This window comes from Qipengyuania sp. R86523 (genome assembly GCF_044596365.1).
GTDB lineage: Bacteria > Pseudomonadota > Alphaproteobacteria > Sphingomonadales > Sphingomonadaceae > Qipengyuania > Qipengyuania citrea.
Window position 1 is genome coordinate 2,251,921 of sequence record NZ_CP138997.1, and the last position, 222,721, is coordinate 2,474,641.

A 222,721-nucleotide genomic window follows, 5' to 3' on the forward strand; every position below is an offset into this window, starting at 1 on the left:
GTCAGCTTCGATATCGCGATGCGGCAGCTGGGCGGTTCGGCGCTGATTCTCGATTCGGGCACCAGCCAGCTGGGTCGCGGGGAAAGCGTGGCGGATACCGCACGCGTGCTCAGCCGGATGGTCGACGCGATCATGCTGCGCACCGACGATCACGATAAGGCGCTGGAAATGGCGCGGCATGCGACCGTACCGGTCATCAACGGGCTCACCGACCGTTCGCATCCCTGCCAGATCGTTGCCGACCTGCTGACGGTGGTCGAACATGGCAAGGCGCTGCCGGGTCTCGAACTTGCCTGGCTCGGCGATGGCAACAATGTGCTGCATTCGATCCTCGAGGCTGCCGCGCTGATGAAGTTCAATGTCCGGGTCGGTACTCCGAAAGGCTATGAACCCGAGGCCGAATTCATCGACATGGCGCGTGCGGCCGGGTGCAAAGTCACGCTGACCAACGATGCGCGGGAAGCCGTTGCCGACGCCGATATCGTCGTCACCGATACCTGGGTCTCGATGGGTCAGGAGCATGTCCATAACAAGCTGGCCGCGATGGCACCCTTCCAGGTTTCGGATGCGCTGATGGCATCGGCCAAGCACGAAGCGAAATTCCTGCACTGTCTGCCCGCGCATGTCGGCGACGAAGTGACCGAGGAAGTCTTCGAAGGTGACCAGTCGGTCGTCTTCGACGAGGCGGAAAATCGCATCCACGCCCAGAAGTCGGTGCTGTTGTGGTGTTTCGACAAAATCTGATGGCGTTTCGCCCGCTCTAACATTTTGCCGAACGCGCCCCATATGGCGGCGATGGACGCTATTCCCGCTACGACCGACGAAACATATTCGGATCGCCTGCTCGCCTTCACCATTCCCGCACGGCATGCGCGGGGGCGGCTCGTGCGGCTCGACGACACGCTCGATGTCATCCTTGCCGCGCATGATTATCCGCCGCCAATCACGCATCTGCTGGCCGAAGCGCTGGTTCTTGCCGTTCTGATGGGCGGCCTGGTCAAGGATGACGGCTCGCAGGTCACCATGCAGGCACAGACGGAGGCCGGTGCAGTCAACCTGCTGGTTTGCGACTACAAGGGCGGAGAATTGCGCGGCCATGTCGATTTCGACCCGGCCAAGCTGGCTGAACTCGGCGCCAACCCTTCGCTGTTCGCGCTGTTCGGCAAGGGCTATCTGGCGATCACCTTCGATCTCGCCGGTGGACAGGGGCGGTATCAGGGAATCGTCCCGCTCGAGGGCGACACGCTGGCCGAAGCGTGCGAGCGCTACTTCTATCAGTCGGAACAGGTCCCCACGCTGCTCCTCTGCGCAGTCCGGTCCGATGACGACGGCGTGCGCGCTGCGGGCCTGCTGGTCCAGCATCTGCCCGAAGGCGAGGAAGGCCGCGAGCGCCTCCATGCCAAGCTCGATCATCCCGAATGGGAACATGTCGCGATCCTCGCCGGTTCGCTGCGCCATGACGAACTGCTCGACGACGAGCTTTCGCTCGAAGCGATCGCCTGGCGGCTGTTCCACGAGGAAACCGAAGTGCGCGTCCAGCCAGGGGCTGCCATTGCGCGCGGTTGCCGCTGCTCGGTCGAACACTACCGCTCGGTTCTCGAACGGTTTCCCGAAGATCAGCGGGTCGAAATGCGCGACCCCGACGGGATCGTCCGGGTCGATTGCGCATTTTGCTCGAAACAGTTCGAGATAACTGTCTGACGAGACGTGTCGTTGTTTTACAACGGTTCAGAGTGATTGTGATGTAATGCAGGCGAATCACGGGCGCGTCTGGTGTCACGGACGAAAGGTCAATTCCGATATGGCTCGCAAACGGGCATTCATTCTCGCGGCGCTTGGTGCGCCGTTCGCACTTCTGGCGGTTCCGGGCGTTGCGCAGGCATCGCTCGACATGCTCGATACGCTCGACCGGGGCGAATGGGAGCTGCGCTTCCGCGACGGTGGCAATGTGCGCAAGATTTGCCTGCGCACGGGACGTGAATTCCTCCAGCTTCGCCATCCTGGGACGAACTGCAACCGGTTCGTCGTCGAGAACAGCGCCAGCGACGTCACGGTGCAATACACTTGCCGCGGCAATGGATATGGACGGACCCATATCCGCAAGGAATTGACCGGACTGGTCCAGATCGATGGCCAGGGGATCGCCGGGGGCAAGCCCTTCCAGTTCACCGCCGAAGCGCGCCAGATGGGCCGCTGCAACTGATCGCCCGGCTTGCAGCGCGCTGCATTCGCGCATAGCGGGCGGGCATGACCCAGTCCGACATTCCCGGCCCCGCCGTCATCCTGCTTTCGGGCGGGCTCGATTCCATGGTAACTGCTGCGATCGCGCGCGAACGGGGGCATTCGCTTCATGCGCTGACGATCGATTATGGCCAGCGGCATATCCGCGAGCTGCAATCGGCGCGGGCAATCGCCGAGAAACTGGAAGTCGAGCGGCATGTCGAGCTGCCCCTCGATCTGCGCCAGTTCGGCGGTTCGGCGCTGACCGACGAGATCGATGTTCCCAAAGGCGGTGTCGGCGACACGATCCCCGTTACCTATGTGCCTGCGCGCAATCTGGTGTTCCTGGCACTGACGACGGCTTTCGCTGAAACTGCGGCGTCGCGCGATATCTTTATCGGGGTGAACGCACTCGATTACTCGGGTTATCCCGATTGTCGCCCAGAGTTCATCGCGAGCTTCGCGGAAACCGCGCGGCTGGGCACCAAGCAAGGTGTCGAGGGTCGGCCGTTCGCGATCCATGCTCCGCTGCAGCACATGTCCAAGGCCGATATCGCGCGCGAATGCGACCGGCTGGGGCTCGACCCGGCGTGGAGCTGGTCGTGCTACGATCCGACGGCGGAGGGTCAGGCCTGCGGGACTTGCGATTCATGCCGCCTGCGCCGAAAAGGCTTTGCCGACGCGGGGCTTGTCGATACCACCCCCTACTCAGAGGATATAACGCGATAGCGGAGTGGGGAAGTGACCGAAGCGAAGGGCGCCGCAGTGCCACAGGATCCGGCGGTAGGCAGCGGTACGGACAAGGTCCCGGCCTATAGCTGGTACGCCCTCAGCGTCCTGGTCCTGATCTATGTCCTGAACTTCATCGACCGGCAGATCCTCTCAATCCTCGCCAACGACATCAAGGCCGATCTGGGCGTCGAGGACGATTACCTCGGCTTTCTTTACGGCACCGCCTTTGCTGTCTTCTACGCGCTGTTCGGCATCCCGCTGGGCAAGCTGGCCGACAGCTGGAAACGCGTTCGCCTGATGGCCCTCGGCCTCGCGCTGTGGTCGACGATGACTGCGCTATCGGGCTTCGCCAAGAACGCGACCGTCCTTACCGCGGCTAGGATCGGGGTCGGGGTCGGCGAAGCGACCGCCAGTCCGTCCGCCTATTCGCTCATTTCCGACTGGTTTCCCGCGCGCCTGCGCGCGACTGCCCTGGCGATCTATTCATCCGGTCTGTACATCGGCGGCGGTATCTCGCTGCTCATCGGCGGCTTGATCGTCGAAAACTGGAACGCCGCCTATCCCGGTGGCGGTCCGCTGGGTCTGGTCGGCTGGCAGGCGGCCTTCCTCGCTGTGGGCATACCCGGGCTGTTGCTGGCGCTGTGGGTGCTGACGCTGCGCGAACCGGTTCGCGGCGCGATCGACGGTTTGCCGACGCCGGAGGATCCCGCCCCGTTCCGGGGCTTCCTGCAGGAGCTTTTTCAGGTCATTCCACCCTTTACCGTCTTCGGTGCGGCCGCTCGCGGCAAGAAGGCGCTGATGGGCAATCTTCTCGGCGCAGCCTTTTTCGCCGCGCTTGCATGGGTGCTCTGGCTTCTCACCGGCGTGGTCGAACAATGGGTATTCCTCGGCGTGGGGTATTATGCCGTGTTCAGCTGGACCATGGGGCTGCGCGCACGCGATCTGCCGACGTTCAAGCTGACCTGGGGCTCGCCTGCCTTCCTGTGTGTCATTCTGGGGTACGGCACGGTCGCCTTCACCGCCTATGCCGCTTCCTACTGGGGCGCGCCCTATGCCGAACGCGCGCTGGGCGTGAACAAGACCGATCTCGGCTGGTTCCTGGGCGCCCCTGCCGCGGTGGCCGGCTTCCTGGGCGTCATCCTCGGCGGGCGCATGGCTGACTTCCTGCTCGAGCGGCGACCCGACGGGCGCGTGTGGGTTATCCTGTTCGGCTTGATCATGCCCGTTCCCGCAATGTGGCTTGCCTATACCACCGATGATGTCGTGCTTTTCTACATCGGCGCATTCCTCGCCCAAATGCTCAGCGCGGCCGCGCTCGGCGCGGCAGCCGCCTCGAGCCAGGCGCTGGTGCTCCCGCGCATGCGCGGCATGGCCACGGCAACGTTCTTCCTGTCGACCACGCTGATCGGTCTGGGCCTCGGCCCGTTCATGGCGGGCTACGTCTCGGCAACCAATGGCGACGACCTGTCGCTCGGCGTGCTCTCGACACTGGTGGCGGCTCCATTCGGTCTGGTGCTGCTTATCGCAGCGTTGAAGCTGGTTCCTGAAGCTGCCGCCAGCGTCGTCGAGCGTGCCCGCGCCGCGGGTGAGACTATCTAGACGCTGGAGAGCACCCCGCAGGCGATCCGCGAACCGGCATCGCCGGCTGGATCGGTGCGATAATCGTCCGCCCCTGCGTGAACCACGACCGCTGTGCCGTCTTCGTCGAAGATTTCGTCGAGCACGACCCGGGCGTCACCGGTTAGCTCGACCTGTGCCGAACCGGTCCGGTTCTCCCCGATCGTCAGATTGGGCATATCACCGAGGTGCTTGCCCCCGGGGGACAGTGTGCCGTGGGTTTGCCCGCCGGGATTGAGATGACCGCCGGCGCTGGTGAAGTCGGGGGCAGTGCACTTGCCCGTGGTATGCAGGTGAAAGCCATGTTCGCCTTGCGACATGCCGGTAGCCGCGACCGCCAGGGTCACCGTTTGCCCATTGCTGAGCAATTGCACCGTGCCAGCGGGCAGGCCGTTGGCGAAGCGCAGCGTCGTCTGCCCGACGCGGTTGTCGGCCAGATCGTCTACGGTGGCGCATCCTGCCAGTGCGAGTGCACCCGCGGCGGGTATCAGGCGAAGGTAGTTCATGGCGATCCTTTCGGTTGCAGACAGTCCGTCATCCCATAACGAAAAAGGGGCCGGATTGCTCCGGCCCCTCTTCATTTTGGCGTATCGCCGTTCGCTTACATGCCCGAACCCGGACCGTAAGTGATTTCGACACGGCGGTTCTGCAGTTCGCGGACACCGTCAGCGGTGGGTACGCGCGGCTGCGATTCGCCGAAGGCTTCGCTGGTGATCCGGCCGTCCGGAATACCACGCGAGCTGAGATAGCCGCGGACCGATGCGTTGCGGCGTTCGGCGAGGCCCATGTTGTAGGCTACCGAACCCGAACGGTCGGTGTGACCGGCGAGCATGACTGCAGCCGTACCGCAGTTGGCATAGGCCGACACGGCGTTGTCGAGGATCGTCGCTGCTTCCGGAGTGATGTCCGACTTGTCCCAGTTGAAGAAGACAATGTACGGACCCGTCTCGCAGACCGGCGCCGGCGGCGGCGGGGGCGGAGGCGGCGGGGGCGGCGGCGGCGGCGGCGGGGGAGGCGGCGGCGGTGCTGCCGGCTCACCGAAGTTGAACTCGAGCGTACCCATCAGCGAGTGGCTGGTGAAGTCGTCTTCGAGAGTATTGCCGCCGAGATCGACCAGTTCGACTTCCGTAGCGCGGAAGAAACGATAACGCAGGCCGACATCGATGCTGTCGGTCAGCGGAGCGCGGATACCGGCCAGGGCCTGGTATGCGAGGCCGCTGTCCGAATCGTCGACCGTCGACGAGAAGTTGGCAAAGGGCGTCACTTCGTAACTGGTACGCGCGACACCGATACCGCCGCCGACATAGCCCTGAAGGCCATCATCGTCGCCGAAGTCGAGCAGGCCGTTGAGCATGAAGGACAGGGCGCTGGCGTCACCGCCAACAGTGTAGATACCAGCCGGAGCGACCACGCCGCCGCCAACGGGAAGGCCAGTCGGACCAGCTTCGACCGAGTCGAGATCTGCCTGACGATAGCTGACTTCGGCTTCGAGGCGGAAGCCACCGAAGTCATAGCCAACGTAGCCGCCGCCGTCGAAACCATAGTCATGGTTTACTTCGTGCGTCGAAGCGCCGTCATTGACGTCGAATTCACTGTCTTCGACCAGCATCGAACCGAATTCGGCACCGATATACCAGCTGTCGTCCTTTGCCAGGGCAGGCGATGCAAGGGCCGTAGAGGCCATCGCCATTCCTATGACGAATTTCCGCATTATAGTTTCCCCTTTTTGCGATTTGGAGCCACCGAGTGGACCGTATCTAACTTTCAACCCATAAGGTGGCAAGAAAACAATCGGCAGGACCTGTGGCAAGAATGCCGCTTTTCCTGCGCGATGAGAATGGGTTCCACAACCGGGATCCCTTCCCGTGACAGCCGAACGATACCAGCCGCCTGCGGTTCCCGTCATTCGTTGCGAATAATCGACAGTGTTGCAATTGCATCGATAATCGCTCCGATCGCCGCTCGCGCTTCGACGTCGATCGTCGAACCCCCGGTGGGGCAACCGCACGCGGTGTCGTGGTGGCAAGCACTTGCTGGTTCGGACCCAGCCTGAGCCCGAGCTGCAGATTGTCCCACGCCGAAATCGCGCGGCGGCGGGCGTTGCTCCACTTGGCCAGCTCGTCGCACCACACATGGCTGTGCTGCGGACCGCGCAGGCTTTCGGGTTCGGCGGCGGAGAACAGCGTCGCCTGCGCGCCATTGGCCCAGCGCAGCCGGCGCAGCGAGGGTTCGTAGGCAGGGCGCCGGTCGGGCGGCGAACAGGCGAGGATCCCGCTGTCGCCCTCGACCATTACCGCGCGCGCCTCGCCCAGCGATGCAGCGACCAGCGCGATCCGTGCGCCGCGGTTCGTTTCGGCGATATCGCGAACCCATTCGGCACCCGCACGCGTCTTGCCGAAGCCGCGACCGGCCATCATCAGCCAGATCCGCCAGTCGCACTCGGGCGGCAATTGCCCGTCATGCGCCGTGTTGCGGAAGTCATAGGGCCATTCATTGCGTTCGGCCTGGTCGAGCCCGGCCACGAAGGCGTCGCGTGCTGCGCTGCGGGCCCGCGCGAACAAGCCCGGGCGGGTGGGTTCACCGTTCATCGGCGGCAGGCTCGCGGCGGTTGGCGATCTGGCGGCGGAAAATCTCCACCTTGCGTTCGATCGAGGCGCGCACCTCGGCCGCGCTGACATTGGCGCGCGTGGCGCGCTCGCCGGCGATCGTGTCCTTGTGCGCGGCAAGCAGCCGCAACGCGGAGGCCACATCCATCCGGTGCTTCGGGGCCGGGTCGCGCAGATAGCCGAGCACTTCCATCTCCAGATTGGCGTAGCCTTCGAACAGCGCGGCGCGCCATGCGTCAGCGAAATCGCTGTCGCAGCGGCGCAGGCGATGGGCCTCGCGCGGCGGAACATGCGCCCGCTTGGCCGAAGCCGACACATTCGATGTCTCGGACAGCGCTTCGAGAAAGGTGCGCTGCCACTGGCGCGGGGCGGGCTTGTCCGCGCGGTTGCGCAGCTTGGCCGGCCGGCGGGCGCGGTAATCGGCCAGCGTCTGGTCCCAGCGCTGGCGGAATGCCGCGCTGCGCTTGCGCCGGGCATAGGGTGTGCTGTCGCTGACCCCGGCCGCCTGCGCCGCGCGGCTGGCCATGCCATATGCGCGCAAGCCCGCGATGAACGCGTCTTCCCAGGCGTGCCGGTCCGCAGGCGGCGAACGTTTCATGCGATCCTCCCGATGATGCGCAGCGTGAAACGACGAAGGGCGGCCCTCGTGAGAAGGCCGCCCGCTACGGCCCGTGGGCCGGTGAAACACACTATCGCGATGTTCGCTTTATGTACCCAAAGAGCGTGACAATGTCAATCAAAAAGAACCAAATAGGTTCCATGGTCGTGCTTGCCTACAATCGGCGGCTCGCCTAATCCCGGCGCACCACGGGATGCGAGGGAATTTCCCAGATCATGATCATGAAACCGCTGCGCGGGCTGTACGACTGGACGATGGACAAGGCTTCGCACCCGCATGCGGTGGGCTGGCTGGCGTTCTTCTGCTTCGTCGAATCCAGCTTCTTCCCGATCCCGCCGCATCCGCTGCTCGGGCTGATGTGCCTGGCCGAACCGAAGAAGGCGGTGAAGTTCGCGCTGGTCGCCACGCTGGCATCGGTCGCGGGCGCGCTGCTCGGCTATGCGATCGGCTGGGGGCTCTATGACACGGTCGGCGTCTGGCTGATCGGCGCGCTGGGCCTGACCGACGCGTTCCCGGTAGCGGCCTGCCATTTGCGCGAATATGATTTCGAAGCGATCCTGATTGCCGGCGCCACGCCGGTGCCCTTCAAGCTGCTGACGATCACTGCCGGCTTCGTCGGCATGAACCTCGTCACTTTCGTGCTGTCCAGCCTGTTCGCCCGCGCGCTGATCTTCATGACCGTGGGCATCCTGTTCCGCGTCTTCGGTGCGCCGATCAAGCGGGTGATCGACAAATATCTCGGCACGGTGACCACAGTCTTCGTGGTGCTGGTGGTCGGCGGTGTGCTGGTGCTGACCCAGCTCGGCGGCGGCGAGGATGATGCGGGCGGGCCGTGCGCCAATCCCGCGCCGCTCGAAGACCGCGCGCCGCGGGGCTGATTGCCGCAGCGGCCAAGCGCGGGCAGCGCCTGGCCGCCCGCGCCGCTATCGCTGTCGCTCAGTTCGCGAAGCTGGTTTCCAGCGTGATCTCGGCGTCGAGCAGTTTCGAGATCGGGCAATTGGCCTTGGCGTCAGCGGCCAGTTCCTCGAACTTCGCCTGGTCCAGCCCGGGCACCTTGCCGCGCGTCGACAGCGCCGAGCGGGTGACGACGAAGCCGTCATCCACTTTTTCCAGCGTCACCTCGGCGTCGGTTTCGACCGATCCGTCGCTGTGGCCGGCCTCGGCCAGCTTGAACGACAGCGCCATGGTGAAGCAGCTGGCATGCGCCGCCGCGATCAGCTCTTCGGGATTGGTGCCCGCGGCATCCTCGAACCGCGTCTGGAAGCCATAGGGCTGGTCCTTCAGCGCGCCGGATTGCGTGCTGACATGGCCCTTGCCGTCCTTGCCCAGCCCGTCATAGCGGGCGCTGCCTGAATTGGTCGTCTTCATGGTGGAATCTCCTTTTCCACCATGGGACGCCCCATCCCGGCACTTCGTTCCGGATCAGATGATCCCGACCTGCTTGCCCGCGGCCTCGAAGATCGACAGGATCTGCGCCACTTCGCTCTCGCTGTGCTCGGCGCAGAGCGAACAGCGCAACAGCGTCATGTTGGCCGGGGTTGCGGGCGGGCGGGCGAGGTTGACGTAGAGGCCGCCCTTGATCAGCGCCTCCCACATTGCCGCGCCCTGTTCCAGATCGGGCATGATCACCGCGATGATCGCGCTCTGCGGTTCGTCGGTGCCGAGCGCGAAGCCGAGCTCCTTGAGCCCCTTGTGCAGCGTCTTCGAATTTTCCCACAGATGCGCGCGCTTGTTCGACCCGTGCATCAGCTTGCGGATGCTGGTCGCCGCGGTCGCCACCACGCTCGGTGGCAGGCTGGCAGTGAACACATAGGGGCGGCAGACCAGCCGCATGATCTCGAACTTGGGGTGGTTGGAGACGCAGAACCCGCCCACCGTCCCGACGCTCTTCGAAAAGGTGCCGATGATGAAATCGACATCGTCCATCACGCCGGCCTGTTCGACCACGCCGCGGCCGTTCTCGCCGATGAAGCCCATCGAATGCGCTTCGTCGACCAGCACCATCGCGCCGTGCTGCTTCGCGATCGCGACCATTTCCTTGAGCGGGGCGACATCGCCCAGCATCGAATAGACGCCTTCGAGGATCACCAGCTTGCCCGCGCCTTCGGGAATGCGCTTGAGCCGCTTTTCCATCGCCTCGATGTCGTTGTGCTTGAACGGCACGACCTCGGCATTGCCCATCGCGCAGCCGTCCCAGATGCTGGCGTGGCTGTCGATGTCGAGGATGATGTAGTCACCCTTGCCCGCGATGGTCGAGATGATCCCGAGATTGGCCTGGTAGCCGGTCGAGAAGACCATGGCGTGATCCATGCCGTAGAATTCGCGCAGCGCGTCTTCGCACTCCTTGTGGCCCTGGTAGGTCCCGTTGAGCACGCGGCTGCCGGTGGTCCCGCTGCCGAAGTCGGTCAGCGCCTGCTTGCCCGCCTCGATTACGTCGGGATCGAACGTCATGCCCATGTAATTGTAGGTGCCGAGCAGGATCGTCTCGCGGCCGTTGCAGATCGCGCGGGTCGGCGAGAGGACCTTTTCCATCACTAGGCTGAAGGGGTCTTCCTGCCCGCTCGCGAGCAGGCCCTCGCGCAGTGCGATGATGTCGTCGAACTTCGAGAACAGGTCGGTGCCGTTGCCGCTGCGCTCGATCGGCTGGTCGGATTGCGAGATGCCGCGGCTCATCAGGCGGCCTGCAGCTTGGTGACCGCATCGACGAGCTGGCCGTAGGTCTCGATCTCGGCCTGCTGGTTCATCGAGATGATGATGTCGAATTCGTCCTCGATCTCGGCAACGAAGTCCATCACCGTCAGGCTGTCGAATTCCAGATCGTTGGCGAAGGTGGTGCCCTCGGTGATCTCGACGCCCTTCTTGTTGAAAGGCTCGGCCAGTTCGCGGATTTTGGCGTCGACGGCGGTGCGGTCCATATCGGGTCCAGTTCTCTATCGCGTTGCGGCCCGCACGGGTGCGGGCGGGGGGTGGCAGCCGGCAAAGCGGTTATGACGGCCGCTTGTCAAGCATGGCTAGTCGGGCAGCAGCGCTTTCACCGCCGCCATGAAAGGCCCGATCGACACCGGCTTGGCGAGATAGTCCGCCGCGCCCGCATCGCGGATCCGTTCCTCGTCGCCCTTGCCGGCATAGGCGGTCACCGCCAGCACCGGCACGCCGGCCAGCGCGGCATCGGCCTTGAGCTGCCCGATCAGGTCGATCCCGCTGACATGCGGCAGCTGGATGTCCATGATCACCAGATCGGGAACGAAGCGCTGCGCGGTCGCCACCACGTTGCGGCCATCGGCCACGGGCACGACTTCATGTCCGTTCGCCTTCAGGACGTCACAGAACAGCTTACGATTGAGGTCGTTGTCCTCGACAACGAGGATTCTCTTTGCCACTTGGCGCGGACTCCATGCGAATGCGCATGGGCCTTATGCAAAAGCGGGAGCGCTGACAATTATTCGCGAACCGACGAATGGCGAAATGCGGCCACCCGAGGTGCTGGCGCTCGAAGCGCTCGGCTGGGCGCTGGCCGACGACAAGCGGGCCGAACGCCTGCTGTCGCTGACCGGCCTCACGCCGGAGCGATTGCGGAACGGGCTGACCGATCGCGGCGTTCAGGCTGCAGTGCTCGAATTTCTAGCCAATCACGAACCCGATCTCGTCCTTGCCGCCGACGCGCTGGACACCACCCCCGAAACGCTGGTCGCTGCGGCCAGGGAGCTGTCCAGATGACCCGCCCACTGATCATATCCGACTGCGATGAAGTGCTGCTCTACATGGTCGCGCCCTTCCGCGACTGGCTGGCCGAAACGCAGGGCGTCGAATTCCGCATGGAAGGCAACGATTTCGCCCAGGCGCTGCGCTGGCAGGACAGCGGCGAAATCCTCGCGCCCGAGGAAATCTGGCGCAAGCTGGGCGGCTTCTTCGATACCGAAATGCATCGCCAGACGCCGATCCCCGGCGCGATCGAAGGGATCGCCGCGCTGCGCGAACACGCCGATGTCGTAATCCTCACCAATCTCGTCGACAAGCGCCAGGAAATGCGCCGGGCGCAGCTGATCGACCACGGGCTCGACGCTCGCGTGTTCACCAACCAGGGCCCCAAGGGTCCCGCGCTGCAGGCGATCCTCGACGAATACCGGCCGAGCAAGGCAGTTTTCATCGACGATCTGGCGCAGCATCACCGCTCGGCCCGCGAAACGCTTGGCCCGGCGGGTGCGAACATCACCACGCTCCATCTGTGCGGCGAACCGCTGCTCGCCCCGCATATCGATTGCGCGCATACCGCCGGCCACGCGGACGCCCGCATCGATAGCTGGGACGAAGCGCTGCCGTGGCTGATGGGCGAAATCGAGAAGGAACCCGCATGAGCATCCACGATCGTCTCCGCGCGAGAGGCATCGCGCTTCCGCATGCCGCTGCCCCCGTGGCCAGCTACCAGCCGGTGGTGGTTGATGGCCATACTGCCTTTGTTTCGGGCCAGCTGCCTTTCGTCGATGGCGAACTGGTCACCGGCAAGCTGGGCGAGGGCGTCACGCTAGAGCAGGGCCAGCAAGCCGCGCGGGCCTGCGGATTGATGATCTTGGCGCAGCTCGAAGCCGCCGGGCTGATCGAGCGGGTGGCGCATTTCGTCAAGCTCGGCGGCTTCGTCGCCTGCACGCCCGACTTCTACGACCAGCCCAAGGTCATCAACGGCGCGTCCGACCTGATGTACGAAGTGTTCGGTGATCCGGGCAAACATGCGCGCAGCGCGGTGGGCGTGCCTGCGCTCCCGCTGAATGCCGCGGTAGAGGTCGATGCGATCGTTGCTCTCAAGGCTTGATCGTCATCTGGCGCCGTCACCCGATCCGGCACGGGTCGGGTGGCTGCGCGACTGGAGCTACGCCCACCGCGGGCTCCACAGCGACGGCGTGCCGGAGAACTCGCTCGCCGCCTTTGCCGGAGCGATGGAGCGGGGAATGGGTATCGAATGCGATATCCAGCGCAGCCAGGACCGTGCGGCAATCCTGATGCACGACTGGGAACTCGACCGGCTGACCGGGGTCAGCGGTCCGACGGCGGGATATTCGGCCGAAGAGCTGGCGCAGCTGGCCTTCCTCGATACCGAACACAAGCTTGCCCGGCTCGACGATCTGCTCGCGCTGGTCGATGGTCAGGTGCCGCTGCTGATCGAGATCAAGTCGCGCCGGCGCTACGATGTGGCGCAAAGCTGCGAAGCCGTGCGCGATGCACTCGCGGGCTATTCGGGGCCGCATGCGGTGATGAGCTTCGACCCACGGGTTTCGCGCTGGTTCCGCCGGCATGCGCCGCAGACGGTGCAGGGCCTCGTCATGCGCGAGGACGAAAAGGGGCAGACGCAAAAGGGCTGGCAGCGGCGGCTCGTGGTGCGGGCGGCGCGGCCCGAATTCATCGCCTACCATGTCGCGGCTCTGCCCAGTCCGATGGTCGCCGCGTTGCGCGATGCCGGCCTGCCGGTGCTGACCTGGACGGTCGATACACCCACGCTACGCGAAATCGCGGCGTTGCATGCCGATGCGCCGATCGCCGAGGGCGAGGGGGTGGCATGAGCGAGGCTGGCACGCCTGGCGACCTGGCCGCCCGCGTCAGTGGTTCGGTCGGCGCTTTCGAGCGCGCCGAATGGAACGCCCTGGCGGGAGCGGACAACCCCTTCGTCAGCCATGAATTCCTGACTGCGCTGGAAGATTCGGGCAGCGTCGGTCACGGCACCGGCTGGCAGCCCGCACCGCTGGTTATCAGTACGCAGGACGGCCCGCTGCTGGCCGCCATGCCCGCCTATCTGAAGGGGCACAGCCAAGGCGAATACGTCTTCGATCATAGCTGGGCCGATGCCTATGAAAGGGCGGGGGGCAGCTATTATCCCAAGCTACAGATCGCCGCCCCGTTCACGCCTGCTACCGGCCCGCGGCTGCTCCTCTCGGATGAGGCGCTCGTTGCGCCGCTGCTGGCCGCTGCCGGACAATTGTGCCTCCAGAACGGTTTTTCTTCGGCGCATGCGACCTTCATCGAACCATCGCAGCATCCGCTGTTCGAAGAGGCCGGATGGATGCTGCGCAGCGATATCCAGTTCCACTGGCACAACCGCGGGTTCGCCCGGTTCGACGATTTCCTCGCCACGCTCGCCTCACGCAAGCGCAAGGACCTGCGCAAGGAGCGCGCCGCCGCGCAGGCAGAGGTCGACATCATCCACCTGCGCGGCGGCGATATCCGGCCCGAACACTGGGATGCGTTCTGGGCGTTCTACCAGGACACTGGCGCGCGAAAGTGGGGAACACCCTATCTGACCCGCGCGGCCTTCGATCTGCTGGGCGAACGGATGGGGGAGAAGATCCTGCTGGTGCTGGCACTGCAGGACGGCGAGCCGGTGGCGGGTGCGCTCAATTTCATCGGCGGTGATGCGCTGTACGGCCGTTACTGGGGCTGCACGCGCGACATCCGCTTCCTGCATTTCGAATTGTGCTATTATCAGGCGATCGAGGCAGCGATCGAACTGGGCCTGGCGCGGGTCGAAGCCGGCGCGCAGGGTGGGCACAAGCTGGCCCGCGGGTATGAACCGGTGGAAACGGTTTCCGCGCACTGGTTCGCCGATGCCGGTTTCCGCAGCGCGGTAGAGGATTTCCTCGAACGCGAGCGCGCGGGTGTTGCAGCCGATCGCAACTATCTGGCGACGCGGACCCCGTTCAGGAAAGATTAGCGCTCAGGCGGCTTTGCGGCTGCTGTCGGCCAGCCATTCGCGCGCGCGGCGCTGGGCTTCGGCAATCTCGCGCGCGGTCATTTCCTCGGCGATATCGGCACGGCACCAGCTGGCTTCCTCATGCCCCTTCGATGCCGCGATGTTGAACCACTTGTGCGCCTCGATCAGATCGCATTCCACGCCGCTGCTGCCGGCCGAGAATGCCACTCCAAGGCTGTAGAGCGCACCGATCGCGCCGCCTTCGTATTCGGTCAGATATTCGGCGATCAGCGCCGCACCGTCTTCACTCTGGATGATCTCGCCACCGCCGCCTTCGATACTGGTCAGCTGCATGGTCATTCCCCCAACAAGACCGGCTCAGGTGCCGGACGCGATAGAATTGGTCAAATTATGGTCAAGAAATGGTTAATTCGCGATTCTTTCCGGGGCGGCGCGGGTGCTGGCAGCGTGTTTTTGGTCCTGTGGGACGCATTTCGGTGATGTGCGGGATTGGCGCTTGTGTGCCCGCAGGCGCTTGCCTATAGGCACGCGCCGAGCGGGTCATTCGGAGCGCCGGAAAAATCCGGGCCGACAGGGCGGCATGTTCCGATGTCTAAATCGACCAGGTAAGAGGGTCCTCAATGGCCTCTGTGGCAAATGAGAACGGGAAGCTGGCCAAGGCACGCGCTGCGGTGGGTGACGACTACGTTCCCGACGATACCGAAGAATACATGAACGAGCGGCAGCAGCAGTACTTTCGCGTATTGTTGCTGGAGTGGAAGAAATCGATCCACGATGCGGCCGGACAGACGTTGCAGTCGCTCCAGGACGGTCCGATCCGCGAACCCGACCTCAACGACCGCGCCTCGTCCGAAACCGACTGGGGCATCGAACTGCGTACGCGCGACCGTCAGCGCAAGCTCATCTCCAAGATCGATTCCGCGCTCCGGCGCATCGACGAAGGCGAATATGGCTGGTGCGAAGTCACCGGTGATCCGATCGGCCTCAAGCGGCTGATCGCGCGTCCGGTGGCGACCATGACGGTCGAAGCACAGGAAGCGCACGAACGGCGCGAGAAGATTTCGCGCGACGATTGAGCGCACGCTAACCAATTCTTTAGGTCTCCAGCCTAGCGTGCAGACCGTTCCGGGACTATCGTGGATGTTCCGGGAAATGCATCTAGGGATACGACGCAAGCAATGTCCTCGGTCGATACGCGCAATGTTGGTCGCGACAGCCTGTTTCTGTTCGCGCAGCTGACCCTCGACGGTCAGGCCGAACCGGTGCGCGTCAAGGTGCGCAATCTGTCGGCTGGCGGGATGATGGCCGAAACCGGCGGCATGGCGATTTCCCGCGGCGACCGGGTCGGCATCGAATTGCGCAATGTCGGCACGATCAAGGGCAATGTCGCCTGGGCGCAGGACGACCGGTTCGGAGTCGCCTTCGAAACCGAGATCGACCCCAAGATTGTGCGTGCCCCGGTGGGCACCAAGACCGATACGCCCGCCTATCTGCGGTCGACCTCCGCCGCATCTCCGCTTTCCGAAGACGAGCGCCGCCTGCGCAAACTGTAATTGTCTGGCTGACGCCGCAAGCGCAGCCTGCTAACCGGCGATGATGCGCGTTTGGCTTTTCCCGCTCCTGTTCGCAGCGCTCGGCGCTTGTAGCGCCGGCGGCGACGACGGCGTGGTGGATGTTGCCTTCATTGCCGATCCTACCGAACTCGAAGCGCAGGGCGTGCGGCTGGGCTATGCGGGCCAGCATGTGCGCGGCGCGCTGTCGACCGGGCTGGTGCGGCTCGATCCGCGGGGCGAAGTCGTGCCGGGCGTGGCCGAACGCTGGATCGTCACCGATGGCGGCGCAAGTTACATCTTCCGGATCAACGAATTCGACCTCGCGGGCGGCGATCGGCTGACGGCGCAGGCGGTGCGCGATGCGCTCCAGCGACGTGTGCGACAATTGCAGGGCACCACGCTCGGGCTCGATCTCGCCAAGATCCGCGATATCCGCGCAATGACCGGGCGGGTGATCGAAATCCGGCTGACCAGTCCGATGCCCGATTTCCTGCAATTGCTGGCCCAGCCGGAACTGGGCATCGAATTCGGCGATCAACCCGTCGGCCTCATGCGCGGTGACATGCAGGACGGCTCGCGCCTGCTGGCGCCGTTGCCGCCCGAATTGCGCGGCCTGCCCGAGCAGCCCGGATGGGAAGACACCATTCGCGTGCTGCGGGTCCATGCGACCGATGCCGAGGACGCGACCGAGGGCTTCGCGCAGGCCCGCTTCGACCTGGTGCTCGGCGGAAGGCTGGCTTCGCTGCCGCTCGCCAACAGCGGGCCGTTGTCGCGCGGCAATGTGCGGCTCGATGCGGCAATCGGGCTGTTCGGTCTCGAGATCCGGCGCCCCGAGGGGTTCCTGGGAAGCGCGGCCAACCGCGAAGCGCTGGCCATGGCGATCGATCGCGAGGCGCTGATGCAGCCGTTCAATATCGGCGGCTGGTCGGCATCGACGCGGATCGTCCCGGTCGCGCTGTCGACGATTGCGCAGCCACCCGCCGAACGTTGGGAAGCGATGACGCTGGAACAGCGGCGGACCGAGGCCCGCCAGCGCGTCGCCCGGTGGCGCGCTGACAGCGGCGAAGGGCCTCAGCTGCGCATCCATCTGCCACGCGGGCCGGGCTCCGACCTGCTGTTTGACGGGCTGAGCGAAAACTTGGCCGCCATCGGCGTGTCGACCCAGCGCGCGGCGGAACCCGACGCCGCCGATATCGTGCTGCGCGACCGCGTGGCGCGCTACGCCTCGCCGCGCTGGTTCCTCAACCAGTTCAACTGCGCGGTGAGCCGGGGCGCCTGCAGCGAGGATGCCGATTATCTCGTATCGCTGGCGCTCGACGCGCGCGACGGGGTCGAGGCGGCGTCCTATCTCTACGAGGCCGAAACCGCCTTGCTGGCCATCAATCGCTACATCCCGCTCGGCGCGCCGATCCGCTGGTCGCTGGTACGCGCCGATATCGAGGCGTTCGCCGAAAACCCGTGGAACATCCATCCCTTGTTCCCGCTCTCGCGGGCCCCCATCTAACCCGCCATGGACAATCGCGACCGCCCGCGTCCCCTGGGGATGGAACTGCCGACCGGCACCGATCCGGTGTCGATCCGCAAGCGTATCGAGGCGATGGAGCACCTGCTCGAACGCAGCCTTGTCGTACCGGGGACCAAATATCCGATCGGGCTCGATACGATCATCGGCTTTGTCCCCGTCATCGGCGATATCGTGACGGCAGCGCTCGCGGGCTACATCGTGTGGGAAGCCAAGAACCTCGGCCTACCGCGGTGGAAGCTGTGGCGCATGATCGGCAATATCGGCATCGACAGCGCGGTCGGCGCCGTGCCGATCATCGGTGATGCATTCGACGTGGTCTACCGCTCGAACACCAAGAACCTGCGCATCGTCAAACGCCACCTCGACAAGCATCATCCGCACACGCAGGTGATCGAGGGGTAGTTTCATCGGTGACCGATGCACGCTAGGGCAACGGGCATGGCATCCGATGTTACCTATTCCAGCTACCTCGATCTCGAGCGCATTCTCGCGGCGCAGCATCCCGCGTCCGAAGCGCATGACGAGATGCTGTTCATCATCGTCCACCAGGCGAGCGAGCTGTGGCTCAAGCTGTGCCTGCACGAGCTGACCAAGGCGCGCGCATGCATCCGGGCTGACGACCTGCGGCCCTCCTTCAAGATGCTCGCGCGCGTGGCGCGTGCGCAGGGACAGCTGATCCAGAGCTGGGATGTGCTCAGCACGATGACCCCGCATGACTATTCGACCATCCGGCCACACCTGGGCGGATCGAGCGGGTTCCAGAGCGCGCAGTACCGGATGATGGAATTCCTGCTTGGCGGACGCAATCCGGACATGGTCACCATGCACGAGGCGACGCCCGACGTGGCCGAGGGTCTGAAAGCGGAACTCACCCGCAAATCGATCTATGCCGAAGCGATCGCGCTGCTGGCGCGGCGCGGGTTCGCCATTCCCGACAGCGTGCTCGAGCGCGACCGGGCCAGGGCGTGGGAGCATGCGCCCGCGGTCGAGGCGGCATGGGCCGAGATCTACCGCGATCCGCAAGCCTATTGGGACCTCTACGAACTGGCCGAAAAGCTCGTCGATCTGGAGTATCATTTCCAGCGCTGGCGCTTCGGCCATCTCAAGACGGTGGAACGGATCATCGGCTTCAAGAAAGGCACGGGCGGCACCCCCGGCGTGCCCTATCTGGCGGGCGTGCTGAAAGCCGCCTTCTTTCCCGAACTCCTGAGCGTGCGGACCGCATTATGAGCAGCTGGAAGAGCCCCCGGCGTATCTGGGACATCTCGCAGACGCTGCGCCCCGGACTGCCCGTTTGGCCGGGCGACGCCGCTTTCGCATTCGATCGCACATGGAAGATGGAGGATGGATCGCCCGTCAATGTTGGGCGGATGACCATGAGCACGCATTCGGGCACGCATGGCGATGCACCGCTGCATTATTCCGCTTCCGCTCCCGATATCGCCAGCGTTGCGCTCGATCCCTACATCGGGGAATGCCTGGTGGTGGATGCGACGCGGGTCACCGGTGGCAGGGTTTCGGTCGGCGATCTGCCGCATATCGAAAGCGCCGACCGCGTGTTGTTCCGCACGTTCGAAACCTTCCCGCACGAGCAATGGGACGCCAGTTTCACCGCGATCGATGCCGAAGCGATCGAATGGCTGGCGTTGCAGGGTGTCAAGCTGGTCGGGACCGATGCGCCCAGTGTCGATCCGCAGGACAGCAAGACGATGGATGCCCACCGGGCGGTGCTGGAGCATGACATGCGCATTCTCGAAGGGCTGGTGCTCGATGGGGTTCCGGAAGGGCGTTACGAACTGATCGCGCTGCCGCTGAAGATAGCGGGCGGCGATGCTGGCCTGACCCGCGCCATTCTGCGCGAGTTGCCCGATGCATGAACCGATGAATTCGCGCGCGCGTATCCTCGACGCTGGCGACCCGCTGGCGGGCTTCCGCGATCGGTTCATCGTGCCCGAAGGCGTCATCTACCTCGATGGCAATTCGCTGGGCTGCCTGCCGAAAGCTACGCCCGCTCGCATGGAACAGGTCGTGCGCGAGGAGTGGGGCGAGGGCCTTATCCGCAGCTGGAACACCGCCGACTGGATCGATTGGCCGCTCCGGATCGGCGGCAAGATCGCGCCGCTGATCGGGGCATCACCGCATGAGGTCATTGCCTGCAATTCCACCAGTGTGAACCTGTTCAAGCTGATTGCCGCGGCGCTTGAAATGCGCCCGGGCCGCAAGACCGTTCTGAGCGAGCCGGGCAATTTCCCGACCGATCTCTACATGATCGAGGGGCTGGAAAAGCAGGGCCTTGCCAAGCGGCAACTGGCCCCGCGCGAACAGCTCGCCTGCGCGCTGGACGAGGACGTCGCGCTGCTGCTGCTGACCCACGCGCATTACAAGACTGGCGAAGTGTTCGACATGGCCGCCATGACCCGGGCGGCGCATGAAGCGGGAGCACTGGTGCTGTGGGACCTGTCGCATTCGGGCGGCGCGCTGCCGGTCGATCTTGGCGGGTGCGGAGCCGATTTCGCGGTTGGCTGCGGTTACAAATACTTCAATGGCGGGCCGGGCGCACCGGCCTATGCCTTTGTCGCCGAACGGCACCTGCAAAGTGCGCGGCAGCCGCTCACCGGCTGGTTCGGGCACGCCGCCCCCTTCGCCTTCAGCGACGATTACGAACCCGCGCCGGGGATCGACAGGCTCCAGTGCGGAACGCCGCCGATTCTCGGCCTCGCGGCGCTCGAAGTGGGGGTCGATCTGATCGGGGAAATCGGGGTCGAGAGACTCCACGTCAAATCGCAGGCGCTCTCCGAATTCTTTCGCCAGTGCCTTGGCGAACGCGGTGTCACGCTCGATCTCGTCAGTCCTGCCGATCCTGCCCAGCGTGGCAGCCAGCTGTCGTTCCGCCATGCAGAGGCTTACGCGATCTGCCAGGCGCTGATCGCGCGCGGCGTCATCGGCGATTTTCGCGATCCCGATATCCTGCGTTTCGGGTTTGCGCCCGCCTATCTGCGCTTCGAGGACATGGCCGAAGCCGCACGGCACCTGGCCGAAGTGCTCGAAAGCGGCGAATGGCAGCGCGACGAGTTCCGCGAGCGAGCTGCGGTGACCTGATCCGCATGCTCTGGGAGCCTGGCGAGATCGGCCAAGCTGACCGCTTCTTCACGCCTCCAGTTCGATATCCCAGTAGAGCCAGTCGCGCCATGTTTCGTGGAGATAGTTGGGCGGGAACATCTTGCCGTGCTGCTGCAGCTGCCAATGGGTCGGGCGGATCGGTTCGCTGGCGAGCTGCATGCCCGCCTGCCTCGGTGTGCGGCCACCCTTCTTCATGTTGCACGGTGCGCAGGCGGTGGCGATGTTCTCCCAGGTGGTCTTGCCGCCCAGCCGGCGCGGGATGACGTGGTCGAAGGTGAGATTGTTCATCGCCCCGCAGAACTGGCAACTGAAGCGGTCGCGCAGGAACAGGTTGAAACGCGTGAACGCGGGAAACTCGCTGGGCTTCACATACTGCTTGAGCGCGATGACGCTGGGGATCTTCATGTCGAGCGAGGGTGAGTGAACCTCGCGCTCGTAGGTGGCTATCACATCCACCCGGTCGAGAAAGATCGCCTTGATCGCGGTCTGCCACGGCCACAGGCTGAGCGGGTAATAGGATAGCGGCGTGAAGTCGGCATTGAGGACGAGCGAAGGGCACGACTGCAGATTGCGCGTCGGATCATCTTCGCTACTGCGGAACCTAGCGGCCCGTTCAAGCAGTTCGGCCCTGAACACTCGTGCGTTCCTCCCCGATGACTTAGAAAATGCACTTGCAAGGAAAAGCGTCAAGCCTGTTACAGACAGGCTATCCACAAACTTGTCCGCAACCCGCGCCGTTTCGAGCTGACCTCGCCAGGACCGCATGACCGTAACCCGCTTCGCCCCCAGTCCGAATGGCCCGTTGCATCTGGGCCACGCCTACTCGGCAGTGGTCGCGCATGATCTTGCAAAACGGGCCGGCGGGCGTTTCCTGCTGCGGATCGAAGACATCGACGGTCCGCGCTCGCGCCCCGAATTGGCGGAAGCGTTTCGCCGCGATCTCGCGTGGCTCGGGCTCGAATGGGAAGAAGTGCCCGCGCAATCGACCCGGCTCGCGACCTATGCCGCTGCCGCGCAGGAGCTGCTTGCGCGCGGATATCTTTATCGCTGTACCTGCACCCGCGCCGAGATCGAGTCGCTGAGGCCGCGGATTGGCTCGCAAGGCGCGGTCTATCCCGGAACCTGCAAGACCCGCCCGCCCGAGCCGGACAAGCCAGCCGCGCTGCGGCTTGATATGGCCCGCGCTCTTGCCGATGTCGGCCCACTCGAATGGGAGGATGCGATGGCCGGTGTACAGCGGGCCGACCCGCTTGAGGCAGGCGACGTGGTGATCGTACGCAAGGACTCGCCGGCCAGTTATCATCTGGCCGCCACGCTGGACGATGCCGCCGACAGTGTGACGCTGGTAACGCGCGGAGAGGACCTGTTTGCAGCTACGCCGATCCACCGCGTGCTGCAGGCGCTGCTGGATCTGCCCGTACCGCGCTGGCACCATCACCGGCTGCTGGTGGATGCGAGCGGGCAGAAACTCGCCAAGCGGCGCGGCTCGCCCTCGCTGGCCGATCGGCGGGAGGCGGGTGAGGATGGTCTGTTGCTTGCAGAGCAACTGCGCTTGCACCGTTTTCCGGGTGGCATTTCGCTCGCGAGTGCCTAAGTCTGTGTGGCTATGAACACATTCCTCATCATTATCCTCGTCATCCTCATGGTTCTTGTGGTGGCCTCGCTCATCCGCGGGATCGTCGCCTTCATGAAGAGCACCAAGATCGACCTGGAGAGCGGTGAGCAGACCGACGCGACCGACATGCAACTGACGCAGAACAAGATGATGTTCGCGCGGATCAAGTACCAGGCGCTGGCCGTGGTGGTGGTGGCCGTCCTGCTCGCCATCGCGAACTGATCCGGCGCAGCGCTGCGTGGTCAAGCTCAACAAGATCTACACGCGTACCGGCGACGACGGGACCACGGGTCTTGTCGATGGTTCGCGCCTGCCCAAGCACGATACCCGGATGGAAGCGATCGGGGCTGTGGACGAAGCCAATTCGGCGCTCGGCCTCGCCGCAGTTACCTTGGCGGACACTCCGTTCGCGGACCCGTTGTACCGGATTCAGAACGATCTCTTCGACCTCGGCGCCGATATTGCGACGCCGGCGGGTGACAATGACGATTTCGCCCCTTCGGAAATGGTGCTGCGGATAGTTGCAGGTCAGACCGCGTGGCTCGAACAGGCGATCGACGAGGCCAATACGCGGCTCGAACCACTGACGAGTTTCGTGCTCCCCGGCGGGAGCGAAGGGGCCGCACGGCTGCATGTCGCCCGCGCTGCAGCCCGGCGCGCCGAACGCGCGATGACGGCGATGGCGGCGCAGCATCTGACCAACCGCCACGCGCTGGCCTATATCAACCGCCTGTCGGACTATCTGTTCGTACTCGCGCGCGTTGCCAATGACGATGGCCGCGCCGACGTGAAGTGGGTGCCTGGCGCCAACCGCTGAGGCGCTAGCCAGCGCTCCGCGCCTTCGCTAGTGCAGCGCCGTTGCTGCAGACGCGAAGGAAATTTCGATGAACAATACGGTTGCCATCATCGGTGCGGGCCAGATGGGTTCGGGAATAGCGCAGACCGTGGCCGCGAACGGCATCGATGTGCTGCTGGCCGATGTCAGCCTGGAGGTCGCCGAGCAGGCACACGCCGGGATCGACAAGGCGCTGGGCAAGCTGGTCGGCAAGGGCAAGATCGAGATCGCCGATGCCGAAGCGACGCTGCGGCGCATCACCCCGGTCGCCGATTACGCGCCGATGCAGGACGCCAGCCTGATCATCGAGGCGGCGACCGAGAAGGAAGCGATCAAGCAGGCGATCTTCGAGAAGGCTGGCCAGTACCTCGCCGCCGATGCCATCATGGCGTCGAACACCAGCTCGATCCCGATCACGCGCATGGCAAATTATGCGCCTGATCCCGCGCGCTTTATCGGGCTGCACTTCTTCAATCCGGTGCCGGTGATGAAGCTGATCGAGGTCATCCCCGGCCTTGCGACCGCGCAGACGACCACCGACCGCACCACCGCCTTTGCCGAGAGCCTGGGCAAGGAAGTGGTCCTGTCGCAGGACGAGCCCGGCTTCGTCGTCAATCGTATCCTGCTGCCGATGATCAACGAGGCGGTGTTCGTGCTGGGCCAGTCGACCGCCGCGATCGAAGATATCGACAAGGGTTGCCGCCTCGGCCTCAACCACCCGATGGGCCCGTTGCAACTGGCCGATTTCGTCGGGCTGGATACCTGTCTCGACATCATCATGGTGCTCTACAAGACCACCCGTGATGCCAAGTACCGTCCCGCACCGCTGCTGGTGAAATATGTCGAAGCCGGCTGGCTCGGCCGCAAGACGGGCCGCGGGTTCTACGACTACTCGGGCGAGGAGCCGGTTCCGACGAGATAGTTTGTGGGTGCGGTCAGGACATCCGTCCTGACCTCTCGGCACCAGCCCACGCCCCCTCCCGGCCACCCACGGCACGTTATTTTATGGGTGGCCGGGCGGGGGTGTGGGCTGGTGCAGCAGCAAGATAGCGGCGGATGCCGCTAGCGCACGCAAAGAGAATCCGTGACGGGACACGGGCAGGCTGCTCCCCACCATCGGACCTCCACAGGAACCGCGCGGCCCCGCCCACCGTTGGTCAGGCAAAGGAGACTACGCATGACCGACAAGAAGATAAGCAGCCAGGAACAGCGCCAGGCCGGCCTCGCGCCCGAAACCCACAATGACGAGCAGGACGATCACCGCATGCAGGCGCAGGAAGTGGCCGAGCAAGCCCGCGGGGTCACCACCGAGACATCATCGCCGACCGAGAGCACGAAGGGCGACAACAAGAGCGGCCTGATGGGCGATTCGACGCAGGACACGATCGACCACATGCGCGACATGGAAAGCTCGGGCCGGATCGACATGTCGGCCTATCGCGGCGAGGACAACCACGACGACAATGAGGACAAATACGGCAAATCGGCCAAGGTCGACCCCGATTTGCCATCCGACGGCAGCTGATTCCGGCGGCCTCGCTATCCGGAGATGGCACCGTCGTTCAGCACCCAGAGCCCCGCGGTAAGCACGAGCGATCCGGCGGCGATGGCATAGGCAAGCGCACGAAAGTTCGGGGTCGAGATGGCCTCGAACTTGTGCGTCTGCAGCTTGTCGAGCGTGTGGCAAGCGCGGCGTTCGGCGGTAATCGCCAGCCAGCCGCCGGCCAGGATGAACATCGTGGCGATCGCCTTGGCAAGCCACGGCGGATCGAACGCCCCGAAAACCGCCTTGAAGCCCAGCCCGATACCGATCGCGGCAAAAGAAGTGCGCATCCAGCCGGCGAAAGTCCGTTCCATCGCCATGATGTTGCGATCCTCGGCAAGGTCGGTGCGGACCTCGGCCCACTCGGTCGACTTGTCGGGATCTTCGGGGGGATCATCCTGAGCCATGGGATATCAATCGCGGATCGCGGGGGCGGTTCCTATCCTAATTCACGATCTCGACCGGCTCGGCGTCTCGCGCGGGCGGGCCGGGGAGCGTGCTGGGCCGCGCGCCTACCAGGGGCTCGGCGTCTTCTATCAGATAGCTGTCATCGAACGGTTCGGGGACGAAGGGTTCCGGTGTTGCAGGCTCCGTCGGTGCATCTTCGGCATACCATGCGGACAGGGCCGCATCGTCTTGCGAGGACCGCTGCTCCCGCCGCGCGGGCACATCCGTATCGATCAAGGGCTCGGGCGCACGATCCGCAAATTCGCCCTGCCCGGGCGGCGCGTCGCTGATACGCGCGATCACGCCGGGATCGTTCTCCCCGCCGATGAGGATTACTACGCCGATCAGAAACAGGACGACGAGCGCCAGTTTCTTGAGCAATCCGGGGGGCAGTCCGTCATCCATCGCCCCGGTATAGGGCAGCGCGGTTAAGCGTCCGTTTCCCGGGCCGTGGTCTGCAAGGCGTAGAGCGTATCGAGTGCTTCGCGCGGCGAGAGGGCATCGACGTCGATCTGCTCGATCGCCTCGCGCAGCGGGTCGGGTCGAGCTTCTTCTGCCTGTGCGGTGACTGCGAAAAGCGGCAGGTCGCCAAGGCCGGCGCCAAGCCCGCCGGTCTGTTCGCGGCCCTTCTCGAGCTTGTCGAGCACTGCCTTGGCCCGCTTGATTACCGGTGCGGGCACACCGGCCAGCTTGGCGACCGACAGGCCGTAGCTGCGATCGGCAGCGCCCGCCGCCAATTCGTGCAGCAGGACGAGATCGCCCTTCCATTCGCGCGCCCGCACATGATGCAGGCTCAACGCGTCGCAGGCCTCGGCCAGTCGGCTGAGTTCGTGATAATGCGTGGCGAAGAGGCAGCGGCATTGCAGCTGTTCATGCACCGCTTCGACCACCGCCCAGGCCAGCGCCATGCCGTCATAGGTGCTGGTGCCGCGCCCGACCTCGTCGAGGATCACGAAACTGCGTTCGGTCGCCTGGCTGAGGATTGCCGCGGTTTCGACCATCTCGACCATGAACGTAGACCGTCCGCGCGCCAGATTGTCGCTTGCCCCGACGCGGCTGAACAATCGGTCGGCCAAACCGACCCGGGCCGAATTTGCAGGGACATAGCTGCCTGCCTGGGCCAGCATCAGGATCAGCGCGTTCTGGCGCAGGAAGGTTGACTTGCCGCCCATGTTGGGGCCGCCGATCAGCCACAGGCGGTTTGCCTGCGCCAGGGTGCAATCATTGGCGACGAAACGTTCGCCGCTCCTCGCCAGCGCGGCTTCGACCACCGGGTGCCGGCCGCCGACGATTTCGAGGCAGGGCTCGTCGCGCATCTCGGGGCGCGCCCAGTCTCCTTCTACCGCCCGTTCGGCAAGCGCGGCCGCCACGTCGATCCGCGCAAGTGCGGCGGCGGTGGCGGCGATCGCTTCGCGGGCTTCGATCACTTCACCGACCAGTGTTTCGAAATGCGCTTCTTCGGCGGCCACCGCATGCGCGCCCGCTTCGGCGATCCGTGTCGCTTCCTCGTGCAGGCCGATCGAATTGAACCGCACGGCGCCGGCCATCGTCTGGCGGTGCGTGAAACCGCTGTCCGCTGCCATCAGCTTGTCGCCATGCTTGGCAGGCACTTCGATGAAATAACCGAGCACCTTGTTGTGCTTGATCTTGAGCGACGGCGTACCGGTCTCATCGCGGTACCTGGCTTCGAGCGCGGCGATGGCCTTGCGGGCGTTGCCGCTGGTTTCGCGCAGGCTGTCGAGCGCATGATCGTAATCCGCAGCGATAAAACCGCCCTGGCTGCGTTCGGTCGGCGGCGAGGGGACCAGCGCGCGCGCCAGATGGTCGACCAGCGCCGCATGGCCCCCCAATGCCTCGCACATGTCCGCCAGCAGTGCGGGAAGGTCCGGGCTGGCGCCGAGCATGTCGCGCACCCGCCGTGCTTCGGCAAGGCCATCGCGGATCTGGCCCAGATCGCGCGGGCTGCCGCGCCCGGCGACCAGCCGTCCGAGTGCGCGGCCGATATCGGGGGCCTGGCGCAGGACGCCGCGCACGTCCGCGCGGAGTAGCGGGTCGCTGTGGAAATGCTGGACGCTGGAAAGACGGGCTTCGATGGCGCCGCGATCGGCAAGCGGGGCGGACAGATCTTCGGCCAGCTGCCGCGCGCCCGCGCCGGTCGCGCAGCGATCGATACAGGCGATCAGGCTGCCGGCGCGCCCCCCCCCCTGCGCTTCGAGAATCTCGAGGCTGGCGCGGGTCGCTGCATCCATCGCGAGATGGGCTCCGCTGCCGCGTGCGACCGGGGGCAGGAGGAAGGGCAGCGTGCCGCGCCCTGCATGCTCGAGATAGGCGATCAGCCCGGCCGCTGCAGCAAGCATGGGACGCGAGAAGTCGCCCAGCCCGTCGAGCGTGGCGATCTGGTGGATCGTTTTGAGCCGGGCTTCGCCGTCTTCGCTGCGGAAATCACTGCGCGGCCGGGCGATGATGTCGGCTGGGGCATCCGGCCAGTCATCGGGGGAGAGCAACTCGCTTGCGCCCAGTCGCGCCAGCGCTGCATCAAGCGCGGCGATCGGGCATTCCTCCAGTTCCATGCGTCCGGTCGAGATATCGCATGCCGCCAGCCCGACGCTGTCGCGCAGCGGAGCCACCGCCACCAGCAGATTCGCGCGGCGCGGTTCGAGCAGCGCTTCCTCGGTCAGCGTCCCCGCAGTGACGAACCGCACGATATCGCGCGCGACGAGGCTTTTGGAGACGGGGGTGCCCTCGCGCCGTGCGCGTTCCTTGGCCTCGTCGGGCGTTTCTGTCTGTTCGGCGATCGCGACCCGGCAGCCGCCCTTGATCAGCCGTGCGAGATAGCCCTCGGCGGCATGCACGGGCACCCCGCACATCGGCACGGGTTCGCCGTCATGTTCGCCGCGCGTGGTCAGCGCGATGTCGAGCACGCCGGCGGCGATCCGGGCGTCCTCGAAGAACAGTTCGAAGAAATCGCCCATGCGGTAGAACAGCAGCGCGTCGCCTGCCTCGCGCTTGAGCGCGAGATATTGCTGCATCATCGGAGTGGGCTTGCCGGACATGAAGCGGGCCTAGCGGGGCCGCCGCCGATTCGGGAGTCGCCCGGGGCACCCTTTCCCCTATGACTTCGCCGCGCGAGCGGTTAGGGGCGAACTGCAGCGACACGAGGATACACATGGCCGACGAGAAATCCGCATTCACCACGCGTGAGGCGCTGTTCTACCACGAGACGATCCGCCCCGGTAAGATCGAGATCATCGCCTCGAAACCGATGGGCAGCCAGCGCGACCTCAGCCTGGCCTATTCGCCCGGCGTCGCTGCTCCGGTGGAAGCGATTGCGGCCAATCCTGCGGATGCGGCGCGCTATACCGCGCGGTCCAATCTCGTGGCTGTCATCTCCAACGGCACCGCCATCCTCGGTCTTGGCAATCTCGGCGCGCTGGCGTCGAAGCCGGTGATGGAAGGCAAGGCGGTGCTCTTCAAGCGCTTCGCCGACGTCGATTTCGATCGATCTCGAACTCGATACCGAAGACCCGGACAAGTTCATCGAGGCGGTGGCCCTGATGGAGCCCACCTTCGGCGGCATCAATCTGGAAGACATCGCCGCGCCCGAATGCTTCATCATCGAGCAGGCACTGCGCGAGCGGATGAACATCCCCGTGATGCATGACGACCAGCACGGCACCGCGATCATCGCGGCGGCCGGCCTGATCAATGCATGCCATCTCACCGGGCGCGATCTCAAGGATGTGAAAATGGTGGTCAACGGCGCGGGGGCGAGCGCGCTTGCCTGCACCGCGCTGATCAAGGCCATGGGGGTGCGGCACGAAAACGTGATCGTGTGCGACCGGTCGGGCCCGATCACCCCGGGACGCGACAATGTGGACCAGTGGAAGAGCGCGCATGCTGTCGAAACCGCAGCCACCAGCCTCGAAGAAGCGCTCAACGGCGCGGATATCTTCCTCGGGCTCTCGGCGGCGGGTGCGCTCAAGCCCGAATGGGTCGAGCACATGGCGGACAAACCGATCATCTTCGCCATGGCCAACCCGGTGCCCGAGATCATGCCCGAGGAAGCCAAGGCGGTGCGCCCCGATGCGATCATCGCCACCGGGCGCAGCGACTACCCCAACCAGGTCAACAACGTGCTCGGGTTTCCGTTCATTTTCCGCGGTGCGCTCGACGTGCAGGCAACCGCGATCAACGAGGAAATGAAGATTGCCGCAGCGCGGGCCATTGCCGAACTCGCGCGTGAACGCGTGCCCGAGGAAGTGGCGGCCGCCTACGGCGTGACGCACCAGTTCGGCGAGAATTACATCATTCCCGCCCCGTTCGACCCGCGGCTGATGGAAGTCGTTTCCAGCGCGGTGGCCAAGGCGGCGATGGACAGCGGCGTGGCGCAGGCGCCGATCGCCGATTTCGACGAATATCGCCACAAGCTCAAGGCGCGGCTCAACCCGACGACCGCGGCGCTGACCAATATCTACGACCTCGCCCGCGCCAACCCCAAGCCGATGGTCTTTGCCGAGGCGGAGGAAGACGTCGCGCTGCGCGCCGCCATCCAGTACCGCGAATTCGGTTACGGCGAGCCGATCCTGGTCGGTCGGACCGAAAAGGTCCTCGAGAAGCTGCGCGAACTGGCAGTCGACGATCCCGATGACTGGATCATCGAGAATTCGAACGTGTCGGACAAGGTCCCGGCGATGGTCGACTATCTGTACAAGCGCTTGCAGCGGCGCGGGTATACCGAGCGCGACGTCGCCCGCATGGTCAACCAGGAACGCAACGTTTTCGCAGCACTGCTGGTCGCGTTGGGGCATGGCGAGGGCATGATCACCGGCCTGACCCGTACCTTCAGCCAGACTGCGCGCGAGGTGGGCCGCGTGCTCGATGCGAAGCCGGGTGCGACGCCCTTCGGAATCCACATGATGGTGGGCAAGAACCACACCAGTTTCCTCGCCGACACGACGATGAACGAGCGTCCCTCGGCGGGCGAACTCGCATACATCGCGCGCGAGACCGCGGCGGTGGCGCGGCGCATGGGGCACGAACCGCGCGTTGCCTTCCTGTCCTATTCGACCTTCGGGAATCCGTCGGGCCAATGGCTGGGCAATATCCGCGATGCGGTGGCGCTGCTCGATGCCGACGATTCGGTGAATTTCGAATATGAAGGCGAAATGGCCCCCGACGCGGCGCTCAATCCCAAGGTCATGGCGCTCTATCCCTTCAGCCGCCTGTCGGGTCCGGCCAATGTGCTGATCATGCCGGGCCTGCAGTCGGCCAACCTGTCGGCCAAGCTGCTGCGCGAACTGGGCGGCGAAACGACCATCGGGCCACTGATGATCGGCTCGGAAAAGCCGGTCCAGATCGCGCCGATGACCGCCATTGCGCCCGATGTGCTGACGCTGGCGGTGCTCGCCAGCGCCGGGGTGGTCGGATAGGCTAGAACGCCAGTTCGTCGCCCTTGTAGTCGACGAAACGGAAGCTGGCGCCGCTCGCGCCGTCGACGACGTCTGCGAGGCCGTTGACGCTCTCGTCGATCGTCAACTTGGCCTGCGGCCCGCCCATGTCGGTCTGGACCCAGCCCGGGTGCAGCGCCAGCACGGCGATGCCGCGTGCGGCGGCGTGTTGTTCGGCCACGCCCTTGGCGAGCATGTTCAGCGCGACCTTGCTGGTGCGGTACAGGTCGTACCCGCCCGAGCTATCGGAGATCGATCCCATCAGCGACGACATGACCGCCAGTGTCCCGCCGTCCCTGAGCGCGGGCAGCAGCGTCCGCGCCGCGCGCGCGGGGCCGAAGGCATTCGTCACCATCACGTCCGCCACCTCGTCGGCAGTCGCCTGCATCGCATCCTGGTGGCGCGCGCCGGTGATGCCTGCGTTGATCACCAGCGCATCGAACTGCCCATCCTCGAAGCCGAAATCGGCGTAGCTGTCGGGACGGGTGACGTCGCAGCTCACGATGCGCAGCGCCTCGCTTTCCAGCGCGTGCAACGCGTCGCTGCGCGAACGCTCGCTCGCGACGACCTGCCATCCGCGCGCAAGGAACTCCTTCACCAGGCCCAGCCCGATACCGCGCGATGCCCCGAGAATGAAAATCGTCCTGTCTGCCATCGCCATATCCTCCATCGGCTCTCTCTTCTTCGGGTCCCGGCTAGCCTGCCATTGGTGGGATTGGCAAAACCGCTGGTCGAATAAGTGCCCGCACCATCGCTGGCAGGCCCCGGGCCGCCGATTGGTTCAGCGGGGCGCAAGCGCGGCTTCGCCAACCGCCGCCGACGTGCATTCAAGCGCACGCGAAAGGATAACAAGATGAAAAAGACAATCGCAACGGTCGCAATCGCCTCGGGCATGCTTGCCACCCCCGCAATGGCACAGGCGCAGAACGTGGCCCCGGGCGGCTTCTATGTCGGCGCGCTTGCCGGTTACGAAGGGCTCGACGTCGAATCGGGCGATGCCAGCGTGAGCGCCGATGCCGATTCGGCAGTTTATGGCATTACCGCCGGCTACGACCTCTCGCTCGGCAGCGCTTTCATCGGCGTCGAAGGCGAACTGTCGACCAGCGGCGGCTCGACGGAGTTCCCCGACAGCTTCGGCGGGGCCCGCGACGGTCTCGATGCCGACGGCCAGTATTACATCGGGGCCCGCGCCGGCTTCGCGGTGACGCCGGGCATCGCCGCCTATGGCAAGGTCGGCTATACCGCGCTCGACACCAAGTCCTTTACCAGCGCCGGTTCGCTCGACGATCTCGACAACAATGCCAACGGGCTGCGCTTCGGCGGGGGCTTGCAGGTCCAGCTGCCCGGTCCGCTCGAAGGCCGGCTCGAATACCGCCGGTCGCAATATGACGACATCGGCGGCGATGTCGGCGACGCGACGACCGACCAAGTCGTGGCCGGGCTCGGCCTGCGTTTCTGACGCAGAGATTCTGACCCGCGAGGCCGTCCGGGTGACCGGGCGGCCTCGTGCTATTTCCGGCGGAAGCGAAAGTACCAGACTTCGTGGTCGTAGACTGTGCGGGCCTTGTGCTCGTAGCGCGTCTCGGGCCAGCCGGAGGGGCGGTTCTGCCAGCTCGCAGGGCCTTCGGCGACCCATTCGAATTCATCGGTAAAGCGGCGCATCACCATCAGCGCATGGCGCAGATAGACCGCGTGATCGGTACCGAAGCGAAATTCGCCACCGGGCTTCAGCTTGTCGGCGATCATCCGCACCGGGCCATCGTTCATCATCCGCCGCTTGGCGTGCTTGTTCTTGGGCCAGGGATCGGGGTGGAGCAGATAGACCATCGTCAGCGCACCATCGGGCACGCGACGCAGCACTTCCAATGCATCGCCATGCTGGATCCGGACATTGGCCAGCGTCCGGTCGCGCACATGCGTCAGCGCCTGCGCCACGCCGTTGACGAACGGTTCGGCGCCGATGAAGCCGTGGTCGGGCAGCATGTCGGCGCGCTCGGCCATGTGCTCGCCTCCGCCGAAGCCGATTTCGAAATGCAAGGGGCGATCGAAGCCGAACAGGCGTTCCGCCGTCACCGGACCATCCGCGGGTACCGCGATCTGCGGCAGCAATTTGTCGACCAGTTCCTGCTGCGACGCGCGCAGCGGCTTGCCCTGGCTGCGGCCGTAGAGCCGGTTGAGGGTGGTGGGGTCGCCTTCTTTAAACGCGCTCATGGCGCGGCCGCCTACAAGCCTACCCCCACGCCGTCCAGATGCCGTAGGCGCTGGTCACGCTCAGCGCGATGCCGACAAGGACCAGCATCAGCTTGGGGCTGAAATGCTTGGCTGCCATAGCGCCGAAGGGTGCCGCCGCGATCCCGCCGATGATCAGGCCCAGCGTCGCCCCGGCGATATGCGAGATGCCCAGATGATAGATGAAGCTGGCCGAAATGGTCAGCGTGAGGAAAAACTCGACCGAATTGACCGTGCCCACGACCTTGCGCGGTTCGGCCCCCTGGACCAGCAGGTTGGAGGTCACCACCGGTCCCCAGCCGCCGCCGCCTGCCGCATCGAGGAAGCCGCCGACCAGTCCCAGCGGCGCGACATGCCTGGCCTGCCGCACGCGCGGGGGATATAGCAGGCCGCGGATCAGCAGCCACACGCCGATCCCGGCGAGATAGATCAGCACGAAGGGCTTGATCGTATCGCCATCGATCGAGGTGATCAGATAGGTGCCCAGCAGGCCCCCGATCACGCCGGGGACCAGCAGGCGGAAGAACAGCCCTTTGTCGATATTGCCGTGCAGCAGATGGCTGATGCCCGACGTCGCGGTGGTGAAACATTCGACCAGGTGCACGCGCTGCGAAGCCAGCGCCGGCGGCACCCCGAGCAGACCGACCATCAGCGTGTTGGTGATGACCCCGAAGGCCATGCCCAATGCGCCGTCGACCATCTGTGCTGCGAAACCGATGAGAATGAAGGGGATTATGGGCCCCAGATCGAAACCGAACACCTCCATCATGGGGGTGGGCCTTTCAATGTTGATGCCGCCTGCAGCTACTGCGTCCGCTTCCCGGCGACGAGATAGAAAATCTGCCTCGACGCGCGGGGCTTGAACCCGGCGGGGGCGGCGGGGTAGTTGCCCGGGCGATGCAGGCACTCTTCGATGACTATTCCGCGCTGGCGCTATGGCTCCAGTCCCTGATCGCGCTGCTGGGGCTGGCCGCGCTGGCATTCGCAGTGAACTGGTTGCTCAAACGCGTGCTGCTGCGCTTTGCGGCGCCCTATCTCGACAACCGGACCGATACGGCCGACCGCGGCGCGGCCTGGCTCGCTACGGTGATCCCGCTGCTGATCGTCTCGCGCGGGATCCTGCTGGTGCCCCATTTGCCCGAAACGGTGGTGACGGTGACGGTCAATGTGGCGCGGGCGCTGATCGTGCTGTCGATCGCCATGGCGATCGGCTGGGCGCTCAATTACGCGAACGAGCTGTATTCGCGCCGGCCAGAGGCGCGCAGCCGGCCGATCAAGGGCTATGTCCAGGTGGTCAAGATCGCCGTTTTCTGCGGCGCGGCCATCCTGATGATCGCGGTGCTGATTGAACAATCGCCGCTGCTATTGCTATCGGGTCTGGGCGCGATGGCCGCGGTGCTGCTGCTGGTGTTCAAGGACACCATCCTCAGCCTCGTGGCCAGCGTGCAGCTGACCAGCAACGACATGCTGCGGGTGGGCGACTGGATCGAGATGCCGAGCATGGATGCGGATGGCGATGTGGTGGATATCGCGTTGCACACCGTGAAGGTCCAGAATTTCGACAAGACCATCACCACCATTCCGACGCACCGGCTGATCGCCGACAGTTTCCGCAACTGGCGGGGGATGACCGACAGCGGCGGGCGGCGGATCAAGCGGTCGCTGGTGATCGATCAGAACTCGGTACGGTTCCTCGGCGAAGAAGAAGTCGCCGGGCTCAAGCGCTTCCGCCTGCTCGACGACTACCTCGCGCGCAAGGAGAAGGAGATCGCCGAGTGGAACCGCCATGAACTGGCGGGCGACGACGATGCGGTCAATGCGCGGCGGATCACCAATATCGGCACGCTGCGGGCCTATGTGATTGCCTATCTGCGCAGCCACCCCAGTGTTGCGAGCACCAATTTCACGCTGATGGTGCGGCAATTGGCGCCGGGGCCGGAGGGTCTCCCGCTCGAAATCTATTGCTTCGCCGATACGGTCGAGTGGCCGATCTACGAAGCGATCCAGGCGGATATCTTCGACCATCTGCTGGCTATCCTGCCCGAATTCGGCCTGCGGATATTTCAGCAGCCGAGCGGGCTCGATCTCGCCCGGCTGGCCAATCACGCATAGCAAAACGCCCGGTAGCCGAGGCTCCGGGCGTTTCTCGCTATCCCGTCCGGGGAAAGCCGGTGATCAGGCCGCCTCGGCCTCTTCGTTCGGATCGCGCAGCACATAGCCGCGGCCCCATACGGTCTCGATGTAATTCTCGCCGCCACAGGCATGGCTGAGCTTCTTGCGCAGCTTGCAGATGAAGACGTCGATGATCTTGAGTTCGGGTTCGTCCATGCCGCCGTAAAGGTGGTTGAGGAACATTTCCTTCGTCAGCGTGGTGCCCTTGCGCAAGCTGAGCAGCTCGAGCATCGCGTATTCCTTGCCCGTCAGGTGGACGCGGGCGCCATCGACTTCGACCGTCTTGGCGTCGAGGTTCACCGCCAGCTTGCCGGTGCGGATGACCGACTGGCTGTGGCCCTTCGAGCGGCGCACGACGGCATGGATGCGGGCGACCAGTTCTTCGCGGTGGAACGGCTTGGTGACGTAATCGTCGGCGCCGAAACCGAAGCTGCGGATCTTGCTGTCCATTTCGGCGATACCCGAAAGGATCAGGACCGGGGTCTGGACCTTGGCGACGCGCAGCTTCTTGAGCACGTCGTAGCCATGCATGTCGGGCAGGTTCAGATCGAGCAGGATGATATCGTAATCATACAGCTTGCCCAGATCGAGCCCTTCCTCGCCGAGGTCGGTCGAGTAGACATTGAAGCCTTCGGTCGTGAGCATGAGCTCGATGGCCTTGGCGGTAGTCGGCTCGTCTTCGATCAGCAGTACACGCATGGGAAATCCCCTGTATGGCCCCTAAGTACGGCGGTAACCTCCGGTAAAGAGGTATTGCCCTGTATTAACCACACAACATCTGAACGGGAAAGGTTAACGCGCGGTAAAGGGCGTTAACTTTTTTGCGCGTGGCACGCTTGCGTCACAGCGCCGCGAGCTTCTTCTGCCGCCGCCGCTGCGCGCTGGAACCGATGCCGATCGCCTCGCGATATTTGGCGACGGTGCGCCGCGCGAGATCGAAGCCCTCTTCGTTGAGCAGGTCGGCGAGCTTCTGGTCGGACAGCACCTTCTTGGGGTCTTCTGCCTCGCACAGTGCCCTGATGCGCGCCTTGATGGCTTCGGAAGAGGCGCCTTCACCGTCGGCCGCGGACACCCCGCTGGAGAAGAAATACTTCAGTTCGAACGTGCCGCGCGGGCACGCGAGATACTTGTTGCTGGTCACGCGGCTGACGGTGCTTTCGTGCATCTCGATCTGTTCGGCCACTTCGCGCAAGGTCAGCGGGCGCATCGCGGTGACCCCGTGCCGGAAGAAACCTTCCTGCTTTTTCACGATTTCGGCCGCGGTCTTGAGGATGGTCTTCTGCCGCTGGTCGAGCGCGCGGATCAGCCAGTCGGCCTCGCCCAGTTGTTCGTTGAGCCAGCTGTGCGCGGCCTTGTCGCGGGCACCGGTCTTCAGTTCGAGGAAATAGTCGCGATTGACGACCAGCCGCGGGAGGCTGGCTTCGTTGAGCCGGATGTCCCAGCCATCGGCGCTCGGCGCGATCAGCACGTCGGGGACGATTGCGGCCTGCGCGGTGCCGCCATAGGCAAGACCCGGCTTGGGATCGTAGCCGCGCAGTTCGGCCAGCATATCGGCGAAATCCTCGTCATCGACCTCGCACATGCGTTTGAGCCTGGCGATTTCGCCCGCAGCGACCAGATCGAGATTGTCGATCAGCCGGGCCATGCAGGGATCGTAGCGGTCCGCTTCCTTGGCCTGCAACGCCAGGCATTCGCTCAGTGATCGCGCGCCGACCCCGGTGGGATCGAGCGACTGGACCGTGGCCAGCGCCTGCTCGACCGCCACGAGCGGGGCGCCGAGCTCATCGGCGATGACCAGCAGGTCGGTGGGCAGATAGCCCGCTTCGTCGAGTTCGCCGGCGATGCGCAGCGCGATCAGGGCTTCCCGCGGATCGCGCGCCACCGCGCCGATCTGGTCGGCAAGATGTTCCGCCAGCGTTGGTCCGGCGGACGAACGGTTTTCCAGATCGGGCAATTCCGCGCTGCCCGCGCCACCGATATCGCCGCGGCTCCAGTCGCCCATGTCGCCCGGAGCGGCCTCGGGGTCGATTGCATGGTCCGCAATATCCAGCGCATTGTCGCCGTCCAGGTCGGGGGCGCTGTCATGTTCCTGCGGTTCGGCGCTCGTATCGCTGGCGGTCTCGCGGCTTACTTCGCCCATTTCCAGTAAGGGGTTGGATTCGAGCGCATGGGCGACGAAAGTCTCGATTTCGAGATTGGACAGCGCTAACAGCTTGATCGCCTGCTGCAGCTGCGGCGTCATCACCAGCGACTGGGTCTGCCGCAGATCGAGACGCGGGGCCAGCGCCATGGATCAGCTCCGGGCGGCTTCGGGCATCACAGAGTGAAACTTTCGCCCAGATAGAGCCGCCGCACATTTTCATCGGCCACCAGCGCTTCGGGCGTGCCGGCGAACAACACCTGTCCGCCATAGATGATGCAGGCGCGGTCGACGATCTCGAGCGTTTCGCGCACGTTGTGATCGGTGATCAATACCCCGATCCCACGCGTCTTGAGGTCCTTAACGAGGTCGCGGATATCGCTGATCGAAAGCGGGTCGATCCCGGCAAAGGGTTCGTCGAGCAGCATGATCGACGGCCTGGCCGCCAGGGCGCGCGCAATCTCGCAGCGTCGGCGCTCGCCACCCGAAAGCGCCATCGCGGGGCTGGCGCGCAGCCGGGTAAGGCCGAATTCGTCGAGCAGGCGTTCGAGCTCCGCGGCGCGCGTCTCCGCGTCGGGTTCGACCATTTCGAGCACGCTGTTGATGTTCTGCTCGACCGTCATCCCGCGAAAGATGCTGGTTTCCTGCGGCAGATAGCCAAGCCCCAGGATCGCGCGGCGGTACATCGGCAGGTTGGTCACATCTTCGCCATCCATCAGGATGCGCCCGGCATCGGGGCGCACGAGACCCATGATCGAATAGAAGCAGGTCGTCTTGCCCGCGCCATTGGGGCCCAGCAGGCCGAGCACTTCGCCCTTGCCCACGCTGAGCGAGATGTCGGTCAGCACTGCCCGCTTGTCGTAGCTCTTGGCGATCGACACCACTTCGAGCCCGCCCTGCGGGATCGGCGGGGCGGCGTCGTGCACCGCATCGTTTTCGTGGCTAGTTGCAATATCGGCCATGGCCCGTGCCATAGCACGCGTCAGCCATGTGAAAACCCCCGCCACGCGGCCTGATCGACGAACTGGCAAGGTTCCTGCATGGGCGCTCGGCAGATGGCGCCCGCAGCTGCCGGGCCGTGCAGACAGCCTTTCGCGCACGATTGCTTGCCACCGGGCAACAATTTTGAAACAATGCGATTCGGGTCAGAGGAAACAGGAGAGGCGCAATGAACAAGGCGCTCCGCAACGCCGACATCGCAACCGGGCATACCGGGGGGCGAGCGCGAGACTGGCGCAAGGCCATGAGCGACAATGTCGCGCTGGCGCTGCTGGTCTATACCGGCATGCAGATTTTCATGACCGTCGGCGCGATGAAGCAGGGCGTGTCCTCTATCGTCCCCTATCTTGCGCTCATCGTCCTGGTGGCCGGGATCATTCCTGCCTGCCGCTGGTTCGAGCGGCGCTGGTCGGACCTGTCCGACGACCAGGCAGCCGACGGAGCGCTGAAACCGGCCTTTCGCCGCGACCAGATCCTGCTGTGGGCAATGGCCATCGGCCTGCCCGCCGCGCTTACCGCTTTCTTCACGCTGATCTTTTCCTGACTCTGCCGGCGGTTGCCAGCCAGCCGCCCCGGGCCTAATTCGCGAGGCATGACTTCGCATCTCCGGCAGGCCCGATGATCGGCCCCGATGCAGCGCTTGCCCGCTGCCATGACCTCGTCGAACTGGCTCGCGCAGCGGGCGCGGATGCCGCCGATGCCGTTGCCAGCGCGTCGTCTTCGGAAAGCGTCAGCGTCAGGCTGGGGGCGCTGGAAGAGGTCGAACGCTCCGAAAGCGAAGAAATCGGCCTGCGGGTATTCGTCGGCCGCCGTTCGGCATCGATCGCGACGAGCGATTTTGCCGGTGAGGGGCTGCGCATGCTGGCCCAGCGCGCTGTCGAGATGGCGCGTCTCGCCCCGGAGGATCCTTACGGCGGGCTCGCCCCGGCCGACGCATTGTCCCAAGGCGACGGCGTCGAACTCGAGCTGAGCGATGGCGCCGAACCGCGCCCCGAAGACTTGCGCAGCGCCGCGCTTGCCACCGAAGATGCCGCGCGCGCAGTCGCGGGGGTGACCAATTCGAACGGCGGCAGCGCCTCGGCCTCGCAATCGGTGTTCGCCCTGGTCACTTCCACCGGATTCGCGCGGGCGCGTGCGGGCGGATCGCACTCATTGTCGGCCAGCGTGGTCGCGGGGGAGGGCGGCGACAAGCAGACCGACTATGCCTATCGCACGCAGCGGCACCGCAGCGACCTGCCCGATCCGGCGGGCATCGGACGCGAGGCCGGCGAACGCGCGGTCCGCAAGGTCGCTCCCGGATCGCTTCCTTCGGGCAGGATGCCCGTGGTGTTCGATCCGCGCGTGGGCGGCGGGATCGTCGGCCATTTGCTCGGCGCCATGACCGGGCCCGCTATCGCCCGCAAGGCAAGCTTCCTGATCGACCGCGAGAACGAACAGCTGTTCGATAACGGTATCCGGATCGTCGAGGATCCGCTGCGCCCCCGCGGCCTGCGATCGCGCAATTACGACGGCGAGGGCATCGCCAGCGTTCCGCGCGCGCTGGTCGAAGGCGGGCGGGTTACCCGCTGGCTGACCAATGTCGCCAGCGCCGCCCAGCTCGATCTGCCACTGACCGGCCATGCGAGCCGGGGCAGCGGCGGGGCGCCCGGCGTGGCCCCGGCCAATGTCTATATGGAACCGGGCACGGCCAGCGCGGCGGACCTCATCGCCGATATCGAGGACGGCGTCTATATCACCGACCTGTTCGGCCAGGGGGTCAGCCTCGTCACGGGCGATTACAGCCGCGGCGCCAGCGGGCTGCGCATCCGCAATGGCGAACTGGCGGGGCCGGTGGCGGAAATCACCATCGCCGGGACGCTGCCCGAAATGTTCCGCGCGCTGGTGGCGGCCGATGATCTCGAATTCCTGCGCGGAATCGATGTTCCGACGCTGCGCATCGACGGCATGTCGGTGGCCGGCCAATGATCCGGTTGCTTGCCCTGGCGGCCCTGTTGTGGGCGGTGCCGCTGGCGGCCCAGCTCGAGGTGCCCGCCGAACCGACCGAAACGCCGACCCCCGTCCAGACGATCGCGGCGACGCAGGAAGCGGGCGACGACCGGCGTATTGCCGAACGTATCGCAGGGATCTTTGCCGAGCTGCCCGCCTTCGGCGCGGTCGAGGTCGAGGTCAATGAAGGCGTGGTTTCGCTGTCGGGCACGGTGCCCAAGCCGGACGACATTGCGCGCGCCGAAGCCATCGTCAATCGCGTTGCCGGCGTCGTCACGGTCGAAAACGGGCTCGAACGGGACCTGTCGCTCTCGGCGGGCAGCGCGGGGATACTGACGCTCGCCGACCGCTGGAATTCGCTGGTCCGCATGCTCCCGCTGATCGGGATGGCCCTCGGCGTATGGCTGGCGATTGCCTTTCTCGGCTATCTGATCGCCGGGCTCGGGCGGCTGTGGCACCGGATCGCGCCGAACAGCTTCCTTGCGGAACTGATCGCCAGCGCGATCCGGTTCGGCTTCACGATCGTCGGCCTGGTGATCGCGCTCGACATGATCGGGGCGACAGCGCTGCTGGGCGCGGTGCTTGGCGGCGCGGGCGTCATCGGTATCGCGCTGGGTTTCGCCATGCGCGACACGATCGAGAATTACGTCGCCTCGCTGCTGCTGTCGCTGCGGCAGCCGTTTCGCGCCAACGACTGGGTGCAGATCGATACCTATGAAGGCCGGGTTATCCGCCTGACCAGCCGTGCCACCGTGCTGATGACGCTCGATGGCAACCACCTGCGCATTCCCAATGGCCAGGTGTTCAAGGCAGTGATCGTCAATTTCACGCGCAACCCGCAGCGCCGCTTCCATTTCGACCTCGGCGTGGACGCCGACGACGATGCCCGCGCCGCGCGGCAGCTGGGCCGCGACACGCTGGCGGGACTCGAATTCGTGCTGTCGGATCCGCCACCCGAAGCGCGGATCATCGAGGTTGGCGATTCGAACGTGGTGATCCGTTTCCTCGGCTGGGTCGACCAGCGCGATACCGATTGGTGGAAGGCGCAGAGCCAGGCGATCCCGGCAGTGAAGGGCGCCTTGGAAGATGCGGGCTTCGGCCTGCCGGAGCCGATCTACCGGCTGCGCTTCGATCCGCGCTCTGCCACGGTGCCCTTCGCGGCCGAAGCGGCCACCGCTACGGTCACCCCGAGCGCGGACGAACCGCCGCAGGCCAAGCGCGCGGTTCGCGATGTCGCGGCCAGCCCGGCCGACGAGGACGTGCGCCCGGCGGACGAGATCGCCGCTATGGTCGAGGAAGAGCGCAACCGGCCGGGAGAAGAGCAGAACAAGGACCTGCTCGATCACTCCCGCCCGGTCGAATAGGCGTTACTTCGCGGCGTTGCAGCGCTCGATGCTTTCGAGCACGATCTGGCGCGCCTCGGCGGCATCGCCCCAATTGCCGATCCGCACCCACTTCTCGCTTTCGAGATCCTTGTAGTGGGTGAAGAAATGCTCGATCTGCTGGAAGATGATGCTCGGCAGGTCCTTCGTTTCGGCGATATCCGAATAATAGGGGAAGGTCGTGTCGACGGGTACGCAGATCAGCTTCTCGTTGCCGCCATGCTCGTCTTCCAGATTGAGCACGCCGATCGGGCGGGCGCGCACGACGCAGCCGGGAATGAAGGGCGAGCGGGCGATGACCAGCGCGTCGAGCGGATCGCCGTCGGGGCTGAGCGTGTGCGGGACGAAGCCGTAATTCGCGGGATAGCGCATCGGCGTGTGCAGGATGCGGTCGACGAACAGCGCGCCGCTGGCCTTGTCGAATTCGTATTTCACCGGTTCGCCGCCGGTCGGCACCTCGATGATGACATTGAGGCTCTCGGGCGGATTGTCTCCGGTCGGGATGTTTTCGATGCGCATGGACTGTCTTCTTTGATTGGCGGGCGATTTCTCGCGCCGGAAAGGCTTGCGCGCGCCGATAGCGCCCCCGTCATATTGCGGCAACCGCCTTCCTCGCCTAAGCGCGCGCCATGGCAAAGACACCCCAGGCAATTCGCGGCACGCAAGACATCTTCGGCGCCGACGCCGAGGCATTCGCATTCGTGGTCGAGGCATTCGAGCGCGTGCGTAAACTCTATCGCTTCCGCCGCGTCGAAATGCCCGTGTTCGAAAAGACCGAAGTGTTCAGCCGCGCGATCGGCGAAACGACCGACGTGGTCAGTAAGGAAATGTATTCCTTCGACGATCGCGGCGGCGAGAGCCTGACGCTGCGCCCCGAATTCACCGCGGGGATCGCGCGCGCCTTCCTGTCGAACGGATGGCAGCAGCACGCGCCGGTCAAGCTGGCGACGCATGGCCCGCTGTTTCGTTACGAGCGCCCGCAGAAAGGGCGCTATCGCCAGTTCCACCAGATCGACGCGGAAATCATCGGCGCTGGTGAACCGCAGGCCGATGTAGAACTGCTCGCCATGGCCGACCAGCTGCTCAAGGAACTCGGCATCACCGGCGTGACGCTGCATCTCAACACGCTGGGCGATGGCGACAGCCGCGAAGCCTGGCGCGCCGCGCTGGTCGAGTATTTCCTTGGCGTGAAGGACGAATTGTCGGAGGATTCGCAGGAGCGGCTGGAGAAGAACCCGCTGCGCATTCTCGACAGCAAGGACCGCCGCGACCAGAAATTCTTCGCCGACGCGCCCAAGATCGACCAGTTCCTGTCGGACGATGCGCGCGCCTTCTTCGACGCGGTCACCAGCGGGCTGGATGCGGCAGGGGTCAAGTGGCAGCGCGCCGAAAGCCTCGTCCGCGGGCTCGACTATTATCGCCACACCGCCTTCGAATTCATCCCCGACAAGGGCAGCGAGGCCGCGGGCAAGCTCGGCAGCCAGAGCACGATCCTGGGCGGCGGGCGCTACGATGGCCTGATGGAAAGTCTCGGCGGCGCGCCCACCCCGGCGGTCGGCTGGGCCGCGGGGATCGAGCGGCTGGCCATGCTGGTGGGGGACAGGGCCGAACCCAATGCGGACGCCATAGTCGTGGTCGAAAACGACGGCGCGATGGACGCCGCGATCGCTGCGCTCGGCACGCTCCGCCGCGGCGGCCTCACTGTCGAACTGTTCGCATCCGGCAGCCCGCGCAAGCGGTTCGACAAGGCGGTCAAGGCGGGGGCCGAGGCGATCGTCGCCTTCGACCTACGCGACGGTGCGCCCGCACGGCGGATTAAGGCCGACGATGCCGCCACTGCGCGCCTCGAGGCGCTGCTCGGCCGCTCATGAGCATCCCCGCCGAACGCCTCGACCAGATCGCCCACCGCTTCGCCGAGCTCGAGGCGCGGATGGCGTCGGGCCAGCTGGAAGGGGACGCCTTCGTCCAGGCCAGCCGCGACTATGCCGAGCTTGAGCCCGTGGCCAGGGTCGCCGCCGAAGTGCGGTCGGCGCGCGAGGAGATTGCCAGCCTCGAGGAGATGCTCGCCGATCCGGAAATGAAGGCGATGGCCGAGGAGGAGCTGGCCGAGCTGCGCCAGCGCCTGCCCGCGGCCGAGCGCCAGTTGGCCATCGCCATGCTTCCCCGGGACAGCGCCGATGCCAAGCCCGCCATGCTCGAAATCCGCGCCGGCACCGGCGGCGACGAGGCGGCGCTGTTCGCGGGCGATCTCTACCGCATGTACGAACGCTTCGCCGCCGAGCAGGGCTGGAAGGTCGAGCCGGTCAGCATGAGCGCGTCCGAGGTCGGCGGCTTCAAGGAAGTGGTCGCCAATGTCACCGGCAACGGGGTCTTCGCCAAGCTCAAGTTCGAAAGCGGCGTCCACCGCGTGCAGCGCGTGCCCGAAACCGAAAGCGGCGGGCGGATCCATACCTCCGCCGCGACCGTGGCCGTGCTGCCCGAACCCGACGAGGTCGACGTGCAGATCGACGCGGGCGACCTCAAGATCGATACCTACCGCGCCAGCGGGGCGGGCGGACAGCACGTCAACACCACCGACAGCGCAATCCGCATCACGCATTTGCCGACCAATACGGTGGTCACCTGCCAGGACGGCCGCAGCCAGCACAAGAACCGCGAGAAGGCGATGCAGGTGCTGCGCGCGCGGTTGTTCGAACAGCAGCGCGAGGCGACCGAGGGCGCCGAGGCCGAGGCGCGCAAGGCGATGGTCGGCTCGGGCGACCGGTCCGAACGCATCCGCACCTACAATTTCCCGCAGGGCCGCGTGACCGACCACCGGATCGGGCTGACGCTGCACAAGCTGCCCGAAATCATCGCCGGACCGGGTCTTGGCGAACTGGTCGATGCGCTCATCGCCGAGGACGAGGCCAAGCGGCTCGCCACGCTGAGTGACTGAGCCCGGACCGGCCAGCGTGGCCGCTGCGATCCGCGCTGCGGCCGAGCGGCTGGGCGCGACCAGCGATACCGCGCGGCTCGACGCCGAACTGCTGATGGCGCATGTTCTGGAGACGTCGCGCTCGCAGATGCTGCTGACCCGGATGCGCGACGATGCCGCCCCGCATGCCGCCGCATTCGCGCGGCTGGTCAATCGGCGCGCCGCGCACGAACCGGTGGCGCACTTGCTGGGCGAGCAGGAGTTTTACGGGCTCCCTTTCGCAGTATCGCCTGCCACGCTGATCCCGCGCGGCGACAGCGAAACGATCGTCGAGGCGGCGCTCGAACACGCGGCCGCCGACGCGCGCGTGCTTGACATGGGAACGGGATCGGGGGCGCTGCTGCTGGCCTTCCTGCACGAGCGCCCGTCGGCAACGGGGATCGGCATCGATGCCTCGGCGCAGGCGCTGGCCGTGGCGCAGCGGAACAGCGCTGCGCTGGGCCTGGCGGAGCGCGCGCAGTTCAGGGAAGCGAGCTGGCTGGACAGCGGCTGGGCCGATGCGCTCGGCCGGTTCGACCTCGTGCTGTGCAACCCGCCCTATGTCGAAACTGGCGCCCGGCTCGATCCGGATGTGCGCGATTACGAGCCGGCTTCCGCGCTGTTCGCCGGACCCGAGGGGCTTGACGACTATCGCGCGATCATCCCGCAGCTTGGCAAGCTGCTTGCGCCAGGCGGTGTCGCAGTGCTCGAAATCGGGGCGGCACAAGGGCAGGCGGTGCGTGCGCTGGCGAGCGAATCGGGCTATACGGTGGCGCTGCGCCGCGATATCGGCGGACGCGACCGGGCGCTGATTCTCACTTAGGGCTTGGCAAAGCCGATTCGACCCTTTACCTCTGGCCACAGGCCAGTGGTGCGCGGGTAACGCTTCCCACCGGTTCCAGCTCCGACATTGCAGTTACGGTACGAGGCTTCGGCCCCGTATACCTTGCACAAAATGGAGCACGCGAGCTGCGACAAGCGCAGTCGCGCAAGGGGTCACGCGGCCATATGCGCACCGGTTGTAAGGTGCGCGCCGCGCATTGAATAAGGACCAGCTACCCTTGAACAATAATCGCAATAACCGTCGTCGTGGACGCGGTAACCGCAATCAGGGCGGGGCCAATTCGGCCAATCGGATCGATAGTCGTGCCCGGGGCAATGCTCCGCAGTTGCTCGAAAAGTACAAGAAGCTTGCCCAGGACGCCCAGCACAATGGCGACCGGGTTCAGGCCGAATACTATCTCCAGTTCGCCGACCATTATTTCCGCGTCCTCGCCGACAACAAGGCCCGCCAGGAAGAATCCAAGGGCAAGCGGCCGGACGATCGCGGCCAGAACCAGTCGGATGACGACGGGGACGAGGACGATGGTGACGATCGCCGCGGCAATCGCCGGCAGCCGCGCAGTCGCCGCGACGATGCCGAAGATGGCAATCGCAAGCCGCGCGCGCGGCGGCCGAAGAACGACGATCAGAACGACGACAGCGAGTTCGAATCGTCGGACAATCCCTTCACGCGCCGCGACGACGAGGACGAAGCGCCCAAGAAGCGCCGTGCCCCGCGCAAGGTGAAGAAGGCCGACGACGCCAATCCCGCCGGCGGCGAGATCGACGCGGCGGTGCTGCCGCCTTCGATCGGCGCAAGCGAATCCGCGGGCGACGACAAGCCGACCCCGCGTTGCCGCAAGCGCAAGCAGGACGATGAGAGCGAAGTGGGCGCGGTCGGCTGATCGCGCTTGCACCTCTGCTTTGACTGACTAAGGGGCAAGCCGATGGAGAAACTCCCCGGCTTGGCCCGTTCTCACCCGCAAATCGCCGCCCTCGTGCTGGGCGGCCTGTCGGCCCTGGGCTTCCAGCCGTTCCACCTCTGGCCTGTGGGGCTTGCGGCGGTCGGCGCGTTCGGCTGGCTGGCGTGGCGCGCCACCGGATGGCGCTCGGCGCTGCTTGCCGGTTGGCTGTTCGGCCTCGCCCATTTCACCATCACCAACAACTGGATCGCCACCGCCTTTACCTATCAGGCGGAAATGCCTGCCATTCTCGGCTGGGCCGCGGCGCCGCTGCTGTCGCTCTACCTCGCCATATGGCCGGCGCTCGCGACCTGCGTCGCGTGGTGCGCCGCGCGCCGGCACGGGCTGCTCACCTTCGCGCTGGTATTCGGCGCGATGTGGATCGGCGCGGAATGGCTGCGCAGCTGGGTCTTCAGCGGCTATGCCTGGGGTCCGCTGTCGATGATGGTGCTGGGCCCGTGGGACCGCCCCGGACTGGCGGCGGCGCTGCCCTTTACCGGCAGTTACGCGCTGTCGGGGCTGGTGGCCGGCGCCGCGGTACTGCTTGCCGACCTGCTGCGCACCCGGCGCTGGCTTGCCTTGGCAGGTGCCGCAGCTGCCCTTGCCATACTGGTTTATCTGCCGGCCGGTGAGCCGCGCGAAGGAACGGTGCCGCTCACGCTGGTCCAGCCCAACCTGGGGCAGGACGAGATCAATGACGCCGCGCGCTTCGAAGAGCAGTTCCAGCGCATCGCCGCGCTCAGCGTGCCGCGGGAAGCGCGTCCCAACCGGCTCGTCCTGTGGCCCGAAAGCGGTGTTCCGGACTATCTGCGCGATGGTTATCCGCAGCGCTATTACACCCAGATGACCGCCGGGGGCGACCCGGCCTTCGCGCGCGCCAGGATCGGGCGCGTGATCGGCGCCGACAGCCTGCTGCTGACCGGGATGGTCGATCTCGAGATCGACATGGTCGAGGGCCGTGAACGCGCTGTGGCCGCGTACAATTCGATCGCATCGATCGATCCGGCCGGACGGCTGGGCGAACGCTATGCCAAGGCGCATCTGGTCCCCTATGGCGAATACCTGCCGATGCGCGACTGGCTCGAACCGCTCGGCCTCTCGCGGCTCGTCGCAGGGACGCTCGATTTCATTCCCGGCCCCGGTCCGCTGAGCCAGGATCTCGGCCCCTTCGGCAAGGCGGGGATGCAGATCTGCTACGAGATCGTCTTCTCGGGCGAAGTGGTCGACCGCACGGACCGGCCCGATTACATCTTCAACCCATCCAACGATGGCTGGTTCGGGGCCTGGGGCCCGCCGCAGCATCTGGCGCAGGCGCGGATGCGCGCGGCGGAGGAAGGGCTGCCGGTACTGCGTTCGACGACCACCGGGATCAGCGCCGTGATCGACGCACGCGGGGTGGTGCGCGACCATATCTGGCGCAATGTGGCCGGGCGGATCGATACAGTGGTGCCGCCACCGGCGCCGCCCACATGGTTCGCGCAGGCGGGGCACTGGTTGACGCTCGTCTGGGCTATCGGACTGCTGGCACTATCGCTGGTTGCCATGCGCCGCGCGGAAGGCTACCCCGCACAGAACACATAAAGATTTCTTTATATCGGGATTTGCTCGTTCATGCGCACCAGTTTTCTCTTCACCTCCGAGAGCGTCTCCGAGGGCCATCCCGACAAGGTGTCCGACCAGATTTCGGATGCGATCGTCGATTTGATGTTGGCCAAGGATCCCGAAGCCCGCGTGGCCTGCGAAACGATGACGACGACCCAGCGGGTGATCCTCTCGGGCGAGATCCGCTGCGCGCCGATGTACAACGCCAACAATCCCGACTGGGCCGAAAACGGGGGCTGGGCCCCCGGCGCGAAGGAAGAAATCGAGAAAGCGGTGCGCCGCACGGTGCGCGAAATCGGCTATGAGCAGGACGGGTTCCACTGGCAGACGCTGACCTTCGAAAACCACCTGCACGGCCAGTCTTCCGAAATCGCGCAGGGCGTCGATGCGGCGGGCAACAAGGACGAAGGCGCCGGTGACCAGGGCATCATGTTCGGCTTCGCCTGCGATGAAACGCCTGACTACATGCCTGCGCCGCTCGACTACAGCCACAAGATCCTCGAACGGCTCGCGGCGGATCGCAAGAGCGGCGCTGCGCCGTTCCTCGAACCCGATGCGAAGAGCCAGGTCACGCTGCGCTACGAGAACGGCAAGCCGGTGGCCTGCACTGCCGTCGTCGTGTCGACCCAGCATGCCAAGGGTTACCACGAAGGCGCCAGGGAGGCCGAGCTCAAGGCCTATGTCAAAGGCGTGATCGGCGACATCCTGCCCGACGGATGGATCACCGACGAGACCGAGTGGCATATCAACCCCACTGGCGCGTTCGAGATCGGCGGGCCCGACGGCGATGCCGGGCTGACCGGGCGCAAGATCATCGTCGACACCTATGGCGGCGCGGCCCCGCATGGCGGCGGTGCGTTCAGCGGCAAGGATCCGACCAAGGTCGATCGCTCGGCCGCCTATATCACGCGCTACCTGGCGAAGAACATCGTCGCGGCGGGGCTTGCGCGGCGCTGCACCATCCAGCTGTCCTACGCGATCGGCGTGTCCAAGCCGCTCTCGCTCTATGTCGATACGCATGGCACCAGCGCCGCCGGAGTGACCGATGAAGCGCTCGAGGAAGCGATCCGCAGCATTGAAAAGCTGGGCGGGCTGACCCCGCGCGGGATCCGCACGCACCTCGGCCTCAACAAGCCGATATACCGCCAGAGCGCCGCCTATGGCCACTTCGGGCGGCAGGCCGATGGCGAACATTTTCCTTGGGAACGCCTCGATCTGGGCGACGATCTGAAGGCCGCGCTGGCAGGCTAGCCGCCCTCCCGGCCGGACGCGGCGGGCGCGCTAGCCGTGTTCGCCCTTGCGCGGGCTGGGGTGGTCGAGCGCAAGTTCGGCGCCGGAGAAAGTGAACGGGCTGCGTACGCCGGCGATGCCGTCCAGCTCGATCCGCATGCCCCGCTCGCGCACTTGCGGATCGGCGAACACCGCGTCGATCGGGTTGATCGGTCCGGCGGGGATGCCCGCCTCGCCGCATGCGCCAAGCAGTTCCGCCAATTGCCACTTGCCGGTCTCCGCAGCGATCATGGCGTCGAGCTCCGCGCGGTTGGCGAGGCGGCTTTCATTGGTGGCGAAGCGTTCGTCGCCCAGCAGGTCGCCGCGCCCGAGCAGCGCGAGCAGCCGCCGGAACAGCCCGTCATTCGCAGGCGCCAGCACCACCTTGCCATCGGCGACCGGGAAGACGCCATAGGCGCTCACCTGGGCATGCTCATTGCCCATCCGCGGCGGATTCTCGCCAGTGGTGAAAAAATGCGTTGCCTGGCTGGCGAGCAGGCCGACCGAACAATCGAGCAGCGCCATGTCGACATGCTGTCCGCGACCGGTGCGTTCGCGCATGGCCAGCGCGGCCTGGATGCCGATCACCGAATACAGCCCGCAGGTGAGGTCGGAAATGGAGATGCCCATCTTCATCGGCTGGCCCGCCGGTTCGCCGGTCAGCGCCATGAACCCGCTCATCGCCTGCACGACGAAATCGTATCCCGCCTCATGCGCGCGCGGCCCGGTCTGGCCGAAACCGGTGATCGAGCAATAGACGAGCCCTTGGTTGGCCGCGGACAGCGCGGCGTAGTCGAGCCCGAACTTGGCCAGCGTGCCGGTCTTGAAATTCTCCAGCACGACATCCGCCGAAGCGGCCAGTTCTGCGACGCGCGCAAGATCGCCCGCGTCCCTGAAATCGGCCACGATGCTGCGCTTTCCGCGATTGGCGGCATGGTAATAGGCCGCCTCGCGGTCGCCGTTCTCGCGCTCGATCCACGGCGGGCCCCACAACCGCGTGCCGTCGCCATCGGGGCTTTCGACCTTGATGACGTCGGCCCCGAGATCGGCGAGGATCTGCCCCGCCCAGGGGCCGGCGAGCACCCGCGCCAGTTCGAGGACCTTGAGCCCGGCGAGGGGGGCATTCGGATTGCGCGGAGCGTCGAGCCACATGCCGCGCGGCTTGGGCGGGCAGCGCGCGGGGGTCAAGTCACTCGATGCCCGCAGCTGCTGCCAGGCCGCTTGCCGCCTCGAGGAATTCCTCGCGGAAGTCCTGCACCACCTGGCGGCTCGAGCGTACCTGTTCGACCAGCCCGACGCCCTGGCCGACGAAGTAGCTGACCAGTTCGCGCGCATTGTCATTGCCCGCAGCGGCCTCGCGTTCGATCCGCGCGAAGGCGGGTTCGGAGACCATGCCCATCAGCGGCATGGGCAGCGTCCCCGGGCCCTGCGGATCTTCCCATGCCGCATGCCACGGCGTTTTCAGCTGGCGTGCAGGCTTGCCCGTGCGGCTGCGCGAGCGGACGGTATCGCGGCTGCGCGCGGCGACCATCTTGTCGCGGAACGCTTCGCTGGTCTCGGCCTCGGGCGTCGCCAGCCAGACCGATCCGGTCCACGCGCCCTGCGCGCCCGCCGCCATCATTCCCGCCATCTGTCCGCCGGTCATGATCCCGCCCGCGGCAAGCACCGGGATATCGTGCCCGCGCCGCGCCAGTTCCCGCACGACTTCGGGGATCAGCACCAGGGTCGACACTTCGCCGCAATGCCCGCCGGCCTCGGTGCCCTGCGCGACGATGATGTCGACGCCCGCCTCGGCCTGCCGGATGGCGTGTTCTTTCGCCCCGACCAGCGCCGCCACGGGGACGCCGCGCCGCTTCCCTTCGGCAATCATGGCAGCAGGCGCGATACCCAGCGCATTGGCGATCAGCCTGATCGGATGGCGAAAGGCGACCTCCATCAAGGCGAGGCCGTTTTCGGGCGTGATGCCCATGCGTTCGGGCAGGATCTTGAGTTCGGGCTCGGGGGCGATGCCGTAATCGCCCAGCACCGAATTGACGAAACCCTGATAGGCCGGATCGATGGCCTGCGCGCGGCTCCGGTTGTCCGCCAGCGTGCGGACTGCCGGATCGACCACCTCGGGCACCAGCACATCGACGCCATAGGGCGCGCCATCGACATGGGCATCGATCCAGTCGAGCTCCTCTTCGAGCTGTTCGGGGGTAAAACGGGTGGCGCCGAGGACGCCGAAGCCGCCCGCCTTGCTGACCGCGGCGACGACATCGCGGCAGTGGCTGAAGGCGAACAGCGGGAATTCGGCGCCGGTCAGGGCGCAGACGCGGTTCATGGTCATGGGTGTCTCCTCTTCCGCGGCCACCCTATGCCCAAGCCGGTGCGGTGCAAGCGATGTCTAGCGCGGTGCCCTCATTGCGCGATGTCGCTTGCCGCAGGCTGCCAGCGCGCGTCGGGGGGGAACACCTCGTCCAGCGTACCTTCCTGCCATGCGCCATAGACCGGGTTGGGCATCAGGAACCAGCCATTGCCCCACAGCTGCGCATAGGTGCCCCGCGCCACCATTGCCCGGCGCGCTGCGATGGCGCTTTCGTCCGCGTTGAAGACATCGGCGAAGTCTCCGAGATTGTCGCCCGCCATCGCAATGACGCAATAGCTCTGCGCGATCCGCGCGCGGCGGCCGTCCTTGCGCCCGCCCATGGCATCGTCGCCGCGCAGGAACAGCGTTTCGAGATGCACGGCCGGCCCCGCGCCGGCGGCTTCCAGCGCCGCCACCGTGCCTGCCGCATTCTGCGTATTGCGATTGGTGTTGAAGATCACCGTGATGCCCGCGTCGCGCAGGCGGCGCAGGCCGGTGACCGCGCCGGGAACGGGCTGTGCGATCCCCGCGCCCTCGGCCGACCATTGTGCCCATTCGGCGGGATCGAACGGCTTGCCGCTCAGCGCCTGCCAGTATTCGTAGCCGGTGTTGAGCAGGACGGTCTCGTCGACATCGAACACGGCGGCAAGCGGCTTGATGCCGCCGTCATCCGTTTCGCATGACGGCGTGCCTATGCCGCCCGCCGCGTCCGGCAGGCCCTGCGGAACCGATTGCGGAATCCCGGGCCGGCGCGCGACTGCGATGGCGTGATCGGCGATTTGTCGCCAGGTCTGGATCGAGGCTGCGGCCGCTTCGCCCGAGCCGTAGAGCCAGCGCATGGTATCGGGTGCGGGCCGGTCTTCGCCAGCATTCACCGGCGCGCTGGCCGCCGAGGGGCGGGGGCCGGCAGCGGAACAGCCGCCCAAGGCAAGCGCCCCGGCGGCGAGCAGGAGGAAACGGGTCATGAGGCAATCTCCAGAGCGACGGCTGATGGTGCGGACGCGGCTCTCTGCCATAGCGGGCGTCGGCAATCCATCCGGCTCGCACGATTAGAGCGTGCAGCGCCGCCATTCCAGCGGAGACCCGGTCATGCCCCGATTTCGCCGCTGCCGACTACGCCAGAAAACCGCCGAATTTTGTGCAGCGCAATATCGGCGGCTCTCATCAGCCGAGGATGCCGGACATAAAATCAAGAGGTTGCAGTTCCTTGCATCGACTGTTTGCGGATTTTGCAACAAAACTTGTTCTTTTCGCACTTGCACAAAAGTGGGCGGCCACGCATATCTGCTCGTGCCTTTCAGGCATCCTCTCCCAAGACTTCCAAGCCCGGTTGGTTCGCCAGCCGGGCTTTTTTCTTGCCTGCGGGACCTTCTGTCCGCACCCGCTCATTGCATCGGTACGAACCGGCCCCACCTTGGGCTGTACGACCAACAGGAACGGGAGCCCAGCTCACATGGCCGATGCTGACGCTGCAACGACGGAAGACACGACGAAGGTAAGGCTGCAAGTGGCAGCGGCACGGCAGGAGGAAAGCGGGCAGGGTATCGCCCGCATGCCGCGATCGGCCTTTCAGGCGCTGGGCATCACCGAAGGCGATGTGGTGGAAATCACCGGCAAGCGCACGACCGCGGCGGTCGCGATGGCGGCCTATGACGAAGACCAGACCATCGACGTCGTCCGGCTCGACGGGCTTCAGCGCGGCAATGCGGAAGCCGGCTCGGGCGAACATGTGAATGTCTCGGTTGCCGAATCGCGCCCGGCCACGCGTGTCGTATTCGCGCCCGCGCAGCGCGAGATGCGGCTGCAGGGTCCGGCGCAGGCGCTCAAGCGCAATTTCTTCCGCAAGCCGCTCGTCGCGGGCGATCTCGTCGCCACGACCGGGCAGCAGCCCGTCCAGGATATGCCCCCCGAAGTGCGCCGGATGTTCAATGCCCCGGCCTATGCGCTCACCCAGATCCGGCTCAGCGTGGTGTCCACCAGCCCAAAGGGCATCGTCCATATCGACGAAAACACCGAAGTCGAGCTGCGCGCCGAGTTCGAAGCGCCCCGCGATGCCCGCGCGGTGGTCAATTACGACGATGTCGGGGGGATGGAAGACACCATCCAGCAATTGCGCGAGATGGTCGAATTGCCGCTGCGCTATCCCGAATTGTTCACCCGTCTCGGCGTCGATCCACCCAAGGGCGTGCTGCTGCACGGTCCTCCGGGAACGGGCAAGACGCGGCTGGCGCAGGCGGTCGCCAATGAAAGCGATGCCAATTTCTTCACCATCAATGGCCCCGAGATCATGGGATCGGGCTATGGCGAGAGCGAGAAGGCGCTGCGCGAAGTGTTCGAGCAGGCGACCAAGGACGCGCCTGCCATCGTTTTCATCGACGAGATCGATTCGATTGCGCCCAAGCGCGACCGCGTCCCCGGCGAGGCGGAGAAGCGCCTCGTCGCGCAGCTGCTGACTCTGATGGACGGGCTCGAGGCGCGTTCGAACCTCGTCGTGATTGCCGCAACCAATCGCCCCGACGCGATCGACGAGGCGCTGCGCCGGCCGGGCCGCTTCGACCGCGAAATCGTGATCGGCGTGCCCGACGAACAGGGGCGGCGCGAAATCCTCGGCATCCACACCCGCGGCATGCCCCTGGGCGACAAGGTCGACCTCGCCGAGCTGGCGCGCGCCACTTACGGCTTCGTCGGTGCGGATATCGCCGCGCTCGCGCGCGAGGCCGCGATCGATGCGGTACGCCGGATCATGCCGAAGATCGATCTCGACGAGCGGACGATTCCGCCCGAAGTGCTCGACGAACTCTATGTCGGACGCGAAGACTTCCTCTCGGCGCTGAAGCGCATCCAGCCTTCCGCCATGCGCGAAGTCATGGTGCAGGTGCCCCGGGTCGGCTGGTCCGATATCGGCGGCGTGGGCGACGCGATCGAAAAGCTCAAGGAAGGCATCGAGCTGCCGATGAAGAACCCCGAGGCGTTCCATCGTCTCGGGATCCGGCCCGCGAAGGGCTTCTTGCTCTATGGTCCGCCGGGCACCGGCAAGACGCTGCTGGCCAAGGCCGTCGCCAAGGAAGCCAAGGCGAACTTCATCTCGATGAAAAGCTCGGACCTGCTGTCCAAATGGTATGGCGAAAGCGAACAGCAGATCGCACGCATGTTCAAGCGGGCCCGCGCAGTCGCGCCCTGCGTCGTCTTCATCGACGAGATCGACAGCCTGGTGCCCGCACGTGGCAGCGGGCAGGGCGAACCGCAGGTCACCGGCCGCGTGGTGAACACCATCCTGGCCGAAATGGACGGGCTCGAGGAATTGCAGTCGGTCGTCGTCATCGGCGCGACCAACCGCCCCACGCTGGTCGATCCCGCGCTGCTGCGCCCGGGCCGGTTCGACGAACTGGTTTATGTCGGGACGCCCGACCAGCCGGGACGCGAACAGATCCTCAAGATCCATGCCAAGGACATGCCGATGGCCGCCGATGTCGATCTCGCGGCGGTCGCCGCCAAGACCGTGCGGTTCACGGGCGCGGACCTCGAAGATGTCGTCCGCCGCGCCGGCCTCAATGCCCTGCGCCGCGTCGGCGGCGATGTGGAGGAGGTCGCCGCGCTCGATTTCGCAGAAGCGCTGAAGGATAGCCGCGCGACGGTTACCCCGAAGATGGAAACGGAATACAAGAAGATGCGCGGCGAGCTGAAGAAGCGCGCGGCCGAGGTGCGACCGATCGGGTTCCTCTACGAAGGCATGGTCGAAAGCACGCGCGACGAAAAGCACGGGCCGGACACCACCGGCTGATCGCTACCGGCCGGCCGCAGGTGCCTGCAGCGACCTGCCGGTGAGCGCGGCTTACGGTGTGTTCGGCTCGGCGGCCTTGAGATGCCCGCCGGGCACTTCGAGCCGGTGGCGGATCAGCGCATCGGGCTGGTTCTGCTTGATCCAGGCCAGCATGTGTTCGCGCACGCCGCAGCGCAGGGCCCACAAGTCGCCGATCGTCTCGGCGCTCATCGACAGGCGCAGTTCGATGCTCTCGGGATAGGCGTCGGTCATCAGCAATTGCAGATTGCGCCCGTCCCACAGCTCATGCGCCGAGACATAGCGTTCGAATTCGCTGCGGATCGGTTCGACATCGGTGATCGGGTCGAGATGCAGCATCACCGGTCCGGTCAGCTTCTCGTCGACGCGCGACCAGTTCTCGAAGCTTTCGTCGAGGAACCGAGTGGTGGGCACGACCAGCACGCGCTCGTCCCAGGTGCGGACGGTGACGAAGCTCATGCGGATTTCCTCCACCCGACCGGCCTGGTCGTCGACCTTTACCAGATCGCCGATCCGCAGCGGCTGGGTCAGCGCCATTTGCAGCCCGGCGATCAGCGATTTGAGCGCGGGCTGTGCGGCGGCGCCCACTGCCAGCGCGGCGAGACCCGCCGAGGCCAGCATCGTGGTGCCGACATCGCGGACACCGGGGATGTTGAGCATGATCAGCGAAACGGTGACGATGATGATTCCCACCTTCACCGTCCGCGCCAGGATCGCGATCCGCGTTAGGCGGCCGCGCTGCGCCACCGGATCGCTCGCCGCGCCGACCTGTGCTTCGTAGCCCCGCGCGAGGCCGCGGACCATGGCATAGGCCACCCACCCGATCACCGCGGGCACCAGGAAGCGGGCCAGAAGGTCCCAGCCGCGCCCGACCAGCGCATCGTTTTCGGCCGCCGCAGCGATGGCGAAGGCGATCGCCGCCCAGCGCAGCGGCTTGCGCACCGCTTCGACCACCACATCGTCTAGCGCGCTTTCGGAACTGCGCGTCACGCGCCGGAGCAGGGCGAAGACGATCCAGTGCGCCAGCAGGGCCAGCGCGACCGCGCTGCCGAGCACGATCAGCGTGTGGATCACGCCGTCGTAGGAGATCGGCCAATTGCGGGGATCGTAGCGCTCTAGCATCGGCTCAGGCGGTATGGGCGCGGGCCGCCGATGGCAAGATCAGTCACCGGCGGGAAGCTCGATCGTGACGATCAGCCCGTCGGGGGTGAACTTGCGCTCGAACGTGCCACCGAACTGGCGCGCGGCGCTGGTCATCAGCAGACTGCCGAAGCCGGTGTGCTCGGGTGCATCGCCCAGTTGCGCGCCGGTTTCGCGCCACTCCAGCCTGACCGTCCCGTCCTGTTCGCTCCAGCTGACGTGGACCGTGCCTTCGTCCTTCCAGGCGCCGTATTTGACCGCATTGGTGGTCAGCTCGTGCAGCACCAGGCCGAGGGGGGTCACGCGCTTGGCGGGCAGCATGATTTCGGGCCCGTCGATTTCGGCCGGGTGGTTGCTCGACCGGTAGGGCGCCAGCGAGGTCTCGACCAGCGCGCGCAGCGAGGCCACCGGGCGTTCGAGCTCGCCCTGGCTGACTTCATGCGCGGTGAGCAACGCGCGGATCCGCTGCGCGATGCTGTTGGTGACCTCCTTCGCCTCGGGCTTGTCGCGGGCGCTCATCTGGACGATCGCCAGCACCACCGCGAAAAGGTTCTTCACCCGGTGGTTGAGTTCGCGCGCCAGCAGGTCGGCGCGGTCGCGCGCCTCGCTGACTACCGCGGCCTGCGCCGCTTCGGCTTCGGCGCGTGCCGCGCGCCCGACCAGCCGCGCGCCGGCGAACATGGCGATGATGAGGAACACCAGCAGCGCGCCCAGCAGCGGGAGAACGCGGGCATTGGTACGCGCGGCGTCGGCGCTGTAGGCGGCCAGCGTCTCGTTCTCGATATCCTCCAGTTCGGCGATGGCGCGGTCGAGCCGTTCCATCGTCTCGACTCCCTCGTCGGTGAGAATTGCGCGCCGTGCATCGAGCAGCCGTCCGTTCTCGAGCAATTCGACCCCGGTCGCCATTTCGTCGAACTTGGCGCGGGCCAGCGCATCGATCTTGTCGATCAGTTCGGTCTGCCGCGCGGTCGCGTCCTCGCCGATCAGTTCGCGGATGCGATCAAGCGTCGGGTCGATCTGTTCGCGTCCCGCCTGGTAGGGCGCCAGATACCGCCGGTCGAGCGTGATGAGATAGCCGCGCTGGCCGGTTTCGCCGCTGATCGCGGAACGGCTGACCTGGCGCAGTTCCTCGAGCACCTCGACCGTCCGGCGCACCTGCTCGCGCTGTTCGCGCTCGGCTTCCACGGTCTGGTAGACCAGGAACAGCGTGGCGAACATCGCGGCGGCAATCACCCCGAGCAGGACGACATTCATCCACCGCGGATCGCGCGTGCGCGCGACGAATTCCTCGATCTCGGTCAGTGTGCTGCTCCCCAGCTGGTCCCGGTGCCGATATCGACCCCCAGAGGAATGTCCAGTTTCACCGCGGGTTCGGCGGCGCCCGCCATGACCCGTTCGATCACCGCCGACGCGGCATCGACGTCGCCCTCGGGCAGTTCGAAGACCAGTTCGTCGTGCACCTGCAGCAGCATGCGGACATGCCCCAGCCCAGCAGCCTCGAGCGCGGGCATCATGCGGACCATGGCGCGCTTGATGATATCCGCGCTGGTGCCCTGGATGGGCGCGTTGATCGCCGCCCGCTCGCTCCCCTGGCGCTCCGCCTGGTTCTTTGACGCGATTCGCGGGAACCATGTTTTGCGCGCGAAGAGCGTTTCCGAATAACCGCGCTCGCGCACCTGCTCCAGCGTACGCACGATGTATTTCTGGATCCCGGGGAAGCGCTGGAAATAGGTGTCGATCATCGCCTGCGCCTCGTCCGCCTCGACGCCGAGCCGGCCCGCCAGCCCCCAGCGCGAAATACCGTAGAGGATCGCGAAATTGATCGTCTTGGCGCGCCCGCGCGTATCGCGATTGACCTCGCCGAACATCTCGATCGCCGTGCGCGAGTGGATGTCCTCGCCCTGCGCGAAGGCTTCCTTCAGCGTCGGGACATCGGCCATATGCGCGGCCAGCCGCAGTTCGATCTGCGAATAGTCGGCGGCCAGCAGCACATTGCCTTCATCGGCGACGAAAGCCTCGCGGATCTGGCGGCCGATCTCGGTGCGAATGGGGATGTTCTGCAGATTGGGTTCGGTCGACGACAGCCGCCCGGTCTGCGCCCCGACCAAGCTGTAGCTGGTGTGCACCCGCCCGGTTTCGGGATTGATCGCCTGCTGCAGCGCATCGGTATAGGTGTTCTTGAGCTTGGCGAGCTGGCGCCATTCGAGCACCTTTCCGGCGATCTCCGCGCCTTCGCCCGACAGCCTCTCGAGCACGCTCTGGTCGGTGGAATACTGGCCGCTCTTGCCCTTCTTGCCGCCCTTGTAGCCGAGCGTGTCGAACAGGACTTCGCCCAGCTGCTTGGGGCTGCCGACGGTGAATTCGGTGCCCGCGATGCGGTGGATTTCCTTCTCCAGCCGGGCGATTTCGCCGGCGAATTCTTCCGACAGTTTGGCCAGCCGGGTCCGGTCGACCTTGATGCCGTGGCGTTCCATCTGCGCCACCACCGGGACCAGTGGCCGGTCGACCCGTTCGTAGATGCGCGTACCGCCCTCGGTCGCCAGCCGCGGCTTGAGCGTCTTGTACAGCCGCCAGGTGACGTCCGCGTCTTCCGCGGCATATTCGGTGGCCTTGTCGAGTGGGACCTCGCCGAAGGGAATCGCCTTCTTGCCCGTGCCGCAGATCTCCTTGAAGGTCAGGCAGGTGTGGCCGAGATGGCGGCTCGCCAGCTCGTCCATCCCGTGGCCGCCACCGATCCCGTCGAGCTGGCGCCCGGCGTCGAGATCGAAGCTCATGATCATCGTGTCCTCGACAGGTGCGACGGCAAAGCCGTTGCGCGCGAGCACGTTGAGATCGTATTTGCCATTGTGGAACACCTTGACCACGGCATCGCTGGCGAGCAGCGGCGCGAGCGCGGCGAGCGCAGCGGCCTTGTCCACCTGCTCCGGACGCTCGGCAAACATGTCGCTGCCGCCATGGCCCAGCGGGACATAGCAGGCATCGTTGGGTCCGAGCGCCAGGCTCACCCCGACGAGATCGCACAGCATGCAGTCGAGCGAGCTGGTCTCCGTATCGACCGCGACCAGCCGCGCCGCCATCGCCCGCGCGATCCACTCTTCGAGCCGGTCAAGCGTCTGCACGCATTCATAGGCGCTGCGATCCACTGCGGGAAATTCGGGCAGCGGCTGGCGGTTACCCGCACTGCTGGCCGGCGCGCCGGCGGTTTCGGGCTTGGCCGGATTGAGATCGGTCGCGCGCGAAGGGCTGCCATTGCCGGCCTCGAGCCGCTTGAGCAGGCTGGTGAAGCCATGCTTGCCAAGGAAAGCGGCGAGCGGTTCGGGCGGAACCTCGTCAAGCTTCATGTCCTCTAGCGTGACGGGCAGGCTGCAATCCTCGCGCAGCGTTACCAGCACGCGGCTGAGTTCGGCATCGGCGCGGTGTTCGATCAGCCGCTCCTTGAGCTTGCTCTTCTTCATGCCCTCGGCCGCATCGAGCGCAGCGGTAAGCCCGCCGTGTTCGGCAATCAGCTTGCTAGCGGTCTTGGGGCCGACGCCGAAAATGCCGGGAATATTGTCGACCGAATTGCCCATCAGCGCGAGCACGTTGCCGACCTTGTCGGGCCCGACGCCGAATTTTTCCTCGACCTCGTCGATATAAATCCGGGCATTCTTCATCGTGTCGAGCATGTCGATCCGCGCGCCGTCGCGTTCGCCGACCAGCTGCATCAGGTCCTTGTCCGAAGACACGATTGTGACATGCCACCCCTGGCGCTGGGCTTCGCGTGCATAGGAGGCGATGATGTCGTCCGCCTCGACATCGGGTTCCTCGATGCAGGGCAGGCTGAACGCGCGGGTGGCATCGCGGATCAGCGGGAATTGGGGCACCAAATCCTCGGGCGGGGGCGGGCGGTTGGCCTTGTACTGATCGTAGATCTCGTTGCGGAAGCTCTGGCTCGACTTGTCGAGGATGACGGCCAGATGGGTCGGGCCGTCGGCCTTGTGCAGGTCGTCGGCCAGCTTCCACAGCATGGTGGTGTAGCCATAGACCGCGCCGACAGGCGTCCCTTCGGGATCGGTCAGCGGCGGGAGGCGATGGTAGGCGCGGAAGATATAGGCCGAGCCGTCGACGAGATAGAGATGCGGTGTTTCAGCCATGGTCTGGCGGCTTAGCGAAGGCTCGGCGCAATGGGGAGCGCCTTTTTCCGGCCTGCCCATGGCTATGCACTGCTGCGTGCCACCGGGGGAAATATGACCGAAAAATGGCACCTGCGGCTTTATTCGCTTGCCGTGCCCTATTTCCGCCACTATTTAGACACTGTGAGGCCCCAATTGGGGGTTCGCGCGGGAGGGGGGTAAACCTTCCGAACGCATTCATATTCGCTGTTCAAGGATTTAGAACTATGCGCAAGATCGCTCTTTTCGCTGCTGCTTCGGCCGCTGCCCTGACCCTCGCCGCTTGCTCGGAAGCAACCGAAGATTTGGCTGAAGCAACCGCAGACGAAGCAGTTGCAGACGCTGAAACCAACATGGAAGCTATCGAAGCAGAAACCGACGAAGCCATCGCCGACGTCACTGCCGAAGCCGACGAAGCTGCTGCCGAAGTCGAAGCTGCTGCTGAAAACGAAACCACTGCCGAAGCTGCTGCCGACTAATCGCGCACGCTTCGCGGACGGTTATCGTTCACGAACAGAAAGGGCGGTGCCACGCGGCGCCGCCCTTTTTCGTGTCTGACGTTACGTGAAGCTTATTCGCCGCCGTAATCGGCGGTGGCCCAGTTGCGGCCGTCGTTCATGCTTTGCCCGAACCCGGTGTAGAGCGCCTGCGTAATGCTGGAAATCCGCGCATCACGATTGGCCCGCGCTTCGAGCTTGCGGCTGCGGCTGCCGTTTTCCACCGCCATCGAGGGGCTTTGCCCGGTAACGTAGATGGCGGCCGCGATCGCGCGCCCATCGGGCGTATGGAATATGCCAATATCGCTGGCGGTGCGGGCCAGCGTTCCGGTCTTGTGCGCCAGATTGGCGCTCACCGGAAGGGCCGAGGGCATCCGCCGCTTGCCCGTGGTGGTTTCCTCCATCGCGTCGAGCAGGACCCGGCGTGAATAGTCGCTCAGCCATTTGCCCTGATAGATCCCGGCAAGCAGCTGCCCCATCGCGCGCGGCGTGGCGCTGTCCTTGATATCGACGCTCCACGCGGGGTCGATCCGGCCGTCCTCGCGGATCAGCGTGGCGATGTCGCGCGACAGGCTGAAGCCTTCGATCCCGGCATCCTTCATCCACTTGTTGACAGCGCTCGGGCCGCCGACCGCTGCGAGCAGCGCGTCGGTGCAGTCGTTGCAGCTCTTGCTGATCATCAGGCTGAGGTGGCGGTAGGCCGGCAGATAGGCACCGCCGGGCCGCGGCAGGCGGTACTCGCTCGTCAGGCTCCACCGATTCGCATCGACGCCCGCAAGGAACGTCGCGGCGATCGCGACCTTGCTGGTGCTCGCCATCGGGAAGCGCTGGTCCGCCAGCACGCCCACTTCGCGCCCCGTCGACAGATCGATCGCATAGACGCCGATGCGTCCGTCCGATCCATCGGCCAGCTGGGCGATCTGCTGTTCGAGCGGAGTTGCGTAGACGGCGTCGTAGCTTTGCGGCGTGCGGACATCGGTGCCCAGGACAGTGTCGAACTGGGCTTCGAACCCGGTACCTTGCGCAGCTGCGGGAGCGGCCAGGGCCATTGCCCCGATCGCCAGAAGTCTTCCGAGTAGGTTTGTTCGCATGCTGATCGTTTACACCCTGCGTGGTTAGGCGAAGCTTAACGGATATCCCCGGTAGCGATACAAGCGCGGCGCGACGAAAAGTGTTTCGATCGCGACAGTTTCGCCCCGCACGGTGTCATATTCGTGCGGGGCGATGAAGGTCATGCGTTGGCAATCGCCTGTTCGATCCGGTCGGTGGGTTCGCCGGTCATGGTCTTGTCGATTTCCCCGACCAGCCGTTTCTTGAGCTCGCCATGATAGTGGCGGCGCATCTCGCCCAGCGTCTTGGGGTCGGCAATGACCAGGATGTCGCTGATATCGCCAGCGATCGCCTTGGCATTGAGCCATTCGGTTGCCGCTGCGCCATGCGCGAGCTCTTCCAGGTCGGTGCGTCCCAGCTGCTGTCCCGCATTGTCCTGATGCTTCACCCCGGCGCTGTAATTGGTTGCCGACAGATCGGGTTTCTCGGCCGAGCCGAGCTTGGGTTCGAGCGGCTGGCCGGTATTGCGCATGACAGTGAAATTCTCGCCGTCGACGATCGCGACATGGGCATTGCTGGGAAGGCGCATCGAATGGTCTCCTCTTATTGGTGATTGGTGCACGGACAACGTTCGAACGCCGCAGGAGGTCCGGGCTTGAGCCACGCGGCGTTTGTCTGCACAGATGTGTCCATGGGAGAGATCGAAAGCGCGGGGGCGCTCGAGCAGGGATTGGCCAAGGCGCTGGCGCGTGCCGGCATGGCGGCGCCCGAAGGGGTGCGGCGGCTGACCGGTGGGGCAACCATGGAAAGTTGGCGGTTCAGCAGCGGCGGAGAGGATTTCGTCCTTCGCCGCGCGCCGAGCCTCGCTTTCATGGAAGGCCGCCCCTTTGGTCATGACAGCGAAGCGGCGATTATCGGTGCGGCGCATGCCGCGGGCGTGACCGCGCCCGAGGTGCTGGTCGGCCTGCAGCCGGGCGACGGGATCGGCAGCGGCTTCGTGATGCGCGCACTGCCCGGCACGCCCGATCCGCGGGCGATCCTCGCGATGGACGATCCGGGCCAGTTGTTGCGCGACGTGGCACGCGATCTGGCGAGGATCCACGCGCTCCCGCGCGCCGGTCTGCCGGGAGACGTGCCTGAACTGGACTACGCCGAGGGTATCGAAGGCCTGGCCGAACAGTTCGAGGAAGCGGGCGGCGACCGCCCGATCATCGCGCTGGGCCTGCGCTGGCTGCGCGAGAATATGCCCGACCGGGTGGAGCCGGTGCTCAACCATGGCGATTACCGGCTGGGCAATTTGCTGGCGCAGGATTCGCAGCTGACCGGCGTGCTCGACTGGGAACTCGCGCATTTCGGCGACCGGCACGAGGACCTGGCATTCGGCTGCATGGCGGTGTGGCGCTTTGCCCGGGTCGACCGCCCGGCATTGGGGCTGGGATCGCTGCAGGACTATGTCGCGGCCTATGAGGCGGAGAGCGGGGCCAGGGTCGATGCCGGGCGGTTCCGCTTCTGGCTGGTCTATCGCACGGTGTGGTGGGCGCTTGGATGCCTGCGGATGGCGAGCTTCTGGCGCAGCGGCGATGACCGCATGCTCGAACGCGTGGTCATCTCGCGCCGGACCAGCGAACAGGAACTCGACCTGCTGCTGCTGCTCGAAGAGGATGCGCCGGAGGCCGAACAGGCCCGCGCCATGCCGCCGCGCGATGCGCTTCCCGAACCGCTCGGCGAAGCCAGCGCGGGCGAGCTCGCCACTGCCGTGGCCGAATGGCTCGGCAGCGTGAAGGACCGGATGGAAGGCCATGACCGCTTCCAGCTCGCCGTTGCGCGCAATGCGCTGGGGATGATCGCCCGCAATGATGCGGCGGCTACGCAGGTGGAAGACGACATGCTCGCGCAGGATGTGCTCGACGGCCGCGCCTCGCTGGCGACGCCGGGACTGCTGGCGATGCTCCGCCGCGCCGCGCTCGACAAGCTGGGGGCCGATGTCCCGAAATACCCGATGCTGGCGCTGGCACGGAAAAAATGGACGGGAGAGGATTGATGGATTTCGCGATACCGCAGGACTTAGAGCACTATTACGCCGAGCTCGAAGCCTTCATCGAAAACACGATCGACCCGATGGTGGCCCGAGATGACAACATCCGTTTTTTCGACCACCGCCGCGAAGACGCGCGCACCGACTGGGAACGCGGCGGGCTGCCCAGCCATGACTGGGAAGAGCTGCTGCGCGAATGCCGCAAGGCGGCCGACGAGGCTGGCCACTGGCGCTTCTCCGCCCCGAAAAAATACGGCGGCAAGGACGGTTCGAACCTGTGGATGGCAGTGATCCGCGACCGGTTTGCGCAGCGCGGGCTGGGCCTGCACAACGATCTGCAGAACGAACATTCGATCGTCGGCAATTTTCCCTTCGTCGCCATGTTCGAGACTTTCGGGACCGAAGAGCAGAAGCAGGAATTCATCAACGGCGGGTTCGAAGGCACGCGCCGTGTCGCCTTCGGACTGACCGAACCCGATCACGGTTCGGACGCGACCTGGATGGAAACGCGCGCGGTGCGCGAGACACGCGACGGGGTCGACGGCTGGCGGATCGATGGCGAGAAGATGTGGATCACCGGCATGCATGTCGCCACGCATTGCGCGATGTTCGCGCGGACCAGCGGCCACAACGGCAAGCCCAGCGGGATAACCTGCTTCCTCGTCCCCAATCCCACGCCCGGCCTCGAGATCGAGGAATGGATGTGGACCTTCAACATGCCGACCGACCATCCGCGGCTGTCGGTGAATGACGTCTGGGTGCCCGATTCCGCGATCCTGGGGCGCGAGGGCGGCGGGCTGGCGCTGGCACAAAGCTTCGTCCACCAGAACCGCATCCGCCAGGCCGCCTCCAGCCTTGGCGCGGCGCAATACTGTATCGAGCAGAGCGTCCGCTATGCCCGGACCCGCAAACCCTTCGGCGAGGAGCTGGCCAAGAACCAGGCGATCCAGTTCCCGCTGGTCGAGCTCGCGACCCAGTGCGAGATGCTGCGCCTGCTGATCTACAAGACCGCGTGGGACATGGACAACATGCCGCACGAGGACATCGAGAAGACCATCTCGGACAAGGTGTCGATGTGCAATTACTGGGCGAACCGGCTGGTCTGCGAAGCCGCGGACCGCGCCATGCAGGTCCACGGCGGCATCGGCTATTCGCGGCACAAGCCGTTCGAGCACATCTATCGCCACCACCGCCGCTATCGCATCACCGAGGGCGCAGAGGAGATCCAGATGCGCAAGGTGGCGGCCTATCTGTTCGGCTATATGGGGCCGCGGCGGGGCAGCTTCGACGAAGCCTGATCGGTACGGTCTGTCGATGCTCGTACGCCCGCCCGGTCAATCGGCGCTTGACCCGGGCGGGCGGGCAAGGCCTTGTAAGCGGCAGATATTCAGGGGACCCATACGATGACACCGACACTTCGGACACTGGCTGCCGGCCTGTTGCTTTCCACCGCCACCACTGCGCTCGCGCAGCAGGCTCCGATCGTTCTGCCCGGTGCGCCCGGCGCCGCGCCGCGGGTGATCGACGAAAACGAAGCCACGCGCCTTTCCGACACGCGTTTTTCACCCGCCGATGTCAAATTCATGCAGGACATGATCGTCCACCACCAGCAGGCGGTCGATCTTGCCGCGCTGGTCGAGGGCCGTAGCAACAATTCCGATATCGTGGCGATCGCGGGGCGCATCGATGCCAGCCAGGCCGATGAAATCGCCTTCATGCGCGAATGGCTGGCCGAACGCGGGCAGCCCGCGGCGATGCAGCATCACGCGGGAATGGATCATGCAGCGCACCACCTGATGATGGGCATGGCCACGCCCGCGCAGGTGGCCGAACTCGGCACGCTGGAAAGCACTGCATTCGACCGCCTGTTCCTGCAGCTGATGGTGCGCCATCACGGCGGCGCGATCGACATGGTCGAAACGCTGCACGACCAGCCCGGTACTGCCTACGATCCGGTGATGTTCGAATTCACCAACGACCTGGTCAAGGAACAGCAAGCCGAGATCGACCGGATGAACGCGATCCTCGCCGAATTGTCGGACGACCCGCGGGCCAATCTCGCGGCAGGCTTTCGCGATGCCGAGGAGGCGATCAGCAATCTGCGGCTGGTCGCCGCGCTGCCCAAGCCGACCGGGTTCTACGATCCCGAGAACCCCGCGCAGCTTGCGCCGCGTATCGCGGAAGACGCCGAAGCCGACGAGGCGGGTGATCTGGTCGATACCGCGCGCCCCGATATCCGCGAGGAAGAGGACGAGGACGGCAATCCGCGCTTTGGCGAGCGCGGCTCGCTGCTGAGTTTTGCCAACACTGACATGGCGTTCAGCGGCGATCTTCTGGTCGCGGGCAATTACCACGGCTTCAACGTGTACCGGTTGGGCGATGACGGGATCCCGCAGCTGGCCAGCTCGATCGTCTGCCCCGGCGGGCAGGGCGATGTCTCGATCGCGGGTGATCTGCTGCTGATGAGCGTGCAGGACAGCCGTGCGCGCAAGGACTGCGGCCTGCAGGGGATCGAAAGCAACATCAGCGACGAGCGGTTCCGCGGCCTGCGCATCTTCGACATTTCCGACGTCACCCGCCCGCGGCAGGTGGGCCAGGTTCAGACCTGCCGGGGCAGTCACACCCATTCGATCGTCAGCGCCGACGACCAGCGGCTGGTGGTCTACAATTCGGGCACCAGCTACGTGCGCGACGATCGCGAACTGCCCGGCTGTTTCGAACGCGGCGGCGACAATACCGCGCTGTTCAGCATCGATGTGATCGAGATCCCGCTGGCCTATCCGGCCGCCGCGCGGATCGTCGACAGCCCGCGCATCTTCGCGCAGGACGGGCGGATCGCCGGCCTGTGGCGCGGCGGCGACCATGGCGAAGGCACGCAGGAAACACGCGTGACCGACCAGTGCCACGACATCACCGTCTTCCCCTCGCTCAATCTCGCCGCGGGCGCGTGTTCGGGCAATGGCATCATTCTCGACATCGCCGATCCGCTAGCGCCGAAACGGCTCGACGACGTTACCGACACGGGCTTTGCCTACTGGCATTCGGCCACCTTCAACAACGATGGCACCAAGGTGCTGTTCACCGACGAATGGGGCGGCGGCGGGCGGCCGCGCTGCCAGGCGGGCGACCCGATGACCTGGGGCGCCAATGCGATCTATGCGATCGAGGATGGCAAGCTCGCCTTCCGCAGCCTCTACAAGCTGCCGGCCCCGCAGAGCGACGTGGAGAACTGCGTCGCGCACAACGGTTCGATCATTCCCGTGCCGGGCCGCGATATCTTCGTCCAGGCATGGTATCAGGGCGGCATTTCGGTGATCGATTTCACCGATGCGGAAAACCCCTTCGAAATCGCCTATTTCGACCGCGGCCCGGTCGATGCGGACCAGCTCATCACGGGCGGATACTGGTCGGCCTATTGGTACAACGGCCGCATCTACGCCACCGAGATCAGCCGCGGGCTCGACGTCTTCGCGCTATCGCCGAGCGAATTCCTGACGGCGGAGGAAATCGCCGCGGCGGAAGCGGCGCAATACGATGGCGGCGTGTTCAATCCTCAGACGCAGACGCAGGTCAGCTGGCCCGAGGCGGCGAGCGCCGCAGCGGCGGCCAGCCGGAAGGGCGGATAGGATGGCCGCCCGCGAACGGACCCGGGGCAGCGGCCGGACACGCGCCGCGAAAATCGTGATCGGCCTTCTCGTGCTGCTGGTTGGCACTGCGCTGATATCCTTGCTCGACACCAATCGCGGCTCGGTCCGCATGCTCGACATGGTCCGCGAACCCTCGGTCTATCTGGCGGCGGCGTTGGCGGTGCTCGGCGTGATCCTGGCGCGCAGCCGCGCCGTCGTGGTGGTGGGCCTTGCCGCAATCGCCATCGGCATCAACATGTGGCGGCTGTGGCCCTATACGGCGCTTGCCGCGACGCAGGTTCCGCTACCCGACGAAGTCGACGGGATGAGCTGTGCCCGGCTGCTGTCGTTCAATGTCCTGCAGGGCAACGACCGGCACCGCGATACCGCCCGGCTGATCGAGCGGGTCGATCCCGACATCCTGCTGCTGATGGAAACCGACCAGTCGTGGCTCGACGCGCTCGAACCGCAGCTTTCGCGCTATGGCTACCGGCTCGACCGCCCGCTCGACAACAAATACGGCATGGCCTTCGCCACCCGGCTGACGGTGGATCGCGCCGAAATGGTGGCCAACACCAGTTCGAACACGCCGACGCTCTATGCCACGCTGCGGATGGGCGACGGGGCGCGGTTCGAAATGATCGGCCTTCACCCGCGGCCGCCGCTGCCCGGCCAGTCGACCGAAAGCCGCGACGCCAATATCGCGCAGGCGGGTGCGCGCACGCCCGACGGCCTTTCGAACGTGCTCGCCATCGGCGATTTCAACGATGTCCCCTGGTCCAACACCACGTCGCGTTTCGTCGCCGAAGGCGGCTACCGCGATCCGCGCGCGGGCCGGGGCAGTTTCGCGACCTTTCCGGCGGACTATGCCTGGATCGGCTGGCCGCTCGACCAAATCTTCGTGAAGGACGGGGTGAAGGTGGAAGAGCTCGAGATCGGCGATGATGTCGGGTCCGATCACCTGCCGCTGATTGCCAAGGTGTGCGTGGATCCGATGTCGGCCGATGCGGATATCGAGGGATTGTTCGCGCCGGACACCGCGCCAGCGGGCGAGCTCTAGCGGCAGCGTCCGGCAGCGCTTGGAGCCCCAATCAAAAAGGCCCGGCAGGATCGCTCCTGCCGGGCCTCTTCATGTGACCTGTCGGTCGGGGGCGGGGCTTAGAAGCCCATGCCGCCCATACCGCCCATGCCGCCCATGTCGGGCATTGCCGGGGCGCCCGACTTGTCGTCGGGCTTCTCGGCGATCGCAGCCTCGGTCGTGATCAGCAGGCCGGCCACCGAAGCGGCGTCCTGCAGCGCGGTGCGCACGACCTTGGTCGGGTCGATGACGCCGGCCTTGACCAGGTCTTCATAGGTGTCGGTCGCCGCATTGAAGCCGAGCGAGGTATCGTTGGCATCGGTCAGCTTGCCGGCAACCACCGCTCCGTCATGGCCGGCGTTCGAGGCGATCTGGCGGACCGGAGCCTGCAGCGCACGACGGATGATGTCGATGCCGCGGGTCTGGTCGTCATTGGCGCCTTCGAGGCCGTCCAGCGCCTTGGTGGCGTAGAGCAGCGCGGTACCGCCGCCCGGGACGATGCCTTCTTCGACGGCTGCGCGGGTTGCGTGCAGCGCGTCGTCGACGCGGTCCTTGCGTTCCTTCACCTCGACTTCGGTCGCACCGCCGACCTTGATCACGGCAACACCGCCGGCGAGCTTCGCCAGACGTTCCTGCAGCTTTTCACGGTCGTAGTCGCTCGACGTGTTGTCGATCTGCGCGCGGATTTCACCGACGCGAGCCTTGATGTCGCCTTCCGAACCGGCACCGTCGACGATGGTCGTGTTGTCCTTGTCGATGGTGACGCGCTTGGCTTCGCCGAGCATGCCCAGCGTGACGTTCTCGAGCTTGATGCCGAGATCTTCGCTGATCATTTCGCCCTGCGTCAGGATCGCGATGTCCTGCAGCATGGCCTTGCGGCGATCGCCGAAGCCCGGAGCCTTCACCGCTGCAACCTTGAGGCCGCCGCGCAGCTTGTTGACCACGAGGGTGGCCAGCGCTTCGCCTTCGATGTCTTCAGCGATGATCAGCAGCGGGCGACCGCTCTGAACAGCCGCTTCGAGCACCGGCAGCATTGCCTGCAGGTTCGACAGCTTCTTTTCATGGATCAGGATGTACGGATTTTCGAGTTCGACCGTCATCTTGTCCGGGTTGGTGATGAAGTAGGGCGACAGGTAGCCGCGGTCGAACTGCATGCCTTCGACGGTTTCGAGCTCGAATTCGAGACCCTTCGACTCGTCGACGGTGATCACGCCTTCCTTGCCGACCTTTTCCATGGCTTCGGCGATCTTTTCGCCGACTTCACGGTCGCCATTGGCCGAGATCACGCCGACCTGCGCGATTTCTTCGCTGCCCGAAACGTCCTTCGAACGGCCCTTGAGGTCTTCGACGACCTTGGTCACGGCGAGGTCGATACCGCGCTTGAGGTCCATCGGGTTCATGCCCGCGGCAACCGACTTCATGCCTTCGGTCACGATCGACTGGGCAAGAACGGTTGCAGTGGTGGTGCCGTCACCGGCGGCGTCGTTCGCCTTCGATGCGACTTCCTTGATCATCTGCGCGCCCATGTTCTCGAACTTGTCGGTCAGTTCGATTTCCTTGGCGACGGTGACGCCGTCCTTGGTGATGCGCGGGGCGCCGAAGCTCTTGTCGATCACGACGTTGCGGCCCTTGGGGCCCAGCGTGACCTTGACGGCATTGGCGAGGGTGTCGACGCCGCGCAGGATGCCTTCGCGCGCGTCGCGGCCGAACTTTACGTCCTTGGCTGCCATTGGTGTTTCTCCTGGAATTCGTGTGTCTGGGGGAAAGCGTCAGGATCCGGCGATCAGCCGATGATCCCCATGATGTCGCTTTCCTTCATGATCAGCAGGTCTTCGCCATCGAGCTTGACCTCGGTGCCGGACCACTTGCCGAACAGCACGCGGTCGCCTGCCTTCACGTCGAGCGGGGTAACCGTGCCGTCTTCCGCCTTGGCGCCCGAACCGACGGCAACGATTTCGCCTTCGCTCGGCTTTTCCTTGGCGCTGTCGGGAATGATGATCCCGCCGGCGGTCTTTTCTTCGGCTTCGATGCGACGGACCAGTACGCGGTCGTGCAGCGGACGAAATGCCATGATGATGACCTCTCTCTGTAAGAGTTGAAACATGCTTTGGCACTCCCATGCGGAGAGTGCCAGCGAGGCGCATTTGGGGATGCGCCGAAGCCGAGTCAACGGGTTGCCGGACAAAAATTGAACTCATCGGCAGGTGCCGCGTTGGGGGTGGCAAGAAGCGCGCGCCCGTTGCACCGGGCCGCGCCGCGAACTGCCAGAACGCCGCGAAAGGGCTGCAACCGAATGACGACCGACCAGACGATAGCCGCATTGACGATTCCGGAACAGATCTGGCTGTGGTTGCGGCTGCACATGATGGACATCGCCGGGGCTTTCGCCGTGCTCATCATCGGGCTGGTGCTGGCCGGGATCATATCGCGCTGGGTCGAACGCGCCATGACCCGCTCGTCGCGGTTCGAACCGACCGTCGCCAATTTCCTGTCCAGCGTGGTGAAATATGCGCTGTGGGCGCTGGTGCTGGTCACCGTGCTCGCGCAGTTCGGAGTGGAGACCACCAGCATCCTCGCCGCGCTCGGCGGGATGGCGCTGGCGGTGGGCCTCGCGCTGCAGGGCACGCTCAGCAACGTCGCTTCCGGGGTGATGATCCTCGTCCAGAAGCCGTTCAAGGTGGGCGAGGCGATCTCGGCCGGCGCAGTGACGGGAACCGTCCAGCAGATCGGCCTCTTTACCACCGAGCTCAAGCAGTTCGACGGCCTGTTCGTGATGGTGCCCAATTCGGAGCTGTGGAACCAGGCAATCGTCAACTTCACGCGGCATGCGACCCGCCGGCTCGAACTCGTGGTGGGCATCGGCTACGGCGACAGCATGGATCAGGCGCGGCGCGAACTGCTGGCGCTCGCCGAGGCCGACGACCGCGTGCTCGACGATCCCGCCCCGGTGACCTTCGTCAATTCGCTCGACGACAGTTCGGTCGGCATCGGCATGCGTGTCTGGTGCAAGACGCCCGACTATCTCGGGCTGTCGTGGGACCTCACCGAAGCGGCCAAGGCGCGGTTCGACGAAACGGGCATCTCGATCCCCTTCCCGCAGCGCGAGATCGTCCAGCGCAGCGCGTAATTCAGCCCGGGAGCGGGCGCCGGGTCAGGCCCAGCCGCTCGCGCCGGTGCCAGCGCCAGCCCAGCAGCACCGCTGCAACGGTGAGGCCGGTGGCAAGGCCGATCCACACGCCAACTCCCTCGAGCGGGGTCAGGAACCCGAGCACCAGCGAGGTCCCGATCCCGGGGACCCAATACGCGAAGGCCGCGATCCACATCGGAATGCGCGTATCCTGCAGCCCGCGCAGGGCGCCCGCAGCCACCGCCTGCATCCCGTCGACCAGCTGGAACGCCGCTGCGATGACGATGTACTGCAGCGCGAAGCCGACCAGCACCGCGTTCTTGGGGTCCCATGGATCGACATAGATCGCGATGAGTGGCTTGGGGATGATCACCATCGCCAGCGCGGTGAGCGCCATGAAGCCGGTGCCGACGACGATCGCGGTCCAGCCCGCGCGCTTGACCCCCTCGGGGTCGCGCGCGCCGTAGAAATAGCCGACCCTTATGGTCGCCGCCTGACCGACCCCGAAGGGCACCTGGAAGGCGAGCGCGGCGATCTGCAACGCCACGGTGTGCGCAGCCAGCTGGCTGGCGCCGATATTGCCCATCAGGAAGGCCGCCGCCCCGAAGATACCGGCCTCGGCAGTGATCGTCAGCGCGATCGGCGTGCCGACACGGACGATATGCATGAGCCGCGCCCAGTCGGGCGACCACCAGCGACCGAAGACGTGGTAGCGGTGCAGTTTCTTGTCCAGCCGGATCGCGACCACATAGGCGGCCAGCGTGGTCAGCGTGGTGAAGATCGTTGCCACCGCAGCGCCCTTCAGCCCCAGCTCGGGCGCGCCCAGATTGCCGAAGATGAAAGCGTAATTGGCCAGCGCATTGACGAAAATGCCGCCCGCGGTGATCGCGGTGGCGAAGATCGGCCGGTCGAGCGTGGAGACGAAACTGCGCAGCACGTTGCAGAACAGCATCGGGACCAGGCTGACCACCAGCAGCGTGTTGTATTCTATCGCCATGGCGATGATGTGCGGCTGCTGGCCCGTCACGCGCATCAGCGGGCCGAGCAGCAGGCACACGCCGATCCCGGCAGTGCCGGAAAACAGTGCCAGCCACAGGGCCATGCGCACCGATCGGCGGACCGCTCGCAGGGCCGGGGCCCGTTCGCCCAGTTCGGCGGCAGCTACCGGTGCGACCGCTCCGGTCAGGCCCGACAGCGCCCACAGCACCAGCCCGAACAGCGCGACCGCCAGCGCCGACGCGGCGAGCTGGTCGTCACCCAGCCGCGCAATGAAGATCACATCGATCGCATAGGTCAGCATCTGCAGCAGGTTCGCTGCTGCCAGCGGCCAGCTCAGCCGCAACGTGGCACGCAGTTCGGCGCGCCAGCCATCGCCGCCACGGGGCGGGGGCTCCATGGCGTATGCGTTCGTCATGCAGCCGGACCGGATAGGGGCAGGGCTGCGGGTGCTCAAACACTAAGTCCCGGCGTTGACCAGAACGCAGCTCGGGTGCGCCCGCCCGGCCACACTCAGCGGCATCGCCCAAGGGGATCGCGCGGCGTGCCGGGCGGATGGCGCTACGCTATCGGATCGGATCCGGATGCAACAGGATTGGCCAGCGGGTGTATGGCAGGCTCATATGAAGTCCATCTCGCACAAGTGGGGAGCGCGCATATGGGAGTTTCCGCCCTTGCCGACCATGCCGGCATCCTGCAGCAATTCGTCAGCCGGTTCGGCGAAATTCGCCTGTTCTCGACCAGCGCCGCGGTGGTCACCTATCCCGCGCCGCTCTACAACGTGATCGGCAGCACGGACGATCCCAAGGTGCCCGGCTACTCCAGCTGGACCAGCCTGCTCCAGGGCAAGGGGATCGGCGTCGGCAGCGACAATCACTGCTATGTCGATCCGCAGGTTCCCGACCGGTCGCATCCCGGCTTCCAGGTCGGCGGACACATGACCCCGAACCAGGACGGAAGCGTCCCCGCGTCCCAGACCTGCTATCTCATGCCGCTGTGCAAGCTGCACAACGGGAAGGGCTACAACCACGTAGCGATGTCGCATTCGCTGACGCAGATCCTCGAACTCAGCGGCTATATGACCGGCGAACCGGCCGCCACCTTCCTCGCGCGGATGGGGGGCGAAGCGCCGGCGGCGCTCGTTTTCGCGGACGAGGAAGGGGTCGGTTTCCAGACGCTGTCCGCCGAGGATTTCGTCCGGGCCAAGGAAAGCACGATCGCCGAAGCGCTGGGGGCGAATGCGCCGTCGCGGCATATCGTGCTGCACCGCCGCCGCGACGGGGACTCGGTCTATTACACCGTGGAGCACGCGCAGCTGGACTGATCCGAGCCGCTTGCGGGCACCGGCCAACAACGCAAAAGGGCGGCGCCTTGCGGCACCGCCCTTCCGTGATCTCGCGAAACGAGATCGAAGCGTAAGCGCCCAAACGGGCAGTCGCTTACTTGAGCTCGACGGTACCGCCGGCTGCTTCGATCTTGCCCTTGATTTCTTCGGCTTCTGCCTTGTTGACGCCTTCCTTGAGCGGCTTGGGCGCGCCTTCGACGAGAGCCTTGGCTTCCGAGAGGCCCAAGCCGGTGATGGCGCGGACTTCCTTGATGACCTGGATCTTCTTGCCACCGTCGCCGGTCAGGACGACGTCGAATTCGTCCTTTTCTTCGGCTGCGGGGGCGTCACCACCGCCGGCGGGGCCAGCAACAGCAACGGCAGCGGCGGCGCTTACGCCCCACTCTTCTTCAAGTGCCTTGGCAAGCTCAGCGGCTTCCAGGACGGTCAGCTTCGACAGTTCTTCAACAAGCTTGGCGATATCGGCCATGATGTTTCACTCCAAAATTAGGGCCGGGGTTCCCGAAGGTATTGCCCCGATGAATATATGTTCGTGCGTCGAACCAGCTCTTACGCGGCTTCCTTGGCGCCATAGGCACCGAAGACACGAGCGAGCTTGGCTGCGGGGGCGTTGACGACCTGGGCAACCTTGGTTGCCGGTGCGTTGACGAGACCCACAATCGTGCCACGAAGTTCGTCGAGGCTGGGCAGCGAGGCGAGTGCCCGTACCCCTGCTTCGTCGAGCTTCTGCGCGCCCATCGAACCACCGAGAATTTCGATCTTGTCGGTGGTCTTGGCGAACTCCACCACGGCCTTGGCCGCGGCGACCGGATCTTCGGAATAACCGAGAGCGGTCGGACCGGTCAGGAACTCGTCGAGTCCCGTGTAGTCGGTGTCCTTCAGGGCGAGCTTGGCGAGACGGTTCTTGGCAACCTTGTAGGTCGCACCGGCTTCACGCATCTTCGTACGCAGTTCGGTGGACTGATCCACCGTCAGCCCCAGATTGCGGGTGACAACCACCACGCCGGACTGGGCGAAGACTTCGCTGAGCTGGGCGACCGCGTCGGCTTTCTGCGAACGATCCATGCCATACTCCTTCACTATGGCCGCGCCGGGAGAACCCGCCGCGACCGGCTACGTTTGTCCGTTCCGGCGAACCGGGACGGGCGAGTCCGTTGATGGGGAAGGAGTGCGCCAGTTGGCGCGAAACGGCGCCGAAGCACCGGAAATCTCTGTTCCCCGCCTAGGTTGGAGATTAAGAAAGCGCCAATTCGCCTTCACCAACTGTCTCGGACGGATGCAGGGCGGAATCGAAAAGACCCGCCGTTGCGTGGCGGGCCTTTAGCGGTTTGGTTGCTGCGGTCAAGCCTGTCCGGCGCTTCCGCGCGGGCATCACATTGCGGCGTCGTCGTCCATCGCGGTCTCGTCGGCCGCGTCGTCGTCGCCCATCGGCTCCATGTCCGATTGCAGCAGGCCGTCTTCGCCGGGCTCGTAATCCAGCGGGCCGTCATCGGGTGCATCGGCAGCGGGCGCGGTGGTGGTGTCGTTGCCGAGATCGGCCGTGTCGCTGCCGTCGATCGGTTCGCCGCAGGCGCCAAGCGTCAGCGCCAGGGGAAGGGCGGCAAGAAGTGCGGTCTTGTTCATGTCTATTCTCCTGCGTGTGCGACGAAAATGGACCTATTCGGCGATTGTTCCCGCTGCGGCCCGCTGCCGCTGCGGGGCGCCGGGCAGCGGCGCGGGGCGGGTGGCGATCACGTATTGGGCGCAAATCATGACCAAGGCGAGCCATGCGGTCACCACGCTGTCGAGCCCCAGCATCACCCATTTGGTCGCATCCCCCGCGACGAAGATGGCCCCGATCCCGAGCGCGTAATGCACTGCCATCAGCGGGAGCATCGCGGCCAGCGGGAAGAGGATCGCGAAGACCGCGTCGCGCGCCATTACCCGGATCGACTGCAGCGGGCTGATCAGCGTGCCCAGCGGTGCGGCGACGACGAAGCGCACGATCAGCGGCATGAAGATCAGGCCGAAGACGAAGAAGCCGATGGCGATCGGTCCGCCGGTCCAGACATAGAGGCCGAGCCACGCGAACAATGCTTGCAAGCCGATGACGAGGCCGAACAGCGCGCTGGCGGGTTTTTCCAGCCGGACGGCAAAACCGCGATCGCCCTTGCTGTGCAGCCAGCGGATGAGGAAATAGGCGGGCAGGCCCAGCGCGATCGTCTTGAAGAAGCCGGCCAGGATCCGGTCCGGGTCGTTCTCTGCCAGTTGCGCGGCTTCGACGCCGGCATACATGCCGACACGCATCTCCACCACGTGCTGGACGAACTCGGCCAGCAGCGGAATGGCCGCGGCGAACGGCAGCGCGGCAGCGAAGGCGAGGCTGCGGGTATGAACGGCGCGGAAAGCAGGCAGGAAAGTGGTCATTGGTCGATTCCCCCGGTTTCGGAATAGATCAGCAGATCGCCCGGCTGGCAGCGTAGCTCGCGGCAGATTGCCTCCAGCGTGGAAAAGCGGATCGCCTTGGCCTTCCCGGTCTTGAGGATCGAGAGATTGGCCAGAGTGAGTCCGATGCGGTCGGAGAGTTCGGTCAATGTCATGCCGCGTTCGCGCAGCAGTTCGTCCAGCCGGACGGCGATGAAGGAGGTCTGGTCCGTCATCAGACAGTGCCTTCGAGATCGTCGCGCATCGCCGCCCCTTCGCGGAATACATGCGCCAGTACGAACAGCAGCGGCACCGCGACCCAGCCGGTCAGCGAGAGCGACCAGCCGAAGTATTCGCCGGTGGCCGCGCTGGCCCGTACCGACAGCCAGCCATAGACGAGATCGGCCAGGTTGATTGCCAGCAGGCACCAGCCGATGGTCCGCAACCGGACCGCGTTGGCTTCGCTCAGCGCCGTGCCTGTACACGCGTCGTGCACCAGCCCGGCCAGGCGGGTCAGTATGCGATCTATCGCGAGCGCCATTGGCAGAACCAGTCCGGTAACGCCGAGCAGGTAGCCGCGCACCTGCGCTCTCACCGCGAGATCGCCTTCGACACCGGCCAGCACCGAGGTCCCGAGACCCCCGGCATCGGTCAGCAGTGCCACGAAAAACAGCGTCAGCAATGCGGCGACGATCCAGTTGACCCAGCGGAAAAACCTGAGCCCGGCGAGGATGAAAACGTACACGGTGCGATCTCCAATATCGAAAAACGATATGACCTGCCGATTCCTTATCGTCAATCGATAATATCGGGAATCGATAAATCCTCGCTGGCAAGCCGTTCGCCGCTTGCCGCATGCCATTGGTGGAACAGCGGTCGCGGCTGCCGGGCGGATCGGCCATCCGGACTTCCGGCTCGCTGGAGGTATGGGATGCCGCGCTTCGCGTTATTGCTGATGGCCATGATGCTCGGCGCTTGTTCGCCGGAGGATTGCGCGCAGCCGGAGGGCGTCGAACCGCGCCCGGCCGGGAGCCTGACCTCGGGCGACCGTGCGGCGCTCCGCGCGCTCGACAAGGCCTATGCGAAAGCGTGGCTGGTTCCCGACGCGGCGGCGCGCGAGCAGGCGCTCATGGCGCTGTTTGCCGAAGATGCGGTCGTCTATCCGGGCCATGGCACTTCGCCCATCGACGGCAAGCTGCGCCTGCGCGCATTCTGGTTCGCCGAAGAGGGCCAGCCGGCCGCGGTCGAGTTCATCGAGCACGACACTCTCGCCATCGAAGGGTCGATCGCGCTCGCGGCGATCACCGGCCACAGCCGGATCGCCTTCTTTTCGCGCGGGACGCGGGTTGCGCAGGAGGGGCATTACATCATCCATGCGCGCCCCGACGACCAGGGTTACTGGAAAATCGAACGGATGATGTGGAACGCCCGCGCGCCCGAATAGGTGGCCGATCCCGCGCCGCAGCGGTATCGCTATGCGGATGCCGATCTACCGGTTTGACACGGCGCGGCGCAAATCCTACATGATGCGGCAACCGCACGCTTCGAGCGAATCCGATTCATGCGCGGGAATCGGGTACAGGATGGAAGCGGCGTTTCCATAATCGCGACGCTAGAGAAGCTGCAGCAGGCCGCCGGACGGGTGCGCTCACGCTGCGGCCTTTTCGCGTCCCGGCGATGGATCTCACGCGCATGAGACACGAAATTCCGGCTCTGTCCGCGCAGCGGCCGATGCACACGAGAAGAGGTATCTACCCCTTATGGCTACCAAGGCGAAGGCTCCCAAGAAGACCCGCGGCGCAAATGCGCAGGGTACGGCGAAGCGGCGCATCCGCAAGATCTTCGGCGACATTCACGAAGTCGTGGACATGCCGAACCTGATCGAGGTGCAGCGCGAGAGCTACGAGCACTTCCTGCGTTCGAACAAGGAGATCAACTACGTCTCCGGCCTCGAAAAGACGCTGCGTTCGGTTTTCCCGATTCGCGACTTCGCCGGCACTGCCGAACTCGATTTCGTCCATTACGAACTCGAAGCACCCAAGTACGACATCGTCGAATGCCGCCAGCGCGGGATCACCTATGCCGCGCCGATGAAGGTGACGCTGCGGCTGATCGTGTTCGAGGTCGACCAGGAAACCGAAACCCGTTCGGTGCTCGATATCAAGGAGCAGGACGTCTACATGGGCGACATGCCCCTGATGACGGGCAACGGCACCTTCGTGATCAATGGCACCGAGCGTGTGATCGTGTCGCAGATGCACCGTTCGCCGGGCGTCCTGTTCGACCATGACCGCGGCAAGACGCATTCCTCGGGCAAGCTCCTCTTCGCGGCGCGGATCATTCCCTATCGTGGCAGCTGGCTCGATTTCGAATTCGACGCCAAGGACGTCGTCAACGTGCGGATCGACCGCAAGCGCAAGCTGCCGGTCACCGCGCTGCTCTATGCGCTCGGCCTCGACAGCGAAGACATCCTCTCGCACTTCTACGACACCGTCACCTGGAAGCGGGCGACCGGCAAGAAGGGCGAAGGCTGGAACATTCCCTTCGTCGCCGAAAACTGGCGCGGCCAGAAGCCTGCCTTCCCGCTGATCGATGCCAAGACGGGCGAAGAAGTCTTCGCCGCCGGCCAGAAGATCAGCCCGCGCGCGGCCAACAAGGCGGCCAAGGACGGGCTCGAAACGCTGCTGCTGCCGACCGAGGAAATCTTCGGCCGCTACGCCAGCCGCGATCTGATCGACGAGAAGACGGGCCGCATCTACATCGAAGCGGGTGACGAGGTCTCGGCCGAGAATCTCGAAGTCCTCGACGCTGCCGGCGTCGACGTGATGGAACTGCTCGACATCGATCACGTGACCACCGGTCCGTGGATCCGCAACACGCTCAAGGTCGACAAGGCCGAGAACCGCGACGAGGGTCTCGAGGCGATCTACAAGGTCATGCGCCCGGGCGAACCGCCGACCAAGGAAACCGCCGAAGCGCTGTTCGAAGGCCTGTTCTTCGACAGCGAACGCTACGACCTTTCGGCAGTCGGCCGCGTCAAGCTCAACATGCGTCTCGAGCTCGATGCCGAAGACACCGTCACCACGCTGCGCAAGGAAGACATTCTCGCCGTGGTCAAGGAACTGGTCGACCTCAAGGACGGCAAGGGCGACGTCGACGACATCGACAACCTCGGCAACCGCCGCGTGCGTTCGGTCGGCGAACTGCTCGAAAACCAGTACCGCGTTGGCCTGCTGCGCATGGAGCGTGCAGTCAAGGAGCGCATGAGCTCGGTCGATGTCTCGACCGTCATGCCCAACGACCTGATCAACGCGAAGCCCGCGGTCGCCGCAGTGCGCGAATTCTTCGGCTCCTCGCAGCTGTCGCAGTTCATGGACCAGACCAACCCGCTGTCGGAAGTCACCCACAAGCGCCGCGTCTCGGCGCTTGGCCCGGGCGGCCTGACGCGTGAGCGGGCTGGCTTCGAAGTGCGCGACGTTCACCCGACGCACTATGGCCGTATCTGCCCGATTGAAACGCCCGAAGGCCCGAACATCGGCCTGATCAACTCGCTGTCGACCTTCGCCCGCGTCAACAAGTACGGCTTCATCGAGACCCCGTATCGCAAGGTCGTCGACGGCAAGGTCACCGACGAAGTGGTCTATCTCTCCGCCATGGAAGAGCAGAAGCACACGGTGGCGCAGGCATCGGCCGAGCTGACCGAGGACGGTTCGTTCTTCGAAGACCTCGTGTCGGCCCGCCACGACGGCGACAACCTGATGGCGCCGCGCGAATCGATCACGCTGATGGACGTCAGCCCCAAGCAGCTCGTCTCGGTTGCCGCATCGCTCATTCCGTTCCTGGAAAACGATGACGCCAACCGCGCGCTGATGGGCTCGAACATGCAGCGCCAGGCCGTGCCGCTGGTCAAGGCGGAAGCGCCCTGGGTCGGTACCGGCATGGAAGAAACCGTCGCCCGCGACAGCGGCGCGGCCATTGCGGCGACCCGCGGCGGTATCGTCGACCAGGTCGACGCGACGCGTATCGTCATCCGTGCGATCGGCGATGTCGAACCCGGCCAGTCGGGCGTCGACATCTACACGCTGCAGAAGTTCCAGCGTTCGAACCAGGATACCTGCATCAACCAGCGCCCGCTGGTGAAGGTGGGCGAAACGGTTTCGCCGGGCGACATCATCGCCGACGGTCCCTCGACCGATCTCGGCGAGCTGGCGCTGGGCCGCAACAGCCTCGTCGCCTTCATGCCCTGGAACGGCTACAACTACGAGGATAGTATCCTCATCTCCGAGCGCATCGTGAAGGATGACGTCTTCACCTCGATCCATATCGAGGAATTCGAAGTCATGGCGCGCGACACCAAGCTCGGGCCCGAAGACATCACCCGCGACATTCCCAATGTCGGCGAGGAAGCGCTGCGCAACCTCGACGAAGCGGGCATCGTCTACATCGGCGCCGAAGTGCATCCGGGCGACATCCTGGCGGGCAAGATCACGCCCAAGGGCGAAAGCCCGATGACGCCGGAAGAAAAGCTGCTGCGCGCGATCTTCGGCGAAAAGGCCAGCGACGTGCGCGACACCTCGCTTCGCCTGCCGCCGGGTGTGGCCGGCACGGTCGTAGAAGTGCGCGTGTTCAACCGCCACGGTATCGAGATCGACGACCGTACCCGTGCGATCCAGAACGAGGAAATCGAACGGCTCCGCAAGGATTCGAACGACGAACGCGCCATTCTCAACCGGGCGACCTACAACCGCCTGCGCGACATGCTGATCGGCCAGACCGCATCGGCGGCGCCCAAGGGCGTCAAGAAGGGCACCGAGATCAGCGAAGAACTGCTCGAGGACATCGATCGCCACGACTGGTTCAAGTTCGCCGTGGCCGACGACGGCCGCCAGGCGCAGCTCGAAGCGGTCAAGTCGCAGTATGACGAAGCGGTCAAATTCATCGAAGAGAAGTTCGAAGACCGTAAGGAAAAGCTCGAACGCGGCGACGAACTCGCTCCGGGCGTGCTCAAGATGGTCAAGGTGTTCGTCGCGGTGAAGCGCAAGCTGCAGCCGGGCGACAAGATGGCCGGCCGTCACGGCAACAAGGGTGTGATTTCGCGCATCCTGCCGGTCGAGGACATGCCGTTCCTCGAAGACGGTACGCCGGTCGATATCGTGCTCAACCCGCTGGGCGTGCCTTCGCGCATGAACGTCGGGCAGATCTTCGAAACGCATCTCGGCATGGCGGCCCGCAACCTGGGCCACCAGATCGGCGAGCAGCTCGCCGAGTGGAAGCGCGCCAACCCCGATGCGGCGAAGGACTATGCCAAGGCCAAGCCGCCCGAAGCGGTCGTCGACCGCCTCAAGGAGGTTTACGGCGAAGAGTATCACGATGCGATCGACGAACGTTCGACCGCCGAGATCGTCGAACTGGCGGGCAACCTGACCGCCGGCGTCCCGATGGGTACGCCGGTGTTCGACGGGGCGCGCGAAGGCGATGTCACCATCGAACTCGAGAAGGCCGGTCTGCATTCGTCGGGCCAGTCGGTCCTGTTCGACGGTCGTACGGGCGAGGCATTCGACCGCAAGGTTACCGTGGGCATCATCTACATGCTCAAGCTGCACCACCTGGTCGACGACAAGATCCACGCCCGTTCGATCGGTCCCTACAGCCTCGTCACCCAGCAGCCGCTGGGCGGTAAGGCGCAGTTCGGCGGCCAGCGCTTCGGGGAAATGGAAGTCTGGGCGCTGCAGGCCTACGGGGCTGCCTACACGTTGCAGGAAATCCTCACCGTGAAGTCGGACGACGTGATCGGACGGACCAAGGTCTACGAAGCGATCGTCAAGGGCGACGATACTTTCGAGGCCGGCATTCCCGAGAGCTTCAACGTGCTAGTCAAGGAAATGCGCAGCCTGGGCCTCAACGTCGAACTCAAGTCGCTGGCCGACGACGAGGACGACGACGGTCTCGCGATCGCGGCGGAATAGGGGGAGCGGCAACGCCCCCCACCACCGCCCCAAGGAATTCACCCGCCAAGGGAATAAGTCATGAACGAACTGACCAAATTCACCAACCAGCTCGCGAAGCCCGAAACTTTCGACGAGATCCAGATCGGCATCGCCAGCCCCGAGCGCATTCGCTCGTGGTCCTTCGGCGAAATCAAGAAGCCGGAAACGATCAACTACCGGACGTTCAAGCCCGAACGTGACGGCCTGTTCTGTGCCCGCATCTTCGGTCCCGTGAAGGATTACGAATGCCTGTGCGGCAAGTACAAGCGCATGAAGTACAAGGGCGTCGTCTGCGAGAAGTGCGGCGTCGAAGTGACCGTGACCAAGGTCCGCCGCGAACGCATGGGCCATATCGAACTGGCCGCACCGGTAGCGCACATCTGGTTCCTCAAGTCGCTGCCTTCGCGCATCGGCCTGCTGCTCGACATGCAGCTCAAGCAGCTCGAGCGCGTGCTGTATTTCGAAAGCTACATCGTCACCGAGCCCGGCCTGACCCCGCTCGAGAAGTTCCAGCTCCTCACCGAAGATGAACTGCTCGAGGCGCAGGACGAGTATGGCGAAGACGCCTTCACCGCCAACATCGGCGCCGAAGCGGTCAAGACCATGCTGATGGATCTCGATCTCGAACAGGAAAAGGAAGACCTGCTCGAAGACCTCGCGACCACCAAGTCGAAGCTCAAGCCGGCCAAGATCATCAAGCGTCTGAAGGTCGTCGAAAGCTTCATCGAATCGGGCAACCGCCCCGAATGGATGATCCTCGAAGTCGTGCCGGTCATCCCGCCCGAACTGCGCCCGCTGGTGCCGCTCGACGGCGGCCGCTTCGCGACGTCGGATCTCAACGACCTCTATCGCCGCGTCATCAACCGCAACAACCGCCTCAAGCGCCTGATGGAACTGCGCGCGCCCGACATCATCGTGCGCAACGAAAAGCGCATGCTGCAGGAATTGGTCGATGCGCTGTTCGACAACGGCCGCCGCGGCCGGGTGATCACCGGCGCGAACAAGCGTCCGCTCAAATCGCTGTCCGACATGCTCAAGGGCAAGCAGGGCCGCTTCCGCCAGAACCTGCTCGGCAAGCGCGTCGACTATTCGGGCCGTTCGGTCATCGTGACCGGCCCCGAACTCAAGCTGCACCAGTGCGGCCTGCCCAAGAAGATGGCGCTCGAACTGTTCAAGCCGTTCATCTACGCCCGGCTAGACGCCAAGGGTCTCTCGATGACCCTGAAGCAGGCGAAGAAGTGGGTCGAGAAGGAACGCAAGGAAGTCTGGGACATCCTGGATGAAGTCATCCGCGAACACCCGGTCCTGCTGAACCGCGCGCCGACGCTTCACCGTCTCGGCATCCAGGCATTCGAACCCGTGCTGATCGAAGGCAAGGCGATCCAGCTGCACCCGCTGGTCTGCGCGGCCTTCAATGCCGACTTCGACGGCGACCAGATGGCCGTTCACGTGCCGCTGAGCCTCGAGGCGCAGCTCGAAGCACGCGTGCTGATGATGTCGACCAACAACATCCTCTCGCCCGCCAACGGCAAGCCGATCATCGTGCCCTCGCAGGATATGGTCCTGGGTCTCTACTACCTCTCGATGGAGCGGCAGGAAAAGACGCCCGAATTCGTCGAGGACAGCGATGGCAACAAGGTCGAGAAGCTGCCGATGTTCTCGGACATGGCCGAGGTTCACCAGGCGCTCGAAACCAAGCAGGTTTCGCTGCACACCAAGATCCTCGCCCGCGTTCCGCAGGCCGACGAAGATGGCAAGATCGCGATGAAGCGGTTCGAGACCACTGCCGGCCGGATGCTGATCGGCGAATGTCTGCCCAAGAACCACAAGGTTCCGTTCGACATCGTCAACCGCCTGCTGACCAAGAAGGACATCGCCGACGTTATCGACGAGGTCTATCGCCACACTGGCCAGAAGGACACGGTGCTGTTCGCCGACGCGATCATGTCGCTCGGCTTCCGCCACGCGTTCAAGGCCGGCATCTCCTTCGGTAAGGATGACATGATCATCCCCGAGGAGAAGGTCGAGATGGTCGAGAAGACCAAGGCGCTGGTTGCCGATTACGAGCAGCAGTACCAGGACGGCCTGATCACCCAGCAGGAAAAGTACAACAAGGTGATCGACGCGTGGAGCCAGTGCGGCGACCGCGTGGCCGATGCCATGATGGAAAAGATCAAGGCCCGCCCGATCGGCAAGGACGGGGTCCAGGCCGAGATCAACTCGATCTACATGATGGCCCACTCGGGCGCTCGTGGTAGCCCGGCGCAGATGAAGCAGCTCGCCGGGATGCGCGGCCTGATGGCCAAGCCGTCGGGCGAGATCATCGAGAACCCGATCATCTCGAACTTCAAGGAAGGCCTCAACGTCCTTGAATACTTCAACTCGACCCACGGCGCCCGTAAGGGCCTGGCCGACACCGCGCTCAAGACGGCGAACTCGGGTTACCTGACCCGCCGTCTGGTCGACGTGTCGCAGGATTGCACCATCGTGGTGCAGGACTGCAAGACCGAGAACTCGCTCGACATGCGGGCGATCGTGCAGGGCGGCAGCGTGATCGCCTCGCTCGGCGAACGTATCCTCGGCCGCACCGTGGCCGAAGACATCGTCAATGCCGCGACCGGCGAAGTGATCGCCAAGGCCGGCACGCTGCTCGACGAACCGATGATCAAGGTCATCGAGGAAGCCGAAGTGCAGGTCGCCAAGATCCGCTCGCCGCTGGTCTGCGATGCGCAGCAGGGCGTGTGTGCGACCTGTTACGGACGCGACCTTGCCCGCGGTACGCCGGTCAACATCGGTGAAGCTGTCGGCGTCATCGCCGCGCAGTCGATCGGTGAACCCGGCACGCAGCTGACCATGCGTACCTTCCACATCGGCGGTGCCGCACAGCTCAACGAGACTTCGCATCTCGAAGCCGTGTCGGACGGCAAGGTCGTCTATCGCGACATGCCCACCATCACCGACAAGAAGGGCCGGATCCTGTCGCTCGCCCGCAATGGCGAACTGGCCGTGATCGACGCCGAGGGCCGCGAACGCGAAATCCACAAGGTGCCCTATGGTACCGTGCTGATGCACAAGGATGGCGGCAAGGTGAAGGAAGGCGATCGCCTGGCGGAATGGGATCCGTTCTCGCTGCCGATCATCACCGAACAGTCGGGTGTGGTGAAGTTCCAGGACCTCATCGACGGCACGACCATGGAAGAGCGCGTCGACGATGCCACGGGCATCGCGCAGCGTGTGGTCACCGACACCAAGACCACCGGCCGCAAGAAGAACGAGGACCTGCGTCCGCGCCTGACCCTGTTCAACGATGCGGGCGACGAAACCGAAGCCGCGCGCTACATGCTGGCGCCGGGTACGGCCGTGTCGGTCGAGGATGGCCAGCAGGTCGAAGCGGGCGACATTCTCGCCCGTGCCAGCCGCGAAGCCGCCAAGACCCGCGACATCACCGGCGGTCTGCCGCGCGTTGCCGAACTGTTCGAGGCGCGTCTGCCGAAGGACAATTCGGTCATCGCCAAGATTTCGGGCAAGATCGAATTCGTTCGCGAATACAAGGCCAAGCGCAAGATCGCGATTGTGCCGGAAGAAGGTGATGCAGTCGAATACCTGATCCCCAAGACCAAGGTGATCGACGTGCAGGAAGGCGACTTCGTGAAGAAGGGGGATACCCTGATTTCCGGTTCGCCGAACCCGCACGACATCCTCGAGGTGCTGGGCGTCGAGGCGCTGGCCGAATATCTCGTCAACGAGATCCAGGAAGTCTACCGACTGCAGGGCGTGAAGATCAACGACAAGCACATCGAGGTGATCGTTCGCCAGATGCTGCAGAAGGTCGAGATCACCAATGGCGGCGACACCGTGCTGCTGCCCGGCGAACAGGTCGACCTGGAAGAGCTGAAGGAAACCAACGCCAAGCTCGGCAAGAACAAGGAGCATGCCACCGGCACGCCGATCCTGCTGGGCATTACCAAGGCTTCGCTGCAGACGCGTTCGTTCATCTCGGCCGCTTCGTTCCAGGAAACCACGCGCGTGCTTACGCAGGCTGCGGTCGAAGGGAAGAAGGACACGCTGGTCGGTCTCAAGGAGAACGTGATCGTGGGCCGTCTCATCCCCGCCGGTACCGGCGCGGGCATGAACCGGATGCGGATCACCGCCTCGAGCCGCGACGCGGCGCTGCGGGCGCAGTGGAAGAAGGCGCAGGATGCGATCATCGCGGCCAACACCGCCGAGGAAGAGCACAAGGCGGAACTGGCCCAGGGCGCGGAAGCGGCCATCGGCGACGATCCGCTGGCAGCCGTCGAAGGCGAAACCCACGGCACCGATGCAGATGCCGGCGAATACCTCAACGAGGAAGCCAAGGACGGCGAATAAGCCGCACCAGCTTTAGCGCACAACATTGGCCCCGTCGGAGCAATCCGGCGGGGCCTTTTCTTTGCCGGAACGGATTATACTTGGCCGGCTTCTGCAAGTAGTTGGCGCTTGACGCAAACTTGTTGTAAATGCACGGTGAACCATCGTGTTGCCGCCCCGCGCGGCCACCACAGGCGCGGGGGGAGCGCGAACATGGCGGAGTTCGCAAGCGAACTGCCGGAAGCTGACGGGAAGGAAGGCACGAGCGAAGCCGTCGCGCGCCTGCTGCTGACCCGCCGGATGGAAGATTTCCGCGCCGGCGCCCGGCTGGCGCTGCTCCCGTCGCTCGGCTCGATGATCGCGCTGATCTACATGTTCAGCGACCGCGTTCCGCTGGCCGTCCTGCTCGGCTGGGCGGGCGCATTGGTGAGCGCGATCGTGGTCCAGATCATCGCCGACTACCGGTTCACCTGCGCAGACGCGACGCTGGCCGACCTGCGCGACCACTGGCGCCGGCTGATGGCGCTGGAATGGCTCAGTTCCGCGATCTGGGCGGCGATGATCCCCTATCTGGCAACCGCCGCCGAGGGGCTGACGGCCGCCGTGCTCGCGGTCATCGCCATCACCCTGCTCAGCGGGGTCCTGCTGGTTTACCGCACCGCCCCGTCTGCCGCCCGCGTCCACATCGCGCTGCTAACCGCTTCGATCGCGGTCGCCACCATGATCCAGGCGGGCAGCGGCGGTTGGCCGGCGTTGCTGCTGCTTGCGGTGTTCGTGCTCGCGCTGGTCTGTTCGGTCCAGGCGCAGAACGGCCAGATCATCGCGGCGGCCCGCGCAGAAATCAGCCGGCGCGAGGCGGCGGGCACGGTGCGCATGCTGCTCTACGATTACGAGGAGCATTCGTCCGACTGGCTGTGGACCGTCGATCCCGCGGGCAAGCTGCGCGACGTGTCGCGGCGCTTTGCCGAGGCGGCGGGCAAGGCGGTCCACGAGCTCGAAGGCATGGCGCTGCTCGACATGTTCGCCCCGGGCGAGGACCGCGACCGGCTTGAGCGGCATCTGCTCGAACACAGCCGGTTCCGCGATTTCGTGATCAAAGTCAGGGTCGACGACGGCGTGCGCTACTGGAAGCTTTCCGCGCGGCCGCGCAGCGACGGGCGGATGAGCGGGGTCGCGCGCGATGTCACCGGTGACCGGCTGTCCGAAGACCGCGTCGCCTTCATGGCGCATTACGACAATCTCACCGGCCTCGCCAATCGCTACCTGTTCAACGAACGGCTGCGGTCGGCCCTGTCGCAGGACGACCAGCCGCAGAACGTCGTGCTGTTCTACCTCGACCTCGACAATTTCAAGGCGGTCAACGACACGCGGGGGCACCTGGTCGGCGATCGCCTGCTGCGCGAGGTCGGCACCCGGCTCGAAAAGGAAGTGCGCGGGCAGGACCTCGTCGCGCGGCTGGGCGGGGACGAGTTCGCCGTCCTGCTCGAAACGCGTGCCGGGGCAGGGATGCTGATCGAACGCGCGCACCGGTTCCTCGCCGTGATCCGCGAACCGTTCGAAATCGACGGGCACAGTTACCGGATCTCGGGCAGCATCGGCATTGCCAAGCGCTCCGATGGCTGCGGCGAGGCGGAAGAGCTGATGCGCCGCGCGGACCTGGCGCTTTTCGCCGCCAAGGCGAAGGGGCGCGACACCATCGCCCTTTACGACCATGCGATGGACCATGCCGCGCGCGAACGACGCGAGATCGAGACCGATCTGCGCGAAGCGGTCGCGCGTGACCAGCTGAACATCCACTACCAGCCGGTGATCGATCTCGATTCGGGCCAGGTGTCGGGATACGAAGCGTTGCTGCGCTGGTACCATCCGCAGCGCGGCGTGGTCCGGCCCGACGATTTCCTGGGCGTGGCCGAGGAAACCGGGATGATCGTGCCGATCGGCGAATGGGTGATCCGCAAGGCGCTGGAAGAAACCTCGCGCTGGAGCGGCGATTTCCGCATCGCGATCAACCTTTCGCCGACGCAGGTGCGCAGCCCGCATCTGGTCGATGTCGTCGCGCGGGCGATCCACGCCTACGGCATCCGGCCCGCGCGCGTTGAATTCGAAATTACCGAACACGTGCTGATGCAGAAGAGCAATGTCTGTGTCGGCAATCTGGAAAAGCTGCGCGAGCTCGGCGCCAAGATCGCGCTCGATGATTTCGGCGTGGGCTATTCCTCGCTCAGCTACCTGCGCCGCTTTCCCTTCGACCGGATCAAGATCGACAAGGATTTCGTCGAGGGAATCGAAACCTGTTCGGACAATAAGGCGATCGTTTCCAGCATCACCCGGCTGGCCGAAGCGCTGGGGATGGCGGCGACTGCCGAAGGCGTCGAAACGCGCGGCCAGCTCGATTTGCTGCGCGAACTGGGGTGCCAGGAAGCGCAGGGCTATCTGATCTGCGAACCTGTGCCGGGAGAGAACTTCGCCACCGCCGATGCGGTCGAGGCCGCGATGAAGGCCGATGCCAGCGGCATCCTCGATTACCGCAAGGCGCGCGAGGCCGCGCTCAAGCGGCGCAGCGCGGGGACCGGCTGAACGCTCGCCAAGTGCGCCGGCCTCGGCTATCGGCGCGCGCATGACCATCGTCACACGCTTCGCCCCTTCGCCCACCGGGCGCCTCCATGTCGGCAACATTCGCACCGCGCTCCACAACTGGATGCTCGCCAAGCAGGCGGGCGGCCGCTTCCTGCTGCGGATCGATGATACCGACGCCGACCGCAGCCGCGAGGAATTCGTCGACGCGATCCGCAGCGATCTCGGCTGGCTGGGGCTCGCGAGCGATGGCGAGGAGCGGCAGTCGGACCGGCTCGCCGGCTACCAGGCGGCGTTCGACACGCTGCGCGAGGCTGGGCGGGTCTATCCCTGTTACGAGACGCAGCAGGAACTCGAGCTGAAGCGCAAGATCCGCCTCGGGCGGGGTCTGCCGCCGATCTACGATCGCGGCGCGCTGGAACTGGGCGACGCGGAGCGCGCGGCCAAGGAGGCCGAGGGCATCACCCCGCACTGGCGGTTCAAGCTCGACCACGGCGAAGCCATCAGCTGGCACGACGGCATCCGCGGGCCGCAGAAGTTCGATCCCGCCCAGCTGTCCGATCCGGTCATCCGCCGCGCCGACGGCAGCTGGCTCTACATGCTTCCCAGCGCGGTCGACGATCTCGCGATGGGGGTGACCAACGTGCTGCGCGGCGAAGACCATGTCAGCAACACCGCGGTGCAGATCCAGAATGTTCGGCGCGCTTATCGCCGCGGGCGATGGTGCGGCGCAAATGCCCCGGTTCGCGCATGAGGCGCTGCTGGTCGGCAAGGAAGGCAAATTGTCGAAACGGCTCGGTTCGCTGGGCTGCGATGCCTTCCGCGAGCGCGGGTTCGAGCCGCAGGCGATCGTCGCGCTGCTCGCGCGGCTGGGCACGTCGCTTCCGGTCGAGCCGATCGCCGACCGGGGCGCGCTGCTCGAAACCTTCGACCTGGCGACCTTCGGCCGTGCCCCGGCGAAGTTCGACGAAACCGAACTGGAGCGGATCAACGCCGCGCTGGTCCACCAGATGGACCACGCCGCGGTCGCCGACCGCCTGCCCGCGGGGATGGACGCCGCCGGCTGGCACGCGATCCGGCCCAATCTCGCGCTGGTCGGCGAGGCTGCCGAATGGTGGCGGCTGGTGACCGGTCCGATCGAGCGGCGCGAGTTCGCGGATGAAGACCGCGCCTATCTGGCCGAGGCGGTGCGGCTGTTCGCCTGGGGCGATGATCCCTGGCGCGCGCTGACCGCGGCGCTCAAGGAAGCGACCGGACGCAAGGGCAAGCAATTGTTCCTGCCGCTGCGCCAGGCCTTGACGGGAATGGACCATGGGCCCGACATGGGCGAATTGCTGCCGCTGATCGGAGAGACGCGGGCACGCGAGCGGCTGGAGCAAGCCGCGCAAGGGTAGGGGAAACGCGATCATGGCCGTGACTTTGGGATCCGAGCTGGAACTGCCGTGCGGCGCCGTGCTGCCCAACCGGCTGGCGAAGGCCGCGATGACCGAGGGGCTCGCCACTCCCGACGGACGCCCCACGCCCGAACTCGAGCGGCTTTACGGGATCTGGGCCGATGGTGGTTCGGGCATGCTGCTGTCGGGCAACATCATCGTCGATGCCGACCATCTCGAACGGCCCGGCAATGTCGTGATCGAGTGCGAACCCGATGCCGACATGCAGGCGCGGCTGGCCCGCTGGGCGCAGGCGGCAACCCGGCAAGGCAATCACTTCTGGGCGCAGATCAGCCATGGCGGCCGCCAGACGCAGAAGGTGGTCAATCCGCACCCCAAATCCTCTTCCGACGTCGCCTTGGCGCTCCCCGGGGGGCAGTTCGGCAAGCCGACGCCGCTGACAACGGCGGAAATCGCCGATCTGGTCGCGCGCTGGGCCATCGCGGCGCGCGCGTGCAAGGATGCGGGTTTCACCGGCGTGCAGGTGCACGGGGCGCATGGCTATCTGGTGTCGCAATTCCTCTCGCCGCGCGTGAACCGGCGGACCGATGAATATGGCGGCAGCCTGGAAAACCGCGCGCGGTTCCTGCTCGACATCGTCGCCGCGGTGCGCGCGGCCGTGGGGCCAGGGTTCCCGGTCTCGGTCAAGCTCAACAGCGCCGACTTCCAGAAAGGCGGGTTCGATTTCAGCGACAGCCTGAAGGTGGTCCGCTGGCTCGAGGCGGCTTCGGTCGATCTGATCGAGATTTCGGGCGGCACCTACGAACAGCCCAAGCTGCTGGGCGTGGCCGGTCAGGAAGCCGAGGACGAACAGGTCGTCGCGCCCTCGACCGCGGCGCGCGAGGCCTATTTCGTCGATTTCGCCAAGGCCATGCAGGCCGAGGTTTCGGTCCCGCTGATGGTCACCGGGGGCTTTCGCAGCCGCGCGGCGATGGAGCAAGCGCTGACCAGCGGCGCGGCCGATGTGATCGGCCTGGGCCGCCCGCTCTGCGTCGATACCGATGCACCCGCACGGCTGCTCGAAGGCGCGGAGCAGCTGGCACGATATGAGGACGACCTCGATCTGGTGCCCGAATGGCTCGGCTTCCTGAAGCGCTTCCAGATGGTCAAGGCGATCAGCGGTTTCGCCGGAATCTACTGGTTCTACCAGCAGCTCTGGATGCTCGGGCACGACGGGCGCGTCGATCGCGACTTCCCCGTGTTCAAGGCCTTCCGCCTGGTCGATGCGCGCGGCAAGCGGATCATGAAAGAGCGCGCCGCGGCCTTGTAGCGCGCGCTCCGGCTCCCCAGTTCTTCGCGGTCATGCTTGCTTACCTCTGCCGATGGCCCCTGCGCCTGTGCGCCGCGCTGCTGCTGGCAGTGCTGTGCGCGCAGGCACTGCCGCATCAGCCGATCTCGCCCGATCGCGGGCGCGGCGCGGTGTTCAGCGCAGCCACGGCGGATGTCACGCTGCCGCCGGGCGAGGGCGAGACGGCGCAGGTCTGCACGCTCGCGGCGCCATGTCCCGACAAGCGGCTGGCCGATGCCGCTGCACTGCCGCCCCTGGCGCTGGCGGCGGCGCCTGCAACACCCCAGCGCTGGGCGGCGCATCGCGTTCGCGGCCCGCCGCTGCGCCCCCCGCCGCGGTCCATCGCCGACCCCCGCGGACCCCCGCACCTGATCTGAATCGCCACGCGTCCCACCGGGCGCGCATTCCCGTTCAGACAGGACAAGACAGATGACTATTCCAACCGACGGCGGCTCTGCCGTCCACGACCGCTTCGACCGGATCGAAGCGCTGCTGCACCGCTATCCCGCCATCGCCGAGACCGAGCGCGCCGAGCTGAAACGCTGGTTTACCAAGGAGGCGACCGCCTTCGAGGTCGCCAGCCTGTCGAGCAAGGACGAGCTGCGCGCGAACTATCGCGCTTTCCGTGCCGAACATGTCGACCGGCTGACCACGGCCGAGCTGGCCGCGATCATCATCGCCGCCGTGGTGCTGCTGGGGGCGATCGCTTTCGTTGCGCTGAGCGGCTGAGCGGCTCAGCGGCTGAGCGGCTGGGCAAGCGGCGGCAGGCGGGGCAACGCGCGCCCGCCTGCCGCGGCATCAGCCGCCGTGCTTGTCGAGCTCGTCGCCGCTCACGGTCACCACATGCATCAGATTGGTCGATCCCGGCGTTCCGAAAGGCACCCCGGCCAGGGCGATCAGCTTGCTGCCTGCAGCGCTGAAGCCGTGGCGCAGCGCCATGCGCTTGCCCTTGGCAATCATTTCCTCGAAACTGCCGATGTCCTTGGTCGCCACGGCATGCGCGCCCCACAGCAGGCCCAGCCGGCGCGCAGTCTTCATGCTCGGCGTCAGCACCAGCATCGGCACGCTGGGCCGTTCGCGCGCCACGCGCCGCGCGGTCGAACCCGAACCGGTGAACACGGTTATTGCGCTGATCGGGACCGTATCGGCCACCGTCATGCAGGCATGCGCCAACGCATCGGCGGTGGTCGCATCGGGCGGCGTGTCGAGGAAACGCACGCGGTCGAGATAGGCTTCGTCGGCTTCGACCTGCCGTGCGATCTTGTGCATGATCGTGACCGCTTCCTCGGGCCAGTCGCCCGCCGCGGTTTCGGCCGACAGCATGACGCAATCGGCCCCGTCATAGACCGCATTGGCCACGTCGGAGACTTCGGCGCGCGTCGGGGCGGGGCTTTCGATCATGCTTTCGAGCATCTGCGTCGCAACGATCACGGGCTTGCCCTTGAGCCGCGTCGCATTGACGATCTTCTTCTGCAGCGGCGGGACTTCCTGCGGCTCGAGCTCGACGCCCAGGTCGCCGCGGGCGACCATGATGCCGTCGCTCATGTCGATGATTTCATCGAGCCGGTGCACTGCCATCGGCTTTTCGATCTTGGCGCACAGCGCGCCGTAGCCGCCCATCAGCTTGCGCGCCTCGGCAAGGTCTTCGGGGCGCTGGACGAAGGACAGGCCGATCCAGTCGACCCCCTGCGCCATGGCGAAGGCCAGATCCTTGCGGTCCTTGTCGGTCAGCGCGGGGATCGGCACTTCGGCATCGGGCACGTTGACGCCCTTGCGGTCGGAAATGACCCCGCCGACTTCGGCCGAGCAGAGAATTTCGTTTTCGTCCGCGCGGATCACCCGCAGGCGGATCTTGCCATCGTTGATCAGTAGCCGCTGGCCCTTGGCGAGCAGGCCGAACAGTTCGGGATGCGGCAGCTCGACGCGCGTGTCGTCGCCGGGTTCGGGATTGCGGTCGAGCGTGAAGTGGCCCGAATGCCGGATGACCGCTTGCCCGTCCTTGAACTTGCCCACCCGCAGCTTGGGCCCCTGCAGGTCCGCAAGGATCGCGATCGGTCGCATGAACTGCTTTTCCAGCGTGCGGATCGTTTCGATCGTCTGCGCGTGATCGGCATGCTCGCCATGGCTCATGTTGACGCGGAAGGCGTCGACCCCGGCCTTGAACAGCCGGGCGAGCATTTCGGGAGAGCGGCTGGCGGGGCCGACGGTTGCGAGGATCTTGACCTTGCGGCCACGAGGATCGAGCTTGGGGGCGGATTTGGCCATGGACATCGCCTATGGCAGCGGTGTGCGACAAAGCAAGGACGATACGATCATGACGACGAATGCACACGATGCGCTCGATACGCTGCCCGATGCCGTAGCGGCAGCGGCCTTCCGCCGGCTCGTGCGGCATTTGCAGCACCGCCACGACGCGCAGAATATCGACCTGATGGGGCTATCGGGCTTCTGCCGCAATTGTCTGGCCGACTGGATCCGCGACGCGGGTTTCGAAGGCGACAAGGCGGCCGCGCGCGCGCTGATCCACGGCATGCCGCAGGAGGAATGGAAGGCCACCCGCCAAGCGCCCGCGACCGAGGAACAGCTGGCGCGGATGGAGGCGAGCATTGCGAAAAATCGCGTGGAGTAACGAGTCGGCGCCTTCACCCTGCATCGCCTGATGGCTATCGCACCGCCAACCGATTCTCATTTCTTACCGGAGCACACCCCGAACATGGCCGAAGCCACCGACGACCGCCTGCGCCTGCTGATCGAGCGTATCGAGCGCCTCGAGGAAGAGAAGAAGGGCATCGCCGACGACATTCGCGACGTGTACGCCGAATCCAAGGCGGTCGGGTACGATACCAAGATCATGCGCCAGATCATCCGCCTGCGGAAGATGAAGCCCGACGAGCGCAGCGAACAGGAAACCATCCTCGATACCTACAAGGCCGCGCTCGGCATGGGTTGAGGCCTGGCTGCGGCGGGCTGCCGGAACGGGGCGGGAAGCTGCTGTGTTGGTCGGGTGAAAGGAGTTTTCACCCATGGCCGATCCGCAGCATGTCGATACCGCATTCGTCGAGGAAACCAGCGAGGAGCCCCGCATGCCGGGGCACGAAAGCGCGCTGGATCGCCAGCCTCAATGGCAGCCGCGCTACCCCGGTTCGGGCCGTCTCGCAGGCAAGGTGGCGATTGTCACCGGCGGCGATAGCGGCATCGGCCGGGCCACTGCCGTGCTGTTCGCGCGCGAGGGTGCGAAGGTCGCCATCGCCTATCTCGAAGAGCATGACGATGCGCGGATCACCCGCGAAGCGTGTGAGGCCGAGGGCGCCGAAGTGCTGCTGTCGGCGGGCGATTTGGGCGATCCCGACCATTGCCGCGGATTGGTCGATGCGGTGATCGGCAAATGGGGCCGGCTGGATGTGCTGGTCAACAATGCCGGCGAACAGCACCCCGACGAGGACGTGACGGATATCACGGCCGAGCAATTGCAGCGCACCTTCCAGACCAACATCTTCTCGATGTTCTACCTCGTCCAGGCGGCACGCCCGCACCTGCAGCGTGGTGCGGCGATCGTGAACTGCACCAGCGTGACCATGTACAAGGGCGCGCCGATCCTGCTCGACTACAGTGCCACCAAGGGCGCGATCACCGCCTTCACCCGCTCGCTGTCGGAAAACCTCGTGGCGGACGGCATCCGGGTCAATGCGGTCGCCCCGGGGCCGATCTGGACCCCGCTCAATCCCTGCGGCGGCCAGCCGCCCGAGAACATGGACGATTTCGGCGAGGATACGCCGATGGGGCGTCCGGGCGAGCCCAACGAAGTGGCCCCCGCTTTCCTGTTCCTCGCCTGCGATGACAGTTCCTACATGTCGGGACAGGTGCTGCATCCCAATGGCGGGATCGTGGTCAACGGTTGACCTGACACGCTGGCGTAATATCTGTCTAACACAGCTCAAGTGAGGAGACAGAACATGCCCAGCCCCTGGAAAGACGCGCGCGGGATCACCGTGACCACCACGCCCACGATCGAGGGCAAGCCGATCCAGGAATATCTCGGCATCGTCACCGGCGAGGTGATCGTGGGCGCGAACCTGTTCCGCGACCTGTTCGCCAATATCCGCGATATCGTCGGTGGCCGCTCGGGCAGCTACGAGCGGATCCTGCGCGATGCACGCGAGCAGGCGATCGAGGAACTGCAGGCCGAATGCGGCTCGCGCGGGGGCAATGCGGTGGTCGGGGTGGATCTCGACTACGAGGTCATCGGCGACACCGGCTCGATGCTGATGGTCAGCGCCAGCGGGACTGCGGTCAAGGTCTGATCAGGCCGCGCTGCTGGCCGCCAGCACCAACGCGATGATCGCGCCATTGTGGAGCATGTGCAGCAGCACGCTTGCCCACAGGCCGTAGTGCACGCGCGCATAGCCCAGGATCGTGCCGGTCACGAATTGCGGCAGGACCAGCGGCAGTGCGGTGGCCAGCTGGTCGGCGGGGAAATTGGTCAGGTGCACCAGCGAAAAGCCCAGCGTGCTGAGCCAGAACAGCGCTGGGAACAGGCGCCTGAACCAGCCGATCGTATTGCGATGCCGCAAGCGGTAGACGACCGCCAGCGCCACCAGCGTGCCTGCCGCCAGCGCGACAATCCCGGCCGTCGCCAACGCCGCGCCGAAAAAGGCCATGGCTGCCAGCCCCGCCACCATGGCAGCCAGGGCCCCCGCCAGCAGGCCGAAGATATGCCCGGGGCGGCCCGACAGCCAGCCGCGAAAGGCGATTTCCTCGGTCAGCGGGGCGATCACCACCACGGCCAGGATGATCCCGGTGCCGATTTCCATTCCGGCGAGCGCGGTTTCCGGCAAGCTCACCCCGGCGGCCATCACCGCGCCTGCAACGCCCAGCAGCGCGGCCATGACCAGCAGGTCCAGCAACACCAGCCAGACGACCGCGCGCAGGCCGGCCGCCTGCGGCAGCGGGGCCCGCTCGGGGAGCGTCGGGCGCTTCAGGAAGGCGGCAAACCGCCGCCATTCGCCGCGCATCGAATTCGCGGGCGCAAGACTTGTCGTTGCGGCGTGCATGAGGCTAAGGCGACCCTCTGATTCCAACCATTTCAGCTACGCAAAGCGAAACCATGGCCGGCCATTCCAAATTCAAGAACATCATGCATCGCAAGGGCGCGCAGGACAAGAAGCGCAGCGCGATGTTTTCCAAGCTCAGCCGCGAAATCACCGTGGCGGCGAAAATGGGCATGCCCGATCCCGACATGAACCCGCGCCTGCGGCTGGCCGTCAATGCCGCCAAGGCGCAGTCGATGCCCAAGGACAACATCCAGCGCGCGATCGACAAGGCCAGCGCGCAGGACGGCGAAAGCTACGAGGAAGTGCGCTACGAAGGCTACGGCCCGGGCGGCAGCGCGATCATCGTCGAGGCGCTGACCGACAATCGCAACCGCACCGCCACCGCCGTGCGCACCGCCTTTTCGAAGAACGGCGGCAATCTGGGCACCGAGGGTAGCGTTGCGCACGGCTTCGACCGGCTGGGCTTCATCTTCTACCCGGCCGAGGCCGGCGGCGAGGAAAAGGTCCTCGAAGCGGCGATGGAAGCGGGCGCGGAAGATATCGCCTCGAGCGATGATGGCCACGAAATCTGGACCGCCGCCGAAGACCTGCACCAGGTCGCGGCCGATCTCGAGAAGGCGCTGGGCGAGGCCGAGACGGTCAAGCTGGCGTGGAAGCCCAACCTGACCGTCGACATGGACGAAAAGAACGCGAGCACGCTGCTCAAGCTGATCGACGCGCTGGACGACGATGACGACGTGCAGACCGTGTGGGGCAATTACGACATCTCCGACGAGGTGATGGAAAAGCTGGACAGCTGACCTGGCGCGAATGGGCCTTGGCCGGCGTACTGGGCGCCGCATTCCTGCTGGCCCTGGCCTGGCGGCTCGGCTGGCGCATCGGCCTGCCGGGCTGACACGGCGCGGGGGCCAAGCCGCATGGCGCTGATCCTTGGCCTTGACCCTTCGCTCAGTTGCACCGGCTGGGGCGTGATCCGCACCGAGGGGTCGCGCATCGTGCATATCGCCAATGGCCAGGTACCGACCGACGCCAGGGCCCCGATGGCGGCGCGGCTGGCAGGCCTGCAGGCGGCGCTGGCCGACGTCATCGCCGCGCACCGGCCCGACCGCGCGGCAGCCGAAGAAGTCTTCGTCAACAAGAACCCGCAATCGACGCTCAAGCTGGCGCAGGCGCGCGGCTGCGTGCTGGCCGCTTGCGGGGCCGCCGGGCTGGCGGTCAACGAACATGCCGCGCGGCTGGTCAAGAAGGCCGTGGTCGGCACGGGCGGGGCGGACAAGACGCAGGTGCAGGCCATGGTCAAAATCCTGCTGCCGGGCGTGCAGATCGCCGGCGCCGATGCCGCCGATGCGCTGGCTGTGGCGATCGCCGACGCGCATCTGGCCTAGACTGCGGATTTCGCGCGCCGCAGGCGCGGCCGCCCGCTGTCCAAAAGCTGTCCCAATTCCTTCTTATAATTGAAAGACTTTCGCCGCCGGTGTGTCACAAGGCGGGGCTAGGCGCGTTGCAATTCAATCCAACGACAGGGGCCTTCCATGACATTTCCTGCTCTTCGCAGCGCCTTGCTTGCTTCCATCGCTCTCGTTCCCGCTCCGCTGATGGCGCAGGAGGTGGCCGCCGCGGACCAGCCGGCCAGCAGCACCACGATCATCGTCACTTCGCAGAAGATCGAACAGCGCGCGCAGGATGTCCCGATCACCATTTCGGCAGTGACCGGGGACCGGATCGAAGAACTCGGCGTGTCGGATCTGGACGAGCTGTCGAACTATGTTCCGGGGCTCAACATCCAGGAGCAGAGTGCCAACAACCCCGGCATCGTCATCCGCGGGATCACCTCGGATTCGGGCTCCTCGCAGCAGGGCCCGCGCGTCACGCTCTATTACAACGGCGTCGACATCTCGCGTTCGCGCGGGTCGTACCAGGCGATCTACGATCTCGAGCGGGTCGAGGTCATCAAGGGGCCGCAGGCGACGCTGTTCGGCACTGCCTCGGCGGTCGGCGCGATCAGCCTCGTCTCGGCGCGTCCGCGCGCAGGCTTCTCGGGCGAGATCACCGGCGGCTACGGCAATTTCGACCAGACGCTGCTGGGCGGGTATCTCAGTGCCGGCTCGGACGTGCTGGCCGGGCGTATCGCCTTCGAATGGCGCCAGCGCGATGGCTATGTCGAAAACCTCAACCCGGGGCAGGACGAAGAGCTCTACGCGCAGGACCAGTTCGGCGTCCGCGCCTCGCTGCGGTACACGCCGAGCATGGACCTGACGATCGACCTGATCGGCACCTACGACCAGCAGCGCAATGGCGGTACGCCCTTCATCTCGGGCACGCTCCCGGCCTTCGCCGGCGCACCGGGCGGGCCGGGCAATGCTTTCGAGGATGCCAATCTTGGCGGCTATCCGGCGGGTGCCGCCAGCCTTGGCAACGACCAACTCGGTCTCGATCGCGAAGTCTACGATCTCAACCTGACCGCCGCCTACGAATTCGGCGACAATTGGACCTTCACCACGGTCAATGGCTATCGCGAGTTCGACAGCGCCGAAGTGTTCGATGCCGATGGTTCGGCCGCGCCGTTCCTCGAGTTCGCCGAAATCGCGCAGGGGCACCAGTTCAGCCACGAAGGCCGGTTCAGCTATGCGGGTTCCGCGCTGCGCGCGTCGTTCGGCTGGAATTTCTTCACCGAGGACGGGTTGCAGAACGTGCCCTTCGCAACCGAGGAAGGCACCTTCCTCCAGTGCCTGACCAGCCTGTTCGGCGCACCGCTGATTGCGGGTATTCCCTGTGTCGCGCCCGATGGCAGCGTGCCCGCGACCGGAGTGACGGCGCTCGCCACCAACGGCGCCGCAAACGCGATCCCCTATGCGTCGGTGTTCGAGAACCAGGGCCGGAACGAAGCCTATTCAGTATTCGCCGACGTCACCTTGCTGGCGACCGACAGTCTCGAGCTGACTGCCGGCGCGCGGCTGCTCGAGGAAAACCGCAAGTCGGCCTATCGCAGCAATGTCCCGGACGCGGTGCTCAGCGGCGCGCCGCTGATCCCCGGCCAGATCGACACCGGCGGGCGCCTGTTCTCGGCCGAGGACAATTTCTCGGCGCTGCTGCCGCGGTTCAATGCGCTCTACCGGATCAGCAACGACGCCAATGTGTTCGCGACCGTGTCGAAGGGCCGCCGTTCGCCGGTCGTCCAGATGGGCGCGCGTGTCGACGATGCCGGGAACGTCGTGCCGAACCGGCAGGACATTCCGGAAGAGACGGTGTGGAACTACGAGGCCGGGCTCAAGCTTGCCACCGGCAGGGTCTCGGGCTCGCTGGGCGTCTATTACCAGGTCTATGACAATTTCCAGGTCTCGGTCGAGGAACTGGACGCCAACGGCAACCCGACCGGCAGCTTCGTCACGCGGAGCGCGGGGGCGGCTTCCAACCTCGGCGTGGAAGCCGAGATCGCGGTCGAGGCCACCGACTGGCTCAGCTTCTTCGGCAATGTCGGCTATATCGACGGCGGGATCGACGAGGACAACAGCTTCGCCCCCGAGTTTTCGGGTGCGCGTTTCCGCCTCCAGCCCGAATGGCAGGCGGCGGCGGGCTTAACGGTCGATTATCCGCTGGGCGGCGGGGCACGGCTGTTCGCCACCCCCAGCATCACGCATCGCAGCCGGATCTATTTCGAAGTGCCCAACAGCGACGTGACCTCGCAAGGCCCGGTCACGCTGGTGAATGCGCGTGCGGGGGTGAGCTTCGCCGACGACCGCTACGAGATCGCCGGGTTCATCCGCAATGCGTTCAACGAGGAATATCTGCTCGATGCGGGCAATACCGGCGGGGCCTTCGGCATCCCGACCTTCATCCCGGCGGAACCGCGCTTCTTCGGCGTCCAGCTGACCGCGCGCTTCGGCGACTGATTTGACAGCGCCGCCGGGGTTCGCGCCCCGGCGGCCTGTTCAAGCGCTGCGCAAGCCGTTAGCGAGGCGCGTTCCAACCAGAAGCGGGCAGATCAGTGACTGAGACTATCCTTTACGGCATTCCCAATTGCGACACGGTCAAGAAGGCGCGCAAATGGCTCGATGCGCAGGGCGTCGATTACGCATTCCACGACTACAAGAAGCAGGGCGCCGATCCGGCCAGGCTGGCCGCATGGATCGAAACGGCGGGGGTCGATACCGTGCTCAACCGCCGCGGGACCACTTGGCGCAAGCTGCCCGAGGCCGACAAGGCCGATGTCGATGCGGCGAAGGCCGTCCAATTGCTGCAAGACAATCCGTCCATGATCAAACGCCCGATCGTCGAAGACGGCGGGGCCCTGCTGGTCGGTTTCAAGGAAGACGAATGGTCCGCGCATTTCTCCTGATCCTCGCGGCACTCGGTGCCGTCCCCGCGACTGCTGCGGTCGAAGGCGACTTTCTCGTCATCGCGCATCGCGGCGCCAGCGGCGAACGGCCCGAGCATACGCTGGCGGCCTATGAGCGCGCGATCGACCAGGGCGCGGACTATATCGAGCCCGATCTCGTGGCGACGAAGGACATGCGGCTGGTCGCGCGGCACGAGACCGAGATCGGCGAGACGACCGATGTCGGCGCGCGCGAGGAATTTGCCGATCGCAAGCGCTCGAAGACGATCGAGGGGCGGCTGGTGACCGGCTGGTTCGCCGAGGATTTCACGCTGGCCGAATTGCGCAGCCTGCGCGTGAAGGAACGCCTGCCCGGATTGCGCCCGGCCAATGCGCGGTTCGACGGGCTCTACCAGATTCCGACCTTCGAGGAGATCGTGACGCTCGTGCGTGCGAAGGAAGCCGAGACCGGCCGCGCGATCGGTATCTACCCCGAACTCAAGCATCCCACCTGGCTGCTGCAGGAAGAGGGAATCGACACGGTCGATCTGCTCGCCACCGCGTTGCGCAAAGCCGATCTCGACGACGCCGATGACCGGGTCTTCGTGCAGGCGTTCGAAATCGGCCCGCTGCAGCGGCTGGACGCGCTGGTCGAAAGCCCGCTGGTGTTGCTGATCGCCCCCACCGCCGGCCCCTATGACGAACCTGCGATGAGCTGGGCCGAGATCATGACTCCGACGGGGCTGGCGCAAGTCGCCACCTATGCCGACGGGATCGGGCCCTATCTGGGCCATGTGCTGGCTGCGGACGGAAGTCCGACCGCGCTGATTGCCGATGCGCATGCCGCCGGGCTGCAAGTTCACCCGTGGACGCTGCGCAAGGAGAACGCCTTCCTCCCGCTCGCGCTCCGCCGGGGCACTGCCGAAGGTGCGCCGGGCGATCTCGCCGCGCTGGTGGGAATGGTCGTGGCGGCAGGGGCCGATGGTGTCTTCACCGACGATCCCGCGCTGGTGCTCAGCGCGCTCGGGCGGTGACGATGTAGTTCAGCGACAGATCGCCGGACAGGTGCAGCCCCTTGGCGGGCGAAAAGCCGATCCCGCGCGGTTCGCTCATGTCGAGGCCCGCTTCGTCGAGCAGCGCGTCCAGTTCTTCGGGCGTGATGAAATCGTCCCAGTGGTGCGTGCCCTTGGGGATCAGTCCGATGCCTTCCGCCGCACCGATCATCAGCAGGCGCGATTGCGGCGTGCGGTTGGGGGTCGACAGCACCATCAGCCCGCCGGGCGCCAGCCGGCCGGCAAGCGCTGCCACGAAGGCGGCTTTGTCGGCGACATGTTCGATCACTTCCATTGCGGTGACCAGGTCGAAGCTGCCGATATCCAGCGCGCCGACCTCGCCCGCGATATAGCGGATATCGAGATCCGCGCCTTCGGCATGCACTGCCGCAGCCGCGGCGTTCTCGGGCGCGGCATCGACGCCGGTGACATCCGCCCCCAGCCGCGCCAGCGGTTCGCACAGCAATCCCGCACCGCAGCCGACATCCAGCGCGGTCTTGCCCGCCAGCGGTTGGCGCGCCTCGATGTCGCCTGCCCAGTGCAGGTCGATCGCCTCGCGCAGGAATTGCAGCCGCACGGGATTGAGCCGGTGGAGCATGGCCGAAGAGCCCTTGGGGTCCCACCAGTCCTTGGCGAGCCTGCCGAAATGCGCGGCTTCGTCGGCGCGGATCGTTGCGCCCGAAATTGTGCCGGCCGAAGTATTGCTACGCGGCTGTGTGGTTGCATCGCTCATGCCCTCTGGCTAGCAGCCTAGCTCGACGCATTCCAGCACGGAGACCTCTACGCTTGGCCCGTATCGTGATGAAATTTGGCGGCACCTCGATGGCCGGGACCGAACGCATCCGGCGCGTGGCCAATATCGTGCGCAAGCAGCAGGCGCGCGGGCACGAGGTCGCGGTGGTGGTTTCGGCGATGGCGGGCGAGACCGACCGGCTGGTCAATTTCTGCCGCGAAGCCAATGCGCTCTACGACCCGGCGGAATACGACGTGGTGGTGGCCAGCGGCGAACAGGTCACCAGCGGGCTGCTGGCGCTGACGCTGCAGTCGCTCGGTTGCCAGGCGCGCAGCTGGCTCGGCTGGCAGATGCCGATCAACACGATCGAGGCGCATGCCAAGGCGCGGATCGACAGCATCGATGCGGACGCGCTGATCGCCAGCATGGAGCGCGGCGAGATCGCCGTGATCCCCGGCTTCCAGGGCCTCTCGGGCGAGGGCCGGCTGACCACGCTGGGCCGCGGCGGGTCGGATACGTCCGCCGTGGCGGTGGCTGCAGCCATTGGCGCGGATCGCTGCGACATCTATACCGATGTCGACGGTGTCTATACCACCGACCCGCGGATCGTCGCCAAGGCGCGCAAGCAGACCGCGGTGACCTATGAGGAAATGCTCGAACTCGCCAGCGTCGGGGCCAAGGTGCTCCAGACACGCTCGGTCGGGCTGGCGATGAAAGAGGGCGTGCGCGTGCAGGTCCTCTCCAGCTTCGTCGGCGACGACGCGGTTCCCGCAGACGAATACCCCGGCACGATGATCGTGTCGGAGGAAGAAATGAACGCACTGGTGGAGAAAGGCGATATGGAACGCCAGCACGTGACCGGCATCGCGCATGACAAGAACGAGGCCAAGGTGATCCTCACCCGCGTGCCCGACAAGCCCGGCGCGGTGGCCCACATCTTCGAGCCGCTCGCCGCGGCGAGCATCAATGTCGACATGATCATCCAGAACGTCGGCCGCGACAAGGGCGAGACCGACGTGACCTTCACCGTGCCGCAGGCCGACCTCGCCCGCGCGCAGGCGCTGCTCGAGGACAAGCGCGACGACATCGGCTACAACCGCCTGATCACCGACAGCAAGGTCGCCAAGATCAGCGTCGTCGGCGTCGGCATGAAAAGCCATGCGGGTGTCGCCAGCACGATGTTCAAGGCGCTGGCCGACCGCGCGATCAACATCCAGGCGATCACCACCAGCGAGATCAAGGTCAGCGTGCTGATCGACGAGGACGAGACCGAACTAGCGGTCCGCGTGCTCCACACCGCTTATGGGCTGGACGCTGCCGACGAGGCGGCATGAGCCACACCGCCCGGATCCTCCTGCTCGGCTCCGGCGAGCTGGGGCGCGAGTTCGCGATCTCGGCCAAGCGGCTCGGCGCCTATGTCATCGCCTGCGACGCCTATGACGATGCGCCCGCCATGCAGCTGGCCGATGCACGCGAAGTGTTCTCCATGCTCGATGGCGACAAGCTGCGCGAGGCGGCCGAGAAGCACCGGCCCGATTACATCGTCCCCGAGATCGAGGCGATCCGCACTTCGGTACTGGCCGAACTGGAGGAGGAAGGCTTCACCGTCGTGCCCTCGGCGCGCGCCGCGCAGCTGACGATGAACCGCGATGCGATCCGCGACCTTGCGGCCAATGATCTGGGCCTTGTCACCTCCCGATACCGCTACGCGAAGAATTTCGAGGAAGTGCAGGCCGCCGCGCAGCACACCGGGCTGCCCTGCGTGATCAAGCCGGTCATGTCGTCCTCGGGCAAGGGCCAGTCGACCGTGCGCGACGCGGCCGAGCTCGAAGCGGCCTGGGCCTATGCCTGCGCCAACATGCGCGGCGACCGCCAACGCGTGATCGTCGAGCAATTCGTCGATTTCGATTACGAGATCACGCTGCTGACCGTGCGCCACAAGGACGGCATCAGCTTCTGCCCGCCGATCGGCCACCGGCAGGAACGCGGCGATTACCAGGAAAGCTGGCAGCCCACGCCGATGACCGACGCGGCGATCGCCAAGGCGCAGGACATGGCGCGCACAGTGGTCGACGATCTGGGCGGCTACGGCCTGTTCGGGGTCGAGTTTTTCGTGAAGGGCGAGGACGTGATCTTTTCCGAGCTTTCCCCGCGCCCGCACGACACCGGAATGGTCACGCTGGTCAGCCAGAACCTTACCGAATTCGACCTCCATGCCCGCGCGGTGATGGGGCTGCCGGTTCCGCCTGTCCTGCGCGCACGCCCCGCCGCCAGCGCGGTGATCCTCGCCGAACGCGACAGCGCGGCGCTGGGTTACGAAAGCCTCGCCGAGGCGATGGGCGAGGGGGCCGACATCCGCATCTTCGCCAAGCCCACCAGCCGTCCCTACCGCCGCATGGGCGTGGCGCTGGCCACCGCGGGCGATACCGACGAAGCGCGCCGCATCGCGCGCGAGGCGGCGCACAAGGTCCGCATCACCTACGGCAACTGATCAGCCTCAGCCCAGCAGCATCACGTTCATCAGCCGCCCGGGCAGCAGGAAGGCCGCGAGCCCGGGAAAGACCAGTCCGGTGACATAGGTAAAAACGAGCTGCCGCTTGTGTGCCGGGATGTTGCCACGCCGTGCGGTCGCCACCGAACGCCAGGCCGAGAAGATCGTCAGCGGGATGAAGACATGGATCGGGCCGTAGCCGCCGCCCGAAGTGATGAAGATCGCCGAAAAGGCGGTCACCAGCATCAGCGCGAGCCAGATCTTGCCCAGCAGCCTGTGCCGCGCATCGCCCTTGCGCGTCAGCAGCACATAGGCGCCCAGCGGGATCGCGGGGATAACTGCAACCACATGCACCGCGATCGCGGCATGGCGCAGATGCGGCAATTCGGGAGTCATGCCGGCAAGCGCGCGGCCGATCGCGATGACGCAGAGCAAGGTCATCACGGTCCCGATGGTGGCCACCAGCGCGCGGCTGGCCGGACCGATATCGAATGCGGACGGGCGGCGGGGGGCGGGCGGCGCGGACAGCGGAAGTGCGAACATTGTCTGGGTCTCCAGGCGGGTGGTTTCGTCCCCTTGGTGGCAGCGCGCCGCTGGCGGGCAAGCGGGCTTGCGCAAAGGGGCCGACCGCTTCGCGAAAGGACGGGAAATCGGGTGTTTGACCACTTTACGAAGCGCGAACGGGCACTAGTCTGCAGGATATGGAACAGGCCCGCCCCGCTGCAGCGCGCATTGCTCGCAAGCTGGTGATCGACCTGTCGGTCATGACCGCGGTCGGGCTGGTGCTGGCGATCATCGGCCCCTTCGGGACGGCCGCCGCGCCGCTGGCATGGCGGCTGGTGAGCTGGATCGGGCTCGCCTGGCTCGGCTATGCCTTCTACCGTCCGCTCGCCCCGCTGGTCGCCTGGCTGCACCCGCGGCTCGAGCTGCCCCGCGCCGGCCTGTGGATCGGCTTGACCATGCTCGCCACGGTGCCGCTGACGGCAGCGATCTGGACGATCGAATTCCTTCCCGGGCCGGTTCCCGCGCCCACGCTCGAACAGGCGCTGCTGGCCTATCTCAATGTGCTGGCGATCGGGGCCAGCGTCACCGTCGTCTTCTACCTGCTCGAACGCGGCCGGCCGAAGGCGGCGGCGCACGACGCGATGGCCCGGTCCGTCGCCGCGAGCGACGTGCAAAATGCCCCGCAGGGCGAGCCGCATTCCGCATTCCTGCAGCGCCTGCCCTCCGAGCTGGGAAGCGACCTGATCGCGCTCGAGATGGAAGACCACTACGTTCGCGCGCATACCATGCTCGGCTCGGACCTCGTGCTGCTGCGGCTGCGCGATGCGATCGCGGAACTCGACGGGATCGAGGGCGCGCAGGTCCATCGCAGCTGGTGGGTGGCCCGCGATGCGGTCGAAGGCATCGAGCGCGAAGGGCGCAAGCTGCGGCTGCTGTTGCCGCGGGGGATCGCGGCGCCGGTCGCGCGCAGCCGGATGAGCGAACTGGGCGCGGCCGGCTGGTTCTAAGCATCTTGCCGTTGCCCCGCGCGCGCCGTAAGCGCCGCATCATGACGACCTATCCCAAGACCGCCCGCCTGATGCAGCGCGGCGCAGATTTTCTCGGCAGCGAAACCGCGATCCTGTGCGGCGCGATGAGCTGGGTGTCCGAACGCAATCTGGTGTCGGCGATTTCGAACGCCGGCGGCTTCGGCGTGATCGCCTGCGGGGCGATGACCCCCGAACTGCTCGATCGCGAGATCGCCGCAACCCGCGCGCTGACCGACAAGCCCTTCGGCGTGAACCTGATCACCATGCATCCCGACCTGTTCGAGCTTATCGCCGTGTGCGAGAAGCACGCCGTGGGCCATGTCGTGCTGGCGGGCGGCATCCCGCCCAAGGGCAGTGTCGAGGCAATCAAGGGCGGCAAGAACCCCGCCAAGGTCATCTGCTTCGCGCCCACGCTGGCGCTGGCCAAGAAGCTGCTGCGCTCGGGCGCCGATGCGCTGGTGATCGAGGGCATGGAAGCGGGCGGCCATATCGGCCCCGTATCGACCAGCGTACTGGCGCAGGAAATGCTGCCCGAACTGGCCGAAGACCATCTTATCTTCGTTGCCGGCGGGATCGGCCGCGGGCAGGCGATCGCGGGCTATCTCGAAATGGGTGCGGCGGGCGTCCAGCTGGGCACGCGTTTCGCCTGCGCGCAGGAAAGCATCGCCCATCCCGATTTCAAGAAGGCCTTCTTCCGTGCCAGCGCCCGCGACGCGGTGGCCAGCGTCCAGGTCGATCCGCGCCTGCCGGTGATCCCGGTCCGCGCGCTGAAGAACAAGGGCAGCGAGGAATTCACTGCCAAGCAGCGCGAGGTCGCGGGGACGCTCGACCGCGAGGAAATCGCGATGAACGAGGCGCAATTGCAGATCGAGCACTACTGGGCCGGCGCGCTGCGCCGCGCAGTGATCGATGGCGATGTCGAGACCGGTAGCCTGATGGCGGGGCAATCGGTCGGCATGCTGAAGGAAGAAGAGCCGGTCGCGGCCATCATCGAGAAGCTGATGTCGCAAAGCGAAGAGGCGCTTACCCGCCGCTGACATGAACCACCGACCGCTCGACTTGGACGTCGCGATCTATCGCGACCGGGTCCAGGTGACCAATCGCGCCACCACGACCTTTGCCGACCAGCGGGCCTATCGCAGCTTTTCGAGCGATCAGTCCGTGGTCGCCGAACCGGCGCGTTTCGAAGACACGATCGTTCGCGCGATCCGCCAGATTGCGCACGGAGACAAGGCCCTCATGCTGTGCGATCCGGTTGCGCATGTGGTGGGCTGCGAAACCCCGCTCAACCATCTGGAGCGCGGTATCGTGCAGACCGCGCTGCACCAGTCGGGCATCAGGACCGTGGTCTTCGAGATCGACTGACCAAGCCTGCATTGCGCGCGGCCAAGCGGGTTTGCGCTTGCGCGGCGGGGCGCTTGCGGCACATGGAAGGCCCATGGCCGATCCGCTAGTCCTGACCCTGTCCTGCGCCGACCGCCCCGGCATCACCGCGCGCGTCACCTCGTTCCTGTTCGAGCGCGGGGGCAATATCCTCGAAGCGCAGCAGTTCAACGACCGGCTGAGCGATGCTTTCTTCATGCGCGTCGAATTCGATCCCGGCAGCACCACGCGCGATGCGATCCGCAGCGAATTCGCTGCGCTGGCCGGCGAATTCGCGATGGACTGGAAGCTGGCGCTGCGCGACCGGCCGCGGCGCGTGCTGATCATGGTCAGCAAGTTCGACCATTGCCTGGCCGACCTGCTCTATCGCTGGCGCATCGGTGAACTAGCGATGGAGCCGGTGGCGATCGTGTCCAACCACCCGCGCGAAGCGATCGGCCACACCGACCTCGGCGATATCCCCTTCCACCACCTGCCGGTCACGCGCGACACGAAGGCGGCACAGGAAGCCCAAGTCCGCGCCATCGCGGCAGATACCGATGCCGAGCTGGTGGTGCTGGCGCGCTACATGCAGATCCTGTCGGACGAGCAGGCGGCGCATTTCGCCGGGCGCTGCATCAACATCCACCATAGCTTCCTGCCCGGCTTCAAGGGCGCCAAGCCCTATCACCAGGCTTATGAGCGCGGGGTCAAGATGATCGGCGCCAGCGCGCATTACGTTACCGCCGACCTCGATGAAGGCCCGATCATCCACCAGGATGCCGAGAGCATCGGCCATGCCGACACCCCCGATGCGCTGGTGCGCAAGGGCCGCGATATCGAAAGCCGCGTGCTCGCCGAAGCGGTCCGCCTGCATCTCGAGGAGCGCGTCCTGCTCAACGGCCAGCGGACCGTCGTGTTCAGGGGCTGATCAGCGCCGCGTGGACCGCGTCTTGGCGCGCTCCGCCTCTATCGCTTTGTCCTCGTTGGCGCGCTTGATGACATATTGGCGGATCGCCTCGACCTCGTCCTCGGATAGCGAGGGGGCGAAGCTGGCCATGCCGTTGTCGCTCAGCGCGCCGCCATGGACGATCTGCAGCCATGCGGTCCGGTTTTCGAGCGCGCCCGAGCGGCGCAGGTCGGGCAGTTCGGTCGAACCGACCGCGCCCGGGGCGTGGCACACCGCGCAATAGCGCGCGTATTTCGTCCGCCCCAGTTCGATCACCTCCGCGCTCGCTTTCGAAAGCGGCGGATCGAGCGGCGCGAGCGCGAAATCGGGTTCTTCGGGCAGGGCAGCGGTCCCGCCCAGCTTGAACACCAGCAGGCGGCTGATGTTGCGCACCGGGTGCATGTTGTCGATCAGCGCGCCATCGGCGGACAGCGCGAAGGCCCCGCCCCAGCCGGCCAGCACGGCGACATATTGTTCGCCGTCCACGGTGTAGGTGATCGGCGGGGCGACCACGCCGGTCTGAGCGGCGAAACTCCACAGCCGCTCGCCATTGGCCGAATTATAGGCGGCAAATTCGCTGCCCGAATTGCCCTGGAAAACCAGCCCGCCGCCGGTCGCCAGCAGGCCGCCGTTCCACGGCCCGGGATGCTCGACGCTCCAGCGCGCTTCCTGCGCCACCGGGTCCCACGCGACCAGCTTGCCCTTGATCGTGCCCTGCACTTCGCGGCGGATGCCCAGATCGGGCGGCAGATCGCCCGCACCGAGATCGAAGCCGATGTTGAACCCGCGCGCGCGGTCGGGCTTCCAGTCTGCCTCGGGTGCATAGAGCATCGCGGCCTCGAAGGCTGGGATGTACACGAGGTTCTCGCCCGGGTGGTACGCCATCGGGTGCCAGTTGTGCCCGCCCAGCGGCCCCGGCATCACCAGCGCGGGCTGGCCGGTGATGTCGATCCGCGTTTCGGGATTCATCTGCGGGCGGCCATCCTCGCTCATCCCGGTCGACCAGTTGAGCGGAATATAGGGCTCGGCCGAAATGAACTCACCCGTCGCGCGGTCGAGCACGTAGAAATAGCCGTTCTTGGGCGCCTGCATCAGCACCTGCCGGCTGCGCCCGTCGATTTCCATATCGGCCAGGACGATGTGCTGTGTGGCGGTGTAGTCCCAGGTCTCGCCCGGCGTGGTCTGGTAGTGCCAGACATAGTCGCCCGTATCGGGGCGGATTGCGACGATGCTCGAAAGATAGAGATTGTCGCCTTCGCCGCGTCCGTCGGGGCCGGGGCTGCGATAGGCGCGGTTCCACGGGGATCCGTTGCCGACTCCGAAATAGAGCAGGTCGAGCTCGGGATCGTAGGCCATCGAGTCCCACACAGTGCCGCCGCCGCCGATGCCGTTTTCGCTGCCGAGCGCATCGCCGCTCCAGGTCTCTGCCGCCGCCTTGAGGTAGTCGGGCGCGTCATCGCCCTCGTCGCCGGGCACGGTGTAGAAGCGCCACAGCTCCTCCCCGTCGTCCGCGCTGTAGGCGGCGATATAGCCGCGCACGCCGAACTCGGCGCCGCCATTGCCGATCAGCACCTTGCCATCGACCACGCGCGGCGCGCCGGTGATGGTGTAGCTCTTGTCCTGGTCGACCGTGACCTTCTCCCACGCCACCGCGCCGGTGTCGCGGTCGAGCGCGACCAGCCGCCCGTCGAGCGTGCCGAAGAAGAGCTTGTCCCCCCAAGCCGCCAGCCCGCGATTGACCACGTCGCAGCACGCTTTCACTCCGGTTTCGCCGGGCACTTGCGGATCGTAGCTCCACAGCGGTTCGCCGGTCGCGGCGTCATAGGCGAAGACCTTGCTCCACGCGGTGGTGACATAGAGCTTGCCGTCCATCACTAGCGGGGTCGCTTCCTGCCCGCGCGCGGTGTCCATGTCGGCGAACCAGGCGAGCCCGAGGTCACCCACGCTGTCGCGGTCGATCTGGGCCAGCGGCGAGAAGCGCTGTTCGGAATAGGTCCCGCCATGGGTGATCCAGTTGGCCGGGTCCTCGCCCGCATTGACCAGCCGGACGGTGTCGATCCCGCCTTCGGGTGTTTCGCCCGCTGCCATGCTGCAGCCCGCCAGTGCGCCTGCCAGGCCAAGCGCGGCCACTGCCGCCCAACCGATCCCTCGCATCTTTCTCTCCCCGGCGACATTTGCGTCGCTCTATGCAACCTATCCTGCCGTCGATGCGCGGGCTTGTCCATAAGGCTGCACCCTGCAAGGGTTGCCGCGGACGGGTTTGCGAGGAGAGACGAGCGATGTGCGATGAACAGGATCTGGCGCGGTGGGCGCGCGGCAAGGTCTCGCGCCGGGCCTTCGGCGGCGGTGCGATGGCGGCAGGCGTGGCGGCCTGCGCGCCGGTCAACGCCGATGTCGATCGTCCGGCGTCGGGCGGGTTGACCGAGCGCATGGTGAGCTTTGCCGCACCCGGCGGGACGATGGACGGGTTCTTCGTGCATCCCGCGAACAGGGCCAGCCCGCTGGTGCTGCTCTGGCCCGACATTGCCGGGCTGCGCGAAGCGAAGCGGCAGATGGCGCGGCGGCTGGCGGGCGAAGGCTACGCCGTGTTCGTCGCCAATCCCTATTACCGCGATGTCGCAGGCGAGCAGTTCGCCGACTTTGCTGCCTTCGCAGCCGCCGACGGGTTCCAGACGGTCCGCCCGTGGCGCGTCAAGCTCGATGCCCCGGCGATCCAGGCCGATGCCCGCGCGGCGACCGCCTGGCTCGACACGCAGGACGGGGTCGACACCGCCCGCGGCATCGGCACGCAGGGCTATTGCATGGGCGGCCCCTTCACCGTGTGGAGCACTGCGGCGGTCGAACGCATGCGCGCGGCGGGCAGTTTCCACGGCGGCGGGCTGGTGCGCGACGATGCGGACAGTCCGCACCGGATGCTGCGCGGTGATGCGCATTACCTGATCGCGATCGCGCAGAACGACGATGCCAAGGAACCCGAAGCCAAGACCGCGCTGCGCGAAGCGGCGGATGCTGCCGGTGCCGCTGCCGAGATCGAGGTCTATCCTGCCGATCACGGCTGGTGCGTGCCCGATTCGCCCGCTTACGACCAGCCCGCTGCAGAGCGCGCCTGGGGACGCTTGCTGGCGACCTACGCAGAGGCGCTGTAACACGCTTTCGCTTGCCGCCACCCCCGCGGGCGCTACCATGCCTTGCAGCTAGAGGAGGCTTTACATGCTAGGCGGTACGCTCGTCCTGATTTTGCTGGTCCTGCTGGCCGTGCTGTTCCTCGTCATGGGCGTGCGCGTGGTCAAGCAGGGCTATGTCTACACCATCGAACGGCTGGGCAAGTACACGCTCGCCGCGAACCCCGGGCTGCACCTGATCATCCCGTTCATCGACCGGGTGGGGCACAAGATCAACATGATGGAACAGGTGCTCGACATCCCGGGCCAGGAAATCATCACCAAGGACAACGCCATGGTCGGCGTCGATGCGGTGGTCTTCTTCCAGGTTCTCGATGCGGGCAAGGCGGCCTATGAGGTCTCGGGTCTTCAGAACGCCATCCTCGCACTCACCACCACCAATCTGCGCACGGTCATGGGCTCGATGGATCTCGACGAGACGCTGTCCAAGCGCGACGAGATCAACGCCCGCCTGCTCAGCGTGGTCGATCACGCGACCTCGCCCTGGGGGATCAAGATCACCCGCGTCGAGATCAAGGACATCCGTCCGCCGCTCGACATCTCCGAAGCGATGGCGCGGCAGATGAAGGCCGAACGGCTGAAACGCGCCGAGATCCTCGAGGCGGAAGGCGACAAGACCAGTTCGATCCTGCGCGCCGAGGGGCGCAAGCAATCGGCCATCCTCCAGGCCGAGGGCCAGCGCGAGGCGCTCTTCCGCGATGCCGAGGCGCGCGAACGCGCCGCCGAAGCCGAGGCCAAGGCCACGCAGATGGTATCCGATGCGATTGCCTCGTCGGGCAATCAGGCAATCAATTACTTCATCGCGCAGGAATACACCAAGGCAGTCGGCAAGTTCGCCGAAAGCCCCAATGCCAAGACGATCCTGTTCCCGGTCGAAGCGACGCAATTGATCGGCTCGCTCGGCGGAATCGGCGAATTGATTAAGGGCACATTCGACGGTGTCGAAGGCACGGTGGATACGGGCACACCCGTGCCCGAGCCGAAGGACCGGGCCCCGGTTCGGCGGCCCAGCGTGCCGCGTTCGCGCGACAGCTAGGCGGGGGTCGTGGACGGTATCGAAACCTACTGGATCTGGCTGATCATCGGGCTGGCGCTCGCCTCGCTCGAACTGGTCGTGCCGGGGGTCTATCTGATCTGGATGGCGATGGCGGCGCTGGCGGTGGCCGTGCTGGCCTTCGTCTCGGTCCCCCCGCTCGCGCTGCAGATTATTGCCTGGGTTTCGCTATCGCTGATTTTCGTCTTCTCCGCGCGCCGCTGGCTGCGCGAACGGCCGATCGTGTCCAGCGACCCGCTGCTCAACAATCGCGGCGGCCGGATGGTCGGCCAGACCGCGCTGGTAACGCAGGCGATCGAAAACGGGTCGGGGCGGGTCAAGGTCGGCGACAGCGAATGGATCGCGCGCGGCGCGGATGCCGCAGCGGGCGCCCGCGTGCGGATCATCGGCAATGACGGCAGCGAACTGCTGGTCGAACCGGTCGCGCTGATCGAAGGCTGACGCGCTGCGCAGCCGCGGTTCAGACCGCCGATTCGGCGTGGAAGCGGCCGTGCTTGCGATACCGCACCATCCACCGGTCGAGAAACAGGTCGAGCGGCTTGGGCTCGATACCCAGCCTGTCGAACCCGGGAAACGCGCCCGAGGCGACATTGCCCTGCTTAAGCAGCTTCCACTGGTCGCTGCCCATCGGGGTTCCCGGTAGCGCCGCGAAGGTGGCCGACAGGCCGTCGGGCATCGGCAGGAAGGTGCGCTTGCGCTTCTGCGCTGCCGCGATCGCTTCGTTGATCTCCATCATCGACAGCTCTTCCGGGCCGCCGAGTTCGTAGATCTTGCCGCCATGCTTGCCCGGATCCTCGAGCGCGCGCACCGCTGCCTCGGCGACATCGTCGACATAGACCAGCTGCAGTTTCGCATCGGGACCGAACACCGGCAGCACGGGCAGGGTGGAAATCAGCCCCGCGAACATGTTGATGAAATTGTCGTCCTCGCCGAACAGGATGCTCGGGCGCAGGATCGTCGCTTTGGGGAAAGCTGCGAGCACGCGTTCCTCGCCCAGCTTCTTGGCGGCGGCGTATTCGATTTCGGTCTCGTCCTCGGGTTCAGCGGCGATCGCGCTGACATGGACGAAGGCCTGCGCGCCTGCGCGGGCGGCGGCTTCGGCCATCCAGCCGGGCGCTTCGCCCATCAGGCGGCGCAGATTGCCGCTGAACGCGCCGACCAGGTTCACCACGGCATCCGCGTCGGCAATGCACCGGTCGACCGATTGCCGGTCGCTGGCATCGCAGCGCGCGAACTGCATCTGGCCGAGATTGGCGAGCGGCTTGAGCTTGAACGCCTTTTCTGGATGGCGGGCGGCGATCCGCACGCGTGCGCCGCGTTCGAGCAGAGCCTGCGCCACGTAATTGCCGATGAAGCCGCTGCCACCCATCAGCACCACCAGCTTGCCGTTCAACGCGCCGCTTTTCGCCATGATATTCGCCTGATTCCTCGAAGGGAGAAGTGTCGCTCCGCCCCTAGCCTCAACCCCCGCCGCGCCGCAAGCGTTCCAGCATGTGCGAAAGGCGTTGACAGGTAAGCCCCTGCTTCGCTAGTGGCGCGCCCCTACCCATGGCCGTGCTTCGAAGACCGGCCATCGATAGTGTGCCCAGATGGCGGAATTGGTAGACGCACCGTCTTCAGGTGGCGGCGCTCGCAAGGGCGTGGAGGTTCGAGTCCTCTTCTGGGCACCATCGGCTTGATCGCGGCAGGATGCCGGCGGTCGGTTTTTCTGACAGATCGATCATGCGAACCGCTCCGGCGTGCGCGCGCGCGTCGTTGACAACGACGGACAATCGGGCCACGCCTGAGCGATGCCGCGGGAAAAGAAGCGTTCGACGATCGTCGATGTCGCCAAGCTGGCGCAGGTTTCGCCCAAGAGCGTCTCGCGCGTGTTCAACAACGAACCGCACATCACCCCCGCGCTGCGCAAGAAGGTGCTGCGCGCGGCGGAGGAACTCAACTACCAGCCCAATGTGATGGCGCAGGGGCTGGTGCGCCAGCAATCCTATCTGATCGGGCTGGTCTATGAAAAACCGAGCCCGAGCTATGTCGTCGAATTGCAGCGCGGCGCGCTCGAGCGGCTGCATGGCGAACGCTACCGGCTGATCGTGCTGCCGGTGGAATCGGTCAGCGACCACCCGCGCGACGTGGTTGCCACGATTCGCTCGGCCGCGCTCGACGGGGTGATCCTCGCACCGCCCGCGGCGGACCATCCCGACGTGCTCGACGGGCTGGCGCAGGCGCGCATCCCCTTTGCCCGCATCACGCCGCAATCGCGCGAGGAACTGGGGCTGGCGACGACGATGGACGATATCGCCGCCGGCCGCGAAATCGCCGAACACGTGATCGGTTTCGGACACCGGCGCATTGCCATCATCAAGGGCGATCCCGACCACCCGGTGAGCGAACAGCGGCTGACCGCCTATCGTGCGGCCTTCGCCGATGCGGGCGTCGAGTACCTGCCCGAACTGGTCGAGACCGGCGATTTCAGCTTCGAATCGGGTTACGAGGCGACGCGGCGGATCCTGTCGCGCAAGCTGCGCCCGACCGCGATCATCGCGCAGAACGACGACATGGCGGTGGGGGCGATGTCCGCCGCGCGCGAACTGGGCTTCGACGTCCCGGGCGATCTGAGCGTGGTCGGCTTCGACGATTCGGAAATCTCGCGCGTGGTCTGGCCGCGGCTGACCACGGTGCGCCAGCCGGTGGTCGAGATGGCGCACACGGCGGCTGACATGCTGCTGCGCCAGCTCGCCGGCGAGGATCCCGGCCCTACCGTGGTTCATACGCACAGCCTGGTCGAACGGCTGACCGTGGCGCCTCCGCCCGCCTGAGCGGACCCATCGGCGCCTCTAGCGCGTCGTCCAGCCGCCGCCGGTGCCGAATTGGGGGCGGCGTGTCTCAGCCGGGTCGAGCAAGCGGTCGAGGATCGCGTCGTGCGTGGGCGCAGCGCTGCGGAACGCCTGCATTGCCCCGCGCAGCTGGTCGATCACCTTGCGCACCTCGCCGAAGGGCGCGGCCTCGGCGAGCGGATCAAGCGCCGCGGGGGTCAGCCCCATGCCGTGCATGACGTAGAACCAGCTGATGTCCGAAAACAGCTCGCGCTGGCGCGACATGATCCGTCCCGTGCGCGTGAAGAGCTCGATCTTTTCCGCCAGCGTATCGGGCAGGTCGAGGCCGCGCATATGGTCCCAGAAGGGTTCGCCCTCGCGCCGGTTGGGCACGTAATGCAGCAGCAGGAAGTCGCGGATATGCGCGTATTCGCTGTGCACGTCGCGATTGTAGGCTGCGATCAGCGCGGGATCGAAGCGGCGATCGGGAAACAGGTCCAGCAGCCGGTTCAGCCCGGTCTGGATCAGGTGGATGCTGGTCGATTCGAGCGGTTCGAGGAAACCGGCCGACAGCCCGATCGCGAGGCAGTTGCCGACCCAGGCGCGCTTGCGCAGCCCGGCGGTGAAGCGCAGCACGCGCGGATCGGCCTGCGCTTCGCCATCTAGCCCGGCGAGCAGCTGTGCCTGCGCATCGGCATCGGAAATGAAGTCGCTGGCATAGACCAGCCCGTTGCCGGTGCGGTGCTGCAGCGGGATGCGCCACTGCCACCCGGCCGAGCGGGCGGTGGCGACGGTGTAGGGCGCGCGCTGCTCCTGCGCGGCAGTGGGGGCGGCTACCGCGCTGTCGCAGGGCAGCCAGTGTTTCCAGTCCTCGAAACCCGCGCCCAGCGTCTCCTCGATTAGCAGGCCGCGGAAACCCGAACAGTCGATGTAGAAATCGGCTTCGAGACTCTCGCCATCGTCGAACTGCACCGCCGCGATCCTCTCGCCTTCGCCGCGCGTGGCGCCGACGATGCGGCGGTCGAGCCGCTCGACCCCGGCGGCCACGGCATGGTCGCGCAGGAAAGTGGCAACCAGCCCGGCGTCGAAATGCAGCGCATAGGCGACCGCGCCTCCGGGCCACTGCCCGTCGGGCGAGGGGAAGGCGAACTTGCCGTCCTCGGCCAGCGCGACCGAGGGGCACAGATCGGCAAGGGTCTCACCATGCCCTGCCGCGCGGTTCATGAAGTAATAGTGATGGAAGGGGCGCTGGTTGATCGTCACCCCCAGATTGCCGAAGGGGTGCCAGTAGGCATGGCCATGGTGCAGCCAGTCGCGAAACTGGATGCCCAGCTTGAAGGTGGCTTGGCAGCGGCGGATGAATTCGACCTCGTCGGCGCCGATATTGCGCAGGAAATCGAAGATCGGCGGGATCGTGGCCTCGCCCACGCCCACCGTCGGGATTGCGGAGGATTCGACCAGCGTGATGCGGCATCCACTGCCGCGCAGCACCTGCGACAGCAGCGCCGCAGCCGACCAGCCCGCAGTCCCGCCGCCGACGATGCAGATCGAACCGATCGCCTGCGCGTGGCCGTGGTCGGTTGGCATCGAAGCCGTCATGCCGGGCACCTTACCATCGAAAGCGGAGAAAACGATGGCGACCCCTGCAGGCAGGGGCCGCCACCAGTTTCCGGAGAGGACCGCTGATCAGAAGTTGAACTTCACCCCGGCGTAGAGCCGGCGCGAACCCGATTCGAAGCGGAAGGGCAGTTCGGGGAATTGCAGATAGACCTTGGTATCCGCCTTGGTGATGTTGATCGCTTCGGCGAAGACTTCGAAATTGTCGGTCAGCTGGTAGCTGATCTGTCCGTCGAGCTGGCCGTAGGACTTCTGGTAAATGCCCAGCGTCCGCGTGACCGAGCCGTCGGAAAAGCCGAAATTGCCCAGATACTGTTTCGAACGCCAGCTGTAGGAGGCGCGCGCGGCGAACCCGTAGCGTTCGAAATAGACCTGCCCGTTGGCCGAGTGCTTGGACACGCCCGGCAACGGAAGGTTGTCGGCAAAGTCGGTGCTGAAATCAGTGTCGGTGTCCGAGAAAGTGTAGTTCGCGGTAAAGCCGAGACCGAAGTCGAAGGCATATTGCGCGGCGAGTTCGAACCCCTTCACACGGCCGCCCGATCCGTTGGCCGGCTGCGACACCGGACCCAGCCGCCCGCCCGCCTGGTCGTTGACGAACACCGCCACCGTCTCGTTGACGACGAAGCTGTCGACTTCCTTCCAGAACAGCCCGGCCGACAACAGGCCCTGATTGCCGAAGTAGTGTTCGACCCCCAGGTCGAACTGGTAGGCGCGGAACGGATCGAGCTCGGCATTGCCGCGCGAACCGCTGGTGAACTTGAACAGATCGTCAGCGGGATCGCGGGTGAAGTCGGTTGCGAAGCCCTGTCCCAGCGACACCAGCGGCTGGCGGGCGACGACCCGCGCCGCGGCAAAGCGGACCTTGCTGTCGTCGCCGACGTCGAACACCGCGTTCGCGCTGGGCAGGAAGTCGGTGTAGCTGCGCATCACCGTGGTGGTGGTGAAATCGCGCAGCACGCCGTTCCAGCTGTCGGTGCCCCAATAGCTGGGATCGGCATTGGCGGGCTGGTTCTGGTCGACCGTCAGGTCGGTGTTGACGATGCGCAGGCCGACATTGACGTGGTAGGGATCGTCCAGCCCCCCGATATCGGCCATGACATAGCCCGATTTGACTTCTTCCTTGACCCGGTAGGTCTGCAGCGGGTCTTCGAAGAAGGTGAAGGGCGTGTCGGGATAGAGCGCCTGGATCCATTCGAGCGCATTGGTCATCTGCGAGCGGTCGGCCACCAGCACCGTATCGCCTTCGACCCGGCCGCCGCCGGCGAAATTGGCGATCGCCTCCACCCGCTCGGGATTGCTCAGGAAGGTTTCGTAGGGCGTCAGCAGCGCGGGCGAATTGCCGAACCGGCTGCACCCGGCGAAGGCCGCCGGCTTGTTCACTTCGGGCAGGTCGCAGATCTTGTATCCGATCGCCCCGTCCTGAAAGTAGCTGTAGGGCGTCCAGTTGTAGGAGAAGCCGTCGACGCGTTCGGCCTCGGGAATCTGCGTGGCATCAAGTTCGCCCTTGCCGCTGAGATCGGCGAGATAGCGGCCCGAGGTGAAGTCCACCGTGCGTTGCCCGTACCGGAAGCCCGCGCTCAGCGTGATGGTGTCCGCATAGCTGTCGTCGACGTCATAGGCGAAATCCGCACGGATCGAATGGCCGTCGATGTCCGACCGGTCACCAAATGCCCAGTGCGATTTGAAGAAGCCGAAGTCGGGGTTGTTGAACAGGTCCTGCGGGCTGCCTGCGCCGATGCCGAAGCTGGGAAAGTCGCCATTGGTGTAAGTGAAATCGAAGGTCGGCGGCGCCGAGGCGTTCGGGGTGAAGCCGGGCTGCGGCCCCGAAGTGCCCGGCCCACGCACGCCATAGGCAGTGTAGCGCACGTCGTTGTTGGCCACTTCGCGTTCCATGCTCGAAGTCGCATAGGCAGCCATGACCGAGGCACGGAAATTGGTATCGTTGTCCCATTCGAGCGCGAATTGCAGATTGTCCGACTTGATGTTGGACACGTCGACGAAGGAGATCGCCTCGGCCGACTGCGCCCGCACCGTGCCCTGGGTCAGCACGCCGTTCTCGTTGATCGAGTAATCCCCGACCAGGCCCTGCGATTCGCCCTGTCCGAAGGGGAATTTGACCGAAGCTTCGCGGGTGTCGATCTCGAGGTCGGAATGGAAATACTGGGCGCTGACTTCGAGCGCGTCGGTCGGCCGGTAGGTGATGCCCAGCGAAGCGCCCCAGCGCCGCCGGTACTGGTCGCGGTCGGTGACATAGCGGTATTCGGGCGCGTAGTAATTGGTCGGCACGGTCGCGGTGTCGCGGCGCCCTTCGGCGAACGCCCAGTTGCCGCGGTTGTCGCCGCCCAGCACGTTGACGTGGTTGTTGGTCTTTTCGTAGCTGAAGGATGCGATGACCCCCAGCCGGTCGTTGAAATTGTAGCCCAGCACGGCGGCGCCGGCGGGTTCCCAGCCCGAGATTTCGCTGCCCTTGCTCATTTTCGCGTTGCCCGCCAGCGTCAGGCCCTGCTTCAGGTCGAGCGGGTTGCGCGTCTTGAGATTGACGATCCCGCCCAGGCCGCCCGACAGCAGCGAGGCATTGGGCGACTTGAACACTTCGATCCCGCCGATCAGTTCGGACGGCACGCCTTCGAGGCTGTCGTTGCGATTGTAATTGCCTTCGCCGACCTTGTAGACTTCGAGCCCGCTGACGAAGAGCTCGCCGTTGAGCAGCGTGACGTTCTGTTCGAGCCCGCGAATGCGGACCTTCGAACCCTGGCCGTTCTCGCGGTCGATCTGGATGCCGGGCAGGCGCTGGAGCGATTCCGCCACGTTCTGGTCGGGGAACTTGCCGATGTCCTCGGCGGTGACCGATTCGATGATCAGGTTCGATTCGCGCTTGGCCTCGAGCGCGTCTTCGAGCGAGGCCCGGAAGCCGGTGACGACAATGACGTTCCCGCCCGGATCGGAGGCCTGTTGGCCGGTGTCGGTAGCGTCCTGCGCCTGCGCGAAAGCCGGCGCCGCATGCGACCCCAGCGCCAATATCGATGCGGCGGCCAGCAACGTCGACCGGTTACGCAAAATCCCGCTGTCCATTTCAGTATCCCTCCCAAGCCGCATCTTGTGTGCGGACCTCTCAACAGTGCGTTGACCCGCCATGCGACCCGACTCGGGGTGCTGGCGATCATCCGCGACTTTACTGGTTGCATATTTCTGTCAACGTTGTCAAACAAAGCCCACAACAAGCTGCCGGAGCGGGTTTTTCGCAGGGCGCACTGTCAACCTTGTCAGCGCCTTTCGGACCAGCCTCGGGCGGCCGCCGCATGGGATGGGGTTTATGCTTTTGAAGACGATACTTCTGGCGGCCGGATCGGCCGCGCTTGCACTCTCCGCGCAAGCGGCGGATCCCGCTGCGGCATCCGTGGCGGAGGACATCCCGGCGGCAAGGGTCCATCCTGAACGCTGGCCCGAAGTGGCGTTCCCCTCGGTGCTGACCGAAGCGGGCGAGGCGCGCGTCCAGGCGATCCTCGCGCGGATGACGCTCGAACAGAAGGTCGGGCAGATCATTCAGGCCGACATCGCCAGCGTGACGCCCGAAGACGTGCGCCGCTACCGGCTCGGCTCGGTGCTCAACGGCGGCAATTCGGGCCCCGGGGGCGACGATCTGGCCCCGGCGCAGGACTGGCTCGCGCTTGCCGATGCCTTTTACGAAGCCTCGATGGATGTCGGTCCCGGCGAACCGGCCATCCCGATCGTGTGGGGCACCGATGCGGTGCACGGCCACAGCAATATCGTCGGGGCGACGATCTTCCCGCACAACGTCGGACTGGGCGCCGCGCGCGATCCCGAACTTATCGAGCGGATCGGGAAGGTCACTGCAGTCGAGATCCGCGTCACCGGGCAGGAATGGACCTTCGCCCCCACCGTCGCCGTGCCGCAGGACTATCGCTGGGGCCGCGCCTATGAAGGCTATTCGTCCGATCCCGCGCTGGTCGCCGCCTATGTCGGCAGCATGATCCGCGGTCTGCAGGGGCCGCCCTCGACCACCCCGATCCTCGCCGGGCCGCATGTAGCGGCGAGCACCAAGCACTACCTCGCCGACGGAGCGACCACCGATGGCAAGGACCAGGGCGATGCGGTGATCTCCGAACTCGAGCTGCGGCTGGTTCACGGCGCGCCCTATATTCCCGCGATCGAGAGCGGCGTCGCCACGATCATGACCAGCTTTTCGAGCTGGAACGGCGTCAAGCTGTCGGCGCATCGCGGGCTGGTGACCGATGTGCTCAAGGGCCGGATGAATTTCGGTGGTCTGGTGATCACCGACTGGAACGCGCATGGCCAGGTCGCCGGGTGCAGCAACGCCAGCTGTCCGCGGGCGGTCGATGCGGGGATCGACATGTTCATGGCGCCCGACAGCTGGCGCATGCTCTATGACAGCACGCTGGCGCAGGTGCGCGACGGCACGATCGCAATGGAACGGCTCGACGATGCGGTGGCACGCGTGCTGCGGCTGAAGGAACGGCTTGGCCTGTTCGACATGGGCAAGCCCTCGCAGCGCGCGCTGTCGGGCGAATACGACTTGCTCGGCGCGCCCGATCACCGCGCGGTGGCGCGCGAGGCGGTGCGCAAATCGCTGGTGCTGCTCAAGAACACGGGCGTGTTGCCGCTGCAGCCGGGCGGGCGGATCCTCGTCGCGGGCGATGCGGCGCACGACATCGCGCGCCAGTCGGGCGGGTGGACGCTGAGCTGGCAGGGCACCGGGCTCGACAACAGCCTGTTCCCCGGCGCGACATCGCTATGGGAAGGGATCGAGCAGGCGGCCACCGCCGGCGGTGGCAGCGCCGAACTCTCGCCCGAGGGCAGCTTCACCGAGCGCCCCGATGCCGCGATCGTCGTGTTCGGCGAAACCCCCTATGCCGAATTCCAGGGCGATATCGCCTCGCTGCAATTGCGCCCCGAACTGCGCCGGCCGATCGCCACCATGGAGCGCCTGAAGCAGCAGGGCATCCCGGTGGTGGCAGTGATGATCACGGGCCGCCCGCTCTATGTCAACGAAGCACTCAATGCGGCGGATGCCTTCGTCGCCGCGTGGCTGCCGGGGTCCGAGGGCGGCGGCGTGGCCGACATGCTGTTTGCCGCAGCGGATGGCGCGCCGGCGCATGAATTCCAGGGCCTGCTGCCGACCGCTTGGCCCGCCACTGCGCAGCATGGCGGCGAGACGCTGTACCCCTTCGGCTACGGGCTGCGATATTCCCACGGTCCGCGCGCGTGGACCGCGCTGCCGGAAGACAGCGGCGTGAGCGATGATGGCAGCGACGGCGGCGTGTTCTTCGACCGCGGCGTACCCGCCTCGTCATGGTCGCTCACCGTGTCGCGCGCCGATGGCACCAATGCGCTGCGCGTGACCACCGTCCCGGCCGAGGCGCTCGGCGGCCGCGTGCGGATCGCGGCGACCGATCACGGCGTGCAGGAAGGCGCGCGCAGCTTTGCCATCGCTGCGCATGCGCAAGGCGCGGCGATCGAACTGTCGACCTTTGACCCGATCGACCTGAGCCGCGAAACCAATGGCGACATGCTGCTGCTGGCCACGGTGCGGCGCGATGCGCCCATCGCGCGCCCGCTGTCCATGTCCGTCCGCTGCGATGGGGAGCCGTGCGGCGCGGCGGTGCCTATCGCCGAATTCGGCGAACTGGCCGAAGGCGAGTGGCAGACGCTCGGCGTTCCGCTCAAATGTTTCCGCGCCGCGGGTGCCGACATGGCGCGGATTTCGTCCCCGTTCCGCCTGATGGCCGATGGCGACGCGGGGCTGAGCATCGCGCGGGTTGCGCTGGGCAGCCTGTCCGACGCCGATGCAATCGCCGATTGCCCGACCGGGTAGGCCGGCTGCTCAGCCTGCGGGAACCGGGCTTTCGCGGACGGCGAGGATCGCCAGTCCGCCCGCAGCGGTGAGCGCGGCGAAGGCGACCAGCACGGCGGTGAAATCACCGGGAGTAGCGAGCTGCCAGATGAGCAGCGTGCCGATCATCGCCGGCAGAGTGTTGGCAAGGTTGACCAGCCCGAGGTCGCGCCCGCGCCGGTCGGGTCGGGGCAGCAATTGCATCGCGAAGGTCGTGTTGAGGCTGAGGAACACCGCGGTCCCTGCCGAGAACAGGCAGAAGGCCGCCGCGCCCTGCCACGCGTTCACGGCCCCCGCCATCCCGGCAAGTCCGGCCGCGCCCACCAGCGCTGCGACGCACTGGAACGGACGGCGCCTGCCCAGCCGGTCGGACCAGCGCCCTGCCAGCAGCGCGGCGGGCAGTGGGATCAGATAGGACAGCATCAGCACGCTGCCGACCCAGGCGGCAGTGCCGCGTCCGCCGGGCCGCAGGGTCTGGAAATAATACAGCAGGTACAGCCCCAGCGTCGCGCAGGCGAGCTGGACCAGCAGCCGCGCGAGCGAGGCGATCACGATATCGCGCTTATCCCGGCGCTGCGCGGCGGGCGGTGCGGGATCCCCGGTGCGGGCGCGCATCGCCAGCAGCGGCAGTGCCAGCGCGGCCGCGGTCAGCGGCACCAGCACGAAGCGCGCGCTCTCCGGCAGGCCCGACGCGGCCAGCAGCAGGACCGAGAACCCCGCGGCGACCGGATTGCCCAGCGCCAGCAAGCCGCCGGCCAGCCCCTTGCGCGCGGCGGGGACTTCCTCGGCGATGATCGCGAACAGCGGCGCGAGCACTGCGTTGATCGCCGCCTGCGCCAGCGCCACCGCGGCCACCAGCTCGACCGGATTGCGCGCCAGCACCAGCGCGGGATAGGATGCCGCGAGCGCAATTAGGCCCGCCACCACCCACGGGCGGCGCCCGCCGCCGCGGGCCACCGACAGATCGCTCAGCCAGCCGAACAGGATATTGCTCACGCTCGCCGTCACGCCGCCGACCAGCACCGCTGCGGTGAGCAGGTCGATCTTGGCGAGATGCGCCAGCGCCTCGACCCGCATCGGCAGCAGCAGCGTGACCAGCGGTAGATAGGCGACCACGCCGCCTGCATGCGCAAGGCCGACCGCCAGCAGCAGCGGCGTCGTGTGCGGGCGGGGCGCAGCGCGGTCCATCGGGTAGCAGCCTTGCCCCGCGCCGGAGCGCAAGGCAATCGGCCGGGCGCGGACGGTTCAGTCGCTCGCGGGGCGCCGCGCGTAGATGCCGAACACCGCGATCACCGCGTAGCAGGCGGCGGGCAGCGCCAGCGACAGCGCGAGGCTGCCGCTGAGATCGGCCAGCGCGCCGGTGGCCAGCGGGATCACCGCGCCGCCGAAGATCGCCACATTGATGATCCCCGATCCATCCGCCGCGCGGCTGCCCAGGCGTTCGCAGGCGAGAGAAAAGATCGTCGGGAACATGATCGAGTTCATCAGCCCGATCGCCAGCAGGCTGTATGCAGCCAGCGTGCCGCTGCTGTTGGTCGACAGCGCGATCAGCGCAATCGCGCCGACCGCCACTGCGGCGAGGATCTTGCCCGGGCTCACCAGCCGCAGCAGCGCCGAACCGATGAAGCGCCCGATCATCGCGCCGCCCCAGTAGAGGCTGACCATCCAGCCGATCACGCTTTCGGGGCGGCCGAGCACGTCGTCGAGCGTGAGGTAGTTGATGACGATCGAACCGATCGCGACCTCGGCGCCGACATAGAGGAAAATGCACAGCGCGCCGAAGCCGAAGCGTGGCCGGGCCAGCAGGTCGAAACCCACGAGCCCGCTCGAGGCCTCGTGCTTTTCGCCCTGCAACCGGTTGCGGAACAGCCAGACCGCGCCCGCGACCACGGTGATCGCCGCCGCGAGGCCGAGATAGGTCTTCACGATCATCGCCGATTCCGCAGTGCGATAGGCGGCCAGCGCGGCGCCTTCGAAATCCTCCGCCGAGACATCGGCGAGCGTGCCCAGGATCAGCCCGGCGCCGACCAGCGGGAAGACGAAGGTGCCGAAGGAATTGAACGCCTGCGCGAAAGTCAGCCGGCTGTGCGCGGTCTCCTGCGGGCCCAGCAGGCTGATCAGCGGATTGGCCACCACCTGCACGATCACCACCCCGCTGGCGAGAATGAACAAGGCCAGCAGGAACAGCGGATAGGTCGCCGTGGTGCTGGCGGGGATGAACAGCAGGCAGCCGGCGGTCATCGTCATCAGCCCGGCCACTGCGCCGCGCATGTAGCCGATCCGCTTGACCAGTTTCGCCCCCGGGATGCCGATGACGAGATAGGCGGCGAAAAAGCAGAACTGCACCAGCATCGCCTGCGTGTAATTGAGCGTGAACAGTTCCTTCAGCTTGGGGATCAGCACGTCGTTGAGACTGGTGATCCCGCCGAAGATGAAGAACAGCGCGAAGACGAAGGGGGGCAGGCTGGGGGCGTGGACATGGCCTTCGCCTTCGGCCGGTGCCGGATCGCTCGACGAGATTTCCGTCGCCGCGTCTGCCGCGGGGGTCGTTGCCGTTACCACTTGTCGTTCTCCCCAATCCGCCCGGCCACCATCGCATGCGGCGGGCTTCCCCGGTGCGGAGTAGGTCGAACGCTGCATTCTGTCAACGTTGTCAGGAACTCTCGCGCGGCTCTTTCGCCGCGCTGCCTCGCGTATCCGCCCTGCCATTCGCGGGGGTGGGAGAACGCTTGGTCGATGGGGCTTTGCGGCGGGTCGCCGCACGGCTAGCGTCGCCGCACGATCCCTGGGGAGAATTCCACGTCATGACCACCACTTTCACGCGCGTCGCATCGGCGATCGCCATTGCCTGCGCCACGCTTTCCGCACCCGCCGCGCTGGCGCAGGAACCCGCGGCCGAAGCAAGCGATGCGGCAGCCGCTGCCGCGCTGCACGCGCTGTTCGAACGCAGCGAAGCCGCCATGCTCGACCGCAATCCGGTGACCGCCTTCTTCCGCGGTGATTTCTCCGATGCCGACAGGATGGGCGATTATTCACCCGCCAGCTATGCCGCGGACCGCGCGGCGGCGCAGGCCAATCTGGCCGAACTGGCGACGATCGACCGCGCCGCGCTGGGGGAAACCGACCGCATCGCCTACGACGTGTTCGAATACACGCAGCAGCGCACGCTGGCGCAGACCGCGCCCGACGTGCTGCCCACCGTGCTCGCGCTGCCGATCGACCATTTCCGCGGGCTGCATGTCTTCTACCCGCGCTTTTCCGCGCCCGGCGCGCTGATGCCCTATGATACGGTGCAGGATTACGAGAACAATTTCAGCCGCCACCGCGCGATGGCGGAGATCATCGACCAGGCGATCGCGCGCTTCCGTACCGGCGCGGCGCAGGGCATCACGCTGCCGCGCATGTCGGTCGAATTGATGATCGAACAGCTCGACCTGCAAACAGGCGCGCCGATCGAGCAGAGCCCCTATTGGGCGCCGGTCGCCAATTTCCCCGACAGCATCGACGAAGCCGAGCGCGCGCGGCTGACGCAGCAGCACCGCGAAGTGCTGACCGGCACGCTGATGCCCGCGCTGCAGAAGCTGCGCGATTACCTGGCGAGCGAATATCTGGCACAGTCGCGCACCAGCATCGCCGCAACCGACAATCCCGGCGGCGAGGCCTATTACGCCTACCGCATCGAGGACAACACGACGCTGCCGTTGACCGCGCAGCAGATCCACGACACCGGACTGGCCGAGGTTGCGCGGATCAACGCCGCGATCGACGCCGCCGAAGCGGAAGCCGGTGGCCGCACCGGCGCCACCTACACCAGCAAGGCCGACCTGCAGGCCGCGTGGTACGAAGTGGCCGAGCAGGTCGATCCGCTGATGGACGAGGTGTTCCTGCGCCAGCCCGAAACCGAACTGCGGATCGAGCCTTATGAACCCTACCGCGAGAAATTCAGCCTCGCCGCTAGCTACATGGCGGGCAAGGCCGACGGGTCGCGTCCGGGCACCTTCTATTTCAGCGGCTACAACGTCGCCGAACGCGAGCTGGGCACCTCGATCTCGCTCTACATGCACGAAGGCAATCCGGGGCATCACTTCCAGTCGATGTTCGCGATCGAGAACGAGGACCTGCCCGAATTCATGCGCTACGGCGGGTTCACCGCCTTCAGCGAAGGCTGGGGTCTTTATGCCGAGAGCCTCGGCTACGAACTCGGTCTCTATGACGATCCGGTCGAACGGCTGAAAGCGCTCGAGGGCGGTGAAATGCTGCGCGCGGTGCGGCTGGTGGTCGACACCGGCATGCATGCGCTGGGCTGGTCCAGAGAGCAGGCGATCGAATATATGGTCGCCAATGGCGCAGCGCGCGATTTCGCGGAAAGCGAGAGCGCGCGGTATATCGTGATGCCCGCGCAGGCGTTGGCCTACAAGACCGGCGAATTGAAGATCAAGCAGCTGCGCGCGCGCGCCGAGGCCGCGCTGGGCGAGGATTTCGACGTCCGCGCCTTCCACGAACAGGTGCTCAACACGGGCGATATCCCGCTGCCGGTGCTGGAAGCCAAGATCGATGCCTGGGTCGCGGGCGGGGGGCAGTAAGGGCATGGCCATGAAACACAGGGTCCTGCAGGTCGCCTCGGCGCTGGCTATGGCCGGCACCGCGCTGGCGGCCCCCGCGGCGCAAGCCTGCGACCGGGTCGCGGCCGCGCAGAGCGACAGCCAGCGTCTGCGCGCGCTGATGGCCGAAAGCGACGCCGCCTTCCTCGACCGCAACCCGCGCGCGGCGTTCTATCGCGGCGACTTTTCCGATGCGGGCAGCCTCGGCGATTTCTCGCCCGCGGCCTATGAGACCGAACGCGCGGCGGCGATGTGCGACATCGCCGCGCTCGCGACGATCGACCGCGCGGCGCTGACGCCGGGCGAGCGGATCGCCTACGACACCTTCCGCTATTCGCAGGAACGCACGCTGGCCGCGACCGAACCCGAGGTGCTCAAGACCATCCTCGCGCTGCCGATCGACCACTTCCAGGGTATCCAGGGCTCCTATCCGGGCCTGTCGGCACCCGATGGCGTGATGCCGTTCGCGGCGGTTGAAGACTATGCCGACAATGTCGCACGGCATGCCGCCTATGCGCAGATGGTCGACGATGTCATCGCGCGCTTCGACATGGGGCTGGAGCAGGGCATCACCCTGCCGCGGCTGACGGTGGAGCTGATGATCGACCAGCTCGACACGCAGCTGGGCGCCCCGGAAGGCAGCAATCCCTATTACGCACCGCTGCGCCAGCTGCCCGAAAGCTTCACCGAAGCGGAGAAGGGGCAGGCGCGCGCCGCGCTGATATCGGCGGTCGAAGGCACGCTCTATCCGGCAATGCGCAAGCTGCGCGCCTATCTGGCCGACAGCTACCTGCCGCAGGCACGCACCAGCATCGGTGCGACCGCAACACCCGGCGGCGATGCCTATTACGCCTACCGGATCGCCGAAATGACCACGCTGCCGCTGACCGCGGAAGAGGTGCACCGGCTGGGCCTGTCCGAGGTGGCGCGGATCAACGAGGCGCGCCAGCAGGCGATCGCCGAGCGCGGCGACCGCCGCCCGCCGGTCTACAAGACCAAGGAATCACTGCAGGAAGCATGGTACGAGGTCGGCCGGAAGATCGATGCCGCGATCGGCCCGCTGTTCCTGCGCCAGCCCGAAACCGAGCTGCGGATCGAGCCGTACGAGCCCTATCGTGAGCAGTTCTTCCTCGCCGCGTCCTACCAGCCGGGCAAGGCCGACGGCTCGCGCCCCGGCACCTTCTATTTCAGCGGCTGGAACGCGGCCGAGCGCGAACTGAGCCCGTCCATCCGGCTCTACATGCACGAAGGCAATCCGGGCCATCACTTCCAGGTGATGTTCGCGGTCGAGGACGAAAGCCTGCCCGACCTGCTGCGGCACGGCTGGTTCACTGCCTATGGCGAGGGCTGGGCGCTTTATGCCGAAAGCCTCGGCTACGAACTCGGCCTGTATGACGACCCGGTCGACCGGTTGCAGGCGCTTGAGGATGGCGAATTGAAGCGCGCGGTGCGGCTGGTGGTCGATACCGGCATCCACGCGCTCGGCTGGACCCGCGAGCAGGCGGTCGAATACATGGTCGAGAATGGCAATCCGCGCGACTATTCGGAAAACGAGGTCGCGCGCTATATCGCCATGCCCGGGCAGGCGCTGGGCTACAAGATCGGCGAATTGAAGATCAAGGAACTGCGCGCGCGCGCCGAAACCGCGCTGGGCGAGGATTTTGACATCCGCCATTTCCACGAACAGGTGCTCGACAGCGGCAATATCCCGCTCACCGTGCTCGAAGCCAAGATCGACGACTGGATCGCCGCCGGCGGCAAATAGTCCGGTGCAAAAAGCAGGGACCGCGCGGTGGTATGCCGCGCGGCCCCTTTTTCATGCCCGTTCGGGGCGCTCAGTCGTCGCTGGAGACCCCGGTGGTGCCTGCCGGAAGCACGGGGCGCTCGGCCGGCAGCGGCGCATCGCGGTCACCCGTCTTCAGATAGGTGTCGAACCAGCGCATCATGCGCAAATTGTAATCGTAGCGCGCGGCGGCCTTCTGGTTGCCGTGACCTTCGCCGGGATAGAACACCAGGCGCACGGGCACGTCGGGCTTGCGGATCTTCATCGCCCGGTAAAGCTCGAGGCTCTGGCCCGGGTCGACGCGCGTGTCTTCCTCGCCATGCATGATCAGCAGCGGGGTGCTGGCCTTGTCGACATGGAAGATCGGCGAGACTTCGAGCATCGCCATCCAGTCGTCCCACGGCCACTTGCCGCTGTGCACATTGTACATCTCGTAAGGGATGTCGCCCGTGCCGAATTTGCTGATCTGGTTGGAAATGCCGACGAACATCACGCCCGCGGCGAATTCCTCGCTCCAGCGGGTGGAGGACCATGCCGTGGCATAGCCGCCATAGGAGCCGCCGGTCACGCCGGTGCGGTCGGCATCGGCGATCCCTTCGGCGACCAGCGCGCGCTTGGCGTCGACCAGGTCGGTAAACTCGGGGTCGGTGTAATTGCCCGTGTGCTGCTTGGAAAACGCGGTGCCGTAGCCGGTCGAGCCGCGATAGTTGGGCAGGAACACCGCATAGCCCTGGCCCGCGGCGACATGGCCAGGCTTGGAATAGGCGGTCTGCCAGCCATTGCTGTCATGCGCCTCGGGCCCGCCATGGACGTTGAGGATCAGCGGGGCACCGCCGGCCGGTACGCCGCCGACGGGTTCGATCAGCACGCCTTCGACTTCCTGCCCGTCGCGTGCGGTATAGCGGAAGGTGCGCTGCTCGCCGAAGTCGATTTCCGACAGCCAGGGATTGTGCTGCGTCCAGCGGGTGAAGCTGTCGCCATCGAGGCGGAACAGTTCGGTCGGGTGCTGCGGCGCGCTGGCCTCGACCGCGATCACCGAACCGGCGGTTTCGACATTGCTGATGATCAGCGCGCCGGGATCGATCTCGCGCTCCAGCGAACCGTCGGCATTGTGGATGCGCAGCACGCTCTGCGCGCCGACATGGACCGCGGCGACCAGGCGCCCGTCGTCCATGTATTCGACATCGACCACGGCTTCGGGCGCGCCCGCATTGTGCGGGGTGACCACGCCGCTGGCGACGTCGACGAAGTGGATCGTGGTCGCAGCCGGATCGTTCATGTCGACCGCGGCGATCAGCGCCAGCCGGCTTGCATCGGGCGATATCTCGACATCGTCGATCTTGCCCGGGGTCTCGATCACCATGCGGACGGTGCCGCTTTCCATGTCGAGGATGTTGACCTTCTTGTTGACGTATTCGTCGTCGATCAGCGTCGTCGGCGCGGTTTCGATCACGCCGGTGCGCGCGTCATCCGCGATCTGGAACGAGGTGACATAGCCGGGCAGCGAGACTTCCTGCGGCTCGGCGTCGGGCTCCATCCCGATCCGCGCGCGGAACAGGCGGTTGAACTGCGGCTCTTCCTCGTAGACCACCGAATTGAAACCGGCCTTGCTTTGCGCCGTGCGATCCTTGTCTTCCTCGGCGGCGACCAGCAGGTGCATGTGGCTGCCATCGGGCGACCAGGCATAGGAGCGCACCGCCGCGCCTTCGACATGCGCCAGCTTGCGCTGCGCGCCGCCATCGACGGGGATGCCCCAGACGGCCTTCTTGTCGTCGCCGTCGGCCCACATGAAGCTGACCATGCGGCCATCGGGCGAAAACTGGATGCCCGAGACATTCATGTCGGCGGGCAGGAATTCGCGGGCATTGCCCGGGCCATAGGCCATCGACAGCTGCTGCGTGGTGGTGCCGTTCTCCTCGCCCGCGGTCACGTCGGGCAGCCGCGCGGTCGTATAGGCGACGCGCGCACCGTCGGGCGATACGGCGATGGTGCCGACGCTTTCGATCTTGGCGACGTCTTCAGGGGTCATCGGCCGGGCCTGCGCCTGCGCGGTAAGCGAAGCGGTGGCCAGCAGGGCGGCGGCAGTAAGCGGCGCGCGAAGGGTCATGTAATCGTGTCCTCTCAACGGAATGATGCGCCCGCTATAGCGCTGCGGGCGCATCGGGCAAAGTGCGGGTGCGCCCCAATTTGCCGCTGCCGGGCTGGACCCCGCCGCGCGGAACGGGTAGACGCGGTGCATCCCCGGGGAGCCATGAGGCTGAGAGGGCGGTTGAAGTCCGCCGACCCGTCGAACCTGAACCGACTAGCATCGGCGGAGGGAGTGGACCGGGCTGCATTATGGCTGGGCCCGAAGTCCGCGCTCCGCTTTCGAGGAGAGACTTCGCATGGCCGACATCAACAGCAAATTCGACATCGGGGTGACCACCGGCCCGATCCGCGGCAGCCGCAAGGTCCAGATCGGCGCGAAAAGCGGCAGCGGCGTGCGCGTCGCCATGCGCGAGATCGACCTCGAGGGCGGCGAGCCCAGCGTACGCGTCTACGACACCTCCGGCCCCTATACCGACCCCGATGCCACGATCGACATCCGCGCCGGCCTCGAACAGAAACGCCGCGAATGGATCATGGCCCGCGGCGATGTCGAGGAATACACCGCGCGCGAGGTGAAGCCCGAGGATAACGGCCAGCTCGGCCCCGACCGGTCGGGCGGCGTCCCCGCCTTCCCCAATGTCGCGAAAAAGGTGCTGCGCGCCAAGCCCGGCATGAACGTCAGCCAGATGCACTACGCCCGCCGCGGCATCATCACCCCCGAGATGGAATATGTCGCCGAGCGCGAGAACCTGGGCCGCGAACAGGTGCGCCGCGAGCTCGACGGCAATTCGTGGGGCGCCGAGATCCCCGAATATGTCACCCCCGAATTCGTCCGCGACGAGATCGCCCGCGGCCGCGCGATCATCCCCAACAACATCAACCACCCCGAAACCGAACCCATGGCGATCGGGCGCAACTTCCTCGTCAAGATCAACGCCAATATCGGCAATTCCGCCGTCGCATCGGATGTCGCGGCAGAAGTCGACAAGATGGTCTGGTCGATCCGCTGGGGCGCCGACACGGTGATGGACCTCTCCACGGGTCGCAACATCCACGACACGCGCGAATGGATCATCCGCAACAGCCCCGTCCCCATCGGCACCGTGCCGATCTACCAGGCGCTCGAAAAGGTCGGCGGCATTGCCGAGGACCTCACCTGGGAAGTGTTCCGCGACACGCTGATCGAGCAGGCCGAACAGGGCGTCGACTATTTCACCATCCACGCGGGCGTGCGGCTGCCCTATGTCCCGATGACCGCCAAGCGCGTTACCGGCATCGTGTCGCGCGGCGGCTCGATCATGGCGAAATGGTGCCTCGCGCATCACAAGGAGAGCTTCCTCTACGAGCGCTTCGACGAAATCACCGAGATCATGAAGGCCTATGACATCGCCTACAGCCTCGGCGACGGCCTGCGCCCCGGCTCCATCGCCGACGCCAATGACGAAGCGCAATTCGCCGAGCTCTACACTTTGGGCGAACTGACCAAGCGCGCCTGGGAACAGGACGTCCAGGTGATGATCGAGGGCCCCGGCCACGTGCCGATGCACAAGATCAAGGAGAACATGGACAAGCAGCTCGAGGCCTGCGGCGAAGCGCCCTTCTACACATTGGGGCCGCTCGTCACCGATATCGCACCCGGCTACGACCACATCACCAGTGGCATCGGCGCCGCGCAGATCGGCTGGTACGGCACCGCCATGCTCTGCTACGTCACGCCCAAGGAACACCTCGGCCTGCCCGACCGCGACGATGTGAAGGTGGGCGTGGTGACCTACAAGCTCGCCGCGCACGCCGCCGACCTCGCCAAGGGCCACCCCGCCGCCAAGGTCCGCGACGACGCGCTCTCCAAGGCGCGCTTCGACTTCCGCTGGCGCGACCAGTTCAACCTCAGTCTCGACCCCGACACGGCCGAGCAGTACCACGACCAGACGCTCCCCGCAGAAGGCGCCAAGACCGCGCACTTCTGCTCGATGTGCGGCCCCAAGTTCTGCAGCATGAAGATCACGCAGGAAGTGCGCGAATTCGCGGCGAAGCAGAACTCGGACAGCTACCTCGCGAGCGAGAACATCAAGCGCGAGACCTCAGCTGAAGAGGCCGAGGAAGCGCGTGCGGGGATGGAGAAGATGAGCGAAGTGTACCGCGAGAAGGGCGAGCGGTTGTATTTGCCGGAGGATAGCGCTTAAGCGGTTTTGGAAGGGTAGGATAACTTCATGAAGGTAACACCGTTTCCAAAAACGACTTCGACGTTCGTCAAAGAGAATTTTCTTCGCATCCCTCGCTTCCAGCGCCCCTACGATTGGGAAAATGAAAACCTTGCTGATTTCTGGAATGACTTAAGGGAAGAAGGAAACTCGGACTATTTTATGGGGTCTGTCGTTCTTTACCACGACAGTAAAGAAAGCAACGTGGTTTATGTAGTTGATGGCCAGCAGAGACTGACTACTAGCGTGATACTACTCTCAGTTATCCGAGATAAGTTTATTGAATTGTCCGAAGACAATCTCGCCGTCGGAGTTCAAAATTTCCTGATCACGAAGGATAACGACAACAAGGACCGCTTTGTGCTTGAGCACACGCCAGCAAATGCGTTCTTTCAAAACCTCGTGATGCTGAAGGATGGGGATAAAGCAAAGAAACCATCCTCACAGGAAGAGAAAAATATCTTAAATGCTCGAACGCAATTGAGCAGGATGCTTAATTTTGAGATCGATAAGCTAGCCAGTAAAGACGATAAGGTAACGCTACTCAAGGACGTGCGTGACCGTATATTATCCCACCAGTACATTTCAATTGAGCTAGGAAGTGAAGATGATGCGTACATTATCTTCGAAACACTCAATACGCGCGGTAAGGACCTGCGGATCAGTGATCTGGTGAAGAATCACCTTGCGCGTTCAATTAAGGGTAAAGCCAAGTCTGACGATCCAGTCCGTGAGCGTTGGACTTCAATCAACCAACAATTCGACAGTGTAAAAACAGCTTACTCCGTCGATGATTTTATCCTTCACTATTGGTTGTCGAAAGAAGGCTTCGTATCCCAGAAACTCCTATTTAAAGAATTTAAGAAAGCGACGACTAAGACGAATGCGCTCCAAAGGCTGAAAGACCTGGAGTCCGATGCCGCAATTTACACTCAGGTGGTGGCTCCCCATGACTCGGAGTGGAGCAAGGAGGAGTCTGGGCTCAGAGACAGCTTGGCCGCAGTTGGAGTGTTTCGCGTAGCGCAGGCCATTCCTCTTATGCTTTCGGTCGTGAGGCTTTACCGAAAGAAAGTGATTAAGCTTACCGCCGCTGCGCAAGCCTTGCGCATGATTGAGGTATTCACTTTTCAGTTCAATGCCATCACGCAATCAAGGGGCGGCGGTGGCATTTCAGCTATGTATGCCAAGCTGGCTCAAGCAGTGAGCGAGACTAACGATGCTCAAGAATTTACTACACGCCTGAGGGAAATAAGAGCAAAGTTTGCAGAACGCCTGCCTTCAGCAGAAGAGTTTGACTATCCATTCGCGACGACGATCTTCAGAGATGACCATAAGCGTTACAAGGACCTCGTGCGCTACATTCTGCGTAAGATTTCTGCAGAAAAGGGCATGGATGCCAAATACAACGCGGAAATTATGACCATCGAGCACCTTCAAAGCCAATCGAAGGGTGCAAAGACATGGGAACCTGACGATGTTGGAGCAATCGGAAATCTGGCGTTCGTAACAGAGGATTTAAATGGCAAACTCGCAAGCAAGGAATTCAAAGAGAAAAAGCCGCTCCTGAAACCGGTTCCATGGATTTGGCCGGACCTCAAAGACAAAACAGTTTGGGGCAAGAAGCAAATCAGCCAAAGAGGTTACAAGCTTGCCAAACTGGCTCGCGAAAAAGTTTGGAAACTGTAGATGAAAGTTTCTCTCTGTCCGTAGTTGTGACTAGCATCGCCCCATCCTCACCAGCACCCGGTCCAGCGCCTGCAGGAAGTTCGCCGGTCCGCCTTGCTGAACGGCGGCATCAAAGGGCTTGCCGTTGTGCGCGAGGGCCGCTGCGCCTGCCTTGAAGCACCGTTCGGCCAGCAGGATGTCTGCAGGGATCACCATGCCGCGTGAAATGGCGAATTGACCCGTATTCGTCATCCCAGCGAAAGCTGGGATCGCCATCGTTTCGCGCGACCGAGCCAGATCCCAGCTTTCGCTGGGATGACGGGATGACCGACCTCACCGAGGAAGAACGCGTTGACTGGTTCCGCCAGCACCTCGCCTGAGGGCTTTCCTACTCCGCGCAAACCTGTCTTGCTGCACGCTATGCACGCGCTCCGGCCCCTCGCGAAACCCCTCCGCCAGACACCCGCGCGCACGCCCGGACTTTTTTCGCAATGGACCGTGGTCCATGCGGTCCATGTGATGGGACTGGCAGGGGGCAAATCCTCCACTTGTCCTACACGCCGCCTGGCCGCGTGCGCGCTTCACCGGCACGCGGGCCAGCGCCTGCAGCAATTCCGCAAATCCGGGGTCGGTACACTTGGCCTCACGCCCCCTGGCCACCGGTCCCCAACACGCCCATATGGCGGCGCATGGCCGATCTCTATCTCAAGAACCTCGAATCCGAACGCCGCCAGCTGTGGGCGACCTGCCGTCTCAAGGGACTGGCCAAGGGCACGCCCGAGCGGCAGCGGATTGTCGCGATCGACGAGGCGATTGCCGCGCACAAGGCGAAGAAGGCCTAGCGCGCGCCGCTTTCCGGCAGCGCCGCGGCGGACCGGCGGGGGGCAGGCTGCACCCGCCGCCCGCCCGCATCCGCTAGCTGTTCTTCATGTTCTCCAGGCCCCTGATCGCGCCGGGCTTTTGCGACGGCTGCGAGGCGTTGGTCTTGACCTTCTCCTTCTTGGGCTTGCGGGCTTCGCGGTTCGATTTCTGTCCCTTGGACATGCGTGGTTCCAATCGGGGCGGAATGCCCCGGCCATGCTCCTACGCCTGCGCGCCGGACAAAGCGCGTTTATTCGCGCGGGCGGCGGCCGCGCGCTAGCGGCGCAGTTCCACCATCACCCGGTCGAGCGCCTGGAGGAAGTTGGAGCGGTCGGCCTTGCTGAAGGGCGGGGGGCCGCCGTGGGCCCCGTCCATCCCGGCGCGCAGGTCTTCCATGATCGCCCGGGTGGCCACCGCGCTGCCGATGCTCGCGGCGTCGAAGGCGCGCCCGTCGTGTTTGAGCACGCGCGCGCCCGCCTTCAGGCAGCGTTCGGCGAGCAGGATGTCGGCGGTGATGACCACGCTGCGGGCGTCCGCATGTTCGGCGATCCAGTCGTCGGCAGCGTCGAACCCGTCCGACACGACCACGCGCTTGACCCGCGCGCTCACCGGTACGCGGAAGGGGCTGTTGCTGACCACGCGCACCTCGGCGCCAAAGCGTTCGGCGACGCGGTAGATCTCCTCCTTCACCGGGCAGGCGTCGGCATCGACCAGGATCGTGACGGGGGCGGCTGTGGGGCTGGGGCTGGACATCGCGCCTGCCTAGCCATCGGTGCGCGCGCGAACCAGCCCTGCGATCGGCGGGTGGGTCAATAGGCCCAGCGCTCGGCGAGCATCTCGGCCTTGCCGTCGGCCAGCTTCACCTCGGCGGCGGGTTCGCCCGGCTGGCCGTCGCGGAACAGCTCGTAGATCACCGCGCCGTCCTCCTGCACGCTTTCGATCACGCGCACGGGAGCGAACATGTCGGGCGCGGCCTCGGCCGCAACGCGCGCGGGCGCGGGGACATCGGCCCAGGCGAGATCGCGCTGGATCTCGACCACGCGGAACACGCCGTCCTCGACCAGCATGTCGAGTTCGACCTCGCTGCCATCGGCGCGCGTGCCCTCGATGTCGTAGAACACCATGCCGCCGCGCTCCTTGCGCTCGGCCCCGGCGAATTGCATGCCCGGCACCGCCTCGAGCGCGGCGGCGCGTGCGCCCTCCGGAATGTCGGCAGCTGCGAGTTCGGTAATCACCGCTTCGGGCCCCTCGGCGAGGATGGCGCTGTCGCTGCCTGCGGCCTCGCCGGCCTCATCGGCGGGCGCGGGCGAACAGGCGACAAGGCTGGCGGCGAATGCCAGCGCGGCGGAAGTCTGACACCAAAGAGCGATACGCATGATCCTGTCCCCAAACAGCGCCCCAAGCGGGCTATGACACCGGTTTACCTTTCGTGCGGCCGATTGGCAATTGCCCGCGCCCACGCGCCGGCTTTCCTACAGCGGCGCGGCTGTGGCCTAATGCGCGGCATGCAGCAGCCTCCACCCCCGCAATCGCCCCGCAGCGCTTCCGCGCGCCCCGAAACAGCCGCTGGACCGGCGACAAGGCGGCCGAGTTCATCAAGGTGCTGGCGAGCTGCGGGATGGTCGCCCGCGCGGCGCGCAGCGTCGGGATGAGCCGGCAGGCGGCCTACCGGCTGCGCGCGCGGGCGCCGCAATTCGCCTTCCTGTGGGACGAGGCGGTCAAGGTCGCGGCTGCGCGCAAGGCCGCTGCGCGGCGCGGGCGCGGGCCGGTGCATCCGATGCTCTCGCGTGCGCCCTATCCGCCCGAAGACAGGCGTGACCGACCGGGGCGGGACGGGTGAGGCGCGCGGTGCGGCAGGGTGACGCTACCGGCGCTGCCAGGGTGACACCGGCGCGGAGGGGGGTGACACTTGCGGCGGGCAGGGTGACAGTCCGCGCCGCAGGGTCACGCTGCGGCGCGCCATGGTTACGGATCGGGCGTTTTTGCGCTGGAGCGTGGTCCACCCGGTCCATGTCGCCGCGCAGGCCGGGCCGTATCGGGCGTGCGGCGGGGCCCTGCCGGTGGCTGCGCAATTCGCTGGACAAGCGCGCGCGGCACCCCATCTCGGAAGGAGAGAACCACAAGAAGAGGAGCATGCCAATGCAGGTCCAGTTCAACTCCGACAGCAGCGTGATGGGCACCGAGAACGTCGCCGAACGCATCGAGGCCGCCGTGCGCGAAAAGCTGGCGCGGTTCGAGGAGCGGCTGACGCGGATCGAGATCCACGTGCGCGACGACAACGGTGCCAAGGGCGGGGCGGACGACAAGGCCTGCACGATCGAGGCGCGCCCGCGCGGCGGCCGGGCGATCGGCGTGACCGAGCATGCTGCCAAGGTCGACGATGCCGCGCGCAAGGCGGCGAACACGCTGGCGCAGCGGCTCGAACGGCATTTCGGCAAGGAAGCGCGGCACAGCCACGATCCGCGTCCCGACAAGGTGATGTGATGACCGCGCGCCGCCGCGGTTCAGCCGGGGAGCGAGCGTTCCTCGGCGCCGTGGCGGTGCACCAGCACGTCGAGCAGCGCGGGCCGATCGCGGTTTTCCCACGCGCGTTCGTGGAAGAAGAACACCACCGCGTTCACCAGCGGCTCGACCAGCGCGATCCCGCCTGCGATCATCCACGAACTGGTGAACAGATAGGCGACCGTGAACCCCACGATCAGGTGGAGCGCAAGGAAGCTGAAGGTCTTGGAGAGATCGCGTTTCATGCACTGACAGATACGCCTGCCCGGTGATCGAGTGAAGCGATGAAAAGCGGATAGTGTGATCGGTTTATAAGCGCATCGAAACGGGTCGCCTTCCGGAACCGTTCGGTTCGTCGCACCGCAGCGTCGCCCTGCCATGTTTTGGCCCGATTTTGAAACATCCGGTCGGGCGCGGCGTTCGTATCTTGAAGCAGCAGTCGGAACCGCCGGCTGCCCAAGGCTTACGACTACCGAACAAGGAACTGATCCTATGAACAAGCTCACCATCGCGCTCGCCTCCGCTGCATCGCTGGCCATCGTCGCCTGCGCCGAAGAGCCGGCCGAAAACGTCGCTTATGAAGACGCCGCCACTGCCGACCAGATGGCCAATGCCGAAGCCGAAACGGGCACGGTGGTCGAAGTCGCCCAGGGCGACGAAACCTTCTCGACGCTGGTCAGCGCCGTGACCGCAGCCGATCTGGGCGCCACGCTGTCGGGCGACGGTCCGTTCACCGTCTTCGCGCCGACCAACGATGCCTTCGCCAAGATCCCCGAAGCCACGCTGACCGAGTTGACGACCAACGACACCGAAACGCTGGGCAACATCCTCACCTACCACGTGGTTGCCGGCAATGTTGATGCCGCCACGCTGCTGCAGGCGATCGAAGGCGCCGGCGCGGACGGCTACAGCATCGAAACCGTCAATGGCGGCACGCTGACCGCGACCGTCGTCGACGGCAATGTCGTCCTGACCGACGCAGCGGGCGGCACCGCCACCGTGACCGCGACCGACGTCGCCGCGTCGAACGGTGTGATCCACGTCATCGATACCGTGCTGATGCCGCAGTAAGCGCATCCGCCCGACACTTGCGAAAGGCGGTCCCTCACGGGGCCGCCTTTTTCGTTTCACTTTCCTACACTCCCTTGCCGGGCCATGACTGCCAGATCGCTCCCGCCCCGATCGGTTTCTTGCCGCAAACATCTCGGCGCTTGTATCCATCGCCTGCCGCGCTAGCGTCTCCGCGAGGATCGACGGCGCGGCAGCTGCGCATGAACGCACATTGCGGCGGACCTCGGGCCTGCACGCGGTCGCGGCCCGGGATTGAGGGGAAAATACTATGACCAGCATTCGCGCGCGTCTCGTCAATCTGGCCTTGCCGCTGCTTGGCGTAAAACGCTTCTTCGCGCAGCGCGAGAAATTGCCCGAACGGATCGCCAAGCTGCGGCAGGCCAAACCGGTCCGGCCGCGCGCAAAATGGCACAAGCGCTTTGCCATCAGCGAATTCGCCACCCGCGGATATCCGGTGGTCACGATCACGCCCATCGGCGGCGCGCAGCCCGGCGCGCCGCACCTGCTCTACCTGCATGGCGGGGGCTATGTGATGGATATCGCCGCGGTGCACTGGGACGCGGTGATGGACCTGTGCGAGCGGCTGGGAGCCTCGGCAACGGTGCCGATCTATCCGCTCGCTCCCGAACACACCGCCACCGAAGTGCTGGACAAGATGGAGGCACTGTACCGCGATCTGACGGAGCAATACGGCGCCGCGAACATCACGGTCATGGGTGATAGCGCGGGCGGCGGCATGGCGCTCGCGCTCGCGCAATTGCTCAAGGCGGCGGACGAGCCCCTGCCCGGCAGCCTGGTGCTCTATTCGCCATGGCTCGACGCGAGTGCGACCGCCGAGGGGCAGCGCGCGATGGAAGAGCGCGACCGGATGCTGGCGGTTGCCGGGCTCGAGGCCTGCGGCAACATGTACCGCGGCGAACTGGCAATCGACGATCCCCGGGTCAGCCCGCTGTTCGGCGAATTCGAGGGGCTGCCTCCGATGGCGATCTTCTCGGGCACTTCGGACATCCTGCTGGTCGACGGTCGGCGCCTCGCGCAGAAGCTGGAACAACCGGGGATGCCCGACCATATCTATCGCGAATACGAAGACATGTTCCACGTGTGGATGCTGCTGCCGATCCCCGAAGCCCGCCGCGCGCGGGACGAAACGGTGGCTTTCATCCAGGCCCATAGGACAATTGCATGACGCTCCGCCCCTGCCTCGCTGGTCTTGCCTTCCTCCTGCTGCCCGCCTGCGGCGGCGCCGACAACGGTGCGCCGGGCGCGCTTGCGACCGGCGTCTTCGACGGCATTGCCGAAGGAGAGACGGTGCATTTCACCGGGACCGAGCCCTTCTGGGGCGGCATGGCCGGCGGCGGCATCGCGAGCTATGCCACACCGGAAGAGCCTGATGGACGCGAATTTCCCGTGACCCGCTTTGCCGGGAATAACGGGCTGGCGATCAGTGGTGACCTCGGCACCGCGGCGTTCGATCTCACGGTCACGCCGGGTGCGTGTTCGGACGGGATGAGCGACCGCACCTATCCCTTCACTGCCACGCTGCTGATCGGAAACGAACAGCGCCAGGGCTGCGCCTGGACCGACAGCCAGCCGTTCACCGGTCCCGAGAGGCCGTAGGGATGGCCTCTGTGCCTTCGCTGCCGCGCTGGCTGGGCCTTGCCGGACTGCTGCCGCAATTCGCCTGCGTCGGTGTGCTCTATGCCGGGCCGGCGGACTGGCGCTCACCGGCGCTGGCGATCGCCTTCGCCTATGCCGCGCTGGTCCTCTCGTTTCTGGGCGGCATGTGGTGGGGGATTGCCGCCGCGGCGCCCGCGGCGCAGCGCCGCCGAACGCTTGGCTGGTTGTGGATTGCGGCGGTCACGCCCAGCCTGGTGGCGCTTGCGGCATTCCTGCCATGGGCGCTGGGCTGGCGCTGGCCGGAGCCGTCGCTGGTGATGCTTGGCGCAGCGCTACTCGCCAGTCTCGGTGTCGACATCCGGCTCGGTGCGCTGGCCCCGCGCTGGTGGATGCGACTACGCGTCCCGCTTTCGCTGGGGCTAGGACTGGCGACGCTGGCTGCTGCCTTTGCCTAGCGCGGCGCGACGCCCGCAGCTTCGAGTTCGGGCCGCAGCCGGCGGGTCAGCCACAGCCACCACATGCGAAAGTCCGCGCGCAGGCTCCACAGCGGATAGGTGAAGGTGGCCGGGCGGTTCTTCTCGTGCCCGAAATGCGCGATCCAGGCGAAGAAATAGCCCGGCAGCGGCAGGGCCAGCAGGAGCAGCAGCTCGCGCATGGCCAGCGCGGTGACGCCCAGCAGCACGACCAGCGTGGTTCCGATGTAATGCAGCAGACGGGTCCCGCGGCGCGAATGCTCGCGCAGGTAGAACGGCCAGAATTCGGCGAAAGTGGCATAGCGGCGTTCGGTCATGGCCGTGCCGCTCCGCGGTTCTCGACGTGGCGGTAGCACCTCGGCGCACTGGCCATGCCATCCGGCGTGAACGGGTCGATAGGCGCAGCGGTTAGGAAAGTGCAGGCCATGCGCGGCGCTCCGTCGAGAAATCCGGGCCCGCCTCGGGACCGGAAGCGTATCAATGGCGCGCATTCCGCAGCGGGGCAAGGGCCGGCAGCGCCCGTGTTCCGCGCCCGGCTATCTAGGCGAAAACGGTGCAAACTTCGGCGACCGGGATGGTGCAGCGCCCGCAGCTATGCCTTAAAGACAGGCCGAATACGCCCCACGGGCGCAAATCAGAGGAGTTTTCATGGCTAGCGGCGCTGCGCCCTGGGTTCAAAATGCGGTCGGCGGGTCACCCGTCGGGCAGACGCTCACGCTGGAGAAGGTCGCCGACGAGCGCGTGCTCGGGCGCGGCGGCTTCTCGCTGACCAGTGCGGCTTTCAGGCATGACGGCGAGCTCGACCCTTCGTTCACCGCGGTCGAGGAAGACGCGGTGGCACCGCCGCTCGAATGGACCGCGCCGCCCCCCGGCGCACAGGAACTGGTACTGGTCGTGGAAGATGCCGATCGCGGCCATGTCCACTGGACCGTATGGGGTCTTGCCGCCCAGAAGGGCAAGCTGATGGAAGGCGAGACGCCGCCGCGCACCGGCAAGAACGCCCAAGGCAATTCGGAATGGTTGCTGCCCGATCCGCCGGTCGGCGAGGAGCACCGCTATGTGTTCCAGCTGTTCGCGACCGATCTCCCGCTGACACTGATGCCGGGAGCGACGCATGACGATCTCGTCCGCAATCTGGACGGACACGTGACCGCCGCCGCGGTCCTCACAGCCCGGTTCGAAGGCCATTTGGTCGAGGAACTGGATGTGGATGACCTCGACGACGTAGAATGAAGCATAGCCAAGGAAAGGAATAGTCATGGCTGGCAAGAACAACGCACTGCAGAAGCCGGTGAACCTGTCGCCGCAACTCGAGAACGTGGTCGGCAAGGGCCCGATGACGCGGGCGCAGGTCACCTCCAAGGTGTGGGATCACATCAAGGCGAACGACCTGCAGGATTCCAAGGATCGCCGCATGATCAACCCCGACGACAAGCTCGGCGCGGTGATCGGCAAGGAACAGATCTCCATGTTCAAGATGACGGGCGCCGTCTCGAAGCACATGAGCTAAGCGGTCACCGGCGGCGCAGCGGCCAGTCCGTTGTGCCGCCGGCCCACAGCGCCAGCCACACCAGCAGCGGCTGCGCGAACATCCTCGGCACGTGATAGCCGAGGCCGAGCCCGCCATCGCCGCGCGCCATATCGAGCGCGAAATGGTGGATATTGGCGGGGAACACGCAGACCGCATAGGCGGCCAGGCCGATCGCCCCCGCACGGCGCAGGCGCGGGCTCGCCCATTGCACCAGCGCCGCTGCCCCCAGCAGTTCGGCCACCCCGGTCCACAGCACCACCGCTTCGGGCGCGGGCACCCAAGACGGCATGATCGACAGGAACGGCTCCGGGCGCACGAGGTGCAGATACCCGGCCGCAGCGTAAAACGCCGCCAGCACCCAGCGCAGCACGCCGCGGATCATGCGCGCACCTCGCGGATTTCCGGAATAGCCGGCCGATCGAACCGCGCCGGCCTGGGCGCGTTGCTGGCGGTCGTCATGGTCGTGAATGGCCCCTTCCCATGGGGCTGCTCTTTGCTAGGACGGGCGGCGATACATCAAGGGGTTTTTCGTTCATGCGCCATTTCCTGCTCGCCGCTGCCGCTGTTGCCCTCGCAACTTCGGGACCTGTCCTCGCGCAGAGCGCGGCCGAACGGACCGCGGCTGCCGCGCTGGAGGCGGCGCCGGTATGGGACGGCCACAACGACGTGCCGATCCAGCTGCGCTCGCGCTTCGGCAATGTCATCGGGGACTTCGATTTCCGCGACACGCTCGATACGCAGACCAGCGAACGCAGCGCCATGCATTCGGACCTTGCCCGGTTGCGGCAGGGCATGGTGGGCGCGCAGTGGTGGTCGGTCTATGTCAGCCCCGGCCTGCCCGAAGCCGAGGCAGTGCAGGCCACTGTCGAACAGATCGACGTCACCAAGCGCCTGATCGCCCGCTATCCCGACGCATTGCAGCTCGCACTTACCGCCGACGATGTCGAACAGGCGATGGGCGCCGGGCGGATCGCCTCGCTCATGGGTATGGAAGGCGGCCATTCGATCGGCTCGAGCCTCGCTGTTCTGCGGCAGATGTACGCCATGGGCGCGCGCTACATGACGTTGACCCATGGCAAGACGCTGAGCTGGGCCGACAGCGCCACCGATGCGCCGCAGCATGGCGGGCTCAACGCCTTCGGCATGGATGTGGTGCGCGAAATGAACCGCATCGGAATGCTGGTCGACCTCAGCCACGTCAGCGAGGAAGCGATGATAGACGCGCTCGATGTCGCGCAGGCGCCGGTCATCTTCAGCCATTCGGGCGCCCGGGCGATCACCGGTCACCTGCGCAATGTGCCAGACAGCGTGCTGGCCCGCCTTCCCGAGAACGGCGGGATCGTGATGGCGGTGGCGCTGCCGTGGTTCATCACCGAGGACCTGCGCCAGCATTCGGCCTCGCGTGCAGCGGAAGAAGCGCGGCTTGAGGCGCTCTATCCCGGACTGCCCGACACGGTCGAGGCGCAGCTGGCGAAATGGGATGCCGAGAACCGCGAGCCGGTGTCGACGATTTCCGATCTGGCCGATCATATCGACCATATTCGCGACGTGGCGGGGATCGACCATATCGGGATCGGCGGCGACTACGACGGCATGCCAACCGGCCCGATCGGGATGGAGGACGTGACCGGCTATCCCGCACTGTTCGCCGAACTGGCGCAGCGCGGCTATTCGCAGGAAGATCTGGAGAAGATCGCTTCGCGTAACATGATGCGCGTCATGCGCGAGGCCGAAGCCTATGCTGCCAGCGTGACGGACATGGCGCCGCTCGAATACCGCGCCGGAGAACCGCGCGACGCGGCCGACTGACAGGCTGGCATAACTAGAGCCTGACGAGCGTAAGCTCGTCACGCTTGCCATCGAAGAACCGGTCTAGCGCAGCACGGAAGACGTGCGCGTCCTCGCCCGATCCGGCGGCTTCGAACAATGTCATCGAGCTGCGGAACTTGAGCGTATCAACCGGGCCAAGGATCTCCGCGGCGGACATGGCCGCTGCGTGGCCGAGCATGGCCTGGCTTGCCTGTAGCAGCCGGTGGCCGAGCACAGGGTGCGCAAAATAGGCAGCGGCTTCGTCGGCGTTTGCCAGCGCGAAGGCGCGTGCCATCTCGCTTGAGCCGAGACCGACAATCTGCGGGAAGACGAACCACATCCAGTGACCCGTCTTCGTGCCGCGGCGCAGTTCATCGAGCGCGCGTTCCCAAACGCCGCCGTCTTGAGCGTTCAGGAAATGGCCGAACCGGTCACGGTCAATCGTCGTCGTCGACATGCTCGGGCAGGCCGTCGAGATCGGTGGATGCGTAATCCTCGAGCTCGTCTTCGCTCATCGAATTGTACATCTGTTTCGACGCGCCCTGCAGTTCGGACACCTTGGTGTCGCCCCGCTTGGCAGAAAGCGCCGCTCCGGCGGCACGTTGTTGGGCTTTGGATTGTGCAGGCATCAGTCTTGCGCCGACAGTTCGGAACCGCGTTTCAGCACTTCGTCGCCGTCGTCCTGTTTGATGAGATAGGCGGGGTTGTCCTCGTCGCCGTCTTTGGTGACTTCGGTTCCTTGCAGGGTACGGGTGACCTCGCGTTCGAAACGCTCCTTCACCTGACCCTTGCCCTTGCCGTTACCCCAGTTCCATTCGACATACTGGTCGGTCTGGTAGCTGTTCGGATTGCTCATGCGAACTCTCCCTGGCGTGCGATCAATTCTCGACGACTTCGAGCCCGTCTTCGGTGGTGACCTGGTCGCCGGGGGTAGCCACCTGATCGTCGCCAAGATCGGTCACGATGCTGTCGGTGTCGTCGCCTTCACCTTCCATCGACGAGATCTGGCCGCTGACGGTGCCCTCTTCCTCGACATCGCCGGTCGACAGGGCAGGCACGATCCACGTGACCGACAGCAACAGGATTGCCAGCAGCAATCCGCCCGCCAGTACCCAGCGCACCACGCCCTCTTTCGAACCGCCACTTGCTTCGGTGTCGGTGACGTGAACTTCTTCGCCTTGCTTGTGCATCGAGCTTTACTCCCTGAAAAATTACGCGATCCCGCGTGTATCTGGGAGATTTACGCTTTGTCGGGGCGAATGTTCCGGCGGCTCAGTCGCGCAGCAGTTCGTTGATTCCGGTTTTTTCGCGGGTCTGCGCGTCCACCGTCTTGACGATGACGGCGCAGGCAAGGCCGGGGCCGCCGTCCTTGCCGGGCATGGTACCGGGTACGACGACCGAATAGGGCGGGATGTGGCCGCGGATGACCTCTCCGGTGTCGCGGTAGACGATCTTGGTCGACTGGGTGATGAAGACCCCCATCGCCACGACGCTGCCTTCGCCGACGATCACGCCTTCGACGATTTCGCTGCGCGCGCCGATGAAGCAATTGTCGCCGATGATCGTCGGGTTGGCCTGCATCGGTTCGAGCACGCCGCCAATGCCTGCGCCGGCGGAGATATGGCAGTTCTCACCGATCTGCGCGCAGCTGCCGATGCTGGCCCAGGTATCGACCATCGTGCCCTTGCCGACATAGGCGCCGATGTTGACGAAACTCGGCATCAGCACGCAGCCGGGCGCGATATAAGCGCCTTCGCGGGCGACCGCGCCGGGCACCACGCGAAAGCCTGCTGCACGGAAAGCCGCATCGTCCCAGCCGGCAAACTTGCTCGGCACCTTGTCGAACGCCGGATGGCCGGCGCTGCCGCCCTCCATCACGCGGTTGTCGTTAAGCCGGAAGCTCAGCAGCACCGCCTTCTTGAGCCACTGGTTGACCGTCCAGCCGCCCTTGCCGTCGGGCTCGGCCACGCGGCCCTCACCGCTGTCGAGCATGCCCAGCGCCGCTTCGACCGCCTCGCGCACATCCGCGCTCTGCGGCGTGACATTGGCGCGGTCTTCCCACGCGGCGGTGATGCGGCTTTCGAGGTCGGCGCTCATGCTGGTCTCCGTTTGATATTACGGAGCGCTCGTTAGCAGTCCCGCTGCGCTAGTCCATCCCCGCTTCCTTGGCGAAGTGATAGGCGCGCTCTACCAGCGGGGCGACGCGTTCGGACATCGACTTGGCATGCGCGCTCGAAGCTGTGCCATCGATAACGCGCTTCTTGATGCCCTGCATGATGCCCGCCAGGCGGAAGAGGTTGTAGGCGAAGTACCAGTCCATCGGCGGCACCGGATAGCTGGTACGCGCGACATAGCGTTCGACCGCCTCGTCCTGCGTCGGGATGCCCAGCTCTGCGAGATCGAGGCCGAGCAGGCCCGCGCGGCCATCGTGCGGGTTGTGCCAGTTGAGCATGAGATAGCTGAAGTCGGCGATCGGATCGCCCAGCGTCGACAGCTCCCAGTCGAGCACCGCGATCACGCGGTTCTCGGTCTTGTGGAAGATCATGTTGTCGAGCCGGTAATCGCCATGGACCACGCTGGATTCGTGCTGCGGCGGGATCGTCTGGGGCAGCCATTCGATCAGCCGTTCCATCTGCGGCATGTGCTCGGTCTCGGACAGCTTGTACTGTTTCGACCAGCGGCTGATCTGCCGCGCGCAGTAATCGGTCGGCTTGCCGTAATCGCCCAGTCCGATCGCCTCGGGATCCTTCAGGTGTAGATCGGCAAAGGTGTCGATCATCGCATTGTAGATCGCGCGGCGTTCCTCGGGCGTGTTGTTGGGCAGCGAGCCGTTCCACAAGGACCGCCCGTCAGCGAGACCCATGACGAAGAACTTGCTGCCGATGACCCCCGGATTCTCGCACAGGCCATAGGTCTTGGGCACGGGGAAGCCGGTCGGGCCGAGCGCGTGCATCGCCTTGTATTCGCGGTCGACCGCATGTGCGCTGGGAAGCAGCTTGCCGAACGGCTGGCGGCGCAGCACGTAGCTGCGGTCCGGCGTGTCGATGCGATAGGTCGGGTTCGACTGCCCACCCTTGAACTTGGTGTAGCTGATCGGCCCGGAAAAGCCGTCGACATTGGCTTCGAACCAGGCCGTGAGTGCAGCAAGGTCGAGCTGGTCGGCCTCGGGCACTGCGACCGTGCCGACCATCTCCTTGTCGAAATCGATGGGTTGGTCTTCCGCCATCAGTCGAACACCACCACGCTGCGGGCCGAAGTGCCCTGTTTCATCTTCTCGAAGCCTTCGTTGATCTTTTCCAGCGGGATGCGCTCGGCAATGATCGTGTCGAGATCGAGCAGGCCGCGCATGTAGAAATCGACCAGCCGCGGCAGGTCGACGGGGAAGTGGTTCATCCCCATGATCGCGCCTTGCAGCTTCTTGCCCGACAGCAGATCCATCGCGCTCAGCCCGACCTTGCAGTCGAGCGGCATCATGCCGAGGATCGTCGCGGTGCCGCCGCGGCGCAGCACCTTGACCGCGAGGTCGGCGGATGGCTGACGGCCGACCGCCTCGATCGCGTGATGTACGCCGCCGCCGGTGATCTTCATCACCTGTTCGACCGCATCGTCGGCCATGGCGTCGACCGTATGCGTTGCGCCCAGCACTTCGGCGAGCTGGCGCTTTTCCGCCAGCGGGTCGATCGCGATGACCTTGCCTGCACCGGCGATCTTGGCGGCATTGATCGTCGCCAGCCCCACGCCGCCGCAGCCGATGACCGCGACGGTTTCGCCGGGCACGACCGAGCAGGCATTGAAGATCGCACCTGCCCCGGTGGTCACTGCGCAGCCGATAATGGCCGCGCGATCGAGCGGCATGTCCTTGTCGATCGCGACGCAGGCATGTTCGTGGATCAGCATCTGCTCGGCAAACGCCGACAGGTTGAGCATTTGCGCAACGGGCTCGCCGCCATTGCGCGTGATGCGCGGCGCGGCGGTCTGCGCCCGGCGGGTATCGCCGCCCAGGCACAGGGCCATCCGCCCGGTCACGCAGAACTCGCAATGGCCGCAGAAGGCGGACAGGCAGGAGACCACGTGGTCGCCCGGCTTGACCGTTTTCACCTCGCTGCCGACCGCGCGCACCACGCCCGCCGCCTCGTGGCCCGGAATGGCCGGCAGCGGGTGCGGATAGGCGCCGTCGATGAAATGCAGGTCCGAATGACACAGGCCGCAGGCCTTGGTATCGATCAGCACTTCGTGCGGGGCGGGATCGGCCAGCTCGACCTCACCGATGGTGAGGCCGCCGACCTGCTCGAGGATTGCCGCCTTGGCCATCAGCGCGTCGCTCCCATGTCGCCCGAGCTGAGATTGGCATTGCCCGGGCTCGGGGCCTTGCCGTCGCGCAGTGCGTTGGCGCTGGGGCCTTCCTCGGGCAGGTGCTTGGCAAACTCCATCCGCGCGATCGAGCGGGCGTGGACTTCGTCGGGGCCATCGGCCAGCCGCAGCGTACGCTGGTGGGCATAGGCATTGGCGAGACCGTAATCGTCGCTCACGCCGCCGCCGCCATGCGCCTGGATCGCATTGTCGATGATGCGCAGCGCCATGTTGGGTGCCTGCACCTTGATCATGGCGATTTCCTGCTTGGCGGCCTTGTTGCCGACCGTGTCCATCATGTCGGCGGCCTTGAGGCACAGCAGGCGGGTCATGTCGATATCGATGCGCGCCTGCGCCACGCGCTCTTCCCAGACCGAGTGCTTGTAGATCGGCTTGCCGAAGGCTTCGCGTTCCTGGAGGCGCTTGCACATCTTGTGCAGCGCTTCCTCGGCCACGCCGATAGTGCGCATGCAGTGGTGGATACGGCCCGGCCCCAGGCGACCCTGCGCGATCTCGAAGCCGCGGCCTTCGCCCAGCAGCATGTTGTCGACGGGCACGCGCACGTCCTTGAGTTCAACTTCCATGTGGCCGTGCGGCGCATCGTCATAGCCGAACACGGGCAGGTGGCGCAGGATGTTTACGCCCGGCGCGTCCATCGGCATCAGGATCATCGACTGCGCGGCATGGCGACCAGCCGAGAAATCGGTCTTACCCATGACGATCGCGACCTTGCAGCGCGGATCGCCGACGCCCGACGACCACCATTTGCGGCCGTTGATGACATATTCGTCGCCGTCGCGTTCGATCCGGCATTCGATATTCGTGGCGTCCGAACTGGCGGTATAGGGTTCGGTCATCAGGAAGGCCGACCGGATCTCGCCGTTCATCAGCGGGGTCAGCCACTTGTCCTTCTGTGCGCGCGTCCCGTAGCGATGAAACACTTCCATATTGCCGGTGTCGGGCGCGGAGCAGTTGAACACCTCCGAGGCGAAGCCGATGCGGCCCATTTCCTCGGCGCACAGCGCGTATTCGAGATTGGTCAGGCCGGGGCCTTCGAATTCGAAGCTTTCCTCGACATGGTGATGGCCGTCATTGCGCGGCGGCATGAAGAGGTTCCAGATCCCTTCCTTCTTGGCCTTCGCCTTGAGTTCCTCGACCACGGGAATGACCTTCCAGCGTTCGCCTTCGGCGTCCTGCTGCTTGTAGGTCGGCACGGCGGGGCGGATATGATCGTCGATGAAATTCTTCACCCGGTCGCGCCAGTATGCTTGCCGTTCTGTCGGTTGGAAATCCATCGTGTCTGTCCTCTTCTCTCTCAATTCGGTTGCGCCGTGAAACTGGCATAAGGATCGCTCCAAGCCAAGTCCCCCGCCGCAGCTCTAGGGTGTTATCGTATGGGCATCGGGGTCTGCGCGGACTGCCTGGTCAAGCGGGTCCGGGGTGGCGGGGGCGGGCGGGGCCGGGCGGCCGCGCCGGGCGGCAACGCGCGCCTCGTGCTGCTCGCGCGAGATCGGGAAGCGGGCCAGCCAGAAGGCAGCGATAGAGGCGAGCACCGTAGCCGCCAGCATGAACAGCCACACGAGCTGGCGAACCGTTTCGGGCGCAACCTCGGCCTGCGGCGTGCCGGGCGCGAGATCGATCGATTGCACGATCAGGCTGGTGAGCAGGATGCCGCCGCCGGTGGCGCATTTCTGCACCAGCCAGTTGCCCGCGTAGAACGTACCTTCGGCGCGCTGCCCGGTGCGCTCCTCGAAGGCCTCGACGATTTCGGCAACCATCGACGTGGCCGAAATGATCGCCACCACGCTGGCGGTGTTGGCGCAGACGAGAAAGCCATAGAGCAGCGCGGTCGAGGCGGTGGTGCCCACGGTGGGCCAGGCCCCCGCGAGATAGAACACATAGGGGCTGCAATAGAACGCCAGTCCGACCAATGCGCCCAGCGCTGCCGATTTAGGCTTGCCCCACCGGCGGTGGAGCGGCCCGACAATCACGAACATCAGCACGACCGACAGGAACAGCACCGCGGGATAGAGCTGGAAGGCGAGTTCGGAGAACTGCCAGACGTAGAGATTCACATATTGCGTGATCGAGAACGTCATGCCCTGCAGCACATAGGCCGCCAGCCCGCCCAGCGCGAAAATGACGAAGGCCTTCTCGCGGAAGGCATCGAAGATTTCCGCAAAAGCGCCGGTGATCGAAAAGGGCGGGGGCCGCCGTTCGGGCAGCTGCGCGACGATGCGGTGCTGCGCCGCGGCCGAACCGATCACCGACAGCGCGATCAGCGCCGCGCCGAACAGGCCGTAGCTGGCATAGCCTTCGGGCTGCAGCTGTGATTGCGGGGTGGGCAGGAACACGGTGAAGGTCAGCACCATCATCAGCAGTCCGCCGAGCCAGCCCGACAGGAAGCGGTAGCGGAACAGCGTGGTGCGATCGTCGTAATCGTCGGTGATCTCGGGCACTAGGCTGACCGAGGGGACTTCGCAGGCCGACAGCAGCAGCCGCACGCCCACCGCCAGCGCGACGATATCCCAGAAACCGGGGGTGCCCGTGAAGGGCGGGGACCACAGCATGGTCCACACCAGCGCCAGCGGCCACGGTGCCAGATAGAGCCACGGCAGCCGCCGGCCCCATTTCGTATAGGTGCGGTCGGACAGATGCCCGATCAGCGGATCGACGAGTGCGTCGATCACCAGCGCGGCGGCCAGCGCCGCGCCCACGGTGCTGGCATCGACCCCCAGCACCAGATTGTAGAACGGCAGCAGGAAGAAGCTGAAACCGCTGTCCTTGACCCCGAAGGCGACGGCACCGAAGCCGTGGACCAGCTTGAGGCGCTGCGGAAGGGGGCCGGTGACGAAAGGCATCAGGCGTTTTGCTGTGCCGCCTTGACCTGTTCTTCGAGCGCCATCAGCGCTTCGAATGCACCGGCTTCCTCCGGATCCCAGCTATGCCGCGGCCCCAGCGTGATACCGCCATCGACCACCATCGAGGCGCCGGTCATGAAACCGGCCTGCTCGCTGGCAAGGAACGCGACCGCCTGGGCGATATCGTCGGACTGGCCGCCGCGCGCCACCGGCTGCGCGTTCGACGACATCTGCGCGATCATCGTTTTGGCCTGTTCCTTCGCGGCATCGGGAATGTCCATCGTCGCAGTGAAGATGTTGGTGTTGATGAAGCCCGGCTGCACCGCATTCACGCGGATGCCGAATTGCGCCAGGTCGGTCGCCGCGCATTTGGTGAGGTGCAGCACGCCGGCCTTGGCGACGGCATAGGTCGTCGGGGAATAGCCCGGACCGACTGCCGCGACGCTGGAGACGTTGACGATGCTGGCTCCCTTGCGCCCCTTCATATGCGGGACGGCGTAGCGGATCCCCATTGCGACCGACCGCAGCAGCAGATCCATCGTCCGGTCCCAGGCTTCGGGTTCGATCTCGGCGATGCTTTCGCGGGCGCCGCCCGCCCCGGCGTTGTTGAACAGCGTATCGATGCCGCCGGTGTCTTGCGCCGCATGGTCCATCAGCGCCTTGATCGCCGCGGGATCGCAGACGTCGCACTCGACGAAACGGACGTCGCCCGGCGTTTCGCGGGCCAGTTTCTCGCCGCCCGCAACATCGATGTCGCTGGCGAAGACGGTCGCCCCCTCGCTGGCGAACAGGGCGGTGGCGGCGGCGCCGATACCCGATGCGGCACCGGTGACGATGACCGTCTTGTCCAAGAATCGCATCCCTACTCTCTCCCCGAATTTCTTGCCTGCCAGCTTAGGGCAGCATGGCAAGGCGTCAACGAATTCCGGCTGACGTTACGGCAATAGGGCAGGTTTCGACTGCCCTTGCGCAGTCGGGCCGAATCACCCTAACGTAAGCGTCAACATACCGCTGCTTTAAAAAGAGAGGATTCGGCCAATGTCCGACAGCGACCTGCAAGCCTTCCGCGCGGAAACGCGCGCATGGCTCGAAGCCAATTGCCCGCCCGAAATGCGCCAGCCCGTCAAGGACGAGGATGACATCTACTGGGGCGGCCGCAACGCCACCTTCAAGAACGATGCGCAAAAGGCCTGGTTCGATGCCTGCGTCGAGAAGGGCTACACGGTCCCAGCATGGCCCAAGGAATATGGCGGGGCGGGGCTGACGCCGGCGCAGGCCAAGGTGCTGCGCGAGGAAATGGCCGCGATCAAGGCGCGTCCGCCGCTGTCCAGCTTCGGCATCTGGATGCTCGGCCCGGCACTGCTGCATTTCGGCACCGAAGGCCAGAAGCAGCGCTTCCTCAATGAAATCGCCCGCGGCGAAATCCGCTGGTGCCAGGGCTATTCGGAACCCGGTTCGGGATCGGACCTGGTCTCGCTGCAGACCTATGGCGAGGACAAGGGCGATCACTGGGTGGTCAACGGCCAGAAGGTGTGGACCTCCTACGCCGACAAGGCCGACTGGATCTTCTGCCTCGTCCGCACCGACAAGGACAACAAGTACCAGGGCATCACCTTCATGCTCTACGACATGGCCAGCGAGGGCGTGGCGACCAAGCCGATCCTGCTGATCAGCGGCAACAGCCCGTTCTGCGAAACCTTCTTCGACGATGTGAAGGTGCCCAAGAGCTATGGTGAAGACGTGCCCGCCCAGGTCGGCGAGGTGAACCGCGGCTGGGACGTGGCGAAATACCTACTCGGCCACGAACGCGAGATGATATCGGGTGCCGATGGCGGCAACACCGGGACGATCGGCGCGGCGCTGACGCGCTCCAACGGCGAAATCGATCCTGTGCTGCGCGCCGAGCTGGCACAGTTCGACGTCGATGCGCTGGCCTATGGCGCGATGGGCGAGAAGTTCCTCGACGAGGTCAAGGTCGGCAAGGCGCACCCCGCACAGCCGAACATGATGAAATACGCCGGCACTGAGCTCAACAAGCGGCGCCACGAACTGATGATGGCAGCGGGCGGATCGACCGCGCTCGAATGGACCAGCGAGGAAACCGACGGCGGGAAGCCGGCGCGCAACTGGCTGCGGACCAAGGCCAACAGCATCGAGGGCGGCACGTCCGAAGTCATGCTGAACGTCATTTCCAAACGAATCCTCGAGCTTCCGGGAGCCTGATCGATGCCTCTTTACTATGATGACGACCAGGCGATGCTGGCCGATACCGCTGGCCAGTTCATGGCCGAGGAAGGCTCGATCAAGAACCAGCTGCGCCATTGGCGCGACCGCGACTGCAAGGATGGTTTCGGCCATGCGCTGTGGCAGCAATTCGCCGAAATGGGCTTCGCTGGAATGCTCGTGGATGAAGACGACGGCGGGCTCGGCATGGGCCAGGTCGAAGCCAATATCGTGCTCGAGCAGATCGGCCGCAACCTGACGCCGTCGCCGTTCATGTCCTCCTCCGTGCTGGCCGCCACCGCGCTCAAGCATGGCAGCAACGACGTGAAGGGCCGCTGGCTGCCCGGGCTGGTTTCGGGCGAGAAAGTCTATGGCGTAGCGATCGACGAAGGCGCCAAGCACCGCCCCGAACGGATCGGCTGCCGCGCGGAAAAGTCGGGCAACGGGTTCAAGCTGTCGGGCCGCAAGGACTTCGTTCTCTACGGTGCCAGCAGCGAGATGATCGTCGTTGCCGCGCGCACCTCGGGCAGTGATAGCGACACGGACGGCGTCACGCTCTTCGCCGTGCCGCAGGACGCCGCCGGCATGAGCCACGACAGCGTACGCCTGGTCGACAGTTCGATGGCCAGCCATATCACTTTCGACAATGTCGAACTCGACGGCGATGCCGTGATCGGTGAAGTCGACGGCGGCCGCGCCGTGCTCGATGCCATGCTGGTGGCGGGCCGCGTCGGCTCGGCTGCCGAGGGTGTCGGCGTGGCCGGGGGGGCGATGGACATGACCGTCGATTACCTCAAGCAGCGCAAGCAGTTCGGCAAGGTCATCGGCGAATTCCAGGCGCTGCAGCATCGCGCCGCGCATCTCTATTCCGAAGTCGAGATCGCCCGGGCAGTTACTGTCAAGGCGGCGCAGCTGGTCGACGGTGGCAGCGAGCGCGCCGATCTGATGGCCTCGGTCGCCAAGGCCAAGGTCGCCAAGGTCGCCGGGCTCGCAGTGCGCGAGGGCGTCCAGATGCATGGCGGTATCGGTATGACCGACGAATACGACATCGGCCTGTACATGAAGCGGGACCGCGCGCTGCAGGAATTCCTCGGCGACCAGTATTACCACGCCGGGCGCGTCGCGGAGCTCAGCGGCTACTAGAACCAGAACCAGCACCAAACCCAGTCATTGGGAGGGGAGCGAAGCAATCCAGGGAGCGGCACGATGGATTGCCGCGTCGCCTGCGGCTCCTCGCAATGACTGAAGTGGGAGAGAATTAAATGAACCTAGAAGACCTGTTCAGCCTCAAGGGGCGCGTCGCGCTTGTCACCGGCGGCAGCCGCGGCATCGGCAAGATGATCGTCGAGGGCTTCCTCGCCGCGGGCATCGACCGCGTCTATATCAGCGCGCGCAAGATCAATGAAATCGAGGAAACCTGCGCCGAACTGGGCGACAAGGTGATCGGCATTCAGGGAGACCTGTCCACCATCGAGGGGATCGAGGCGCTGGTCGAGGAATTGTCGGGCCGCGAAAGCCAGCTCGACATTCTCGTCAACAATGCCGGCGCGGCCTGGGGTGTCGACTATCTCGAATTCCCCGAAGCCGGCTGGGACAAGGTGATGGACCTCAACGTCAAGACGCCGTTCTTCCTCACGCAGAAGCTGCACAAGCTGCTGACGGCCGGGGCCAGCGCGGACAAGCCGGGCAAGGTCATCAACATCACCTCGATCGACGGCCAGCGCGTCAATCCGTGGGAAACCTACAGCTACCAGGCGTCGAAGGCCGCGCTGATCCATTTGACGCGGCGCATGGCGGCGCGGCTGGTCAAGGATCACGTCTATGTCACCAGCCTGGCGCCCGGCGCTTTCCCGTCGAACATGAACCGCGCGGCACGCGATCACGAGGATGCGAGCGCAGCGGGCATTCCGTCGAAGCGCGTGGGCGACAAGTTCGATATGGGCGGGACCGCGGTCTATCTCGCCAGCCGTGCGGGCGATTACACGATCGGCGAAACGCTGACCGTCGACGGCGGGATCGTCAACGCGCTGCTGCCGAGCCATTTCGCCGAACCGAGCTGACCGGTGCTGCCGCCTCCGGCGCGGTGCCGGGGGCGGCGGCTCAGGCGCTGAGGATGCAGTTGCGGCCCGCGGCCTTGGCGCGATAGAGCGCCTTGTCCGCCTGCCGCAGCGCGGCGGCGTTGGCATCGCCCGCGCCGACTGCCAGCGCGACCCCGCCCGAGAAGGAGATCAGCCCCATCGGTTCGTCGGTCTCGCGCAGTTTGAATTCGGTATCGGCCAGCGTGGCCCGCGCCTGATTGAGGCGTTTCACCACCGCCGCCAGATCGCTCGAGGGCATCACCACGATGAATTCCTCGCCGCCCCAGCGGCCCACGAATTGCGGCGCGCAGGCATCTTCGAGCGTCGAGGCGACCAGCTTGATCACGCGGTCGCCGACGCCGTGGCCGTAGCGGTCGTTGACTGACTTGAAATTGTCGATGTCGACCAGCGCGATGACCCGCGCATCGCCTTTTTCCGCCAGTTCGGCCAGATGCGCGTCGATCGCGCGGCGATTGGCAAGGCCGGTCAGCTCGTCGCGCTGCGCATCGTTGCGCGCCGCCTCCAGCTCTTCGCGCAGCGCCCTGACCTCGTCCATCGCCGCGGTCAGCTGCGATTGCGCGTGGAGCGAATGTTCGATCATCCGCGCGACGATCGAGGACGTGTCGCCCGTACCCGCGGGATCGGCCTGCGCTTCCTCGCTCAGTTCGCGGGCGAAGGTGCCGGTCGCATCCGCCGCCGAGGAAGCCAGTTCACTGAGCTTGAGCGACTGGTGCCGCAGATGCGCGCTCAGTTCGCCGTTCTTGCTGTCATAGGCGCCGAAAAACGTCGTCGTGCTGTGCGCTTCGAGGATGTCGTCGGCTTCGTCCTGCTTGATGCGGTAGCCGTCGGAGATGATCTGCGCGACCGCGCGGCCGATCGGCGATCCGGGGTCGTTCAGCGCAATATAGGCGAGCGTGTAGTTCTGCGGCGTCGCGGCGAGGCGGTGGCTGGCCAGGAAGGCCAGCGTCTTCGCCCCGTCATCCAGCTTGGTGGTGGACATCGCCATCCGTCCCGCTGCCTCAGGCCATGAGTTCGCGCACGAAGGGGATCAGCCCCGTCTGCCGCTGGCGCTTGGTCCGCTCCGCATCGAGGATTTCGCGCACCTTGGCGAAGCAGCTGTCGACGTCTTCATTGATGACGACATAGTCATAGGCGTCCCAGTGGCTGATCTCGGCGCGCGCACGCTCCATCCGTGCAGCGATTACCTCGTCGCTGTCGGTGCCGCGCCCGCGCAGGCGCCGTTCGAGCTCGGCGATGGTGGGGGGCAGGATGAACACGCGCACCACGTCCTGCTGGTCCTTCTGGAACAGCTGCTGCGTGCCCTGCCAGTCGATATCGAACAGGAAGTCCTGTCCTTCCTTCAGCGCGTTGCGGATGCGCCCCTTGGGGGTACCGTAACGGTGGCCGAAGACCGGGGCCCATTCGTAGAAATCGTCTTCCTCGACCATCCGGTCGAATTCGGCATCGCTGACGAAATAATAGTGCACGCCGTCGATTTCACCCGCGCGGGGCGGCCGCGTGGTGACGCTGACCGAGAGCTTTATCTCGTCATCGGCGTCGAGCAGCATGCGCGATATGGTCGTCTTGCCCGCCCCGCTGGGCGAGGACAGGATGAACATCAGCCCGCGGCGGGCGAGCCTGTTTGTGGGTGTCTGGGATTCGGCCATGCACGCCTATGAAACAGCGGGGTCGGACAAATCAAGGTCAGTCGTCGCGATGCGCCTGCTCGATCAGTTCGCGGTCGCCTTCGCGGCGCTGCGCACTGCGGCTGCGCCGGCGATCGTACAGCGTCTTGGCCAGTGCCCCGCCGCCGACGATAAGCGCGCCGGGCAGGTTGCGGGTCGCCAGCTTGGCCAGGCCGAAGCTGACCAGTGTCTGGCCCAGCGTCTTGTTCCGAACGATCTCGCGCGCGGTTTCCTTGCCGTAGCGGCCGCGCAGCAGGCCCTTTTCCACCGCCCGCCGGGCGATGTAGGATCCCGCGCGGATCGCCACGTCGGCGACCATCAGATTGGTGGCGGGATTGTGTGTCGGGCCGGGCATGCCTTCGGTCTTGCCCGGCGTCTTGGCGCGCGCCTTGTCGACTGCCTTCGCGCCGTAGGTTGAAACATGTTTGACCATTGGTGCCCCCGGTCGGCTGCGGTTCGGTTGGAACCCTTACTTCTTGCGGCCGAAATCGACCGTGACGACATTCGAGCCGTCTTCAGTAGCATCAACGGGTTCGCCATCTGCCAGTTCCATCCCGTCGTTTTCGGGATGTTCGGGTTCCGCCGGTGCCATGTCGGCGACGGTGGCCTGGAACTGCAGCCCGAAATCGACCGCCGGATCGACGAATTGCGTGATCGCGGCATAGGGGATGTCGAGTTCGGCAGGGACCTGGTTGAACGACAGCCCGACGGCAAAGCCATCGTCGCGCACGTTCAGGTTCCAGAACTTGTTCTGCAGCACGATCGTCATTTCGTCGGGAAAGCGTTCGCGCAGGCTTGCCGGAACCGAGACCCCGGGAGCGTGGGTCTTGAAGGTGATGTAGAAATGATGGGCACCGGGCAGTTCGCTGCCGCCCTGTTCGATTTCGCCCAGGACCCGGCCCACCACGGCACGCAAGGCTTCCTGCACGATGGAATCGTAAGGGATCAGGCTGTCGGGCGTATCGTCGCTCATGGGTCGCTAGGTGGCGCTGCGCGGCGCAGGGGTCAAGCGGTTTAAGCGGGTCTTTACCCTGCGCGTAGGTGCATTTTCTTGCGCCTTGGCGCGCGCCGCTCTAGCGCGGCTGGCATGCGTACAGGCCGGATCGAACGAAACACAGCGGAAACCAGAATTCTTGTCGAGGTGGGCCTCGACGGGAGCGGCAGCTATGATGTCAGCACCGGGATCGGCTTTCTCGACCACATGGTCGAACAATTCGCCAAGCATTCGCTGATCGACGTGACGATGAAGGTCGATGGCGACCTGCATATCGACCAGCACCACACCACCGAAGACAGCGCGCTGGCGCTGGGGCAGGCGCTGGCCGCCGCGCTCGGCGACAAGGGCGGGATCGCGCGTTACGGCAGCGCCTATTCGCCGATGGACGAAACGCTGGCGCGGGTCGCGCTGGACATTTCGGGACGGCCCTATCTGGTGTGGAAGGCCGGGTTCAGCCAGGAAAAGCTGGGCGAATGGGACACCGAGCTGATCGAGCACTGGTTCCATTCGGTCGCGCAGACCTGCGGGCTGACGCTGCATGTCGAGCTGCTCCACGGCAGCAACAACCACCATATCTGCGAAGCGATCTACAAGGGCTTTGCCCGCGCGATGCGCGCGGCGGTCGAAGTGGATCCGCGCAAGGGCGGGGCGATCCCCAGCACGAAGGGGCAGCTTGGTGGGTGAAGTGGTGGCCCTGGTCGATTACGGGGCCGGTAATCTGCATTCGGTCGAAAACGCGCTGCGCAAGGTCGGGGCCGATGTCACGGTCACCGCCGATCCCGACGTGTTGCGCGCGGCCGACCGGATCGTGCTGCCGGGCGTGGGGTCGTTCCGCGCCTGCGCCGAAGGGCTGCGCGCCGAAGCCGGCGTAATCGAGGCGATGCGCGAACGCGTGTTCGTGGGCGGTGCGCCGTTCCTCGGTATCTGCGTGGGCATGCAATTGCTGGCCACGCGCGGGCTCGAACACGGCGAAACGCCGGGGCTGGGCTGGATCGACGGCACGGTGCGGCTGATCGAACCGATCGACGACAGCGTGAAGGTCCCCCACATGGGCTGGAACGACGTCGCGCCGCTGCCGCATGCGCACGACCACGAAGTGCTGGTCGGCGGCGAGGCCTATTTCCTGCACTCCTACCATTTCAAGCTACGCCATCACGAAGACGTGCTGGCGATGACCGATCACGGCGGCGGACTGGTCGCGGCGGTCGGCCGGGACAATTTCCTCGGCGTGCAATTCCACCCCGAAAAGAGCCAGGCCTACGGGCTCGACCTGCTGTCGCGTTTCCTCGAATGGAAACCGTAACCGCGCTGGCCCGGCCACGCGATGTAATGGAACCGAAAGTATGATCGTCTTTCCCGCTATCGACCTCAAGGGCGGCGACGTGGTGCGCTTGGCCGAAGGCGATATGGACCGCGCCACCGTCTATGGCGACGATCCGGCCGCGCAGGCGCGGCTGTTCGCCGACGCCGGCGCCGAGCACCTGCATGTCGTCGATCTCGACGGCTCCTTCGCCGGGAGCGCGCAGAACCGCGAGGCCGCCGAGGCGATCGTCCGGGCATTTCCCGGGAAGGTCCAGCTGGGCGGCGGGATCCGTACCCCCGCCGATGTCGCCGGATGGATCGAGACGGGGGTCGCGCGGATCGTGATCGGCACCGCCGCGCTCAAGGACCCGCAATTCGTCAAGGACATGGCGCGCGAATATGCCGGCGCGATCGTGGTCGCGGTCGATGCGCGCGACGGCATGGTCGCCACCGACGGCTGGGCCGAAGTGTCCGATGTCTCGATCGTCGACATGGCACGGCGGTTCGAGGATGCGGGCGTTGCCAGCCTGCTGTTCACCGACATCGGCCGCGACGGCATGCTCAAGGGCGTCAATATCGATGCCACCGTGGGGCTCGCCCGGCAGGTCGACATCCCGGTCATTGCCAGCGGCGGGGTCAAGGGACTGATCGATATCGACACGCTTGCGCGGTTCGCCGGCGACGGGATCGAAGGCGTGATTACGGGCCGGGCGCTGTATGACGGGCGGCTCGACCTGGCGGCCGCGCTGCGTGTGGCGAAGCAGGCATGACGGTCCGCGTCCGGGTCATCCCCTGCCTCGACGTGCGCGACGGGCGTGTGGTCAAGGGCGTGAACTTCGTCGACCTGAAGGATGCGGGCGACCCAGTCGAGCAGGCGCAGGCCTATGACGCGGCGGGCGCGGACGAGCTCTGCTTCCTCGATATTTCGGCCAGCCACGAAGGGCGCGGCACGTTGCTCGACATGGTCCGGCGGACCGCGGAAGTGTGCTTCATGCCGTTGACCGTCGGCGGCGGGGTGCGCAGCGTCGAGGATGCCCGCGCCCTGCTGCTCGCCGGGGCGGACAAGGTGGCGGTCAATTCGGCGGCGGTGACGCGGCCCGAACTGGTGCGCGAGATCGCGGAGAAATTCGGCAGCCAGTGCGTCGTCGCCAGCGTCGATGCCCGCGCTTCGACCAGCGGCGAGGTACGCGGTTGGGAAATCTACACCCATGGCGGCCGCAAGCCGACCGGGATCGACGCGGTCGAGCATGCGGTGCGCCTCGCCGAACTGGGAGCGGGCGAATTGCTGGTCACCTCGATGGACGGGGACGGGACCAAGGCTGGCTACGATGTCGATCTGACGCGGGTGATCGCCGATGCGGTCACGGTGCCGGTGATCGCCAGCGGCGGGGTGGGCACGCTCGATCACCTCGTCGAAGGCGTGACGCGCGGCCATGCCAGCGCGGTGCTGGCGGCATCGATCTTCCACTTCGGCGAGCACACGGTTGCCGAAGCGCATGCCGCACTGCGCGCCGCGGGGCTGCCTGCGCGCGGCTGACCACGCACCGCGCCCGCGGCTGCGGGCTGCGCGGCGGTGTAACTGCGATTGACGCTGGCCGCAGGCGCCGTGCATAGCGCAGCGCATGGATACGCTTTTCCGTCTCGAACAGACCATCGCGCAGCGCCGCGCCGCCGACCCCGCCGAAAGCTATGTCGCCAGCCTCCATGCCAAGGGCCTGCCGCAGATCGCGCGCAAGCTGGGCGAGGAAGGCGTCGAAGCCGCGGTGGCGGTGCTGTCGGGCAGTGCGGAAGAGCTGACCGGCGAAGCCGCCGATATCCTGTTCCACCTGCTCGTCGCGCTCGACGCGCGCGGTATCGGGTTCGACCGGGTCCTCGAAGAACTCGACCGCCGCGACGGCATTTCGGGCATTGCCGAAAAAGCCAGCCGGAGCGCCTGATGCCGATCGATCCCACGCTTGCCTATGACGACGACAATATCTTCGCCAAGATCCTGCGCGGCGAGATTCCCTCGACCAGGGTCTATGAAGACGAATGGGCCTATGCCTTCGAGGATATCAATCCGCAGGCCGAGGTCCACACGCTGGTGATCCCCAAGGGGCGCTATGTCAGCTGGGACGATTTCAGCGCCAGGGCGCAGGCGGAGGAAATCGCCGGTTTCGTCCGCGCGGTGGGCAAGGTCGCGCGCGACAAGGGGCTGGTCGAGACCGGGTACCGGATGATGGCCAATATCGGCGCGCATGGCGGGCAGGAGGTTGCGCATCTGCACGTCCATCTGTTCGGCGGCGAACCGCTCGGGCCGATGATCGCCCGGCGCTGAACGCACGGGGCCCGATCTTTCGCTGCCAGCCCAACTCTTTCCTTGACCGAATCCCCCCTGCCGGTTAACCGGCCGCTTGATTTCGGCGCGTCGGGGCACCATCTCCGGCGCGCATTTATTTCACGAGAGACATTATGAAGATCCGCAACAGCCTCAAGTCGCTCAAGGGCCGCCATCGCGATTGCCGCGTGATCCGCCGTCGTGGGCGCACCTATGTCATCAACAAGACCAACCGCCGCTTCAAGGCCCGCCAGGGCTAATCGGCGCGTCGTCCCGCAGGGGGCGGCAGTATTGCAGACCGGCCCGGCTCCCCAGCGGAGTTCGGGCCGTTCGCATTGGGGGGTATGACCATGCAGGCCGAAGCGGTCGTCTTCGATGTCGGAAGGGTGCTGTATCAGTGGCATTTGCGGCATCTGTTTGAGAAGCTGGTGACCGATCCCGCGCGGCTCGACATGCTGCTGGGCGAAGTGGTCACCGAGGAATGGCACTTCGAACATGACCGCGGGCGCACGCTCGGCGAAATGGTGCCCGAACGGATCGCGCTTTATCCTGATTTCGAACCCGACATTCGCGCTTATGCGGCGCGTTTCAACGAAACCATTCCGGGGCCCGTCCCGGGCAGCCATGCGCTGGTCGAACGGCTCGATGCGCGCGGGGTGCCGCTTTATGCGATCACCAATTTCGGCGCGGAGTTCTGGGCCGGCTTCCGCCCCACTGCACCGATCTTCGACCGCTTTCGCGCGATCGTCGTCTCGGGCGAGGAAAAGCTGGCAAAGCCCGATCCGGCAATCTTCGATCTCGCGGCGCGCCGGTTCGGCCGCGCGCCCGAAGCTATGCTGTTCATCGACGACAACCGCGCCAATGTGGATGCCGCCGCGGCCCATGGCTGGCAGGTGCACCACTTCAGCCGGGCGGATCTGCTCGAAGCGGACCTGGCCGAACGCGGACTGATATAAAAAAGGCCCCGGCGAACGAATCGCCGGGGCCTTGAGTCAGCCACCCGATGGAGAGGGGTGGGGGAACTTAAATCAGCGGTTGCACTGCGCGAGCTTGTCGGCGTCGAGTGCCTTTTCATCCGCGACGAAGGCCGTGATTTCGCCGTGTTCGCGCTGCAGTTCGCGGCACATGCGCAGCGGGCGCGAGCTGCCCTTGCGAGCGACGCAGGTCGTGCCCTGGCAGGCCCAGGCGACGCCGGCGGCGACGGTGGTGGTGCGTTCCGCCACGGGTTCGGCCAGCTCGACCGAGTAGAAGAAGCCGTTGGTGCGCGCTTCTGCCGGGGCGCCGGCAAGCGTCAGCGATGCCACTGCGGCGGTGGCCACGAGGCCGAGCGAAGCGAAGCGGGGGAGGAAGGACGTCATGGGGGGATTCCTCGTTGGTTGCTTTTATTGCAACAGTGTTTGAGTTTCTTGCAATTAGGTTTCAATTAGCAACCCATTGCCTGCCAGCCCCTCTAGCGTTATGGGTTTCGGACTGCAACCGGCATTTCCAAAAATTTGGCAAAAGCCGAATTTCCGGTAGATAGGTTGCTAGAAGAGGACTGAATTATGGGTGATATCCGCGAACCGCTGCGTGAACTGACCGAATGCGGGCTGCCGCAGGCCCTCGAGGTCATGGGCGAGCGGTGGTCGTTCATGATCCTGCGCGCCAGCTTCAACGGGCTCCACCATTTCGAGGAATTCCTCACCGAGCTCGGGATCGCGCGCAACATCCTCTCCAACCGGCTGGCCAAGCTGGTCGAAAACGGCATCCTCAAGCGCGACCCCTGCGCCGAAGACAAGCGCAAGATCGAATACCGGCTGACCGACAAGGGCCTCGATCTGCTGCCCGCCATGGTCGCATTGCGTCAGTGGGGGCAGAAATACGGCGCCGAAGTGGTCGAGAACCCGGTGCTGGTCGACGAACGCGATCGCCTGCCGATCGGGCCGATCTCGATCCTCAGCCACGATGGACGGATCCTCGGCCCGGCCGATCTCCACCTGGTCGAACGTGACCGGCTCGGCATCCGGGCCGATGGCAGCAAGGCGGCAGCGGGCACCCCGCTGGCCTATGGCGAAGTCGTCGACATCGACAGCCTGCGCAAGGCCAAGAGCGCAGCCTGAGCGAACCGGTCCAGCGCACGCGCGATAACCGCTACATCATCGTGCGCGGCAGGCTGTGGCGCGCGAGCAATCCGCAGCTGAAAGAAACCGAACGCCAGACGCTGGTCGACCAGTTGATGGAGGCCCGGCGGGAGGTCGGTCAGGCGCGCCGCACCGGCGACGAGACCGCCGAACGCGCGGGGCGCGCAAAGGTCCATGCCGCAAAGGTGGCGCTGGGTGAACGCGGCCCGGTGTGGTGGGACGACGGCGCACCCGACTACAACCGCCATCTTGTCAAGAACACGCCCTACCGCGATCCGGCGCTTATCGCGGACTAGCCTTCGAAACGGTTTGCGCGCGGACGCAGCTGGTAATCGATCCGGATGCGCACCCATTCGCCCACCATCGGCCGGCCGCCGCGCTGGGGCGGGCGCACCTTGAATTGCCACGCCGCCGCCTGGACCGCCTTGCCCAGCCCCGAACCGCGTGGCGATTCGCCCACCACGACGCAGTCCTCGACGCGGAAATCGGGGGCGGTGCGGCAATCGATAAGCCCCCAGCCGGGACCCTGCGCGGTCGAGAGATAGCCCGCCAGTTCGTCGTCATAGGGGCGGCGATACCAGCGCGCGGCGTAGAGCGGTTCGCCATTGGGGCCGCTGCCTGCGATCTGCGGCGTGTCGCCGGGTGCAGGAGTGAAGGCAGGGCCGTAGGCCTGCGGGGCCTCGGCTGCCGGGGACTGGCTGGTTCGCGGCACGCTTTCGAGCGAGAAATCGTTGCGCAGGATCGGTGGCGGCGCGGCGGGCTGGGGCGCGGCCGGTGACGGCGCAGCCTGCCGTTCGCGCGGGGCCGCCGCCGACGATGCTGCCGGGGGTTGGGGCCGGGCCGGCTCGGGCGAGGGCGCTTCGTCGGGTTCGTCCTGCGCCTCGGGCGAAGTGAAAGCGACCAGCGTGTCGCGCATCTCCGCGATCTCGCGCTTTGCCGAACCGAGCGACAGCAGCATCAGCACCAGCAGAACTTCGATCGCCAGCGTGAGCGCGAGCGCGGGCAGCCTTCGCCGCATGTCTGGGCTGAGCCGCGCATAGCGCCGCCGCAGCGCGGCAAACGCGCCCGGTGCAGTGGGCGGGGAAGTCGGTGCGGGCACTTGGGTCACATGCAGTATCCCGACGGGGACTCGTCCGGTCCGGTTGCGCTATCCTGCCCCACGTGGGCGACATGGACCGATGCAGCCGCGCCTTCAAGGGCGATCGGCCGCGAGTGACCGGCGGGCGAAGCCCTGACCCCGTGACGTCATCGTTAAAACGATCTCAATACGTCGCTGCGATAAGGCGGGGCATTCACGAATCCCGTTAGCAGAGCCGGACCTGCCTTGTGATCGAAATCGAAGTCCAGAATGAAACGCATCAAAGCGTCCACCGCATCAAGGCGATGGCTGTGCCCCGCATCGGCGAAGGCATCCGGCTGCTCGAACCCAGCGGCCAATGGGCTTCCTACGACATCATCGACGTATGGTATCAGCAGGCCGAATTCGGCGAGGTCTGGGTGCCCTATATCCATGTCCGGATCACGCCCGACGAATTGCGCGGCGTCGCCATGGGCGAGGCGAACCCGCTGGTCGACAAGGGCCAGCAGGTCCCCATCGAGGATTTTCTCAAGAAATTCGAAGGCGAATTCGAGCACGAGCCGGTGAAGCTCAATCTCGATCTGGGCGAGGACGTCTGAGCGGGCGGTCAGGCGCGCGGCGGCTGCCGGCGATAGCTGAGCGCTTCGGCGACATGGATCCGCCCGACCCGTTCGCTCGCCGATAGATCGGCGATAGTCCGGGCAACCCGCAGCATCCTGGTGTAACTGCGCGCGGAGAGCCGCATGGCGGTGGCCGCCTGCATCAGCAGCGCGCGTCCCGCTTCATCGGGTCCGGCAAATTCTTCCAGCGCATCGCCATCGAGTTCGGCATTGGTCCGCGCACCGGTGGCTTCCGCCCGGGCGGTCTGGCGATCGCGTGCGGCGGCCACGCGCGCGGCGACGTCGGCGCTCGATTCGGCAGGCGGCGGGAGCGCGAGGTCGGCGGCGCTGACCGGATCGACTTCGACATGCAGGTCGATCCGGTCGAGCATCGGGCCGGAGACCTTGCCCTGGTAGTCCGCTGCGCAGCGCGGCGCGCGGCTGCAGGCGAGCGCCGGATCGCCAAGATGGCCGCAGCGGCACGGGTTCATCGCCGCGACCAACTGGACGTTGGCCGGAAAGCTGACATGCGCATTGGCGCGGGCGACATCGACCTTGCCCGTCTCGAGCGGCTGGCGCAGCGAATCGAGTACCGCGCGCTGGAATTCGGGCAGCTCGTCGAGAAACAGCACGCCGAGATGGGCGAGGCTGACTTCGCCCGGCCGCACCCGCAACCCGCCCCCGGTGAGCGCGGCCATGCTAGCCGAATGATGCGGCGCGCGGAACGGGCGCGCGCGGCTGATGCGCCCGTCTTCCAGCGTGCCCGCGACCGACTGGACCATGCTGACTTCCAGCGCTTCGGCGGGTGACAGCGGCGGGAGGATGCCGGGCAGGCAGCTGGCCAGCAGGCTCTTGCCTGCGCCGGGCGGCCCAACCATCAGCAGGTTGTGCGCGCCCGCCGCGGCGATTTCCAGCGCACGCTTGGCGGTTTCCTGCCCCTTCACCTGCTTGAGATCGCCGCCGCTCCTCTCGCTCGCCACCACGCCCGGTTCGGGCTGGGGCAGCAGCTGCGTACCCTTGAGATGGTTCAGCAGGCTGGCCAGGTCGGGCGCGGCACAGACGGGGACCTCGCTCGCCCAGCGCGCTTCCGATCCTTGCGTGCTGGGGCAGATCAGCCCGACCTCGGCCTCGCTCGCATGGATTGCCGCCAGCAGCACGCCGGGCGAGGCGACGATCCGCGCATCGAGCGCGAGTTCGCCCACCGCGATCCAGTCGCCCAGCTGTTCGGCATCGGTCACGCCCATCGCCGCCAGCAGCGCCAGCGCGATCGGCAGGTCGTAATGCGACCCCTCCTTCGGCAGGTCGGCGGGGGAGAGGTTGATCGTTATCCGCTTGGGCGGCAGCGCCAGCCCCATTCCCGCCAGCGCCGCGCGCACGCGTTCCTTGCTTTCGCCGACCGCCTTGTCGGCCAAGCCGACGATGTTGAACTTGGGCAGGCCCGGCGCGACCGAGCACTGAACTTCCACGCTGCGCGCTTCGAGCCCCAGATAGGCAACGGTTTTGACCAGCGCGACCAGCGTGAATCCCCACCCCCGTAGTTACCCGTAGATGATGGCCGCGAACGCCCCGCTTGTCGAGGGTAAACAGAAACCACAACGCCAGTGAACTAGTATGGTTAACAGCGAGTTAGCCATACCTCTTGAGCCGGTCGAAACCGGGCGAGCCGCATAAGCTTGCCATGTTTCGAATCACTGCCCTTATCGCTTCCGCCGTCGGCTCGCTGTTTGCTGCCCCCGCAGCCGCCCAGTCGCTGACCCTGGTCAACCTCCCGGTGGTCTATGTCGCCAGCCCGGTGGTCCAGGAAACCCATCAGGGCAAGGCGATCGCGCCGAAGGCCGTTTCGCGCCCCGCAGCAAAGCCGCAGGCCGAGACCAAGCAGCTCGCCGCCATGCGTCCACAGGCCCATGCGCCCGCCGCGCTGCCTGTGTGGAAGGCCCCCGCCTTCGTCGATCGCCGGTTCCGCAATTACAACCGCGGCGTCGCGCAATACGGCCCGTTCCGCGTGCTCGACGATCGCCGCGTCGCGCTGGTCGGTGAAACCGATGCCACTACGCCGGGCTACTTCCGCGCCATGATGCGCGATTTTCCCGATCTCGAGCAGCTCGACATGGTCGAATGCCCGGGCACGCGCGACGACCGCGCCAACCTGCAGGTCGGCCGGATGATTCGCGCAGCCGGTCTCGTCACGCATGTGCCCGCCGTCGGGTCGGTGCGTTCGGGCGCGGTCGAACTGTTCCTTGCCGGTGTCGAACGCGACATTGCGCAGGGTGCCGAATTCGCCGTGCACAGCTGGATGGACGCCTATGGCCGCGAAGCCGACGACTTCGCCATGCATGCGCAGGAAAACCGCCAGTATCTCGACTATTATCGCGAAATGGGTATGACCGCCGAGCAGGCCCGTTCGTTCTACGCCTTCACCAATTCGGTGCCGCACGCCCGCGCGTTGTGGCTCGAAGCAAGCGACATGCGCCGCTGGACGGGCCGCAAGACGCAGCGCGCCCAGTCGCCTGCACGCTACCAGCAGGCACAGCCCGCCCCGACGCTGACCTACGCCAACGTCACTTTTTCTTGACGCCCCCGGGCCTATCGCCTAGGCGCGCGGCCCTGTAAGGCGGTCGCTCCCGAGATCGAATCAAGCGGGGCGACCCTTGTGCCGGAGCGAACCGTTCGTACCGGCAACCAACCTATCTAGTAAGGACGATCCGATGAAGCGGACATTCCAGCCCTCGAACCTCGTACGCGCCCGGCGCCACGGTTTCTTCGCGCGCAAGGCTACCCCGGGTGGCCGCAAGGTGCTGCGTTCGCGCCGCGCCCGTGGCCGCAAGAACCTCTGCGCGTGATGTGATGCGCTGCGCTCCGGCGCAGCGATAGTCACGGACAGTCAGCGGGCTCCCCTCGGGGGGCCCGTTCGCGTATCTGACTCCCATGGACCCGAGTCTTTCCGTCATCCGCAAGCGCGGCAACTTCCTGGCGGCGAATCGCGGGCTGCGGGTGGCGCGCCCCGGCTTCGTGCTGCTGGCCCACCCCAATGACGGGCGGGGCAAGCGCTATGGCATCACGGTAACCAAGAAAATCGGCAATGCAGTGGTGCGCAACCGCATGAAACGGCGGTTCCGCGAATTGCTGTGGGACGCACTGCCCGATAGCGGCCTGCCCGATCACGACCATGTCCTGATCGGCCGTGCGGGCGGAGTCGAACGCGATTTCGCCAAATTGCGCGACGAGTTGGCCGCTGCGCTCGACCGCGCGGCGCAGGGCAAGGGCGATCGCGCGCGCAGCCCGCGTGCGCATCGCAGCCGCCGCGCGTGAAGCACCCGCTCATCTGGATTGCCCGCCTGTGGCAGCTCGGGCCAAGCCGGATCCTGCCGCCGACCTGCCGCTATCACCCCTCGTGCAGCCAGTATGCGATCGAGGCGCTGGGAAAACACGGCGCGATCAAGGGTGGATGGATGGCATTCAAGCGTATATTGCGCTGCAACCCATGGGGCGGCCACGGCCACGATCCGGTGCCCTAGCACTGTCTTGACAGGCTAAGACACCTCCCCACATTCTGTATTCGACCGGACAAAGACGGGACCGACCTTGGACAACCAGCGTAACCTGATCCTCGCCATTGCGCTCTCCTTCCTGCTGTTGCTAGGCTGGACGTCGGCGATGGACTATTTCTATCCGCAGCCCGAACAGGCGCTGGTGGAAGACCGGGCGGACACCCCGACCGAACAGGCCAGCCAGGCGGCAACGCAGCATTCGCGCACCGGCGGGCTCGTCGATCCGGCGATGCGCGCGCAGGAAGCCGCCGACCTTAAGACCGCGCTGGCCAGTCCCGACCGCGTGCGCATCGACGCCCCGCGGGTGGCCGGCTCGGTCAATCTGCGCGGCGGCGTCGTCGACGACATCGTCCTCAAGGAGTATGACGAGACCACGCAGAAGGACAGCGAACCGGTCCGCATCTTCTCGCCCAGCGGCACCCCGGCGCAGCAGTTCGCGCAGTTCGGCTGGGTCGGCTCGAACCTCAAGGTACCCGGGCCGCAGACGCTGTGGGAAGCCGATGGCGATGTGCTGAGCGCCGACACCCCGCTCACGCTGACGCATGACAATGGCGAAGGGCTGACCTTCTCGATCCGCTATACGATCGACGACCAGTACATGATCACTGCCGAGCAGACGGTGGCCAACACTGCGGACAATGATGTGGTCGTGCAGCCTTTCGGACTCGTCAACCGCACCAGCCGTACGGCCAGCGAAGACCTGTGGATCGCGCACTCGGGACCGATCGGCGTGTTCGGCGACAGCGCCGATTACGACATCGATTACGACGATCTCGACGAAGACCAGCGCGTTTCGCCCGAAGGCCGCACCAGCTGGGTCGGCTTCACCGATATCTACTGGCTCGCCGCGCTCGTCCCGCAGGACGACAGCGCGCCTGAAACCACCTTCCGCGCGATGGGCGACGAAACCTACCGCGCCGACATGATCTACGAAGCGACCACGCTGCCCGCGGGCAATGCGCTGACGGTCACCTCGCGCCTCTATGCGGGGGCCAAGGAAAGCGCGGTGCTCAATTCCTACGAGGATGCGGGCATCCAGAAGTTCGGCCTGGCGATCGATTGGGGCTGGTTCCGCTGGTTCGAGAAGCCGATGTTGTGGCTGCTGCGCACGATCTACGACGCGGTGGGCAATTTCGGCATCGCGATCATCGGGCTGACCTTCATCGTGCGCGGCCTGATGTTCCCGATCGCGCAGCGCGGCTTCGCCAGCATGGCGGAGATGAAGGCCATCCAGCCGAAGATGAAAGCGCTGCAGGAGAAGTACAAGGACGACAAGCCCAAGCAGCAGCAGGAAATCATGGCGCTCTACAAGAGCGAGAAGGTCAACCCCGTTGCGGGCTGCCTGCCAATGCTGCTGCAGATCCCGGTGTTCTTCGCGCTCTACAAGGTGCTCTATCTCGCGATCGAGATGCGGCACCGCGACTTCCTGTGGATCGGCAACCTGTCCGCGCCCGACCCGGCCAATCTTGCCAATGCGCTGGCCTATGTCGGGATCGACGTGCCGCAGTTCCTGATGATCATCTTCGGCCTCGGCGTGCTCGCGGTGCTGCTCGGCTTCACCATGTGGCTGACCTTCCGCCTCAACCCGAGCCAGATGGACCCGATGCAGCAGAAGATCTTCGACATCATGCCGTGGATCCTGATGTTCGTGATGGCGCCCTTCGCCGCCGGCCTGCTGCTGTACTGGGTAACCTCCAACGTGCTCACGCTGGCGCAGCAGAAGTACCTCTATTCGAAGCATCCGCAGCTGCGCGCCTCGATCGAGGAAGAAAAGGCGCGCAAAGCCGCCGAAGCTGCAAAGGCGGGATCATGAGCACCGAAGAAGCTGCCGAGCGGGCCGCGCTCGAACGGCGCGCGGGCAAGCTGTTCTCGGGCCGGGTGGATTTCCTCCTTTCGGCGCCGCAGCTCAAGTTCCTGCCCGAACCCACCGTACCCGAGATCGCCTTCTGCGGACGCTCGAACGTGGGCAAGAGCTCGCTGCTCAATGCGCTGACCGGGCGCAAGGCGATCGCGCGCGCTTCGGTCACGCCTGGCCGCACGCAGGAACTCAACTTCTTCGAAGTGGGCGAACCCACGCTGTTCCGTCTCGTCGACATGCCCGGCTACGGCTTTGCCAAGGCGCCGGTGAAAGTGGTCGAGAAGTGGAAGAGCCTCGTGAAGACCTATCTGCGCGGCCGGCCCGTACTGGCGCGCACGCTGGTGCTGGTCGATGGGCGCCACGGCCCCAAGGATGTCGACCGCGAGATGATGAAAATGCTCGACGAGGCAGCGGTGGGTTACCGTGTCGTGCTGACCAAGGCCGACAAGATGAAGGCCAGCGAACTCGCCAAGGTGATCGAGGCCACCGAAGCCGAAGCACGCAAACACGTCGCCGCCTTCCCCGAAATCCACGTTACCAGTGCGGAAAAGGGCATGGGTATCGGCGAGCTAAGGGCGGCGGTCCTGGGCGACGCGGGGGTCTAGGTGGCATCCGCTTGGCGGCGGACTTTCTCGCACCTCCAGCTGCAAGATCGGCAAGACTGGCAGGGCCAGGCTGGCGGGGCATTTACCAGCCGCCCGTATTCTCACCCGAGGCATTTCTGACCAGGCTTCGCGCGAAGGAATTTCCGTCACGCGTCACACGGGCCCAGCGCTTGTTCGTGAGGCACACGTTCCTCACCTTCGCCCGTGTGCCGGTCTTTCTCCAATCACGGCAAACGATTAGGTCCGGATCGTAGCCCGGATGAGCCGGATTGGTGATCGGTTCGCCCGAAGCCTTGTAACCCGGCTTGACCGTACGCTCATCGGCCGAAGCCATGCCCGCACCAGATATTGTCAGACCAAGAAAAAGTAACGCCTGCCATTTCACTGCGGACCTCCTGTCGTTTCTTGTGTCTTTAGTTTTTCAGAGGATACACAGGGGCGAGACAAAGTCTAGCGGGAGGGAAAGTACTGCCCTTGTTCGCAAGGTTTCCGAGCGTTCTTAACCCCTTGCCTAGTCTTCAGCCGGGGAAACAGCCGGAATTGCGATCGGGCGTATGACCGCGGTTGGATTCGTCGGCTTGGATCTCTTACGTCGCAAACAGCATCGCGTCGTCGGCGAAGGCCTTCATCTCCAGCGCGTTGCCGCTGGGGTCGCGGAAGAACATCGTCGCCTGTTCGCCGGGTTGGCCCTTGAAGCGGATGGTCGGCGGTATTGCGAATTCGGTGCCCGCGGCCTCGAGCCGGTCGGCCAGCGCTTGCCAGTCCGCCATCGCCAGCACCACGCCGAAATGCGGCACGGGCACGCCGTGCCCGTCGACATGGTTGTTCGCGCGGTCGCCCGCTTCGCCGGGGGCGAGATGCGCGACGATCTGGTGGCCGTAGAAATCGAAATCGACCCATTCGGCGCTCGATCGTCCCTCGCGGCAACCCATCGTTTCGCCATAGAAGGCGCGGGCCGCGGCGAGGTCGTGAACCGGGAAGGCGAGGTGGAAGGGCCTGAGCGACATGTCTACTCCGTCGCCCCTGCGAAGGCAGGGGCCTAGATAAGGGGTCTTGCTGGCACATCGGATGCGGATTGCAAAGCGTCCTGCGGGGCGGAAAGATTATCCGGATTCCCGCCTGGGCGGGAATGACGAACCGGGGCCGGGCGGCCTTGGCTGTTCAGCCTCGACAGTGCCCGGCCGGGTCTCTACCGCCGCCCCACGCAAGGTGGGTGCATACATGAAGCTGATCATCGGCAACAAGAATTACTCGAGCTGGAGCCTGCGCGGCTGGCTCGCGGCGAAGCAGTCGGGCCTGTCGTTCGAGGAAATCACCGTGCCGATGTTCGGCAAGCAATGGGATGCGCTCAAGAGCGAGGATGGCGGCACGCAGCCCTCGCATGGCAAGGTGCCGATCCTGTGGGACGACGAGGCGGTGGTGTGGGACAGCCTCGCGATCCTCGAATATCTCGCCGACAAGGTCGGGCGCGATCGGTTCTGGCCCAAGGATGCAGTTGCGCGCGGCATGGCGCGCTCGATGGTCGCGGAAATGCATTCCTCCTACCATGCGCTGCGCGGCGAATGCCCGATGAACGTGCGCAAGCGGTTCGAGGGCTTCACCCCGAGCGAGGCCTGCCGGCAGGACATCCTGCGCATTCTCGGGCTGTGGGCCGAGGCGCGCAGCCGCTTCGGCAGCGGTGGCCCGTTCCTGTTCGGCACTTTCGGCGCGGCGGATGTCTATTTCGCCCCCGTCGTGTCACGCTTCATCAGCTATCAGATCGCCGTACCCGGCTTCGCCGCCGCCTATATGCAGGCGGTGTGGGAGCATGAGTGGCTGCAAACCTGGATCAAGGCATCGGACAACGAAGAATGGGTCATCGAGCAATACGAAACCATTGCCTGAGCGCATGCGCCGCGCTGGTGGCGCTGCTGCTCCCCGCGCAGGCGCAGGCCTGGGGCTTCTACGCGCATACGGTGACCGCCGATATCGCGCTGGAAAACGTGCGGCCGCAGACGCGCGCGGACATCGCACGGCTGCTGCAGGCCTCGCCTCTGCTGGGCACGCCCGATTGCGACCTGGACAGTCTGCAGGATGCGAGCGTGTGGCCCGACTGCCTGCGCGGCCAGTACTGGCGCTGGGGCTACACTTTCGCCTGGCACTACCAGACCGAGCCGGTCACCGAGGAATATGACGCGCGCAAGAACTGCTCGGGCCTCGGCTGCGTCAGCGCGCAGGTCGAACGCAACCAGCGCATCCTCGCCGACGAAAGCCTGCCCGACAATGTCCGCGTGGAAGCGCTCGCCTTCCTCGTCCACTTCATCGGCAACATCCACATGCCGCTGCATTCGGGCGATCACGACGACCGCGGCGGCAACGACCGCGAGGCCGCCTATGGCATCGTCCCGGGGCTGAACCTGCACTGGGTGTGGGACGGGCCGCTGGCCGAACGCGCGATCAGCGGCAATCCGCCGATCGCGCGGCGCTACAGCGCGGCCGAACGCGCCGAGCTGGCTGGGGGCGAGGCCGCCGACTGGGGCCGCGAAAGCTGGCAGATCTCACGCGACTTCATCTATCCCAAAACCTTTGGCTGCGACCCGTGCGAGGGCGAGCTGCCGCGCGAGACTGCGCTGTCGCAGGAACTGATCGAACGCTCGGCCCCGATCGCGCGGCGCCGCGTGCTGCAGGCGGGGTTGCGCATGGCCGAATATCTCGACCGCGCTTTCGAGCCGGGGCCGCTGCCCGAAGAGGCACGCGACTAGGGCACGCGCTCGGTCTCGTAACGGCTGCCATCGCGGCGGAAATAGCCTTCGGGGCTGAACCGCATGTCGATATCGGCATACTCGCCGCCGTCGATGGCGAAATCGCCCGCAGAAGCGACCACGAAGACGCAAGGCTCCTCGCCCCGGTTCTGCAGGTGGTGGCCATTGGCCGCGCCCGCGGGCCAGGCGAGGATATCGCCAGGGCGCACGGCGGTTTCGCCATCGTCCTCGACCAGCACCGCTTCGCCTGCGAGCATTACCAGCAGTTCGTCGAGATCGGTGTGCCAGTGCCGCTGGCTCGACCAGGCGCCCGGCTCGAGCACGACGTGGCTCGCGCGCAGATGCTCGAGCCCGCAGGCCGGGGCGAGGCGGCGGTAGCGGCGGCCGCTCACGGGCGCATCGAACGGCGCGGGATAGCCCGTCGCATTGGTCTGGGGGATGGCATCGAGATCGAGCTTGGGCATCGCTGCGCACTCCTGCTAGCGGACACAGCATGACTGATGTTCTCGATCTCGCCAAGCGGCTGATGGCCGCGCCCAGTGTCACTCCCGCCACGGGAGAGGTGTTCGATGCGCTGGAAGCGATGCTGGCGCCGCTCGGCTTCGAGGTGACGCGGTTCACGCGCGGGGAGGGCGCCGCGGGCACGCCCGAGGCGCCGGTGGAGAACCTCTTCGCGATCCGCCGCGGACCCGAAGGCTCGCGGCACCTGGCCTTTGCCGGCCATCTCGACGTCGTCCCGCCCGGTGGCGGCTGGACCAGCGAGGCCTTCGAACCCGAAGTGCGCGGCGAGCTGCTCTATGGCCGCGGCGCGGTCGACATGAAGGGAGCGATCGCCTGCATGGTCGATGCGGCGGCGCAGGTGCCTGCCGACGCGGGGACGATCAGCTTCATCATCACCGGCGACGAGGAAGGGCCCGCGCTGCACGGCACGCGCGCGCTGATCGATTTCATGCGCGAGCAAGGCCACCAGCCGGACCTGTGCCTCGTCGGGGAACCCACGTCGGTCAACCGGCTGGGCGACATGATGAAGATCGGGCGGCGCGGTTCGGTCAACATCTGGCTCGAAGTGCAGGGCACGCAGGGGCATGTCGCCTATCCGCATCTGGCGGACAATCCGATCCCCCGGCTGGTGGCGATGCTCGCCGACCTCGACGCACTGGTGCTCGACGAAGGCACCGACTGGTTCCAGCCGAGCAATCTCGAAGTGACCGAGATCGACGTGCCCAACGATGCACACAACGTGATCCCCGCGGTCGCCAAGGCGCGGATCTCGATCCGCTTCAACGATCTGCATTCGGGGGCATCGCTGTCCGAGACAGTCGGCGCAATCGCGGAAAAGCATGGCGGCAACGCGCTGCCGATCATCAGCGGCGAGCCGTTCCTGACCCCGCCGGGCGCCTTCAGCGACAGCATCGCCGCCGCCGTGAAGGCGGAAACCGGCGTCGATCCCGAACCCTCGACCACCGGCGGCACGTCGGATGCGCGGTTCCTGCGCAGCGTCTGCCCGGTGATCGAATTCGGGCTGGTCAATGCAACCATGCACAAGACCAATGAGGCGGTGGCGGTGGAAGACCTTGCGGCGCTCGGCCGGATTTACGCGCGCATCGCGCGGGACGTGCTGGCCGGCCAGGCCTAGGCCAGGACGCCGGGCAGCGGCGGTCCGGCGTTCACTTTGCTTTGCTTTCGCCGAGAACTGCGTCATGGATTGGCGCGCGGCCATGCCGCTTGCAACGACGGTAGACAGGGGTTGGGAATTTGCTGAAGACGTGGTTCGAAATTCCACTGTGGCAGCGCGTGGTCACTGCGCTCATTCTGGGTGTGTTCACCGGCTGGGCCTGGGGGCCCGATGCCGAAAGCATCAAGTGGATCGGCGATTTCTTCATCAAGGCGATCAAGATGCTGGTCGTCCCGCTGATCTTCTTCAGCCTCGTGTCGGGCGTCGCCGCGATCGGCAACCTGCGCAAGCTGGGCGCGGTCGGCGGACGCGCGCTGCTGCTGTTCGTCGTCACCGGGCAGATCGCGGTCTGGCTGGGCCTCGGCCTCGGCACGCTGATCCAGCCGGGCGCGGGTGTGGATACCAGCGCGATCCAGATGGGCGAGACCCCGGTTCCCAACGAAACCACTGCGGTCGACATGGTGCTTTCGATCGTGCCCGAAAGCCCGGTCCAGGTGATGGCGGACGTGGCCGTGTTGCCGCTGATCGTCTTTTCGCTGCTGATCGGCATCGGCATCCTGATGGCCAAGGAAGAAGGCCTTCCCGTTCAGAAGGTGTTCGATAGCGGCGCGGTGATCATGCAGAAGGTCACCATGATCGTGATGGAGCTGACCCCCTTCGGCGTCTTCGCGCTGATGGCCTGGGTGGCGGGCACGCTGGGGCTCGATGCCTTGGTCAGCCTCGCCAAGCTCGTCGGCCTCAACTATCTCGGCTGCCTGCTGATCATCGTGCTGATCTACGGCAGCATGATCAAGTTCCTCGCCCGGCTGCCGGTGCGCGATTTCTTCCGCGGCATCGTCGATGCGATGGCGGTGAGCTATTCGACCGCCAGTTCGAACGCGACGCTGCCGGTGACGCTGCGTTGCGCCGAGCGGAACCTCGGCGTGTCGAACTCGGTGGCGAGCTTCGTGATCGCGCTGGGGGCGACGATCAACATGAACGGCACGGCGATGTACCTGGGACTTGCGACGCTGTTCGGCGCGCAGATTTTCGGCGTCGACCTGTCGATGGGCGATTATTTCCTCATCTCGATCCTCGCCACGCTGGGCGCGGTCGGCGCGGCGGGCATCCCCGGCGCGGGCCTGATCATGATGGCGCTGGTGTTCGGCGCGGTCGGCGTGCCGCTGGAAACGATCGCCTTCGTCGCCGGTGTGGACCGGATCATGGACATGATGCGCACCACCACCAATGTTAGCGGCGACGCGGCCGTGGCAACTACGGTGGCGGTGATGACCGGCGAGATCGACACGCGCGAGATGATCTCGGCGGACGATGTCTGAATAGAGAATCCGCCCCGTCTGGCGGCGCCGGATGGGGAGGCTGTTGGACCTACCGTCCCCTGGGCTTCTCCAGCACCTTCTTGCGGTAGCTGCACAGATCGACCACCGGGCAGCGCCAGCATTCGGGCGTGCGCGCCTTGCAGATATAGCGGCCGTGCAGGATCAGCCAGTGATGCGCGCCAAGGCGGAAGGGCTGGGGGACGCGCTTTTCCAGCTTGGCCTCGACCTGCTCGGGCGTCTTGCCCTTGGCGAGGCCGGTGCGGTTACCGACACGCAGGATATGCGTGTCGACCGCGAAGGTCTCCTGCCCGAACCAGCAATTGAGCACGACATTGGCGGTCTTGCGGCCCACACCGGGCAGGCGGACGAGATCCTCGCGCGTGTCGGGCACCTCGCCGTCATACTCGTCGACCAGCAATTGGCTCAGCGCGATCACGTTCTTGGCCTTGGAGTTGAACAGGCCGATGGTCTTGATGTGCTCCTTCAGTCCCTCTTCGCCCAGTTCGAGCATCTGCCGGGGCGTCTCCACTTCGGCGAAGAGCGCGCGCGTGGCCTTGTTGACGCCGACATCGGTCGCCTGCGCCGACAGCGCCACGGCCACCACCAGCTGGTAGGCATTGCCATATTCCAGCTCGGTCTCGGGTGAGGGATTGTCCTCCGCCAGTCGGCGGAAAAACTCGAATATCTGGTCTTTGGTCATAGCTGTTGGCGGCTCATTCCAGGCCTGCGCCTTCCATTTCCTCGAGCGCGCGGGCCATCGCTTCGCGGCGGCGTTGCATGGCGTCGCTGAAGGCGGCGGCAACGATTCCGGTGGGCAGGGCGACCAGCAGCACGCCGCCGATGGCGACAGCCGAACCGATCAGCCGGCCCAGTGCGGTGACCGGGTAGGCGTCGCCATATCCCACCGTGGTCAGCGTGATCACCGCCCACCACAGCGCGCGCGGGATCGAGCCGAACTGCTTGGGCTGCAGATCCCCCTCGACCCAGTAGAGGCCGGCAGCGCCCAGCAGCACAAGCACCAGCGCCAGCGTGGCGCAGACGAGCAGATCGTAGCTGCGTTCGCGCAGCGCCGCGCCGATTTCACGCATGGCGGCGGAAAAGCGGCTGAATTTCATGATCGACACGATCCGCAGCAGGCGGATCACGCGCAGCACGGCGGCATTGGCCACGAAGAACGGCGCCAGGCTGACCACCACCACCACGAGGTCGATCAGCCCGATCGGGGAGAAGATGAAGCGCCAGCGTTTCTGCCAGGGGGAGCCGGGGCCGTCGCGCTCGGGGGCGGCGAAGATCCGGCCCGCATATTCGAGCAGGAAGACCAGCCCGAAGATGAATTCCGCGATCAGGATTTCGTCCTGATAGGGCAGGCGGATCGCCGGTTCGGTCGCGACGATCCCCACCAGCAGCGCCGCGAGGATGACCCACACGACGAACACGTTGAGCCCGGTCAGCTTGCCGTTCGGCCAAGAGCCGATGTGGAGCTGCCGGTGGAGCCTTGCGCGCAGCGTCACCGGGTCAGATCCCCAGCACCTGATCCATCGTATAGCGGCCGGGGGTCCGGCCGATCATCCATTCCGCCGCGCGCACCGCGCCGCGCGCGAAGATCGACCGGTTTTCCGCGCTGTGCGACAGCGTGATGCGCTCTTCGTTACCGGCGAGGATGACGCTGTGCTCGCCCGCCACCGTGCCGCCGCGCAGCGCCGCGAAGCCGATCGCGCCCTCTTCCCGCGCGCCGGTGCACCCGTCGCGCCCGCGCACTGCGTGATCGCCCAGCGCAACCCCGCGCCCGGCCGCCGCGGCTTCGCCCAGCAGCAGCGCGGTCCCGCTGGGGGCATCGACCTTGCGGCGGTGGTGCATTTCAAGGATCTCGATATCCCAGTCCGGGCCCAGCCGCTCGGCCGCCTCGCGGACCAGATGCGCCAGCAGCGTCACCCCCAGCGAGGTGTTGCCCGTCTGCAGCACCGCCACTGCACGCGCGGCATCATCGATCGCGCCGTGGTGGCGTTCCTCCAGCCCGGTGGTCCCGATGACGAGCGGGATGCCGGCGCCGATCGCGGCATGCAGATTGGCGTCGAGCGCCTGCGGCGAGGAGAAATCCACCAGCACATCGCTGGCGTCGGCGAGCGATGCCGCATCGCCGCCGCGGTCGATGCCGCCGGCCCATTCGTGGTCGCTGGCGTCAATCACGCCCGCCAGCGCCTGGCCCATTGCGCCTTCGCTGCCGATAATTCCGATCCGTGCCACTGCTGCTCCCTTTCGGTTATGGTTCATGGCCGGTCTTTGACTTGCCCTTCTGCATCGCTACTTGAGGGCAAATGACCGACATGCGCAACATCGTGATACTCACCGGGGCGGGGATTTCCGCGGAAAGCGGCATCGATACCTTCCGCGATGCCGGCGGGCTGTGGGAACAGCACCGGGTGGAGGACGTCGCCACGCCCGAAGGCTTCGCGCGCGATCCCGAGCTGGTCCTGCGTTTCTACGACATGCGGCGCGAGGCGATCCAGACCAAGCAGCCCAATGCCGCGCATGAGGCGCTGGCGCGGCTGGACGCGAACTGGGACGGCGAGCTGCTGATCGTTACGCAGAATGTCGACGATCTGCACGAACGCGCTGGCGCGGGGCGCGTGCTCCACATGCATGGGACGCATCTCAACGCCTGGTGCACAGCCTGCGACGTGCGCACGCCGTGGACCGGGCCGCTGATCGATCGCCCGGCTTGCCCGGCCTGTGATGCGCGCAGCCTGCGCCCCGATGTCGTCTGGTTCGGCGAGATGCCCTATGAAATGGGGCGGATATATTCGGCGCTGCGGCGGGCGGACCTGTTCGTGTCGATCGGCACGTCGGGCGCGGTCTATCCCGCGGCCGGTTTCGTCGAGGAAGCGCGCCAGCGGCGCGTCCGCACGCTCGAGCTCAACCTCGAAGCAAGCCAGGGTTCGCGCTGGTTCCACGAAACCCGCCAGGGTCCGGCAACCAAGGTGGTGCCGGAATGGGTCGACGAGGTGCTAGGCGGCTGATCCGCAGCCGGTGCAGGCCGGATCCTTCGCAATGGTGAAATTGCGCATGCCGGGCTTGAGCCCGTCGAGCAAATGGACCCGCCCCCAATCGGTTGCGCCGAATGCGCTGACGCCGTCGAGCAGGGTGCGCACTGCCTGCAGCGCGGCGAATGTCGCGACCCAGCCGGCCATGGCGCCCAGCATGCCGTCCTCGGCGCAGCTGTCGCAATCTTCCGCATCGAACGCATCGCCAACGAAGCAGCGATAACAGGCCTCGCCCGGCAAGTGCCCGGCAAAGGCGCCGACCTGCCCCTGAAAGCGGCCGACCGCCGCGGACAGCAGCGGGACGCGTTCGGCGACGCAGGCGTCGGATACCGCCAGCCGGGTGGCGAAATTGTCCGTCCCATCGAGAATCAGGTCGGCATCGACCACCAGTTCATGGGCATTGTCGCGCGTGATCCGGCGGTCGCTGATCGTCACGTCGAGTTCGGGATCGAAGCCGGTCACCCAGCGCTTGGCGATGACCGCCTTGCCATGGCCGACATCGCGCGCATTGAACAATGTCTGGCGTTGCAGGTTCGACGCCTCCACCCGGTCGTCGTCGACCAGCGTGAGTTTCCCGATTCCCGCCCCGGCGAGATATTGGAGCGCGGGCGAACCGATCCCGCCGAGGCCCACCAGCACGAGGTGCTTGCCGGCCAGCGCGACCTGCCCCGCGCCGCCGATTTCGGGCAGCACGATGTGGCGGGCAAAGCGGTCGAGGCGCTCGGGCGACAGGCTCATGCGTCGTCGCCGGGCTGGGGGCGGCGTTCGGCGCGAAAGCCGTGCATGCCATGCCACCATTGCAGCGCGATCACTGCGCCCTTCGCGGGTTGCAGCGTGAGCAGCATGAAGGCCACCGCCAGCGGCAGGATGATCGCGAGGATCGCCGTGCTCGACAGCGCAAAATCGCTTGCCAGCACGATCAGCACCGGCGCCAGCAAGTGCCCGGTCACGAAGATGGAGATGTAGGCGGGGAAATCGTCCGCCCGCTGGCCCGAGATATCGAGCGTGCAGGCGGGGCAGGTGTCATAAGGCTTGAGCCAGCGCCGGAACAGCCGCGCCTCGCCGCAGCGCGGGCAGCGGCAGCGCGCCCCGCGCAGCAGCGCCGCGCCGAAGGAATGCGGCAGGTCGATGCCTGCAGGCTGCGGAGTGGGGGCAGGATCGGGCATGGAGGTTCTTTGACGCTTTGCAGCGTGCCTGTCGACAGGTCTGTGGACAGACCTGTCGATCAGCTGTGCTCCGGTTGAGGACGGCGCTGCCGGGCAGCGGGGGCGTCAGCTTTCCAGCTGGCGCAGCAGGCTGCGCACATCGCCGTCCATATCGGCATCGCGCTGGCGCAGGTCTTCGATCAGCCGCACTGCGTGGATCACGGTCGAATGGTCGCGTCCGCCGAACTTGCGTCCGATTTCCGGATAGCTGCGCGGGGTGAGCACCTTCGACAGATACATCGCCACCTGCCGCGGCCGGACCACGGCGCGCGCGCGGCGCTTGCTGCTCATCTCGCTGCGGTCAATGCGGTAGAACTGGCACACGGTGCGCTGGATCTCGTCGATCGTGATCCGCCGGCGATTGGCCGACAGGATATCGGTCAGCTGCTCTTCGGCCAGCTGGAGCGAGACTTCCTGCCCGGTGAGCTGGGCGTAGGCGATCAGCTTGTTGAGCCCGCCAACCAGTTCGCGGATGTTGCGCGTGATCGTCCGCGCGAGGAAGTCGAGCACGTCGGCAGGGACCTCGAGCGGCGCGAAGCGCGTCAGCTTGGAGGTCAGGATCTTCTTGCGCAGCTCGATATCGGCGGCTTGGATGTCGGCGACCAGACCCATCGACAGCCGGCTCAGCAGCCGCGGTTCGACCCCGTCCAGCGCCTGCGGGGCGCGGTCGGCGGCGAACACCAGCCGCTTGCCTTCGGCGAGCAGCGCATCGATCGTGTAGAGCAGTTCTTCCTGCGCGCTGGCCTTGCCGATGATGAACTGGATGTCGTCCACCAGCAACAGGTCGAAGCTGCGCAGGCGCGCCTTGAATTCGAGCATCTGGTTGGCCTTCAGCGCCTGGACGAATTCGACCATGAAGCGCTCGGCGCTGCAGTAGAAGATACGGCTGCGCGGATGCGCCTGCAGGAACGCGTGGCCGGTGGCGTGCAGCAGGTGCGTCTTGCCCTGACCGGTGGCGGCCTTGAGGTAGAGCGGGCTGAACTGCGGCTTCTCGGTCGCGCCCATGCGCTGCGCGGCATTGAACGCCAGCACATTGGCTTCGCCGGTGATAAAGGCGGCAAAGGTGAGGCTCGGGTCGAGGCCGACCGAGCTGGTGAAACCGGTGTCGCCCAGCGTGTCGGCGCCGATCGCCATCATCGAGGTGTCGAGCCCGTCATTGGCCGGGCGGCGGCCGTCCGAATGCAGCCGCAGATCCGTTACCTGGCGGCGTCCGGGATGGACCTGGATGCGGACGTCGCGCACTTCGCTGCGCGCGATCTTCCATGCCAGGCCCAGGCGGTCGGCAAAGCGGTCCTTGACCCAGTTGGCGCTGAATTCTGTGGGCAGGAACAGGTCGAGCGTGCCGGTTTCCTTTTCGATCCCGCCCACCTGGATCGGCTTGATCCACTGGCTGTGCAGCTGGTGGCCCAGGTCCTTGCGCAGGCCCTGGCTGATGTCGGCCCAATCGGCGGCAAGGTTTACGGCTTCCTGGTCTGCCATGAAATCGTCCTGTGCCTTCTGCGCGCCGATGTCCGATGTCTTTCGCATACTACTTATCACCCCCGGTCGGCTGACCCGCCGCCTGTTTGTTGTTCTTACATCGGCAAGGCCGGGCACAGCACAGTCCCGCTCCGGAATCGGTTCATCCGGAGGTCGCCCTCGCACATCGATCATTTAAAAGCCGGGGCTGTCCCGCCCCCGACTGAGAGCCTTGGTGTAGGTCGCTCTCCGGATGAGTCGCAAGGGGGATAACTGTAAAAAACACGAAATATACTTGTTGACTCAAGTGGACCCCGCAGAGGCCCGTTCAAGTCGATGAATCTACTACGATAAGCCCGAAATGGCAGCGCGAATCGCGGGATTCCCATGGGTTATGTTACGGCGTCATTACAGGCCGGTATCGGAATGAAACTGGAATACGACAAAAGGGCCGCCGGTACACCGGCGGCCCCTTCGAATGACTCGCTTGCAGCCGGCTGCGAAAGCCGGCGGTCGGAGATCAGAGCGCGGAAACGCGCTTGCTCAGACGGCTCATCTTGCGCGACGCCGTGTTCTTGTGAAGCACGCCGCGGGCAACACCGCGCGCCAGTTCCGGCTGGGCGTTGCGGAGCGCGGTCTGCGCGCTGTCCTTGTCGCCGCCTTCGATCGCGGTTTCCACCTTCTTGAGGAAGTTGCGGATGCGGCTCATGCGGGCACCGTTGATTTCGGCGCGCTTTTCGTTGCGACGGATGCGCTTTTTGGCTTGCGGCGTATTGGCCATGTCTGTCCTCGTCAGGCCGCACGGCATGCGCGGCGGAAAATCTCTGTATTGCGTACGGAAAGGCGGCACGGGCCGCCGGAAAGCGGCGCACTTAGCGGCGCCCCTGCGAATCGTCAAGCAAATCGTCGACCATTCGCGGAACCGCGTGCATCGGCTCCGGTTGGCCCTATATGGGATACCTCACTCGAAAGGACAAGGCATTGCCCGACCAGCAAGAACTCACCGATGCCGAATGGCGGGAGAAACTGAGCCCCGAACAATACCAGGTGCTGCGCCAGGCAGGCACCGAACGCGCCTTCACCGGCAAGTACGACAAGCATTACGATGAAGGCGAATATTACTGCGCCGGATGCGGACAGAAGCTGTTCGAAAGCGACGACAAGTACAACAGCGGCTGCGGCTGGCCCGCCTTTACTGCCCCGGCCGAGGGCGAGGCGGTGAACGAGCACCGCGATACCTCGCATGGCATGGTGCGAACCGAAGTCACCTGCGCCAATTGCGGCGGGCACCTCGGCCATGTCTTCCCCGACGGTCCGCGCGATCGCGGGGGCATGCGCTATTGCATCAATTCCGCCGCGCTCGATTTCGAGCCCGAGGATTAAGCGCCGCCGCCTGCCGTTCACATGCGGTTAGCTCTCGCCATGCGAGATTGCGGCAATTACAGGGCGGACAGCAACAAGGGTGCCAGCGTAAGCAATGAATAACCGACGCAGTGGTCGCCAGCGGACGCGACGCCAGAAACGCGGCTCCGCAGCGGGCGGCACACCGCCGGGCCGGCTGCGGACATGGGGCCGCCGGCTGGCGATCTGGGGCGCCGCGCTGGCCTTGCTGCTGGTGCTGTTCATCAGCCTGGCAGTGGCCTTTTCGGTCCGCTCGATGCCCAGCTATTACCAGCTCAAGGCGACACAGACCGCACAGACCATCGTCGTGCGCGCGCGCGACGGGACCGAGATCGTCGAGCTGGGCCCCAGCTTCGGCAAATGGCTGACCGCGGACGAGATCCCGCAGGTGATGAAGGATGCGATGATCTCGGTCGAGGATCGCCGCTATTATTCGCATTTCGGCATCGATCCGGTACGCACGGGCGGCGCGATCATCGAGGGGCTGACCGGATCGCGAGCGCGCGTGGGCGGTACGTCGACCATCAGCCAGCAGCTGGCGCGCAACGTCTTCCTCAACAACAACCGGTCGCTCGACCGCAAGCTGCGCGAGGCGATCCTCGCCATGGCGCTCGAGTGGAAGTTCTCGAAGGAGCAGATCCTCGAGCTCTATCTCAACAAGGTCTATTTCGGCGGCGGCGCCTATGGCATCAATTCGGCCAGCCGCAAGTTCTTCAGCCATCCCGCAACCGAGCTCTCGGTCGCCGAGGCGGCGATCATCGCCGGGCTGGTCAAGGCGCCCAGCCGCTATTCGCCCACTGCCGATGTCGATGCCGCTGTCGGCCGCGCCAGCGTGGTGCTGCGGCTGATGAAGGAACAGGGGCGCATTTCACCCGACGTCACAGTCGATCCCAGCGCAGTGCGGCTCAAGGAAGAGGCCGGGCAGAACTCGGTGCGCTATTTCACCGACTGGGCGCTGCCGCAGCTCGACATGCTGCTGCCCGAGACCTTCGAGCCGATCGAGGTGTGGACCACGCTCGACGTCGGAATGCAGCGCGCGGCGACGGCCTCGATCAAGGCGAACACGCCCGATGGGGCGCAGGGCGCGCTGGTCAGCATGGACCGCGACGGCGCTGTGCTCGCGCTGGTGGGCGGCACCGATTACGTCCAGACCAATTACAACCGCGCCACCGATGCGCTGCGACAGCCGGGTTCGTCATGGAAACTGTTCGTCTATCTCGCCGCGCTCGAAGCGGGCTACACGCCCGACGACCGCGTGGTCGACACGGCGGTGACCATCGACGGCTGGAGCCCGCGCAATTCGAGCGGGCGCAATGTCGGCGAAATCGACCTGCGCACAGCCTTCGCCTATTCGATCAACACCGTTGCGGCGCAGCTGGGCAATGAGGTCGGCTTCACCTCGGTCGCCTCGATGGCGCGGCGCTTCGGGATCACCACCGAGATCAACACCTATCCGGCCATGGTGCTGGGCTCGAACGAGGTCCGGCTGATCGACATGACGCGGGCCTTTGCCGCGGTGTCGGCGCGGGGCGAATCGGTCGAACCCTATGGCATTCTCAAGGTCGAGACCGCCGATGGCGAATTGCTCTACCAGCATGAAAAGCCGCGCAGCTCGCAGCTGGTGCCCGACTACGTGGCCGCGGGGATCACCGATTTGCTGCAGACCGCCGTCGCGACCGGGACCGGGCGCGCGGCGCAGATCGGGCGTCCGGTTGCGGGCAAGACCGGGACCACCAGCTCGAACAAGGACGGCTATTTCGTCGGCTTTTCCTCGGGCGTGACCACCGGCGTGTGGATGGGCCGCGACGACAACACCCGCGTCGGCGGCCTGCAGGGCGGCACCGCCCCCGCGCGCGCCTTTGCCGCCTACATGCGCTACGCGGTCAAGGATCGCCCGGTCGAGGAATTCGACACCGATCTGCAATTGCCCGAATGGCAGCTGGAGCCCGACGATGAATACATGTTCGGCGATCCGGAAGATTACTATTTCATCGACGAGCAGGGGAACCTGATCGAACCGGGCACTGCGGACACGCCGCGCAACGACCCCTTCGCGCAGGACTTCGACCGCACGCTCGGCCCCGAGCGGCCGAACCCGTCTAACACCTCTCAGCCCGGGCCCGGGCCGCGGCCGCCCCAGCAACCGCCACGCGGCGCCGACGGCGCTCCGCAGGCGATCGGCGACGATTTCCTCGAGGAAGCCACCGGGGCAAGCGGAAGCAATCGCTCGCAGCCTGCACAGCGGCAGATCAACTAGGCTAGGCTGGCAACAGAAAGGGCGGCTCTCCCCATCCGAAGAGCCGCCCTGCTGTCGTCTGGTCCGGGTCAGGTGGCTAGCGCAGCCGCACCGCCACATAGGCCGCCGGCTGGCCGCGGCGCTGGACGCGCAGCAGCACGGCTTCGCGGTCTTCGCTTTCCGCCGTCCGAATAATGCTTTCCAGATCGTCGAGCGAGCGCACCTGGCGATAATTGGCCGTCAGGATGATGTCACCGCGCTGCAGGCGCTTGCGGGCCGCATCCGAATTGGGATCGACGCGTGCCACGACAAGGCCCTGCGTATCCGCGCCGGCACCCAGCTGGCGCGCGATCTGGGCGGTCAGCGGCAGGACCTGGAGCCCCAGCCGTTCCTCGATCACGGCATTCTCGCCCGGCTCCATCGGGTCCTCGTCCTCGATGTCGGGGTTGAACTGCTGCTGCTGGCGCAGTTCCTCCTCGCTCGGACGTTTACCCACGGTCAGCGTGACGCGGCGGGTTTCGCCGTCGCGGACCAGTTCGACCGGAATGGTGGTGCCCGGCGCGATGTTGGCCACGAGGAAGGACAGGGTCTGGTCGGGCGTGACTTCCTGCCCGTCGATCTTGGTGACGATATCACCGGGGCGGATGCCCGCCTGCTCGGCGGCTTCGCCGGGCTGGACACCCTGGATGAATTCACCCCGGTTCTGCGGGATGCCGAGCGAGTCGGCCAGGTCGTCGTCGACCGGCTGGATCGATACGCCGAGATAGCCGCGCTCGATTTCCACCCCGTCGCGCAGCTTCTGCACGATCGGCGCGGCGATTTCGGCGGGAATGGCGAACCCGATCCCCACGCTCCCGCCCGAAGGCGAGAAGATCGCGTTGTTGATGCCGATCACATTGCCCTGCATGTCGAACAGCGGGCCTCCCGAATTGCCGCGGTTGATCGCGGTATCGGTCTGGATGTAGCGGTCATAGGCACCGCCCTGGCCGGTGTTGCGATAGACCGCCGAGACGATGCCCGAGGTGACCGTGCCGCCAAGGCCGAAGGGATTGCCGATCGCGATCACCCAGTCGCCGGGACGGGACTGGGTCGAATCGCCGAACTCGACGAAGGGAAAGGGCTCGCGCCGGCTGATCTTGAGCACTGCGAGATCGCTCTGCGCATCGGTGCCGACCAGTTCGGCATTGTATTCGGTGCCGTCGGGCATGGTGACGGTGATCTCTTCCACCGTGCCGCGCCCGTTGGGGCTCACCACGTGGTTGTTGGTCACGACATAGCCATCAGCCGAAATGACGAAGCCCGAACCCAGCGACTGGCCTTCGCGGTACTGCGGTTCGCGCTGCTGCCCGCCGCGGCGGTTGAACAGGCCTTCGAAGGGCGTGCCCGCGAAAGGATTGCCATTGTTGCCCGATACCTCGATCCGCTGGCGGGTCGAGATGTTGACCACCGCAGGCTGCAATTGCGCGGTGAGATCGGCGAAGCTTTCGGGAGCGCCCGCACGGGGCACCACGCGCGCCATCTGGCTGTCGTCGTTCTGGGCGACCTGGGCACCCGCCGGATAGCCGGTCGCGAGCGAAATGGCAGCGCCGCCTACCAGCAGCGCACTCGTTACGGAATATGCATATCGCACTGGCTTCACGTCCTTTTCGTCCTCTTCTCTACTGTGCGGGCCCCGCGGTCGGCAGAACGCTGACCAAGCGGGAACCACGCGTTCCGGCGGGTGAATGTCGGGCCCGCCGGTGAATGCCGATTGAACGGTGCCGGCGCCGTTCGACGAACCGTCAACGCCGCCCGCGGAACTGCCGCAGATATTCATTGTCCGGCGACAGGATGATGCTGCTCTCCGACGGGTTGTCGTCGTTCGAGAAGGTCGCGTCGTAGCTCTGCATCGCGCGGTAGAAATCGTAGAACTCGGCATCCTTGCCGAAGGCCTCGGCATAGATCCGTGCGCTTTCGGCATCGGCTTCGGCGCGGATGATGCGCGCGTCGCGGCTGCCGCCGGCGCGGATCGTGCGGGCTTCGCGTTCGCGGTCCGATTCCATCCGGCGGAAAGCCGATTGCAGCGGCGCTTCGGGAAGGTCGGTGCGCATGATCTTCACATCGACCACCTCGGCCCCGTACTGCCGCGCCTGACGATCGAGATTGGTGCGGACATTGGCCAGCGCGCTGCCGCGTTCGGCGGTCAGCATGGCCTGGAAGGTCCGGCGGCCGAGTTCCTGGCGCAGCACCGAGTTGAGGATCGGCTCGAGCGCGTTGCGCACGCCATCGGTCGAACCGGCGCGTTCGACCATGCGCACCGGATCGGTGATCCGGAAGCGGGCATAGGCGTTGACGAGCAGGCGCTGCTGGTCGGCCGAGAGGACTTCCTCGTCGGTCATTTCGAGATCGAGCAGGCGCTTCTCGATGCGGTTGACGCTGTCGATGAAGGGCACGCGGAAATACAGGCCGGCGTCGGTTTCGCCGCCGGGCGTGTTGACCGTGCCGACCGGTTCACCCGTGCGGATGATCACGACCTGGTCCTCTTCGGGCACCACATAGGCGCTCATCATGAAACCGATCACCAGCACTGCCAGCGCGATGACCGAGTTGCGGTGATCCTGCAGGAAATTGCTCATGTTACTGGCCCTCCGGTGCGGTCACGGTGGTGACGGGCTGCTGCGACCGGCGGCGGATTTCCGGCAACGGTAGGTAGGGTGTGACATTGTCGGTCTCGACAATCGTCTTGTCGGTCTGGCTCAGCACGCGCTCCATCGTTTCGTAATACAGTCGCTGGCGGGTCACCTCGGGGGCGAGGCGGTACTGGGCATAGACCTTGTCGAAGGCCTCGGCCTCACCTTCGGCCTGCGCGAGGACCTGCTGGGCATAGCCCTGCGCCTGGTTGCGCGCCGCATCGGCGTTCTGTTCGGCGACCTGCACGTCGCGGAAGGCATCCACCACCTGCGCGGGCGGATCGGCCTTCTCGATTTCGACACCGAGCACCCGCACCCCGGCCTGGTAGCCGTCGAGCGTGCGCTGCATGCGTTCGCGCACGTCCATCTCGATGGCCGCACGCCCCTGGCCCGAGAAGGTCTCGTCGAGCTGGGTTTCGGCGACCGCGGCGCGCATGGCGGCCTCGGCAGCCTCGTTCACGGTTTCTATCGGGTCGACCACGCGGAATTTGTAATTCGCCAGATCCTTGATGTTCCAGCGCACGATATAGCTGAGGTCGACCAGGTTCTGGTCGCCCGTCAGGATCAGTTTGGCCTGGTTGTTATTGCCTGGGATCCGCACCGATCGCACGCCTTCGACGTCTTCCACATCGACCGTCTCGATCGGGAAGGGGGCGGAGAAATTGAGGCCCGGTTCCATCTTGCGGGTGTAATTGCCCAGCGTCTTGACCACGCCTTCTTCCTGCGGTGCCACCAGATGCACGCTGGTTGCCAGCAGGCCGACGCCCACGATCGCCACCACGGCGAGCGGGAACCAGCTCTTGCCGCCGGGACGCTGGGGAAAGCGGAAATTGGGGCCGCCGGGCCCGCCCCCGCCGCCCGAGCGACGCGGGCCTTCGGGGCCGCGGCTCTTGAAGATGTCTTCGATATTGGGCGCGCGCCGGCCATCGTCGCTGGTGCCGCCGGGTGGCAGCCACGGGTTGCGCGGGCCCTTCGGCTTGTCGCCGCCGCCCTGCGATCCGCCGGACGTGTCGCCCGTGCCGCCATCATCCGATCCACCGCCCCAAGGGCTTTTCTTGCCCGCCATCGCGAGGGAAATCCTCTGTCCGAACCCGTCAAAAATTCTCATGCTGTTCCTTATAGGTGCGGTTCGGCGGAAAAACAGGGGTTGCCGCGCGCTTTTCGATGCTACAGCAGCCGCGCCCATGAGTTCGACCGATCCCAAAGCGCTGCTTCCCGACAGCCTTGCCGCCCGTGTTTCGACGCTGACCATCAAGGAAGGCAGGGCCATCGCCATCGTCGATGCCGCGGGCCTGGGCCAGCAGGAGCGCGACGATATCGAACGCGCGATCACCGATATCCTCGGCCAGCGCGAAGAGGTTTCCGAAACCCGCGTCGTGATGACCGCCGAACGTACGCAGCGGCGGATCATTGCGGTGGGCAGCGGCAAGGGCGGCGTCGGCAAATCGACGCTGACCGCCAATCTGGCGATTGCGCTGGCACGGCGTGGGCGCAAGGTCGGGCTGGTCGATGCCGATATCTACGGCCCTTCGCAGCCGGTCATCCTGGGCAATCAGGGTTCGAAGCCGGTGGCCCGCGACAAGAAGCTGGAGCCGGTCGACAGCCCGGTGGGGATTCCCGTGCTGTCGATGGGTCATCTCGTCGAACCGGGGCGCGCGCTGGCCTGGCGCGGCCCGATGGCGGGCAATGCGCTGGCGCAGCTGATCGATGCGCATTGGGGCGATGTCGATACGCTGCTGGTCGACCTGCCGCCGGGTACGGGCGATGTGCAGCTGACCATGCTGCAGCGCTACAAGCCGATGGGCGCAGTGCTCGTCTCCACCCCGCAGGACCTTGCCCTGATCGATGCCGCCCGCGCGGGGCAGCTGTTCGACCAGGCGGGAGTGCCGGTGATCGGACTGGTCGAGAACATGGCGGGCTATGCCTGCCCGCATTGCGGCGAGGTGTCCGACCCGTTCGGCAGGGGCGGGGTCGAAACCGCGGCCGGGCGGCTTGACCTGCCGTTCCTAGGGCGCATCCCGCTCGACCTAGCGATCCGCGAAGGCAGCGACCGCGGCCAGCCGCCCGCTTGCGGCGAAGATGCGCTCGCAGCGCCGTTTCACGATATTGCCGCCAAGGTCGACGCGTGGATCCGCGCGCAGGGCTAGCCGCGCTGCCGGTTTCGCGGCGGCAGCTGCTGGCCGGGGCCGCAGTCGGCGGCGGGCTGGCGGTCGGCTGGTGGCTGTGGCCGCGCCGCTATTCCAGCCCGCTGGTTCCCGGACCGAACGAACACGGCTTCGGCGGCTGGCTCACCATTGCCGAAGACGGCGTGGTCACCGTGGCTCTGCCGCAGCTCGAGATGGGGCAGGGCGTGACCACCGTGCTGGCGCAGGTCGTGGCAGTCGAACTGGGTGCCGACTGGCGGCAGGTCGCCATCGAACCCGCACCGCCTGCAGGCCTGTTCGCCAACACTGCGCTCGCCGCGAAATGGGCGCCGCTGTGGTCGCGTCTGCCCGGCTTGGCCGATGATCCCGATGGCCTGCTGGCCGAACGCTTTGCGCGCAGCAACGCCTTCTGCGCCACGGCCGAAGGCCTTTCGCTCGCAGCCTATGAACAGCCGCTGCGCGCGGCCGCCGCGGCGGCCCGCGCGCTGCTCGCCATGGCGGCGGCAGAACGCTGGGGCGTGGGCTGGGAAGAATGCGAAGTCGCAGCGGGTCTCGTGCGCCACGGCGAACAGGAACTGGGCTTCGGCGAACTGGCTGCGCAGGCTGCCACGCTCGACCCGCCCGATCCGCCGCCGCTGCGGGTCGAACCTGCCAGCGAGGATCCGTCCCCGGCTGAGGCCGAATTGGCGCCCGCCTTCCCGCGGCTCGACCTGCCCGCCAAGGTCGACGGCAGCTTCCTGTTCGCCGGCGATATCCGCTTGCCGGGCATGGTCTACGCCTCAATCCGGCACGGTCCGCTGGGGAAGGCCGAACTGACCGCCTTCGACAAGGAAGCGGTGGCCGGTCTCAAGGGGCTGGTGGGGGTGGTGAAGTCCAAGCGCTATCTCGCGGCAGTGGCCGACAGTTGGTGGATTGCCGACCGCGCGCTTGCGGCGATGCGGCCGGTCTTCGCCGGGCCCGCGGCCGTCGAGAGCGCGGGTGCACTGCGCGCGCTCGATACCGCGCTGGCGGAGGGCGAGGGCGAGCGCATCGTGACCGAAGGGGATCCGGACGGCGCTCTCGCACGGCCCGATTATGCGCAGGATTATTCCGTCGCCCCGGCAGTCCACGCCGCGATCGAGACCGCCAGCGCGACGGCGCGCTTCGACGGCGGCAAGCTGGAATTGTGGATCGCCGCGCAGGCGGGTGAACTGACGCGCCGCGCGGCGGCCAAGGCAATCGGCATCTCGCCGCAGGACGTGGTGCTCTATCCCACTGCGGCGGGAGGCAGTTTCGACGCGCGGCTCGAACGGCGGCACGCGATCGAGGTTGCGCAGATCGCGCAGCAGATCGGCCGCCCGGTCCAGTTGACCTGGCCGCGCCAGCAGGAATTGCAGCTGGTGCCGGTGCGCACCCCCGTCAGCGCGCGGCTGGAAGCAGGCTTCGTCCCGGCGAGCGGCGGCCGCATCGCTGCCTGGCGCACGCGGCTGGCAATGCCCGCGACCATGCGCGAATTCGGCCACCGCCTGTTCGACAACAACACGCCCGAAGCGGCGATGGAACACGCTGCGGGCGAGGCCGATACGCTGGCCTGCGAGGGCGCGGTCCCGCCCTATGGAATCGCGCATGTCGCGGTCGACCACCTGCCGGTGACGCTGCCCTTCCCGACCGGGCCGATGCGCGGCAATGCCGCGGCATACACCGCGTTCTTCATCGAGAGCTTCATCGACGAACTGGCCGAACGCGCCGGGCGCGACCCGTTCCTCTACCGCATCGAGATGCTGGGCCAGACGCCGCGGATGGCCGATTGCCTGCGCCGCGCGACGCGGCTGGCCGGCTGGGACGGCGGGCGCCGCGGCACCGGTCAGGGGCTGGCGATGGTGCGCATGGGCGGACCCGGGGAGGGGGGCGGACCCGGCGATGGGGGCGGGCGCATCGCCTGCGTGGCGCAGGCCGCGCTGGGCGAAGGCGGGCTGCGCGTGACTCGGCTGCATGCGGCGGTTGATATCGGGCGGATCGTCAATCACGACATTGCGCGCCAGCAGATCGAAGGCGGGCTGATCTTCGGCCTGTCGCTCGCCACCGGGTCGAGCGTGGCCTATGAGGATGGCCGGCCCGTCCCCGCGCGCCTTGCGGGGCTGAGCTTGCCGACGCTGGCCGATTGCCCCGAGATCGTCATCGAATTCCTCGCCAGCGACGCACCCGCGTTCGATCCCGGCGAATTGGGCGTCGCCGTGGCGCCGCCCGCCATCGCGAATGCGCTTTACTCCGCGACAGGAGTGCGCTTTCGCCGTCTGCCATTGCTTTCGGAGGGCCTATGACCTGGCAAGAACAATCGCTTCCCGCCGACCACCCCGCAGTCAAGTCGGGCGGCGTCGGGGTGCTGCTCGTCAATCTCGGCACGCCCGATGCGCCCGAGAAGGGGCCGGTCAAACGCTATCTCGCGGAATTCCTTTCGGACCGCCGGGTGGTCGAGATCCCGGCAATCGCCTGGCAGCCGATCCTGCGCGGCATCATTCTCAACACGCGGCCCAAGAAAAGCGCGCATGCCTATCGCCAGGTGTGGACCGAGGAAGGCTCGCCGCTGGCGGTGATCACGCGCGACCAGGCGGCCGCAATGCAGCAGCGGCTGGGCGATGAGGTGAAGGTCGACTGGGCGATGCGATACGGCACCCCGTCGATCCCCGAGCGGATCGAGGCGCTGATGGCGGCCGGTTGCGAACGGATCCTGCTGGCTCCGCTCTACCCCCAGTACTCGGGTGCGACCACGGCCACGGTTGTGGACAAGGCTGCGGACAAGCTGCGGGAAATGCGTTGGCAGGCCTCGCTGCGGACCCTGCCGCCCTACCATGACGACCCGGCCTATATCGATGCGCTGGCGAGCGATCTCTCGCGCCAGATCGATGCGCTAGATTTCGCGCCCGAAGTGCTGCTGCTGAGCTTCCACGGCATGCCGCAGCGCACGCTCGAACTCGGCGATCCCTATCACTGCCACTGCCAGAAGACCTCGCGCCTGCTGCAGGAGCGGCTGGCGCGGCCGGGGCTCCGTTTCCGCACCACTTTCCAGTCGCGCTTCGGGCCGGCCAAGTGGCTGGCCCCTGCGACCGACGATACGCTGGAAGAAGAGGCGCGGGCCGGAACCAAGCGGCTGGCGATCGCTGCGCCGGGCTTTTCGGCGGATTGCCTCGAGACGCTCGAAGAGCTGGCCATCCAGGGCTGTGAGCAGTTCACCGAGGCCGGCGGAGAGCGGTTTGCCGCGCTGTCCTGCCTCAATACTTCCGACGCCGGACTGGCCATGCTGGAGACGCTTTTGCGCCGTGAATTGATGGGGTGGATTCGCGCCTGAAAATTACTTACAACGAAGTAAGTTTTAAGGAGCTACCTAATGGCCACGCTTGCCCCGCACCAACCTGCCGAGACCGCGCCGTCGCATTGGCAGGAAGGCAATCCCAGCGAAGATGCGCTCGCGCACATCCCGGGCGAGGGGGGGTGGCCGATCGTCGGCAACACCTTCAAGATGCTGGCCGACCCGCATGGCCAGACGCGGCGCATGGTCGAAAAATACGGCCGCGTGTACAAGAACCGGGCCTTCGGTGGCTGGAACGTGGCGCTGATCGGGGCCGAGGCCAACGAGATGCTGCTGATGAACCGCGACAAGATCTTCAGCTCCGAACAGGGCTGGGGGCCGATTCTCGACAAGCTGTTCCCGCGCGGGCTGATGTTGCTCGATTTCGATCACCACCGCGCCGATCGCCGCGCGCTGTCGATCGCCTTCAAGCCCGGCCCGATGCGGCATTATGCGGACGCGCTGAACCGCGGCATCGCCAAGCGGGTCGAGGAATGGGGCGGCGATGGCTCGGGGGCGCAACTGCTCTTCTATCCGTCAATCAAGGAACTGACGCTCGACCTGGCGGCCGACAGCTTCATCGGCATTCCGTGGGGCCCCGAGGCGGACCGGATCAACACCGCCTTCGTCGACATGGTCCAGGCCAGCGTGGCGCCGGTGCGCAAGCCGCTGCCGTTCACGCAGATGAAGCGCGGCGTCGATGGCCGCGCCTATCTGGTCGACTATTTCACGCGCGAAACGCATCGCCGCCGCGCCGAAGGCGGCGGGCAGGACATGTTCAGCCAGTTCGCCACCGCCGAATATGACGATGGCAGCCTGATGCCGGTCGACGAAGTGGTCGATCACATGAACTTCCTGATGATGGCCGCGCACGACACCATCACCTCCAGCGCCACCTCGCTGCTGTGGCTGCTCGCCAAGCATCCCGAATGGCAGGATCGGCTGCGCGACGAAATCGCCGCGGTCACCGGGGGCAGCGATGCCAGCGGCCGCCCGCGCGATCTCGAATATGACGATCTGGGCAAGCTCGACCTGACCGAAATGGCGTTCAAGGAAGCGCTGCGGTTCGTGCCGCCGGTGCCCTCGATGCCGCGCCGCGCGCTCAAGTCGTTCGAATATGGCGGCTATCGCATTCCCGCCGGGGCGCATGTCGGGATCAACATCCACTACACGCATCACGACGAGGAGCATTGGGAGGATCCCTACACTTTCGACCCGATGCGCTTTACGCCCGAGCAGGTGAAGGCACGGCACAAATACGCCTGGGTTCCCTTCGGCGGCGGGGCGCATATGTGCCTGGGGCTGCATTTTGCCTACATGCAGGTGAAGATCCTGCTGGCGCAGATGCTGCCGCGCTACCGTATCGAATTGGCGGCGGGCGATCCCGAATGGCAGGCATGGCCGATCCCCAAGCCCAAGGACGGGTTGAAGCTCAGGCTCACCGCCATCTGATTCGGTTTTTATCGGGCATCCTCGCTCACGCGACCTGACGGTCGCGTCGCTGCGGGCGGCCAGTCGGCCTTGCCTCGCCTGCGGCGCGGGGATTCTCGCCCAGCGATCGGGTAGTGCTAGCCCCGGCCCGGAATGAGGGCCGGCAAGGGCGGAAGCGAAGTCGAAGACACAGCTGGCCAGAGGCCACCTGCATGCCCGCCCGCAGGGGCCCGCAGCGAAGCAGAGGAACAGCCCCGAGGACGCACCGACGGATGTCGGTGCGCAACCGGAACATCATTTCAAAAATCGATGGCGATGCCGTCTTTTACCCAGTCGCCATAGCGCGTCGGGCTGAGGTCCTCGTCATTGCTGCCCTTCCTGGGCGCAGGCGGGGCATCGTTGGTCCAGTGAGCGGGCTTCTTGAACCCTTCGGGGCGGGTGGTTGCGCGTTTCGGCATGCCGCCAACATGATGCCGCTGGCGGCTTTGTGCAAGTGGGGGTAGGGGCTGGCCCCCATGGCCCAACCTACCGGTATCCACGCCCGCCGCGCTGCGCTGCGCCTGCTCGATGCAGTGCTTCGCCAGGGCGAAACGCTCGACATCGCCTTCAACGGCGCGACCCGCGACATCCGCAAGTTCGAGGACAAGGCGCTGGCGCGGGCCATTGCCAGCGAAGTCCTGCGCTGGCTGGTCGATCTCGACGCGCTGATCGACAGCGCGACCAAGAAGCCGCTGCCGCATGATGCCAAGGCGCGCATGGTCCTGCGGATGATGCTGGCGCAATGGCTGCGGCTGGACACCCCGCCGCACGCGGTGCTGGCAACCGGGCTCGACTTGCTCGCCGGGGGGCAGCGCCGGCTGGCACATGGCGTATTCTCCACTCTGACCAAGCGCGGCGACACGCTGCCTGACGCCCCGACGCTGCCCGAGCCAGTCGCTATGCGCTGGGGCGAGCGGGCCCCCGCGATCGCCGCCGGCCTGGCCGAACCGCCCCCGCTCGATCTCACACTGCGCGATCCTGCGGACACCGCGCAGTGGGCCGTACAGCTTTCCGCCGACAGCCTGATGCCCGGGCATTTGCGCCTGCCGCGCGGAGCCAATGTCGAAAAACTGCCGGGCTTTGGCGAAGGGGCCTGGTGGGTACAGGATATCGCTGCTTCGCTGCCCGCACGGCTGCTGGGCCCGGGCGAGGGGCGCCACGTGCTCGACCTGTGCGCGGCGCCGGGGGGCAAGACGCTGCAGCTGGCCGCGCAGGGCTGGCAGGTGACCGCGCTCGACATATCGAAACGCCGGCTCGACCTGCTCAAGGCCAATCTCAAGCGCACGGGTCTGAAGGCGGGCGCCGTCCGCGCCGACGCGCTCAAGTGGGAACCGAAGCACACATTCGATGCGATCCTGCTCGATGCGCCCTGCACGGCGACCGGGACCGCGCGGCGTCATCCCGATGTGCTGCACCGCATCGGCCCAGAGGCCATCGAGCAGATGGCGCAATTGCAGGCCGCACTGCTTCAGCGCGCGCAAGGCTGGCTCAAGCCGGGCGGGACGCTGGTCTATGCAACCTGCTCGCTCGAACGCGCGGAGGGCGAAGACCAGGCCGGCGCCGTCTCGCTCACCCCCGATCCGATAACCCGTGATGGTTTGCCGCAGGGCGTCGAGCCGGGCAGCGCGGGATGGCTGCGCACCGACCCCGGCATGCTCGAAGAGCACGGCGGTCTCGACGGCTTCTTCATCGCGCGATGGCGACGGGACCTCTGATCAGCGGGCGATGAAGTCCCGCAGTTGCGCGATCGCGAAATCGGGATCGGTCATCAACACATAGTGGGCCGCCGTATCGCTTGCCGCCAGTTCGATATCGCCCGCAGCATCGAGCCGCTCGGCAAGGGCTGCCGCCCCGGCGAAGGCGGTCTTGGGATCGCGCTTTGCGTGCAGCACCAGCGTCGGCGGGATTCGTTCGGGCAGACGGCCCAGATCCGCGGGTGCTTCATAGGTCGGGAACCCGCCGGGCAGCAAGTGCCGCGGCAGCGGGCTGGCGAACAGCAGCCCGGCTTCTTCGCTCTCGATCATTTCCTCTGTCAGCTCGGCGCGGCGGTTGTTCTCCGACCGGCTGATCAGGCTCACCAGCGGGATTGACGAACCGAACTGCGGGAAAGCGGCGAAGGTCTGCTGGACGCGCCCCAGCTCGGCCTGCGCGTGCTCCAGCCATGCCGCGTCGCCGCGGTGCAGGCCCGCGATGATAAAGGGCAACATCGCCCGCGTCCGGGGAAAGTCGATCAATACGGCGAGCAGGTATTTCGGCTTCGGCCCAAGCGGCTCCGACAGCTCGGGATCGGCGAGCAGGGCTGCCAGCGCCTCGTCGAGCGGCTGGTCGAAATAGCGGCTGCAGTCAGGCCGCTCATCGCAATCGCGCAGCACCTGCCGCCCGACCGCATCGGTCACCTGCGAACGCCGGCTGAGGTCGTGGCGCAGATCGTCGTCGGCGGGGACGAGCGAGTTGAGGATCACACCGTCGAGCCGCTCGGGCGGGGCGACTGCCAGCGTGCGCAAGATCAGCTGCGTGCCGTAGGAGACGCCGTAGAGATACCGGCGCGTGTCACCGCCATGGCGGTCCATCAGCAGGCTCACGTCGCGCGCTGCATTGCCGATCGTGAAAGCCTGCGTGCGCTGCGGATCGGCATGCAAAGCGCCGATGCAGCTGCCCCATTCCGCACCCTCCAGCGCCATGCCGCCAGCGCTGTCCGCGCTTTCCTCGGACGGGCACAGCCGTGTGGACAGGCCGGTCCCGCGGTGATCGGGCACGATCAGGTCGAAGCCGGGCGCCGCCGCGCGCAACCTGTCGATGAAGGGGTAGAAGGACGCACCCGATTCCCCCGGTCCGCCGGCGATCAGCCATAGCTCACCGGTCGCAGCCCCGCGTGCCGGGAACTTGCGGACGAACAGATCGATGGTGCCCGTTTCGGGCGCGCCGTGATCGAGCGGGACGGCCAGCTGCGCGCATCGCGTGTCGCCAAGCGCCGGATGCGCGTCGGCGTCGGCGCAGGGGGTGAACCCGGGCCGCTCTGCGGGTTCGCCCGCGGCTGCCGGAGTGGCCGCGGCAAGCGACAGGACTGCGCAGGGGGCAAGCAAGGATATGATCGGTGACACGCTAAGCTCCGGCAATATCGGGAAAATCGACGGCTAGGCGCCATCCTTCCTCCGGGCAATGGAACCCGCCCGCCGCTTCGTCGAAGTGCTGCCTCCTATCGACCGCCGACAGCTTCGGCGAGCAGCAGCCCAGACATATAGGCCGCCTCGACCCGCGGACCGATGAGCCAGTTGCCGCAGACGCCGATCCGCTGTTCTGCATCCCACAACGCCTCTTCGCCAGCCGTGCCCGACCTGGCAAAGCGCCAGCGATGGGCGGTTGCGCCCAATTGGCGTGGAAGCGGGCCGCCATTGGCTTCGGCCAGTTCGGCCAGCAGCGCGGCTGCAACCGTTTCCGCGTTGTCTTCGAGATGCGCGCGCGACCATTCGGGCGAGGCCTGGATGACCCAGCATTCCTCGCTTGCGCGCCCGGGCTTGGCATTGTTGCGCGCGGCCCAGCCGATCGGGCCGCGCTGGCGCAGCGTGTCCTGCACCAGCGCCAGCGGTGCCTCGAACCCGGCCATCAGCGTCCAGCATGGGTCCGAAGCGGTTTGATCGGCGAGCGTGGCCATGGCCGGGGCATGCGGCTGCAGCAGTGGGCCGGCCTGCTCCGCCGGCACCGCGACGAGCACTGCGTCGAAACGCGTATCCGGCGCGCCTTCTCCGTCGATCTGCCAGCCGTCGCCATCGCGCACGAGCTGTTCGATCCGCGTCCCGAATTGCACGCCGAGCTCACCGGCCATCGCTTTGAGCGGCGCATTCATCGCGGGCGTGCCGACCCAGGCATCATCGCCTGCGGCGGCCCAGCGCGCGGCCACGCCGGCGGTTTCCCAATGCGCAACCTGCTCGACGAAGCGCGGGTCGCGCGCGGTGAAATACTGCGCGCCGTGGTCGAAATGCAGCGTGGTGCCGCCGTCTTCCATGCGCCGCGTCGCCATCCGCCCGCCGGGGCCGCGGCCCTTGTCGAACAATCGGACCTCGTGCCCCAGCCGGGAGAGCCGCTGGCCGCAGCTCATCCCGGCCATACCGGCACCGACGATCGCGATCCGCATCGCGCCGCCCGCGTCAGGCATCGGCCTTGAGATACTTCTGGAAGCTCTTGCGCAGCTTCATCAGCTTGGGCGGGATCACTGCCTGGCAATAGGGATTGCGCTGGCCTTCGCCTTCCCAATATTCCTGGTGGTAATCTTCGGCCGGATACCACTGACCGCTCTCGATCGTGGTCACCGCCTTTTGCCCGGGATGATCGTCGTTCCAGCGCCCGATCGCCGCGCGCGCTTCGTCTTCCTGCCCGTCGAGCGGAAAGATCGCGCTGCGGTACTGCGTGCCGACATCGTTGCCCTGCCGGTTCAGCTGGGTCGGATCATGCGTCCCCAGGAAGACATCGTAGAGCTGGCCCAGCGTGATCTGTGCATCGTCGAAGGTCACGCGTACACCTTCGGCATGGCCGGTGTTGCCGGTGCAGACCTCTTTGTAGGTCGGATCGGGCTTGTCCCCTCCGATATAGCCGCTTTCCACCTTACTGACGCCGATAACGTCCTTCATCACCGCTTCGGTGCACCAGAAGCATCCACCGGCTACGATCGCCTGTTGTTGAGCCATACTCGTCAATCTCCTTGTGCTCCGCAGATAGGAAGCCGTCTTCGCCTTGTCATCCATCGGCGGCAGGTCCAGAACACTGCCGGATGAATTGAGGAGGATTTTCCATGCGTCTTATGCTGACTGCCGCCGTTGCCGCTCTCGTCGCGTCACCGCTCGCCGCCGACAACCACGCCGCCGATCTCGAAACCGTGCTGGCAGCCGACACGCGCGATGACGACCGCGCGCGCGACCAGTACCGAAACCCCGCCGAAACGCTCGAATTCTTCCAGGTCGCGCCCGGCATGACCGTGGCCGAATATGGTCCGGGCGGCGGCTGGTACACGCGCGTGCTGGCGCCCTATCTGCACTCCTCGGGCAAATATATCGCCTTCGATCAGGACAGCGACGGCCGGACGTACAACAGCCGGGCGCAGGAAGCGCGCGCGAAGGGTTGGACCGAGCGGTTCAAAGCCGAAGTCGCCGAAATGACCGGGGTCGAAGCTGACAGCGTCACTGCATTCGAGATCGACGAGATGCCCGAAGACCTTGCCGGCACGGTCGACCGCGTGCTGATCTTCCGCTCGATGCACGGGCTGAACATGGGCAATGCGGCGGACGATGTGCTCAAGGCCGCACGCATGATGCTCAAGGACGACGGCATGGTCGGCGTGGTCCAGCACCGCGCGCCCGAAGGCGCAAGCTACGACGATTACGGCGCGCGCCAGCGCGGCTACATGCGCAAGCAGGATGTCGTCGCGATCTTCGCCGCCAACGGCTTCGAACTGGCCGGTGAGAGCGAGATCAACGCCAATCCGAACGACCCTGCGAACTGGGAGGGCGGCGTGTGGACGCTGCCGCCGGTGCTGCGTTACGGCGATCAGGACCGCGCGAAATACGAAGCGATCGGTGAAAGCGACCGCATGACGCTGCTGTTCCGCAAGGCGCAGTAACCATTGTCTGGACGGCGGCGGCTGCCTATCTCGCGCGCATGAGAAAGCTGTCCGTCGCCGTCCTGCAATTGCCGCTCGCCCGCCCCGAGCCGGCCGACAACATCGCTGCCGTGTCCGCGCTGGTGGAAGAAGCCGCGGGCAAGGGTGCGCAGGTCATCCTGCCGCCCGAACTGTTCGCGGGCGAGTATTTCTGCCGGACGGAAGAGGAAGAGCTGTTCGACCTCGCGCATCCCACGCTCGAAAGCCCGAGCGTGCAGGCGATGCAGGAATTGGCGGGAAAGCTCGGCGTGGCGATCCCGACCAGCTTCTTCGAACGCGACGGTCACCATTATTACAACACGCTGGCCATGATCGGCCCCGATGGCGCCATCATGGGGACCTATCGCAAGAGCCATATCCCCGACGGCCCGGGCTACGAAGAGAAGTACTATTTCCGCCCGGGCAATGACGGGTTCAAGGTGTGGGACGTGTTCGGCACGCGCATCGGCGTGGGGATCTGCTGGGACCAGTGGTATCCCGAATGTGCGCGGGTGATGGCGCTCAAGGGTGCCGAAGTGCTGTTCTATCCCACCGCTATCGGCTCCGAACCCTATGACGCCGATCTCGACACCAGCCGCATGTGGCGCCGCGCGATGATCGGCCATGCGGTGTCCAACTGCATGCCGGTCTGCGCTGCCAACCGGATCGGGCACGAAGGCCCCGCCGATCGCCAGCAGAGCTTCTATGGCCACAGCTTCATCAGCGATGAGTGGGGCGATCTGGTCGCGGAATTCGGCGGGTCGAGCGAAGGCGTGCTGACCGCCACGCTCGATCTCGACCGCGCGCGCAAGCACCGCGCCGGCATGGGCTTCTTCCGCGACCGGCGGCCGCAGCTCTACGGGCGCATCAGCGAGGATATCTGAGCTTGGCCGGGGGCATCGACCAGACACGGCTCGATGCCCTGTTCACGGCCGCGCTCGAAGCCGCGATCGCCCGGATCGAAAAGGACGGGACGTTCTTCCCGCTGGTGTTCGAACTGCGCGCCAATGGCGTTATCCAGAACGTCGCGGTGCTCGATACCGGCGCGACCGAGGGCGCGCAGAAGGTCATCGACCGGCTGGTCCAGGTGCTCCGCCCCCGCGCTGCCGGTCAAACCATCCAGGCCGCCGCCATCGTGCTGTTCCGCAGCGCCGAGCCGGCGATCGAAGTGCGCTTGCGGTCGGCGAATTATTCGCGGGACGTGACCGCGCCTTTCACGCTCGCGACCAGCGGCGTGTTCCGCCGCAGGCGCAAGCTGACGCTGGGCGAATTCACCACCCGAGAAGCGGCGAACGAGCTGTTCTAGCCGCCCGCAAGCTCCTTCAGCACGATGCTCCAATGGTCGAGCCCGGCATAGAAGGCATCGACCCGCATCCGTTCGTTGAGGCCATGCGCATAGATGTCCTGCGGCCGGCTCGCGCCAGCGCCGATGGCCACCGTGTCGTAGCCCAGCGCGCGGTAATGCATGCCGTCGGTGCCGCCCGATGACATGGTCGGGATCATCGGGATCGCTTCACCGAAGCGGGTTGCGAGCGATTTCGCCAGCGCTGCGCGAACCTCGTCGGGGAACGCGCTCATCGGGCTTTCGGTCGCCTCTTCGCGCTGTGTCACGGTGATCGCTTCATTGTCGATTGCCGTTTCCAGCGCAGCCTTGACCGTTTCCACCCCTTCACCCGGGAAAACCCGGCAGTTGACCGCGGCGCTGGCCGATTGCGGCAACGCGTTCTCGGCATGACCTGCATCGAGCATGGTCGCCACACAGGTCGTGCGCAGCGTGCCGACATAGCCCGGATCGGCGCTGATCAGCGCGATTGCCTCGTCATCGGCGGGATCGGCGGCAAATGTCCGCATGGCTGCGCCAAGTTCGCCCGGAATGCTCTGCCCCAGCGCACCGAAATAGCTGCGGGTCAACTCGCTTTCGCGCACCGGAAAGCGAAGCTGCTCGATCCGCGTTAGTGCGCCCGCGAGGTCATAGATTGCGTTGTCGCTGCGCGGACGCGAAGAATGCCCGCCGGGATTGGTCGCGGTGACATCGAAGGTGACATAGGTCTTCTCGGCCAGCTGCACCTGCTGCGCGAGCGGGGCGAAATCGTCCGCCAGGCCGATGCCCCCGGCATCCGAATTGAGCACATAGGCGGGATCGACATTGTCGGCGACCCAGCGGGCCTGCGCGCGGGTGGAGACCATGCCGGTTTCCTCGTCGCCCGAGAAAACCAGATAGAGATCGCGGTTTGGCCGCCAGCCCTCTTCCTTCAGGCGGATGAAAGTGCCGATGAGGTTGGCGACGCCGTATTTGTTGTCCTGCGTCCCGCGGCCGAAGAAATAGCCTTCGTCCTCGACCAGCGTGAAGGGATCACGCTCCCAGTCCTCGGGCAGGGCGTCGACCACGTCCATATGCGCGAGCATGACGATCGGCTTCGCGCCGGCGGACCCGTCACCGCGGTAGCGCACGACCAGTCCCTGCGTCGGATCGCCGTCACTGTCGAAATCGGTGACCAGCAAATCCTCCTCGGCAAAGCCCGCGGCCGCCAGCCGGCCGGTAAGATAGGCGACCATGTCGTCCATCTGGCCGTGACCTGCTGCCGTGCGGAAGGCGATGATATCGCGGTAGATGTCGTAAACCCGCTGCTCATGCGCGGTCAGCGCGCGCGGCGCGTGGTCGTCGGCGGCGGCCTGCCCCGCCATGGCCAGCGCACCCGCTGCCAGAATCGCCTTGATCTTCATTCGCCTGCCGCTCCCGTTTGGTACTTGTCGGCAGCGAGGCTAGGGCGGGGGCATGGGCGACGCAAGCGAGCATCGATATCTGGTCGCGTTGGGCTCCAACCGCCGGGTGCCGGGGCTGGGCGCGCCGCGCGCGGTGCTGGCGGGGGCGGTGGCGGCGCTGGCCCAAAGCGGCTGGGAGGTCGAGGCGGTTGCGCGCGTGATCGACAGTGCCCCGGTCGGCCCGTCGCTGCGGCGCTATGCCAATGGCGCAGCGATCATCGCGGGCGGTCGCGCGCCGCTGGCCGCGCTGGCGAGCCTGCAGGACGTCGAACGCGTTTTCGGGCGCGACCGGCGCGGGCAGCGCTGGCGCTCGCGCACGCTCGATCTCGATATCGTGCTGTGGAGCGGGGGGACATGGTACGGCCCGCGCCTGGCGATCCCGCACCCCCTGTTCCGGCAGCGCGACTTCGTCCTGCATCCGGCGGCGCAAATCGCGCCCGACTGGCGCGATCCGGTCTCCGGCCTGACGCTGCGCCAGCTGGCGGCACGCGCCGTACGGCGGCGCTGACAGGATTGCCGCAACACCGGCTTGACCACCTGCGACAGCGCCCCTAGGTGGCACGCCGTGGTCGGGCCGTTAGCTCAGTCGGTAGAGCAACTGACTTTTAATCAGTAGGTCGCTGGTTCGAACCCAGCACGGCTCACCACCTTGAATTCCGCCCCGAGGCCGGTGCGCCGGCACCCCTAGTCCGGAGCCGTCATCCATGAAAACCCGCGCCGCAGTCGCCTTCGCCCCCAAGCAGCCGCTCGAAATCGTCGAGCTCGACCTGGAAGGGCCCAAGGCAGGCGAGGTGCTGGTCGAGATCATGGCCACCGGCATCTGCCATACCGATGCCTACACGCTCGACGGGCTCGATTCCGAGGGCATCTTCCCCAGCGTGCTGGGCCACGAAGGCGCGGGCATCGTGCGCGAAGTCGGCGCGGGCGTGACCAGCGTGCAGCCGGGCGATCACGTGATCCCGCTCTACACGCCCGAGTGCCGCCAGTGTAAATCGTGCCTCAGCGGCAAGACCAATCTGTGCACCGCGATCCGCGCGACCCAGGGCAAGGGGCTGATGCCCGACGGGACCACGCGCTTTTCCTACAAGGGCGAGCCGATCTACCATTACATGGGCTGCTCGACCTTTTCGAACTTCACCGTGCTGCCCGAAATCGCGGTGGCCAAGATCCGCGAAGACGCGCCGTTCAAGACCAGCTGCTATATCGGCTGCGGCGTCACCACCGGCGTCGGCGCAGTGACCAACACCGCCAAGGTGCAGGTGGGCGACAATGTCGTCGTGTTCGGCCTCGGCGGGATCGGCCTCAACGTGATCCAGGGCGCGCGGCTGTCGGGTGCGGGCATGATCATCGGGATCGACATCAACCCTGACCGCGAGGAATGGGGCCGCAAGTTCGGCATGACCCACTTCCTCAACACCAAGGGCATGAGCCGCGACGAGGTCGTCGCGAAGGTGGTCGAAATGACCGATGGCGGCGCCGATTACACCTTCGACTGCACCGGCAATACCGAGGTTATGCGCACCGCGCTCGAGGCCTGCCATCGCGGCTGGGGCACCAGCATCGTCATCGGCGTGGCCGAAGCAGGCAAGGAAATCGCGACGCGGCCGTTCCAGCTGGTGACCGGGCGCAACTGGCGCGGCACTGCCTTTGGCGGCGCGCGCGGGCGCACCGATGTGCCCAAGATCGTCGACTGGTACATGGACGGCAAGATCGAGATCGACCCGATGATCACCCACGTCCTGTCGCTCGAGGAAATCAACAAGGGCTTCGACCTGATGCATGCAGGCGAAAGCATCCGCAGCGTGGTGGTATTCTGATGGCCGGCAAGATTTATCCCGATGCCGCAGCGGCGCTCGACGGCGTGCTGCGCGACGACATGCTCATCGCCAGCGGCGGCTTCGGCCTGTGCGGCATTCCCGAACGCCTGCTGACCGCGATCCGCGACAGCGGCGTGAAGGGGCTGACCTTCGCCAGCAACAATGCGGGCATCGACAATGAAGGCATCGGCATGCTGCTGCGCACGCAACAGGTGAGGAAGATGATCTCCTCCTATGTCGGCGAGAACAAGGAATTCGAACGCCAGTTCCTTTCGGGCGAGCTCGAGGTTGAGTTCTGCCCGCAGGGCACGCTCGCCGAACGCATGCGCGCCGGCGGCGCGGGCATTCCCGGCTTCTACACCAAGACCGGCGTCGGCACGCAGGTCGCCGAAGGCAAGGAAGTGAAGACCTTCGACGGTGAGGACTACATCCTCGAACGCGGCATCTTCGCCGACCTCGCCATCGTCAAGGCATGGAAGGCGGATGAAACCGGCAACCTCGTGTTCCGCAAGACCGCGCGCAATTTCAACCAGCCCGCGGCCACCTGCGGCAAGGTCTGCGTGGTCGAGGTCGAAGAGATCGTGCCCACCGGCAGCCTCGACCCCGACTGCATCCACCTGCCGGGCGTCTATGTCCAGCGGATGATCGTGGGCGCGCCCTACGAGAAGAAGATCGAATTCGAGACCACGCGTGAAAGGGAGAGCGCCTGATGCCCCAGGAAGCAGCAGGCTGGGACCGCAACCAGATGGCGGCGCGCGCCGCGCAGGAATTGCGCGACGGCTATTACGTCAATCTGGGTATCGGCATTCCCACGCTGGTCGCCAACCACATTCCGCAAGGCATGCATGTCACGCTGCAGAGCGAGAACGGCATGCTTGGCATCGGGCCGTTCCCTTACCCCGACGAAGTTGATGCCGACCTGATCAACGCGGGCAAGCAGACCATCAGCGAACTGCCGCACAGCGCCTATTTCGACAGCGCGGCCAGCTTCGCCATGATCCGCGGCGGGCATATCGACCTGACCGTGCTGGGCGCGATGGAAGTCGCGCAGAACGGCGACATCGCCAACTGGATGATCCCGGGCAAGATGATCAAGGGCATGGGCGGCGCGATGGATCTGGTCGCGGGCGTCAAGCAGATCATCGTGGTGATGGATCACACCGCCAAGGACGGCAGCCCCAAGTTCATTCCCGAATGCACGCTGCCGCTGACCGGGCAGAACGTGGTCGACATGATCGTCACCAATCTGGCGGTGTTCCAGCGGCCCGACCATGACAGCCCCTTCCGGCTGGTCGAACTGGCGCCGGGCGTGACGGCTGATGAAATCGCCGCGAAGACGACCGCGAAATACGAGGTCGCGCTATGACCACCGCGGGCACGCTCGAGACGGTATCGGAAAATTGCAGCCATGGCGGCGTGCAGGGCGTCTACCGACATGCTTCGGCCAGCACCGGCACGCAGATGACCTTCTCGGTCTTCGTCCCGCCACATGAAGACGGCGCGAAGCTGCCCGTGCTGTGGTTCCTGTCGGGGCTGACTTGCACCCACGCCAATGTCACCGAGAAGGGCGAATTCCGCGCCGCCTGCGCCGAGCACGGGGTCATCTTCGTCGCGCCCGACACCTCGCCCCGCGGTGAGGACGTACCTGATGACGAGGCCTATGATTTCGGGCAGGGCGCGGGCTTCTATGTCGATGCGACGCAGGCGCCCTGGGCGCAGCATTTCCAGATGCGTAGCTATATCGAACAGGAACTGCCCGCGCTGCTGGCCGAGCATTTCCCCGCGGACATGCAGCGGCAGGCGATCAGCGGCCATTCGATGGGCGGCCACGGCGCGCTGACCATCGGCCTGCGCAATCCCGACCGCTTCCGTTCGATCAGCGCCTTTTCGCCGATCGTCAGCCCGCTGAACTGCCCGTGGGGCGACAAGGCGCTGGGCGGCTATCTGGGCGGTGACCGCAGCGACTGGCGCGAATACGATGCCTGCGCGCTGATCGCAGACGGTGCGCGCCATGCGAACCTGCTGGTCGACCAGGGCACGGCGGACAATTTCCTCGAGGAACAGCTCAAGACCGATCTGCTGGTCGATGCCTGCAAATCCGCCGACATGCCGGCGGACATCCGCATGCAGCCCGGCTACGACCATTCCTATTACTTCATCTCGACCTTCATGGCCGAGCATGTCGGCTGGCACGCGCGCCATTTGCAGGGCTGAACGCTTGGCGGGATAGATTTGCGCCAGCCATGCGTTAGGGCTGCATGATCCTCGATACTCCCTGGCCCGATATCATCGCCCGCGGCGTGCTGCTGGCAATTGCCGCCATCATCTGGGTGGTGGTGCTGATCCGCCTCAACGGGCTGCGCTCGCTGTCCAAGATGACCAATTTCGACTTCGTGATGACGATCGCGCTGGGCAGCCTGGTCGCGGGCGCGGCGCAGGCAAGCGACTGGAAAGCCTTCGCGCAGGCCATGGTCGCGATGGCGGGCCTGTTCGTCGTCCAGGCGGCGTCGGCGCGGCTGCGCAAGACCTCCGACAGTGTCGAGGACCTGATGCAGAACGATCCGGTCTTCCTGATGCGTAACGGCAAGTTCTGTGACGATGCGCTGACGTACACGCGAGTAGCCAAGAGCGATCTGATCGCCAAGCTGCGCGAAGCCAATGTACTCGATTACGGGCAGGTTCGCGCCGTAGTGCTCGAAACCACCGGCAACGTGTCGGTGCTGCACGGCGACCATCTCGAGGAGACGATCGTCGAGAATGTGAAACGCGTCTAGCGGCGGTCGAGCCAGCGGGCGAATGCGACCCCGCCGGTGATCAGGAACGGCACCAGCACCAGGCTGAGCACGACCTTGGCGATGATCTGCCCGATCAGCAGGTTGGTGATGGCGAACTGGCCATAGAATGCCAGCGTGATGAAAATCACCGAATCGATAGCCTGGCTAAGCGCCGAGGCAATCGCCCCGCGTGCCATCAGCGAGAGTGTCGAAGCGCCCTCGGCCGATCCGCGGAGCCGCGAGAAAATCCAGACGTTGAGCAGCAGCGACACGATGTAGGCGGCCGGTCCCGCCATCCACACGCGCCACAATGTCGCATGGACGCGTTCGAAGGCGGCGAGGTCGTCGGCGCGGAATTCGGTCATCTCGACCGATGGCGGCAGGTTCAGCACCAATTGCATCAGCAGCGATGCCACCAGCAGCGGAACGAAGCCCCACCAGACGATGCGATTGGCCAGCTTCTCTCCGTAAAGCTGTGCGATCGTGCTGGAAATCACCACCAGCAGCAGGAAGGCGAAGATGCCCGATTCGACTGCCAGTTCGGTCGGCCACAGCTGTACCTGCTTGAAGGCCAGCACGCCGGCCAGCACCGTCATCCCGCCATAGAGCAGCGTGTATACGAACAGCCCCAGCGGCATGGCGGCAGCGGCGAGACGGGTCTCGTTGGCGGGGTGGGTCATCTCTCGGCCTCGACAAGTTTCGTGGACGGCGAGGCCGTCGGCGGGCCCTGAAAATTGACTAATGCGGCGGCGCACGCAAGACAGCGCCCGATTTCATCCGCAACTTGTCCTCCTGCCAAAGGGAAAGCGATGGCGCCTATCCTGATTAATCTCGTCGGTATCGTGGCGATCCTGCTGATCGCCTTCCTCCTGTCGACGGGCAAGAAACGCATCAGCCTGCGCGTCGTCGGGGCGACCTTCGCGCTGCAGGCGCTGATGGCGCTGCTGGTGCTGCGCACCCCGTGGGGTGTGCAATTGATCCAGGCGCTGTCGAACGGGGTCATTGCCCTGCTCGACTATTCGAAGGTCGGGATCGAGGCGATCTTCGGGCCAATGGGCGCCAATCCCTTCACCAACACCTTCGTCATCGCCGCGCTGCCGGTGATCGTCTTCTTCGCGGCGATCGTGTCGATCCTGTATCACTGGGGCATCATGCAGCGGCTGGTGCGCTGGGTCGGCGGCGCGATCGGCTGGATCACCGGGATCAGCAAGGTCGAGGCGCTGGGCAGCGCGGCCAACATCTTCGTCGGCCAGTCCGAAAGCCCGCTGGTGGTGCGCCCCTATCTGGCCGCGCTGACCCCCAGCCGGCTGTTCACGCTGATGAGCGTGGGCATGGCGGGCGTGGCGGGGACCATCCTCGCCGCCTATGCCAGCTTCATCGGTGCCGAGGCAGTGCCCTTCCTGCTTGCCGCGGCCTTCATGTCCGCACCCGGCGGCATCCTGATGGCCAAGATCATCATGCCCGACGACGACAGCGTGCTGGCGCGCGATGCCGCGCAGATGTCCGGGGTCGACCCCCATGGCGAGATCGTGCTGCCGAAGAGCCGGATCAGCGCCGAAGGGCCTGCCGCGCTGACCGAAGGCGGCAAGGCGCATGAAGTCGAAGTCGCCGAGACCTTCGAGGAAGGGCACAAGCCCGCCAATGTCATCGAAGCCGCCGCGCAGGGCACGCAGACCGGCGTGAAGCTCGCCGTGGCGGTTGGCGCGATGGTGATGGTCTTCGTCGCGCTGGTCGCGCTCGCCAATGGGATTCTCGGCGGTATCGGCGGCTGGTTCGGCTATCCCGATGTCAGTTTCCAGCAATTGCTCGGACTGGTGTTCGCACCGGTGATGTATCTTATCGGCATTCCCTGGGACCAGGCAGGCGCAGCGGGCGGATTGTTCGGCACCAAGATCGTGCTCAACGAATTCGTCGCCTTCATCGAACTCGGTTCGATGGATGGCAGCGTGCTGTCCGATCGCAGCCGCGCGATCGTCACTTTCGCGCTGTGCGGTTTCGCCAATTTCAGCTCGATTGCGATCCAGATGGCGGTGACCGGCGGGCTGGCACCCAACCAGCGCCCGGTGATCGCCAAGCTAGGTCTGCGTGCACTTGCGGCGGGCAGTCTCGCCAATCTGATGAGCGCGGCGCTGGCGGGACTCTTCCTCCCGTATTAAAGGCCGGTCCATTATGACCAATTCGAACACAGATATCGCGGTTGTGTCGCTGGCACAGCCGCTCGAACTCGATTGCCGACGAGCTTGGCTGCAGTTTTCAGCAATACGGCTTTGCCGTCATTCGCGACCACGGGATCCCGCAGGAGCTGATCGACCGCGCCGAAGCGCTGTCGAAGCAGTTCTTCGCGCTGCCCGACGAGGTCAAGCGCGCCTATCACATTCCCGGCGGTGGCGGGGCGCGTGGCTACACCCCCTTCGGGACCGAAAAGGCCAAGGACGCCAAGGTCCACGATCTCAAGGAATTCTGGCACGTCGGGCGCGAGCTGCCCGAAGGCCATCCCCTGGCCGAATTCATGGCCGACAATGTCTGGCCGTCCGAGGTCGCAGGCTTTCGCGAAACCTTCAGCGAACTCTATGCGGCGTTCGAGGAAGCCGGCGGCCGCGTGCTCGAAGGCATCGCGCTGCATCTCGGGCTCGACCGCGAGTTCTTCGCGCCGACCATCGAGGACGGCAATTCGGTGATGCGCCTGCTGCGCTATCCTCCTCTGGAAGGCGAGGAAGCCGAAGGCGCGATCCGCGCCGCCGCGCATGGCGATATCAACACGATCACGCTACTGCTCGGCGCCGAAGAGGCCGGCCTGGAACTGCTGACCGCGCAGGGCGACTGGAAAGCGGTCGCCCCGCCCGAAGGTGCGTTGGTGGTCAATGTCGGCGACATGCTCGACCGGCTTACCAACGGCAAGCTGCGCTCGACCACGCACCGCGTGGTGAACCCGCGCGGCGATGCCGCCTATCGTGCGCGCTATTCGATGCCGTTCTTCCTGCACTTCCGGCCGGATTACGTGATCGAGACGCTGCCGTCCTGCATCGACGCGGACAGCGGCACCGCGCCGCCCGAACCGATTTCGAGTCACGACTACCTGATGCAGCGCCTGCGCGAGATCGGCCTGGCCTGATCCGCACGCCGCTTCCGGGGGCTGTTGCACTTATGCACCGGTTCCCGGAAGAATCGGATTTGTTGCCTTTATGCAACTAACGTAAATACCTGAAATACAGCGGATTTCCCGTTTGGTGCGGCGATGCGTCTCGCACCTGCAACATATGTCTTGATCTTGTCACAAAAAGATAGCTTTGCCGCAACGTCCTCCCGCCAGGGAGTCGGCTCAGCAGCACTAGCCTACTTTTAACGAGACGAAGGGATCCGCTCGATGAAGTTCAAATATCTCCTGGCCGCGTCGGTGGTCAGCACCGCCAGCGCCATGGTCGCCGCCCCGGCCGCCGCACAGTCCACCGGTTCGGTCGATTTCGACGATTCGGTCATCATCGTTTCCGGTGCCCGCGAAACCGGCGTCGGCGGCATCGAAAATCCCGACACCACCAAGGCGAAGCAGGTTCTCGGCGAAGAGATCATCCGCCGCCAGCGTCCCGGCCAGACGGTCAACGACATCGTCAACCTGGTTCCCGGTGTCAGCTTCCAGAACAACGACCCGTGGGGTTCGTCGGGAGGCGGTTTCACCATCCGCGGCTTCGGTGCCGACCGCGTCTCGCAGACGCTCGACGGCCTGCCGCTCAACGATTCGGGTAATTACGCACTCTACACCAACCAGCAGGTCGACCCCGAAGTCCTCGAATCGGTCAGCGTCAATCTCGGCACCACCGACGTCGACAGCCCGACTGCTTCGGCCACCGGCGGCACGATCAACATCCGCACGCGTGAACCGGGCGACGACATCGGCTTCGTCGGCAACCTGACGGTCGGCGAAGTGCTCGCTTCCGGCGCGAGTGACACGCTCTACAGCCGCGCGTTCGGCATGATCGATACCGGCGACATCACCGGCATCGGCACCAAGGCCTTCGTTTCGGCGAGCTACACCACCTACGGCGTGCCCTACAATCCGTACGGCCGGATCAACAAGACGCAGTTCAACGGGCGCATCTGGCAGGACCTGGGTTCGAATGGCGATTTCATCGCGGTGTCGGGTCACTGGAACGTCAACCGCAACAACTTCGCCGGTTCGGAAAGCCTTGAATCGCTGCTCGCACCCGGTGCCGAAGACCGCCGCTTCTCGATCTACGAAGACAATGGCGAATTTCCCTGCGCCGTCGATCCGCGCGTTGTCGCAGGCGGTGTCGGGAGCCCCGGAGAGTCAGTGGACTATGATGACCGCAACGGTTGCGGCGCGGCATTCTATCGCCGTTACAACCCTTCCGACACGGGTAATATCCGCGGTGCTTCGCGCTTCAGCATCACCGATGCGCTGACCTTCACCTTCGACCCGAGCTACCAGTACGTCAAAGCCAATGGCGGCGGCCCTGACGATCTTCGTGAATCCTTCTTCACGGTCAACGGCGGTTCCTACACCGGCGCTTTCAACGGCGGGTACTACTTCGGTCGCGACCTCAACGGCGACGGCGACCTCGACGACGAAATCGCGGGCAACGATCCCAGCCAGACGCGTACCAACCGCTACGGCGTTGTCGCCAACCTGATCTACGACATCAACGACGATCACCGCGTTCGCGTCGCTTACACCTGGGACCGCGCACGCCACCGCCAGACCGGCCAGATCAGCGCGATGCTGGCCAATGGCGAGCCGATCGATGTGTTCTCGATCGATGCCCCGCTGCTCGACGTGAACGGCAACGAGGTCAACAAGCGTGACCGCCTGTCCTACGCGATCCTGCACCAGGTTTCGGGTGAATATCGCGGCGAGTTCGGCGATCTCACGACGGTGCTCGGCCTTCGTGCACCGTTCTTCAAGCGCGAGCTGAACCAGAATTGCTTCACCACTTCGGCAGGCGGTTTCGTCGATTGCCCGGCACCGGGCCAGGACCTTTCGAACTACGTCGACGCGTCGTTCAACGACGATCACGCTGCACCGCAGTCGCGTACCTACAACTACGACAAGCTGCTTCCGAACATCGGCCTGACCTTCGACTTCACGCCCGATGCATCGGTCTTCGCCAACTATGCGAAGGGCCTGTCGGTTCCGGGTACCGATCCGCTCTACAACTCGCTGTACTTCGCAGACAGCGCCATCGCGCGGCCGGTTCCCGAAACGACGGACAGCTTCGACCTCGGTCTGCGCTTCCGGAGCGGCAATGTGGAAGCGCAGCTTGGCGCTTACTACACCCGTTACGAGAACCGCCTCGCAGTCGCGTTCGACCCCGAAGCCAATGATGGCGAAGGCGAAAACGTGTTCCGCAACCTTGGCCGCGTTGACAAGTACGGGGTCGACGGCTCGGTTTCGTGGCGTCCGACCTTCAACTCGCTGCTCTACGTCTTCGGTTCGTACAACGACTCCGAAATCAAGGACGACGTGCAGGATGGCTTCGGTCCCGGCGGGGCTCCGGTCTTCCTGCCGACCGGCGGCAAGTCGGAATCGGGTACGCCGACGTACTCCTTCGGTGCTCGTGGCCAGGTCGCAGTCGGCGACTTCGAATTCGGTGCGCAGGTCAAGCACACCGGACCGCGGTACCTGAACGACACCAACCTGCCGATCGACGGCGAACTGGCTGACGGCACGCCGTTCACCTTCGACGCCAAGACGCCGTCCTACACGCTGGTAGATCTCGATGTCCGCTGGACGATCACGCAGAACCCCTTCGGCAAGGACGTGGCGCTGCAGCTGAACGTGACCAACCTGTTCGACGAGTACTACATCGGCTTCTTCGGTGGCACGCTCGACGACTTCGGTTTCGCCCAGATCGGCGCGCCGCGCGCGGCCAGCTTGTCGCTCATCTTCGGCTACTAAGCCGATTGGCGCAGCCGGCGAGGCAGCGTCGAACAAGATCAGGGCGGTCCTCTTCGGAGGGCCGCCCTTTTTCGTGGGGTCGCTGGACCCGGTGGGGCGGCTTTGCCATGAGGGGGCGATGGCCGAACCCGCAACCCGTTATGCCCAGACCAGGAAGCGCCTGAACCCCTGGGTGATCGCGCTGATCGCGGTGATCCACCTGGGACTGTTCTACCTGCTTGCAAGGGCGCTTGCGCCCAGCGCCGTCACCGGGGTCGAGCAATCGGTGGTCTCGGCATTTACCGTCACCGTCTCGGCACCCGAGGAGCCGAGCAAGCCGCCGGAGCCGGAACCGGAAGGCGCGCAGGGCGATCCGGGGCGTGAGGCAATACCCGATGCGGTTACCGCGCCGCCGCAACCGGTGCGCCGGGATCCGCCCGCTCCGCGTGCGTCGTCCACCGGCACTGCCGATACGTCGGGGGCGGCCGAGGAGGGGGCCGGGACGGGCCGATCGGGCACGGGCGAGGGCACCGGCAGTGGCGATGGCGGCGGCGGGCAGGGCGGGGGTGCGGCCACCAAGCCGCAGCTGGTCCGTGCGATTACCGATGCCAGCGCCTTCCCGGTGCCGCCCGGCGGGCGTGCCGCGCGGATCGGCCAATCGGTTATCGTGCGGCTGAGCGTATCGGCGCAGGGACGCGCCACCCGCTGCAGCATCTATCGCCCGAGCCCGTTTCCCGAAACCGACGCCACCGTCTGTCGGCTGGCGCTGGAACAATTGCGCTTCGAGCCCGCCCGCGACCGTGCAGGGAACCCGGTGGCTGCGGAATTCTATTACCAGCAGCGCTTCTTCAACTGAGGCGCCGCGCTGCCGCGGGTCAGGGCTGGGTCTTGCTGCCGATCACCTGCAGCAGTTCGTCGCGGCCATAGGGCTTGGTGAGCAGTCCCGCCGCCCCCAGTTCCTCGAGCCGGTCCTGCATTTCGCCATATCCGGTTGCCAACCAGAACGGCACGCCCAGTTCCTTGAGCTTCAGCGCCACCGGCTCGCTGTTTTCCTTACCCAGATTGTAATCGAGGATCGCCAGCTCGGGCTCGGTCCTCGCCAGTGCGTCGAGGGCGGCGGCCACCGAGCTTTCGACCCGGACGTTCTCGACCCCCAGTTCCTTCAGGCAATCCTCCGCGTCGAGCGCGATGATCATGCTGTCTTCGACCAGCAGGACGGTATTGGGAACATCGGCCAAGCCGGTCTCCTTCTTGGTGGCGGTGGGCTCGATTTCGTTGCCCTCGGCGGCGCGCCATTCGACATATTGCGAGGGAATGCAGAAGCGGGCCTCGACTCCGCTGAGCCGGTAGTTGATCTCGGCCTCGCCCTTGAGTTCGTGCGGGATCGAGCGATCGATGATCGTGCTGCCGAAGCCGCGCCGCTGCGGCGGCTTGACCGGCGGGCCGCCGCGTTCGCGCCAGTCGAGGCAGAGATCACCATTGTCCTGCCGGGTCACGGTCACTTCGAGCATGCCCGAACTGTCGCTGAGCGAGCCGTATTTGGCCGAATTGGTGATCATCTCATGGATGACCAGCGCCAGCACCGTATAGGCTTCGGGGGCGATCATCGCCTCCGGGCCGATCAGCGCGAGCCGGTCGCGCTGGTCCGACAGATAGGCATGCGCTTCGGTCTCGATCAGCTCGGAAAACGGCGCATGCGACCAATTGCCCTTGGTGATGTTGTCATGCGCAGAGGCCAGCGATCGCACGCGGCCGCCGACGATCTCGACGAAGCTTTCGATGTTGCGCGCATCGTTCTTCGACTGGTTGATGAGGCCGCGGATGAGATTGAGGATATTGCGCACCCGGTGGTTGAGCTCGGCAATCAGCAGTTCCTGCTGCTGCTGCGCGCGGGCGCGCTCGGTCACCGCTTCGTCGGTCAGCCGCAGGATGATCTCGAGCAGCGTGACCCGCAGGCTTTCGGCAATCTCGATTTCGGCATCGGACCATTTCTCGGCGCGGCCCTCGACGGTCTCCTGCCACGCTTCGAAGCTCTTGCGCGGGGTCAGCCGGGCGCCATTGGGGCCCATCTCGACCGGCTTTTCCGGATTGCCCGCCCAGGTCACGGTCTGCACCAGCGGCTTGCGCCACAGGACCAGATAATCGCGCGGGGTGCGCGAGACGGGGATGATCAGCGCCCCCACCGCCCGATCGGCGAAACGCGCCGCGCGCGGCAGGCGGTCGGCGATCGCTTCGCTGGCGAGAATCCGGCTGGTCGCCGCGCCGTTCAGGCTCGATACGATCGCGCGGAATTCCTCTTCATTGGGGGCGGAACCACGCGAATCGTAGAGGTCGTCGACGAAGATGCTCGCGCCGTCGTGCGGAATGGCCTGCTGGATGACCGGCTCGATCATCGGCAGGCTGGCCGACAGCGGGGTGCCCGCGGCCACATCGCGCATCAGCTGCGTGTGCATCGCCCGCCCGTGTTCGCGGCGTTCGGCGGTCTGCCGGGCCAGCGTACGGTCGAGCGTCAGCGAGAAGAATTCGGAGAACAGCTCCGCCGCGGTGCGCTGCGAATAGGGCAGCAGCTTGGGGCCGTAGTGATGGCAGGCGAACAGGCCCCACAGCTTGCCGCCGATGATGATCGAGATCGACAGCGAGGCGCCGACGCCCATGTTCTTGAGATATTCGATATGGATCGGCGATACCGCGCGCAGCGAACTCATGCTCAGGTCGAGCGGTTCGCCTTCGAGCGAGAGACCGGGTTCAATCGGGACGGGTTCGGCCTCGACATCGGCGATGATCCGGAAGCGGTTGCGCACGTAGAGCGCGCGGGCCTGGTCGGGAATGTCCGACCGCGGATACCGCAGGCCGTGGAATTTCTCGAGATCGTCGCGCGCCGCCTCGGCGATGACCTCGCCCGAAAGATCGTCGCGGAAGCGATAGACCATCACGCGGTCGATCTCGAGCGCGGCGCGCAGCTGGCGCGCAGCCTCGGCGACAAGCGGCTCGACTTCGGTATGCTTCTCCAGCCGGGCCATGATCGGGCGCAGGACGGCCAGCTGGCGGTTGAGGACGCCTGCGGCATGCGGTTCGATCTCGATGATCGTATTGCCACCCGAACTGTGCAGCGCGCAGTCGAACAGGCAGTCGCCGTCGAACAGCGCAAGGCCGAAAATCCGCTCGACCTGGTCGGGGAAAGTCAGCGCGGCAGCGGCGCTGCGCAACTGGTCCATCGCATCGGGCGCGAACAGCCTGCTCAACCGGTCGCCGATTTCGATCGTCCGGCCAGCGCCGAGGATCGTCTCGAGGTTGGTCGATCGGTGAGCGACGAACCAGTCGGCGTTGAGCGCGAGCAGCGCGCCGAAATTCTGGATCCGGCCCAGCTGGTGAATCGGTTCGCGGTCGCAATTGCTCAGATTGACGTCGGTCGAATGCATTACGCTGCCTTAAGTGCGAGGCACTGCGATGCAACTAGGTTGAAATGCCTAAATGTGGCACGTGCGGCGCGCAGCACGTTGTCATGCTCGCAGCTGTCGCAAGGACGGGCGAGGGCAGGAAGCATGCTGCGCCAGTACTGGCCCATGCGCGGGTCGGCGAGGAAGGCGGTGGGGACATCGGCTTGCGCCTTCGCCAGCCGCGCCAGGATGGCCCGGTTGCCCAGCGCCGATCCAGCCAAAACCCAGCATACCCCCAGCGTGTCGCCGCCATCCGCAGCCGCGAAATCGGGCGTTTCAGTGGGGACCACCCGGTCCAGGCTGGCCAGGTCCCGGGCGATCAGATCGGATTGCAGCGGCGGGTTGTCGAGGGCGCGGGCTTCCAGCCAGCGCTCGACACCGCAGCGTGCCCGGTACTGGATGTCCAGGAACTGAACGTAGCCATCGCGATCGGCCAGCACGAGCGAACCCAGCCGGGCATCGAGCGTGTCATGCTCGGCCGCGGTCCCCTGCTTGAGAAATTCCCGGATGGTGCGACCCATCGCGTCGGTTGCCGGCATACGAGCGGCCTCGCTCATCAAACGTTTCACCCCCAGCTAAGGGCGGAGGTCTCAACGATCGTTATCGGCCAAGCCCCGCCAGAACGGAAAGCGCGCAGCGATCGAAATGGTTCCCGAACAGGTTTTCGCATGATCCGCACCCCGGGCGGGTTACTTGGGAGCGATCAGCTTCTGCCCCTGCTGGCGGATCGCATTGGCGACCATCGGTTCGACGAAGGACAGCGCCAGGGGTAGGTTCACCTCGAAGATCACCTGCGTTTCCTCGATGATGACGCATCCGTCGATCGATTGGCCCATCGCCTTCACGGCCAGGTTCATCCGGTCTTCGCTCGGCCAGCTCGTGGTCACGTCCGCCAACCCGCCGGGCACATATTGCCCGATTTCGTGGCTGCGCGACTGCAGGCGGCGCCGGACTTCGTCCTTGCCGAGATCGTGGGAAAGCGGAACGCGCATCAGCTCTTGTCCTCCAGCTGCGGGCTGGTCTGCGCCGCTTCGCCGAACTTGTAATCGAGATAGCGGTGCTTGATCGCCAGATCGTCGAGCGACCCTTCGGCCAGTTGCCGGGTGATCGAATCGATTTCGCCGCTGATCTTGCCGAGGCTGTCGGTCAGCTGCTCGTCGGGGGTCGCCCCGGCACGCTGCTCGGTGCGCAGATGCGCGGGAATGCGGCGGTAGCTGTCGATCATTTCGGGCAGCTGTTCACCGACCAGGCTGCGTACTTCGCGCGCCTTGGGATGGTTCTGGTCGAGCCCTTCAAGCTGCAGCCCCAGCGCATCCAGCTGGACGCCCATGTCATCGACGATCTTCGCCGCTGGCGGGGGCAGGGCGGGGCGCTGCGCTTCGAGCCACAGCTCGGTGCGGCCGACCATCTGCTGGACGTTGCCCTTGTTGATGTCGGCGCGCTTGGGCGTCTTGATCTTCGGATAACTGGCGAAGATTGCGGTAGCGATGGCCGTGGCGACAACCACGGTCATGACGCCCCAGAAACCGATGCCGCTGAAGATCGCCCCGGCAATTCCGGCTCCCACCC

The 222,721-nt window shown here is 65.8% G+C and carries 223 protein-coding genes, 2 tRNA genes, 2 pseudogenes and 1 riboswitch (2 of these 228 running past the window's edge); of the genes and pseudogenes, 132 read left to right on the forward strand and 95 right to left on the reverse strand.

Going from position 1 to position 222,721, the window contains the following annotated elements:
* The 5 genes from argF to SJY12_RS11115 form a co-directional block, all read left to right on the forward strand.
* Window positions 1-744 carry the 3' portion of an ornithine carbamoyltransferase gene (argF, locus tag SJY12_RS11095; protein ID WP_397505375.1) on the forward strand. The gene continues 210 nt to the left of window position 1, outside the view, so 744 of the gene's 954 nt are visible here — the last part of the coding sequence; its start codon lies off the left edge, out of view; it ends in the stop codon at window positions 742-744.
* 51 nt (window positions 745-795) lie between these two features.
* Entirely contained in the window at window positions 796-1,701 is a 906-nt protein-coding gene (locus SJY12_RS11100; RefSeq protein WP_397505376.1) for an Hsp33 family molecular chaperone HslO, read from the forward strand.
* 100 nt (window positions 1,702-1,801) lie between these two features.
* Window positions 1,802-2,203 carry a hypothetical protein gene (locus SJY12_RS11105; protein WP_397505377.1) on the forward strand — a complete coding sequence of 134 codons (402 nt, stop codon included), beginning with the start codon at window positions 1,802-1,804 and terminating at the stop codon, window positions 2,201-2,203.
* Between the two features lie 44 nt (window positions 2,204-2,247).
* Window positions 2,248-2,949 carry a 7-cyano-7-deazaguanine synthase QueC gene (queC, locus tag SJY12_RS11110; protein ID WP_397505378.1) on the forward strand — a complete coding sequence of 234 codons (702 nt, stop codon included), beginning with the start codon at window positions 2,248-2,250 and terminating at the stop codon, window positions 2,947-2,949.
* Between the two features lie 12 nt (window positions 2,950-2,961).
* Complete coding sequence (locus SJY12_RS11115; protein WP_397505379.1) at window positions 2,962-4,551, forward strand: MFS transporter; 1,590 nt, start codon at window positions 2,962-2,964, stop codon at window positions 4,549-4,551.
* Here the strand turns inward: SJY12_RS11115 and SJY12_RS11120 are convergent.
* From SJY12_RS11120 to SJY12_RS11135, 4 genes are all read right to left on the reverse strand, one after another.
* Window positions 4,548-5,075 carry a superoxide dismutase family protein gene (locus SJY12_RS11120; protein WP_397505380.1) on the reverse strand — a complete coding sequence of 176 codons (528 nt, stop codon included), beginning with the start codon at window positions 5,073-5,075 and terminating at the stop codon, window positions 4,548-4,550. The two genes, SJY12_RS11115 and SJY12_RS11120, sit on opposite strands and share 4 nt — an antisense overlap.
* A gap of 95 nt (window positions 5,076-5,170) precedes the next feature.
* On the reverse strand, window positions 5,171-6,280 hold the full coding sequence (locus SJY12_RS11125; protein WP_160766306.1) for an OmpA family protein: 1,110 nt from the start codon (window positions 6,278-6,280) through the stop codon (window positions 5,171-5,173).
* A 46-nt stretch (window positions 6,281-6,326) separates the two neighbouring features.
* Window positions 6,327-7,157: a terminase large subunit domain-containing protein gene (locus SJY12_RS11130; RefSeq protein WP_397505381.1), complete on the reverse strand. Its 831-nt coding sequence runs from the start codon at window positions 7,155-7,157 to the stop codon at window positions 6,327-6,329.
* Window positions 7,147-7,773 carry a hypothetical protein gene (locus tag SJY12_RS11135; protein WP_397505382.1) on the reverse strand — a complete coding sequence of 209 codons (627 nt, stop codon included), beginning with the start codon at window positions 7,771-7,773 and terminating at the stop codon, window positions 7,147-7,149. Before SJY12_RS11135 ends, SJY12_RS11130 begins: the two co-directional genes overlap by 11 nt.
* A 236-nt stretch (window positions 7,774-8,009) precedes the next feature.
* On the opposite strand from SJY12_RS11135, the gene SJY12_RS11140 reads away from it, so the two are divergent.
* Window positions 8,010-8,672: a YqaA family protein gene (locus tag SJY12_RS11140; RefSeq protein ID WP_063512946.1), complete on the forward strand. Its 663-nt coding sequence runs from the start codon at window positions 8,010-8,012 to the stop codon at window positions 8,670-8,672.
* 58 nt (window positions 8,673-8,730) lie between these two features.
* On the opposite strand, the gene SJY12_RS11145 is transcribed toward SJY12_RS11140, so the two are convergent.
* The 4 genes from SJY12_RS11145 to SJY12_RS11160 form a co-directional block, all read right to left on the reverse strand.
* Window positions 8,731-9,162: an OsmC family protein gene (locus tag SJY12_RS11145; RefSeq protein WP_050600489.1), complete on the reverse strand. Its 432-nt coding sequence runs from the start codon at window positions 9,160-9,162 to the stop codon at window positions 8,731-8,733.
* A gap of 54 nt (window positions 9,163-9,216) precedes the next feature.
* Window positions 9,217-10,467, reverse strand: a complete 1,251-nt coding sequence (gene spt / locus SJY12_RS11150) for a serine palmitoyltransferase (RefSeq protein ID WP_397505383.1) — start codon at window positions 10,465-10,467, stop codon at window positions 9,217-9,219.
* On the reverse strand, window positions 10,467-10,709 hold the full coding sequence (locus tag SJY12_RS11155) for an acyl carrier protein (protein WP_050600487.1): 243 nt from the start codon (window positions 10,707-10,709) through the stop codon (window positions 10,467-10,469). The genes spt and SJY12_RS11155 overlap by 1 nt, the downstream gene beginning before the upstream one ends.
* 96 nt (window positions 10,710-10,805) lie before the next feature.
* A complete protein-coding gene (locus tag SJY12_RS11160; protein WP_063512417.1) occupies window positions 10,806-11,174 on the reverse strand; it encodes a response regulator in 369 nt (122 codons plus the stop codon).
* Between the two features lie 85 nt (window positions 11,175-11,259).
* Here SJY12_RS11160 and SJY12_RS11165 point away from each other — a divergent pair, with 85 nt between their 5' ends.
* The 5 genes from SJY12_RS11165 to SJY12_RS11185 are packed head-to-tail and all read left to right on the forward strand — an operon-like array spanning window position 11,260 to window position 14,491.
* Entirely contained in the window at window positions 11,260-11,511 is a 252-nt protein-coding gene (locus SJY12_RS11165; protein ID WP_063506332.1) for a DUF3572 family protein, read from the forward strand.
* Window positions 11,508-12,149 carry a hypothetical protein gene (locus SJY12_RS11170; protein ID WP_063505014.1) on the forward strand — a complete coding sequence of 214 codons (642 nt, stop codon included), beginning with the start codon at window positions 11,508-11,510 and terminating at the stop codon, window positions 12,147-12,149. Before SJY12_RS11165 ends, SJY12_RS11170 begins: the two co-directional genes overlap by 4 nt.
* Window positions 12,146-12,601, forward strand: coding sequence for a RidA family protein (locus tag SJY12_RS11175; protein WP_063505015.1), 456 nt, complete (start codon window positions 12,146-12,148; stop codon window positions 12,599-12,601). Before SJY12_RS11170 ends, SJY12_RS11175 begins: the two co-directional genes overlap by 4 nt.
* Window positions 12,576-13,346 (forward strand): glycerophosphodiester phosphodiesterase family protein, encoded by a 771-nt coding sequence (locus SJY12_RS11180; RefSeq protein WP_397505384.1) that lies wholly within the window; start codon window positions 12,576-12,578, stop codon window positions 13,344-13,346. The genes SJY12_RS11175 and SJY12_RS11180 overlap by 26 nt, the downstream gene beginning before the upstream one ends.
* Window positions 13,343-14,491 carry a GNAT family N-acetyltransferase gene (locus tag SJY12_RS11185; RefSeq protein ID WP_397505385.1) on the forward strand — a complete coding sequence of 383 codons (1,149 nt, stop codon included), beginning with the start codon at window positions 13,343-13,345 and terminating at the stop codon, window positions 14,489-14,491. Before SJY12_RS11180 ends, SJY12_RS11185 begins: the two co-directional genes overlap by 4 nt.
* Before the next feature lie 3 nt (window positions 14,492-14,494).
* Here the strand turns inward: SJY12_RS11185 and SJY12_RS11190 are convergent, their stop codons facing one another.
* Window positions 14,495-14,824 carry a sel1 repeat family protein gene (locus SJY12_RS11190; RefSeq protein ID WP_050600506.1) on the reverse strand — a complete coding sequence of 110 codons (330 nt, stop codon included), beginning with the start codon at window positions 14,822-14,824 and terminating at the stop codon, window positions 14,495-14,497.
* Between the two features lie 287 nt (window positions 14,825-15,111).
* Here SJY12_RS11190 and dksA point away from each other — a divergent pair, with 287 nt between their 5' ends.
* The 7 genes from dksA (at window position 15,112) to kynU (ending at window position 20,668) form a co-directional block, all read left to right on the forward strand.
* Window positions 15,112-15,567, forward strand: a complete 456-nt coding sequence (dksA, locus tag SJY12_RS11195; RefSeq protein ID WP_050600480.1) for an RNA polymerase-binding protein DksA — start codon at window positions 15,112-15,114, stop codon at window positions 15,565-15,567.
* Between the two features lie 102 nt (window positions 15,568-15,669).
* Window positions 15,670-16,044: a PilZ domain-containing protein gene (locus SJY12_RS11200; RefSeq protein ID WP_397505386.1), complete on the forward strand. Its 375-nt coding sequence runs from the start codon at window positions 15,670-15,672 to the stop codon at window positions 16,042-16,044.
* Window positions 16,045-16,087: 43 nt separating this feature from the next.
* On the forward strand, window positions 16,088-17,548 hold the full coding sequence (locus tag SJY12_RS11205) for an ABC transporter substrate-binding protein (protein WP_397505387.1): 1,461 nt from the start codon (window positions 16,088-16,090) through the stop codon (window positions 17,546-17,548).
* A 6-nt stretch (window positions 17,549-17,554) separates the two neighbouring features.
* Window positions 17,555-17,971, forward strand: a complete 417-nt coding sequence (locus tag SJY12_RS11210) for a DUF4112 domain-containing protein (protein WP_050600478.1) — start codon at window positions 17,555-17,557, stop codon at window positions 17,969-17,971.
* 36 nt (window positions 17,972-18,007) lie between these two features.
* Window positions 18,008-18,799, forward strand: coding sequence for a tryptophan 2,3-dioxygenase (locus SJY12_RS11215; RefSeq protein WP_050600477.1), 792 nt, complete (start codon window positions 18,008-18,010; stop codon window positions 18,797-18,799).
* Complete coding sequence (gene kynB, locus SJY12_RS11220; RefSeq protein WP_050600476.1) at window positions 18,796-19,446, forward strand: arylformamidase; 651 nt, start codon at window positions 18,796-18,798, stop codon at window positions 19,444-19,446. The genes SJY12_RS11215 and kynB overlap by 4 nt, the downstream gene beginning before the upstream one ends.
* Before the next feature lie 4 nt (window positions 19,447-19,450).
* Window positions 19,451-20,668: a kynureninase gene (gene kynU, locus SJY12_RS11225; RefSeq protein ID WP_397506702.1), complete on the forward strand. Its 1,218-nt coding sequence runs from the start codon at window positions 19,451-19,453 to the stop codon at window positions 20,666-20,668.
* 48 nt (window positions 20,669-20,716) lie between these two features.
* Here the strand turns inward: kynU and SJY12_RS11230 are convergent, their stop codons facing one another.
* Window positions 20,717-21,325, reverse strand: a complete 609-nt coding sequence (locus tag SJY12_RS11230; protein ID WP_050600475.1) for an HNH endonuclease — start codon at window positions 21,323-21,325, stop codon at window positions 20,717-20,719.
* 127 nt (window positions 21,326-21,452) lie between these two features.
* On the opposite strand from SJY12_RS11230, the gene gluQRS reads away from it, so the two are divergent.
* From gluQRS to SJY12_RS11255, 5 genes are all read left to right on the forward strand, one after another.
* Window positions 21,453-22,283: a tRNA glutamyl-Q(34) synthetase GluQRS gene (gene gluQRS, locus SJY12_RS11235; RefSeq protein WP_397505388.1), complete on the forward strand. Its 831-nt coding sequence runs from the start codon at window positions 21,453-21,455 to the stop codon at window positions 22,281-22,283.
* Between the two features lie 12 nt (window positions 22,284-22,295).
* Window positions 22,296-22,526, forward strand: a complete 231-nt coding sequence (locus SJY12_RS11240) for a hypothetical protein (protein ID WP_397505389.1) — start codon at window positions 22,296-22,298, stop codon at window positions 22,524-22,526.
* Window positions 22,527-22,542: 16 nt separating this feature from the next.
* A complete protein-coding gene (locus SJY12_RS11245; protein WP_050600472.1) occupies window positions 22,543-23,121 on the forward strand; it encodes a cob(I)yrinic acid a,c-diamide adenosyltransferase in 579 nt (192 codons plus the stop codon).
* 67 nt (window positions 23,122-23,188) lie between these two features.
* Entirely contained in the window at window positions 23,189-24,061 is an 873-nt protein-coding gene (locus tag SJY12_RS11250; protein ID WP_050600471.1) for a 3-hydroxyacyl-CoA dehydrogenase NAD-binding domain-containing protein, read from the forward strand.
* 255 nt (window positions 24,062-24,316) lie between these two features.
* Window positions 24,317-24,664 (forward strand): hypothetical protein, encoded by a 348-nt coding sequence (locus SJY12_RS11255; RefSeq protein WP_397505390.1) that lies wholly within the window; start codon window positions 24,317-24,319, stop codon window positions 24,662-24,664.
* A gap of 14 nt (window positions 24,665-24,678) precedes the next feature.
* Here SJY12_RS11255 and SJY12_RS11260 read toward each other — a convergent pair whose 3' ends face one another.
* From SJY12_RS11260 to mutS, 3 genes are read right to left on the reverse strand one after another with little or no spacing between them, the layout of a single operon-like run.
* Window positions 24,679-25,089: a YidH family protein gene (locus SJY12_RS11260; RefSeq protein WP_050600469.1), complete on the reverse strand. Its 411-nt coding sequence runs from the start codon at window positions 25,087-25,089 to the stop codon at window positions 24,679-24,681.
* A 37-nt stretch (window positions 25,090-25,126) separates the two neighbouring features.
* Window positions 25,127-25,510, reverse strand: coding sequence for a hypothetical protein (locus SJY12_RS11265; protein ID WP_397505391.1), 384 nt, complete (start codon window positions 25,508-25,510; stop codon window positions 25,127-25,129).
* A 47-nt stretch (window positions 25,511-25,557) separates the two neighbouring features.
* The gene (mutS, locus tag SJY12_RS11270) at window positions 25,558-28,182 is read right to left on the reverse strand and encodes a DNA mismatch repair protein MutS (protein WP_397505392.1); all 2,625 of its coding nucleotides are present in this window, start codon (window positions 28,180-28,182) and stop codon (window positions 25,558-25,560) included.
* 113 nt (window positions 28,183-28,295) lie between these two features.
* Here mutS and SJY12_RS11275 point away from each other — a divergent pair.
* A pseudogene (locus SJY12_RS11275) lies at window positions 28,296-30,558 on the forward strand (NADP-dependent malic enzyme).
* Between the two features lies 1 nt (window position 30,559).
* On the opposite strand, the gene SJY12_RS11280 reads toward SJY12_RS11275, so the two are convergent.
* Window positions 30,560-31,231 carry an SDR family NAD(P)-dependent oxidoreductase gene (locus SJY12_RS11280; protein ID WP_397505393.1) on the reverse strand — a complete coding sequence of 224 codons (672 nt, stop codon included), beginning with the start codon at window positions 31,229-31,231 and terminating at the stop codon, window positions 30,560-30,562.
* Between the two features lie 198 nt (window positions 31,232-31,429).
* On the opposite strand from SJY12_RS11280, the gene SJY12_RS11285 reads away from it, so the two are divergent.
* Entirely contained in the window at window positions 31,430-32,035 is a 606-nt protein-coding gene (locus SJY12_RS11285; RefSeq protein ID WP_397505394.1) for an outer membrane protein, read from the forward strand.
* A 50-nt stretch (window positions 32,036-32,085) separates the two neighbouring features.
* Here SJY12_RS11285 and SJY12_RS11290 read toward each other — a convergent pair whose 3' ends face one another.
* Together SJY12_RS11290 and SJY12_RS11295 are read right to left on the reverse strand one after the other, a co-directional pair.
* A complete protein-coding gene (locus tag SJY12_RS11290; protein WP_397505395.1) occupies window positions 32,086-32,787 on the reverse strand; it encodes a tRNA (guanine(46)-N(7))-methyltransferase TrmB in 702 nt (233 codons plus the stop codon).
* A 19-nt stretch (window positions 32,788-32,806) separates the two neighbouring features.
* Window positions 32,807-33,574 carry a sulfite exporter TauE/SafE family protein gene (locus SJY12_RS11295; protein WP_063512310.1) on the reverse strand — a complete coding sequence of 256 codons (768 nt, stop codon included), beginning with the start codon at window positions 33,572-33,574 and terminating at the stop codon, window positions 32,807-32,809.
* Between the two features lie 128 nt (window positions 33,575-33,702).
* On the opposite strand from SJY12_RS11295, the gene SJY12_RS11300 reads away from it, so the two are divergent.
* The gene (locus tag SJY12_RS11300; RefSeq protein ID WP_397505396.1) at window positions 33,703-34,917 is read left to right on the forward strand and encodes a mechanosensitive ion channel family protein; all 1,215 of its coding nucleotides are present in this window, start codon (window positions 33,703-33,705) and stop codon (window positions 34,915-34,917) included.
* 63 nt (window positions 34,918-34,980) lie between these two features.
* Here SJY12_RS11300 and ctrA read toward each other — a convergent pair whose 3' ends face one another.
* From ctrA to lptB, 3 genes are all read right to left on the reverse strand, one after another.
* Window positions 34,981-35,676 carry a response regulator transcription factor CtrA gene (gene ctrA / locus SJY12_RS11305; protein WP_050601718.1) on the reverse strand — a complete coding sequence of 232 codons (696 nt, stop codon included), beginning with the start codon at window positions 35,674-35,676 and terminating at the stop codon, window positions 34,981-34,983.
* 142 nt (window positions 35,677-35,818) lie between these two features.
* On the reverse strand, window positions 35,819-37,267 hold the full coding sequence (rpoN, locus tag SJY12_RS11310; protein WP_397505397.1) for an RNA polymerase factor sigma-54: 1,449 nt from the start codon (window positions 37,265-37,267) through the stop codon (window positions 35,819-35,821).
* Between the two features lie 26 nt (window positions 37,268-37,293).
* Window positions 37,294-38,079 (reverse strand): LPS export ABC transporter ATP-binding protein, encoded by a 786-nt coding sequence (gene lptB, locus SJY12_RS11315; RefSeq protein ID WP_397505398.1) that lies wholly within the window; start codon window positions 38,077-38,079, stop codon window positions 37,294-37,296.
* A gap of 206 nt (window positions 38,080-38,285) precedes the next feature.
* On the opposite strand from lptB, the gene SJY12_RS11320 reads away from it, so the two are divergent.
* From SJY12_RS11320 to SJY12_RS11330, 3 genes are all read left to right on the forward strand, one after another.
* On the forward strand, window positions 38,286-38,660 hold the full coding sequence (locus SJY12_RS11320) for a hypothetical protein (protein ID WP_050601721.1): 375 nt from the start codon (window positions 38,286-38,288) through the stop codon (window positions 38,658-38,660).
* A gap of 74 nt (window positions 38,661-38,734) precedes the next feature.
* Window positions 38,735-40,081, forward strand: coding sequence for a TldD/PmbA family protein (locus tag SJY12_RS11325; protein WP_397505399.1), 1,347 nt, complete (start codon window positions 38,735-38,737; stop codon window positions 40,079-40,081).
* Window positions 40,078-41,466, forward strand: a complete 1,389-nt coding sequence (locus tag SJY12_RS11330; RefSeq protein ID WP_050601723.1) for a mechanosensitive ion channel family protein — start codon at window positions 40,078-40,080, stop codon at window positions 41,464-41,466. The genes SJY12_RS11325 and SJY12_RS11330 overlap by 4 nt, the downstream gene beginning before the upstream one ends.
* 3 nt (window positions 41,467-41,469) lie before the next feature.
* Here the strand turns inward: SJY12_RS11330 and ppa are convergent, their stop codons facing one another.
* Entirely contained in the window at window positions 41,470-42,003 is a 534-nt protein-coding gene (gene ppa / locus SJY12_RS11335) for an inorganic diphosphatase (protein ID WP_397505400.1), read from the reverse strand.
* 110 nt (window positions 42,004-42,113) lie between these two features.
* On the opposite strand from ppa, the gene hisS reads away from it, so the two are divergent.
* The 6 genes from hisS to metK all read left to right on the forward strand — a co-directional run bounded on the left by hisS (window position 42,114) and on the right by metK (window position 49,074).
* Complete coding sequence (gene hisS / locus SJY12_RS11340) at window positions 42,114-43,355, forward strand: histidine--tRNA ligase (protein ID WP_397505401.1); 1,242 nt, start codon at window positions 42,114-42,116, stop codon at window positions 43,353-43,355.
* Window positions 43,352-44,419 carry a peptide chain release factor 1 gene (prfA, locus tag SJY12_RS11345; RefSeq protein ID WP_397505402.1) on the forward strand — a complete coding sequence of 356 codons (1,068 nt, stop codon included), beginning with the start codon at window positions 43,352-43,354 and terminating at the stop codon, window positions 44,417-44,419. Before hisS ends, prfA begins: the two co-directional genes overlap by 4 nt.
* On the forward strand, window positions 44,412-45,260 hold the full coding sequence (gene prmC, locus SJY12_RS11350; protein ID WP_397505403.1) for a peptide chain release factor N(5)-glutamine methyltransferase: 849 nt from the start codon (window positions 44,412-44,414) through the stop codon (window positions 45,258-45,260). The genes prfA and prmC overlap by 8 nt, the downstream gene beginning before the upstream one ends.
* A gap of 238 nt (window positions 45,261-45,498) precedes the next feature.
* Entirely contained in the window at window positions 45,499-46,164 is a 666-nt protein-coding gene (locus SJY12_RS11355) for a DUF4167 domain-containing protein (RefSeq protein ID WP_397505404.1), read from the forward strand.
* Between the two features lie 42 nt (window positions 46,165-46,206).
* On the forward strand, window positions 46,207-47,802 hold the full coding sequence (lnt, locus tag SJY12_RS11360) for an apolipoprotein N-acyltransferase (RefSeq protein WP_397505405.1): 1,596 nt from the start codon (window positions 46,207-46,209) through the stop codon (window positions 47,800-47,802).
* 30 nt (window positions 47,803-47,832) lie between these two features.
* Window positions 47,833-49,074, forward strand: a complete 1,242-nt coding sequence (metK, locus tag SJY12_RS11365) for a methionine adenosyltransferase (RefSeq protein ID WP_397505406.1) — start codon at window positions 47,833-47,835, stop codon at window positions 49,072-49,074.
* 30 nt (window positions 49,075-49,104) lie between these two features.
* Here metK and SJY12_RS11370 read toward each other — a convergent pair whose 3' ends face one another.
* The 3 genes from SJY12_RS11370 to SJY12_RS11380 all read right to left on the reverse strand — a co-directional run bounded on the left by SJY12_RS11370 (window position 49,105) and on the right by SJY12_RS11380 (window position 52,404).
* A complete protein-coding gene (locus tag SJY12_RS11370) occupies window positions 49,105-50,244 on the reverse strand; it encodes a CaiB/BaiF CoA-transferase family protein (RefSeq protein ID WP_063505527.1) in 1,140 nt (379 codons plus the stop codon).
* Between the two features lie 37 nt (window positions 50,245-50,281).
* Complete coding sequence (locus SJY12_RS11375) at window positions 50,282-51,421, reverse strand: nitronate monooxygenase (RefSeq protein ID WP_348347272.1); 1,140 nt, start codon at window positions 51,419-51,421, stop codon at window positions 50,282-50,284.
* A gap of 71 nt (window positions 51,422-51,492) precedes the next feature.
* Complete coding sequence (locus SJY12_RS11380; protein ID WP_397505407.1) at window positions 51,493-52,404, reverse strand: 5'-nucleotidase, lipoprotein e(P4) family; 912 nt, start codon at window positions 52,402-52,404, stop codon at window positions 51,493-51,495.
* Window positions 52,405-52,892: 488 nt separating this feature from the next.
* On the opposite strand from SJY12_RS11380, the gene SJY12_RS11385 reads away from it, so the two are divergent.
* Window positions 52,893-55,220, forward strand: coding sequence for a CDC48 family AAA ATPase (locus SJY12_RS11385; protein WP_341859045.1), 2,328 nt, complete (start codon window positions 52,893-52,895; stop codon window positions 55,218-55,220).
* A 51-nt stretch (window positions 55,221-55,271) separates the two neighbouring features.
* On the opposite strand, the gene SJY12_RS11390 is transcribed toward SJY12_RS11385, so the two are convergent.
* From SJY12_RS11390 to polA, 3 genes are read right to left on the reverse strand one after another with little or no spacing between them, the layout of a single operon-like run.
* Window positions 55,272-56,360 (reverse strand): mechanosensitive ion channel family protein, encoded by a 1,089-nt coding sequence (locus tag SJY12_RS11390; RefSeq protein ID WP_397505408.1) that lies wholly within the window; start codon window positions 56,358-56,360, stop codon window positions 55,272-55,274.
* A 39-nt stretch (window positions 56,361-56,399) separates the two neighbouring features.
* On the reverse strand, window positions 56,400-57,632 hold the full coding sequence (locus SJY12_RS11395; protein WP_348347281.1) for a CHASE3 domain-containing protein: 1,233 nt from the start codon (window positions 57,630-57,632) through the stop codon (window positions 56,400-56,402).
* 44 nt (window positions 57,633-57,676) lie between these two features.
* A complete protein-coding gene (polA, locus tag SJY12_RS11400; protein ID WP_397505409.1) occupies window positions 57,677-60,511 on the reverse strand; it encodes a DNA polymerase I in 2,835 nt (944 codons plus the stop codon).
* Window positions 60,512-60,756: 245 nt separating this feature from the next.
* On the opposite strand from polA, the gene SJY12_RS11405 reads away from it, so the two are divergent.
* Window positions 60,757-61,008, forward strand: coding sequence for a hypothetical protein (locus tag SJY12_RS11405; protein ID WP_397505410.1), 252 nt, complete (start codon window positions 60,757-60,759; stop codon window positions 61,006-61,008).
* 92 nt (window positions 61,009-61,100) lie between these two features.
* Here the strand turns inward: SJY12_RS11405 and SJY12_RS11410 are convergent, their stop codons facing one another.
* On the reverse strand, window positions 61,101-62,075 hold the full coding sequence (locus tag SJY12_RS11410) for a serine hydrolase (RefSeq protein WP_307020024.1): 975 nt from the start codon (window positions 62,073-62,075) through the stop codon (window positions 61,101-61,103).
* A 182-nt stretch (window positions 62,076-62,257) separates the two neighbouring features.
* The gene (locus SJY12_RS11415; RefSeq protein WP_050601737.1) at window positions 62,258-62,665 is read right to left on the reverse strand and encodes a host attachment protein; all 408 of its coding nucleotides are present in this window, start codon (window positions 62,663-62,665) and stop codon (window positions 62,258-62,260) included.
* A 102-nt stretch (window positions 62,666-62,767) separates the two neighbouring features.
* Between SJY12_RS11415 and SJY12_RS11420 the strand changes: the two genes are divergently transcribed.
* The 4 genes from SJY12_RS11420 (at window position 62,768) to SJY12_RS11435 (ending at window position 68,797) form a co-directional block, all read left to right on the forward strand.
* A complete protein-coding gene (locus tag SJY12_RS11420; RefSeq protein ID WP_397505411.1) occupies window positions 62,768-64,117 on the forward strand; it encodes a phosphotransferase in 1,350 nt (449 codons plus the stop codon).
* Window positions 64,117-65,409, forward strand: coding sequence for an acyl-CoA dehydrogenase family protein (locus SJY12_RS11425; protein ID WP_230833928.1), 1,293 nt, complete (start codon window positions 64,117-64,119; stop codon window positions 65,407-65,409). The genes SJY12_RS11420 and SJY12_RS11425 overlap by 1 nt, the downstream gene beginning before the upstream one ends.
* 105 nt (window positions 65,410-65,514) lie before the next feature.
* Complete coding sequence (locus SJY12_RS11430; RefSeq protein ID WP_397505412.1) at window positions 65,515-67,737, forward strand: DUF305 domain-containing protein; 2,223 nt, start codon at window positions 65,515-65,517, stop codon at window positions 67,735-67,737.
* A gap of 1 nt (window position 67,738) precedes the next feature.
* Complete coding sequence (locus SJY12_RS11435; protein WP_230833931.1) at window positions 67,739-68,797, forward strand: endonuclease/exonuclease/phosphatase family protein; 1,059 nt, start codon at window positions 67,739-67,741, stop codon at window positions 68,795-68,797.
* 98 nt (window positions 68,798-68,895) lie between these two features.
* On the opposite strand, the gene groL is transcribed toward SJY12_RS11435, so the two are convergent.
* Together groL and groES are read right to left on the reverse strand one after the other, a co-directional pair.
* Entirely contained in the window at window positions 68,896-70,545 is a 1,650-nt protein-coding gene (groL, locus tag SJY12_RS11440) for a chaperonin GroEL (RefSeq protein ID WP_230833933.1), read from the reverse strand.
* Between the two features lie 53 nt (window positions 70,546-70,598).
* On the reverse strand, window positions 70,599-70,886 hold the full coding sequence (gene groES, locus SJY12_RS11445; protein ID WP_050601743.1) for a co-chaperone GroES: 288 nt from the start codon (window positions 70,884-70,886) through the stop codon (window positions 70,599-70,601).
* Between the two features lie 222 nt (window positions 70,887-71,108).
* Here groES and SJY12_RS11450 point away from each other — a divergent pair, with 222 nt between their 5' ends.
* Window positions 71,109-71,942 carry a mechanosensitive ion channel domain-containing protein gene (locus SJY12_RS11450; RefSeq protein WP_348030966.1) on the forward strand — a complete coding sequence of 278 codons (834 nt, stop codon included), beginning with the start codon at window positions 71,109-71,111 and terminating at the stop codon, window positions 71,940-71,942.
* A 1-nt stretch (window position 71,943) separates the two neighbouring features.
* Here SJY12_RS11450 and SJY12_RS11455 read toward each other — a convergent pair whose 3' ends face one another.
* The gene (locus SJY12_RS11455) at window positions 71,944-73,356 is read right to left on the reverse strand and encodes an MATE family efflux transporter (RefSeq protein ID WP_397505413.1); all 1,413 of its coding nucleotides are present in this window, start codon (window positions 73,354-73,356) and stop codon (window positions 71,944-71,946) included.
* Window positions 73,357-73,596: 240 nt separating this feature from the next.
* Here SJY12_RS11455 and SJY12_RS11460 point away from each other — a divergent pair, with 240 nt between their 5' ends.
* Complete coding sequence (locus SJY12_RS11460) at window positions 73,597-74,262, forward strand: hypothetical protein (RefSeq protein WP_397505414.1); 666 nt, start codon at window positions 73,597-73,599, stop codon at window positions 74,260-74,262.
* 115 nt (window positions 74,263-74,377) lie between these two features.
* Here SJY12_RS11460 and rplL read toward each other — a convergent pair whose 3' ends face one another.
* The 6 genes from rplL to SJY12_RS11490 form a co-directional block, all read right to left on the reverse strand.
* The gene (gene rplL / locus SJY12_RS11465) at window positions 74,378-74,752 is read right to left on the reverse strand and encodes a 50S ribosomal protein L7/L12 (RefSeq protein ID WP_050601748.1); all 375 of its coding nucleotides are present in this window, start codon (window positions 74,750-74,752) and stop codon (window positions 74,378-74,380) included.
* Window positions 74,753-74,832: 80 nt separating this feature from the next.
* Window positions 74,833-75,348 carry a 50S ribosomal protein L10 gene (gene rplJ / locus SJY12_RS11470; RefSeq protein WP_050601749.1) on the reverse strand — a complete coding sequence of 172 codons (516 nt, stop codon included), beginning with the start codon at window positions 75,346-75,348 and terminating at the stop codon, window positions 74,833-74,835.
* Window positions 75,349-75,654: 306 nt separating this feature from the next.
* On the reverse strand, window positions 75,655-75,906 hold the full coding sequence (locus SJY12_RS11475) for a hypothetical protein (protein WP_050601750.1): 252 nt from the start codon (window positions 75,904-75,906) through the stop codon (window positions 75,655-75,657).
* 33 nt (window positions 75,907-75,939) lie between these two features.
* Window positions 75,940-76,689: a hypothetical protein gene (locus SJY12_RS11480; RefSeq protein ID WP_397505415.1), complete on the reverse strand. Its 750-nt coding sequence runs from the start codon at window positions 76,687-76,689 to the stop codon at window positions 75,940-75,942.
* Window positions 76,686-76,922 (reverse strand): helix-turn-helix transcriptional regulator, encoded by a 237-nt coding sequence (locus tag SJY12_RS11485; RefSeq protein ID WP_063505725.1) that lies wholly within the window; start codon window positions 76,920-76,922, stop codon window positions 76,686-76,688. Before SJY12_RS11485 ends, SJY12_RS11480 begins: the two co-directional genes overlap by 4 nt.
* Window positions 76,922-77,431 carry a DUF2975 domain-containing protein gene (locus SJY12_RS11490; RefSeq protein ID WP_397505416.1) on the reverse strand — a complete coding sequence of 170 codons (510 nt, stop codon included), beginning with the start codon at window positions 77,429-77,431 and terminating at the stop codon, window positions 76,922-76,924. Before SJY12_RS11490 ends, SJY12_RS11485 begins: the two co-directional genes overlap by 1 nt.
* A gap of 210 nt (window positions 77,432-77,641) precedes the next feature.
* On the opposite strand from SJY12_RS11490, the gene SJY12_RS11495 reads away from it, so the two are divergent.
* The 8 genes and pseudogenes from SJY12_RS11495 to SJY12_RS11530 all read left to right on the forward strand — a co-directional run bounded on the left by SJY12_RS11495 (window position 77,642) and on the right by SJY12_RS11530 (window position 93,044).
* Window positions 77,642-78,130: a YybH family protein gene (locus SJY12_RS11495; RefSeq protein ID WP_397505417.1), complete on the forward strand. Its 489-nt coding sequence runs from the start codon at window positions 77,642-77,644 to the stop codon at window positions 78,128-78,130.
* 316 nt (window positions 78,131-78,446) lie between these two features.
* A complete protein-coding gene (gene rpoB / locus SJY12_RS11500) occupies window positions 78,447-82,652 on the forward strand; it encodes a DNA-directed RNA polymerase subunit beta (protein ID WP_397505418.1) in 4,206 nt (1,401 codons plus the stop codon).
* 60 nt (window positions 82,653-82,712) lie between these two features.
* On the forward strand, window positions 82,713-87,041 hold the full coding sequence (gene rpoC, locus SJY12_RS11505; RefSeq protein ID WP_397505419.1) for a DNA-directed RNA polymerase subunit beta': 4,329 nt from the start codon (window positions 82,713-82,715) through the stop codon (window positions 87,039-87,041).
* Window positions 87,042-87,233: 192 nt separating this feature from the next.
* Window positions 87,234-89,597 (forward strand): putative bifunctional diguanylate cyclase/phosphodiesterase, encoded by a 2,364-nt coding sequence (locus tag SJY12_RS11510; RefSeq protein WP_397505420.1) that lies wholly within the window; start codon window positions 87,234-87,236, stop codon window positions 89,595-89,597.
* Window positions 89,598-89,637: 40 nt separating this feature from the next.
* A pseudogene (gene gltX / locus SJY12_RS11515) lies at window positions 89,638-90,988 on the forward strand (glutamate--tRNA ligase).
* Between the two features lie 13 nt (window positions 90,989-91,001).
* Complete coding sequence (locus SJY12_RS11520) at window positions 91,002-92,297, forward strand: NADH:flavin oxidoreductase/NADH oxidase family protein (protein WP_397505421.1); 1,296 nt, start codon at window positions 91,002-91,004, stop codon at window positions 92,295-92,297.
* 32 nt (window positions 92,298-92,329) lie between these two features.
* Window positions 92,330-92,692: a hypothetical protein gene (locus SJY12_RS11525; protein WP_348347315.1), complete on the forward strand. Its 363-nt coding sequence runs from the start codon at window positions 92,330-92,332 to the stop codon at window positions 92,690-92,692.
* Between the two features lie 52 nt (window positions 92,693-92,744).
* A complete protein-coding gene (locus SJY12_RS11530; RefSeq protein ID WP_397505422.1) occupies window positions 92,745-93,044 on the forward strand; it encodes a hypothetical protein in 300 nt (99 codons plus the stop codon).
* Window positions 93,045-93,113: 69 nt separating this feature from the next.
* Here the strand turns inward: SJY12_RS11530 and pyk are convergent, their stop codons facing one another.
* Entirely contained in the window at window positions 93,114-94,580 is a 1,467-nt protein-coding gene (gene pyk / locus SJY12_RS11535; protein WP_397505423.1) for a pyruvate kinase, read from the reverse strand.
* Window positions 94,581-94,629: 49 nt separating this feature from the next.
* On the opposite strand from pyk, the gene SJY12_RS11540 reads away from it, so the two are divergent.
* The 4 genes from SJY12_RS11540 to SJY12_RS11555 all read left to right on the forward strand — a co-directional run bounded on the left by SJY12_RS11540 (window position 94,630) and on the right by SJY12_RS11555 (window position 96,616).
* Window positions 94,630-94,944 carry a DUF1244 domain-containing protein gene (locus tag SJY12_RS11540; RefSeq protein WP_397506704.1) on the forward strand — a complete coding sequence of 105 codons (315 nt, stop codon included), beginning with the start codon at window positions 94,630-94,632 and terminating at the stop codon, window positions 94,942-94,944.
* Between the two features lie 84 nt (window positions 94,945-95,028).
* Entirely contained in the window at window positions 95,029-95,265 is a 237-nt protein-coding gene (locus SJY12_RS11545; RefSeq protein WP_050601763.1) for a DUF2312 domain-containing protein, read from the forward strand.
* A gap of 73 nt (window positions 95,266-95,338) precedes the next feature.
* Window positions 95,339-96,214, forward strand: a complete 876-nt coding sequence (locus SJY12_RS11550) for an SDR family oxidoreductase (protein ID WP_082850761.1) — start codon at window positions 95,339-95,341, stop codon at window positions 96,212-96,214.
* 84 nt (window positions 96,215-96,298) lie between these two features.
* Window positions 96,299-96,616, forward strand: a complete 318-nt coding sequence (locus SJY12_RS11555) for a heavy metal-binding domain-containing protein (protein WP_050601844.1) — start codon at window positions 96,299-96,301, stop codon at window positions 96,614-96,616.
* On the opposite strand, the gene SJY12_RS11560 is transcribed toward SJY12_RS11555, so the two are convergent.
* Window positions 96,617-97,327 (reverse strand): type II CAAX prenyl endopeptidase Rce1 family protein, encoded by a 711-nt coding sequence (locus tag SJY12_RS11560; protein WP_397505424.1) that lies wholly within the window; start codon window positions 97,325-97,327, stop codon window positions 96,617-96,619.
* A 92-nt stretch (window positions 97,328-97,419) separates the two neighbouring features.
* Here SJY12_RS11560 and SJY12_RS11565 point away from each other — a divergent pair, with 92 nt between their 5' ends.
* The 5 genes from SJY12_RS11565 (at window position 97,420) to SJY12_RS11585 (ending at window position 102,715) form a co-directional block, all read left to right on the forward strand.
* Window positions 97,420-98,166: a YebC/PmpR family DNA-binding transcriptional regulator gene (locus SJY12_RS11565; RefSeq protein ID WP_050601765.1), complete on the forward strand. Its 747-nt coding sequence runs from the start codon at window positions 97,420-97,422 to the stop codon at window positions 98,164-98,166.
* Window positions 98,167-98,283: 117 nt separating this feature from the next.
* Window positions 98,284-98,751, forward strand: coding sequence for a crossover junction endodeoxyribonuclease RuvC (ruvC, locus tag SJY12_RS11570; RefSeq protein WP_063513106.1), 468 nt, complete (start codon window positions 98,284-98,286; stop codon window positions 98,749-98,751).
* Window positions 98,752-98,898: 147 nt separating this feature from the next.
* Entirely contained in the window at window positions 98,899-101,256 is a 2,358-nt protein-coding gene (locus SJY12_RS11575) for a TonB-dependent receptor (protein ID WP_397505425.1), read from the forward strand.
* 95 nt (window positions 101,257-101,351) lie between these two features.
* Window positions 101,352-101,702: an ArsC family reductase gene (locus tag SJY12_RS11580; RefSeq protein ID WP_397505426.1), complete on the forward strand. Its 351-nt coding sequence runs from the start codon at window positions 101,352-101,354 to the stop codon at window positions 101,700-101,702.
* On the forward strand, window positions 101,681-102,715 hold the full coding sequence (locus SJY12_RS11585) for a glycerophosphodiester phosphodiesterase family protein (RefSeq protein WP_397505427.1): 1,035 nt from the start codon (window positions 101,681-101,683) through the stop codon (window positions 102,713-102,715). Before SJY12_RS11580 ends, SJY12_RS11585 begins: the two co-directional genes overlap by 22 nt.
* Here SJY12_RS11585 and ubiG read toward each other — a convergent pair.
* Window positions 102,696-103,466, reverse strand: a complete 771-nt coding sequence (ubiG, locus tag SJY12_RS11590; RefSeq protein WP_397505428.1) for a bifunctional 2-polyprenyl-6-hydroxyphenol methylase/3-demethylubiquinol 3-O-methyltransferase UbiG — start codon at window positions 103,464-103,466, stop codon at window positions 102,696-102,698. The genes SJY12_RS11585 and ubiG overlap by 20 nt on opposite strands.
* A 53-nt stretch (window positions 103,467-103,519) precedes the next feature.
* Between ubiG and SJY12_RS11595 the strand changes: the two genes are divergently transcribed.
* Together SJY12_RS11595 and purT are read left to right on the forward strand one after the other, a co-directional pair.
* On the forward strand, window positions 103,520-104,800 hold the full coding sequence (locus tag SJY12_RS11595) for an aspartate kinase (RefSeq protein ID WP_050601771.1): 1,281 nt from the start codon (window positions 103,520-103,522) through the stop codon (window positions 104,798-104,800).
* Window positions 104,797-105,957 carry a formate-dependent phosphoribosylglycinamide formyltransferase gene (gene purT / locus SJY12_RS11600; protein WP_397505429.1) on the forward strand — a complete coding sequence of 387 codons (1,161 nt, stop codon included), beginning with the start codon at window positions 104,797-104,799 and terminating at the stop codon, window positions 105,955-105,957. The genes SJY12_RS11595 and purT overlap by 4 nt, the downstream gene beginning before the upstream one ends.
* A gap of 6 nt (window positions 105,958-105,963) precedes the next feature.
* Here the strand turns inward: purT and SJY12_RS11605 are convergent, their stop codons facing one another.
* On the reverse strand, window positions 105,964-106,500 hold the full coding sequence (locus SJY12_RS11605) for a DUF2306 domain-containing protein (RefSeq protein ID WP_348030924.1): 537 nt from the start codon (window positions 106,498-106,500) through the stop codon (window positions 105,964-105,966).
* A 158-nt stretch (window positions 106,501-106,658) separates the two neighbouring features.
* Between SJY12_RS11605 and SJY12_RS11610 the strand changes: the two genes are divergently transcribed.
* The 4 genes from SJY12_RS11610 (at window position 106,659) to purU (ending at window position 109,782) form a co-directional block, all read left to right on the forward strand.
* Complete coding sequence (locus tag SJY12_RS11610) at window positions 106,659-107,468, forward strand: LytTR family DNA-binding domain-containing protein (RefSeq protein WP_397505430.1); 810 nt, start codon at window positions 106,659-106,661, stop codon at window positions 107,466-107,468.
* A 41-nt stretch (window positions 107,469-107,509) separates the two neighbouring features.
* A complete protein-coding gene (locus SJY12_RS11615; protein ID WP_160766373.1) occupies window positions 107,510-108,526 on the forward strand; it encodes a nitronate monooxygenase family protein in 1,017 nt (338 codons plus the stop codon).
* Between the two features lies 1 nt (window position 108,527).
* Window positions 108,528-108,854: a hypothetical protein gene (locus tag SJY12_RS11620; protein ID WP_397505431.1), complete on the forward strand. Its 327-nt coding sequence runs from the start codon at window positions 108,528-108,530 to the stop codon at window positions 108,852-108,854.
* A 73-nt stretch (window positions 108,855-108,927) separates the two neighbouring features.
* Complete coding sequence (gene purU / locus SJY12_RS11625; RefSeq protein ID WP_397505432.1) at window positions 108,928-109,782, forward strand: formyltetrahydrofolate deformylase; 855 nt, start codon at window positions 108,928-108,930, stop codon at window positions 109,780-109,782.
* On the opposite strand, the gene SJY12_RS11630 is transcribed toward purU, so the two are convergent.
* Window positions 109,783-111,954 (reverse strand): PQQ-dependent dehydrogenase, methanol/ethanol family, encoded by a 2,172-nt coding sequence (locus SJY12_RS11630; protein WP_397505433.1) that lies wholly within the window; start codon window positions 111,952-111,954, stop codon window positions 109,783-109,785. It lies immediately after the preceding gene.
* A gap of 125 nt (window positions 111,955-112,079) precedes the next feature.
* On the opposite strand from SJY12_RS11630, the gene SJY12_RS11635 reads away from it, so the two are divergent.
* The 3 genes from SJY12_RS11635 to SJY12_RS11645 all read left to right on the forward strand — a co-directional run bounded on the left by SJY12_RS11635 (window position 112,080) and on the right by SJY12_RS11645 (window position 114,477).
* A complete protein-coding gene (locus SJY12_RS11635; RefSeq protein ID WP_397505434.1) occupies window positions 112,080-112,946 on the forward strand; it encodes a dienelactone hydrolase family protein in 867 nt (288 codons plus the stop codon).
* Window positions 112,947-113,010: 64 nt separating this feature from the next.
* Window positions 113,011-114,018 carry an SPFH domain-containing protein gene (locus SJY12_RS11640; RefSeq protein WP_063505114.1) on the forward strand — a complete coding sequence of 336 codons (1,008 nt, stop codon included), beginning with the start codon at window positions 113,011-113,013 and terminating at the stop codon, window positions 114,016-114,018.
* A gap of 9 nt (window positions 114,019-114,027) precedes the next feature.
* The gene (locus SJY12_RS11645) at window positions 114,028-114,477 is read left to right on the forward strand and encodes an NfeD family protein (protein WP_050601781.1); all 450 of its coding nucleotides are present in this window, start codon (window positions 114,028-114,030) and stop codon (window positions 114,475-114,477) included.
* 19 nt (window positions 114,478-114,496) lie between these two features.
* On the opposite strand, the gene SJY12_RS11650 is transcribed toward SJY12_RS11645, so the two are convergent.
* Entirely contained in the window at window positions 114,497-115,447 is a 951-nt protein-coding gene (locus SJY12_RS11650) for a complex I NDUFA9 subunit family protein (protein ID WP_397505435.1), read from the reverse strand.
* Between the two features lie 172 nt (window positions 115,448-115,619).
* On the opposite strand from SJY12_RS11650, the gene SJY12_RS11655 reads away from it, so the two are divergent.
* Both SJY12_RS11655 and SJY12_RS11660 read left to right on the forward strand, forming a co-directional pair.
* Window positions 115,620-115,706: transfer RNA gene (locus SJY12_RS11655), tRNA-Leu, on the forward strand.
* 120 nt (window positions 115,707-115,826) lie between these two features.
* Complete coding sequence (locus SJY12_RS11660; protein ID WP_050599595.1) at window positions 115,827-116,849, forward strand: LacI family DNA-binding transcriptional regulator; 1,023 nt, start codon at window positions 115,827-115,829, stop codon at window positions 116,847-116,849.
* 18 nt (window positions 116,850-116,867) lie between these two features.
* Here the strand turns inward: SJY12_RS11660 and SJY12_RS11665 are convergent, their stop codons facing one another.
* Window positions 116,868-118,445, reverse strand: a complete 1,578-nt coding sequence (locus SJY12_RS11665; protein WP_397505436.1) for a tryptophan halogenase family protein — start codon at window positions 118,443-118,445, stop codon at window positions 116,868-116,870.
* A gap of 87 nt (window positions 118,446-118,532) precedes the next feature.
* A complete protein-coding gene (locus SJY12_RS11670; protein ID WP_063510724.1) occupies window positions 118,533-121,535 on the reverse strand; it encodes a TonB-dependent receptor in 3,003 nt (1,000 codons plus the stop codon).
* Window positions 121,536-121,776: 241 nt separating this feature from the next.
* Between SJY12_RS11670 and SJY12_RS11675 the strand changes: the two genes are divergently transcribed.
* Window positions 121,777-124,317, forward strand: a complete 2,541-nt coding sequence (locus SJY12_RS11675; protein ID WP_397505437.1) for a glycoside hydrolase family 3 N-terminal domain-containing protein — start codon at window positions 121,777-121,779, stop codon at window positions 124,315-124,317.
* Between the two features lie 9 nt (window positions 124,318-124,326).
* On the opposite strand, the gene SJY12_RS11680 is transcribed toward SJY12_RS11675, so the two are convergent.
* Together SJY12_RS11680 and SJY12_RS11685 are read right to left on the reverse strand one after the other, a co-directional pair.
* A complete protein-coding gene (locus SJY12_RS11680) occupies window positions 124,327-125,523 on the reverse strand; it encodes an MFS transporter (RefSeq protein WP_397505438.1) in 1,197 nt (398 codons plus the stop codon).
* Between the two features lie 57 nt (window positions 125,524-125,580).
* Window positions 125,581-126,855 carry a glucose/galactose MFS transporter gene (locus SJY12_RS11685; RefSeq protein WP_050599657.1) on the reverse strand — a complete coding sequence of 425 codons (1,275 nt, stop codon included), beginning with the start codon at window positions 126,853-126,855 and terminating at the stop codon, window positions 125,581-125,583.
* 284 nt (window positions 126,856-127,139) lie between these two features.
* Here SJY12_RS11685 and SJY12_RS11690 point away from each other — a divergent pair, with 284 nt between their 5' ends.
* A complete protein-coding gene (locus tag SJY12_RS11690) occupies window positions 127,140-128,918 on the forward strand; it encodes a DUF885 family protein (protein WP_160766383.1) in 1,779 nt (592 codons plus the stop codon).
* Between the two features lie 10 nt (window positions 128,919-128,928).
* Window positions 128,929-130,701, forward strand: coding sequence for a DUF885 domain-containing protein (locus SJY12_RS11695; RefSeq protein ID WP_397505439.1), 1,773 nt, complete (start codon window positions 128,929-128,931; stop codon window positions 130,699-130,701).
* A gap of 70 nt (window positions 130,702-130,771) precedes the next feature.
* Here the strand turns inward: SJY12_RS11695 and SJY12_RS11700 are convergent, their stop codons facing one another.
* Window positions 130,772-132,826 (reverse strand): S9 family peptidase, encoded by a 2,055-nt coding sequence (locus tag SJY12_RS11700; RefSeq protein WP_050599601.1) that lies wholly within the window; start codon window positions 132,824-132,826, stop codon window positions 130,772-130,774.
* A gap of 125 nt (window positions 132,827-132,951) precedes the next feature.
* Window positions 132,952-133,057, forward strand: a riboswitch (TPP riboswitch).
* A 46-nt stretch (window positions 133,058-133,103) separates the two neighbouring features.
* Between SJY12_RS11700 and thiC the strand changes: the two genes are divergently transcribed.
* On the forward strand, window positions 133,104-134,990 hold the full coding sequence (gene thiC, locus SJY12_RS11705; RefSeq protein ID WP_397505440.1) for a phosphomethylpyrimidine synthase ThiC: 1,887 nt from the start codon (window positions 133,104-133,106) through the stop codon (window positions 134,988-134,990).
* 27 nt (window positions 134,991-135,017) lie between these two features.
* Entirely contained in the window at window positions 135,018-136,694 is a 1,677-nt protein-coding gene (locus SJY12_RS11710) for a DUF262 domain-containing protein (RefSeq protein ID WP_397505441.1), read from the forward strand.
* Window positions 136,695-136,724: 30 nt separating this feature from the next.
* On the opposite strand, the gene SJY12_RS11715 is transcribed toward SJY12_RS11710, so the two are convergent.
* Window positions 136,725-136,925, reverse strand: a complete 201-nt coding sequence (locus tag SJY12_RS11715; protein WP_397505442.1) for a DUF188 domain-containing protein — start codon at window positions 136,923-136,925, stop codon at window positions 136,725-136,727.
* Window positions 136,926-137,362: 437 nt separating this feature from the next.
* Here SJY12_RS11715 and SJY12_RS11720 point away from each other — a divergent pair, with 437 nt between their 5' ends.
* On the forward strand, window positions 137,363-137,515 hold the full coding sequence (locus SJY12_RS11720) for a hypothetical protein (RefSeq protein ID WP_197458160.1): 153 nt from the start codon (window positions 137,363-137,365) through the stop codon (window positions 137,513-137,515).
* Window positions 137,516-137,588: 73 nt separating this feature from the next.
* On the opposite strand, the gene SJY12_RS11725 is transcribed toward SJY12_RS11720, so the two are convergent.
* From SJY12_RS11725 to SJY12_RS11735, 3 genes are all read right to left on the reverse strand, one after another.
* Complete coding sequence (locus SJY12_RS11725; RefSeq protein WP_255358288.1) at window positions 137,589-137,717, reverse strand: hypothetical protein; 129 nt, start codon at window positions 137,715-137,717, stop codon at window positions 137,589-137,591.
* Between the two features lie 93 nt (window positions 137,718-137,810).
* Window positions 137,811-138,287 (reverse strand): YaiI/YqxD family protein, encoded by a 477-nt coding sequence (locus SJY12_RS11730; protein ID WP_397505443.1) that lies wholly within the window; start codon window positions 138,285-138,287, stop codon window positions 137,811-137,813.
* A 56-nt stretch (window positions 138,288-138,343) separates the two neighbouring features.
* Window positions 138,344-138,910 carry a hypothetical protein gene (locus SJY12_RS11735; protein WP_397505444.1) on the reverse strand — a complete coding sequence of 189 codons (567 nt, stop codon included), beginning with the start codon at window positions 138,908-138,910 and terminating at the stop codon, window positions 138,344-138,346.
* Between the two features lie 53 nt (window positions 138,911-138,963).
* Here SJY12_RS11735 and SJY12_RS11740 point away from each other — a divergent pair, with 53 nt between their 5' ends.
* Window positions 138,964-139,374 carry a hypothetical protein gene (locus tag SJY12_RS11740; protein ID WP_397505445.1) on the forward strand — a complete coding sequence of 137 codons (411 nt, stop codon included), beginning with the start codon at window positions 138,964-138,966 and terminating at the stop codon, window positions 139,372-139,374.
* 299 nt (window positions 139,375-139,673) lie between these two features.
* The gene (locus SJY12_RS11745; protein ID WP_050599609.1) at window positions 139,674-140,018 is read left to right on the forward strand and encodes an HPF/RaiA family ribosome-associated protein; all 345 of its coding nucleotides are present in this window, start codon (window positions 139,674-139,676) and stop codon (window positions 140,016-140,018) included.
* 20 nt (window positions 140,019-140,038) lie between these two features.
* Here SJY12_RS11745 and SJY12_RS11750 read toward each other — a convergent pair whose 3' ends face one another.
* Window positions 140,039-140,281, reverse strand: coding sequence for a DUF2061 domain-containing protein (locus SJY12_RS11750; protein ID WP_397505446.1), 243 nt, complete (start codon window positions 140,279-140,281; stop codon window positions 140,039-140,041).
* A gap of 247 nt (window positions 140,282-140,528) precedes the next feature.
* Here SJY12_RS11750 and SJY12_RS11755 point away from each other — a divergent pair, with 247 nt between their 5' ends.
* The 4 genes from SJY12_RS11755 to SJY12_RS11770 all read left to right on the forward strand — a co-directional run bounded on the left by SJY12_RS11755 (window position 140,529) and on the right by SJY12_RS11770 (window position 143,179).
* Window positions 140,529-141,107 (forward strand): fasciclin domain-containing protein, encoded by a 579-nt coding sequence (locus tag SJY12_RS11755; protein ID WP_050599611.1) that lies wholly within the window; start codon window positions 140,529-140,531, stop codon window positions 141,105-141,107.
* 268 nt (window positions 141,108-141,375) lie between these two features.
* A complete protein-coding gene (locus tag SJY12_RS11760; protein WP_397505447.1) occupies window positions 141,376-142,293 on the forward strand; it encodes an alpha/beta hydrolase fold domain-containing protein in 918 nt (305 codons plus the stop codon).
* Window positions 142,290-142,724, forward strand: a complete 435-nt coding sequence (locus tag SJY12_RS11765) for a COG3650 family protein (protein ID WP_050599613.1) — start codon at window positions 142,290-142,292, stop codon at window positions 142,722-142,724. Before SJY12_RS11760 ends, SJY12_RS11765 begins: the two co-directional genes overlap by 4 nt.
* A gap of 2 nt (window positions 142,725-142,726) precedes the next feature.
* On the forward strand, window positions 142,727-143,179 hold the full coding sequence (locus SJY12_RS11770; protein ID WP_397505448.1) for a DUF3429 domain-containing protein: 453 nt from the start codon (window positions 142,727-142,729) through the stop codon (window positions 143,177-143,179).
* On the opposite strand, the gene SJY12_RS11775 is transcribed toward SJY12_RS11770, so the two are convergent.
* Window positions 143,176-143,514 (reverse strand): Mpo1-like protein, encoded by a 339-nt coding sequence (locus tag SJY12_RS11775; RefSeq protein WP_397505449.1) that lies wholly within the window; start codon window positions 143,512-143,514, stop codon window positions 143,176-143,178. The genes SJY12_RS11770 and SJY12_RS11775 overlap by 4 nt on opposite strands.
* A gap of 331 nt (window positions 143,515-143,845) precedes the next feature.
* Here SJY12_RS11775 and SJY12_RS11780 point away from each other — a divergent pair, with 331 nt between their 5' ends.
* Complete coding sequence (locus tag SJY12_RS11780; RefSeq protein ID WP_397505450.1) at window positions 143,846-144,430, forward strand: YbhB/YbcL family Raf kinase inhibitor-like protein; 585 nt, start codon at window positions 143,846-143,848, stop codon at window positions 144,428-144,430.
* A gap of 25 nt (window positions 144,431-144,455) precedes the next feature.
* The gene (locus SJY12_RS11785) at window positions 144,456-144,707 is read left to right on the forward strand and encodes an SWIB/MDM2 domain-containing protein (protein ID WP_050599617.1); all 252 of its coding nucleotides are present in this window, start codon (window positions 144,456-144,458) and stop codon (window positions 144,705-144,707) included.
* 4 nt (window positions 144,708-144,711) lie between these two features.
* Here the strand turns inward: SJY12_RS11785 and SJY12_RS11790 are convergent, their stop codons facing one another.
* Window positions 144,712-145,110, reverse strand: coding sequence for a DoxX family protein (locus tag SJY12_RS11790; RefSeq protein ID WP_269420486.1), 399 nt, complete (start codon window positions 145,108-145,110; stop codon window positions 144,712-144,714).
* Between the two features lie 152 nt (window positions 145,111-145,262).
* Here SJY12_RS11790 and SJY12_RS11795 point away from each other — a divergent pair, with 152 nt between their 5' ends.
* Entirely contained in the window at window positions 145,263-146,537 is a 1,275-nt protein-coding gene (locus SJY12_RS11795) for a dipeptidase (protein ID WP_397505451.1), read from the forward strand.
* Between the two features lie 13 nt (window positions 146,538-146,550).
* Here SJY12_RS11795 and SJY12_RS11800 read toward each other — a convergent pair whose 3' ends face one another.
* The 10 genes from SJY12_RS11800 to SJY12_RS11845 form a co-directional block, all read right to left on the reverse strand.
* Entirely contained in the window at window positions 146,551-146,994 is a 444-nt protein-coding gene (locus tag SJY12_RS11800) for a DUF1810 domain-containing protein (protein ID WP_397505452.1), read from the reverse strand.
* Window positions 146,975-147,166, reverse strand: coding sequence for a DUF3008 family protein (locus tag SJY12_RS11805; protein WP_397505453.1), 192 nt, complete (start codon window positions 147,164-147,166; stop codon window positions 146,975-146,977). Before SJY12_RS11805 ends, SJY12_RS11800 begins: the two co-directional genes overlap by 20 nt.
* The gene (locus tag SJY12_RS11810) at window positions 147,166-147,393 is read right to left on the reverse strand and encodes a DUF2945 domain-containing protein (RefSeq protein WP_050599622.1); all 228 of its coding nucleotides are present in this window, start codon (window positions 147,391-147,393) and stop codon (window positions 147,166-147,168) included. The genes SJY12_RS11805 and SJY12_RS11810 overlap by 1 nt, the downstream gene beginning before the upstream one ends.
* Window positions 147,394-147,415: 22 nt before the next feature.
* Entirely contained in the window at window positions 147,416-147,727 is a 312-nt protein-coding gene (locus SJY12_RS11815) for a hypothetical protein (RefSeq protein ID WP_050599623.1), read from the reverse strand.
* A gap of 82 nt (window positions 147,728-147,809) precedes the next feature.
* Window positions 147,810-148,634, reverse strand: a complete 825-nt coding sequence (dapD, locus tag SJY12_RS11820; protein ID WP_063511839.1) for a 2,3,4,5-tetrahydropyridine-2,6-dicarboxylate N-succinyltransferase — start codon at window positions 148,632-148,634, stop codon at window positions 147,810-147,812.
* A gap of 49 nt (window positions 148,635-148,683) precedes the next feature.
* The gene (locus tag SJY12_RS11825) at window positions 148,684-149,763 is read right to left on the reverse strand and encodes a phosphotransferase family protein (RefSeq protein ID WP_397505454.1); all 1,080 of its coding nucleotides are present in this window, start codon (window positions 149,761-149,763) and stop codon (window positions 148,684-148,686) included.
* Complete coding sequence (locus tag SJY12_RS11830; protein WP_397505455.1) at window positions 149,763-150,848, reverse strand: Zn-dependent alcohol dehydrogenase; 1,086 nt, start codon at window positions 150,846-150,848, stop codon at window positions 149,763-149,765. The genes SJY12_RS11825 and SJY12_RS11830 overlap by 1 nt, the downstream gene beginning before the upstream one ends.
* A complete protein-coding gene (locus SJY12_RS11835) occupies window positions 150,848-152,182 on the reverse strand; it encodes an acyl-CoA dehydrogenase family protein (RefSeq protein WP_050599627.1) in 1,335 nt (444 codons plus the stop codon). The genes SJY12_RS11830 and SJY12_RS11835 overlap by 1 nt, the downstream gene beginning before the upstream one ends.
* A gap of 84 nt (window positions 152,183-152,266) precedes the next feature.
* Window positions 152,267-153,748 (reverse strand): MFS transporter, encoded by a 1,482-nt coding sequence (locus SJY12_RS11840; RefSeq protein ID WP_341859107.1) that lies wholly within the window; start codon window positions 153,746-153,748, stop codon window positions 152,267-152,269.
* Window positions 153,748-154,608, reverse strand: a complete 861-nt coding sequence (locus SJY12_RS11845; RefSeq protein ID WP_397505456.1) for an SDR family NAD(P)-dependent oxidoreductase — start codon at window positions 154,606-154,608, stop codon at window positions 153,748-153,750. Before SJY12_RS11845 ends, SJY12_RS11840 begins: the two co-directional genes overlap by 1 nt.
* Before the next feature lie 178 nt (window positions 154,609-154,786).
* Between SJY12_RS11845 and SJY12_RS11850 the strand changes: the two genes are divergently transcribed.
* From SJY12_RS11850 to SJY12_RS11860, 3 genes are all read left to right on the forward strand, one after another.
* Window positions 154,787-155,971, forward strand: a complete 1,185-nt coding sequence (locus SJY12_RS11850; RefSeq protein ID WP_050599630.1) for an acyl-CoA dehydrogenase family protein — start codon at window positions 154,787-154,789, stop codon at window positions 155,969-155,971.
* Window positions 155,972-155,974: 3 nt separating this feature from the next.
* Window positions 155,975-157,114 (forward strand): acyl-CoA dehydrogenase family protein, encoded by a 1,140-nt coding sequence (locus tag SJY12_RS11855; RefSeq protein WP_063512869.1) that lies wholly within the window; start codon window positions 155,975-155,977, stop codon window positions 157,112-157,114.
* Between the two features lie 119 nt (window positions 157,115-157,233).
* Entirely contained in the window at window positions 157,234-158,031 is a 798-nt protein-coding gene (locus tag SJY12_RS11860) for an SDR family NAD(P)-dependent oxidoreductase (RefSeq protein ID WP_050599632.1), read from the forward strand.
* A gap of 40 nt (window positions 158,032-158,071) precedes the next feature.
* On the opposite strand, the gene SJY12_RS11865 is transcribed toward SJY12_RS11860, so the two are convergent.
* From SJY12_RS11865 to SJY12_RS11880, 4 genes are read right to left on the reverse strand one after another with little or no spacing between them, the layout of a single operon-like run.
* Window positions 158,072-159,049 (reverse strand): GGDEF domain-containing protein, encoded by a 978-nt coding sequence (locus SJY12_RS11865; protein ID WP_197458152.1) that lies wholly within the window; start codon window positions 159,047-159,049, stop codon window positions 158,072-158,074.
* Between the two features lie 19 nt (window positions 159,050-159,068).
* Window positions 159,069-159,716, reverse strand: coding sequence for a guanylate kinase (gene gmk, locus SJY12_RS11870; RefSeq protein WP_050599634.1), 648 nt, complete (start codon window positions 159,714-159,716; stop codon window positions 159,069-159,071).
* Window positions 159,717-159,753: 37 nt separating this feature from the next.
* Window positions 159,754-160,167, reverse strand: coding sequence for a hypothetical protein (locus SJY12_RS11875; RefSeq protein WP_050599635.1), 414 nt, complete (start codon window positions 160,165-160,167; stop codon window positions 159,754-159,756).
* A gap of 36 nt (window positions 160,168-160,203) precedes the next feature.
* Window positions 160,204-160,707 carry an SspB family protein gene (locus SJY12_RS11880; protein WP_050599636.1) on the reverse strand — a complete coding sequence of 168 codons (504 nt, stop codon included), beginning with the start codon at window positions 160,705-160,707 and terminating at the stop codon, window positions 160,204-160,206.
* Between the two features lie 114 nt (window positions 160,708-160,821).
* Between SJY12_RS11880 and hisB the strand changes: the two genes are divergently transcribed.
* From hisB to SJY12_RS11920, 8 genes are all read left to right on the forward strand, one after another.
* Window positions 160,822-161,415 (forward strand): imidazoleglycerol-phosphate dehydratase HisB, encoded by a 594-nt coding sequence (gene hisB, locus SJY12_RS11885; RefSeq protein ID WP_050599637.1) that lies wholly within the window; start codon window positions 160,822-160,824, stop codon window positions 161,413-161,415.
* Complete coding sequence (gene hisH, locus SJY12_RS11890) at window positions 161,408-162,034, forward strand: imidazole glycerol phosphate synthase subunit HisH (protein ID WP_050599638.1); 627 nt, start codon at window positions 161,408-161,410, stop codon at window positions 162,032-162,034. Before hisB ends, hisH begins: the two co-directional genes overlap by 8 nt.
* Before the next feature lie 40 nt (window positions 162,035-162,074).
* Complete coding sequence (hisA, locus tag SJY12_RS11895) at window positions 162,075-162,803, forward strand: 1-(5-phosphoribosyl)-5-[(5-phosphoribosylamino)methylideneamino]imidazole-4-carboxamide isomerase (RefSeq protein WP_063506718.1); 729 nt, start codon at window positions 162,075-162,077, stop codon at window positions 162,801-162,803.
* The gene (hisF, locus tag SJY12_RS11900) at window positions 162,800-163,570 is read left to right on the forward strand and encodes an imidazole glycerol phosphate synthase subunit HisF (protein WP_050599640.1); all 771 of its coding nucleotides are present in this window, start codon (window positions 162,800-162,802) and stop codon (window positions 163,568-163,570) included. Before hisA ends, hisF begins: the two co-directional genes overlap by 4 nt.
* Window positions 163,571-163,655: 85 nt before the next feature.
* Window positions 163,656-163,970: a phosphoribosyl-ATP diphosphatase gene (locus SJY12_RS11905; RefSeq protein WP_397505457.1), complete on the forward strand. Its 315-nt coding sequence runs from the start codon at window positions 163,656-163,658 to the stop codon at window positions 163,968-163,970.
* On the forward strand, window positions 163,970-164,350 hold the full coding sequence (locus SJY12_RS11910; RefSeq protein WP_230833637.1) for a histidine triad nucleotide-binding protein: 381 nt from the start codon (window positions 163,970-163,972) through the stop codon (window positions 164,348-164,350). The genes SJY12_RS11905 and SJY12_RS11910 overlap by 1 nt, the downstream gene beginning before the upstream one ends.
* Before the next feature lie 134 nt (window positions 164,351-164,484).
* Window positions 164,485-164,610, forward strand: a complete 126-nt coding sequence (gene ykgO, locus SJY12_RS11915) for a type B 50S ribosomal protein L36 (protein ID WP_050599643.1) — start codon at window positions 164,485-164,487, stop codon at window positions 164,608-164,610.
* A gap of 84 nt (window positions 164,611-164,694) precedes the next feature.
* Window positions 164,695-165,306, forward strand: a complete 612-nt coding sequence (locus SJY12_RS11920; RefSeq protein ID WP_397505458.1) for an HAD family hydrolase — start codon at window positions 164,695-164,697, stop codon at window positions 165,304-165,306.
* A gap of 72 nt (window positions 165,307-165,378) precedes the next feature.
* On the opposite strand, the gene SJY12_RS11925 is transcribed toward SJY12_RS11920, so the two are convergent.
* Complete coding sequence (locus SJY12_RS11925) at window positions 165,379-165,708, reverse strand: CC_3452 family protein (protein ID WP_050599645.1); 330 nt, start codon at window positions 165,706-165,708, stop codon at window positions 165,379-165,381.
* Window positions 165,709-165,894: 186 nt separating this feature from the next.
* On the opposite strand from SJY12_RS11925, the gene SJY12_RS11930 reads away from it, so the two are divergent.
* The gene (locus SJY12_RS11930) at window positions 165,895-166,449 is read left to right on the forward strand and encodes a helix-turn-helix domain-containing protein (protein ID WP_050599646.1); all 555 of its coding nucleotides are present in this window, start codon (window positions 165,895-165,897) and stop codon (window positions 166,447-166,449) included.
* A 41-nt stretch (window positions 166,450-166,490) separates the two neighbouring features.
* Complete coding sequence (locus SJY12_RS11935) at window positions 166,491-166,766, forward strand: hypothetical protein (protein WP_397505459.1); 276 nt, start codon at window positions 166,491-166,493, stop codon at window positions 166,764-166,766.
* On the opposite strand, the gene SJY12_RS11940 is transcribed toward SJY12_RS11935, so the two are convergent.
* Window positions 166,763-167,578 (reverse strand): hypothetical protein, encoded by an 816-nt coding sequence (locus SJY12_RS11940; RefSeq protein WP_397505460.1) that lies wholly within the window; start codon window positions 167,576-167,578, stop codon window positions 166,763-166,765. The two genes, SJY12_RS11935 and SJY12_RS11940, sit on opposite strands and share 4 nt — an antisense overlap.
* Before the next feature lie 218 nt (window positions 167,579-167,796).
* On the opposite strand from SJY12_RS11940, the gene SJY12_RS11945 reads away from it, so the two are divergent.
* Window positions 167,797-168,147, forward strand: a complete 351-nt coding sequence (locus tag SJY12_RS11945) for a hypothetical protein (RefSeq protein ID WP_197458276.1) — start codon at window positions 167,797-167,799, stop codon at window positions 168,145-168,147.
* Between the two features lie 8 nt (window positions 168,148-168,155).
* Here the strand turns inward: SJY12_RS11945 and SJY12_RS11950 are convergent, their stop codons facing one another.
* Window positions 168,156-169,664: a YifB family Mg chelatase-like AAA ATPase gene (locus SJY12_RS11950; RefSeq protein ID WP_397506707.1), complete on the reverse strand. Its 1,509-nt coding sequence runs from the start codon at window positions 169,662-169,664 to the stop codon at window positions 168,156-168,158.
* A 161-nt stretch (window positions 169,665-169,825) separates the two neighbouring features.
* Here SJY12_RS11950 and SJY12_RS11955 point away from each other — a divergent pair, with 161 nt between their 5' ends.
* The 6 genes from SJY12_RS11955 to yihA all read left to right on the forward strand — a co-directional run bounded on the left by SJY12_RS11955 (window position 169,826) and on the right by yihA (window position 174,158).
* Window positions 169,826-170,719, forward strand: a complete 894-nt coding sequence (locus SJY12_RS11955) for an alpha/beta hydrolase (protein ID WP_397505461.1) — start codon at window positions 169,826-169,828, stop codon at window positions 170,717-170,719.
* A 133-nt stretch (window positions 170,720-170,852) separates the two neighbouring features.
* Window positions 170,853-170,987 (forward strand): 50S ribosomal protein L34, encoded by a 135-nt coding sequence (rpmH, locus tag SJY12_RS11960; protein WP_050599757.1) that lies wholly within the window; start codon window positions 170,853-170,855, stop codon window positions 170,985-170,987.
* A gap of 85 nt (window positions 170,988-171,072) precedes the next feature.
* Window positions 171,073-171,456, forward strand: a complete 384-nt coding sequence (rnpA, locus tag SJY12_RS11965; RefSeq protein WP_397505462.1) for a ribonuclease P protein component — start codon at window positions 171,073-171,075, stop codon at window positions 171,454-171,456.
* On the forward strand, window positions 171,453-171,662 hold the full coding sequence (yidD, locus tag SJY12_RS11970; RefSeq protein WP_050599755.1) for a membrane protein insertion efficiency factor YidD: 210 nt from the start codon (window positions 171,453-171,455) through the stop codon (window positions 171,660-171,662). The genes rnpA and yidD overlap by 4 nt, the downstream gene beginning before the upstream one ends.
* A gap of 67 nt (window positions 171,663-171,729) precedes the next feature.
* Entirely contained in the window at window positions 171,730-173,508 is a 1,779-nt protein-coding gene (gene yidC, locus SJY12_RS11975) for a membrane protein insertase YidC (protein ID WP_397505463.1), read from the forward strand.
* Window positions 173,505-174,158: a ribosome biogenesis GTP-binding protein YihA/YsxC gene (yihA, locus tag SJY12_RS11980; protein WP_063505229.1), complete on the forward strand. Its 654-nt coding sequence runs from the start codon at window positions 173,505-173,507 to the stop codon at window positions 174,156-174,158. The genes yidC and yihA overlap by 4 nt, the downstream gene beginning before the upstream one ends.
* 82 nt (window positions 174,159-174,240) lie before the next feature.
* Here the strand turns inward: yihA and SJY12_RS11985 are convergent, their stop codons facing one another.
* Both SJY12_RS11985 and SJY12_RS11990 read right to left on the reverse strand, forming a co-directional pair.
* Complete coding sequence (locus SJY12_RS11985) at window positions 174,241-174,543, reverse strand: hypothetical protein (protein ID WP_397505464.1); 303 nt, start codon at window positions 174,541-174,543, stop codon at window positions 174,241-174,243.
* A gap of 202 nt (window positions 174,544-174,745) precedes the next feature.
* Window positions 174,746-175,165: a VOC family protein gene (locus SJY12_RS11990; RefSeq protein WP_230833270.1), complete on the reverse strand. Its 420-nt coding sequence runs from the start codon at window positions 175,163-175,165 to the stop codon at window positions 174,746-174,748.
* Window positions 175,166-175,379: 214 nt separating this feature from the next.
* Here SJY12_RS11990 and SJY12_RS11995 point away from each other — a divergent pair, with 214 nt between their 5' ends.
* Window positions 175,380-176,042, forward strand: a complete 663-nt coding sequence (locus tag SJY12_RS11995; protein WP_063505227.1) for a glutathione S-transferase family protein — start codon at window positions 175,380-175,382, stop codon at window positions 176,040-176,042.
* 17 nt (window positions 176,043-176,059) lie between these two features.
* Window positions 176,060-176,899, forward strand: coding sequence for a S1/P1 nuclease (locus SJY12_RS12000; RefSeq protein ID WP_397505465.1), 840 nt, complete (start codon window positions 176,060-176,062; stop codon window positions 176,897-176,899).
* Here the strand turns inward: SJY12_RS12000 and SJY12_RS12005 are convergent.
* Entirely contained in the window at window positions 176,896-177,363 is a 468-nt protein-coding gene (locus SJY12_RS12005; RefSeq protein WP_397505466.1) for a cupin domain-containing protein, read from the reverse strand. The genes SJY12_RS12000 and SJY12_RS12005 overlap by 4 nt on opposite strands.
* A 29-nt stretch (window positions 177,364-177,392) precedes the next feature.
* Between SJY12_RS12005 and dapE the strand changes: the two genes are divergently transcribed.
* Both dapE and SJY12_RS12015 read left to right on the forward strand, forming a co-directional pair.
* The gene (gene dapE / locus SJY12_RS12010) at window positions 177,393-178,535 is read left to right on the forward strand and encodes a succinyl-diaminopimelate desuccinylase (protein ID WP_397505467.1); all 1,143 of its coding nucleotides are present in this window, start codon (window positions 177,393-177,395) and stop codon (window positions 178,533-178,535) included.
* Window positions 178,536-178,654: 119 nt separating this feature from the next.
* The gene (locus SJY12_RS12015) at window positions 178,655-179,893 is read left to right on the forward strand and encodes a dicarboxylate/amino acid:cation symporter (protein WP_397505468.1); all 1,239 of its coding nucleotides are present in this window, start codon (window positions 178,655-178,657) and stop codon (window positions 179,891-179,893) included.
* Between the two features lie 49 nt (window positions 179,894-179,942).
* On the opposite strand, the gene nth is transcribed toward SJY12_RS12015, so the two are convergent.
* Genes nth through dapB form a run of 3 tightly spaced genes read right to left on the reverse strand, consistent with a single transcriptional unit; the run spans window position 179,943 to window position 182,137 of the window.
* A complete protein-coding gene (gene nth, locus SJY12_RS12020; RefSeq protein WP_063505625.1) occupies window positions 179,943-180,593 on the reverse strand; it encodes an endonuclease III in 651 nt (216 codons plus the stop codon).
* A 13-nt stretch (window positions 180,594-180,606) separates the two neighbouring features.
* The gene (locus SJY12_RS12025; protein WP_050599744.1) at window positions 180,607-181,404 is read right to left on the reverse strand and encodes an ion transporter; all 798 of its coding nucleotides are present in this window, start codon (window positions 181,402-181,404) and stop codon (window positions 180,607-180,609) included.
* Between the two features lie 4 nt (window positions 181,405-181,408).
* The gene (gene dapB, locus SJY12_RS12030) at window positions 181,409-182,137 is read right to left on the reverse strand and encodes a 4-hydroxy-tetrahydrodipicolinate reductase (RefSeq protein ID WP_397505469.1); all 729 of its coding nucleotides are present in this window, start codon (window positions 182,135-182,137) and stop codon (window positions 181,409-181,411) included.
* 71 nt (window positions 182,138-182,208) lie between these two features.
* Here dapB and SJY12_RS12035 point away from each other — a divergent pair, with 71 nt between their 5' ends.
* Entirely contained in the window at window positions 182,209-182,910 is a 702-nt protein-coding gene (locus tag SJY12_RS12035; RefSeq protein WP_063505627.1) for an NAD-dependent deacylase, read from the forward strand.
* Here SJY12_RS12035 and SJY12_RS12040 read toward each other — a convergent pair.
* The 4 genes from SJY12_RS12040 to rpsT form a co-directional block, all read right to left on the reverse strand.
* Complete coding sequence (locus SJY12_RS12040; RefSeq protein WP_197458159.1) at window positions 182,899-183,672, reverse strand: HesA/MoeB/ThiF family protein; 774 nt, start codon at window positions 183,670-183,672, stop codon at window positions 182,899-182,901. The two genes, SJY12_RS12035 and SJY12_RS12040, sit on opposite strands and share 12 nt — an antisense overlap.
* Complete coding sequence (locus SJY12_RS12045) at window positions 183,669-184,100, reverse strand: DUF983 domain-containing protein (RefSeq protein ID WP_397505470.1); 432 nt, start codon at window positions 184,098-184,100, stop codon at window positions 183,669-183,671. The genes SJY12_RS12040 and SJY12_RS12045 overlap by 4 nt, the downstream gene beginning before the upstream one ends.
* Before the next feature lie 105 nt (window positions 184,101-184,205).
* Window positions 184,206-185,666 carry a chromosomal replication initiator protein DnaA gene (gene dnaA / locus SJY12_RS12050; RefSeq protein WP_050599740.1) on the reverse strand — a complete coding sequence of 487 codons (1,461 nt, stop codon included), beginning with the start codon at window positions 185,664-185,666 and terminating at the stop codon, window positions 184,206-184,208.
* 451 nt (window positions 185,667-186,117) lie between these two features.
* Window positions 186,118-186,378, reverse strand: coding sequence for a 30S ribosomal protein S20 (gene rpsT, locus SJY12_RS12055; protein ID WP_050599739.1), 261 nt, complete (start codon window positions 186,376-186,378; stop codon window positions 186,118-186,120).
* A 170-nt stretch (window positions 186,379-186,548) separates the two neighbouring features.
* Between rpsT and msrB the strand changes: the two genes are divergently transcribed.
* Both msrB and SJY12_RS12065 read left to right on the forward strand, forming a co-directional pair.
* Window positions 186,549-186,980 carry a peptide-methionine (R)-S-oxide reductase MsrB gene (msrB, locus tag SJY12_RS12060; RefSeq protein ID WP_228135215.1) on the forward strand — a complete coding sequence of 144 codons (432 nt, stop codon included), beginning with the start codon at window positions 186,549-186,551 and terminating at the stop codon, window positions 186,978-186,980.
* Window positions 186,981-187,074: 94 nt separating this feature from the next.
* Window positions 187,075-189,255, forward strand: a complete 2,181-nt coding sequence (locus tag SJY12_RS12065; protein ID WP_397505471.1) for a transglycosylase domain-containing protein — start codon at window positions 187,075-187,077, stop codon at window positions 189,253-189,255.
* A 76-nt stretch (window positions 189,256-189,331) separates the two neighbouring features.
* Here the strand turns inward: SJY12_RS12065 and SJY12_RS12070 are convergent, their stop codons facing one another.
* The 3 genes from SJY12_RS12070 to hflK form a co-directional block, all read right to left on the reverse strand.
* Window positions 189,332-190,864 (reverse strand): Do family serine endopeptidase, encoded by a 1,533-nt coding sequence (locus SJY12_RS12070; protein WP_050599736.1) that lies wholly within the window; start codon window positions 190,862-190,864, stop codon window positions 189,332-189,334.
* 151 nt (window positions 190,865-191,015) lie between these two features.
* Window positions 191,016-191,849, reverse strand: a complete 834-nt coding sequence (gene hflC, locus SJY12_RS12075; protein ID WP_397505472.1) for a protease modulator HflC — start codon at window positions 191,847-191,849, stop codon at window positions 191,016-191,018.
* Window position 191,850: 1 nt separating this feature from the next.
* A complete protein-coding gene (gene hflK / locus SJY12_RS12080; RefSeq protein WP_397505473.1) occupies window positions 191,851-193,011 on the reverse strand; it encodes a protease modulator HflK in 1,161 nt (386 codons plus the stop codon).
* Between the two features lie 76 nt (window positions 193,012-193,087).
* Between hflK and SJY12_RS12085 the strand changes: the two genes are divergently transcribed.
* The 4 genes from SJY12_RS12085 to SJY12_RS12100 are packed head-to-tail and all read left to right on the forward strand — an operon-like array spanning window position 193,088 to window position 198,824.
* A complete protein-coding gene (locus tag SJY12_RS12085; RefSeq protein ID WP_160767428.1) occupies window positions 193,088-194,050 on the forward strand; it encodes an Mrp/NBP35 family ATP-binding protein in 963 nt (320 codons plus the stop codon).
* Complete coding sequence (locus tag SJY12_RS12090; protein ID WP_397505474.1) at window positions 194,029-196,347, forward strand: molybdopterin cofactor-binding domain-containing protein; 2,319 nt, start codon at window positions 194,029-194,031, stop codon at window positions 196,345-196,347. Before SJY12_RS12085 ends, SJY12_RS12090 begins: the two co-directional genes overlap by 22 nt.
* On the forward strand, window positions 196,344-197,372 hold the full coding sequence (gene hemH / locus SJY12_RS12095; protein ID WP_348030296.1) for a ferrochelatase: 1,029 nt from the start codon (window positions 196,344-196,346) through the stop codon (window positions 197,370-197,372). The genes SJY12_RS12090 and hemH overlap by 4 nt, the downstream gene beginning before the upstream one ends.
* 39 nt (window positions 197,373-197,411) lie before the next feature.
* Window positions 197,412-198,824: a cytochrome P450 gene (locus tag SJY12_RS12100; protein WP_348030297.1), complete on the forward strand. Its 1,413-nt coding sequence runs from the start codon at window positions 197,412-197,414 to the stop codon at window positions 198,822-198,824.
* A 278-nt stretch (window positions 198,825-199,102) separates the two neighbouring features.
* Here the strand turns inward: SJY12_RS12100 and SJY12_RS12105 are convergent, their stop codons facing one another.
* Window positions 199,103-199,261, reverse strand: coding sequence for a DUF1674 domain-containing protein (locus tag SJY12_RS12105; RefSeq protein ID WP_082835556.1), 159 nt, complete (start codon window positions 199,259-199,261; stop codon window positions 199,103-199,105).
* Between the two features lie 57 nt (window positions 199,262-199,318).
* Between SJY12_RS12105 and SJY12_RS12110 the strand changes: the two genes are divergently transcribed.
* Window positions 199,319-200,557, forward strand: coding sequence for an RsmB/NOP family class I SAM-dependent RNA methyltransferase (locus SJY12_RS12110; protein ID WP_397505475.1), 1,239 nt, complete (start codon window positions 199,319-199,321; stop codon window positions 200,555-200,557).
* Here the strand turns inward: SJY12_RS12110 and SJY12_RS12115 are convergent, their stop codons facing one another.
* The 3 genes from SJY12_RS12115 to msrA form a co-directional block, all read right to left on the reverse strand.
* Entirely contained in the window at window positions 200,558-201,943 is a 1,386-nt protein-coding gene (locus tag SJY12_RS12115; protein WP_397505476.1) for an alpha/beta fold hydrolase, read from the reverse strand.
* A 95-nt stretch (window positions 201,944-202,038) separates the two neighbouring features.
* Window positions 202,039-202,995 (reverse strand): NAD(P)/FAD-dependent oxidoreductase, encoded by a 957-nt coding sequence (locus tag SJY12_RS12120; protein ID WP_397505477.1) that lies wholly within the window; start codon window positions 202,993-202,995, stop codon window positions 202,039-202,041.
* Window positions 202,988-203,524: a peptide-methionine (S)-S-oxide reductase MsrA gene (msrA, locus tag SJY12_RS12125; RefSeq protein ID WP_050599728.1), complete on the reverse strand. Its 537-nt coding sequence runs from the start codon at window positions 203,522-203,524 to the stop codon at window positions 202,988-202,990. The genes SJY12_RS12120 and msrA overlap by 8 nt, the downstream gene beginning before the upstream one ends.
* A 104-nt stretch (window positions 203,525-203,628) precedes the next feature.
* Between msrA and SJY12_RS12130 the strand changes: the two genes are divergently transcribed.
* The 3 genes from SJY12_RS12130 to SJY12_RS12140 are packed head-to-tail and all read left to right on the forward strand — an operon-like array spanning window position 203,629 to window position 205,777.
* Window positions 203,629-204,453 (forward strand): class I SAM-dependent methyltransferase, encoded by an 825-nt coding sequence (locus tag SJY12_RS12130; protein ID WP_397505478.1) that lies wholly within the window; start codon window positions 203,629-203,631, stop codon window positions 204,451-204,453.
* Between the two features lie 38 nt (window positions 204,454-204,491).
* Window positions 204,492-205,355 (forward strand): N-carbamoylputrescine amidase, encoded by an 864-nt coding sequence (aguB, locus tag SJY12_RS12135; RefSeq protein WP_397505479.1) that lies wholly within the window; start codon window positions 204,492-204,494, stop codon window positions 205,353-205,355.
* Window positions 205,356-205,357: 2 nt separating this feature from the next.
* Window positions 205,358-205,777 carry a hypothetical protein gene (locus SJY12_RS12140; protein WP_397505480.1) on the forward strand — a complete coding sequence of 140 codons (420 nt, stop codon included), beginning with the start codon at window positions 205,358-205,360 and terminating at the stop codon, window positions 205,775-205,777.
* Here SJY12_RS12140 and SJY12_RS12145 read toward each other — a convergent pair.
* Window positions 205,774-207,195, reverse strand: a complete 1,422-nt coding sequence (locus tag SJY12_RS12145) for a M20/M25/M40 family metallo-hydrolase (protein ID WP_397505481.1) — start codon at window positions 207,193-207,195, stop codon at window positions 205,774-205,776. The genes SJY12_RS12140 and SJY12_RS12145 overlap by 4 nt on opposite strands.
* 52 nt (window positions 207,196-207,247) lie before the next feature.
* Here SJY12_RS12145 and folK point away from each other — a divergent pair, with 52 nt between their 5' ends.
* The 7 genes from folK to SJY12_RS12180 all read left to right on the forward strand — a co-directional run bounded on the left by folK (window position 207,248) and on the right by SJY12_RS12180 (window position 211,825).
* Window positions 207,248-207,742: a 2-amino-4-hydroxy-6-hydroxymethyldihydropteridine diphosphokinase gene (gene folK, locus SJY12_RS12150; RefSeq protein ID WP_050599723.1), complete on the forward strand. Its 495-nt coding sequence runs from the start codon at window positions 207,248-207,250 to the stop codon at window positions 207,740-207,742.
* Window positions 207,743-207,805: 63 nt separating this feature from the next.
* Window positions 207,806-207,881 (forward strand) — tRNA-Lys (locus SJY12_RS12155).
* A gap of 57 nt (window positions 207,882-207,938) precedes the next feature.
* Window positions 207,939-209,051 (forward strand): S-(hydroxymethyl)glutathione dehydrogenase/class III alcohol dehydrogenase, encoded by a 1,113-nt coding sequence (locus tag SJY12_RS12160; RefSeq protein ID WP_050599722.1) that lies wholly within the window; start codon window positions 207,939-207,941, stop codon window positions 209,049-209,051.
* On the forward strand, window positions 209,051-209,761 hold the full coding sequence (locus SJY12_RS12165; protein ID WP_397505482.1) for a CoA transferase subunit A: 711 nt from the start codon (window positions 209,051-209,053) through the stop codon (window positions 209,759-209,761). The genes SJY12_RS12160 and SJY12_RS12165 overlap by 1 nt, the downstream gene beginning before the upstream one ends.
* Window positions 209,761-210,417, forward strand: coding sequence for a CoA transferase subunit B (locus SJY12_RS12170; RefSeq protein ID WP_348347767.1), 657 nt, complete (start codon window positions 209,761-209,763; stop codon window positions 210,415-210,417). Before SJY12_RS12165 ends, SJY12_RS12170 begins: the two co-directional genes overlap by 1 nt.
* A complete protein-coding gene (gene fghA, locus SJY12_RS12175) occupies window positions 210,414-211,265 on the forward strand; it encodes an S-formylglutathione hydrolase (protein WP_397505483.1) in 852 nt (283 codons plus the stop codon). The genes SJY12_RS12170 and fghA overlap by 4 nt, the downstream gene beginning before the upstream one ends.
* Before the next feature lie 44 nt (window positions 211,266-211,309).
* Window positions 211,310-211,825 carry a DUF421 domain-containing protein gene (locus SJY12_RS12180; protein WP_397505484.1) on the forward strand — a complete coding sequence of 172 codons (516 nt, stop codon included), beginning with the start codon at window positions 211,310-211,312 and terminating at the stop codon, window positions 211,823-211,825.
* Here SJY12_RS12180 and SJY12_RS12185 read toward each other — a convergent pair.
* Window positions 211,822-212,505: a queuosine precursor transporter gene (locus SJY12_RS12185; RefSeq protein ID WP_050599717.1), complete on the reverse strand. Its 684-nt coding sequence runs from the start codon at window positions 212,503-212,505 to the stop codon at window positions 211,822-211,824. The two genes, SJY12_RS12180 and SJY12_RS12185, sit on opposite strands and share 4 nt — an antisense overlap.
* A 129-nt stretch (window positions 212,506-212,634) precedes the next feature.
* On the opposite strand from SJY12_RS12185, the gene SJY12_RS12190 reads away from it, so the two are divergent.
* The 4 genes from SJY12_RS12190 (at window position 212,635) to SJY12_RS12205 (ending at window position 218,571) form a co-directional block, all read left to right on the forward strand.
* A complete protein-coding gene (locus SJY12_RS12190) occupies window positions 212,635-213,981 on the forward strand; it encodes a NupC/NupG family nucleoside CNT transporter (RefSeq protein WP_050599716.1) in 1,347 nt (448 codons plus the stop codon).
* 41 nt (window positions 213,982-214,022) lie between these two features.
* The gene (locus SJY12_RS12195) at window positions 214,023-214,937 is read left to right on the forward strand and encodes an isopenicillin N synthase family dioxygenase (protein ID WP_397505485.1); all 915 of its coding nucleotides are present in this window, start codon (window positions 214,023-214,025) and stop codon (window positions 214,935-214,937) included.
* 252 nt (window positions 214,938-215,189) lie between these two features.
* Window positions 215,190-217,736, forward strand: a complete 2,547-nt coding sequence (locus SJY12_RS12200) for a TonB-dependent receptor (RefSeq protein WP_397505486.1) — start codon at window positions 215,190-215,192, stop codon at window positions 217,734-217,736.
* A gap of 118 nt (window positions 217,737-217,854) precedes the next feature.
* Window positions 217,855-218,571 carry a TonB family protein gene (locus tag SJY12_RS12205; protein ID WP_397505487.1) on the forward strand — a complete coding sequence of 239 codons (717 nt, stop codon included), beginning with the start codon at window positions 217,855-217,857 and terminating at the stop codon, window positions 218,569-218,571.
* A gap of 19 nt (window positions 218,572-218,590) precedes the next feature.
* Here SJY12_RS12205 and SJY12_RS12210 read toward each other — a convergent pair whose 3' ends face one another.
* The 4 genes from SJY12_RS12210 to SJY12_RS12225 all read right to left on the reverse strand — a co-directional run.
* Window positions 218,591-221,134: an HWE histidine kinase domain-containing protein gene (locus SJY12_RS12210; protein WP_397505488.1), complete on the reverse strand. Its 2,544-nt coding sequence runs from the start codon at window positions 221,132-221,134 to the stop codon at window positions 218,591-218,593.
* The gene (locus tag SJY12_RS12215) at window positions 221,134-221,709 is read right to left on the reverse strand and encodes a biliverdin-producing heme oxygenase (RefSeq protein ID WP_397505489.1); all 576 of its coding nucleotides are present in this window, start codon (window positions 221,707-221,709) and stop codon (window positions 221,134-221,136) included. Before SJY12_RS12215 ends, SJY12_RS12210 begins: the two co-directional genes overlap by 1 nt.
* A gap of 132 nt (window positions 221,710-221,841) precedes the next feature.
* Window positions 221,842-222,144, reverse strand: a complete 303-nt coding sequence (locus SJY12_RS12220; protein WP_050599711.1) for a polyhydroxyalkanoic acid system family protein — start codon at window positions 222,142-222,144, stop codon at window positions 221,842-221,844.
* Window positions 222,144-222,721, reverse strand: partial view of a hypothetical protein gene (locus tag SJY12_RS12225; protein ID WP_397505490.1) — the 3' portion only. Its footprint extends 181 nt past the window's final position; 578 of the gene's 759 nt are visible here — the last part of the coding sequence; its start codon lies beyond the right edge, outside the window; the stop codon is at window positions 222,144-222,146. The genes SJY12_RS12220 and SJY12_RS12225 overlap by 1 nt, the downstream gene beginning before the upstream one ends.

Excerpts from the sequence above, each read along its gene's own strand:
- SJY12_RS11100 (WP_397505376.1), top strand. The coding sequence starts at position 796 with ATGGACGCTATTCCCGCTACGACCGACGAAACATATTCGGATCGCCTG.
- SJY12_RS11105 (WP_397505377.1), top strand. The coding sequence starts at position 1,802 with ATGGCTCGCAAACGGGCATTCATTCTCGCGGCGCTTGGTGCGCCGTTC.
- queC (WP_397505378.1), top strand. The coding sequence starts at position 2,248 with ATGACCCAGTCCGACATTCCCGGCCCCGCCGTCATCCTGCTTTCGGGC.
- SJY12_RS11120 (WP_397505380.1), bottom strand. The coding sequence starts at position 5,075 with ATGAACTACCTTCGCCTGATACCCGCCGCGGGTGCACTCGCACTGGCA.
- SJY12_RS11125 (WP_160766306.1), bottom strand. The coding sequence starts at position 6,280 with ATGCGGAAATTCGTCATAGGAATGGCGATGGCCTCTACGGCCCTTGCA.
- SJY12_RS11130 (WP_397505381.1), bottom strand. The coding sequence starts at position 7,157 with ATGAACGGTGAACCCACCCGCCCGGGCTTGTTCGCGCGGGCCCGCAGC.
- SJY12_RS11135 (WP_397505382.1), bottom strand. The coding sequence starts at position 7,773 with ATGAAACGTTCGCCGCCTGCGGACCGGCACGCCTGGGAAGACGCGTTC.
- SJY12_RS11140 (WP_063512946.1), top strand. The coding sequence starts at position 8,010 with ATGATCATGAAACCGCTGCGCGGGCTGTACGACTGGACGATGGACAAG.
- SJY12_RS11145 (WP_050600489.1), bottom strand. The coding sequence starts at position 9,162 with ATGAAGACGACCAATTCAGGCAGCGCCCGCTATGACGGGCTGGGCAAG.
- spt (WP_397505383.1), bottom strand. The coding sequence starts at position 10,467 with ATGAGCCGCGGCATCTCGCAATCCGACCAGCCGATCGAGCGCAGCGGC.
- SJY12_RS11155 (WP_050600487.1), bottom strand. The coding sequence starts at position 10,709 with ATGGACCGCACCGCCGTCGACGCCAAAATCCGCGAACTGGCCGAGCCT.
- SJY12_RS11165 (WP_063506332.1), top strand. The coding sequence starts at position 11,260 with ATGCGGCCACCCGAGGTGCTGGCGCTCGAAGCGCTCGGCTGGGCGCTG.
- SJY12_RS11170 (WP_063505014.1), top strand. The coding sequence starts at position 11,508 with ATGACCCGCCCACTGATCATATCCGACTGCGATGAAGTGCTGCTCTAC.
- SJY12_RS11175 (WP_063505015.1), top strand. The coding sequence starts at position 12,146 with ATGAGCATCCACGATCGTCTCCGCGCGAGAGGCATCGCGCTTCCGCAT.
- SJY12_RS11180 (WP_397505384.1), top strand. The coding sequence starts at position 12,576 with ATGCGATCGTTGCTCTCAAGGCTTGATCGTCATCTGGCGCCGTCACCC.
- SJY12_RS11185 (WP_397505385.1), top strand. The coding sequence starts at position 13,343 with ATGAGCGAGGCTGGCACGCCTGGCGACCTGGCCGCCCGCGTCAGTGGT.
- SJY12_RS11190 (WP_050600506.1), bottom strand. The coding sequence starts at position 14,824 with ATGCAGCTGACCAGTATCGAAGGCGGCGGTGGCGAGATCATCCAGAGT.
- dksA (WP_050600480.1), top strand. The coding sequence starts at position 15,112 with ATGGCCTCTGTGGCAAATGAGAACGGGAAGCTGGCCAAGGCACGCGCT.
- SJY12_RS11200 (WP_397505386.1), top strand. The coding sequence starts at position 15,670 with ATGTCCTCGGTCGATACGCGCAATGTTGGTCGCGACAGCCTGTTTCTG.
- SJY12_RS11205 (WP_397505387.1), top strand. The coding sequence starts at position 16,088 with ATGCGCGTTTGGCTTTTCCCGCTCCTGTTCGCAGCGCTCGGCGCTTGT.
- SJY12_RS11210 (WP_050600478.1), top strand. The coding sequence starts at position 17,555 with ATGGACAATCGCGACCGCCCGCGTCCCCTGGGGATGGAACTGCCGACC.
- SJY12_RS11215 (WP_050600477.1), top strand. The coding sequence starts at position 18,008 with ATGGCATCCGATGTTACCTATTCCAGCTACCTCGATCTCGAGCGCATT.
- kynB (WP_050600476.1), top strand. The coding sequence starts at position 18,796 with ATGAGCAGCTGGAAGAGCCCCCGGCGTATCTGGGACATCTCGCAGACG.
- kynU (WP_397506702.1), top strand. The coding sequence starts at position 19,451 with ATGAATTCGCGCGCGCGTATCCTCGACGCTGGCGACCCGCTGGCGGGC.
- gluQRS (WP_397505388.1), top strand. The coding sequence starts at position 21,453 with ATGACCGTAACCCGCTTCGCCCCCAGTCCGAATGGCCCGTTGCATCTG.
- SJY12_RS11240 (WP_397505389.1), top strand. The coding sequence starts at position 22,296 with ATGAACACATTCCTCATCATTATCCTCGTCATCCTCATGGTTCTTGTG.
- SJY12_RS11250 (WP_050600471.1), top strand. The coding sequence starts at position 23,189 with ATGAACAATACGGTTGCCATCATCGGTGCGGGCCAGATGGGTTCGGGA.
- SJY12_RS11255 (WP_397505390.1), top strand. The coding sequence starts at position 24,317 with ATGACCGACAAGAAGATAAGCAGCCAGGAACAGCGCCAGGCCGGCCTC.
- SJY12_RS11260 (WP_050600469.1), bottom strand. The coding sequence starts at position 25,089 with ATGGCTCAGGATGATCCCCCCGAAGATCCCGACAAGTCGACCGAGTGG.
- mutS (WP_397505392.1), bottom strand. The coding sequence starts at position 28,182 with ATGTCCGGCAAGCCCACTCCGATGATGCAGCAATATCTCGCGCTCAAG.
- SJY12_RS11280 (WP_397505393.1), bottom strand. The coding sequence starts at position 31,231 with ATGGCAGACAGGACGATTTTCATTCTCGGGGCATCGCGCGGTATCGGG.
- SJY12_RS11285 (WP_397505394.1), top strand. The coding sequence starts at position 31,430 with ATGAAAAAGACAATCGCAACGGTCGCAATCGCCTCGGGCATGCTTGCC.
- SJY12_RS11290 (WP_397505395.1), bottom strand. The coding sequence starts at position 32,787 with ATGAGCGCGTTTAAAGAAGGCGACCCCACCACCCTCAACCGGCTCTAC.
- SJY12_RS11295 (WP_063512310.1), bottom strand. The coding sequence starts at position 33,574 with ATGATGGAGGTGTTCGGTTTCGATCTGGGGCCCATAATCCCCTTCATT.
- SJY12_RS11300 (WP_397505396.1), top strand. The coding sequence starts at position 33,703 with ATGCAGGCACTCTTCGATGACTATTCCGCGCTGGCGCTATGGCTCCAG.
- ctrA (WP_050601718.1), bottom strand. The coding sequence starts at position 35,676 with ATGCGTGTACTGCTGATCGAAGACGAGCCGACTACCGCCAAGGCCATC.
- rpoN (WP_397505397.1), bottom strand. The coding sequence starts at position 37,267 with ATGGCGCTGGCCCCGCGTCTCGATCTGCGGCAGACCCAGTCGCTGGTG.
- lptB (WP_397505398.1), bottom strand. The coding sequence starts at position 38,079 with ATGGCCGATATTGCAACTAGCCACGAAAACGATGCGGTGCACGACGCC.
- SJY12_RS11320 (WP_050601721.1), top strand. The coding sequence starts at position 38,286 with ATGAACAAGGCGCTCCGCAACGCCGACATCGCAACCGGGCATACCGGG.
- SJY12_RS11325 (WP_397505399.1), top strand. The coding sequence starts at position 38,735 with ATGATCGGCCCCGATGCAGCGCTTGCCCGCTGCCATGACCTCGTCGAA.
- SJY12_RS11330 (WP_050601723.1), top strand. The coding sequence starts at position 40,078 with ATGATCCGGTTGCTTGCCCTGGCGGCCCTGTTGTGGGCGGTGCCGCTG.
- ppa (WP_397505400.1), bottom strand. The coding sequence starts at position 42,003 with ATGCGCATCGAAAACATCCCGACCGGAGACAATCCGCCCGAGAGCCTC.
- hisS (WP_397505401.1), top strand. The coding sequence starts at position 42,114 with ATGGCAAAGACACCCCAGGCAATTCGCGGCACGCAAGACATCTTCGGC.
- prfA (WP_397505402.1), top strand. The coding sequence starts at position 43,352 with ATGAGCATCCCCGCCGAACGCCTCGACCAGATCGCCCACCGCTTCGCC.
- lnt (WP_397505405.1), top strand. The coding sequence starts at position 46,207 with ATGGAGAAACTCCCCGGCTTGGCCCGTTCTCACCCGCAAATCGCCGCC.
- metK (WP_397505406.1), top strand. The coding sequence starts at position 47,833 with ATGCGCACCAGTTTTCTCTTCACCTCCGAGAGCGTCTCCGAGGGCCAT.
- SJY12_RS11370 (WP_063505527.1), bottom strand. The coding sequence starts at position 50,244 with ATGTGGCTCGACGCTCCGCGCAATCCGAATGCCCCCCTCGCCGGGCTC.
- SJY12_RS11375 (WP_348347272.1), bottom strand. The coding sequence starts at position 51,421 with ATGACCATGAACCGCGTCTGCGCCCTGACCGGCGCCGAATTCCCGCTG.
- SJY12_RS11380 (WP_397505407.1), bottom strand. The coding sequence starts at position 52,404 with ATGACCCGTTTCCTCCTGCTCGCCGCCGGGGCGCTTGCCTTGGGCGGC.
- SJY12_RS11385 (WP_341859045.1), top strand. The coding sequence starts at position 52,893 with ATGGCCGATGCTGACGCTGCAACGACGGAAGACACGACGAAGGTAAGG.
- SJY12_RS11390 (WP_397505408.1), bottom strand. The coding sequence starts at position 56,360 with ATGCTAGAGCGCTACGATCCCCGCAATTGGCCGATCTCCTACGACGGC.
- SJY12_RS11395 (WP_348347281.1), bottom strand. The coding sequence starts at position 57,632 with ATGAATGTCGTCCTGCTCGGGGTGATTGCCGCCGCGATGTTCGCCACG.
- polA (WP_397505409.1), bottom strand. The coding sequence starts at position 60,511 with ATGGCTGAAACACCGCATCTCTATCTCGTCGACGGCTCGGCCTATATC.
- SJY12_RS11405 (WP_397505410.1), top strand. The coding sequence starts at position 60,757 with ATGCGCAAGATCGCTCTTTTCGCTGCTGCTTCGGCCGCTGCCCTGACC.
- SJY12_RS11410 (WP_307020024.1), bottom strand. The coding sequence starts at position 62,075 with ATGGCCCTGGCCGCTCCCGCAGCTGCGCAAGGTACCGGGTTCGAAGCC.
- SJY12_RS11415 (WP_050601737.1), bottom strand. The coding sequence starts at position 62,665 with ATGCGCCTTCCCAGCAATGCCCATGTCGCGATCGTCGACGGCGAGAAT.
- SJY12_RS11420 (WP_397505411.1), top strand. The coding sequence starts at position 62,768 with ATGGGAGAGATCGAAAGCGCGGGGGCGCTCGAGCAGGGATTGGCCAAG.
- SJY12_RS11425 (WP_230833928.1), top strand. The coding sequence starts at position 64,117 with ATGGATTTCGCGATACCGCAGGACTTAGAGCACTATTACGCCGAGCTC.
- SJY12_RS11430 (WP_397505412.1), top strand. The coding sequence starts at position 65,515 with ATGACACCGACACTTCGGACACTGGCTGCCGGCCTGTTGCTTTCCACC.
- SJY12_RS11435 (WP_230833931.1), top strand. The coding sequence starts at position 67,739 with ATGGCCGCCCGCGAACGGACCCGGGGCAGCGGCCGGACACGCGCCGCG.
- groL (WP_230833933.1), bottom strand. The coding sequence starts at position 70,545 with ATGGCAGCCAAGGACGTAAAGTTCGGCCGCGACGCGCGCGAAGGCATC.
- groES (WP_050601743.1), bottom strand. The coding sequence starts at position 70,886 with ATGGCATTTCGTCCGCTGCACGACCGCGTACTGGTCCGTCGCATCGAA.
- SJY12_RS11450 (WP_348030966.1), top strand. The coding sequence starts at position 71,109 with ATGACGACCGACCAGACGATAGCCGCATTGACGATTCCGGAACAGATC.
- SJY12_RS11455 (WP_397505413.1), bottom strand. The coding sequence starts at position 73,356 with ATGACGAACGCATACGCCATGGAGCCCCCGCCCCGTGGCGGCGATGGC.
- SJY12_RS11460 (WP_397505414.1), top strand. The coding sequence starts at position 73,597 with ATGGGAGTTTCCGCCCTTGCCGACCATGCCGGCATCCTGCAGCAATTC.
- rplL (WP_050601748.1), bottom strand. The coding sequence starts at position 74,752 with ATGGCCGATATCGCCAAGCTTGTTGAAGAACTGTCGAAGCTGACCGTC.
- rplJ (WP_050601749.1), bottom strand. The coding sequence starts at position 75,348 with ATGGATCGTTCGCAGAAAGCCGACGCGGTCGCCCAGCTCAGCGAAGTC.
- SJY12_RS11475 (WP_050601750.1), bottom strand. The coding sequence starts at position 75,906 with ATGAACAAGACCGCACTTCTTGCCGCCCTTCCCCTGGCGCTGACGCTT.
- SJY12_RS11480 (WP_397505415.1), bottom strand. The coding sequence starts at position 76,689 with ATGACCACTTTCCTGCCTGCTTTCCGCGCCGTTCATACCCGCAGCCTC.
- SJY12_RS11485 (WP_063505725.1), bottom strand. The coding sequence starts at position 76,922 with ATGACGGACCAGACCTCCTTCATCGCCGTCCGGCTGGACGAACTGCTG.
- SJY12_RS11495 (WP_397505417.1), top strand. The coding sequence starts at position 77,642 with ATGGCCATGATGCTCGGCGCTTGTTCGCCGGAGGATTGCGCGCAGCCG.
- rpoB (WP_397505418.1), top strand. The coding sequence starts at position 78,447 with ATGGCTACCAAGGCGAAGGCTCCCAAGAAGACCCGCGGCGCAAATGCG.
- rpoC (WP_397505419.1), top strand. The coding sequence starts at position 82,713 with ATGAACGAACTGACCAAATTCACCAACCAGCTCGCGAAGCCCGAAACT.
- SJY12_RS11510 (WP_397505420.1), top strand. The coding sequence starts at position 87,234 with ATGGCGGAGTTCGCAAGCGAACTGCCGGAAGCTGACGGGAAGGAAGGC.
- SJY12_RS11520 (WP_397505421.1), top strand. The coding sequence starts at position 91,002 with ATGGCCGTGACTTTGGGATCCGAGCTGGAACTGCCGTGCGGCGCCGTG.
- SJY12_RS11525 (WP_348347315.1), top strand. The coding sequence starts at position 92,330 with ATGCTTGCTTACCTCTGCCGATGGCCCCTGCGCCTGTGCGCCGCGCTG.
- SJY12_RS11530 (WP_397505422.1), top strand. The coding sequence starts at position 92,745 with ATGACTATTCCAACCGACGGCGGCTCTGCCGTCCACGACCGCTTCGAC.
- pyk (WP_397505423.1), bottom strand. The coding sequence starts at position 94,580 with ATGGCCAAATCCGCCCCCAAGCTCGATCCTCGTGGCCGCAAGGTCAAG.
- SJY12_RS11540 (WP_397506704.1), top strand. The coding sequence starts at position 94,630 with ATGACGACGAATGCACACGATGCGCTCGATACGCTGCCCGATGCCGTA.
- SJY12_RS11545 (WP_050601763.1), top strand. The coding sequence starts at position 95,029 with ATGGCCGAAGCCACCGACGACCGCCTGCGCCTGCTGATCGAGCGTATC.
- SJY12_RS11550 (WP_082850761.1), top strand. The coding sequence starts at position 95,339 with ATGGCCGATCCGCAGCATGTCGATACCGCATTCGTCGAGGAAACCAGC.
- SJY12_RS11560 (WP_397505424.1), bottom strand. The coding sequence starts at position 97,327 with ATGCGCGGCGAATGGCGGCGGTTTGCCGCCTTCCTGAAGCGCCCGACG.
- SJY12_RS11565 (WP_050601765.1), top strand. The coding sequence starts at position 97,420 with ATGGCCGGCCATTCCAAATTCAAGAACATCATGCATCGCAAGGGCGCG.
- ruvC (WP_063513106.1), top strand. The coding sequence starts at position 98,284 with ATGGCGCTGATCCTTGGCCTTGACCCTTCGCTCAGTTGCACCGGCTGG.
- SJY12_RS11575 (WP_397505425.1), top strand. The coding sequence starts at position 98,899 with ATGACATTTCCTGCTCTTCGCAGCGCCTTGCTTGCTTCCATCGCTCTC.
- SJY12_RS11585 (WP_397505427.1), top strand. The coding sequence starts at position 101,681 with ATGGTCCGCGCATTTCTCCTGATCCTCGCGGCACTCGGTGCCGTCCCC.
- ubiG (WP_397505428.1), bottom strand. The coding sequence starts at position 103,466 with ATGAGCGATGCAACCACACAGCCGCGTAGCAATACTTCGGCCGGCACA.
- purT (WP_397505429.1), top strand. The coding sequence starts at position 104,797 with ATGAGCCACACCGCCCGGATCCTCCTGCTCGGCTCCGGCGAGCTGGGG.
- SJY12_RS11605 (WP_348030924.1), bottom strand. The coding sequence starts at position 106,500 with ATGTTCGCACTTCCGCTGTCCGCGCCGCCCGCCCCCCGCCGCCCGTCC.
- SJY12_RS11610 (WP_397505430.1), top strand. The coding sequence starts at position 106,659 with ATGGAACAGGCCCGCCCCGCTGCAGCGCGCATTGCTCGCAAGCTGGTG.
- SJY12_RS11615 (WP_160766373.1), top strand. The coding sequence starts at position 107,510 with ATGACGACCTATCCCAAGACCGCCCGCCTGATGCAGCGCGGCGCAGAT.
- SJY12_RS11620 (WP_397505431.1), top strand. The coding sequence starts at position 108,528 with ATGAACCACCGACCGCTCGACTTGGACGTCGCGATCTATCGCGACCGG.
- purU (WP_397505432.1), top strand. The coding sequence starts at position 108,928 with ATGGCCGATCCGCTAGTCCTGACCCTGTCCTGCGCCGACCGCCCCGGC.
- SJY12_RS11630 (WP_397505433.1), bottom strand. The coding sequence starts at position 111,954 with ATGCGAGGGATCGGTTGGGCGGCAGTGGCCGCGCTTGGCCTGGCAGGC.
- SJY12_RS11635 (WP_397505434.1), top strand. The coding sequence starts at position 112,080 with ATGTGCGATGAACAGGATCTGGCGCGGTGGGCGCGCGGCAAGGTCTCG.
- SJY12_RS11640 (WP_063505114.1), top strand. The coding sequence starts at position 113,011 with ATGCTAGGCGGTACGCTCGTCCTGATTTTGCTGGTCCTGCTGGCCGTG.
- SJY12_RS11650 (WP_397505435.1), bottom strand. The coding sequence starts at position 115,447 with ATGGCGAAAAGCGGCGCGTTGAACGGCAAGCTGGTGGTGCTGATGGGT.
- SJY12_RS11660 (WP_050599595.1), top strand. The coding sequence starts at position 115,827 with ATGCCGCGGGAAAAGAAGCGTTCGACGATCGTCGATGTCGCCAAGCTG.
- SJY12_RS11665 (WP_397505436.1), bottom strand. The coding sequence starts at position 118,445 with ATGACGGCTTCGATGCCAACCGACCACGGCCACGCGCAGGCGATCGGT.
- SJY12_RS11670 (WP_063510724.1), bottom strand. The coding sequence starts at position 121,535 with ATGGACAGCGGGATTTTGCGTAACCGGTCGACGTTGCTGGCCGCCGCA.
- SJY12_RS11675 (WP_397505437.1), top strand. The coding sequence starts at position 121,777 with ATGCTTTTGAAGACGATACTTCTGGCGGCCGGATCGGCCGCGCTTGCA.
- SJY12_RS11680 (WP_397505438.1), bottom strand. The coding sequence starts at position 125,523 with ATGGACCGCGCTGCGCCCCGCCCGCACACGACGCCGCTGCTGCTGGCG.
- SJY12_RS11690 (WP_160766383.1), top strand. The coding sequence starts at position 127,140 with ATGACCACCACTTTCACGCGCGTCGCATCGGCGATCGCCATTGCCTGC.
- SJY12_RS11695 (WP_397505439.1), top strand. The coding sequence starts at position 128,929 with ATGAAACACAGGGTCCTGCAGGTCGCCTCGGCGCTGGCTATGGCCGGC.
- SJY12_RS11700 (WP_050599601.1), bottom strand. The coding sequence starts at position 132,826 with ATGACCCTTCGCGCGCCGCTTACTGCCGCCGCCCTGCTGGCCACCGCT.
- thiC (WP_397505440.1), top strand. The coding sequence starts at position 133,104 with ATGGCCGACATCAACAGCAAATTCGACATCGGGGTGACCACCGGCCCG.
- SJY12_RS11710 (WP_397505441.1), top strand. The coding sequence starts at position 135,018 with ATGAAGGTAACACCGTTTCCAAAAACGACTTCGACGTTCGTCAAAGAG.
- SJY12_RS11715 (WP_397505442.1), bottom strand. The coding sequence starts at position 136,925 with ATGACGAATACGGGTCAATTCGCCATTTCACGCGGCATGGTGATCCCT.
- SJY12_RS11720 (WP_197458160.1), top strand. The coding sequence starts at position 137,363 with ATGGCCGATCTCTATCTCAAGAACCTCGAATCCGAACGCCGCCAGCTG.
- SJY12_RS11725 (WP_255358288.1), bottom strand. The coding sequence starts at position 137,717 with ATGTCCAAGGGACAGAAATCGAACCGCGAAGCCCGCAAGCCCAAGAAG.
- SJY12_RS11730 (WP_397505443.1), bottom strand. The coding sequence starts at position 138,287 with ATGTCCAGCCCCAGCCCCACAGCCGCCCCCGTCACGATCCTGGTCGAT.
- SJY12_RS11735 (WP_397505444.1), bottom strand. The coding sequence starts at position 138,910 with ATGCGTATCGCTCTTTGGTGTCAGACTTCCGCCGCGCTGGCATTCGCC.
- SJY12_RS11745 (WP_050599609.1), top strand. The coding sequence starts at position 139,674 with ATGCAGGTCCAGTTCAACTCCGACAGCAGCGTGATGGGCACCGAGAAC.
- SJY12_RS11750 (WP_397505446.1), bottom strand. The coding sequence starts at position 140,281 with ATGAAACGCGATCTCTCCAAGACCTTCAGCTTCCTTGCGCTCCACCTG.
- SJY12_RS11755 (WP_050599611.1), top strand. The coding sequence starts at position 140,529 with ATGAACAAGCTCACCATCGCGCTCGCCTCCGCTGCATCGCTGGCCATC.
- SJY12_RS11760 (WP_397505447.1), top strand. The coding sequence starts at position 141,376 with ATGACCAGCATTCGCGCGCGTCTCGTCAATCTGGCCTTGCCGCTGCTT.
- SJY12_RS11765 (WP_050599613.1), top strand. The coding sequence starts at position 142,290 with ATGACGCTCCGCCCCTGCCTCGCTGGTCTTGCCTTCCTCCTGCTGCCC.
- SJY12_RS11770 (WP_397505448.1), top strand. The coding sequence starts at position 142,727 with ATGGCCTCTGTGCCTTCGCTGCCGCGCTGGCTGGGCCTTGCCGGACTG.
- SJY12_RS11775 (WP_397505449.1), bottom strand. The coding sequence starts at position 143,514 with ATGACCGAACGCCGCTATGCCACTTTCGCCGAATTCTGGCCGTTCTAC.
- SJY12_RS11780 (WP_397505450.1), top strand. The coding sequence starts at position 143,846 with ATGGCTAGCGGCGCTGCGCCCTGGGTTCAAAATGCGGTCGGCGGGTCA.
- SJY12_RS11785 (WP_050599617.1), top strand. The coding sequence starts at position 144,456 with ATGGCTGGCAAGAACAACGCACTGCAGAAGCCGGTGAACCTGTCGCCG.
- SJY12_RS11790 (WP_269420486.1), bottom strand. The coding sequence starts at position 145,110 with ATGATCCGCGGCGTGCTGCGCTGGGTGCTGGCGGCGTTTTACGCTGCG.
- SJY12_RS11795 (WP_397505451.1), top strand. The coding sequence starts at position 145,263 with ATGCGCCATTTCCTGCTCGCCGCTGCCGCTGTTGCCCTCGCAACTTCG.
- SJY12_RS11800 (WP_397505452.1), bottom strand. The coding sequence starts at position 146,994 with ATGTCGACGACGACGATTGACCGTGACCGGTTCGGCCATTTCCTGAAC.
- SJY12_RS11805 (WP_397505453.1), bottom strand. The coding sequence starts at position 147,166 with ATGCCTGCACAATCCAAAGCCCAACAACGTGCCGCCGGAGCGGCGCTT.
- SJY12_RS11810 (WP_050599622.1), bottom strand. The coding sequence starts at position 147,393 with ATGAGCAATCCGAACAGCTACCAGACCGACCAGTATGTCGAATGGAAC.
- SJY12_RS11815 (WP_050599623.1), bottom strand. The coding sequence starts at position 147,727 with ATGCACAAGCAAGGCGAAGAAGTTCACGTCACCGACACCGAAGCAAGT.
- dapD (WP_063511839.1), bottom strand. The coding sequence starts at position 148,634 with ATGAGCGCCGACCTCGAAAGCCGCATCACCGCCGCGTGGGAAGACCGC.
- SJY12_RS11825 (WP_397505454.1), bottom strand. The coding sequence starts at position 149,763 with ATGGCGGAAGACCAACCCATCGATTTCGACAAGGAGATGGTCGGCACG.
- SJY12_RS11830 (WP_397505455.1), bottom strand. The coding sequence starts at position 150,848 with ATGGCCAAGGCGGCAATCCTCGAGCAGGTCGGCGGCCTCACCATCGGT.
- SJY12_RS11835 (WP_050599627.1), bottom strand. The coding sequence starts at position 152,182 with ATGGATTTCCAACCGACAGAACGGCAAGCATACTGGCGCGACCGGGTG.
- SJY12_RS11840 (WP_341859107.1), bottom strand. The coding sequence starts at position 153,748 with ATGCCTTTCGTCACCGGCCCCCTTCCGCAGCGCCTCAAGCTGGTCCAC.
- SJY12_RS11845 (WP_397505456.1), bottom strand. The coding sequence starts at position 154,608 with ATGCGATTCTTGGACAAGACGGTCATCGTCACCGGTGCCGCATCGGGT.
- SJY12_RS11850 (WP_050599630.1), top strand. The coding sequence starts at position 154,787 with ATGTCCGACAGCGACCTGCAAGCCTTCCGCGCGGAAACGCGCGCATGG.
- SJY12_RS11855 (WP_063512869.1), top strand. The coding sequence starts at position 155,975 with ATGCCTCTTTACTATGATGACGACCAGGCGATGCTGGCCGATACCGCT.
- SJY12_RS11860 (WP_050599632.1), top strand. The coding sequence starts at position 157,234 with ATGAACCTAGAAGACCTGTTCAGCCTCAAGGGGCGCGTCGCGCTTGTC.
- SJY12_RS11865 (WP_197458152.1), bottom strand. The coding sequence starts at position 159,049 with ATGTCCACCACCAAGCTGGATGACGGGGCGAAGACGCTGGCCTTCCTG.
- gmk (WP_050599634.1), bottom strand. The coding sequence starts at position 159,716 with ATGGCCGAATCCCAGACACCCACAAACAGGCTCGCCCGCCGCGGGCTG.
- SJY12_RS11875 (WP_050599635.1), bottom strand. The coding sequence starts at position 160,167 with ATGGTCAAACATGTTTCAACCTACGGCGCGAAGGCAGTCGACAAGGCG.
- SJY12_RS11880 (WP_050599636.1), bottom strand. The coding sequence starts at position 160,707 with ATGAGCGACGATACGCCCGACAGCCTGATCCCTTACGATTCCATCGTG.
- hisB (WP_050599637.1), top strand. The coding sequence starts at position 160,822 with ATGCGTACAGGCCGGATCGAACGAAACACAGCGGAAACCAGAATTCTT.
- hisA (WP_063506718.1), top strand. The coding sequence starts at position 162,075 with ATGATCGTCTTTCCCGCTATCGACCTCAAGGGCGGCGACGTGGTGCGC.
- hisF (WP_050599640.1), top strand. The coding sequence starts at position 162,800 with ATGACGGTCCGCGTCCGGGTCATCCCCTGCCTCGACGTGCGCGACGGG.
- SJY12_RS11905 (WP_397505457.1), top strand. The coding sequence starts at position 163,656 with ATGGATACGCTTTTCCGTCTCGAACAGACCATCGCGCAGCGCCGCGCC.
- SJY12_RS11910 (WP_230833637.1), top strand. The coding sequence starts at position 163,970 with ATGCCGATCGATCCCACGCTTGCCTATGACGACGACAATATCTTCGCC.
- ykgO (WP_050599643.1), top strand. The coding sequence starts at position 164,485 with ATGAAGATCCGCAACAGCCTCAAGTCGCTCAAGGGCCGCCATCGCGAT.
- SJY12_RS11920 (WP_397505458.1), top strand. The coding sequence starts at position 164,695 with ATGACCATGCAGGCCGAAGCGGTCGTCTTCGATGTCGGAAGGGTGCTG.
- SJY12_RS11925 (WP_050599645.1), bottom strand. The coding sequence starts at position 165,708 with ATGACGTCCTTCCTCCCCCGCTTCGCTTCGCTCGGCCTCGTGGCCACC.
- SJY12_RS11930 (WP_050599646.1), top strand. The coding sequence starts at position 165,895 with ATGGGTGATATCCGCGAACCGCTGCGTGAACTGACCGAATGCGGGCTG.
- SJY12_RS11955 (WP_397505461.1), top strand. The coding sequence starts at position 169,826 with ATGTTTCGAATCACTGCCCTTATCGCTTCCGCCGTCGGCTCGCTGTTT.
- rpmH (WP_050599757.1), top strand. The coding sequence starts at position 170,853 with ATGAAGCGGACATTCCAGCCCTCGAACCTCGTACGCGCCCGGCGCCAC.
- rnpA (WP_397505462.1), top strand. The coding sequence starts at position 171,073 with ATGGACCCGAGTCTTTCCGTCATCCGCAAGCGCGGCAACTTCCTGGCG.
- yihA (WP_063505229.1), top strand. The coding sequence starts at position 173,505 with ATGAGCACCGAAGAAGCTGCCGAGCGGGCCGCGCTCGAACGGCGCGCG.
- SJY12_RS11990 (WP_230833270.1), bottom strand. The coding sequence starts at position 175,165 with ATGTCGCTCAGGCCCTTCCACCTCGCCTTCCCGGTTCACGACCTCGCC.
- SJY12_RS11995 (WP_063505227.1), top strand. The coding sequence starts at position 175,380 with ATGAAGCTGATCATCGGCAACAAGAATTACTCGAGCTGGAGCCTGCGC.
- SJY12_RS12005 (WP_397505466.1), bottom strand. The coding sequence starts at position 177,363 with ATGCCCAAGCTCGATCTCGATGCCATCCCCCAGACCAATGCGACGGGC.
- dapE (WP_397505467.1), top strand. The coding sequence starts at position 177,393 with ATGACTGATGTTCTCGATCTCGCCAAGCGGCTGATGGCCGCGCCCAGT.
- nth (WP_063505625.1), bottom strand. The coding sequence starts at position 180,593 with ATGACCAAAGACCAGATATTCGAGTTTTTCCGCCGACTGGCGGAGGAC.
- SJY12_RS12035 (WP_063505627.1), top strand. The coding sequence starts at position 182,209 with ATGACCGACATGCGCAACATCGTGATACTCACCGGGGCGGGGATTTCC.
- SJY12_RS12040 (WP_197458159.1), bottom strand. The coding sequence starts at position 183,672 with ATGAGCCTGTCGCCCGAGCGCCTCGACCGCTTTGCCCGCCACATCGTG.
- SJY12_RS12045 (WP_397505470.1), bottom strand. The coding sequence starts at position 184,100 with ATGCCCGATCCTGCCCCCACTCCGCAGCCTGCAGGCATCGACCTGCCG.
- dnaA (WP_050599740.1), bottom strand. The coding sequence starts at position 185,666 with ATGCGAAAGACATCGGACATCGGCGCGCAGAAGGCACAGGACGATTTC.
- rpsT (WP_050599739.1), bottom strand. The coding sequence starts at position 186,378 with ATGGCCAATACGCCGCAAGCCAAAAAGCGCATCCGTCGCAACGAAAAG.
- msrB (WP_228135215.1), top strand. The coding sequence starts at position 186,549 with ATGGGATACCTCACTCGAAAGGACAAGGCATTGCCCGACCAGCAAGAA.
- SJY12_RS12065 (WP_397505471.1), top strand. The coding sequence starts at position 187,075 with ATGAATAACCGACGCAGTGGTCGCCAGCGGACGCGACGCCAGAAACGC.
- hflC (WP_397505472.1), bottom strand. The coding sequence starts at position 191,849 with ATGAGCAATTTCCTGCAGGATCACCGCAACTCGGTCATCGCGCTGGCA.
- hflK (WP_397505473.1), bottom strand. The coding sequence starts at position 193,011 with ATGAGAATTTTTGACGGGTTCGGACAGAGGATTTCCCTCGCGATGGCG.
- SJY12_RS12085 (WP_160767428.1), top strand. The coding sequence starts at position 193,088 with ATGAGTTCGACCGATCCCAAAGCGCTGCTTCCCGACAGCCTTGCCGCC.
- hemH (WP_348030296.1), top strand. The coding sequence starts at position 196,344 with ATGACCTGGCAAGAACAATCGCTTCCCGCCGACCACCCCGCAGTCAAG.
- SJY12_RS12100 (WP_348030297.1), top strand. The coding sequence starts at position 197,412 with ATGGCCACGCTTGCCCCGCACCAACCTGCCGAGACCGCGCCGTCGCAT.
- SJY12_RS12105 (WP_082835556.1), bottom strand. The coding sequence starts at position 199,261 with ATGCCGAAACGCGCAACCACCCGCCCCGAAGGGTTCAAGAAGCCCGCT.
- SJY12_RS12110 (WP_397505475.1), top strand. The coding sequence starts at position 199,319 with ATGGCCCAACCTACCGGTATCCACGCCCGCCGCGCTGCGCTGCGCCTG.
- SJY12_RS12120 (WP_397505477.1), bottom strand. The coding sequence starts at position 202,995 with ATGCCTGACGCGGGCGGCGCGATGCGGATCGCGATCGTCGGTGCCGGT.
- msrA (WP_050599728.1), bottom strand. The coding sequence starts at position 203,524 with ATGGCTCAACAACAGGCGATCGTAGCCGGTGGATGCTTCTGGTGCACC.
- SJY12_RS12130 (WP_397505478.1), top strand. The coding sequence starts at position 203,629 with ATGCGTCTTATGCTGACTGCCGCCGTTGCCGCTCTCGTCGCGTCACCG.
- aguB (WP_397505479.1), top strand. The coding sequence starts at position 204,492 with ATGAGAAAGCTGTCCGTCGCCGTCCTGCAATTGCCGCTCGCCCGCCCC.
- SJY12_RS12145 (WP_397505481.1), bottom strand. The coding sequence starts at position 207,195 with ATGAAGATCAAGGCGATTCTGGCAGCGGGTGCGCTGGCCATGGCGGGG.
- folK (WP_050599723.1), top strand. The coding sequence starts at position 207,248 with ATGGGCGACGCAAGCGAGCATCGATATCTGGTCGCGTTGGGCTCCAAC.
- SJY12_RS12160 (WP_050599722.1), top strand. The coding sequence starts at position 207,939 with ATGAAAACCCGCGCCGCAGTCGCCTTCGCCCCCAAGCAGCCGCTCGAA.
- SJY12_RS12165 (WP_397505482.1), top strand. The coding sequence starts at position 209,051 with ATGGCCGGCAAGATTTATCCCGATGCCGCAGCGGCGCTCGACGGCGTG.
- SJY12_RS12170 (WP_348347767.1), top strand. The coding sequence starts at position 209,761 with ATGCCCCAGGAAGCAGCAGGCTGGGACCGCAACCAGATGGCGGCGCGC.
- fghA (WP_397505483.1), top strand. The coding sequence starts at position 210,414 with ATGACCACCGCGGGCACGCTCGAGACGGTATCGGAAAATTGCAGCCAT.
- SJY12_RS12180 (WP_397505484.1), top strand. The coding sequence starts at position 211,310 with ATGATCCTCGATACTCCCTGGCCCGATATCATCGCCCGCGGCGTGCTG.
- SJY12_RS12185 (WP_050599717.1), bottom strand. The coding sequence starts at position 212,505 with ATGACCCACCCCGCCAACGAGACCCGTCTCGCCGCTGCCGCCATGCCG.
- SJY12_RS12190 (WP_050599716.1), top strand. The coding sequence starts at position 212,635 with ATGGCGCCTATCCTGATTAATCTCGTCGGTATCGTGGCGATCCTGCTG.
- SJY12_RS12200 (WP_397505486.1), top strand. The coding sequence starts at position 215,190 with ATGAAGTTCAAATATCTCCTGGCCGCGTCGGTGGTCAGCACCGCCAGC.
- SJY12_RS12205 (WP_397505487.1), top strand. The coding sequence starts at position 217,855 with ATGGCCGAACCCGCAACCCGTTATGCCCAGACCAGGAAGCGCCTGAAC.
- SJY12_RS12210 (WP_397505488.1), bottom strand. The coding sequence starts at position 221,134 with ATGCATTCGACCGACGTCAATCTGAGCAATTGCGACCGCGAACCGATT.
- SJY12_RS12215 (WP_397505489.1), bottom strand. The coding sequence starts at position 221,709 with ATGAGCGAGGCCGCTCGTATGCCGGCAACCGACGCGATGGGTCGCACC.
- SJY12_RS12220 (WP_050599711.1), bottom strand. The coding sequence starts at position 222,144 with ATGCGCGTTCCGCTTTCCCACGATCTCGGCAAGGACGAAGTCCGGCGC.